General features: G+C 41.9%; 228 protein-coding genes, 4 tRNA genes, 6 rRNA genes, 11 pseudogenes, 2 riboswitches and 1 other annotated feature (1 of these 252 only partly in view). Of the genes and pseudogenes, 148 read left to right on the top strand and 101 right to left on the bottom strand.

The features are described 5' to 3' along the window. Positions 1–8 precede the first annotated feature (8 nt). From RRU94_RS18200 to RRU94_RS18190, 3 genes are all read right to left on the bottom strand, one after another. On the bottom strand, positions 9–539 hold the full coding sequence (locus RRU94_RS18200) for a GNAT family N-acetyltransferase (protein ID WP_315696039.1): 531 nt from the start codon (positions 537–539) through the stop codon (positions 9–11). A 167-nt stretch (positions 540–706) separates the two neighbouring features. Beyond that, positions 707–1456 carry a TraR/DksA C4-type zinc finger protein gene (locus tag RRU94_RS18195; protein ID WP_315692249.1) on the bottom strand — a complete coding sequence of 250 codons (750 nt, stop codon included), beginning with the start codon at positions 1454–1456 and terminating at the stop codon, positions 707–709. A gap of 156 nt (positions 1457–1612) precedes the next feature. Beyond that, entirely contained in the window at positions 1613–1777 is a 165-nt protein-coding gene (locus RRU94_RS18190; RefSeq protein ID WP_251273568.1) for a hypothetical protein, read from the bottom strand. Between the two features lie 192 nt (positions 1778–1969). Between RRU94_RS18190 and RRU94_RS18185 the strand changes: the two genes are divergently transcribed. Together RRU94_RS18185 and RRU94_RS18180 are read left to right on the top strand one after the other, a co-directional pair. Then, positions 1970–2623 carry a glycoside hydrolase family 25 protein gene (locus tag RRU94_RS18185; protein ID WP_410492984.1) on the top strand — a complete coding sequence of 218 codons (654 nt, stop codon included), beginning with the start codon at positions 1970–1972 and terminating at the stop codon, positions 2621–2623. Positions 2624–3173: 550 nt separating this feature from the next. Continuing rightward, entirely contained in the window at positions 3174–4010 is an 837-nt protein-coding gene (locus RRU94_RS18180; RefSeq protein WP_315692248.1) for an STAS domain-containing protein, read from the top strand. Between the two features lie 71 nt (positions 4011–4081). Here RRU94_RS18180 and RRU94_RS18175 read toward each other — a convergent pair whose 3' ends face one another. Beyond that, positions 4082–4999, bottom strand: a complete 918-nt coding sequence (locus RRU94_RS18175) for a helix-turn-helix transcriptional regulator (protein ID WP_315692246.1) — start codon at positions 4997–4999, stop codon at positions 4082–4084. A 123-nt stretch (positions 5000–5122) separates the two neighbouring features. Here RRU94_RS18175 and modA point away from each other — a divergent pair, with 123 nt between their 5' ends. The 4 genes from modA to RRU94_RS18155 all read left to right on the top strand — a co-directional run bounded on the left by modA (position 5123) and on the right by RRU94_RS18155 (position 7615). Then, positions 5123–5926, top strand: coding sequence for a molybdate ABC transporter substrate-binding protein (gene modA / locus RRU94_RS18170; RefSeq protein WP_315692245.1), 804 nt, complete (start codon positions 5123–5125; stop codon positions 5924–5926). A 4-nt stretch (positions 5927–5930) separates the two neighbouring features. Beyond that, positions 5931–6587, top strand: coding sequence for a molybdate ABC transporter permease subunit (modB, locus tag RRU94_RS18165; protein ID WP_315692244.1), 657 nt, complete (start codon positions 5931–5933; stop codon positions 6585–6587). A gap of 406 nt (positions 6588–6993) precedes the next feature. After that, on the top strand, positions 6994–7290 hold the full coding sequence (locus RRU94_RS18160) for an IDEAL domain-containing protein (RefSeq protein WP_315692243.1): 297 nt from the start codon (positions 6994–6996) through the stop codon (positions 7288–7290). Between the two features lie 88 nt (positions 7291–7378). Further along, positions 7379–7615 (top strand): hypothetical protein, encoded by a 237-nt coding sequence (locus RRU94_RS18155; RefSeq protein WP_315692242.1) that lies wholly within the window; start codon positions 7379–7381, stop codon positions 7613–7615. A gap of 479 nt (positions 7616–8094) precedes the next feature. On the opposite strand, the gene RRU94_RS18150 is transcribed toward RRU94_RS18155, so the two are convergent. Then, on the bottom strand, positions 8095–8313 hold the full coding sequence (locus RRU94_RS18150; protein WP_309087424.1) for a hypothetical protein: 219 nt from the start codon (positions 8311–8313) through the stop codon (positions 8095–8097). Positions 8314–8452: 139 nt separating this feature from the next. Between RRU94_RS18150 and RRU94_RS18145 the strand changes: the two genes are divergently transcribed. From RRU94_RS18145 to RRU94_RS18135, 3 genes are read left to right on the top strand one after another with little or no spacing between them, the layout of a single operon-like run. Continuing rightward, a complete protein-coding gene (locus RRU94_RS18145) occupies positions 8453–8698 on the top strand; it encodes a spore coat associated protein CotJA (protein WP_242233051.1) in 246 nt (81 codons plus the stop codon). After that, positions 8691–8954, top strand: coding sequence for a spore coat protein CotJB (locus RRU94_RS18140; RefSeq protein WP_315692241.1), 264 nt, complete (start codon positions 8691–8693; stop codon positions 8952–8954). Before RRU94_RS18145 ends, RRU94_RS18140 begins: the two co-directional genes overlap by 8 nt. A 22-nt stretch (positions 8955–8976) precedes the next feature. Further along, positions 8977–9546 carry a manganese catalase family protein gene (locus RRU94_RS18135; RefSeq protein ID WP_315692240.1) on the top strand — a complete coding sequence of 190 codons (570 nt, stop codon included), beginning with the start codon at positions 8977–8979 and terminating at the stop codon, positions 9544–9546. Positions 9547–9596: 50 nt separating this feature from the next. Here RRU94_RS18135 and RRU94_RS18130 read toward each other — a convergent pair whose 3' ends face one another. After that, positions 9597–9701: a YjcZ family sporulation protein gene (locus RRU94_RS18130; RefSeq protein ID WP_315692238.1), complete on the bottom strand. Its 105-nt coding sequence runs from the start codon at positions 9699–9701 to the stop codon at positions 9597–9599. A 143-nt stretch (positions 9702–9844) separates the two neighbouring features. Between RRU94_RS18130 and RRU94_RS18125 the strand changes: the two genes are divergently transcribed. The 10 genes from RRU94_RS18125 to RRU94_RS18080 all read left to right on the top strand — a co-directional run bounded on the left by RRU94_RS18125 (position 9845) and on the right by RRU94_RS18080 (position 17784). Next, the gene (locus tag RRU94_RS18125; protein ID WP_315692237.1) at positions 9845–10495 is read left to right on the top strand and encodes a YiiX/YebB-like N1pC/P60 family cysteine hydrolase; all 651 of its coding nucleotides are present in this window, start codon (positions 9845–9847) and stop codon (positions 10493–10495) included. A 203-nt stretch (positions 10496–10698) separates the two neighbouring features. Continuing rightward, positions 10699–10950 carry a hypothetical protein gene (locus RRU94_RS18120; protein ID WP_315692236.1) on the top strand — a complete coding sequence of 84 codons (252 nt, stop codon included), beginning with the start codon at positions 10699–10701 and terminating at the stop codon, positions 10948–10950. A gap of 154 nt (positions 10951–11104) precedes the next feature. After that, a complete protein-coding gene (locus tag RRU94_RS18115) occupies positions 11105–11395 on the top strand; it encodes a hypothetical protein (RefSeq protein WP_242233045.1) in 291 nt (96 codons plus the stop codon). A 71-nt stretch (positions 11396–11466) separates the two neighbouring features. After that, positions 11467–11760, top strand: a complete 294-nt coding sequence (locus tag RRU94_RS18110) for a Dabb family protein (RefSeq protein ID WP_050182798.1) — start codon at positions 11467–11469, stop codon at positions 11758–11760. Between the two features lie 146 nt (positions 11761–11906). Continuing rightward, a complete protein-coding gene (locus RRU94_RS18105; protein WP_315692234.1) occupies positions 11907–12386 on the top strand; it encodes a site-2 protease family protein in 480 nt (159 codons plus the stop codon). Positions 12387–12546: 160 nt separating this feature from the next. Then, positions 12547–13737, top strand: a complete 1191-nt coding sequence (locus tag RRU94_RS18100) for a DNA polymerase IV (RefSeq protein WP_315692232.1) — start codon at positions 12547–12549, stop codon at positions 13735–13737. Then, positions 13734–15056, top strand: a complete 1323-nt coding sequence (locus RRU94_RS18095; RefSeq protein WP_315692230.1) for a D-serine ammonia-lyase — start codon at positions 13734–13736, stop codon at positions 15054–15056. Before RRU94_RS18100 ends, RRU94_RS18095 begins: the two co-directional genes overlap by 4 nt. A 138-nt stretch (positions 15057–15194) precedes the next feature. Further along, the gene (locus RRU94_RS18090; RefSeq protein ID WP_315692229.1) at positions 15195–16211 is read left to right on the top strand and encodes an ABC transporter ATP-binding protein; all 1017 of its coding nucleotides are present in this window, start codon (positions 15195–15197) and stop codon (positions 16209–16211) included. Then, positions 16204–16995 (top strand): ABC transporter permease, encoded by a 792-nt coding sequence (locus RRU94_RS18085; RefSeq protein ID WP_315692228.1) that lies wholly within the window; start codon positions 16204–16206, stop codon positions 16993–16995. The genes RRU94_RS18090 and RRU94_RS18085 overlap by 8 nt, the downstream gene beginning before the upstream one ends. Positions 16996–16998: 3 nt before the next feature. After that, complete coding sequence (locus RRU94_RS18080; protein WP_242233039.1) at positions 16999–17784, top strand: ABC transporter permease; 786 nt, start codon at positions 16999–17001, stop codon at positions 17782–17784. A 33-nt stretch (positions 17785–17817) separates the two neighbouring features. Here the strand turns inward: RRU94_RS18080 and RRU94_RS18075 are convergent, their stop codons facing one another. After that, positions 17818–18579: an SDR family NAD(P)-dependent oxidoreductase gene (locus RRU94_RS18075; RefSeq protein ID WP_315692227.1), complete on the bottom strand. Its 762-nt coding sequence runs from the start codon at positions 18577–18579 to the stop codon at positions 17818–17820. A 165-nt stretch (positions 18580–18744) separates the two neighbouring features. Between RRU94_RS18075 and RRU94_RS18070 the strand changes: the two genes are divergently transcribed. Continuing rightward, entirely contained in the window at positions 18745–19992 is a 1248-nt protein-coding gene (locus RRU94_RS18070) for a GGDEF domain-containing protein (protein WP_315692226.1), read from the top strand. Between the two features lie 204 nt (positions 19993–20196). Here the strand turns inward: RRU94_RS18070 and lexA are convergent, their stop codons facing one another. Continuing rightward, on the bottom strand, positions 20197–20814 hold the full coding sequence (gene lexA, locus RRU94_RS18065; RefSeq protein WP_242233037.1) for a transcriptional repressor LexA: 618 nt from the start codon (positions 20812–20814) through the stop codon (positions 20197–20199). A 153-nt stretch (positions 20815–20967) separates the two neighbouring features. Between lexA and RRU94_RS18060 the strand changes: the two genes are divergently transcribed. The 8 genes from RRU94_RS18060 (at position 20968) to RRU94_RS18025 (ending at position 30107) form a co-directional block, all read left to right on the top strand. Beyond that, positions 20968–21279, top strand: coding sequence for a cell division suppressor protein YneA (locus RRU94_RS18060; RefSeq protein WP_251273549.1), 312 nt, complete (start codon positions 20968–20970; stop codon positions 21277–21279). Between the two features lie 5 nt (positions 21280–21284). Next, entirely contained in the window at positions 21285–21938 is a 654-nt protein-coding gene (locus RRU94_RS18055; protein WP_315696037.1) for a YneB family resolvase-like protein, read from the top strand. Between the two features lie 77 nt (positions 21939–22015). Further along, positions 22016–22249 carry a DUF896 domain-containing protein gene (locus RRU94_RS18050; RefSeq protein ID WP_315692223.1) on the top strand — a complete coding sequence of 78 codons (234 nt, stop codon included), beginning with the start codon at positions 22016–22018 and terminating at the stop codon, positions 22247–22249. 119 nt (positions 22250–22368) lie between these two features. Further along, the gene (tkt, locus tag RRU94_RS18045; protein WP_315692222.1) at positions 22369–24372 is read left to right on the top strand and encodes a transketolase; all 2004 of its coding nucleotides are present in this window, start codon (positions 22369–22371) and stop codon (positions 24370–24372) included. A gap of 133 nt (positions 24373–24505) precedes the next feature. Beyond that, on the top strand, positions 24506–24721 hold the full coding sequence (locus RRU94_RS18040; protein WP_315692220.1) for a YneF family protein: 216 nt from the start codon (positions 24506–24508) through the stop codon (positions 24719–24721). A 172-nt stretch (positions 24722–24893) separates the two neighbouring features. After that, positions 24894–25805 carry a tyrosine-type recombinase/integrase gene (locus tag RRU94_RS18035; protein WP_315692219.1) on the top strand — a complete coding sequence of 304 codons (912 nt, stop codon included), beginning with the start codon at positions 24894–24896 and terminating at the stop codon, positions 25803–25805. Between the two features lie 806 nt (positions 25806–26611). After that, positions 26612–28012 carry a GDSL-type esterase/lipase family protein gene (locus tag RRU94_RS18030; RefSeq protein ID WP_315692218.1) on the top strand — a complete coding sequence of 467 codons (1401 nt, stop codon included), beginning with the start codon at positions 26612–26614 and terminating at the stop codon, positions 28010–28012. A gap of 529 nt (positions 28013–28541) precedes the next feature. After that, on the top strand, positions 28542–30107 hold the full coding sequence (locus tag RRU94_RS18025) for an ABC-F family ATP-binding cassette domain-containing protein (protein ID WP_315692217.1): 1566 nt from the start codon (positions 28542–28544) through the stop codon (positions 30105–30107). Between the two features lie 254 nt (positions 30108–30361). On the opposite strand, the gene RRU94_RS18020 is transcribed toward RRU94_RS18025, so the two are convergent. From RRU94_RS18020 to RRU94_RS18010, 3 genes and pseudogenes are all read right to left on the bottom strand, one after another. Further along, complete coding sequence (locus RRU94_RS18020) at positions 30362–30895, bottom strand: hypothetical protein (RefSeq protein WP_315692216.1); 534 nt, start codon at positions 30893–30895, stop codon at positions 30362–30364. Between the two features lie 505 nt (positions 30896–31400). Continuing rightward, entirely contained in the window at positions 31401–32618 is a 1218-nt protein-coding gene (locus RRU94_RS18015; protein WP_315692215.1) for an IS110 family RNA-guided transposase, read from the bottom strand. Positions 32619–32862: 244 nt separating this feature from the next. Next, positions 32863–33148: pseudogene (locus RRU94_RS18010) on the bottom strand (transposase); the annotation flags it as partial. A gap of 1679 nt (positions 33149–34827) precedes the next feature. Between RRU94_RS18010 and RRU94_RS18005 the strand changes: the two are divergent. Beyond that, positions 34828–35157 (top strand): IDEAL domain-containing protein, encoded by a 330-nt coding sequence (locus RRU94_RS18005; protein WP_315692214.1) that lies wholly within the window; start codon positions 34828–34830, stop codon positions 35155–35157. A 515-nt stretch (positions 35158–35672) separates the two neighbouring features. Here the strand turns inward: RRU94_RS18005 and RRU94_RS18000 are convergent. Then, entirely contained in the window at positions 35673–35846 is a 174-nt protein-coding gene (locus RRU94_RS18000; protein WP_315692212.1) for a Spo0E family sporulation regulatory protein-aspartic acid phosphatase, read from the bottom strand. Positions 35847–36092: 246 nt separating this feature from the next. On the opposite strand from RRU94_RS18000, the pseudogene RRU94_RS17995 reads away from it, so the two are divergent. The 3 genes and pseudogenes from RRU94_RS17995 to RRU94_RS17985 all read left to right on the top strand — a co-directional run. Next, positions 36093–36395 (top strand): annotated as a pseudogene (locus RRU94_RS17995) (IS3 family transposase); the annotation flags it as partial. A 136-nt stretch (positions 36396–36531) separates the two neighbouring features. Beyond that, positions 36532–36915 carry a hypothetical protein gene (locus RRU94_RS17990; protein WP_315692211.1) on the top strand — a complete coding sequence of 128 codons (384 nt, stop codon included), beginning with the start codon at positions 36532–36534 and terminating at the stop codon, positions 36913–36915. A gap of 309 nt (positions 36916–37224) precedes the next feature. After that, complete coding sequence (locus tag RRU94_RS17985; protein ID WP_050183970.1) at positions 37225–37413, top strand: holin; 189 nt, start codon at positions 37225–37227, stop codon at positions 37411–37413. Positions 37414–37658: 245 nt separating this feature from the next. Here RRU94_RS17985 and RRU94_RS17980 read toward each other — a convergent pair. Then, positions 37659–37915, bottom strand: a pseudogene (locus RRU94_RS17980) (RNA-guided endonuclease InsQ/TnpB family protein); the annotation flags it as partial. Positions 37916–38187: 272 nt separating this feature from the next. Here RRU94_RS17980 and RRU94_RS17975 point away from each other — a divergent pair. Then, on the top strand, positions 38188–38505 hold the full coding sequence (locus tag RRU94_RS17975) for a hypothetical protein (RefSeq protein ID WP_315692210.1): 318 nt from the start codon (positions 38188–38190) through the stop codon (positions 38503–38505). A 162-nt stretch (positions 38506–38667) separates the two neighbouring features. Next, a complete protein-coding gene (locus RRU94_RS17970; RefSeq protein WP_315692209.1) occupies positions 38668–38934 on the top strand; it encodes a hypothetical protein in 267 nt (88 codons plus the stop codon). Between the two features lie 307 nt (positions 38935–39241). On the opposite strand, the gene RRU94_RS17965 is transcribed toward RRU94_RS17970, so the two are convergent. Next, positions 39242–39793, bottom strand: a complete 552-nt coding sequence (locus RRU94_RS17965; RefSeq protein ID WP_315692208.1) for a restriction endonuclease — start codon at positions 39791–39793, stop codon at positions 39242–39244. Positions 39794–40718: 925 nt separating this feature from the next. Between RRU94_RS17965 and RRU94_RS17960 the strand changes: the two genes are divergently transcribed. The 4 genes from RRU94_RS17960 to rrf (RRU94_RS17945) all read left to right on the top strand — a co-directional run bounded on the left by RRU94_RS17960 (position 40719) and on the right by rrf (RRU94_RS17945) (position 46988). Further along, a complete protein-coding gene (locus RRU94_RS17960; protein WP_315692207.1) occupies positions 40719–41123 on the top strand; it encodes a hypothetical protein in 405 nt (134 codons plus the stop codon). A 984-nt stretch (positions 41124–42107) separates the two neighbouring features. Further along, positions 42108–43659, top strand: a 16S ribosomal RNA gene (locus RRU94_RS17955). Positions 43660–43823: 164 nt separating this feature from the next. Further along, positions 43824–46756, top strand: a 23S ribosomal RNA gene (locus RRU94_RS17950). A gap of 116 nt (positions 46757–46872) precedes the next feature. Then, positions 46873–46988 (top strand): 5S ribosomal RNA (gene rrf, locus RRU94_RS17945). The 16S, 23S and 5S rRNA genes sit together here, the layout of an rRNA operon. Before the next feature lie 664 nt (positions 46989–47652). Here rrf (RRU94_RS17945) and RRU94_RS17940 read toward each other — a convergent pair. Beyond that, the gene (locus RRU94_RS17940; protein WP_315692206.1) at positions 47653–48267 is read right to left on the bottom strand and encodes a TetR/AcrR family transcriptional regulator; all 615 of its coding nucleotides are present in this window, start codon (positions 48265–48267) and stop codon (positions 47653–47655) included. Between the two features lie 200 nt (positions 48268–48467). Here RRU94_RS17940 and kynU point away from each other — a divergent pair, with 200 nt between their 5' ends. The 6 genes from kynU to RRU94_RS17910 all read left to right on the top strand — a co-directional run bounded on the left by kynU (position 48468) and on the right by RRU94_RS17910 (position 54980). After that, positions 48468–49754: a kynureninase gene (gene kynU, locus RRU94_RS17935; protein ID WP_315692205.1), complete on the top strand. Its 1287-nt coding sequence runs from the start codon at positions 48468–48470 to the stop codon at positions 49752–49754. Between the two features lie 35 nt (positions 49755–49789). Further along, on the top strand, positions 49790–51202 hold the full coding sequence (locus RRU94_RS17930; RefSeq protein ID WP_315692204.1) for an amino acid permease: 1413 nt from the start codon (positions 49790–49792) through the stop codon (positions 51200–51202). Between the two features lie 45 nt (positions 51203–51247). Beyond that, positions 51248–52105: a tryptophan 2,3-dioxygenase gene (kynA, locus tag RRU94_RS17925; RefSeq protein ID WP_315692203.1), complete on the top strand. Its 858-nt coding sequence runs from the start codon at positions 51248–51250 to the stop codon at positions 52103–52105. Positions 52106–52244: 139 nt separating this feature from the next. Beyond that, positions 52245–52871 carry an arylformamidase gene (gene kynB / locus RRU94_RS17920; RefSeq protein ID WP_315692202.1) on the top strand — a complete coding sequence of 209 codons (627 nt, stop codon included), beginning with the start codon at positions 52245–52247 and terminating at the stop codon, positions 52869–52871. 767 nt (positions 52872–53638) lie between these two features. Continuing rightward, positions 53639–53884, top strand: a complete 246-nt coding sequence (locus RRU94_RS17915; protein ID WP_315692201.1) for an ABC transporter — start codon at positions 53639–53641, stop codon at positions 53882–53884. A gap of 559 nt (positions 53885–54443) precedes the next feature. Further along, positions 54444–54980: a PIG-L deacetylase family protein gene (locus RRU94_RS17910; RefSeq protein ID WP_315692200.1), complete on the top strand. Its 537-nt coding sequence runs from the start codon at positions 54444–54446 to the stop codon at positions 54978–54980. 182 nt (positions 54981–55162) lie between these two features. On the opposite strand, the gene RRU94_RS17905 is transcribed toward RRU94_RS17910, so the two are convergent. Further along, positions 55163–55546 carry an IS3 family transposase gene (locus RRU94_RS17905; RefSeq protein ID WP_315692199.1) on the bottom strand — a complete coding sequence of 128 codons (384 nt, stop codon included), beginning with the start codon at positions 55544–55546 and terminating at the stop codon, positions 55163–55165. Positions 55547–56396: 850 nt separating this feature from the next. Here RRU94_RS17905 and RRU94_RS17900 point away from each other — a divergent pair. From RRU94_RS17900 to RRU94_RS17875, 6 genes are all read left to right on the top strand, one after another. Further along, positions 56397–57326, top strand: coding sequence for a sugar phosphate isomerase/epimerase family protein (locus tag RRU94_RS17900; protein WP_315692198.1), 930 nt, complete (start codon positions 56397–56399; stop codon positions 57324–57326). 190 nt (positions 57327–57516) lie between these two features. Next, entirely contained in the window at positions 57517–58611 is a 1095-nt protein-coding gene (locus RRU94_RS17895; RefSeq protein ID WP_315692197.1) for a sugar ABC transporter substrate-binding protein, read from the top strand. A gap of 69 nt (positions 58612–58680) precedes the next feature. Then, positions 58681–60207: a sugar ABC transporter ATP-binding protein gene (locus RRU94_RS17890; protein WP_315692196.1), complete on the top strand. Its 1527-nt coding sequence runs from the start codon at positions 58681–58683 to the stop codon at positions 60205–60207. Continuing rightward, positions 60185–61186, top strand: coding sequence for an ABC transporter permease (locus tag RRU94_RS17885; RefSeq protein WP_315692195.1), 1002 nt, complete (start codon positions 60185–60187; stop codon positions 61184–61186). The genes RRU94_RS17890 and RRU94_RS17885 overlap by 23 nt, the downstream gene beginning before the upstream one ends. A 26-nt stretch (positions 61187–61212) precedes the next feature. Further along, positions 61213–62127 carry a ribokinase gene (locus tag RRU94_RS17880; protein WP_315692194.1) on the top strand — a complete coding sequence of 305 codons (915 nt, stop codon included), beginning with the start codon at positions 61213–61215 and terminating at the stop codon, positions 62125–62127. A 302-nt stretch (positions 62128–62429) separates the two neighbouring features. Beyond that, the gene (locus RRU94_RS17875; RefSeq protein WP_315692193.1) at positions 62430–63188 is read left to right on the top strand and encodes a DeoR/GlpR family DNA-binding transcription regulator; all 759 of its coding nucleotides are present in this window, start codon (positions 62430–62432) and stop codon (positions 63186–63188) included. A gap of 533 nt (positions 63189–63721) precedes the next feature. Here the strand turns inward: RRU94_RS17875 and RRU94_RS17870 are convergent. Next, a complete protein-coding gene (locus RRU94_RS17870; RefSeq protein WP_315692192.1) occupies positions 63722–63925 on the bottom strand; it encodes a hypothetical protein in 204 nt (67 codons plus the stop codon). 1068 nt (positions 63926–64993) lie between these two features. Between RRU94_RS17870 and RRU94_RS17865 the strand changes: the two genes are divergently transcribed. The 6 genes from RRU94_RS17865 (at position 64994) to RRU94_RS17840 (ending at position 71154) form a co-directional block, all read left to right on the top strand. Then, positions 64994–65506, top strand: coding sequence for a MarR family winged helix-turn-helix transcriptional regulator (locus RRU94_RS17865; RefSeq protein ID WP_315692191.1), 513 nt, complete (start codon positions 64994–64996; stop codon positions 65504–65506). 36 nt (positions 65507–65542) lie between these two features. After that, complete coding sequence (locus tag RRU94_RS17860) at positions 65543–66988, top strand: aryl-sulfate sulfotransferase (protein ID WP_315692190.1); 1446 nt, start codon at positions 65543–65545, stop codon at positions 66986–66988. A gap of 16 nt (positions 66989–67004) precedes the next feature. After that, the gene (locus RRU94_RS17855; RefSeq protein ID WP_315692189.1) at positions 67005–68012 is read left to right on the top strand and encodes an ABC transporter substrate-binding protein; all 1008 of its coding nucleotides are present in this window, start codon (positions 67005–67007) and stop codon (positions 68010–68012) included. 19 nt (positions 68013–68031) lie between these two features. Next, positions 68032–68802, top strand: coding sequence for an ABC transporter ATP-binding protein (locus RRU94_RS17850; protein ID WP_315692188.1), 771 nt, complete (start codon positions 68032–68034; stop codon positions 68800–68802). A gap of 13 nt (positions 68803–68815) precedes the next feature. Further along, positions 68816–69634: an ABC transporter permease gene (locus tag RRU94_RS17845; protein ID WP_315692187.1), complete on the top strand. Its 819-nt coding sequence runs from the start codon at positions 68816–68818 to the stop codon at positions 69632–69634. Positions 69635–69939: 305 nt separating this feature from the next. After that, the gene (locus tag RRU94_RS17840) at positions 69940–71154 is read left to right on the top strand and encodes a threonine synthase (RefSeq protein WP_315692186.1); all 1215 of its coding nucleotides are present in this window, start codon (positions 69940–69942) and stop codon (positions 71152–71154) included. Positions 71155–71289: 135 nt separating this feature from the next. On the opposite strand, the gene RRU94_RS17835 is transcribed toward RRU94_RS17840, so the two are convergent. From RRU94_RS17835 to RRU94_RS17810, 6 genes and pseudogenes are all read right to left on the bottom strand, one after another. Then, positions 71290–71511 (bottom strand): hypothetical protein, encoded by a 222-nt coding sequence (locus RRU94_RS17835; RefSeq protein WP_315692185.1) that lies wholly within the window; start codon positions 71509–71511, stop codon positions 71290–71292. A 167-nt stretch (positions 71512–71678) separates the two neighbouring features. Beyond that, entirely contained in the window at positions 71679–72860 is a 1182-nt protein-coding gene (locus RRU94_RS17830; protein ID WP_315692184.1) for a M20 metallopeptidase family protein, read from the bottom strand. Positions 72861–73765: 905 nt separating this feature from the next. Then, positions 73766–74185: a hypothetical protein gene (locus RRU94_RS17825; protein WP_315692183.1), complete on the bottom strand. Its 420-nt coding sequence runs from the start codon at positions 74183–74185 to the stop codon at positions 73766–73768. 748 nt (positions 74186–74933) lie between these two features. Then, positions 74934–75287, bottom strand: coding sequence for a four-helix bundle copper-binding protein (locus RRU94_RS17820; protein WP_315692182.1), 354 nt, complete (start codon positions 75285–75287; stop codon positions 74934–74936). A gap of 183 nt (positions 75288–75470) precedes the next feature. Next, positions 75471–75650 (bottom strand): annotated as a pseudogene (locus RRU94_RS17815) (hypothetical protein). A gap of 356 nt (positions 75651–76006) precedes the next feature. Then, positions 76007–76168 (bottom strand): four-helix bundle copper-binding protein, encoded by a 162-nt coding sequence (locus tag RRU94_RS17810; protein ID WP_315696035.1) that lies wholly within the window; start codon positions 76166–76168, stop codon positions 76007–76009. A 738-nt stretch (positions 76169–76906) separates the two neighbouring features. Here RRU94_RS17810 and RRU94_RS17805 point away from each other — a divergent pair. Continuing rightward, entirely contained in the window at positions 76907–77143 is a 237-nt protein-coding gene (locus RRU94_RS17805; protein WP_315692181.1) for a hypothetical protein, read from the top strand. Between the two features lie 99 nt (positions 77144–77242). On the opposite strand, the gene RRU94_RS17800 is transcribed toward RRU94_RS17805, so the two are convergent. From RRU94_RS17800 to RRU94_RS17790, 3 genes are all read right to left on the bottom strand, one after another. Next, positions 77243–77626 (bottom strand): VOC family protein, encoded by a 384-nt coding sequence (locus tag RRU94_RS17800; protein WP_315692180.1) that lies wholly within the window; start codon positions 77624–77626, stop codon positions 77243–77245. Positions 77627–77822: 196 nt separating this feature from the next. After that, positions 77823–78479: a DUF1801 domain-containing protein gene (locus RRU94_RS17795; RefSeq protein WP_315692179.1), complete on the bottom strand. Its 657-nt coding sequence runs from the start codon at positions 78477–78479 to the stop codon at positions 77823–77825. Positions 78480–78605: 126 nt separating this feature from the next. Then, positions 78606–79010, bottom strand: coding sequence for a hypothetical protein (locus RRU94_RS17790; RefSeq protein ID WP_315692178.1), 405 nt, complete (start codon positions 79008–79010; stop codon positions 78606–78608). A 91-nt stretch (positions 79011–79101) separates the two neighbouring features. On the opposite strand from RRU94_RS17790, the gene RRU94_RS17785 reads away from it, so the two are divergent. The 4 genes from RRU94_RS17785 to RRU94_RS17775 all read left to right on the top strand — a co-directional run bounded on the left by RRU94_RS17785 (position 79102) and on the right by RRU94_RS17775 (position 81560). Further along, positions 79102–79323 (top strand): hypothetical protein, encoded by a 222-nt coding sequence (locus RRU94_RS17785; protein WP_315692177.1) that lies wholly within the window; start codon positions 79102–79104, stop codon positions 79321–79323. A gap of 65 nt (positions 79324–79388) precedes the next feature. Then, positions 79389–80951, top strand: coding sequence for an L-serine ammonia-lyase, iron-sulfur-dependent, subunit alpha (gene sdaAA, locus RRU94_RS17780; protein WP_315692176.1), 1563 nt, complete (start codon positions 79389–79391; stop codon positions 80949–80951). Between the two features lie 11 nt (positions 80952–80962). After that, positions 80963–81175: a GGDEF domain-containing protein gene (locus RRU94_RS25740; RefSeq protein ID WP_410492983.1), complete on the top strand. Its 213-nt coding sequence runs from the start codon at positions 80963–80965 to the stop codon at positions 81173–81175. A 193-nt stretch (positions 81176–81368) separates the two neighbouring features. Further along, complete coding sequence (locus RRU94_RS17775) at positions 81369–81560, top strand: hypothetical protein (RefSeq protein WP_315692175.1); 192 nt, start codon at positions 81369–81371, stop codon at positions 81558–81560. Positions 81561–81981: 421 nt separating this feature from the next. On the opposite strand, the gene RRU94_RS17770 is transcribed toward RRU94_RS17775, so the two are convergent. Next, positions 81982–82203 (bottom strand): hypothetical protein, encoded by a 222-nt coding sequence (locus tag RRU94_RS17770; RefSeq protein WP_315692174.1) that lies wholly within the window; start codon positions 82201–82203, stop codon positions 81982–81984. 266 nt (positions 82204–82469) lie between these two features. Then, positions 82470–82688, bottom strand: coding sequence for a hypothetical protein (locus RRU94_RS17765; RefSeq protein WP_315692173.1), 219 nt, complete (start codon positions 82686–82688; stop codon positions 82470–82472). A gap of 147 nt (positions 82689–82835) precedes the next feature. Here RRU94_RS17765 and RRU94_RS17760 point away from each other — a divergent pair. The 3 genes and pseudogenes from RRU94_RS17760 to RRU94_RS17750 form a co-directional block, all read left to right on the top strand. After that, a pseudogene (locus RRU94_RS17760) lies at positions 82836–83000 on the top strand (STAS domain-containing protein); the annotation flags it as partial. Between the two features lie 72 nt (positions 83001–83072). After that, positions 83073–83189, top strand: a pseudogene (locus tag RRU94_RS17755) (phage portal protein); the annotation flags it as partial. An 85-nt stretch (positions 83190–83274) separates the two neighbouring features. Beyond that, positions 83275–84096, top strand: coding sequence for an STAS domain-containing protein (locus tag RRU94_RS17750; protein ID WP_315692172.1), 822 nt, complete (start codon positions 83275–83277; stop codon positions 84094–84096). Positions 84097–84438: 342 nt separating this feature from the next. Here the strand turns inward: RRU94_RS17750 and RRU94_RS17745 are convergent, their stop codons facing one another. Genes RRU94_RS17745 through RRU94_RS17735 form a run of 3 tightly spaced genes read right to left on the bottom strand, consistent with a single transcriptional unit; the run spans position 84439 to position 86716 of the window. Then, positions 84439–85185 (bottom strand): amino acid ABC transporter ATP-binding protein, encoded by a 747-nt coding sequence (locus RRU94_RS17745; protein WP_315692171.1) that lies wholly within the window; start codon positions 85183–85185, stop codon positions 84439–84441. A gap of 13 nt (positions 85186–85198) precedes the next feature. Further along, entirely contained in the window at positions 85199–85882 is a 684-nt protein-coding gene (locus tag RRU94_RS17740) for an amino acid ABC transporter permease (RefSeq protein ID WP_315692170.1), read from the bottom strand. A 15-nt stretch (positions 85883–85897) separates the two neighbouring features. Then, positions 85898–86716 carry an amino acid ABC transporter substrate-binding protein gene (locus tag RRU94_RS17735; RefSeq protein ID WP_315692169.1) on the bottom strand — a complete coding sequence of 273 codons (819 nt, stop codon included), beginning with the start codon at positions 86714–86716 and terminating at the stop codon, positions 85898–85900. A gap of 589 nt (positions 86717–87305) precedes the next feature. Between RRU94_RS17735 and RRU94_RS17730 the strand changes: the two genes are divergently transcribed. From RRU94_RS17730 to RRU94_RS17685, 10 genes are all read left to right on the top strand, one after another. Then, complete coding sequence (locus RRU94_RS17730; protein ID WP_315692168.1) at positions 87306–87635, top strand: hypothetical protein; 330 nt, start codon at positions 87306–87308, stop codon at positions 87633–87635. Between the two features lie 185 nt (positions 87636–87820). After that, positions 87821–87913 (top strand) — tRNA-Ser (locus tag RRU94_RS17725). A gap of 12 nt (positions 87914–87925) precedes the next feature. Continuing rightward, a tRNA-Met gene (locus tag RRU94_RS17720) sits at positions 87926–87999 on the top strand. A 5-nt stretch (positions 88000–88004) separates the two neighbouring features. Continuing rightward, positions 88005–88081, top strand: a tRNA-Asp gene (locus tag RRU94_RS17715). 12 nt (positions 88082–88093) lie between these two features. Next, a tRNA-Gly gene (locus tag RRU94_RS17710) sits at positions 88094–88167 on the top strand. Positions 88168–88559: 392 nt separating this feature from the next. Continuing rightward, positions 88560–90111, top strand: a 16S ribosomal RNA gene (locus RRU94_RS17705). Between the two features lie 222 nt (positions 90112–90333). Then, a 23S ribosomal RNA gene (locus RRU94_RS17700) occupies positions 90334–93266 on the top strand. 192 nt (positions 93267–93458) lie between these two features. Beyond that, a 5S ribosomal RNA gene (rrf, locus tag RRU94_RS17695) occupies positions 93459–93574 on the top strand. A gap of 972 nt (positions 93575–94546) precedes the next feature. Beyond that, on the top strand, positions 94547–95761 hold the full coding sequence (gene tnpB, locus RRU94_RS17690) for an IS200/IS605 family element RNA-guided endonuclease TnpB (protein ID WP_315692167.1): 1215 nt from the start codon (positions 94547–94549) through the stop codon (positions 95759–95761). Between the two features lie 532 nt (positions 95762–96293). Continuing rightward, complete coding sequence (locus RRU94_RS17685; protein WP_315692166.1) at positions 96294–96728, top strand: hypothetical protein; 435 nt, start codon at positions 96294–96296, stop codon at positions 96726–96728. Between the two features lie 484 nt (positions 96729–97212). On the opposite strand, the gene RRU94_RS17680 is transcribed toward RRU94_RS17685, so the two are convergent. Continuing rightward, a complete protein-coding gene (locus RRU94_RS17680) occupies positions 97213–98490 on the bottom strand; it encodes a M48 family metallopeptidase (RefSeq protein ID WP_315692165.1) in 1278 nt (425 codons plus the stop codon). A 784-nt stretch (positions 98491–99274) separates the two neighbouring features. On the opposite strand from RRU94_RS17680, the gene RRU94_RS17675 reads away from it, so the two are divergent. The 3 genes from RRU94_RS17675 (at position 99275) to RRU94_RS17665 (ending at position 103147) form a co-directional block, all read left to right on the top strand. Beyond that, on the top strand, positions 99275–100747 hold the full coding sequence (locus tag RRU94_RS17675) for an alanine/glycine:cation symporter family protein (RefSeq protein ID WP_315692164.1): 1473 nt from the start codon (positions 99275–99277) through the stop codon (positions 100745–100747). A 101-nt stretch (positions 100748–100848) separates the two neighbouring features. Continuing rightward, positions 100849–101109, top strand: coding sequence for a DUF418 domain-containing protein (locus RRU94_RS17670; RefSeq protein WP_315692163.1), 261 nt, complete (start codon positions 100849–100851; stop codon positions 101107–101109). A gap of 1519 nt (positions 101110–102628) precedes the next feature. Continuing rightward, entirely contained in the window at positions 102629–103147 is a 519-nt protein-coding gene (locus RRU94_RS17665; RefSeq protein WP_315692162.1) for a hypothetical protein, read from the top strand. 26 nt (positions 103148–103173) lie between these two features. On the opposite strand, the gene RRU94_RS17660 is transcribed toward RRU94_RS17665, so the two are convergent. Continuing rightward, complete coding sequence (locus RRU94_RS17660; protein WP_242233008.1) at positions 103174–103353, bottom strand: aspartyl-phosphate phosphatase Spo0E family protein; 180 nt, start codon at positions 103351–103353, stop codon at positions 103174–103176. Between the two features lie 172 nt (positions 103354–103525). On the opposite strand from RRU94_RS17660, the gene RRU94_RS17655 reads away from it, so the two are divergent. Continuing rightward, entirely contained in the window at positions 103526–104233 is a 708-nt protein-coding gene (locus RRU94_RS17655; RefSeq protein WP_251272393.1) for a cytochrome c biogenesis CcdA family protein, read from the top strand. A 23-nt stretch (positions 104234–104256) separates the two neighbouring features. Further along, the gene (locus tag RRU94_RS17650) at positions 104257–104745 is read left to right on the top strand and encodes a CcdC family protein (RefSeq protein ID WP_251272392.1); all 489 of its coding nucleotides are present in this window, start codon (positions 104257–104259) and stop codon (positions 104743–104745) included. A gap of 29 nt (positions 104746–104774) precedes the next feature. On the opposite strand, the gene RRU94_RS17645 is transcribed toward RRU94_RS17650, so the two are convergent. After that, entirely contained in the window at positions 104775–105203 is a 429-nt protein-coding gene (locus tag RRU94_RS17645; RefSeq protein ID WP_251272391.1) for a DUF2621 domain-containing protein, read from the bottom strand. Between the two features lie 129 nt (positions 105204–105332). Here RRU94_RS17645 and RRU94_RS17640 point away from each other — a divergent pair, with 129 nt between their 5' ends. The 10 genes from RRU94_RS17640 (at position 105333) to RRU94_RS17595 (ending at position 117106) form a co-directional block, all read left to right on the top strand. Beyond that, the gene (locus RRU94_RS17640; protein WP_315692161.1) at positions 105333–106454 is read left to right on the top strand and encodes an exonuclease SbcCD subunit D; all 1122 of its coding nucleotides are present in this window, start codon (positions 105333–105335) and stop codon (positions 106452–106454) included. After that, positions 106451–109558, top strand: a complete 3108-nt coding sequence (locus RRU94_RS17635; RefSeq protein WP_315692160.1) for an AAA family ATPase — start codon at positions 106451–106453, stop codon at positions 109556–109558. The genes RRU94_RS17640 and RRU94_RS17635 overlap by 4 nt, the downstream gene beginning before the upstream one ends. A gap of 101 nt (positions 109559–109659) precedes the next feature. Continuing rightward, a complete protein-coding gene (locus RRU94_RS17630; RefSeq protein ID WP_315692159.1) occupies positions 109660–110253 on the top strand; it encodes an SCO family protein in 594 nt (197 codons plus the stop codon). Between the two features lie 168 nt (positions 110254–110421). Next, on the top strand, positions 110422–110601 hold the full coding sequence (locus tag RRU94_RS17625) for a hypothetical protein (protein ID WP_251272387.1): 180 nt from the start codon (positions 110422–110424) through the stop codon (positions 110599–110601). A 949-nt stretch (positions 110602–111550) separates the two neighbouring features. After that, complete coding sequence (locus tag RRU94_RS17620) at positions 111551–112084, top strand: mismatch-specific DNA-glycosylase (RefSeq protein WP_315692158.1); 534 nt, start codon at positions 111551–111553, stop codon at positions 112082–112084. Positions 112085–112351: 267 nt separating this feature from the next. Continuing rightward, a complete protein-coding gene (locus RRU94_RS17615) occupies positions 112352–112999 on the top strand; it encodes a serine/threonine protein kinase (RefSeq protein ID WP_315692157.1) in 648 nt (215 codons plus the stop codon). Positions 113000–113721: 722 nt separating this feature from the next. After that, positions 113722–114480 carry an exodeoxyribonuclease III gene (locus tag RRU94_RS17610; RefSeq protein ID WP_315692156.1) on the top strand — a complete coding sequence of 253 codons (759 nt, stop codon included), beginning with the start codon at positions 113722–113724 and terminating at the stop codon, positions 114478–114480. Between the two features lie 163 nt (positions 114481–114643). After that, positions 114644–114796 carry a hypothetical protein gene (locus RRU94_RS17605; protein ID WP_315692155.1) on the top strand — a complete coding sequence of 51 codons (153 nt, stop codon included), beginning with the start codon at positions 114644–114646 and terminating at the stop codon, positions 114794–114796. 427 nt (positions 114797–115223) lie between these two features. After that, positions 115224–115673: a hypothetical protein gene (locus RRU94_RS17600; protein WP_315692154.1), complete on the top strand. Its 450-nt coding sequence runs from the start codon at positions 115224–115226 to the stop codon at positions 115671–115673. 206 nt (positions 115674–115879) lie between these two features. Beyond that, a complete protein-coding gene (locus tag RRU94_RS17595) occupies positions 115880–117106 on the top strand; it encodes a PucR family transcriptional regulator (protein WP_315692153.1) in 1227 nt (408 codons plus the stop codon). On the opposite strand, the gene RRU94_RS17590 is transcribed toward RRU94_RS17595, so the two are convergent. From RRU94_RS17590 to RRU94_RS17580, 3 genes are all read right to left on the bottom strand, one after another. Beyond that, positions 117103–117813, bottom strand: coding sequence for a L,D-transpeptidase family protein (locus RRU94_RS17590; RefSeq protein ID WP_315692152.1), 711 nt, complete (start codon positions 117811–117813; stop codon positions 117103–117105). The two genes, RRU94_RS17595 and RRU94_RS17590, sit on opposite strands and share 4 nt — an antisense overlap. Before the next feature lie 73 nt (positions 117814–117886). Beyond that, on the bottom strand, positions 117887–119404 hold the full coding sequence (locus RRU94_RS17585) for a solute symporter family protein (protein WP_410493052.1): 1518 nt from the start codon (positions 119402–119404) through the stop codon (positions 117887–117889). A gap of 2 nt (positions 119405–119406) precedes the next feature. Beyond that, a complete protein-coding gene (locus RRU94_RS17580) occupies positions 119407–119760 on the bottom strand; it encodes a DUF485 domain-containing protein (RefSeq protein WP_315692150.1) in 354 nt (117 codons plus the stop codon). Between the two features lie 214 nt (positions 119761–119974). Between RRU94_RS17580 and RRU94_RS17575 the strand changes: the two genes are divergently transcribed. The 3 genes from RRU94_RS17575 (at position 119975) to RRU94_RS17565 (ending at position 122768) form a co-directional block, all read left to right on the top strand. Continuing rightward, entirely contained in the window at positions 119975–121477 is a 1503-nt protein-coding gene (locus RRU94_RS17575) for a hypothetical protein (RefSeq protein ID WP_315692149.1), read from the top strand. A gap of 233 nt (positions 121478–121710) precedes the next feature. Next, positions 121711–122310 (top strand): lytic transglycosylase domain-containing protein, encoded by a 600-nt coding sequence (locus RRU94_RS17570; RefSeq protein ID WP_315692148.1) that lies wholly within the window; start codon positions 121711–121713, stop codon positions 122308–122310. Between the two features lie 275 nt (positions 122311–122585). Continuing rightward, a complete protein-coding gene (locus RRU94_RS17565; RefSeq protein WP_315692147.1) occupies positions 122586–122768 on the top strand; it encodes a hypothetical protein in 183 nt (60 codons plus the stop codon). Positions 122769–123682: 914 nt separating this feature from the next. Here RRU94_RS17565 and RRU94_RS17560 read toward each other — a convergent pair. Both RRU94_RS17560 and RRU94_RS17555 read right to left on the bottom strand, forming a co-directional pair. Beyond that, complete coding sequence (locus tag RRU94_RS17560) at positions 123683–123856, bottom strand: hypothetical protein (RefSeq protein ID WP_315692146.1); 174 nt, start codon at positions 123854–123856, stop codon at positions 123683–123685. Positions 123857–123904: 48 nt separating this feature from the next. Beyond that, entirely contained in the window at positions 123905–124123 is a 219-nt protein-coding gene (locus RRU94_RS17555) for a hypothetical protein (protein ID WP_315692145.1), read from the bottom strand. 675 nt (positions 124124–124798) lie between these two features. Between RRU94_RS17555 and RRU94_RS17550 the strand changes: the two genes are divergently transcribed. Both RRU94_RS17550 and RRU94_RS17545 read left to right on the top strand, forming a co-directional pair. After that, on the top strand, positions 124799–124957 hold the full coding sequence (locus RRU94_RS17550; protein WP_242232988.1) for a hypothetical protein: 159 nt from the start codon (positions 124799–124801) through the stop codon (positions 124955–124957). A gap of 340 nt (positions 124958–125297) precedes the next feature. Next, entirely contained in the window at positions 125298–125708 is a 411-nt protein-coding gene (locus RRU94_RS17545; RefSeq protein WP_315692144.1) for a hypothetical protein, read from the top strand. A gap of 382 nt (positions 125709–126090) precedes the next feature. Here the strand turns inward: RRU94_RS17545 and RRU94_RS17540 are convergent, their stop codons facing one another. Next, the gene (locus RRU94_RS17540) at positions 126091–126375 is read right to left on the bottom strand and encodes a hypothetical protein (protein WP_315692143.1); all 285 of its coding nucleotides are present in this window, start codon (positions 126373–126375) and stop codon (positions 126091–126093) included. A 671-nt stretch (positions 126376–127046) separates the two neighbouring features. Here RRU94_RS17540 and acnA point away from each other — a divergent pair. Continuing rightward, positions 127047–129773 (top strand): aconitate hydratase AcnA, encoded by a 2727-nt coding sequence (acnA, locus tag RRU94_RS17535; protein ID WP_315692142.1) that lies wholly within the window; start codon positions 127047–127049, stop codon positions 129771–129773. A gap of 169 nt (positions 129774–129942) precedes the next feature. Beyond that, positions 129943–130977, top strand: a complete 1035-nt coding sequence (gene cobT / locus RRU94_RS17530) for a nicotinate-nucleotide--dimethylbenzimidazole phosphoribosyltransferase (protein ID WP_315696033.1) — start codon at positions 129943–129945, stop codon at positions 130975–130977. Between the two features lie 94 nt (positions 130978–131071). On the opposite strand, the gene ggt is transcribed toward cobT, so the two are convergent. The 3 genes from ggt to RRU94_RS17515 all read right to left on the bottom strand — a co-directional run bounded on the left by ggt (position 131072) and on the right by RRU94_RS17515 (position 133333). Then, positions 131072–132751 carry a gamma-glutamyltransferase gene (gene ggt, locus RRU94_RS17525; protein WP_315692141.1) on the bottom strand — a complete coding sequence of 560 codons (1680 nt, stop codon included), beginning with the start codon at positions 132749–132751 and terminating at the stop codon, positions 131072–131074. A gap of 200 nt (positions 132752–132951) precedes the next feature. Further along, positions 132952–133140 carry a hypothetical protein gene (locus RRU94_RS17520; RefSeq protein WP_315692140.1) on the bottom strand — a complete coding sequence of 63 codons (189 nt, stop codon included), beginning with the start codon at positions 133138–133140 and terminating at the stop codon, positions 132952–132954. Then, positions 133127–133333, bottom strand: a complete 207-nt coding sequence (locus tag RRU94_RS17515; protein WP_315692139.1) for a hypothetical protein — start codon at positions 133331–133333, stop codon at positions 133127–133129. Before RRU94_RS17515 ends, RRU94_RS17520 begins: the two co-directional genes overlap by 14 nt. Before the next feature lie 339 nt (positions 133334–133672). On the opposite strand from RRU94_RS17515, the gene RRU94_RS17510 reads away from it, so the two are divergent. Both RRU94_RS17510 and RRU94_RS17505 read left to right on the top strand, forming a co-directional pair. Beyond that, positions 133673–134095: an acyl-CoA thioesterase gene (locus RRU94_RS17510; protein WP_315692138.1), complete on the top strand. Its 423-nt coding sequence runs from the start codon at positions 133673–133675 to the stop codon at positions 134093–134095. Next, entirely contained in the window at positions 134095–134397 is a 303-nt protein-coding gene (locus tag RRU94_RS17505) for a hypothetical protein (protein WP_315692137.1), read from the top strand. Before RRU94_RS17510 ends, RRU94_RS17505 begins: the two co-directional genes overlap by 1 nt. Here RRU94_RS17505 and RRU94_RS17500 read toward each other — a convergent pair. Both RRU94_RS17500 and plsY read right to left on the bottom strand, forming a co-directional pair. Then, complete coding sequence (locus RRU94_RS17500; protein WP_315692136.1) at positions 134387–134692, bottom strand: HesB/YadR/YfhF family protein; 306 nt, start codon at positions 134690–134692, stop codon at positions 134387–134389. The two genes, RRU94_RS17505 and RRU94_RS17500, sit on opposite strands and share 11 nt — an antisense overlap. A gap of 118 nt (positions 134693–134810) precedes the next feature. Beyond that, positions 134811–135413, bottom strand: coding sequence for a glycerol-3-phosphate 1-O-acyltransferase PlsY (gene plsY, locus RRU94_RS17495; protein ID WP_315696030.1), 603 nt, complete (start codon positions 135411–135413; stop codon positions 134811–134813). A gap of 233 nt (positions 135414–135646) precedes the next feature. On the opposite strand from plsY, the gene parE reads away from it, so the two are divergent. The 6 genes from parE (at position 135647) to RRU94_RS17465 (ending at position 143028) form a co-directional block, all read left to right on the top strand. Continuing rightward, a complete protein-coding gene (parE, locus tag RRU94_RS17490; RefSeq protein ID WP_315692135.1) occupies positions 135647–137623 on the top strand; it encodes a DNA topoisomerase IV subunit B in 1977 nt (658 codons plus the stop codon). Positions 137624–137627: 4 nt separating this feature from the next. Beyond that, positions 137628–140051: a DNA topoisomerase IV subunit A gene (gene parC / locus RRU94_RS17485; protein ID WP_315692134.1), complete on the top strand. Its 2424-nt coding sequence runs from the start codon at positions 137628–137630 to the stop codon at positions 140049–140051. Between the two features lie 152 nt (positions 140052–140203). Beyond that, positions 140204–140347 carry a hypothetical protein gene (locus RRU94_RS17480; protein ID WP_315692133.1) on the top strand — a complete coding sequence of 48 codons (144 nt, stop codon included), beginning with the start codon at positions 140204–140206 and terminating at the stop codon, positions 140345–140347. Positions 140348–140422: 75 nt separating this feature from the next. Next, entirely contained in the window at positions 140423–140803 is a 381-nt protein-coding gene (gene mscL / locus RRU94_RS17475) for a large conductance mechanosensitive channel protein MscL (RefSeq protein WP_242232974.1), read from the top strand. A gap of 138 nt (positions 140804–140941) precedes the next feature. Beyond that, on the top strand, positions 140942–141811 hold the full coding sequence (locus tag RRU94_RS17470; RefSeq protein ID WP_315692132.1) for a TetR/AcrR family transcriptional regulator: 870 nt from the start codon (positions 140942–140944) through the stop codon (positions 141809–141811). 20 nt (positions 141812–141831) lie between these two features. Beyond that, entirely contained in the window at positions 141832–143028 is a 1197-nt protein-coding gene (locus tag RRU94_RS17465) for an MFS transporter (RefSeq protein ID WP_315692131.1), read from the top strand. Positions 143029–143058: 30 nt separating this feature from the next. On the opposite strand, the gene RRU94_RS17460 is transcribed toward RRU94_RS17465, so the two are convergent. After that, positions 143059–143682, bottom strand: a complete 624-nt coding sequence (locus RRU94_RS17460; protein WP_251272357.1) for an HAD hydrolase-like protein — start codon at positions 143680–143682, stop codon at positions 143059–143061. A gap of 153 nt (positions 143683–143835) precedes the next feature. On the opposite strand from RRU94_RS17460, the gene map reads away from it, so the two are divergent. Further along, a complete protein-coding gene (gene map / locus RRU94_RS17455) occupies positions 143836–144579 on the top strand; it encodes a type I methionyl aminopeptidase (protein ID WP_251272356.1) in 744 nt (247 codons plus the stop codon). Between the two features lie 114 nt (positions 144580–144693). Continuing rightward, positions 144694–145719 (top strand): metal ABC transporter solute-binding protein, Zn/Mn family, encoded by a 1026-nt coding sequence (locus tag RRU94_RS17450; RefSeq protein ID WP_315692130.1) that lies wholly within the window; start codon positions 144694–144696, stop codon positions 145717–145719. Between the two features lie 19 nt (positions 145720–145738). Here RRU94_RS17450 and RRU94_RS17445 read toward each other — a convergent pair whose 3' ends face one another. Beyond that, positions 145739–146335, bottom strand: coding sequence for a YitT family protein (locus RRU94_RS17445; RefSeq protein WP_315692129.1), 597 nt, complete (start codon positions 146333–146335; stop codon positions 145739–145741). 118 nt (positions 146336–146453) lie between these two features. Here RRU94_RS17445 and RRU94_RS17440 point away from each other — a divergent pair, with 118 nt between their 5' ends. From RRU94_RS17440 to RRU94_RS17405, 8 genes are all read left to right on the top strand, one after another. Continuing rightward, positions 146454–147824, top strand: coding sequence for an aldehyde dehydrogenase (locus RRU94_RS17440; RefSeq protein ID WP_315692128.1), 1371 nt, complete (start codon positions 146454–146456; stop codon positions 147822–147824). 58 nt (positions 147825–147882) lie between these two features. Next, positions 147883–148398 (top strand): hypothetical protein, encoded by a 516-nt coding sequence (locus tag RRU94_RS17435; protein ID WP_315692127.1) that lies wholly within the window; start codon positions 147883–147885, stop codon positions 148396–148398. A gap of 115 nt (positions 148399–148513) precedes the next feature. Further along, a complete protein-coding gene (gene cspD / locus RRU94_RS17430; protein ID WP_242232965.1) occupies positions 148514–148714 on the top strand; it encodes a cold-shock protein CspD in 201 nt (66 codons plus the stop codon). Between the two features lie 218 nt (positions 148715–148932). Then, complete coding sequence (locus tag RRU94_RS17425) at positions 148933–149283, top strand: hypothetical protein (protein WP_242232964.1); 351 nt, start codon at positions 148933–148935, stop codon at positions 149281–149283. 149 nt (positions 149284–149432) lie between these two features. Beyond that, on the top strand, positions 149433–149732 hold the full coding sequence (locus RRU94_RS17420; RefSeq protein ID WP_315692126.1) for a hypothetical protein: 300 nt from the start codon (positions 149433–149435) through the stop codon (positions 149730–149732). Positions 149733–149790: 58 nt separating this feature from the next. Next, on the top strand, positions 149791–150420 hold the full coding sequence (locus RRU94_RS17415) for a metal-dependent hydrolase (protein ID WP_315692125.1): 630 nt from the start codon (positions 149791–149793) through the stop codon (positions 150418–150420). Between the two features lie 120 nt (positions 150421–150540). Next, positions 150541–150945, top strand: coding sequence for a sporulation protein (locus tag RRU94_RS17410; protein WP_315692124.1), 405 nt, complete (start codon positions 150541–150543; stop codon positions 150943–150945). A gap of 113 nt (positions 150946–151058) precedes the next feature. Further along, the gene (locus tag RRU94_RS17405; RefSeq protein WP_242232960.1) at positions 151059–151196 is read left to right on the top strand and encodes a hypothetical protein; all 138 of its coding nucleotides are present in this window, start codon (positions 151059–151061) and stop codon (positions 151194–151196) included. A 90-nt stretch (positions 151197–151286) separates the two neighbouring features. On the opposite strand, the gene RRU94_RS17400 is transcribed toward RRU94_RS17405, so the two are convergent. Genes RRU94_RS17400 through yfkAB form a run of 4 tightly spaced genes read right to left on the bottom strand, consistent with a single transcriptional unit; the run spans position 151287 to position 154600 of the window. Further along, positions 151287–151568: a DUF6509 family protein gene (locus RRU94_RS17400; RefSeq protein WP_315692123.1), complete on the bottom strand. Its 282-nt coding sequence runs from the start codon at positions 151566–151568 to the stop codon at positions 151287–151289. 17 nt (positions 151569–151585) lie between these two features. Then, positions 151586–152971: an aminotransferase-like domain-containing protein gene (locus RRU94_RS17395; RefSeq protein WP_315692122.1), complete on the bottom strand. Its 1386-nt coding sequence runs from the start codon at positions 152969–152971 to the stop codon at positions 151586–151588. After that, entirely contained in the window at positions 152937–153476 is a 540-nt protein-coding gene (gene msrA / locus RRU94_RS17390) for a peptide-methionine (S)-S-oxide reductase MsrA (protein WP_315692121.1), read from the bottom strand. Before msrA ends, RRU94_RS17395 begins: the two co-directional genes overlap by 35 nt. Continuing rightward, entirely contained in the window at positions 153473–154600 is a 1128-nt protein-coding gene (gene yfkAB, locus RRU94_RS17385; RefSeq protein ID WP_315692120.1) for a radical SAM/CxCxxxxC motif protein YfkAB, read from the bottom strand. The genes msrA and yfkAB overlap by 4 nt, the downstream gene beginning before the upstream one ends. 217 nt (positions 154601–154817) lie before the next feature. Here yfkAB and RRU94_RS17380 point away from each other — a divergent pair, with 217 nt between their 5' ends. From RRU94_RS17380 to RRU94_RS17370, 3 genes are all read left to right on the top strand, one after another. Then, positions 154818–154979: a hypothetical protein gene (locus tag RRU94_RS17380; RefSeq protein WP_242232955.1), complete on the top strand. Its 162-nt coding sequence runs from the start codon at positions 154818–154820 to the stop codon at positions 154977–154979. A gap of 122 nt (positions 154980–155101) precedes the next feature. Further along, positions 155102–155779: a hypothetical protein gene (locus RRU94_RS17375; protein WP_315692119.1), complete on the top strand. Its 678-nt coding sequence runs from the start codon at positions 155102–155104 to the stop codon at positions 155777–155779. Between the two features lie 104 nt (positions 155780–155883). Further along, complete coding sequence (locus RRU94_RS17370; protein WP_315692118.1) at positions 155884–156213, top strand: hypothetical protein; 330 nt, start codon at positions 155884–155886, stop codon at positions 156211–156213. A gap of 100 nt (positions 156214–156313) precedes the next feature. On the opposite strand, the gene RRU94_RS17365 is transcribed toward RRU94_RS17370, so the two are convergent. The 3 genes from RRU94_RS17365 to RRU94_RS17355 form a co-directional block, all read right to left on the bottom strand. Beyond that, the gene (locus RRU94_RS17365) at positions 156314–157555 is read right to left on the bottom strand and encodes a glutamate-5-semialdehyde dehydrogenase (RefSeq protein ID WP_315692117.1); all 1242 of its coding nucleotides are present in this window, start codon (positions 157553–157555) and stop codon (positions 156314–156316) included. 11 nt (positions 157556–157566) lie between these two features. After that, positions 157567–158682 (bottom strand): glutamate 5-kinase, encoded by a 1116-nt coding sequence (gene proB, locus RRU94_RS17360; protein ID WP_251272343.1) that lies wholly within the window; start codon positions 158680–158682, stop codon positions 157567–157569. Positions 158683–158728: 46 nt separating this feature from the next. Continuing rightward, positions 158729–158936, bottom strand: a binding site (T-box leader). 30 nt (positions 158937–158966) lie between these two features. After that, positions 158967–159602: an NUDIX hydrolase gene (locus tag RRU94_RS17355; protein ID WP_315692116.1), complete on the bottom strand. Its 636-nt coding sequence runs from the start codon at positions 159600–159602 to the stop codon at positions 158967–158969. A gap of 222 nt (positions 159603–159824) precedes the next feature. On the opposite strand from RRU94_RS17355, the gene RRU94_RS17350 reads away from it, so the two are divergent. Further along, entirely contained in the window at positions 159825–160904 is a 1080-nt protein-coding gene (locus RRU94_RS17350) for a branched-chain amino acid aminotransferase (protein ID WP_315692115.1), read from the top strand. Positions 160905–160977: 73 nt separating this feature from the next. Beyond that, the gene (locus RRU94_RS17345; protein WP_315692114.1) at positions 160978–161904 is read left to right on the top strand and encodes an MBL fold metallo-hydrolase; all 927 of its coding nucleotides are present in this window, start codon (positions 160978–160980) and stop codon (positions 161902–161904) included. 82 nt (positions 161905–161986) lie between these two features. On the opposite strand, the gene RRU94_RS17340 is transcribed toward RRU94_RS17345, so the two are convergent. After that, positions 161987–163066, bottom strand: a complete 1080-nt coding sequence (locus RRU94_RS17340; protein ID WP_315692113.1) for a tyrosine-type recombinase/integrase — start codon at positions 163064–163066, stop codon at positions 161987–161989. Positions 163067–163247: 181 nt separating this feature from the next. Between RRU94_RS17340 and uvsE the strand changes: the two genes are divergently transcribed. Continuing rightward, positions 163248–164126, top strand: coding sequence for a UV DNA damage repair endonuclease UvsE (uvsE, locus tag RRU94_RS17335; protein WP_315692112.1), 879 nt, complete (start codon positions 163248–163250; stop codon positions 164124–164126). Positions 164127–164155: 29 nt separating this feature from the next. On the opposite strand, the gene RRU94_RS17330 is transcribed toward uvsE, so the two are convergent. From RRU94_RS17330 to nagA, 4 genes are read right to left on the bottom strand one after another with little or no spacing between them, the layout of a single operon-like run. Next, positions 164156–164890, bottom strand: coding sequence for an SIS domain-containing protein (locus RRU94_RS17330; RefSeq protein WP_410493051.1), 735 nt, complete (start codon positions 164888–164890; stop codon positions 164156–164158). A gap of 17 nt (positions 164891–164907) precedes the next feature. Then, positions 164908–165630, bottom strand: a complete 723-nt coding sequence (locus tag RRU94_RS17325) for a GntR family transcriptional regulator (RefSeq protein WP_315692110.1) — start codon at positions 165628–165630, stop codon at positions 164908–164910. Further along, complete coding sequence (nagB, locus tag RRU94_RS17320; protein WP_315692109.1) at positions 165627–166370, bottom strand: glucosamine-6-phosphate deaminase; 744 nt, start codon at positions 166368–166370, stop codon at positions 165627–165629. The genes RRU94_RS17325 and nagB overlap by 4 nt, the downstream gene beginning before the upstream one ends. Then, positions 166367–167536: an N-acetylglucosamine-6-phosphate deacetylase gene (gene nagA, locus RRU94_RS17315; RefSeq protein WP_315692108.1), complete on the bottom strand. Its 1170-nt coding sequence runs from the start codon at positions 167534–167536 to the stop codon at positions 166367–166369. The genes nagB and nagA overlap by 4 nt, the downstream gene beginning before the upstream one ends. Before the next feature lie 209 nt (positions 167537–167745). Between nagA and nagE the strand changes: the two genes are divergently transcribed. From nagE to opuFB, 3 genes are all read left to right on the top strand, one after another. Then, the gene (nagE, locus tag RRU94_RS17310; RefSeq protein WP_315692107.1) at positions 167746–169188 is read left to right on the top strand and encodes an N-acetylglucosamine-specific PTS transporter subunit IIBC; all 1443 of its coding nucleotides are present in this window, start codon (positions 167746–167748) and stop codon (positions 169186–169188) included. 98 nt (positions 169189–169286) lie between these two features. Further along, entirely contained in the window at positions 169287–170222 is a 936-nt protein-coding gene (locus tag RRU94_RS17305) for an ABC transporter ATP-binding protein (protein WP_315692106.1), read from the top strand. Then, a complete protein-coding gene (gene opuFB, locus RRU94_RS17300; RefSeq protein ID WP_315692105.1) occupies positions 170219–171736 on the top strand; it encodes an osmoprotectant update ABC transporter permease/substrate-binding subunit OpuFB in 1518 nt (505 codons plus the stop codon). The genes RRU94_RS17305 and opuFB overlap by 4 nt, the downstream gene beginning before the upstream one ends. A 16-nt stretch (positions 171737–171752) precedes the next feature. Here opuFB and RRU94_RS17295 read toward each other — a convergent pair whose 3' ends face one another. Further along, positions 171753–172673: a CHAD domain-containing protein gene (locus RRU94_RS17295; RefSeq protein ID WP_315692104.1), complete on the bottom strand. Its 921-nt coding sequence runs from the start codon at positions 172671–172673 to the stop codon at positions 171753–171755. 187 nt (positions 172674–172860) lie between these two features. Here RRU94_RS17295 and purT point away from each other — a divergent pair, with 187 nt between their 5' ends. After that, positions 172861–174027, top strand: a complete 1167-nt coding sequence (gene purT, locus RRU94_RS17290) for a formate-dependent phosphoribosylglycinamide formyltransferase (protein WP_315692103.1) — start codon at positions 172861–172863, stop codon at positions 174025–174027. Positions 174028–174088: 61 nt separating this feature from the next. Here purT and RRU94_RS17285 read toward each other — a convergent pair whose 3' ends face one another. Next, entirely contained in the window at positions 174089–174655 is a 567-nt protein-coding gene (locus tag RRU94_RS17285) for an SLOG family protein (protein WP_315692102.1), read from the bottom strand. A 74-nt stretch (positions 174656–174729) separates the two neighbouring features. On the opposite strand from RRU94_RS17285, the gene RRU94_RS17280 reads away from it, so the two are divergent. Continuing rightward, positions 174730–176607, top strand: a complete 1878-nt coding sequence (locus RRU94_RS17280) for an ABC-F family ATP-binding cassette domain-containing protein (RefSeq protein ID WP_315696028.1) — start codon at positions 174730–174732, stop codon at positions 176605–176607. 36 nt (positions 176608–176643) lie between these two features. On the opposite strand, the gene RRU94_RS17275 is transcribed toward RRU94_RS17280, so the two are convergent. Continuing rightward, positions 176644–177327: a hypothetical protein gene (locus tag RRU94_RS17275; protein WP_315692101.1), complete on the bottom strand. Its 684-nt coding sequence runs from the start codon at positions 177325–177327 to the stop codon at positions 176644–176646. Positions 177328–177520: 193 nt separating this feature from the next. On the opposite strand from RRU94_RS17275, the gene RRU94_RS17270 reads away from it, so the two are divergent. The 6 genes from RRU94_RS17270 (at position 177521) to RRU94_RS17245 (ending at position 182168) form a co-directional block, all read left to right on the top strand. Further along, entirely contained in the window at positions 177521–177715 is a 195-nt protein-coding gene (locus tag RRU94_RS17270; RefSeq protein WP_251272251.1) for a hypothetical protein, read from the top strand. Between the two features lie 207 nt (positions 177716–177922). Then, a complete protein-coding gene (locus tag RRU94_RS17265; RefSeq protein WP_315696026.1) occupies positions 177923–178780 on the top strand; it encodes a GRP family sugar transporter in 858 nt (285 codons plus the stop codon). A gap of 22 nt (positions 178781–178802) precedes the next feature. After that, complete coding sequence (locus RRU94_RS17260) at positions 178803–179588, top strand: glucose-1-dehydrogenase (RefSeq protein WP_315692100.1); 786 nt, start codon at positions 178803–178805, stop codon at positions 179586–179588. An 87-nt stretch (positions 179589–179675) separates the two neighbouring features. Then, entirely contained in the window at positions 179676–179855 is a 180-nt protein-coding gene (locus tag RRU94_RS17255; protein ID WP_315692099.1) for a hypothetical protein, read from the top strand. Between the two features lie 529 nt (positions 179856–180384). Further along, entirely contained in the window at positions 180385–181032 is a 648-nt protein-coding gene (locus RRU94_RS17250) for a tyrosine-type recombinase/integrase (protein WP_315692098.1), read from the top strand. A gap of 452 nt (positions 181033–181484) precedes the next feature. Further along, entirely contained in the window at positions 181485–182168 is a 684-nt protein-coding gene (locus tag RRU94_RS17245) for a hypothetical protein (RefSeq protein ID WP_315692097.1), read from the top strand. 105 nt (positions 182169–182273) lie between these two features. Here RRU94_RS17245 and RRU94_RS17240 read toward each other — a convergent pair whose 3' ends face one another. The 3 genes from RRU94_RS17240 to RRU94_RS17230 form a co-directional block, all read right to left on the bottom strand. Next, positions 182274–182636, bottom strand: a complete 363-nt coding sequence (locus tag RRU94_RS17240; RefSeq protein WP_315692096.1) for a hypothetical protein — start codon at positions 182634–182636, stop codon at positions 182274–182276. An 88-nt stretch (positions 182637–182724) separates the two neighbouring features. Next, entirely contained in the window at positions 182725–183156 is a 432-nt protein-coding gene (locus RRU94_RS17235; protein ID WP_315692095.1) for a hypothetical protein, read from the bottom strand. Positions 183157–183181: 25 nt separating this feature from the next. Further along, a complete protein-coding gene (locus RRU94_RS17230) occupies positions 183182–183676 on the bottom strand; it encodes a DUF3221 domain-containing protein (RefSeq protein WP_315696024.1) in 495 nt (164 codons plus the stop codon). Between the two features lie 343 nt (positions 183677–184019). Here RRU94_RS17230 and RRU94_RS25735 point away from each other — a divergent pair, with 343 nt between their 5' ends. The 3 genes from RRU94_RS25735 to RRU94_RS17220 all read left to right on the top strand — a co-directional run bounded on the left by RRU94_RS25735 (position 184020) and on the right by RRU94_RS17220 (position 185345). Next, on the top strand, positions 184020–184100 hold the full coding sequence (locus RRU94_RS25735) for a putative holin-like toxin (protein ID WP_369335182.1): 81 nt from the start codon (positions 184020–184022) through the stop codon (positions 184098–184100). A gap of 421 nt (positions 184101–184521) precedes the next feature. Then, positions 184522–184806, top strand: a complete 285-nt coding sequence (locus RRU94_RS17225) for a hypothetical protein (RefSeq protein WP_315692094.1) — start codon at positions 184522–184524, stop codon at positions 184804–184806. Positions 184807–185144: 338 nt separating this feature from the next. Further along, the gene (locus RRU94_RS17220; RefSeq protein ID WP_315692093.1) at positions 185145–185345 is read left to right on the top strand and encodes a cold-shock protein; all 201 of its coding nucleotides are present in this window, start codon (positions 185145–185147) and stop codon (positions 185343–185345) included. Positions 185346–185567: 222 nt separating this feature from the next. On the opposite strand, the gene RRU94_RS17215 is transcribed toward RRU94_RS17220, so the two are convergent. The 10 genes and pseudogenes from RRU94_RS17215 to RRU94_RS17165 form a co-directional block, all read right to left on the bottom strand. Then, on the bottom strand, positions 185568–186776 hold the full coding sequence (locus tag RRU94_RS17215; RefSeq protein WP_315692092.1) for a cytochrome P450: 1209 nt from the start codon (positions 186774–186776) through the stop codon (positions 185568–185570). Between the two features lie 115 nt (positions 186777–186891). Then, positions 186892–187488: pseudogene (locus RRU94_RS17210) on the bottom strand (radical SAM protein); the annotation flags it as partial. Then, entirely contained in the window at positions 187484–188188 is a 705-nt protein-coding gene (gene bioD, locus RRU94_RS17205; protein WP_315692091.1) for a dethiobiotin synthase, read from the bottom strand. The gene bioD and the pseudogene RRU94_RS17210, both read right to left, overlap by 5 nt. After that, complete coding sequence (bioF, locus tag RRU94_RS17200) at positions 188185–189354, bottom strand: 8-amino-7-oxononanoate synthase (RefSeq protein ID WP_315692090.1); 1170 nt, start codon at positions 189352–189354, stop codon at positions 188185–188187. The genes bioD and bioF overlap by 4 nt, the downstream gene beginning before the upstream one ends. Further along, the gene (gene bioA / locus RRU94_RS17195; RefSeq protein WP_315692089.1) at positions 189341–190690 is read right to left on the bottom strand and encodes an adenosylmethionine--8-amino-7-oxononanoate transaminase; all 1350 of its coding nucleotides are present in this window, start codon (positions 190688–190690) and stop codon (positions 189341–189343) included. The genes bioF and bioA overlap by 14 nt, the downstream gene beginning before the upstream one ends. Then, positions 190680–191456 (bottom strand): 6-carboxyhexanoate--CoA ligase, encoded by a 777-nt coding sequence (bioW, locus tag RRU94_RS17190; RefSeq protein WP_315692088.1) that lies wholly within the window; start codon positions 191454–191456, stop codon positions 190680–190682. The genes bioA and bioW overlap by 11 nt, the downstream gene beginning before the upstream one ends. 511 nt (positions 191457–191967) lie before the next feature. Further along, positions 191968–192558: pseudogene (locus tag RRU94_RS17180) on the bottom strand (RsfA family transcriptional regulator). A 145-nt stretch (positions 192559–192703) separates the two neighbouring features. Beyond that, the gene (locus RRU94_RS17175) at positions 192704–193507 is read right to left on the bottom strand and encodes a phosphotransferase (protein ID WP_315692085.1); all 804 of its coding nucleotides are present in this window, start codon (positions 193505–193507) and stop codon (positions 192704–192706) included. Positions 193508–193958: 451 nt separating this feature from the next. After that, positions 193959–194360: a GNAT family N-acetyltransferase gene (locus RRU94_RS17170; RefSeq protein WP_315696022.1), complete on the bottom strand. Its 402-nt coding sequence runs from the start codon at positions 194358–194360 to the stop codon at positions 193959–193961. 203 nt (positions 194361–194563) lie between these two features. Further along, positions 194564–195307: an amidohydrolase family protein gene (locus tag RRU94_RS17165; RefSeq protein WP_315692084.1), complete on the bottom strand. Its 744-nt coding sequence runs from the start codon at positions 195305–195307 to the stop codon at positions 194564–194566. Positions 195308–195544: 237 nt separating this feature from the next. Here RRU94_RS17165 and RRU94_RS17160 point away from each other — a divergent pair, with 237 nt between their 5' ends. Both RRU94_RS17160 and RRU94_RS17155 read left to right on the top strand, forming a co-directional pair. Next, entirely contained in the window at positions 195545–196165 is a 621-nt protein-coding gene (locus RRU94_RS17160; protein ID WP_315692083.1) for an NAD(P)-dependent oxidoreductase, read from the top strand. A gap of 513 nt (positions 196166–196678) precedes the next feature. Further along, the gene (locus RRU94_RS17155; RefSeq protein ID WP_315691542.1) at positions 196679–197914 is read left to right on the top strand and encodes an IS110 family RNA-guided transposase; all 1236 of its coding nucleotides are present in this window, start codon (positions 196679–196681) and stop codon (positions 197912–197914) included. 198 nt (positions 197915–198112) lie between these two features. On the opposite strand, the gene RRU94_RS17150 is transcribed toward RRU94_RS17155, so the two are convergent. Both RRU94_RS17150 and RRU94_RS17145 read right to left on the bottom strand, forming a co-directional pair. After that, positions 198113–198874: an SDR family oxidoreductase gene (locus RRU94_RS17150; protein ID WP_315692082.1), complete on the bottom strand. Its 762-nt coding sequence runs from the start codon at positions 198872–198874 to the stop codon at positions 198113–198115. Positions 198875–199145: 271 nt separating this feature from the next. After that, positions 199146–199997 carry a helix-turn-helix transcriptional regulator gene (locus tag RRU94_RS17145; protein ID WP_315692081.1) on the bottom strand — a complete coding sequence of 284 codons (852 nt, stop codon included), beginning with the start codon at positions 199995–199997 and terminating at the stop codon, positions 199146–199148. Between the two features lie 122 nt (positions 199998–200119). Here RRU94_RS17145 and fabF point away from each other — a divergent pair, with 122 nt between their 5' ends. Continuing rightward, positions 200120–201355, top strand: coding sequence for a beta-ketoacyl-ACP synthase II (fabF, locus tag RRU94_RS17140; protein ID WP_315692080.1), 1236 nt, complete (start codon positions 200120–200122; stop codon positions 201353–201355). A 64-nt stretch (positions 201356–201419) separates the two neighbouring features. On the opposite strand, the gene RRU94_RS17135 is transcribed toward fabF, so the two are convergent. Continuing rightward, on the bottom strand, positions 201420–202301 hold the full coding sequence (locus tag RRU94_RS17135) for a hypothetical protein (protein ID WP_315692079.1): 882 nt from the start codon (positions 202299–202301) through the stop codon (positions 201420–201422). 179 nt (positions 202302–202480) lie between these two features. Here RRU94_RS17135 and RRU94_RS17130 point away from each other — a divergent pair. After that, positions 202481–203631, top strand: a protein-coding gene (locus tag RRU94_RS17130; protein ID WP_315692078.1) for an IS3 family transposase whose coding sequence is annotated in 2 segments (ribosomal slippage) — positions 202481–202751 and positions 202751–203631 — 1152 coding nt in all. Because the reading frame shifts where the segments join, the coding sequence is not laid out codon by codon here. Between the two features lie 448 nt (positions 203632–204079). Here the strand turns inward: RRU94_RS17130 and RRU94_RS17125 are convergent. Beyond that, positions 204080–204433 carry a hypothetical protein gene (locus tag RRU94_RS17125; protein ID WP_315692077.1) on the bottom strand — a complete coding sequence of 118 codons (354 nt, stop codon included), beginning with the start codon at positions 204431–204433 and terminating at the stop codon, positions 204080–204082. A gap of 493 nt (positions 204434–204926) precedes the next feature. On the opposite strand from RRU94_RS17125, the gene RRU94_RS17120 reads away from it, so the two are divergent. Continuing rightward, positions 204927–205208, top strand: coding sequence for a hypothetical protein (locus RRU94_RS17120; RefSeq protein ID WP_315692076.1), 282 nt, complete (start codon positions 204927–204929; stop codon positions 205206–205208). A gap of 150 nt (positions 205209–205358) precedes the next feature. Here RRU94_RS17120 and RRU94_RS17115 read toward each other — a convergent pair whose 3' ends face one another. From RRU94_RS17115 to RRU94_RS17105, 3 genes are all read right to left on the bottom strand, one after another. After that, a complete protein-coding gene (locus tag RRU94_RS17115) occupies positions 205359–206015 on the bottom strand; it encodes a potassium channel family protein (protein WP_315696020.1) in 657 nt (218 codons plus the stop codon). Positions 206016–206041: 26 nt separating this feature from the next. After that, complete coding sequence (locus tag RRU94_RS17110; protein WP_315692075.1) at positions 206042–207373, bottom strand: TrkH family potassium uptake protein; 1332 nt, start codon at positions 207371–207373, stop codon at positions 206042–206044. Positions 207374–208001: 628 nt separating this feature from the next. Beyond that, positions 208002–208142: riboswitch (cyclic di-AMP (ydaO/yuaA leader) on the bottom strand. 314 nt (positions 208143–208456) lie between these two features. Next, on the bottom strand, positions 208457–208873 hold the full coding sequence (locus RRU94_RS17105) for a sporulation protein (RefSeq protein WP_315692074.1): 417 nt from the start codon (positions 208871–208873) through the stop codon (positions 208457–208459). A 335-nt stretch (positions 208874–209208) separates the two neighbouring features. Then, positions 209209–209351, bottom strand: a riboswitch (cyclic di-AMP (ydaO/yuaA leader). Positions 209352–209821: 470 nt separating this feature from the next. On the opposite strand from RRU94_RS17105, the gene RRU94_RS17100 reads away from it, so the two are divergent. From RRU94_RS17100 to RRU94_RS17070, 7 genes and pseudogenes are all read left to right on the top strand, one after another. After that, the gene (locus RRU94_RS17100; protein WP_410493050.1) at positions 209822–210040 is read left to right on the top strand and encodes a FeoA family protein; all 219 of its coding nucleotides are present in this window, start codon (positions 209822–209824) and stop codon (positions 210038–210040) included. Next, positions 210037–210783 (top strand): FeoB small GTPase domain-containing protein, encoded by a 747-nt coding sequence (locus RRU94_RS17095; RefSeq protein WP_315692073.1) that lies wholly within the window; start codon positions 210037–210039, stop codon positions 210781–210783. Before RRU94_RS17100 ends, RRU94_RS17095 begins: the two co-directional genes overlap by 4 nt. After that, positions 210734–212119 carry a nucleoside recognition domain-containing protein gene (locus tag RRU94_RS17090; RefSeq protein ID WP_315692072.1) on the top strand — a complete coding sequence of 462 codons (1386 nt, stop codon included), beginning with the start codon at positions 210734–210736 and terminating at the stop codon, positions 212117–212119. The genes RRU94_RS17095 and RRU94_RS17090 overlap by 50 nt, the downstream gene beginning before the upstream one ends. Before the next feature lie 140 nt (positions 212120–212259). Then, positions 212260–212394, top strand: a pseudogene (locus RRU94_RS17085) (IS3 family transposase); the annotation flags it as partial. 166 nt (positions 212395–212560) lie between these two features. Continuing rightward, positions 212561–212674, top strand: a pseudogene (locus RRU94_RS17080) (2-pyrone-4,6-dicarboxylate hydrolase); the annotation flags it as partial. Between the two features lie 128 nt (positions 212675–212802). Continuing rightward, entirely contained in the window at positions 212803–214089 is a 1287-nt protein-coding gene (gene icd, locus RRU94_RS17075; protein WP_315692071.1) for an NADP-dependent isocitrate dehydrogenase, read from the top strand. A 236-nt stretch (positions 214090–214325) separates the two neighbouring features. After that, entirely contained in the window at positions 214326–214493 is a 168-nt protein-coding gene (locus RRU94_RS17070; protein WP_315692070.1) for a hypothetical protein, read from the top strand. Positions 214494–214524: 31 nt separating this feature from the next. On the opposite strand, the gene RRU94_RS17065 is transcribed toward RRU94_RS17070, so the two are convergent. Beyond that, complete coding sequence (locus RRU94_RS17065; RefSeq protein WP_315692069.1) at positions 214525–214845, bottom strand: GNAT family N-acetyltransferase; 321 nt, start codon at positions 214843–214845, stop codon at positions 214525–214527. Positions 214846–215196: 351 nt separating this feature from the next. Continuing rightward, complete coding sequence (locus tag RRU94_RS17060; protein ID WP_315692068.1) at positions 215197–216273, bottom strand: GGDEF domain-containing protein; 1077 nt, start codon at positions 216271–216273, stop codon at positions 215197–215199. Positions 216274–216602: 329 nt separating this feature from the next. On the opposite strand from RRU94_RS17060, the gene sda reads away from it, so the two are divergent. Next, a complete protein-coding gene (gene sda, locus RRU94_RS17055; RefSeq protein WP_315692067.1) occupies positions 216603–216746 on the top strand; it encodes a sporulation histidine kinase inhibitor Sda in 144 nt (47 codons plus the stop codon). Positions 216747–218012: 1266 nt separating this feature from the next. Here the strand turns inward: sda and RRU94_RS17050 are convergent. From RRU94_RS17050 to RRU94_RS16980, 15 genes and pseudogenes are all read right to left on the bottom strand, one after another. Further along, positions 218013–218789: a sulfite exporter TauE/SafE family protein gene (locus tag RRU94_RS17050; protein WP_315692066.1), complete on the bottom strand. Its 777-nt coding sequence runs from the start codon at positions 218787–218789 to the stop codon at positions 218013–218015. 60 nt (positions 218790–218849) lie between these two features. Continuing rightward, complete coding sequence (locus RRU94_RS17045; RefSeq protein WP_315692065.1) at positions 218850–219077, bottom strand: sulfurtransferase TusA family protein; 228 nt, start codon at positions 219075–219077, stop codon at positions 218850–218852. Positions 219078–219119: 42 nt separating this feature from the next. Beyond that, a complete protein-coding gene (locus RRU94_RS17040) occupies positions 219120–220247 on the bottom strand; it encodes an MBL fold metallo-hydrolase (RefSeq protein ID WP_315692064.1) in 1128 nt (375 codons plus the stop codon). Positions 220248–220303: 56 nt separating this feature from the next. Continuing rightward, positions 220304–220702, bottom strand: a complete 399-nt coding sequence (locus tag RRU94_RS17035; RefSeq protein ID WP_315692063.1) for a DsrE/DsrF/DrsH-like family protein — start codon at positions 220700–220702, stop codon at positions 220304–220306. A 13-nt stretch (positions 220703–220715) separates the two neighbouring features. Continuing rightward, complete coding sequence (locus RRU94_RS17030) at positions 220716–221276, bottom strand: sulfurtransferase TusA family protein (protein ID WP_315692062.1); 561 nt, start codon at positions 221274–221276, stop codon at positions 220716–220718. 52 nt (positions 221277–221328) lie between these two features. Beyond that, the gene (locus tag RRU94_RS17025) at positions 221329–221625 is read right to left on the bottom strand and encodes a rhodanese-like domain-containing protein (protein ID WP_315692061.1); all 297 of its coding nucleotides are present in this window, start codon (positions 221623–221625) and stop codon (positions 221329–221331) included. 23 nt (positions 221626–221648) lie between these two features. Continuing rightward, a complete protein-coding gene (locus RRU94_RS17020; protein ID WP_315692060.1) occupies positions 221649–222017 on the bottom strand; it encodes a rhodanese-like domain-containing protein in 369 nt (122 codons plus the stop codon). A gap of 49 nt (positions 222018–222066) precedes the next feature. Further along, a complete protein-coding gene (locus RRU94_RS17015; protein WP_315692059.1) occupies positions 222067–222549 on the bottom strand; it encodes a DsrE/DsrF/DrsH-like family protein in 483 nt (160 codons plus the stop codon). Between the two features lie 187 nt (positions 222550–222736). Then, entirely contained in the window at positions 222737–222997 is a 261-nt protein-coding gene (locus tag RRU94_RS17010) for a metal-sensitive transcriptional regulator (protein WP_315692058.1), read from the bottom strand. A 552-nt stretch (positions 222998–223549) separates the two neighbouring features. Continuing rightward, a pseudogene (locus tag RRU94_RS17005) lies at positions 223550–223882 on the bottom strand (cupin domain-containing protein); the annotation flags it as partial. Next, positions 223864–224094, bottom strand: a complete 231-nt coding sequence (locus tag RRU94_RS17000) for a hypothetical protein (RefSeq protein WP_315692057.1) — start codon at positions 224092–224094, stop codon at positions 223864–223866. The gene RRU94_RS17000 and the pseudogene RRU94_RS17005, both read right to left, overlap by 19 nt. A gap of 36 nt (positions 224095–224130) precedes the next feature. Continuing rightward, positions 224131–224769: a hypothetical protein gene (locus RRU94_RS16995; RefSeq protein ID WP_315692056.1), complete on the bottom strand. Its 639-nt coding sequence runs from the start codon at positions 224767–224769 to the stop codon at positions 224131–224133. 141 nt (positions 224770–224910) lie between these two features. Beyond that, positions 224911–225138, bottom strand: a complete 228-nt coding sequence (locus RRU94_RS16990; RefSeq protein WP_315692055.1) for a tyrosine-type recombinase/integrase — start codon at positions 225136–225138, stop codon at positions 224911–224913. A 586-nt stretch (positions 225139–225724) separates the two neighbouring features. Continuing rightward, positions 225725–226078 carry a hypothetical protein gene (locus RRU94_RS16985; protein ID WP_315692054.1) on the bottom strand — a complete coding sequence of 118 codons (354 nt, stop codon included), beginning with the start codon at positions 226076–226078 and terminating at the stop codon, positions 225725–225727. A 188-nt stretch (positions 226079–226266) separates the two neighbouring features. Further along, positions 226267–226653: a hypothetical protein gene (locus RRU94_RS16980; RefSeq protein ID WP_315692053.1), complete on the bottom strand. Its 387-nt coding sequence runs from the start codon at positions 226651–226653 to the stop codon at positions 226267–226269. 206 nt (positions 226654–226859) lie between these two features. Here RRU94_RS16980 and RRU94_RS16975 point away from each other — a divergent pair, with 206 nt between their 5' ends. Beyond that, a complete protein-coding gene (locus RRU94_RS16975; protein ID WP_315692052.1) occupies positions 226860–227897 on the top strand; it encodes a helix-turn-helix domain-containing protein in 1038 nt (345 codons plus the stop codon). 494 nt (positions 227898–228391) lie between these two features. On the opposite strand, the gene RRU94_RS16970 is transcribed toward RRU94_RS16975, so the two are convergent. Together RRU94_RS16970 and RRU94_RS16965 are read right to left on the bottom strand one after the other, a co-directional pair. Then, on the bottom strand, positions 228392–229378 hold the full coding sequence (locus RRU94_RS16970) for an ABC transporter permease subunit (RefSeq protein ID WP_315692051.1): 987 nt from the start codon (positions 229376–229378) through the stop codon (positions 228392–228394). Beyond that, positions 229375–230686, bottom strand: the 3' portion of a protein-coding gene (locus tag RRU94_RS16965) for a sugar ABC transporter ATP-binding protein (protein ID WP_315692050.1). It continues 245 nt past the right edge of the window; only the last 1312 of its 1557 coding nucleotides appear in the window; its start codon lies beyond the right edge, outside the window — the gene reads right to left on this strand; its stop codon occupies positions 229375–229377. The genes RRU94_RS16970 and RRU94_RS16965 overlap by 4 nt, the downstream gene beginning before the upstream one ends.

Genomic DNA, 230686 nt, shown 5'->3' with positions numbered 1-230686 from the left:
AGCAGTAATCAATCTGTTTTTAAACGTGAATAAAGAGCAAGGTCAATAAATGTTCCTTTTGATTTTTCGCTTTTTCGAAGGATGCCTTCAAATGAAAAACCTGTTTTTTGCAGCACTCTAATAGAAGAAAGGTTTTCAGGCTCTGCTTTTGCTTCCATTCTCATCAATTGTAAATGATGAAATGCGTAATCAATCAAACATAATACCGCTTCTCCCGCATATCCGTTTCCCCAATGAAGCCGGCCAAGATCATATCCAATTTCAGCTTTTGCATTTTCGAAATCAAGGCTGTTAAATCCGCATGAGCCGATGACTTGGTCCGTTTTTTTCTCGGTTAAAGTATACCGGACAGCTCTGTTTTCGTCTGCCAGTTGGTTTAAAAAACGAATCATTTGCTCCGCCTGTTCCACATGGGTAAAAGTATCAATGTTCATAAACCTTGTAACGGCTGGATCAGACCAAACTGAAAATAGGGAAGCAGCATCCGCTTCTGTTACTTTGCGGAGTATGAGCCGCTTCGTTTCAAAGAAATCGATCAGCAATCTTTTTCCCCCTCGACATGCAAGATGAGTTATTGAATAAAAGCGTTGGTTTCTCTGTGCATTGTCCAGCTCCTTTGCAATATAATCTTCTTTTATTATAACGTGTAAAAATAATTGTGGAAATAAAAACCAGCTGTCTCATGAACAGCTGGCAAACAAGAAGTTTATTTTCGTTCTGTGTACGGGTCTTTTTCGGCCGGAGGAAGATCGCCTAAAGAAGACATTAAGTCTTCATCATCAAGCACTTCTTCATACAATTTATGCTCTCTGCTTGGATAAACGTCCACTCTGTTTCCATGAATATCAACGGCCGCAAAGTTTTCATAATCCTCTACATAACCTTTATTTTCCTGTGATTCCACGTACATGTCTCCGTATTCCTCTGGCGAATTCATAAAGTCCGCCGGTGTTTCAGAAGTACCGTACTGGGCAACATCCTGCCAGGCGTCTTCTGCATCGTAGGCAACATTTTCTGATTTATCATCAAAATCAAACTGTCCAAATGGCGGCGCAAGAACAGCTTCTTCAACGGGCCGGTCGTTTGAAATGTTTTGGTCCTGTGAATGCTTCAGACAAAATAAAGTAGTTGGCACGGCTTCTAAACGCTCTACAGGAATTTCTTCTTTACAGGTTTTACAAATACCATACGTTTCATTTTGAATCGCTTCTAGTGCTGTATTGATTCCTTCCAATTCAAACCGGCTATGTTCATTCAACGCTATATCTTTTTCCCGCTCATATAACTCTGTCCCCACATCACCCGGATGATTATCGTAAACGGACAATTCCCTCGTCGAGTCAGACAAGCTTCTTTGCAATTGGAAATGATCAGTACCCTCAAAACGGGCTTCCAATTCCTTTTTTCTGTTCGTTAACTCTGTTTGAAAATCGGCTAATTGGGTTTTGTTCAGCATAAGGTTCAGTCCTTTACATTCCATTTTTAACGTCTTTCAGCATATTCATTTTGAAAAGGGCAAGCTCTTTTAAAGTATGATTCCCAAAGCAGCCGTTTTGACTCCTGCAGCGTGCAGTTGTATATTTTGGCACATAAAAAAAAGCGCCTTAAGCGCTTAATGTTCCTTTTTTATTTCTTTTTTGATGGGAATACTCTTTGAAAAGACCTCATCCGATTCCTCTTCGGAGTCTATGTTTTTTGGAAGGAAAATAATTGAAGCAATAAAGCTAATGGTTAACAATACACATAACAGCCATCCGAACATATCAATGGGAGCCATTTGCAAAACCTCCTTTGTTGAAAACAACACGATATTATAAATAAGATATGCGCTAGTTTGGACACTTAGCACTATAAATATGCAAAAGAGATGTAAGCTGTCCCATATTTTTGATAAAAAATAAATAGAGGTTTTAAAAAAAGAAAAACAGGGAATAAAACATTATTTGATATGGAAGTGAAAGGCAGACGGATGAAACAGATTATAGATATTTCCCATCACCAGGGCGTCATTGACTGGAAAACAGCTCATCGCCATATAGAGCTGGCTATTCTGCGGGTGCAGGATGGCAGCACAACAAGGGACCGCTGTTATGCAGCTAATGCTGCAGCATGTAACGAGTATGGTATTCCATTTGGCAATTATGCGTTCTGCCGGTTTGTTTCAGTTAATGATGCGGTCATCGAAGCGCGCGACTTTTGGAAACGGGGTGATCAAAGAGCCGCTTTTTGGGCGGCAGATGTGGAAGTGAAAACGATGAATGATATGCGTGCCGGTACGCAAGCGTTTATTGATGAGCTTCGGCGTTTAGGGGCCAAAAAAGTTGGCTTGTATGTCGGCCACCATACATACAAGGCATTTGAAGCAGAAAAAGTAAGGGCTGATTTTGTCTGGATTCCGCGGTACAGCCAGAAACAGCCGGACTTTCCGTGTGACATATGGCAGTATACAGACAGGGGGAAAATTGAAGGAATCCAGGGGCCAGTTGATTTAAATCGATTAACTGGAACAAATTCATTGGAATGGTTTCTTAACAGCCCGTCTGAAGCCGTAACGAAAACAAAAGCGGAGAGTATAATCGATCTCGCTGTTTCATTTGTGAATAAAATAACCGGGGATAAATGACAAAAAAGCCCCAGCCGCTAAGGGGCGGCTTTGGAGCTTTTTCAGGTTTCAAGTGTATGGCATCCATGGTCATAAAGCAAAAAGGAGCTTGCTTAAACTCCCCAGTTGTCGATTTTCCGGTTTGCTCAACAAAAACATTCAACAGTTATCGGCTGTGGTTTTGTCTGTTTTCACGATCATGCTTTCGTGAGGAGCTATACTCGGATTCGGAAAACAATTTTGGTTTTCTCGACATGAAAAAAAGTGAACCAGCGAAGCCGGCTGTCAGCAAAGTAGATAAAGACCATCCGAAAAGTTCAATTGGTGTCATCTTGTAGAAAACCTCCTTGTTTTATCGTAATGAATTACTTCTTTACCCATCTTAAGAAAAATAAAACATATTCAGTCCAAAAATAAAAAATATTGCAGCTGCTGCCTGTTTTTGATTGTCTATAATGTTTTTTAAAAGAAAAAGGCTGCTTATGCAGAGAGGTCATGCAAGGATAGCTTATTTTATAAAAATCGTTTAAAATAACGAATGTTCATTTATTTAGCCGCAGGAGGAAAAAATATGAAGCCAGCTCAAGAAATCCGTGAGTTTTTATTAGATAAAGCAAAGCAGATCACTGAAGAGTGGTACGCTTCTTTGGATAAAAATGATCCAAGCGGCGTTTATTCCACAACAGATCCCCATGCTATTGAACTGCTTAAAAAGCAAAATTACGAATTCCATCTGCAATTCTGCGAGTTGTTCGTAAAAGAAGAAAGTGTTTTTTTAAAGGACCTGGAACAATGGATTATTCAAGTCGCAAAAGATGAGCAGCACTTAAATACACCGATGCATTTTATTGTGAGGGAATTTTTTAGAACACGCGACCAGTACCTCCAGTTTTTGGGAGAGTTTTTCCCTGCACATCGGTCCGCTTTTCCACAGGAGACCGTTGACCTATGGAATCAGCGTGTCAGCCGGGGCATTGACAGCGTCGTGATCTGGTTTATGGAAGAGCACCATAAATTCTCTGTGAAACGGCTTCAATGCCAGCAGGAAATGATTAACGAGCTGAGTTCTCCTGTTATTACATTAACTCGCGGAACGGGACTTCTGCCGCTGGTAGGGGATATTGATACTGCACGCGCCAAGCTGATTCTCGAAAAAACGCTCGAGCAGTGCGCGGAAAAACGAGTGGATTGTCTGTTCATTGATTTGTCAGGTGTGATTATGATTGATACAATGGTGGCCCAGCAGCTGTTCCATCTTGTAGAAGCGCTAGGCTTAATCGGCGTCAAAACCACGCTGTCAGGCATCCGTCCGGAGCTTGCGCAAACAGCCGTGCAGCTGGGTCTTAACTTTGACAAGCTGTCCATTGCTTCCACGCTGTCACATGCGATGGCCGCCGGTGAAATGTAATAGAATATTAGCACAGAAAACCAGTTAAAGAGATGCCCATCAAAGGGGCCATTCTTTAACTGGTTTTCTTTTTAGTCGGTTTCAAATAAAATACGGCCTGTTTGTGAACAGTCGTAATTCCCGAGAGATCCGATTTCAGCCTGGAACAACGGAGAAGATACGATTTTTTGAACCGTTTGAACGAGCTGTTCTGTTTCGGGCATTTTTAATAGAACAAGGTCATAGCGTTCTGTAATAAGCGGAATAAAATCAACACCCACCATTTGTGCGGCTTTTTCAATGCCGACGCCTGCATCGGCTGTTCCGTTTAAAACCGCCGCTGCAACGCGCAGGTGGCTGTTTTCTTCCCGCTCATAGCCGTTTATAAATCGGGGAGAGAGGTTATGAATTCGTAGCTGCTCATCAAGCAGAATTCTGGCTCCAGATCCTTTTTCACGATTGATAATGGTTACATGCTCCTGCCCTAAATCTGTCCATGAGCGGATGTGCAGCGGATTCCCTTTTTGAACGTACAGCCCGGCTTGCCTTGCTAAAAGGTGAATAACAGTATACGAGTACCCGCTCAAAATTCTTTTCACATAAGGCAGATTATAGTCACCGGTATCTCCATCATACATATGAAGGCTGACAATATCACACTTACCCTGATACATCGAAATGAGGCTGTTCAAACTTCCAGCATGTGAACGCAGTGCTTTGTAAGAGAACTCTTTTTCAATATGCTGGGCAAGGATATCAAGGGCAATATCCTGTCCACTAATCACAATACTGGCTTTGTGTTCTGAATCACTGTGGGAAAGGACCGCCGTCGGGGCAGTAGTGGTCTGCTTTTTTACATAACGGTCTAAATCTGCTGCAGACATGCGCATCTGCCGGCCGACTCGAAAAACCGGAAGCTCTCCTTTTTTCACAAGATCATATATGGTTAATTTCGATACTTTTAATAAATTAGCGACTTCTTCGATCGTATATGAGTGTTCTATCGTCATTTTCATCCCTCCACCTTTTATTTTACTCGAGCCTTTCTTCAAAGGAAATATTCCTTCCTGGTCAAGGATAAATTATAATTAGTTATAATGAGTTATAACTAATTATAACTAGGAGGGGGAAGTATGAAGAAAAAAAGAATGTTTGCTTGCCTGCTGCTTGTATTGATTATTGGCTGTGCGGCCTGCTCATCAGCAGAGCAAAGCAAACAGGCGAAGAACAACGGGCAGGAAAAGGAAAACGTAACCATTACGGTGTCAGCCGCGGCCAGTCTTCAGGATGCACTCGGTGAAATTAAGAAATCATTCGAAAAAAAGTATTCCGATGTAGACGTTACATACAATTTTGGTTCTTCCGGAACACTGGCACAGCAAATTTCGCAGGGAGCGCCGGTTGATGTGTTTTTTTCAGCAGCAGAGGACAAATTTGATACTTTAATAAAAGACGGATCCATTAAGCAGGAAAACAGTGCTGACCTTGTAGGCAATGATCTTGTTCTCGTTGTACCGAAAGAAGGGGATGCCGCTGTCCAATCGTTTGAAGAGCTGCCAGCAGCACAGAAGGTCGCTATCGGGACGCCGGAATCGGTTCCAGCGGGTCAATATGCAAAAGAAACACTGCAGCATCTCCATATTTGGGATAAAGTGAGCGAAAAATTAATTTACGCAAAAGACGTACGGCAGGTGCTTACATACGTAGAAACAGGAAATGTCGATGCGGGAATGGTCTACAAAACCGATGCACTCATTTCTTCGAAAGTAAAGATAGCGGCGACAGCCGAGGAAAAAAGCCATGCACCGATCATTTATCCGGCAGGCATTATTGAAAGCAGCAAGCAGCAAAAGGAAGCAGCGCTTTTTTATCAATATCTGCAGAGTGAAGAAGCGATGAACATTTTTGAGAAGTACGGATTCAAAGGATTGCGCTGACACGATGGAGTATTTATTTTGGCCGCCGCTCCGTCTTTCGGTTGAGATTGCTTTTGTGTCCAGCTTCATCGTCTTAATCACCGGTCTTTTTTTCGGCAGAGTGATGGCAAATGTGTCGTTTAGGGGAAAAGCGGCTATAGAAACTCTTTTTTTACTGCCGCTCGTCCTGCCGCCGACGGTCGTCGGGTTTCTATTAATTGTGCTGTTTGGCCAAAACAGCCCGGTCGGCAGATTCATTCAATTAGTATTGGGCCAGAGCATTATGTTTACGTGGTGGGCTGCCGTCATTGCGTCAACGGTGGTGGCTTTCCCCCTTATGTATCAATCATGCAAAACCGGCTTCCAATCTGTTGATCGGGACATTGAACATGCGGCACGTGTGGATGGAGCGGGTGAATTCGCCCTGTTTTTATTTGTAACCGCACCGCTCGCAATCAAATCCATTGTTTCGGGATTTTTATTAAGCTTTGCACGGGCATTGGGCGAATTTGGCGCAACGCTTATGTTTGCCGGGAACATTCCCGGAAAAACACAAACGGCTTCGACAGCTATTTACATGGCGATTGATTCGGGAAATATGGGAATGGCCTGGATGTGGGTGGGCAGTATGATTGGTATTTCGTTTCTGATGTTGGCTTGTATTCAGCTGATTAAATCCTAAAGAAAAGAGCTCACAAAAAAAGCCGAGGGGTTTCCTCGGCAAACGAATAACCAGCTGAAATAGGAGTTGGAGGGATGAAGTTCCCAACACCTACAGCTTATCCAACTTTTCTCAACAATATGCAATAGAAAGTAAAAAAGAATCCGATTAAAAGGAGAGCGCTTGAAAAAGTGCTTTTTTTGTATGGTGAATTTTTTAGCATGGTTCTCCTCTTTTATCATATAAATAAAACAAAAAAAGAAGTCTATTAACATAGTATAGCGCATACATTCAAATCAAACGAAACCATAAAAGGCGGACAAACAAATCGGCAGGCAGTGAAACTGAACATGATATATGGATGGTTTATTTCCCTCAAGTGCGTGAAAAAGGATTTCTAAACAAAAAACAAAGGGAGGCGTTTAAAATGAATATAGGGGAGTGGAAAATGATCGAAATTGGAGGTTCAACAGCCATCGGCTATGTGAGCAGTATTAAAAATCACAGCTGGCATAGAGAATGCGTTGAATTTACAAAAGTAGGATGGATCACAAACAATACGATCCAGTGGCGCAAACCGACTCAGGGAATTTATGAATCGAGCCGTTTCCACTCTGCTGCACAGCTACTTGACTTTTATCAGGATAAAACAGCGCTGATTGATTTGGCATTGCTGACCAGGGACAAAGAATGGTTTGAGGAATTAACAGTGGAGATTTTTTAACTCCCGCTATTTGCGGACAAACGTTCGGATTTTAGTTGCTTTTTGAACGTTTGTTCGGTATAATAGAAGAAGAAAGGGAGGTTAAAAAATGAATGGATTGTTTCAAATGTCCCTTGAAGAAAAAAAGCCAATTGTGATTATGTACATGACGGACGATCGGGTTATTACCGACCGCAGCATTATTGTAAGGAAAATTCATCCTGACTATATTCGGGCTTACTGCTTTAAACGTGGAACATTACGTACGTTTAAGCGTGACAATATTTTGGCGGCCTCTAAGCCGTTTCGAAAAAAGAAATACAACCAGTTTAAAACTGCTCTATAAGTACCTTTTAAAGGGCAGGATACCAAGCGCAGAAATATCGCCGCCGGGCGGCATTTCTGTGCTTTTTTGTTTGTGAAAAATCCAAAAGCGGAGAGCTCAGAACGGTCATAGGCTGCGCGGCATGAATTAAAACATATGGATATGTTCAAACGATAAAGGAGGAAATCGTGTAAACGATGAATGGCGTCTATTAGGCGGAGCTATTATAAACAAAAGAAAGAGCAGAGCGGAAGCCGTTCATCGGGTTAAATATGGATGGGCTTTAAGTAAAAGCCCGTCTTTATCAGGCATTTGAAGATATCCGTCTGCTGAAAATAGAACAGGCGAGTACTGGTCAAAAAAGGTGGTACTCGGAATCGAACTGGGAATAAAAGTTTTGCAGACCTTTGTCTTACCGCTCGGTGATACTACTATTCTGTTAAACTGGTTTATGCAGCAGAAATAAAACACATTTCTTTTTTAACCATTACTCGTTTGACTCATTCTTTTTTTCTTTTATGTTCTTGTTCGATTTGGCTGCGGATGGGTGAATGATCGATAACTGCCTGCGCCTGCTCGGCCGTCATGCCGCGCACTTTTTGCAGCCAATTGGACATATGTTCTTGTTCGCTTTGGAATTCATCAAGCTCAAGCTGTCTTGTTCTTTCTTCTTTTGCAATCAAATAATCTTCATAAAGACGCTGATAATCAATGTGCATGCTGCATCGCTCCTTTTTACATGCTCTACCCAAAAAAGGGAAAAGGAAAAACCTTTTCTTTTTCGGTTTCTCTACTTGCGCATAATCTTGATGCCTGTACATACACATAGGAAAAGAACAAGAGATAGGGGGACAAAGTATGAGCAGCCAGCCGCAATCTTTTTCATCTTTGAAGTCGTATGTACCACGACATGGGCCGTTTGATCCTTGTCCGCCGATCGGATGCAAGTATTACAGTACGCCTCCGAATCTGTACGTGGGCTTTCAGCCGCCGGGCCTTCCACAGTTTTCTCCTAGAGAGGCGCTGAAAAAAGGGACTCTTTGGAAAGTATTTTACGATTACTATGATAATCCGTACCGAAAAGGAGGACGAAGCCGTGGCTAATCCTCTGCCAAAGGAATATTACCAGCAGCTCGAAGAAATTCAAGCGGCTGACTTTGTTGTGCTTGAATTAATTCTTTATTTAGACACGCACCCCCATGATCCGCAGGCTCTTGTGCAGTATAAACAGTTTGCTCAGTACAGTAAACAGCTGAAGCAGGCTTTTGAAGCGCAGTTTGGTCCGCTCCAGCAGAACAGTCCGAATACATCTGCGGCTGAATGGACGTGGAGCACTTCTCCCTGGCCGTGGCAGGTCTAAAAAATGAAAAGGTGGCTATCGAATGTGGATTTATGAAAAAAAGCTGCAATATCCTGTAAAAGTCAGTACATGCAACCCAACGCTTGCCAAATATTTAATGGAACAGTACGGAGGAGCAGATGGAGAGCTTGCCGCTGCACTCCGCTATATGAACCAGCGCTATACAATTCCGGATAAGGTAGTTGGGCTTTTAAATGATATTGCCACAGAGGAATTTTCTCATCTTGAAATGATTGCCACCATGATTTACAAGCTGACAAAAGATGCCACGCCCGAGCAGCTCCGTGAAGCCGGGCTCGCTGAGCATTATGTCAGCCATGACAGTGCTCTTTTCTATAATAATGCGGCTGGTGTGCCATTTACCGCTGCGTACATTCAAGCAAAAGGGGATCCGATTGCGGATTTGTACGAAGATATCGCCGCTGAAGAAAAAGCCCGGGCCACCTATCAGTGGCTTATTGATATATCTGATGACCCGGACTTAAATGATTCCCTCCGTTTCCTGCGGGAAAGGGAAGTTGTACATTCTCAGCGTTTCCGAGAAGCTGTTGAAATCGTGAAGGAAGACCGCGGCCAGAAAAAAATATTTTAAATGAGAAAAAGCCAGAGCCGCCGGCTCAGGCTTTTTTGTTTGTCCATACATTAAACAAACGCTATACCGATAATAATGAGGAGAATAAACAAAACGACAACAAGCGCGAAACCTGATCCATACCCCCAGCTGTTTCCTTCCTGTTTAGCACCCATTTTTTCCACCTCCACATAGTAGTGTATGCGGCAGAAAAAAACATTCCTGGACAAAACGGCAGACAAGGGTATTTCTTAGGGACAGCTTCAAATTGGAAGCATACCGTATAAAGAATGAAACTGATTTTTGAAGGAGGGGGAAAATGAGCTCTCAAAAGTTTAATGGTATCATTCAAATTCCCTATTCGCAGGCCGTTTCGAAAATTCAAACCGGCGATCTTTTATTTTGCAGTGGAACTTCTTTGATCTCTGAATTTATTAAAAAAGCATCCAACTCTCTTATGAGCCATGTCGCTTTTTTAGTGCGCTGGCACGGCCGGATTCTCGTATTTGAAAGTATAGAAAGCGCCGGGGTGCGTGTGATTCCGCTGGCTCAATACGTAAAGGGAAATCGGCAGACAGGTGAAAAGTATAAAGGGGCGCTGTACATAGCGCGCCACAAAACCCTCATTGATTCTTCATTTGATAGAAGAAAGCTGCACTATATGATTGGAAAAGCGCTTGATTTGCTTCATCAAAATTATGACCAGGCAGAGCTGGTCCGGATTTTAACGAGAATTAAACTGGGCATTGGACGGCATAAAGAAAATGAAGAATATATTTGTTCGGAGTTTGTAGATTTATGTTTTAAACAAATAGGCGTTGAGTTTCCGCGGACAAAAGAAGGTTTTATTTACCCCGAACATATTGCGGCAGATCCTAATGTGTACCCGATGTTTCAAATGGTTCCGGACTTATCAGGCGAAAGGGTGAACGCAACCGCCAAAACAATCAATCCATACACACACAGATAAATAAAATCATGCTGGTCTGTTTGCTTCATAACAAAACGCTCCTTTTTCATAAGTTGCTCACTCTTAGTATGGATGGTCCTTTTAAAAATATTCTTACTTATTACATTATGTGCTAAATTCAAATAAATTATAAAAAAAGGCTTATAATAAAGCAGGAAAGGGAAAAGAATGTTATCGACAAAGAAAAAAGGAAGTGACCAGCCATGCAAATTGAAAAACGCGCATTAGATTTGCTAAATATCATGAAAAACGGTGAAAAGCCAGGACAGGGAGAAACAAGCCTTCAGTCATTCGGAGAAGCGCTGCATTTTCTTGATTCCAATAACCTTGCAACAGGCATTACAGTGAACCGGTCCGATGAAGGAGACATTGTCGGCTGCACGATTGAAGATGAATGCTCCGTTACAGAATCGGGATATGAATTTCTTGAAAAAAATGCGGGACGAACAGAATAAACACATGGAGAAGCTGCTGAAGGCCGGTAACAGCCGGTAAAAGCAGCTTCTTTTTTATGCCAAATAAACAAAGAATTTAAATCGTAAAAAGGAGCGCATTCATGTGCGTGTATGCATCTAATATAAATAGCAGTGGCGGCAAGGAGGGGGACATATGCTTAAACCGGGTGATTGGGTTATTATTGCGAATGGGCAGGAACGAATTATTGGCTTCATACGTGATTTTTCCAGGCTGCGGAATGAAGTATATATTGTGCAGGTATCAACGTATATGGATAAACGAATTACACCTATGAAACCAGTCCTTGAAGTAGTGGAAAGCAAAAAAATTATGGCTGTCGGCTTAACCCTTGCAAAAGAAGATTGGGACGCAATGATTGATCTGGCCATCATGACCGATGATGAGCAATGGTTTCGACAATTATCCAAAAGAAAACCGGGATAAAAACACATATTTACCGCCAGGCTTAAAAATGATATATTCACAGTAAATGGATGATGAAAAGAGGATAAAACATGATTGACCATATTGTACTTGTTAAATTTGCGGAAACGACGACTGTCGAACAGCTTGAGGAAGTAGTCAAACGCTTTAAAGCCCTTGAACAGCACCTTGAGGGTGTCATTGATATTCAAGCTGGAATTAACTTTTCAGAAAAAAATCAAGGCTACCAGGTTGTCCTTACCACGCGTTTTGAAAACAAAGCAGCTCTTGAAGCATACGGTCCTCACCCGGAGCATCAAGCTGTCGCTGCTTTTATTCGTGAAGTTGGCCGTCTCGACAGTATTGTCGTTGATATTGAAATTTAACAGCTTTGACTCCTTGAGCGATCAAGGAGTTTTTTTATATCAATGCCATAACAATTATTAAAAATCGGATATATCAGGATGAGGCGTTTTAATAGGGTTAAAAGAGGTAAACTCCTTACGAATGTTTATTTAAAAGGGGTTTTTGCATGTTTAGTTTAGACGATATGGGTGCGTTTATATGGGCATTTTTCATTACGCTTCCGCTGACGCTGCTCATTCATACAGCAGGCCATGCATTTTTTGCCCGCTTGTTTGGCAGCAAAACCTCCCTTGTGATTGGCCGGGGAGCCAAACTGTGCCGGGTAAAAAACCTGGAAATCCGAAGATTTTATTTTATCGATTCTGCATGCCATTACGATGACCTGAAACGTGACCGCCGCTGGAAGCATGCACTTATTTATGCAGGAGGCCCGATTTTTAATCTTTTATCAATTTTTGTTGTGAACGGCTTGATTTATCATGGCATTTTGCCGCCGCATCTCTTTTTTTATCAGTTTGTTTATTTTTCGATTTATCTTGTGTTTTTTTCTATTCTTCCGATCGATTATGGACGGGAAAGACCGAGTGATGGAAAAGCGATTTACGATGTGCTTAAATTTGGAAAAGTATATAAGGAATTTGATTAACACCCTCATGAAGCCCATCATGGGGGTAAACTCCTTTCCTTTAGGCCAGCAGCAAAGCGGCAGAGCGAAAAAAATGCTAAAATAAGAATAGAAAAAATTGAACGTTATGTAATCCATGTGTAATCAAAAAACAACAGCGGTTGGAGAGGGAGGTGAGCACATGGCGGGCTTTTATCCGGAAAATGGCCGTGTGATTTTTCATATCGATGCGAATGCGTTTTTTGCCAGCGTAGAGATGGCTGAAAATCCGGCATTAAAAGATAAGCCGGTCATCATCGCCGGAAACCCGCAGGAGCGGAAAGGCATTGTTGTGGCAGCCAACTATTTATGTAAACATAAAGGGGTTTATACAACGATGGCGCTGCGGGAAGCGCTGAAGCTTGTACCGGAAGCGGTTGTGATCAAACCGAATCATGCGTTATATAAATTGTACTCAAAGCGTATTTTTGCGCAAATAGCCGAGATCTCTCCTTTGATTGAGTATGCCTCTATTGATGAAGCGTATCTTGATATTACAGCTTGTGAACACCTGGGCTCACCAATTGATATAGCGACAGGCATTCAAAAGAAAATAGTGGATGATTTTTCCATTCCGCTTTCTATTGGTATTGCCCCGAATAAATTTTTAGCTAAAATGGCAAGCGACATGAAAAAGCCGCTTGGCATTACCGTATTAAGAAAACGGGATGTTGAGCGTGTGCTTTGGAGCAGGCCGGTAGTAGAAGCACACGGGATCGGAGCCAAAACAGCCGCAAAGCTGATGGAACATGGAATAGCCACGATGGGCGATCTGGCAAAAGCAGACGTGAAACAACTTCAGTCTATCATGGGTGTACGAGGGATACGGATGCGGGAGCGGGTCAACGGAATAGATGACCGGCCGGTGGACCCGGAAGCAAATACGTCGTATAAGAGCATTGGAAACTCCACGACTTTCCCCGAGAATCTTACCGAGCCGGCCATTATTTATGCTAAGCTTCGTCTGCTCGCCCGCTCGGTCAGTGAAAGAATGAAAGCGAAGGGGGCCGTTTCGCGCACCATTCAAGTGATGATCCGTTACAGTGACTTTAAAACCGTCACCAGAAGCCAGACGCTGCCGGCTGATATTCAGGAAGAAGAAGAGCTCCTCTCAGCAGCGGAAGCGATCTTTTTCAAGCACTGGACAGGAGAGCCGGTCCGGCTGCTGGGCATTACCGCACAAAATGCTGTACATAAGCGGACGCTGGAAACCCAAATGGATTTGTTTTCTTTTCAGGAAGAAGCGGACAAGCTTGAACCGCTTGTAACGACAGTAGAAGCATTAAAACGGAAATTTGGAGAGGGCATTATTAAAAAGGGGTGGGTACAATGAAAAGAGACAAACAAATGTCATTTAGCGAACCTGCGGCGGCTGTGATTGAAAGCCTGCAACAGCGTCAAAATGTCCTATGGGTAAACCGAAATCGGCATAACCGGGTTCCGCCCTTGTTTTCGCTCCAGGACGTAGAGGAAGCAGAAAAAAGGCTCCAGCGGTTTGCCCCTTATCTGGAAGTCCTTTTTCCTGAGCTGGAGAAAGAAAAAGGATTTATTGAATCGCCCGTCGTGCCAATTCCGGAGATGAAAGCATGGCTGGAGACGGCAGCAGACCGGCAGATCGAAGGCGGTTTATGGCTAAAAGAAGATCACAAGCTTCCGATTTCCGGTTCGATCAAGGCGCGCGGCGGGATTTATGAAGTATTAGCATATGCCGAAGAGCTGGCACTGAAAAAAGGCCTGGTCACAGAAGAAGATGATTACCGTGCTTTTAATGGTCCGGCTTTTAAAACCCTTTTCTCATCGCATCGAATCATCGTCGGCTCCACGGGGAATCTTGGACTCAGCATTGGCATAATGGGCGCCAAGATGGGATTTCAAGTAACCGTGCATATGTCGGCAGACGCAAAGAAATGGAAAAAAGAGCTGCTTCGTCAAAAAGGCGCCCTTGTGGTGGAACATAAAGCGGATTATGAAAAAGCCGTTGCCGAAGGAAGAGAAGAAGCTGCACAGGATTCGCGTGCATACTTTATAGACGATGAACATTCGCATCGGCTGTTTTTAGGCTACGCAGTGGCAGGACTTCGGCTGAAGCGCCAGTTTGATGAAAAAGGAATCCTTGTGAACGAACAGCAGCCTCTTTATGTTTATTTGCCATGCGGCATTGGGGGAGGGCCGGGCGGTGTGGCATTCGGCCTCCATCTTGCTTTTGGCCCGAACGTTCACTGTTTTTTTGCCGAGCCGGCAGAAAGTGCCTGTATGCTGCTCGGGCTTGCCACTGGACTGCATGATCATATTTCGGTACAGGATATTGGCTTAACGAATCAAACGGAAGCAGATGGCCTTGCCGTCGGCCGTCCGTCTGGATTTGTCGGAAAGCTTGTTGAACCCTTTATAGCAGGCAGCTGCACGGTGCATGATGACCAATTGTTTGCCATGCTGAACGGGCTTGCCGAAAGGGAAGAAATCAAGCTTGAACCGTCCGCTTTAGCCGGCATGATCGGACCTGTGCTCTTGGCTGGAGAAAAAAAGATAAGCGGCCAGCCGATTCATCTTGTATGGGCGACCGGCGGCAGCATGGTCCCAGATGAAAATATGGACGCATACATTCAAAAAGGACGCACGGTTCTTGCCGATTGCCTGAACATCAAAAAATAAATACAATCTGCCATTTTCTATGGAGAAAATGGCTTTTTTATTTGGAGGCAGAGTTTTGGTGTTCAAGAAAAATTATTTGTGTCTCTCTGTGCTCTCCGGTAAACTATTGAAGGTGTAAAAGAAGAGGAGACGTGTATCGTGGAAAATATGATTGAAGTAAAAGATTTGCGTAAAGAGTTTAAATCGCATTCGAGCCGCTCCGGATTAAAAGGAGCTTTTCGTGATTTATTCACACGCCAGTACAAAGTGATTCCGGCTGTAAACGATATTTCCTTTACCGTAAAACGGGGGGAAATGGTCGGCTATATCGGTGAAAATGGGGCGGGAAAATCAACAAGCATCAAAATGCTGACTGGCATTTTAACACCGACATCCGGCATTGTCCGCGTGAACGGAATGGACCCGCATAAAGAGCGGGAACAATTTGTTCGTTCGATTGGTGTTGTTTTCGGCCAGCGGTCACAGCTTTGGTGGGATATTGCCGTGCAGGAATCATTCCGCCTGCTGAAAAAAGTATACAATGTGCCGGATGATATATATAAGAAGCATATGGGTCATGTGATCGAATCTCTTGATATTGGCCCGCTTTTAGACAAGCCGGTCCGCAAGCTGTCACTTGGCCAGCGAATGCGGTGTGAGCTGGCGGCAGCACTGCTGCATAACCCGCCGCTGTTGTTTTTGGACGAGCCGACAATTGGGCTTGATGTATTGGTGAAACTGAAGATTCGCGAATTTTTAAAAGAGATGAATGCCACATACAACACAACCGTGCTGCTGACTACACATGATTTAAGTGATATTGAAGCACTGTGTGAGCGGGTTGTCATGCTTGATGAAGGCAAAATTATTTATGATGGCCAGCTCGAAAGCCTGCGTTCTAACTGGGGAGAAGGCAAGCAAATTGAATTTCAGTTTGCCAATGCCGGTGTTACAAGGGAAGAACTTCAGCCGCTTTTGGCCGAACTGGACGGAGCATGGACACCGGGAGACCGTCAAAACGTCTGGATTGCCAATGTACTCAATGAAGAGCATGTGATTTCTGAAGTGATCGGACGCGTGGCGGCTGCCCATAAAATTACTGATTTAAAAGTGCACGAGATTTCGATTGAAGATATTATTCGTAATATTTACGAAGAAGGCGTGACAAATGGGTAAATACATCGAAATGATCCGGATTCGCTTTTTAATGATGCTGGCATACCGGACCAATTATTACAGCGGCATTTTGATTTACAGCATTAATATTGGCGCCTATTACTTTCTTTGGAATGCCATTTACGGTGAAAAAGGGTCGATTGAAGGCATGAGTGCGCTGCAGATGACGTCGTATGTGGCCATTGCCTGGATGGCGCGGGCGTTTTATTTTAACAATATCGACCGGGAAATTGCACAGGAAATTAAAGAAGGAAAAGTCGCGGTCGAGCTTATACGTCCCTATAACTACCTGCTGATGAAAACGATGCAGGGACTTGGAGAAGGGATTTTTCGCCTGTCATTTTTTTCATTGCCGGGCATGATCATTGTCGCGCTTATTTTTCCGATTGCTTTTTCCTCCAACCCGGCAACATGGCTGCTTTTTGCCGTTTCGCTCGTCTTCAGCTTTTTGATTAACATGCAAATCAATCTGCTCACCGGCATTTTAACATTTTTCTTTTATAACAATACCGGGCTTATTCGGGCAAAACGCGTGGTAATTGACTTGTTTTCCGGCCTGCTGCTGCCCATCAGCTTTTTTCCTGCCTGGGCTCAGCAGGTGATGAATTATTTGCCGTTTCAAGGGATCAGTTATGTGCCGAGCATGATTTTTACAGAAAGCTTTACGCAGCCCCAAATTATTCATGCTGTTCTGTTTCAGATTATCTGGGTGCTTATTTTAATTCTCCCTATCCAAATGATTTGGCTGATCGCCAGAAAACAGCTTGTTGTACAGGGGGGATAAAGAATGAAATATATAGGGCTCTTTTTTCAATATGCCGCCCAATACATGAAAACGCGGCTTACCTACCGGACAGATATGATTGTTGAAATTGGATCAGATTTAATGTCCCAGGCAGTTAATTTTATTTTTATTTTGCTTGTTTTCGGCCATACAACAATGATTAGCGGCTGGAGCCGGGATGAAATTATTTTTATTTACGGCTTTTTCCTTGTGCCTTTTGCGATATTCGGTGCTTTCTTTAATATTTGGGATTTTAATGATCGATATATCGTAAAAGGAGAAATGGATCGTATTTTAACCCGCCCGATTCACAGTCTTTTTCAAATTGTGCTCGAGCGGATGGAGCTTGAATCGCTGTTTGGCGTCATCACCGGAACCGCTGTTATGATTTATGCGGGAAGCCGGCTTGACTTGTCATTTGCCTGGTACGATCCTTTTGTGATGGTCCTGCTTGTACTTGGCGGAACGCTCGTGTACGCATCTATTTTTGTTTTGATCGCCAGTATCAGTTTTTGGTCGGACAGCCCGACGAGTATTATGCCGATGATGTACAATATTGGGAATTATGGCCGTTATCCGGTCAATATTTATAACAATATTATCCGGTTCGTTCTCACCTGGATTTTGCCGTTTGCATTTGTAGGTGTATACCCGGCCGCTTATTTTTTAGGGCGGGAAGAATGGTACACGTATGCATTTTTAACACCGGTTATCGGCCTAGTGTTCTTTCTGTTTTCTATTTTTATGTGGAATGTAGGAGTGACAAAATACCGGGGAGCCGGAAACTAAAAAACGCCAGCCGTTATCGGGCTGGCGTTTTCTTTATCCTTGTGTAATAGACTTGGCCACTTTGGCAGTGGTACTCCGCGGCAGAAACTTGGCTGCAAAAGCGCCGGCTTTGTTTTTGCTGCCTGTAATGACTACTCGTTTATTTTTCAAAAGACCTTCCACACCTTCTCTGGCCACCTGTGCAGCGGACATAGGCTGGCTGAACATCTTCGTTTCTTCCACGCTTGCCACTGTCCCGAAGTTTGTTTTTGTCGGGCCTGGACAAAGCGCAGTTACCGTAATGTTGGTGGTGCTTAATTCCTCGGCGAGTGCTTCTGAAAAAGACAAAACAAATGCTTTTGTTGCAAAATAAACAGCCATCAGCGGTCCAGGCTGAAATGCCGCTGTGCTGGCTACGTTTAGTATGCGGCCGGAATTTCGTTCGCGCATGCCCGGCAAAAAACAGTGGGTAAGTTCGGTAAGTGTAATCACGTTCAGCTGCATCATTTCTGTCTGCTTTTCTAAACTGAGCTCGTCAAAAGGACCAAACAGGCCAAATCCAGCGTTATTAATGAGTACATCAGTATGAATGCCGGATCGATGCACTTCATCCGCTACTTCCTTAGCGGCTCCCGGCCGGCCGAGATCTTTTACGATCAATTTCATTTCTGTATCTGGGTATGCATCGGCGAAAGCCTCCAGCTTTTCCCGGCTGCGGGCTACAAGAACAAGATTATATTCACCCTCCGCAAATATTTTGGCAAATTCCAGCCCCAGGCCGCCTGAGGCGCCTGTGATCAAAGCTGTTTTATTCATTCTCTTCAGCTCCTTTTCTCTGCTACTTTAACAATAAGAGAAGAAAAGGCATTTTGCAAAAACAAGCCTGTCTCTTTTTTCATTTTGATAAATGAAAGAGAATTTTGTACAATGAATATCATTGGGAATAGGAAAAAAGAACGATATAAAGAAAAGAGAATGCTTATGACATTGTTGCGTCTTCCTGCAGGAATGCCCGCGGAAGAGAAAAAAAAGCTGGAACATAAACTGTTTAAAGAAAACATGCAGCGGACAAAGCTGTTCGCCAAACTGGTCATTTTTTTCGAAATGCTTTTGATTGTGTTTAATCTTTCAACTGCTGTGTCAGAGGGAAGAGACATTTTTTCATTTGACTTTTATTTAACCATGTATCTTGTGCTGACTGGTTTAAGTATCGCGCACTTAACTATGGTCCGGTTCTTTGAAAAAGGTGACAGTGCCGATTCAACCCACACTCGCTGGTACCGAAAAGGGATGCTGGCTGTCGTTATTCTTTTTCTTACATGGGGAGGCGTTGTGACACTTGAAGACCAGCGGCATTACGGCCATGTGATGGCATTTGCCGTGAATGTTATGTGTGTGTCGATTTTATTTCATGCCACAAATCGGGCGATGCTCTGGATCTACAGCCTGCCTGTTTTGGTTGTATATGGCGGCCTGCCTTTTTTTCAGTCATCTGCCGATGTTTTAGCCGGCCATTATATTAATTTAACGGTCTTTTTATTTTTTTGCTGGCTTACTTCACGAATGCTTTATGCCCATTACTATAAAGATTTTTATCAAAACTGGCTGCTGCATAACGCAAATAAAGATTTAGAAGAGCAAATCCAAAAAAATATCGAGATGAATGTTCAGCTCGAAGAAGCCAATAAACAGCTGCAGGCGCTTATGCTGACAGATGAACTGACAGGCATTCCAAATCGGAGAGGCTTCAGGGATCGTTTAATAGAAGAACAAAAACGTTCAGCCGGAACGCGCCCTGTTGCTTTTATGATGATTGATATTGACTGCTTTAAGCAATACAACGATTTTTATGGCCATATGAAAGGAGATGTCGTAATCCGGTCCGCTGCCCAAACCATTCATCAGCATGTTCCTCCTCACGCTGGCTTTGCAGCGCGCTATGGAGGTGAAGAATTTGTCGTTGTGTTGTTTGATCAAACAGAAGAATGGGTGAGAGGGCTGGGCAATACGATTTGCCGCAAGGTTCGAGAACTGCGAATCGAGCATGTTCGTTCAACGGCTGCCGATTGGGTAACGATCAGCATGGGCATTCAAACAGGGCATGTTGAGGAAGGGATAGACAGCCTGCTGGCTCTGGCAGATGATGCGCTGTATCAGGCAAAAGAAAATGGGCGGAATCAGGTGGCCATAAATAAAAATAAAGTTGACATATTACCCAATAGCGTGTAATATAGTTTATGCGATGAGCTCGTTTGCGTAAGACGATCAAGCATTCCTTTATAGGAGCATGTTGTGGAGCATGGCTTGAACGCCGCAAATTTTCGAGAAACACCCTGTTTTCGAACAGGGTGTTTTTATATACCAAAAAATCCCCTAAAATTTTTTAGGGGATTTTTTCATGCCGCGCATTTTTGTTACATAGGATGAACAAGCTTAATGAACTTGGCGATATACACCAATGACTTTTCCTAGAACGGTCACATTCGGCAGTAAAATAGGCTCCATTGAAGAGTTTTCCGGCTGCAGGCGAATATGGTCAGCTTCTTTGTAAAAACGCTTCACGGTTGCTTCGTCGTCTTCAGTCATAGCCACAACAATATCACCGTTTTTCGCCGTTTGCTGCTGTCTGACCACTACATAGTCGCCGTCTAAAATACCAGCTTCACGCATACTTTCACCCACGATTTCCAGCATAAATACCTGCTCATCCGGTGGAGCAAGACGTTCCGGGAGAGGAAAGTACTCTTCTACATTTTCGATCGCTGTGATAGGAAGACCAGCCGTTACTTTTCCGACAACTGGTACATTAACAGGGTGCTGTTTAGGCACTGAGCTGTCTGTATCTAAAATCTCGATTGCACGAGGCTTTGTCGGGTCCCGCCGAATATAATTTTTTGCTTCAAGGCGGGCAAGGTGTCCGTGAACCGTTGAACTTGATGCGAGTCCAACAGCTTCTCCAATTTCACGAACAGATGGCGGATAGCCCTTTTGACGAACCTCATCTTTAATGAAATCAAGAATATCCTGCTGGCGTTTTGATAACTTAGTCAATGTTTGCACCTCACTTAGGAAATATTTACGTATAGTATAACATGTGTTCTGAATTTTCACAAACGTAAGTTCGAATTACCGCTTGACTGAAACAATCGTTCGCCTTAGAATGGATTATATCACGAACGAGTATTCGAGGAAAGGGTGTTCTTAGTGGGAAAAGCAAAAAACTATTCATTTATGTTATTATTAGCGGTGATGATGGCCTCAGCGGCGTTATACTTTAGCTTTTCAGGATCCGGTGAACCCAATTATCAAGCGATAAAAGTAGCAAAGGGAGACTCACTTTGGAGCTTAGCAGAAGATTATAAAAACCTACATAACATGGACCAAATCGAGTTTATAAAATGGGTTCAGGATAAAAACGATTTAATTACAACAAAAATAGTGCCAGGAGAAGAGTTAACGATTCCAGTCCCAGCGGATGAAAAGAACAGCGGGCTTCAACTGGCAGACGGGAAATGATCATGATGAAGAAAGCGGCTATTTACTGCCGGGTGAGCACAGAAAAAGAAGCACAGGAAACATCCCTGGAACGTCAGGAGGAAGAACTTCTGACGCTTGCGCATGAAAAGGGATTCGAAGCGGTTAGCGTGATCCGGGACCGGGCAAGCGGATACGAGCTGAACCGGCCGGGTATGCTTGATCTGCTTGACCTTGTAAAACAGGAAGAAATTGATGCGGTACTCATTCAGGATGAAACAAGAATTGGACGGGGCAATGCGAAAATCGCACTGATTCACTGTTTGTGGAAAGAAGGTGTCTCGGTTTTAAGCATCGCTGATGATGGCGAGCTGCAATTGTCCGAGTCGGATTCAATGGTTCTTCAAATTGTCAGTATGGTGGAAGAGTACCAGCGTAAAATCCATAATTTAAAAATTAAACGCGGCATGAAGCGGGCAGTTCAAAAAGGATACCGTCCCGAGAAAAATTTGAAAAACAGGGGCAACGAAATGGGACGTGTCCGGAAGGAAGTGCCGCTTTCTGAAATTGTCCGCCTTCGTGAAAACGGACTTACATATGAAGAAATTGCGGCAACACTCCGAGGATTCGGCTATGAAATTTCCCGTGCGACTGTCCATCGCCGTTATATGGAGCATGCAGAGAGCCAGGCTGTTGACTAATAAGCTTTTTTCTTGTCAACCCTTCTGCATTTCTGTACGATAACGGTATTGGAAGTATCGGAAAGGAGCGGGAAACGATGTTATCATCTGACAAGATTGCACGTATAAATGAACTGGCCCAAAAAGCAAAAAGAACGGCGTTGACAGACGAAGAGCTGCAGGAACAAACTGCGCTTCGGCAGGAATATTTACGTGTTTTCCGTACGTCAATGCGGGACACAGTCGAACACGTCCGGGTGTTTGATCCAAACGGCGATGAAGTAACACCGAAAAAAGTGCGAGATATTCAAAAACGCAGAAAAATGAATTAATGGAAAAAAGAGACAGTGAGAGCTGTCTCTTTTTTCACATTGTTCTGTGTTTTTGTTGTATATTGTGGCAAAGACATTTAATATATAAGGGTAAATCCCCTTTTGAAAGGATGAATCTGATGTTTGATAAAACAGATCAGCTTGCGGTCACAACGATCCGTACGCTGTCAATCGACGCAATTGAAAAAGCAAATTCCGGCCACCCGGGTTTGCCAATGGGTGCAGCGCCAATGGCGTACGCGCTTTGGACAAAAGTAATGAATCACAATCCGAAAAATCCAGAATGGTTCAACCGGGATCGGTTCGTACTTTCAGCAGGTCACGGTTCCATGTTGTTATACAGCTTGCTTCATCTTGCGGGCTACGGTCTTTCGCTTGATGAAATCAAAAATTTCCGTCAATGGGGAAGTAAAACTCCAGGACACCCTGAATACAAACATACACCTGGTGTAGAAGCGACAACTGGGCCGCTTGGACAGGGTATTGCGATGGCAGTAGGTATGGCAATGGCTGAACGCCACCTGGCATCTGTGTACAACAAAGAGGGACATGAAGTGATTGGCCACCATACATATGCGCTATGTGGTGATGGTGACTTAATGGAAGGTGTAGCATCAGAAGCAGCATCACTTGCGGCGCACTTGAAGTTAAGCCGTCTTGTTGTTCTTTATGATTCGAATGATATTTCACTGGATGGAGACCTTAATAAGTCATTCTCTGAAAGTGTGGAAGGCCGCTTTAAAGCATACGGCTGGAACTACATTCGCGTTGAGGACGGCAATGATCTTGAAGCTGTTACAAAAGCGCTTGAATCAGCGAAACAAAACGAGAACGCGCCAACCATGATTGAAGTAAAAACAGTGATCGGCTATGGTTCTCCAAACAAATCCGGTAAATCAGCTTCTCACGGTGCACCGCTTGGTGAAGATGAAATGAAGCTGACGAAAGAATACTACAAGTGGACATTTGAAGAAGATTTCTATGTTCCTGATGAAGTAAAAGAGCGTTTTGAGCAGGAAGCTGTTCAGCGTGGTGCCCATGCGCAAGCTGAGTGGGACAAATTATTTGCTTCATATAAAGAAAGTTATCCCGAATTGGCAGCACAGCTTGAAAAAGCGATCAACGGCGAGCTGCCAGAAGGCTGGGAAGATGCTCTTCCTGTTTATGAAGAAGGAACATCAAACGCAACGCGTAACACATCTGGTGAAGCGTTAAATGCGATTGCTCAAGCTGTGCCGACATTTATCGGCGGTTCTGCCGACCTGGCTGGATCAAACAAAACAACGATCAAAAACACAGCCGACTTTTTGCCAGGCAGCTATGAAGGCCGCAACATCTGGTTTGGTGTCCGCGAATTTGCGATGGGTGCTGCGATGAACGGAATGGCCCTTCACGGCGGTCTGCAAGTGTTTGGCGGAACATTCTTCGTATTCTCTGACTACCTGCGTCCAGCAATTCGTCTTGCAGCGCTGATGGGTCTTCCTGTCACATACGTGTTTACACATGACAGTATCGCAGTCGGTGAAGACGGTCCTACACATGAGCCGGTCGAACATCTTTCTTCATTCCGCAGCATGCCAAACCTGTCTGTGATTCGTCCAGCAGACGGCAATGAAACAGCAGCAGCTTGGAAGCTGGCGCTTCAAAGCAAATCAACACCAACAGCTCTTGTGTTGACCCGTCAAAATCTTTCAGTTCTTCCGGGTTCAAAAGAGCAGGCGCATGAAGGTGTCCAAAAAGGTGCTTACACGGTCGTAAAAGCTGAAAAAACACCAGATGTTCTTCTTTTGGCAACTGGCTCAGAAGTCGGTCTTGCTGTAGAAGCACAAAAAGTCCTTCAAGGCGAAGGTATTCACGCGAATGTTATCAGCATGCCGTCGTTTGACCGTTTTGAACAGCAGGATGCTGCGTACAAAGAATCTGTTATTCCGAAATCAGTGAAAAAACGTCTTGCCATTGAAGTTGGTTCTTCATTTGGCTGGCACAAATACACAGGCGATGAAGGAGACATTTTGGCAATCGATCAATTTGGCGCTTCTGGACCTGGTGATCTTGTGATGAAAGAATTCGGCTTTACAGTGGAAAACGTTGTGGCCCGCGTAAAAGCTCTTTTAGAAAAATAAATAAAAAAGCTGTCCGGAACCTCGGTTCCGGACTTTTTTTGTCACGGTTCTGCAAAAATTTACAGCCTCTAGTTGTATAATGGGCGCTGGTTTAGTACACTTTGAATAGATAACTTGAAGGAGGAACACGTTTATGTTTGGGTATGTGCTTACGGCTGTCCTGGCGCTTGCTGCTGGTGTAGCCCTCGGATTTTTCATCGCACGCCGTTACATGATGGATTACTTAAAGAAAAATCCACCGATTAACGAACAAATGCTGCGTATGATGATGATGCAAATGGGTATGAAACCATCACAAAAGAAAATCAACCAAATGATGGCACAAATGAACAAGCAGCAGGATAAATAAATCCTTGCTGGATAAGGGTTCAAGTCACTTTCAACATCCTTATTTTGAAATTGAAGATACAGGAAATATGAATTTTCTCTTTCAAAACTGAGTGTTGTTTGGTTAATTTTTCATAAAAACAAGAAAACCGCCTTTTTCTATTGAAAAATTCAGTAGAGGAAGGTGGTTTTTTGTGTTTATAGAGGATGCGTTAAAAGAGTATGACTTCCATTGCGTTGCTAAAGGATACACAAATAAAACGATGATAAACAAACGGCAAGAGTATAAACAGGTGCTTTTGTTTCTGAAAACAAAGCGTGGTATTGACCAACTAGAAAGTGTTCATACAGATGATTTGAGGGCGTATATACGCTACAAACAACAGAGGGGACTAACACCCCAATCAATTCAGTCAATGGCTAAAATGATAATTGCTTTCTTTAACTGGTGTGTGAATGAAGAATATTTAAAAGAAAGTCCAATGAAGAAAGTGGAACTGCCGAAAGTGTCTAAAAAGGTTTTAGAGGGGTTTAATGAGCATGAGGTTTACAAGATGATAAATGCGTTTGATTATTCTTCTTACCATGAAGTAAGGAACAAAGCCATTATTGCCATGCTTGCAGATTGCGGACTTAGAGCAATGGAAATCAGGACATTACCCTTCAAGAACGTAATGGAAACAACGATTTTGGTTCATGGAAAAGGAAATAAAGAACGTACCGCCTTTATTAGTCCGGCATTGAAGAAAATCCTCATCAAATACGAACGAATGAGAAAGGAATATGTAGAAAACAAACTGTTGAAAGAAGACATGTATTTCCTTTCGTATCATTTACAAGGGTTATCTCATCTCTCACTAGACAACATTGTGAAGGAAGCAGGCAAGAGGGCGGGCGTGAATAAAAAGAGGATAAGCCCGCACATGTTCCGTCATTATTTTGCTCTGACTACGTTACTGAATGGGTGCGATATTTACTCTTTATCACGGCTTTTAGGCCATGCCAATATCCAGACAACCCAAACGTATTTGCAGTCGCTTACAGACGAAAAACTAGGCGAACAAGCAAAGATAAACAGTCCCTTGATGAACATGAACAAAAAATGACCATAAAAAAGAAGGGCAGGTGTTGGTAGCACCTTACCCTTCCGAATGTCATTTAGTCACAAACCAATACAACTAAATAGTGAAATACCGTGTCCTTATATTATCAAAAAAATTCTGGTGATACAAGGTTTCTTAAGTAATGTCTTTTTTAGGTACCGGAATTTCCGTGTGGGATGCCGATAAACACACGTTAATAAACATCGTCAGGTAATGACCCTGCCAACGCAATTAAGAGGGGATAGGATACAGACGGACTTTCCTTGTTTAGTCCAGTATCCCAATGGAGAGGGCTGCCACTAAGTGCTGATCGAAGGAAGGATAGGAGTAAATGTACTCGCAAGCCAATTCACATACCACTGTTCAGGGCTATCTGAAAACAGTAGAATTGGTGGGAAGAATATTCCCCGACAAACAAGGGCTATACAATACGGATTCCATAGACCGATATACAATAGTGTCGTTGCCCATTGTCATTTGATTATTTTTTATTCATTTGACAGTAGGCAACAACTCTGCTGCCAAGCCGTTGTCCATGACGCTCAACCAATAGTGAAGGGCGCAAGGCACAAAGTCAAATGCAATGTTAAAATAGAAGAAGATTTCTTTTTGTGTTATGTGGAAAATTCAAAGGTTAAAAAAGAATTATAAATAGTTTAAGAGGTGTCTTAATTAGGCATCTCTTTTTTGTTTTATCAATTTGAATGCAACAGTAAGGGATTTCTAAAATTTTCAAGAAATCAAAGTTCTTCTTGGTTTATTTGATATAATTGAAACCTAGGAAATTACATAAGAGGAGATTGAAACCAATGAAAAAGCCTTACAAAGTATTAGCAACTGCATTACTTGCAGGAACGACGTTTGCCTCAACGATTACACCGGTATTTGCGGAAGATCCTTCAGATTTAGTAGACCCAGCCACTGACTCAGTAAAAGAGCCAGTATCAGATGAATTGCCACCAATAGATACAGGGAGAGGGGTTACAAGATTTACAGATGTACCCCCTAAAACAGAACTGGCTTATGCTGTACAGTTTCTTGACGAGAACGGGATTGCAAAAGGCTACACAAAAGGCTACCAGACAGTGTTTGGAGTAAACGATCCAATTAAACGTGTGGATTTTGCTGTGATTCTTGGTACATATATGGCGATTGACACGAATGTTCCAAAGGCAGGATTCAGAGACCTTCCAACTCGTGCAGTGGGCATTGTATCAGCACTTAAAGCGAGGGGAATCACCAGTGGTAAGACTGCTACATCATTCGGAGCGGCAGATAACATCACTCGTGGTGAAGTGGTAGTCATGTTATACAATGCCTTCAAGGATTACTTCGATGATTCTACGACATTCAAGAATCCATTTACAGATGCTACGGATCGTTATGCAGAACCTGTTCGTGTATTGCATGGAGCTGGAATCATCAAAGGTATCAATAGCACTAAGTTTGGAACGAACGACAAAATTACTCGTGGTCAATTTGCCATGTTAATGTATCGAATTTTTGAGCAGGAGCGAAAGCTGAGAAATGAAGAGAAGTCTGGCTTCGTTGCATTTGGCGACAGCAATACATCTGGTTCATACTTTGAAAGCCAGTATAAAACATACATTAACAAGAAGTGGACAGATCAAGTAGCAACTGTCTATGGAAATGGAATGGATTACACTTTTTATAACAAAGGGAATAGCGGAGATGAAACAGAAGAAGGGCTTCTTCGCTTCAAAGAGGATGTTCTTGATGCAAAGCCAGAATACGTAACAATCATGTTTGGTATTAACGATGCTTTGCTGAAGCCTAATGGTGAGCCACAGGTGAGCAAAGAGGAGTTTAAACAGAACCTTACCTATATGCTTGAACAACTCAGCGTAAGAGGTATTAAAGTTGTCTTAATGACTAATACACCAGTCGTTGACAAGACTTACTATGACCTAGAGTTGAAAAATGGTAGAACTGTTGCGCCTTTATATGCAAACAAAGGTGGCTTACGCAGCTGGATTAACAGCTACAATGATGTTATTCGTAAAGTTGCCGAAGATCGCTATGTTCCGCTTGTAGATGTAAACAATATCTTAGTCGCTAAAGCAGGCGGTGCGACTGACACAGCCCTAATCAAGAGTGGATTACTGGATGATGTAACAGGTATTCACATGACACCAAAAGCAAATGACATTGTTGCTGAAGCTGTTAAACAAGCACTTTCAAAGCAATAATTAGAGGCAAGAGTAACAGGGATATCAGCTGCTGATTGAAGTGGCAAAGAATCACCCATCCTGCTTAAGAGTGAATGCTTTTGGATGGGGATTTTTTAATACCCAATCTCTTGGAGGCAAAAAGCGCTTTGCCGCCGCCCATGTTAATTTCTATCTACTCTGCTCTCTCTATCCCCGCTCTTCTATAACAGTAAAAAATAGGACACTATGTGGAATCAATGGCTAAGATGATTACGGCTTTTTTTAATTGGTACATTAATAAGGGTATTAAAATGAAGATCCAATACGGAAAATGGAGCTGCCAAAAGTAACGAAGAAAATAATGGAAGAGTTCAGCGCTGATGAAGTTTTCGGTATGATTTAGGTGTTTGGTTACTTTTTTTACCAAAACAAAAGGCGAGAAATAAAACTATTATTGCTATGCTGGCTTAGGGCAATGAAGATCAGAACACTCCCTTGTTTAAATGTACGATGATATGGTATTATTAAAGTTTAATAGAAATTTTGAAGCGAAATGAGGAAACGATAATTGAGCATCCTAACCGTAACAGATTTAAGTCATGATTTTGGCGATCGCGTTATTTTTCAAAACGTATCTTTTCGTTTGTTAAAAGGGGAACATATTGGGTTAGTTGGCGCTAATGGCGAAGGCAAATCGACGTTTATGAATATTATTACCGGACAAATTCAGGCGGATGATGGAAAAATTGAATGGTCCAAAAATCAGCGGGTCGGTTATCTTGACCAGCATGCCGTTTTAGAAAAAGGAAAAACGATTCGTAATGTCCTGAAAACAGCTTTTCAATATTTATTTGACATGGAAGCAACTATTAATCATATTTACGGCCAAATGGCCGATGTAAGTCCAGAAGAAATGGAAAAAATGCTTGATGAAGTTGGAACGCTTCAAGATACACTGACAACCAATGATTTTTACACCATTGATGCAAAAGTGGAAGAAGTCGCGAGAGGACTCGGCTTAGATGGGATAGGGCTTGAAAAAGATGTATATGATTTAAGCGGAGGGCAGCGGACAAAAGTTCTTCTGGCTAAGCTTCTTCTTGAAAAACCTGATATTTTACTCCTCGATGAGCCAACCAACTATTTGGACGAAGTGCATATTGAATGGTTAAAACGCTATTTGTTAGACTATGAAAATGCGTTCCTTCTAATCTCCCATGATATTCCTTTTTTAAACAGCGTTGTGAATATTATTTATCATTTGGAAAACAAAGAATTAACCCGCTATGTCGGAGATTACCATAACTTTTTAAAAGTTTATGAAGCAAAAAAACTTCAAGTAGAGGCAGCCGCTAAAAAGCAGCAACAGGAAATCGCCAACTTAAAAGATTTTGTAGCGAGAAACAAAGCACGTGCTTCAACAAGCAGCCTGGCGATGTCCCGGCAAAAAAAGCTGGATAAAATGGATATTATTGAAGTGGCAGGAGACCGGCCGAAGCCTGATTTCCGTTTTAAAGAAGCAAGAACATCTGGAAAGCTAATTTTCCAAACGGAAAAGTTAGTGATCGGCTACGATAACCCACTTTCCAAGCCGCTTGACCTTTCGATGGACCGTGGCCAAAAAATTGCTTTGGTCGGGGCAAACGGAATCGGAAAAACCACTTTGTTAAAAAGCATACTCGGTGAAATCAACCCTCTTTCCGGAAGCGTAGAGCGGGGAGACTATCAGTATATCGGTTATTTTGAGCAAGAAGTAAAAAAAGAAAACAATAACACATGCATTGAAGAAGTGCTGAATGAATTTCCGAGTTTAACGCAAGGCGAAGTCCGGGCGGCATTAGCAAGATGCGGATTAACAAGAAAACACATTGAAAGTAAAATATCCGTACTGAGCGGCGGCGAAAAAGCAAAAGTGCGGCTTTGTAAACTGATGAACCGGGAAAGCAATGTTCTCGTTTTTGACGAACCGACCAACCATTTGGATGTTGATGCCAAAAATGAATTAAAGCGGGCGCTTAAAGAGTACAAAGGAAGCATCCTCTTGATTTCCCATGAGCCTGAGTTTTATCAGGACATCGCTACAGACATTTGGAATGTGGAATCCTGGACAACAAAACAAATGCAAAATACGTAACAGCAGTACAGCTTTCTTTATTACAAAAGGCCAGATCAGCTTCTATACTGATCCGGTCTTTTTTAAAGTAAACTCCTTGCTCTGCTCGCCTCAAATGAAATTGCTATACCCAGTTTCATAGAATTTACTTAAAAGATACAAACTTAAACCTGGCCATTTTACCGACGTCAAAAAAAGTTGTTACAAGGTCCGACAATCAAATAGGAGAAGTCGCGTCAATAGCTGCTCAATTTATTGTGTGAACCGCTGATCCATCAGTGGATAGCATCAGTGCGATAAACAGGATAGCTTTTACCCGTATAGTAGATTGTACCGGTCTGTAACATTCCAAAACGTTGGGCCACGCGAACGCCATTGTCAGAAATAAAGATGCCGCCAATTTCCATTATGTTCATTCCCCTTTTTTGTAAACTCTTTAAATAGAGGGGGATGTCATTCAATAAGCATTTGGAGAATTGCGAACGATTTGTGTCTTCAGTATCGACCATTACAGTTGTCCAATACAAGTATATGTCTTTTGGTTCTTTGTAATCTACTATATAATCAGCAAGTTCTTTTTCATCCAATGTACCGTGCAGAACTTTTTCATAGACGTCCTTTTCTAAAGGTAAAAATGCATAGTGTCCTTTTAAAACACCGTTCGTTTCAAGGACTCGAATCACTTCCCCATTACGAGCCAAAACCTTCCTTATAATTTCTTCAGGGATATGCCACTGCTCTGGATAGAGACGATACTCCAGTTGGAGCACCTCCCGAATGTCTGAATTCAATCCTTTTCTAACTTTCATATATCCTCCAAATTTATAATAATATGGCATGTTATCGCTACCATGGATTTTAAAGACTTGTTAATAAAAAGTACAGTATAAATAAAAGGTTAAGAATAGCGGAATAAAGGTCGAAGATGTGTTGTCTCCAATGTATTATAAGTTTCTAACATCTATAACATATAAAGAGAATAGGGATTTGAGTCAATCAGTTGGAGACAAAAAGAATAGGGATTATGCTGCCTTTTGAGTTTGACTAGCGAAAGCTTTGGGAGTCAGCTTTTAGTAAGATGGGTGGGAATTTTAACTGAGGTAGGGATGGAATGGATTTTCAACACTAAATCAGACAGCTTTCTTACGCTTAGTCAACAGCTTTTTTTATTTTGATGGGTGTTTTTGTCTCAAAAGCGGGCGTGTATGAATTGGCAAATACGGGTTGATGGTCACTCTGGTCATGCCAAATAAACCGAGTAAGGCTGTAATTTTTTTACTAGGTTCGTCTAGGTATGCTACTATATAGGTAAAGTTATGACGTGGTGGCTGACCGGTAGTCATAGCTTCTATTGTGGGCGATAAGGAAGAAGAGATTCTTCAACAGCTTATTCACACAAGCGATAGACGCGACTTTATGACACTTGTTATAAGGTTGCGTTTTTAATTTGTCATAGTAGTCGACTATATGATTCTTTCCGAAACGCCGTTGTTTGATCATGTTCTGGATAATGAGGAATAGCAGCTTTCGCAAGTGCTTGTTTCCGCGTTTATTGATTTTGTCCCTGTAAAGTGTCTTCCCTGATTGAAAGCGCCGGATATCAATGCCCGCAAAAGCATTAAGCTGTTTATGATTATCGAACCGATGAATATCTCCGATTTCTGCCATAAGACGCACCGCTGTATTAGGACCAATCCCAGGAAAGCTAAGAATGATTCGGTACTCTTCGCGACTTTCAGCCAACGGAATCATTCTTTTTATACACTGTTCCTTCTCGTAAAGTAGTTCCTGGTACCGCTTCGCGTAGGACCTGAGCTGTTCACATAAGACATCCGTCGAAGAGACCGATGGATAAGATTGTTTAGCTGCTTCAAGCAGTTCAAGGGCTTTTCTTTCCGCAATTACTGGCGATATATTTTTATTTGTGTTGTTGCGAACCTTATTCTTAATCACCGTTTTTGAAAGGCCTTGGATAAGTTCCGGATGGGGAAACAGCTGGACCATATTTAAAAACAGTTCCGATTTACTAGTGAAAATTTTCTCTAGTTCTGGGAATGTTAATTGAATAACTTTATGCATACGGCTGCGAATAACGGATAACTCATCGTCCAGTTCACTATAATATCTGGAGAGCGATTTTAACTGGTGGAGAAGCTCATCTGAACCTTCCTTTTTCCTTCTATCTGTCGTAAAGTGGGTAAGCGCTAACCGATGTGCATCACTCTTATCCGTTTTATGAATCCGCAAGGAATCACATTGTAATTTCGCTTCCAAGGGGTTCAAAAGACAGTAAGTATAATAATTCTCATTCATAAAACGCTCTAGTGGCCTGGAATAAACACCGGTTGCTTCAAATACGATCTCGGGCTGTTCTCCATAACCTTCGGTTAATTCGTCAATCTTTTTCTTTAACTCCTCAAACTCTGTCCGAAAATGGTTGATTTCTCCTTCGAACATACAATGTTTTAATTCATTATAAATAACCATGTAACTTTTCCCCATACTGACATCAAATGCGATTACGTGCTTCATACTTATCCTCCTAACTTTGCATGGAAGTCTTCACCTTACACTTATTGATTCCCATTTCTTATACACGATCTCGAAGGATCCAACATACTCAAACCTGATTCAAATAAGGTAAGTGAAGTAGGTCAGTTTTTTAATCGGATTCATGATCCCAAGCTGTCTCCGGCCTACTCTTCACTTCCACTATATAAAAAATAGTAGTGTAAACCAATGCCTTGGCTACACTACTAATCTTAGTATGTTTTTTAAGGGACGATCGTTTGTATTCAATCGGGCTTACATAGCCTAGTGTTCCATGAATTCGCACTTTGTTAAACCAGTTAATATAATCACTAAATTCAAGTGTAAGATGCTCCAGGCTATCCAACTTCATTTGGCTGATAAATTCTGTTTTGATGATTTTAAATGTGGCTTCCGCCACGGCATTATCATATGGACAGCCCTTCATGCTAAAGAGCGGCTAATCTGGAAGGCGGCTAATGGCTCATCGATTAGCGATTTTTAAACTCGCTGCCACGGTCGGTATGAAACATCGCGCTTTAATAAAATTGTCTCCTTCTTTCACTGGAACTTTGATGATTATCTTTTAAATAATTATGGTCGGATCTTGATAATAACAAGGGCTTTCTTGATATGAATAATAGTGAACCAATAAAGCCGACCAACAAAAGCAGGGACAAAATCCGTCCGAAAAGTTTAATTGGTACCATACGTGCACACCTCCTTTTTTATTCGAATTGTTGAATTGTAGTATAACGGATGCGAAAAAAATTAAATATTAGTTTGTTAGTTTATTTTACATAAAAAAGTGTAGCTAAAGGCTTGGTAACCTTGATAAAAAGCAAAGAATAGTACAAAGAGGTTATCTTTCAGAAAGAGGAAAACGAGCCGGAGGGAGTTGCTTGATTAATACGGGAGGGGCTTTTCCTCTTTCAGGTTACTGCAAACAGCTTAGTCTCTTTTCTCCCAATAGTAGCTGAAAGTGATAACAGTTGAAAAAAGGAGGAACATAAAAATCCATAAAAACAAGGGATAGCTCATAGTATCAGCTCCTTGCAAGTATTTGGGTATTCTTATGTCTGGCTAAGCGAAAACTTCAAACTAGCAGATTGATTGATAGATAAAATAGTTCGTCTAAATTAAATAGAAGGCGTGGCAGCTTTATTAAAGATTGAAGAGTGGATAAGAAGTGACAGTAGCGAAAATAAAAAATACGTGAAGTGCTTTAAGAAAGTTGTTGATTGAATTATTCATTTACCCAGTAAAAAGAAAATGAATCACTATTTTCTATCTTTAGGTAAAAGAAAAAGTTTGAGTGAAGGGGTGGGAGCCTTGATAAGAATAAGAGTGTTCGAAGGGATTATTACACAAAATGAGTAAGATGAGCAGAACGGCGCTGTTTAATCACTATGGTCAGCTTCCCCTCCTTAATAGTAGAACAGTAAGGTGAAACAAAGGAATTTCATTTTTTCCCTTTGCTTTTGTTATTAGTGGCGAATATTGGATAAAGGTACCTGAAAAAATAGTAATCCATAAAATGATACCCATTTTATTAGCTCCTAACTTTAGTTAAATAAATATATATGTCGGAGAATGATAAAAAATTCTTTAAAGGTAAACACTGAAAAAATCGAAGTCAAAAGCGAAGAAGTTTGATGTGCAGTACGGCCAAAAAATTGAATAAAAGGGGTGGCAGTCTTGAGATTTTTCAGAGAGATTAGGTTATTTTTGATGTTGAAGGTAAGCCAACTTCCCAGGATTTCTGACTTCGAAGAAAGCTTCTATAACAGGGGATCGGGCAGGAAGCAGTGGTAATAAAATATAAAAAGGGGAGTGGAGGCGGAAGCGTTGACCTTAAGTTTAAAGAAATAGGAGTGAAAATTTGAAAGGTGAAACAGTAGAAACTTGAGGGGCATTGCTAGATGAAAGAAGTAACTATTCCAACCAAGAATAATTACTTCAAAAATTCCTAAATATGGGCAAAAAGGTATCTGGGTAAATTTAGTATGTGTAGCAGTAATAAAGAAAGTGAAATACAACTTGCTGAATAGTGAACTTTCATATATTATTCACGTCCCACTTTTTTCAGGTAAGACAGATATAATAGAGTCCAAAAATTTTGCGTGTATTGTAGGAGAATCCATGAGTTTATCGCCTTTTTCCTCCCTAATATAGCTCGTATTTTTGCTTATTAAAAAAGGGGGAAACAGCCTTGGAGATCGGAGAGTGGAAAAAAGCCAAAATTGGGGAGGTTACAGTCATCGGATACGTCAGTCGAATTGATTATTACGAAAGTCAAATTGAGATAGCGATAGTGGGCAGAATCAAAAACGGCATAATGAAATGGGGAACGCCAACAAGGTTGCTATTTAGGGAGCATCGTCTAGAACCCCTTGGCACACTGCTGGATGATATTCAGGATAAAACAGCACTCATTGATCTAGCACTTATGACAAAGGACAGGAAATGGTTTGAAGAATTGACGGGAGGATTAAAAAACGGCATACCAAGGAGTAGTAAGAGTGCAACAATGGACACCTGAGAAAGTAAAACTTATTGTGATAAAAAGTTCGGATCAAAGCGTCCGACACATGTAAAGAAGGCAGAGGAGGAAGATGCTCTTCGTTTTTCTAAAAATGATGAACGCAAAAGAAATGATTTGTGTCTGACAAGGCCAAATAAGCAGCAATACGAGAGGTATCTGAAACAAGGTCTTACGGAAGAGAACATTATTAATCAGTATCCTCAGCTGACAATTGTATGGTTACAGGAGGGAAGAAGCGGTGGGGATTTGCATAAAAAAGACAGCCAGGTTGAGGTCTGGCTGTAGACAAGGTTACGAGTTATAGGAGTTGGGGCTGGGTTATAACAATATCATTATGTTCCGTAAGATGAAATTTTATCCGAAAAATAAAAAGCCAAGGAGCTTACCAGGCTCCAAGGCCAAAATAGGAGCAGCAAGAACGCTAATTAGAGGGGATCTCCTTAATACATTGATATTAGTTATTTTCCACGTTTGAAGAAAAATATGAAAAAAAGCCGAAGAGCCCCCTCGGTTTAAGAAGAACATCTATTTTGAAATTGATATTGAAGAATCAGCTCATCTAATTGTTCACTGTAATATAATGTTTCTTGGCTGCCAAGGCCATATATCTTAGCATTTAAAATCATTAGTCGATGAAGTTTGTTAATTTGAACAGCTAACATCAAGCTAGATTGATTGTTTATCATACTGTATCCCCTGACTCATTTTTTATTAAAAACAGAACGGAAAGAGCATAAAATAATTCAGCAATGATAACAATACATTCGACAAACGTTCTAAAAATATGCTTTTTTAAGCCAAATAAAAAGCCGAGAAAAGTCCCTGGCTCTTTAAAGGGACTGACCCCATAGAGTGAGACAAATAAAAACACCTTTAAGTTGAAAAATGGGTATGTAAGTATCTAAAAAGCCAACTTGGAGGTGTTTTTCTTTATGGGGACGAGAGTAAGTTATCCGGCAGAAATAAAAATGAAAGCTGTACAGATGAGACTAGCTGGAGTGGCTGTTAAAGAAGTGATGAAAGAATTAAATATTCGAAAATATACACAGCTTAAAACATGGATGAAATGGTACAAAGCAAGTGAACTTCATCGGTTTGAACAGCCGGTGGGTAAGCAGTATTTCTTTGGAAAAGGGCCTGAATATAAAAGTGAAACAGAGAAATTACAGAGAGAAAGTTGGTATCTAAAACAGCAGATTGAAGTCTTAAAAAAGTACGGAGAATTGGAGAGGGAGTGGTGTAAACATAGAAAAGTCCGTTCGGAGCGATTTTGGCAGGTTTCTATCAATTATTTAAAAAATCCTTGAAAATAGTTGATCCAATTAAGCTGCTTGCCTTCTTTGCCATAGTATAAGGAGAGGAGGTAGATAAATGGTTAATTTTTTTGAAGAAATTAATATCTCGTTGGAGATTTCTAACCCTTATAATGACGAATCCATTACTTTTAGCGGAAGAGTATTGAATTGGTTTATGGAAAGATCGAATCCCGAAGGACTAAAACAACTCTGTTTCTACCAAGCGGTACACGGTGAAGGTACTGGAGATCTGGGAAATAACTATGATTTTGCGGGGGTTATCAGTGAGATTATAAATCTAAACCATCGAGAAAAAGAGGTAGCCGAGGTTGTAGCAATGAACAAGGTGATTTCTAAAGACCCTGCACCAGGTTTCACATTAGTAATTAACAATAAAATAACTATTAATCCAGATGAAGATATAACTATGGATACTAACTTTTATTCTGAGTATTGGTGATACACAAAAAAAGCCCGGCGACTTGTTTCTGCAAAATTCGGTCGCTCTGCAGTCGTTAGAGCGATCAATCGGCTCAGAGTTTATAGAGCACGCAAACAAGTCGCATTATTACGTGGAATTAACAGCAAAAGCAGAGTAATTCACCTGCGCGGTTGAAAGGCGGTTGTATGAAAAATAACAAACGTAAACAGTCCTAGCCTCAGCACCAGGTGAATATCTTGTAATAGACCGGCATGTCCAGCTCAAACACAGCATCGGAAGTGGGATATGTTCAGCCGGAATCCGAAAGTACGGAAGGAGGGCTGGGGCATGAAACAACGTTGGAAGAGCTATGGATTGTGGATCGCAGTTGCGGCGCTTGTCGGTATGGTGCTGCAGGATTTTGGTGTAGTGATCCCATCGGAAAGGTACGATGCTTACGTAGATATCTTACTTACGATCGCAGTACTGGCGGGCATCATCAACAACCCATCAGGAATCAATGAAGAAAAGAAATAGCGAGCGGCCTCCGGGCGGCTCATTTTTATTTTATACGGAAAGGGTGGCGATAAAATGAACGATGAAATCGGGAAATTAAAGGCGCTGTCCGGTGCTGTTGATAATGTCGTAAAAACCATAGGCAGCAAGGGACTTACATCATCTCTACATGCGTTTTTTATACGGTTCGGGCGGGAACTCGACCTACAGGTTACAGGTATAAAAGAATTATTTTGCCATAATGAACCCTGTCTGAGCCAGTCCGGCTTTTCAATGTTTAAGGCGGCATTATGGTCGCGGTCCAGCACAAGACCGCAATTCGGGCAGGTATGCATTCGGACGGAAGAGATTTTTTTACCCTTTTTCCACATTCCGAACAGTCCTGGCTTGTGAAATGCGGCTTCCATTTGACCAGCTGGCCGCCATTGAGCTCGCACTTATACGCCAGAAACTGGCGGAACATTTCCCATCCTGTATCATGAATCGATTTGGACACTTTCCGGTTTCTCACCAAGGTCTGCAAAGGCTGGAAAAGGTAATGTGAAGGCTTTTAAGCTTAAGTGTAGGAATAGCAAGGGTAATACAACACAATCAGCTTGCGGCTTTAATGACGATAAGTTATTTGAATCAGATCTTAGCAGACCGGAGACTCTATCATCATTACACTAACTTTTAACGCATTAACTCATACAGTTCGTGCTGTATTATTGGCGGGTCAAGCCAGTTAAGGGAGGATAAAACAATGCTTACATTTGAAATTGAGCAGTTTGAACAAGTAAAGGCGGAAGTTGCTGCATGATTCGAGTTGCCTTTTTGCTGAATGTTGTCCGGCCAGTATATATCGCGGATTTTAAAGAAGATGGCACTTTGGTCCGGAATCTTGATGGAGAAATTCTAGATCCTGGGCTTTCTGAAGAAGAGCTGGAGGTAACATTTGAAGATAAAACCGTCATTTTAGCCATTAAGCATTTTGAGAAGGAAAAAGAATTGTGGACTGAAAGGGCTCGACTGGCAAAAGAGCACCGGGTTTATAAAAGCCGCATTCAACTTCTTTTCCTCGATCCGAATAAAAAGCCTGTTTTACCGCCAGAGGAGGAAGTGGACCAAGAATAGTAACAAACTGCTACAAACAAAGTAAATTAAAGTTTTGCGTAAATTGCGCCAATCGACTTCAAAACAAGGGAAAAGACCTATGGGCCGACAATCACCTTAGTATGAATACAGCCAAACCCTTGTAAGCTCAATTAAATGATCGGTGCGCTTATTGTATTCAGTTTGATAACAGCATTAATTGTGTTTGTATCTGTGAAAGAGCCGGCGCAAGAATATCCTGGTACGGTAGACGAAGCTTTGTGGGAGAAATTTACTCAAACATTCCGGTCAAACTTTGCAAGCAACGATGGCATTGCGTTGTTTGACCGGGTTGAAATCGTGCCGAACCAGCATGTCGAAAAGATATATTCGACTATAGCATCAACAGATGATAGTGCAGTGTGCCAATTGGACGTTGATAAACTTGGCTCGATGGCAGTCAATCATTAAAACTATTATGCGGAATATCGTGCTTTTACCGACTTGAATGACGTTCGTGTCTACGGGAATGACGGTAAAGATCCTGGTTATATATTCAGCGATTCGCTTTTGTCGGCGGATCAATAATGACAGAGTAGCCATCGGCTTAACAGTCGGTGGCTTTTTGGTGCATAATATTTTATAATCCGGTGTTACTATCGTACTGCCGTCCCATCTGACTTGGTTATTGCCGGGCTAACGCTGCCTTGTTCAATCGTCAATGAGCTGCGGTGCAGCGCTGTTTTCGAAAAGTGTTAAATAGAATAACCCCGCCGGACTAAACCGGACGGGGCTTTTCTTGCGCTTGATCGATTACCTTGCTTTCCACAATTAAATTTATTAGGTCACTTCGGTCGATTAGTCTCACGGTAAGCCGTTCTGCGCAGTTGCAGGCGTTTTTGGTGAACGTATTATTCGTTATAACCCATGCCTCGTTTGTTCGATAATACCCTTTAGCACCGCTCACTTCCTGGACAGCTTTAACTCCGACAGCACTATTATATCGCTTTGCTTGGACTGCAATGGTCCGGTTTTCCTTACACAGCAACAAATCGGCACCATAGTCGCCGGTTGCGGGAGTATATTGCACTGTATAACCCTTACCCGTAAACAAAGCGCCTAAGTATTTCTCGAACTGGATACCATCCATGCGGTCGATTTCATCTAATCCTGCCTGCAGTAGTTTTCGTTTCTCCTCATTCTTTACATACCAGCGCAGAAAAAAATACGGTATCGCTAAAAGAACGGCAAGCAGGGCATAGCCGATAAATACTTTAATGTTTCGCAGGATGAAGAAAAGAATTATGGCGTAAAGCATGTAAATCGACATTTTGTCATATCTAAGTCTGTTGCTGTGCCTTAATACCACTATCTCAGCTCCCTAAATGATGTTTAACCCATATTATTTGCGCTTTTATACAGCTTTATTCCAAAAATAAAAACGCCTGCTCATCGAGGGGCGTCTTTTTGTGTTTGTATAAAAGTTATGCGGCCTGCTTACGCCAGGGATCGCCGATAAATAATCGCATAAGTTCCCGTATCCATGAACGGTTCAGATGGAAAAGCAGCCGATCCACAGGCGAAATGATGGATGTTGAATAAGTTATCGATCACTACATAGTCCGTATATCTAATATAACGCTGGCACTTCAGGCAAAACATTTTCTAGGTTCGTTTTACGTCATCAGCTCCCGGCCTTTTTCTTCATTACAAAAGATAATGGAAAAACGCGTGACATACCGATGAGTTGATGCTGGAGGAAACGAAAGAAATAACGGACTGGGAGAGCGTTTCCTTGACAGGGTAGAAGTCGCTGGTTCGAACCCAGTAGTCATCCTGCTGTTGTTCTCGAATTAATATGAGGCATGCTTCGTTTCCAGGAGGCAAGAAACCGTTAAAGGAAAAATTAACAATAACAGAGGATCAATTACCTGCTGCTAGTTTCCCGTAGATTATCCGGGAAAAGAAGTAGCGGTTTCTGTTGATATATACATGATATATATAGAACGGTTTGGTTGTAGCTGCCGCTGCCGCTTTTTTTCTATGGAGATCTGGGGATGTGTTTTAGGAAATTGAACATCCTTTGATTTAGGAATAAATATGAAGTACATACAGCTACATGTCGTTAGTGTATGGAACATGATGAAATCTGGAGGTCAATGAGAAGGACTTAAACACTTTTTAACCAAACTTTTACAATCTTAACATTCGTTCCTTGTTACAATAAAACCGATAATAGAAAGGGGAGAGCATTCATGTCAGCAGAAGACAAAGCCTTAAACAGAAGCACACGCCTTTTTGTTGATCCATTCATCAATATTCATTTATCAATGACGGGCGATAAGGATGTAATTGATGGAACCGACGCTCAACTTAGTGCGATCAAGATGTTACTGGGGAATATAGATTTCGAAGCTGAATACAACAGTGACCCAGAAGCTAGCCAAAAAGGATGTCTTTCTGTTTTAGACGAGATCGGCAGGCTGCTGAGGGTCCGCATGGATGTTTTCCCGAAAGAGCAGCGTAATATTGAGGTAGTTCGTAACTTTTTGAATGCAATGTTGTTGAGTAGGATTTATGAGCAGGAATCATATCAAGGAATTTTTGATCAAGATAGAGTGGATGATGGAGAACAGCCGAATTTGGCTTTTAGACCGTAACAACAATGAGGTTCAAATAAATAATATACATGGAGCGGCTGATTCATTATCAGTCGTTCTTTTTTTATTGCATTACCGGCCAGAAGACTCCTTCAAATTGCGCAGCAATTAGTTGGAGAAGTTCACATAAGCTCTCTATCTGCAGAAAAAGAGCGGCCTATTGGCCGCCTATTCAACAATTTTAAAATCAGTTGAATTCCCTAGAAGACGCGCAACTCGATAAACTCCTGCTGTAAGAGGCTTTTTAAATGAACGTGCATCAAGAGAGCTACCTGCTGTAGCACGTTGTATTAGGCATTAAAGTCTCAACGATAGCCGGAAAGCTATTTCATCACTGTACTCCACTGTAACCCATTGATTATCTAGCTTTTTTTGAAGAAAGCTCGATGGCGAATAAGAGTATGATTTATTATTTATTTTCGATATAGTGATTTTAATATCCTTATCGGTGGATAGATAGAAGAAAGCTTTAAACCACCACTCCTCGATCTATAGTGTTCCAGGAGAAGTACAGTTCATTCATCGATTCATTATCTTTAATGATGGATCGCATTGAGAACAAAAAGGTAATTTAGGTAATAAAAACATCAATAAAGTTATTGAAATAGAAATTCATACATGGTATATTATTATCCGTCGCTAATACAGCGATGAAAAACAGCAACATTTCTTCTTTAATAATTATTAATCAAAAAATGTTGTTGACTAATAAAGTGATTATATGATATGATATTTATCCTGTCGTAATGAAATGCGGCATGATGATATAAGCTTTTGTTTTTATGACAATTTATCGAAAAAACACTTTCGAAAAAAGTTGTTGACCTAAGCTTCTGTGTATGGTATGATTGATTAGTTGCCTCTTGAGGCATTAGATGAAATTGATCTTTGAAAACTGAACAAAATAAACGTCAACGTTTTAAATTTTTATCTTCCATTAAAAACACCCCGTGTTTTAATGGAAACAAATGAGCAAGTCAAACTTTTTTGGAGAGTTTGATCCTGGCTCAGGACGAACGCTGGCGGCGTGCCTAATACATGCAAGTCGAGCGGACAGAAGGGAGCTTGCTCCCGGAAGTCAGCGGCGGACGGGTGAGTAACACGTGGGCAACCTGCCCTGCAGATTGGGATAACTCCGGGAAACCGGGGCTAATACCGAATAACATTGGAAACCTCATGGTTTCCTTTTAAAAGGCGGCTTCGGCTGTCACTGCAGGATGGGCCCGCGGCGCATTAGCTAGTTGGTGAGGTAACGGCTCACCAAGGCGACGATGCGTAGCCGACCTGAGAGGGTGATCGGCCACACTGGGACTGAGACACGGCCCAGACTCCTACGGGAGGCAGCAGTAGGGAATCTTCCGCAATGGACGAAAGTCTGACGGAGCAACGCCGCGTGAGTGAAGAAGGTTTTCGGATCGTAAAACTCTGTTGTCAGGGAAGAACAAGTACGGGAGTAACTGCCCGTACCTTGACGGTACCTGGCCAGAAAGCCACGGCTAACTACGTGCCAGCAGCCGCGGTAATACGTAGGTGGCAAGCGTTGTCCGGAATTATTGGGCGTAAAGCGCGCGCAGGCGGCCTTTTAAGTCTGATGTGAAAGCCCACGGCTCAACCGTGGAGGGTCATTGGAAACTGGAAGGCTTGAGTGCAGAAGAGAAGAGCGGAATTCCACGTGTAGCGGTGAAATGCGTAGAGATGTGGAGGAACACCAGTGGCGAAGGCGGCTCTTTGGTCTGTAACTGACGCTGAGGCGCGAAAGCGTGGGGAGCGAACAGGATTAGATACCCTGGTAGTCCACGCCGTAAACGATGAGTGCTAAGTGTTGGGGGGTTTCCGCCCCTCAGTGCTGCAGCTAACGCATTAAGCACTCCGCCTGGGGAGTACGGCCGCAAGGCTGAAACTCAAAGGAATTGACGGGGGCCCGCACAAGCGGTGGAGCATGTGGTTTAATTCGAAGCAACGCGAAGAACCTTACCAGGTCTTGACATCCCGCTGACCTCCCTGGAGACAGGGCTTTCCCTTCGGGGACAGCGGTGACAGGTGGTGCATGGTTGTCGTCAGCTCGTGTCGTGAGATGTTGGGTTAAGTCCCGCAACGAGCGCAACCCTTGATCTTAGTTGCCAGCATTTAGTTGGGCACTCTAAGGTGACTGCCGGTGACAAACCGGAGGAAGGTGGGGATGACGTCAAATCATCATGCCCCTTATGACCTGGGCTACACACGTGCTACAATGGATGGTACAAAGGGCTGCAAGACCGCGAGGTTTAGCCAATCCCATAAAACCATTCTCAGTTCGGATTGCAGGCTGCAACTCGCCTGCATGAAGCTGGAATCGCTAGTAATCGCGGATCAGCATGCCGCGGTGAATACGTTCCCGGGCCTTGTACACACCGCCCGTCACACCACGAGAGTTTGCAACACCCGAAGTCGGTGGGGTAACCCTTACGGGAGCCAGCCGCCGAAGGTGGGGCAGATGATTGGGGTGAAGTCGTAACAAGGTAGCCGTATCGGAAGGTGCGGCTGGATCACCTCCTTTCTAAGGATATTTACGGAAGTGAGAACTTGGTTCTCACACACGTTGACGCGTTATTTTGTTCAGTTTTGAAGGATGAATTCCTTCTATAACAAACATGATTGTTCTTTGAAAACTGGATAATATCGTAAAGTAACACCAAGCAATACCGAGTAATCGCCATTTTAGGTTAAGTTAGAAAGGGCGCACGGTGGATGCCTTGGCACTAGGAGCCGACGAAGGACGGGACTAACACCGATATGCTCCGGGGAGCTGTAAGTAAGCTTTGATCCGGAGATTTCCGAATGGGGAAACCCACCATCCGTAATGGGATGGTACCCCTGCCTGAATACATAGGGCAGGAGGAGGCATACCCGGGGAACTGAAACATCTAAGTACCCGGAGGAAGAGAAAGCAAACGCGATTCCCTGAGTAGCGGCGAGCGAAACGGGATATAGCCCAAACCAGAAGGCTTGCCTTCTGGGGTTGTAGGACACTCTATACGGAGTTACAAAGGAAGAGGATAGGTGAAGCGACCTGGAAAGGTCCGCGGAACAAGGTAACAGCCCTGTAGCTGAAATCTTCTTCTCTCTTGAGTGTATCCTGAGTACGGCGGAACACGAGGAATTCCGTCGGAATCCGGGAGGACCATCTCCCAAGGCTAAATACTCCCTAGTGACCGATAGTGAACCAGTACCGTGAGGGAAAGGTGAAAAGCACCCCGGAAGGGGAGTGAAAGAGATCCTGAAACCGTGTGCCTACAAGTAGTTAGAGCCCTTTAACGGGTGATAGCGTGCCTTTTGTAGAATGAACCGGCGAGTTACGATTTCATGCAAGGTTAAGCTGATAAAGCGGAGCCGCAGCGAAAGCGAGTCTGAATAGGGCGCATGAGTATGAGGTCGTAGACCCGAAACCAGGTGATCTACCCATGTCCAGGATGAAGGTGAGGTAACACTCACTGGAGGTCCGAACCCACGCACGTTGAAAAGTGCGGGGATGAGGTGTGGGTAGCGGTGAAATTCCAATCGAACCTGGAGATAGCTGGTTCTCTCCGAAATAGCTTTAGGGCTAGCCTCAAACGAAGAGTACTGGAGGTAGAGCACTGTTTGGACTAGGGGCCCATCCCGGGTTACCGAATTCAGACAAACTCCGAATGCCAGATACTTATGTTTGGGAGTCAGACTGCGAGTGATAAGATCCGTAGTCAAGAGGGAAACAGCCCAGACCACCAGCTAAGGTCCCAAAGTATACGTTAAGTGGAAAAGGATGTGGAGTTGCCCAGACAACCAGGATGTTGGCTTAGAAGCAGCCACCATTTAAAGAGTGCGTAATAGCTCACTGGTCGAGTGACTCTGCGCCGAAAATGTACCGGGGCTAAACGTATCACCGAAGCTGTGGATTGACACCTTATGGTGTCAGTGGTAGGAGAGCGTTCCAGAGGCTGTGAAGTCAGACCGGAAGGACTGGTGGAGCGTCTGGAAGTGAGAATGCCGGTATGAGTAGCGAAAGAAGGGTGAGAATCCCTTCCACCGAATGCCTAAGGTTTCCTGAGGAAGGCTCGTCCTCTCAGGGTTAGTCGGGACCTAAGCCGAGGCCGAAAGGCGTAGGCGATGGATAACAGGTTGATATTCCTGTACCACCAAGCATCGTTTGAGTGATGGGGGGACGCAGGAGGATAGGAGATCACGCAGCTGGATACGCGTGTTTAAGCAGTCAGGCTGGAAATGAGGCAAATCCCGTTTCCGTTAAGGCTGAGCTGTGATGACGAGGGAATTTTAGTACCGAAGTCTTCGATTCCACACTGCCAAGAAAAGCCTCTAGCGAGATGTAAGGTGCCCGTACCGCAAACCGACACAGGTAGGCGAGGAGAGAATCCTAAGGTGAGCGAGTGAACTCTCGTTAAGGAACTCGGCAAAATGACCCCGTAACTTCGGGAGAAGGGGTGCTCTGGTAGGGTGCAAGCCCGAGAGAGCCGCAGTGAATAGGCCCAGGCGACTGTTTAGCAAAAACACAGGTCTCTGCAAAGCCGCAAGGCGACGTATAGGGGCTGACGCCTGCCCGGTGCTGGAAGGTTAAGAGGAGGGCTTAGCGCAAGCGAAGGTCTGAATTGAAGCCCCAGTAAACGGCGGCCGTAACTATAACGGTCCTAAGGTAGCGAAATTCCTTGTCGGGTAAGTTCCGACCCGCACGAAAGGCGCAACGATCTGGGCACTGTCTCAACGAGAGACTCGGTGAAATTATAGTACCTGTGAAGATGCAGGTTACCCGCGACAGGACGGAAAGACCCCGTGGAGCTTTACTGCAGCCTGATATTGAATTTTGGCACAGTCTGCACAGGATAGGCAGGAGCCTTGGAAGCCGGAGCGCCAGCTTCGGTGGAGGCGCTGGTGGGATACTGCCCTGACTGTGTTGAAATTCTAACCCGCACCCGTGATCCGGGTGGGAGACAGTGTCAGGCGGGCAGTTTGACTGGGGCGGTCGCCTCCTAAAATGTAACGGAGGCGCCCAAAGGTTCCCTCAGAATGGTTGGAAATCATTCGCAGAGTGTAAAGGCACAAGGGAGCTTGACTGCGAGACCTACAAGTCGAGCAGGGACGAAAGTCGGGCTTAGTGATCCGGTGGTTCCGCATGGAAGGGCCATCGCTCAACGGATAAAAGCTACCCCGGGGATAACAGGCTTATCTCCCCCAAGAGTCCACATCGACGGGGAGGTTTGGCACCTCGATGTCGGCTCATCGCATCCTGGGGCTGTAGTCGGTCCCAAGGGTTGGGCTGTTCGCCCATTAAAGCGGTACGCGAGCTGGGTTCAGAACGTCGTGAGACAGTTCGGTCCCTATCCGTCGCGGGCGCAGGAAATTTGAGAGGAGCTGTCCTTAGTACGAGAGGACCGGGATGGACACACCGCTGGTGTACCAGTTGTCTCGCCAGAGGCATCGCTGGGTAGCTATGTGTGGACGGGATAAGTGCTGAAAGCATCTAAGCATGAAGCCCCCCTCAAGATGAGATTTCCCATTACGCAAGTAAGTAAGATCCCTTGAAGATGACGAGGTAGATAGGTTCGAGGTGGAAGTGCGGTGACGCATGGAGCTGACGAATACTAATCGATCGAGGACTTAATCAAGAAATGCCGAGGGTGTGTCCATAAAAAAAAAAAAAAAAAGATTAACAATGGCACGGTATGCCGTTACTTTACAGAGATTATCCAGTTTTGAAGGAACAATTTTGTTCCATACATAGTCTGGTGGCAATAGCGAAGAGGTCACACCCGTTCCCATCCCGAACACGGCCGTTAAGCTCTTCAGCGCCGATGGTAGTTGGGGGTTTCCCCCTGTGAGAGCAGGACGCCGCCAGGCACGTACAGGAGAACAGCGGAAGCTGTTCTTTTACTTTGGAATTATATTCCACGAAACAGAATATGATTTAAGGAAAAGCTATAAAGAAAAGGTAGGTGTTGCAACAGTCACCTCCTTTTATATAGATAAACACCACCTGAATAAATTTCAGGTGGTGTTTTTGTATTCGAATTGCTGGTTTTTTATATTGGCGAATTAAGCTTTTCTAGAGTTAGGTGATTCTTCTCTCCGAAGCTTTTGCTTTTATCCGCAGCTATAGAAGAGGAAGATCAAACTGTACGTTATCAGGCAGTGATGGCTTACTACGCCTTACAGATTTTATACGGCACAGAGTAAAAATAAAGAGCGATTCATTATGAAATAACCAACAGCCTTTAAGGGCTACTCTGTTTTATTAAAATTGTTTAATATAAAGACAAGAGTTCTGCGTAAGAATTCACAGACTGTAGACAACGTGGTTTTCAAACCTCCCATTCGGGGCCGTTTTATCTTTTTTGTACGTTTGCATGACTGCACAGGTGTCTGCGACCAGCTGATCGGCTTTTTTAAGCTAGTAACTAACTTTAACTTGGTTTCTCGCAAATTTGACATGATGAAAGGATAGCCATGTTAAATTTTTAAAACCAAAGCGTCACCCCTTAGAACTGAATGAATACCTTGGATTTTATAAATAAAGCCCTGCTGCATAAACGGCTGTAATTGTTTTGGCAATTTCCTCAACAGGTGCTTTATGTTCTTCGCGAACGATTTCCCATAAATACATTTCGTTTGCAAAAAACCAGCCTCGTGCCACAAGTTCATGGTTCAATCCAGGCCTTGCCAAATTATTATTCTGAGAATAGAAAACGTCTTGAGAAATTCTTTGGATAAACTTCTCCCTAATTTCTTTCCATTTATGAGACGCAATAGGGGAAGAGCCGATTGCTTGTTCAAAAACCTGCATCATTGCCCGCTCTTTTTCTGCTAATTTTAAAAAAGAAGTAGCCTGTTCTTGAATAATTTGTTCAGCCTCTGTTTTAGATTTTGGAGAAAAAGGAATCTCGGCAATCTGATAAAATTGTGCCATAACACCTTCCATTAAGACGATTAAAAGATCATCTTTTCCTTCAAAATGAACATATGCAGTTCCATATCCGACATTTGCTTTCTTAATGATTTGAGAAATAGTCGCTTTTTGAAACCCCTCTTCAAGAAATACTTGTTTTGCAGCTTCTAATAGTTTTTCTCTTGTCAGGATCGAACGCAAATGGCGCTTATCAACGACTTCGTCTTTTTTCACTGCTCGTTAATCCTCTCTTAAATGTATTTTGTTAATTCTAGCATATATGGATTATCTTCAAAACTAAAGGGTGATTTATGAAGAACACTTAAAGCCTTTAGATGTTATTAGAATATTCAGATTTGTTATTGACATCATGTCATATTCTTTGGTACGATTGCGCTAGTACAATAATAAAAATAGAAACAGGGAGGATTAGGATGCTTTCATATTCTTTTCAACCAACAGTAGAGTTCGCTCAAAGTCTTGATCAAGATGATAAGCTTTCGCACTTCCGCCAGGAATTTTATTTAAAACCGAATTCCATCTATATGGATGGAAACTCATTGGGACTTCTCTCTAAAAGAGCAGAAAAGACAATTTTAGAGTCTTTGGCCGATTGGAAAGAACTTGGAATTGACGGCTGGACACAGGGGAATCATCCATGGTTTTTAATGTCCGAAAGAGTGGGAGAAATGTGTGCGCCACTCGTAGGAGCTTCACCTGAAGAAGTGATTGCGACTGGTTCCACGACGGTGAATTTGCATCAGCTTGTCGCATCATTCTATAAACCAGAAGGGAGACGTACGAAAATTTTAGCTGATGAGTTAACGTTCCCCTCTGACATTTATGCGCTTCAAAGCCAACTTCGTCTTCACGGGTACGATCCGGAGACCCATCTTATTTGTGTGAAAAGCAAGGATGGCCGCTTTTTGGAAGAAGACGATATCATTGCGGCGATGACTGATGATATTGCCTTAATCATCTTACCGACTGTTTTATATCGAAGCGGACAAATTTTGAACATGAAGCGGTTAACAGAAGAAGCTCATAAAAGAGGGATCTTGATCGGTTTTGATGGCTGCCATTCTGTAGGCGCCATTCCTCATTCATTTAGCGAGTGGGGGGTTGACTTTGCATACTGGTGCAATTATAAACATTTGAACGGGGGGCCAGGGTCTGTCGGAGGAATATATGTTAATCGAAAGCATTTTGGTACACATCCAGGGTTGGCCGGCTGGTTTGGATCAAGAAAAGACAAACAATTCGATATGGAGCATACATTGACTCCGGCAGAAACAGCAGGAGCTTTCCAGATTGGAACGCCTCATGTATTAAGCCTCGCGCCTTTGATTGGTTCTCTTGAAATCTTTAAAGAAGCGGGGATTGAAAATATTCGGGAAAAGTCTCTCTTGATCAATCGTTATTTAATGGATTTAATCGAATATGAGTTAAAGGATATGGGCTTTACAATCGGAAACCCCAGAGACGATGTACGCCGCGGAGGACATATTAGTCTTGAGCATAAGGAAGCGGCACGGATTTGCAAATCATTGAAGGAAAATGGAATTGTTCCAGATTTCCGTGCACCTAATATTATTCGTTTAGCACCGGTGGCCTTATATTCTTCCTATGAAGAAGTATGGAAAGCTGTTCAAACCCTCAAAAATATCATGGCTGAAAAGCAATATGAAAAGTTTGCAAATGAGCGCGAAGTGGTAGCATAACGCCGAAAGTTTCGGGAGAACAAGGGGGATGAAAGATGGGGAATCATAATGGGGAGCCAGGATTAAAGCGTGATCTAAAAACAGGTCAGATTACGATGATTGCGATGGGCTGCGCAATTGGAACAGGATTATTCCTTGGCAGCGGCATGGCTATCGGAACTGCAGGACCAAGCGTATTGCTTAGTTACGCAATAGGGGCGTTTATCGTTTTGCTTTTAATGGGATGTCTGGCGGAAATGACAGTGGCTCATCCTACTTCCGGTTCGTTCGGGACGATTGCTGAAAAATATATTAACCCTTGGGCTGGCTTTATTGTACGGTACTCGTATTGGGTGGGAAATGTTTTGGCTGTTGGAGTAGAAGTAAGTGCCATTGCCGTTTATATGAAATATTGGTTCCCCGACGTTCCAGGCTTCATATGGATTTTGTTTTTTGCTCTCGTCCTCATCTATGTAAATGCAACAAGCGTCAATACATTCGCTACATTTGAATACTGGTTCTCTATGATTAAAGTAAGCGCAATCGTGCTTTTCATTCTTCTTGGTTCTTACATTTTATTCGGAGGTTCAAATCAATCGAGCCTCGGCCCTCAAAACCTTGTAAATGATGGAGGCTTCATGCCGTTCGGCTGGTGGGGAATGTGGGTTGCGATTTTTATTTCCTTATTTAGCTTCTTAGGTACTGAAATGATAGCCGTGACAGCTGGTGAAGCAAAAGAACCGGATATTGCAGTACCTAAAGCGTTGAAAGCGACCGTGTTCCGTTTATCCACATTTTATGTACTCACCATTGCCATTATGTTAATGATTGTTCCGTGGCAGTCCGCCGGGGTAGACAAGAGTCCGTTCGTAAAAGTTATGGAAATTTTAAATATTCCAGGAGCTTCCGGGATTATGAACTTTATCATTTTAACAGCGGCTTTATCCGCGATGAACAGTCAGCTCTATGCTTCTACCCGCATGATGTATTCTCTGTCACAAGGAGGCTATGCGCCTGCCTTCTTTGGAAAGATAAGCAAAAAAGGGATTCCTTCAAAAGCCCTTGCTGTTTCGACAGGCGGTATCTTTCTGGCAGCAGCAGTAAATGCGCTCGTGCCCAACTCCTCTTATGGATTCATGATGGGGATTTCGATGTTCGGTGCTCTTTTCACTTGGTTTATGGTATTTATCTCTCACTTGTTTTTCCGCAAGCAGTGGGAGAGAAACGGCGGGCGCAAGTTACCGGTTAAAATGATAGGTTTTCCGTATTTAACGATTGTAGGAGCCTTGCTTTTATTAAGCCTTATGTTGACGACTTGGGTTACACCGTTTAAAATCATGCTTTTGTTTGGAGTACCATGGTTAATATTCTTGACCGTTGCTTACATGGTGTGGAAAAAGAAAAACACGAATCACACAGCGTTACAAAAAGCTCCAAGTATACCTGACAATGATGTGAAAGTTAATTAGATCAAAGAACATGGATGTGTAAAAGAAGAAAAGGGGGAGTATACAATGATAAATCCAAACGATAAAGAGCCTGCTGTAAAACCCGTCCTAGAAAAAGAGATCCGGACAGACTTTCAAAAAGATATGTCTTATGGGGATTATCTTCAGCTTGATAAGGTTTTATCAAGTCAGCACCGATTATCAGGCCATCATGATGAAATGTTGTTTATAATCATTCATCAAGCAAGTGAGCTGTGGATGAAACTTATTTTACACGAGCTTTCAGCAGCAACTGCATGCATTCGCCGTAATGATTTAGAGCCGTCTTTTAAAATGCTGTCACGAGTATCAAGAATTCAGCAGCAATTAATCCAGTCATGGAGTGTACTATCCACATTGACCCCGGCGGAGTACATGGAGTTTCGAGATAAACTTGGACATTCATCTGGCTTCCAATCTTATCAAAACCGTTTGATTGAATTTGGTCTTGGAAACAAAAATGCTCATACCTTATTAGTTTACCAGCATCAAACAGAGCTTTATGAAAAATTGACTGAAGCGTTAGATCAACCGAGTATTTATGATGCTGCTATCCAGGCCTTAGCACAAAGGGGATTGCCGGTTGATCAAGGAGCGCTTGAGAGAGATTGGTCACAGAATTATGAGGCCAATGCCAGTGTAGAAGAGGCTTGGCTGACAGTTTACCGAAATGTCGACCAGTATTGGGACTTATATGAATTGGCAGAAAAACTTGTAGATATCGGAAATCAGCAACAACTATGGCGTTTTAACCATATGAGTACAGTTGAGCGAATCATTGGAAACAAACAAGGAACTGGTGGTTCATCGGGCGTTACGTATTTAAAGAGAGCACTTGATCACCACTTTTTTCCGGAGCTATGGAGTTTAAGAACGAAACTTTAATCTACATCGGGGGTAATCTAGCGGACACGCGAGATATGCGGCTGCCTGATTGCCCCTGAGCATTTTTACATATACGCTCTAGCAGAGTAGTGTTAGGAATTCACGAGAAGATTATAAATATAAATTGAAGGGGTGCTATATGAATAAGTGGATTGATATTTCGCAAAGATTAGACGGAAACGTAGCTGTCTGGCCGGGGGATACACCTTTTACATATAAAGTGAATTGGAGTAAAGAAGAAAGCGGATCGGTCAATGTTGGGCAAATAACCATGAGCACTCATACGGGAACACATATTGATGCACCTTTCCATTTTGATAATGAAGGCAAACGAGTGTTGGAATTGGATTTCAATTTATATATCGGCCTGACCCGTGTCATCCACCTATTAGACAAGGCGAGCATTGGTGTAAATGACTTGCGTGATTTTGATTTGGATGGGGTGACTCGTCTGCTGATTTACACAGGGGCATGGAAAAACCGAACTGTCTTTCCGAAATCCATCCCATATCTTGAACCGGAAGTAGCCGCTTACTTGTCACAATGCGGTGTACGGCTGATTGGTTTAGACTTACCATCGGTCGATCCGCTGGACAGTAAGGAGTTATCAGCCCATCACGAACTCACTCATTACGGATTACATATTTTAGAGGGAATTGTACTCGATCATATCGCTGAGGGAGATTATGAACTGGCCGCTCTTCCGCTGCCGCTTGTGGAAGCAGATGGAAGTCCGGTGCGTGCCGTGCTGAAAGCAATCGAATAGCCTATTTTTGGGGAAGTTGCTTTAAGAGAACTTTTTGGCGGTTTTTTACTTAATATTGCATGAAAAGGCCAGCGATATTGATAATCTATCCCATCTTTTCATCCAATTCTTCGTATTTTTAGGACTGCAATCTGCTGTTTCAAATACCGGTTTACTGCTCCGTTTCACTTTCATTCTTAGGCCCTTTTCTAAAGGAATATGACGTGCCTACTGGCTGTTCAAGCCGGTGAAGTTTACCTGCTCTGTACTATTTTATCGATGTTTTGGCCTCTCGAATATTTAATTCGTTCATTACTTCTTTGGCTGGTATCCCTGCCAGCCTCATTTCTACGGCTTTCATCTTTACCTCAGCTGGATAACAGACTCTTGTCTCCACCTTCAAATTGTTATTAGGTATTCTATACCCATTTTCAAAATTAAGTAACTATCCTGTTAAGCCGTTCTGCGCAGTTACAGTCGTTTTTGGTGAACGTATTATTCGTTATTACCCATGCCTCGTTTGTTTGATAATAATCCTTTAGCGCCGGCTTGCTTCCTGGACAGCTTTCACTACGATAGCGCTTTTATATCGCTTTGCTTGGAAAGCGATGGTCCCCTTTTCCTTGCGCAGCAGTAGAATGAAAAAATTTTACGGATATCAGGGATCTTTCATTGATACTTTCATTGATACTTTTTTAGCTTCTCTGTGCGTTTCTCTTTAACGGGCTCTCAAGCAGCCACGTATTATATGGTAGGACAGTTATTCCTATGAAAGGAGGTGGATTTCTGTGCTTACGAAACATCCTATGTGTAGTATTTTTGAGATGTTCCTAGGGTTTTTAGTGGGTGTAGTGCTGCTGCTGCTAACGGTGTGGGGGACAACACCTGCAATCCCTGGTTTCTTCTCGCTCCTTGGACTAGAAACCATTGGTGCTACTTTCACTATCATTATTGCAATACTCGGCTTCCTTGTTTCTCTTCTCTTTGGTCTATGCATATTTAAGAGAGTTTGGCGCTGTTGCTTTGGAAAATAAAGCGGATGATAATGGATAATTCAAGTCCCGGCAGCATCTGTAATCACCTTTATATGATGAATCATCACTTATATTGAGAGACAGTGGATAACCGGTAAGGAGCAGGAAGTTCGCTGGTAATGTGACCATTTGTGGCTACGAAAACAGCTTTTTTGTAAAGACTATAACCAAATGTGTGACCATAAAAACAAAAAATATTGCAGGTTGTGGCCATGATAGTCTGTTTAAAAAGAGGTGTTCTAATTGGGCAGCTCTTTTTGTATATAAATTATTTGGACTTATTCTAACGTTGCAAGCGTGAAAAAGCCTTCCTGGATGAATCATAGGAAGGGGGTCAATTTTTTGCTGTTTTTAGATTATAAATGATTTTCCTTAAAGACATTTGAACAAAAAATTAGAGCCTAACCCCCACTAAATCGAGGATTTTGAAGGGGAATGCGGCACTAATTTTTTGTTCAATTTGTCCTATCCATGCACTGGGTCATCCTTCATGATCTCTACATACACTATTTGAGACTGCAATTTCTAATAGGAAAATTTAAAAATGAGGTGTCACATTTTGATTGATAAACTCATGTTTGTCGCCCATCCCGATGATGAATCGATTTTCGGGGGAGCGGCTTTATTAAGAGAACAAGGTTGGAAGGTCATATGCCTAACCAATGGCAAAGACAGTATCCGTTCAAAAGAATTTCATCAGACAATGAAACAGGTTGGAGCTTCATATGAAATATGGGACTATCCTGATATATATGGCGGTAGCTTTGATGTGCAGCTAGTCGGAAAGGATTTAAGGAAGGTCATTAGCAAGTATAGATCTAGTCGCATCGTTACACATAATCTTTGTGGGGAGTATGGACATACCCAACACAAATCACTCTCAAAAATTTTACATGATCAAGGACATGATAATCTCTATGTCTTTGATACCTCAAACGAAGTCATTCCCTTCCGCCTGCTTCAGAAAAAATTAAATCTTCTCTCTATCTATAGAAGTCAGATGCACGTGATTAAAAAGTTAATGCCATATATTTTATATGAGAAAATCGTGCGGTATGATAAGTCAACTTGTTTTACGGAAGATAAACATGTATGAGAATTGTTCAGGTTGCCAGAATAAATTTAAATTAGAGAAATCTTTACAAAGATTTAATGTAATTCTCAATTTTTATTTATTAGTAAATCGTTACTATAGCATAGAAATGTTTTGCGGAATATCTATTCCTGACCTAAAGCCCTTTATCTCAATTGTGACCTAATTGGATTGTCAACACTAAATCAGACAACTTCTTTAAGGGAAGATCGTTTATATTCAATTGAGCTTACGTAGCCTAGTGTTCTATGAATTCGCAGCTTATTAAACCAGTTAACATAATCACTGAATTCAAGCGTAAGATGCTCGAGGCTATCAAATTTCATTTGGCTGATAAACTCTATTTTGATGATTTTAAACGTGGCTTCCGCCATGGCATTATCATATGGACAGCCTTTCATGCTTAAAGAGCGGCCAACCTGGAAGGCTGCTAACATCTTATCAATGAGCTGGTTTTTAAACTCGCTCCCACGGTCGGTATAAAACAGCTGGATGTCCCGCAGATCACCTTGAATGGAAGAAAAAGCCCGTGCGACAAGGGACGGAACTGACCTCATAAGGTGAGACAAATAAAAACACCTTTAAGTTGAAAACGGGTATGTAAATTACCTAAAAATTCAACTTGGAGGTGTTTTTTCTATAGGTACAAGAGTCAATTATCCAGCGGCAGTAAAAATAAAGGCTGTAAAGGGGAGGTTAGCTGGAGTGCCGGTCTTCCCAAATTTTCTTTTCATAAAGCTTGCTGAATTTTTTAGATTATTTTTATTAATAAGGGGGAATGACTCTTCCTTCTAGCTGGCCTTCTAATGTTGCTGCTTCATCTTTTCCGATGAGTGGAATTTTTAAGCAACACTGAGATCGAACTTGTAACTAACCATTTGCTGTCTATATTCATATAAGGTATTCTGCAACACTAAGATGCATTCTATCTCTTATTGAGAGAGAAATATATACTGCACAAATGACCATTTTTTTTAAAAGTTGCCTAATAGAAAGATAATTAAAAAGTTATTAATCAAAGGTACACTTTTACTGTTGATAAGGTATCCACATCCAAAAGATTTCTTATGGTAAAGCCCTGACAGTTTGCTACAGACGCTATAAGAAATAAAAGCACGTCTTTCTTTAAATTTAAGTGATATAGTAACTCTTCATGTTGTACAGTTTTGAATCGATAGTATTTTTCCTGAAAATATAGCTTTGTGAATATCGGTGAAAGCCATCTTGGATATACCGTATATCTAGTATATAGATAAAAACTTGAGTATTAATGAATATTGAAAAAAATGAAAATGGTTTAAAAAAAATGATATTTTATGAAATTTGGTGAAAAAATATATTGAAAACCTTTTCAATCGGTGATATATTCTGATTAGTTAAACAAATGAATGAAAAAAATGAAACATTTCAGGAGGAAATATGAAACTTGCTACGAGACTTAACTCATTATTACCAGCAGTAGACAACAATGTAATTAATGCATTAGAAGAATTATCTAAAATTGAAGGAATTACGAGTGTAGATTTAAATTATCCTGAACATTTTGAAAACCACTCGGTTGAGGAAATAGCAGAAACTTTGAAAAGGGTCGGCCTAGAAGTAAATGGGTTAGCGCTCCGTTTTCGAAGCGATTTTAAGAACGGTGAACTAGGAAACATTGATGGAAATATTTCAGAGGAAGCGTTTGAATTATGCTGCCAGGCAACAAAGATTTGCCGAGAACTAGGCGGAAAAACTATCACGGTCTGGCTAGGGTATGATGGATTTGATTATGCATTCCAGACGGATTATTTAAAAGCATGGCACCAAGTGAAAAACTATTTTATCAAAATTGCAGACTTTGCTCCGGATTTAAAAATCAGTATTGAATATAAGCCATTTCAGCCAAGATCATACTCTTTAATTGATAGTGTTGGTTTGTCATTACTAATGGTGAATGAAATCGATCGAGACAATGTAGGGGTGACCCTTGATTATTGCCACATGTTAATGAAACATGAAAATCCCGCATTTGGTTTAAACTTGGTTGCCGATAAAGGAAAGCTTTACGGGATACACATTAATGACGGATATGGACTTAACGATGATGGTTTAATGGTTGGCTCCGCTTCATTCTTGCAGACGTTAGAATTTATTTATTACGCTAAAAAGTTTAACTATAATGAAGCAATTTACTTTGATACTTTCCCTGTCCGGGAAAATCCAATTGAAGAATGTAAACAAAATGTACGGATGATTAAAAAACTGGATGAATTGGTAGATGCGATTGGCTTAGAAAGAATAGAAGAAATTGTTCAAAAGAATGATGCCGTGAGTGCCACTGATATTCTATTCGAATGTTTAAAATAAGCTTTCTTAAAACTATAAAAGATTGAAAATTCAGACAAAAATTATTTCCTAATTGAAAAAGCTAGTTGACCTCTACCTATCAAAAGAGTATTCACTTTTTCAATTAGGATTTATAAGAAGATTAAAGTAACTCACTCGTTTATACAAAGAACAAAATAAAAATGAAAACGCTTGCGGGAGGGTAACCAAAATGAAAAACACTTCAAAAAAATATGCTACTGCATTTGCTGCATGTCTTATGAGTTTTAGTCTTGTCGGGTGTTCGGCACAGTCTACAGGCCAAGGGGGAAGCACAAGTTCAAAAGAAGAAGACGGATTTAACCCGGATTCTGCTGATGGAAAAACAATCGAAGAAGTAAGAAATGATCTGGGTCCAGTACCAAAACTAGACGAAGAAGTTAAGTTAGGTGCGGTATCCAAAGCTTTTGAAAATGAGTATTGGCGGACATTAAAAGAAGGTATGGAACTCGGTGCCAAGAAATTCACAGAGAACGGTTATGACGTCTCAATTGATGTAAAAGCTGCTCAAGGTGAGGGTGATGAGCAAGGTCAGCTGGCAATTGTACAGGATATGGTCAATAAAAAATATACAGGATTACTTTTATCTCCAATCTCTGACAGCAATCTTGTTCCAGGTGTGGAAGATGCACTGAATGAAGATATTCCAGTTATTAACGTTAATGATGGGATCATAAAAGAAGCTCCAAACTTTGTAGGGCCTAGAGCGGTTGAAAATGGTGAATTGTTAGCCGAGTGGGTTTCAGGCAAATTAAATGGGGAAGGTAAAGTAGCCATTGTAGTAGGGATGCCTAAAGCATTTGCAGCTAAACAACGTACATTAGGATTTGAAAATTGGATGAAAGAAAATGCTCCCGGTGTAGAGGTGGTTGAAAAACAAAATGCGGATTGGGATCGGCTGAAAGCCAAAGACTTAACTGAAACATGGATTAAGAAACATCCGGATTTAAAAGCGATTTTCGCAAATAACGATACAATGGCACTTGGTGTACAGGAGGCAGTAAATGCATCCGGTAAAGATATATTGGTTGTTGGTGTTGACGGAATCCAAGAAGCATATGATTCTATCCGCAAGGGTGAATTAGACGCAACAGTTGATTCCTTCCCACTCTATAAGGGTCAAATTGCAGTGGAGGCAACTCTGCGGAAATTAGCCGGACAGGAAGTACCTCGTGTCATTTGGACTCCTCAGGCGTTAATCGATTCAACAAATGTTGATACTCCAGCGGAAGAAATTATCAAATGGAGCGAGCCAGAGATTAAGTAAAAAGAGCGAGAATGATAGTGAAAGCGGTTATTGCTTTCACTATCATTCTTTCAAAAAGGAGAGATAGAAGTGTTACAACGACCTGATGAAATTATTCGTTTTGAAGGAGTATCAAAAATCTTTCCAGGCGTTAAAGCGTTAGACAATGTAAACTTCTCTGTTAAAAGGGGAGAAATCCATGCGCTCTTGGGGGAAAATGGGGCGGGGAAATCCACTTTATTAAATATTCTTCATGGAGTGTATTCAGAATATGATGGGACCGTAAAAATTAAAGATAAGAAGGTCTCTTTTAAAAATCCTAATGATGCTATCCAATTTGGTATTTCTAAAGTCCATCAGGAAGTAAGTTTAATTCCAAATTTGACAGTGGGTCAAAATATTGTATTAGGCTATGAACCAACAAAATCGATGTTTGTAAATTTTAAAGAAGTTCATAAGAAAGCAAATGAATTATTAAAGAAATTAAACTGCCGGTTTAAAAGTGAAGATCTTGCTTCTCAATTAAGTACGGGCGAAATGCAAATGGTGGCCATCGCAAAAGCGTTATATCATAAAGCGGAAATCATATCATTTGATGAGCCTACTGCTTCTTTGACAAAAAATGAGGTTGCTGCTTTATTTGAAATTTTAAACGAATTAAAAAAAGAAGGAATCACCATTCTTTATGTAAGCCATCACTTAGATGAAGTTTTTGAGGTTTGTGATAGAGCAACAATCCTAAGGGATGGAGGATTTATTAAAACCGTTGAAATGTCTAAGGTGTCGCAAAATGAATTAATACGAAACATGGTAGGAAGAGATGTATCTGCATTTGCTGTCCGTTCTAAGAAACATAAATTCACCGAAGACATTGTTTTAGAAGTCAGCAATTTATCCCGCAGCGGAATCTTTGAGAATATCTCTTTTAACTTAAGAAAAGGAGAAATTTTAGGGTTTGCTGGATTAGTTGGGGCAAAAAGAACAGACGTGGTTAGAGCATTGTTTGGTGCGGATAAAAAGACTAGCGGAACTGTCAAAGTAAAAGGAAAAATAGCAGAAATCAAAACACCGCAGCAAGGCTTACAGGCAGGGATTGGCTTAATACCAGAGAACAGAAAAACGCAGGGATTCACCAAGTATTTCAGCAATGCTGACAATATTGGTTTAGCCAGCTTAGGTAAATTCAGCAAGTTGGGTTTTATTAACCACAAAAATAAGAGAAAGAATTGTCATCATTATATAAATGAAATTAATTTAAATCCAAAAGATCCATCATACATGACAGCAAATTTAAGCGGCGGCAATCAACAGAAAGTAGTCATTTCAAAATGGCTCTCAGCAGATATTGATATTTTAATTTTGGACGAGCCAACTAAGGGAGTAGATGTGGGCGCGAAAGCGGAGATTTACCGCATCCTAGAGGACCTGATCGATAAAGGGAAGTCTATCATTATCGTTTCATCGGAGTTACCAGAAGTCATTGGGATGTGTGACCGGGTGATTGTAATGAAAGAAGGTAAGCAAGTGGTTGAACTTAACAAAGAAGAACTAAATGAGGAAAACATTCTTCAATATGCAATGGGGGTAAATACAGATGTTTATATCGAAAGGGTTTAGTCGTGAGTTAAGTATCGTCGGGGCTTTAATTGCAATGATCGCTGTTTTTACCATTATCGACCCTATATACGCAAGCTATGACAATATGGTTGATATTGTTGACCAAAGTATCATCAATGGACTGTTAGCATTAGGAATTACATTCGCAATCATAACAGCCGGTATTGATTTATCAATCGGTTCTATTTTTGCCATTGTTATTGTAGTAGTTGGCGATTTACTCGTTCGGGGCATGAATCCTTTTTTAGCAATCGTCGTTGGGATTATTCTGGGCTTTGTACTTGGAGTATTCAATGGAATCTTAATCACAAAATTAAAGCTTCAGCCATTTATCGCAACTCTTGCTACCATGAGTGCTTATAGAGGTCTTGCGTATATTTACACTGGCGGATGGCCGATTGTAGACATACCAACAGGATTTAGACAGCTTCTTGACAGAGATGTGTTCAGTGGTATTTCAGTATCAGTTTTTATCTTGCTAGGGTTCACAGTATTAAGTTTTGTGATTTTAAAGTATACAAAATTCGGGGTATACGTATATTCTCTAGGAGGCAATGAAGAAGCTACTCGCTTATCAGGCGTTAATGTAGATAGAAGTAAAATTCTTGCTTACGCTCTTTGTGGTGTAGGAGCTGCTCTTGCTGGGTTGATTTTATTGGCGAGATTAGGAACTGGAGAGCCTACTGCCGGCCAGTCTTATGAATTAAATGCGATTGCTGCTGCAGCTATTGGAGGCGCTAGTTTAGCCGGCGGAAGAGGAACAGTTATCGGAACGCTTCTTGGCGCCATCCTTTTATCTGCACTAAAAGTTGGTCTCGTTGTAGTAGGAGTCGATACATTTTGGCAGTATATAGCTACAGGAGCAATCATCGCAGTTGCTGCTTATTTCGAGGTTATCCAAGATAAGCTGCAAAATTTAAATCTAAAGCGGAACAAAAATAATATTGCAAAAAATAGTGAAGTTAGAAAGATAAATTAAGATTTCCAGAGAGGAATAAATAAAGTATGGAAAATAAATCTGTAGCAGTTATTGGAAGTCTGAATTACGATATTATTTTCAAACAAAAAAAGTTCCCGGAAATAGGCGAAACCTATATGGCTGACAGTGTTACATTCTGCAGCGGCGGAAAAGGAGCAAACCAGGCAGTTCAATGCTCGAAACTATGTTTGAAAACGTATATGGTCGGAAAAATTGGTGATGATAACCACGGAGAAATGTTATTAAAATCTCTCCAAAAATATCATGTAGATACGACTTTTATTACTACATCTAACACAAACACTGGCTTAGGTGTAGTAAATTCTCTGGAAGACGGAAGTGTGGTTGCAACCATTTCAACGGGTGCTAACTACGCTCTCACAGTGGAGGATATTAAAAATGCTGAAAATGTAATCGCAAAAAGCAGCATTGTTATATTGCAACTAGAAATTCCTCTGGAGGTTGTTGAATACTCAATAAAAATGGCAAAAAAGCACAATTGTTTCATCATTTTAAATGCAGCACCTTCTAATAACATTTCAGAAGAATGTTTAAAATTAGTCAACTGCTTAGTCGTAAATGAATCTGAGGCAAGTTTTTTTGCAGGAGAGAAGATCGACAATCTTAGTGATGCAATGAAATATTGTGAAAAAATATATAATAAAATTTCAGACGTTCTGGTGATTACACTTGGGAAACAGGGAAGCCTTATTTATGATGGAGAACAGAAATATTTTATAGAACCCCATAAGGTTGAGGCAATAGAAACAACTGGAGCAGGGGATTCATACATTGGAGCACTTGCTTACGGGATTTTAAATAAAATGACTTATCAGCAATCGGGTTCTTTTGCTTCACAAGTTAGTTCCATGACAGTTATGAAAATCGGGTCGCAGGAAGCAATGCCTACACTTAGTATGGTGAAACAATTACAGAATTAGCCTTGATATAGTCTATAACTGGGTTCTTCACATAGTGCCTTGAAGGTTAAGGAAGTCTTATAAAACGATAGAGCATAAGAAAAAAATGGTATTAAAATTGAGTGTTCTACCCCTTTTATTGACTTCCTCTTTTTTGTATGATCCAGTTTTCAGTGTTAAAATTAAGATAAAATATTGGAATACTAATAATTGTATTGTTTTTAAACGAGGAACAAGGGTGATTAGCTAAGATAACGAGTTACCCGGCAATATTTGTTTTTTCGTGTGATTGCTACTATTAAAGAAGGATTGGGGGGAGATCAATGATACCTTATATTCGAAGAAATAAAATAATTGAAGAGCTGGAAAACAAAGATATTATTTACATCGATGATTTTCTCTCCATTTTTGAAAACGTTTCATCGTCTACAATCAGGAGAGATCTAAAAATCCTTGAAGAAGAAGGAAGAATAGTCATGCTCAGAGGTGGAGCTGTTAAGTTAAGAGACAATTCTTTTGATATTCCTGTAGAGACCAAAAAATTTCTTAACATTAATGAAAAAGATCAAATTGGACAACTTGCAGCTTCATTGGTGGAAGATGGTGACGTTATTTATCTGGATTCAGGTACAACATGCTTGCAGATGGTTAAATATTTAAACAACAAACAAATTACAGTTATAACATCAGGAACTCAAGTATTGAATGAATTAGATGGGGATAACGTGCACTGTATTATAGTTGGGGGAGAAGTGAATAAAGCAACTGATTCAATTGCAGGACCTCTCACTGACTCAAATTTAAAAAATCTGTTTTTTGATAAAGCTTTTCTTGGTGCTAGTGGTATTAGTCTTGAGGGAGGTATTAATACTCCTGATTTCAGAGAAGCAAGTAAAAAAGCAATAGTTAAAACAAACTCAAAAGAATGTTATGTCCTGGCCGACAGTTCTAAATTTAACAAGAACACATTATGTAAGGCCATGGATTTGAATGAATGTACCATTATTACAGATAAAATAAATGAGCTGTTTGAAAAAGAAACAACATTCATTGACACAAACCATTGGGAAAAAGTGAAATGAACGCGATGACCTATTACAACTGAATCCATTCATCTACTCAGATTACCTTTAAAAGATGAATGGATTGTGTTTATAATTCTGCATGAAGCAGCCTGCTTCTATCTTTGTCTGAGGGCTTAAGTGATCCTTTTATCGAAAACGCTGCTAAAAGCTGGGCTGTTTAAAGCGCTTTGACGGTTTGGGTTTTAATCATCATAACCGATTATTCGTACCTAGCAGTATACTGCCTCTGAATACATAAAGTTAATTTCAATTAGCTAAAATACTCTTATAACCCATTCTCTAAAAAATCGGACAGTCTTTTTAGAAAAATATTTAAAATAAGGTTTCGTATGCCCACCACCAGGTAGGAATCAACTCTTTTCCAAATACAGATCGACAGTTTTCACCAACTTGGGCCCAACACACGGGTGAGGACCAGATTCACAAATAGAATGTTATGTGTCTAACGATAATAAAAAAGCACTGCCCTCAAACCGGGCAGCGCTTTTTTATTAGGATATAGTTGAATAGCATATTGGACTAAAAGGTGATCAGTCCTCAAAGACTTCTAATAAAGCACGGGCTTCATATAAATGATCGGTGAATTTATTTAAGAATTTTCGCTGTTTTTGTTTGCTTATCCTGCTTGCTGCTGTCCCATTCAATAATTCAATATAATAAGAAAGCTCGACTGCAATAATATCTGGTTCATTAAACTTATATTCTTCTGCCGCCTGCTCATAATCTTGATCCAAATCATCATTTTTATCAGTAGCAATTAATGCTTTGTGTATGTTCTTTATAACTGCATGTCCTTAGCCTCATCAAATACTGCTGAAACACACTCCATAATCGCTAAGCTGAGCGGCTGCTTCTGCTATATACTTGGTAAAGGGCTTGTACAATATGTCCAGTCTGCTCTTAAAGTCTTGAGGTTCTCCAGTAAATGGCAGCACAAACATTTCCTGAACAAATTTTTTTCCATGTGACACGGTTGAACTCTCTTAAAGCATCATTGAAAAAACGCTTCTGAAAGTATTCGGACACTTCATGCGTTTTTGCCATTTCTTTTGAAAATTCCTCAATCGCACCTGCCGTATTTTCAGACAGGTTATGCTGTTGGTATTCAGACACAAATACAACAACAGATTGTCTGTATCCATGATCAAAATATTCTTTATCCAGGTACTTCTTCTATATACTGCCGGAATTCCAATCTGCATGTTTATTAAACATGAAAACCCTCCCTTGATCTCTTTAAAGAAACAGGCTTTTCCAATGCGTATCAACATCCGAATCGTACCATTCACACTTCTCATTTTTCATATTTTTCTCAACTCTTAATATTTCTTTAATACAAAGGGTGGTAGCTAAGGTTCTAACACCAGGGAAAATAGCTGTCTAACTAGCTCAAAATAAACGATCTTTGAAGCAGCAAATTATTTAGCCGCAGGAATAAGAAGCACCGTTTAAGCTTATAGTCAGTCATGCTCATTAGTACATTGAAGAAGCCCTTGAGGCTATATGGATTCTTCTGTGAACAGATCTTATTTGTTAAAAGGGTATGTTGTTTGAATCAAAAAGCGGCTATGTTCTTAAATAAAAAAATATTTCTTATAATTCTTACTTGACTTATGGGAATTAAGGGATTAAGATATGAACATCAAATTGTTTAGCATTCATTCTTTTAGCGTTAAAATAAATTCAAGTGCTGATTGGGCATCCAAAGGCACCTTATACAGTTCAAAACATTCTTCAATCTTGAATGTTGAACTGTATAAGGTGCCTTTTTTCATACCCATTCAGCCTGGAGAGGGGGGAGCATGGAAAACATTGATATGGAATTACTCGAAGAAGCGGATTGGCTATTTCGCAAAATGGTTCGCAAGTTTATCAAAGAACGCGACAAAATCACGATCGAAGGTGTGATGCTTCCCGGGTTTTTGATTTTAAAAAAGATTATCCAAGATGGTGAGCAGCGGTTAACGGATTTAGCTGTAGAGCTAGACCTTACCTCGGGAGCCATTACCGCTATTTGCGACAAATTGGAAAGCAGGGGGTTTGCCGCCCGCAAACGCCATAAAGAAGACAGGCGAATTGTCCTGCTGGATGTGACGGATGAGGGGAAAGCATTTTTAAACCGAAATAGTGATATTGGGGCAAACCTCATTTCCATTTTATTCGATGGATTTTCACCCGAAGAAATCCGCCTGCAAATCAAATTGTATTCGCGCTTAATCAATAATTTAGAAGGACTGTCAGGTGAAATCATGTCGTTAGAAAAAGAAAGCAAAAAAGCTTCACCTATTCAAAACAGCCGTTTTTTAACTTATTAAATCATCTATTATTGATATGAAAAGGAGAGGGAACGTATGGGACTTCCAACAATTCACCCGACAGGAGCAACTATTTATTCACCAGAAAAAGCATGGAGCGGTTATACCATTTTTCAAGCTCCTGGCCTCGGTGCTTTATTAATTGATATGAATGGAAAAGAAGTTCACTTATGGAAAGGGCTTCGTGGTTTTCCGAATAAAATTTTTCCAGGCGGATATGTACTGGGTCATACATTTAACCGGGATCCGGAGCATGGTTTTCAGGATGAAGGGGATCTCGTACAAGTAGATTTTGAAGGGAATATCGTCTGGAAATTTGATAAGCATGAATTCATTACAGACCCGGGGCATGAAGGAAGATGGCTTGCACGTGCACACCATGACTATCAGCGTGAAGGAAATCCAGTCGGTTACTATGCACCAGGACAAAGTCCAAAAACTGATGCAGGAAATACGCTTATCTTGGCTCACCGTAATGTCCATAAGCCTCAGATTTCGAAGTATGAGCTGCTGGACGATGTTATTTTGGAAGTGGACTGGGAAGGAAACATCGTATGGGAATGGTCATTCAGCGATCACTTTGATGAACTCCAGTTTGATGATGAAGCAAAAAAAGTGATTTATGAAGAGCCAAATCGCCGCTTTTTCGGGAATGAGTCGGGCGACTGGCTGCATATCAATTCGATCTCAGCAGTAGGGCCAAACCGTCATTATGATGCAGGAGATGAAAGGTTCCATCCTGACAATATTATCTGGGATGCACGGGAAGCTAATATTATCGGCATCACGGATAAGCGTACCGGCAAAATTGTATGGCAGATTGGACCTGACTATTCAACAACTGAACTTGAGCATTTGGGATGGATTATCGGACAGCATCACGCCCATATCATTCCGCAAGGCCTGCCAGGCGAAGGCAATGTATTAGTGTTTGACAATGGCGGATGGGGCGGTTACGGCGCACCAAATCCGGCATCACCAAATGGCAACAAAAATGCAGTGCGTGATCATTCCCGCGTTTTGGAAATCGACCCAGTTACTCTTGAGATTGTATGGCAGTATACGGGGCTTGAAGCAAACTTCCAGGTACCGACGGACTCTTTCCGTTTCTACAGTCCATATATCAGCTCTGCCCAGCGTTTAGAAAATGGAAACACCCTCATTACAGAAGGAGCAAATGGCCGTATTTTTGAAGTAAATGCCGAGCATGAAATTGTATGGGAGTATGTCTCGCCTTACAAAAATCCTCGTAATTCAAACATGGTTTATCGTGCTTACCGAGTTCCTTATAATTGGGTGCCGCAGCTTGAAAAACCGGAAGAAGTAGCGATTGAGCCTTTAAATATTGAAACATTCCGTGTACCGAATGCTGCACCGGGAGGGACGGATTCAGTCGTTGAAATAAAAGGGGCGCAATCGGTTGGTGAGGGAGCACTATGCGTGGCACGGTACGATGAAACGCTGGAAAAGCAGAATAACTGATACTGGAGGAACAGTAATGAAGCGATTAAACGGACTGCTGGTTTTTAGTTTAGTGTTATCCCTGTTTTTAGCGGGCTGCTCAAACAACAGTGCAACGGGCGCAGAAGATGAAGAGACGGCAAAAATACGTATCGGGATTGATACAGCAGCAGGCGGATCCTTGCAGATCCGCGCTGCAAATGCAGAAGGATATTTTAAAGATCATCAAATTAATCCGTCCATTTCCAACTTTGCATACGGAATAGATACAATCAATGCATTATTAACAGAACAAACAGATACGGGCCTGGCAGCTGATTATGCCTTGCTGAATTCATTAAACCGCGGCGACTTAGTCGTGCTTTCATCATTAACGCACAGCACACCGGAAACGATCAAACAATCGGAAATTTTAGCTGTAAAAGGCATTGATGAGCCGTCACAGTTAAAAGGGAAGAAAATTGGCGTCGCCAAAGGAACTGTTTTTGAATACCACTGGGCCAAATATTTGGAACATTTAGAAATTAAAGAAGAGGATATCGAGTATGTACCGTACAGTACACCGGACGAAGCACTGGTCGGTGTGAAAAAAGGCGACATTGACGCTGTATTGGCAAGCGGTGCACTGCTTGAAAAATTCAAAGCCATTGATGGAGTTCATAAAATTGATGATCTTTCTTCCATTGATATTGCAGTGAGCAGCTACTTAGTGGCGAACAAAAAGTTTGCGGAAGAAAATCAGCAGGCGATCGTGAATCTGTTAAAAGCGATCAAGGAAGGCATCGCGTATGTCAAAGAAAATCCAGACGGAACAGCGGAAATCGCCTATAAAGAATTAAAAGTGAAAAAGGAAGACACTTTACGGGATTTGGAGCGGTCCAATTATACGCTTGAATTCAAGCAGGAAGATTTTGACCATCTATCTGACATGAAGCAATGGCTTCTTGATCGAAAGCTGCTAAAGCAAGATTACAGCCTGCAAGAGAAGTTGTACCTGGAACCTTTGCGCGAAGCATTCCCAGAGTCTGTAACGTACGAAAAGTAAAGATTGGAGGAATCGCCCTATGACAGTGATACAAGAAGAAAGTCCCTCTATTGTGATTAGAGGGCTGTCTAAAACATTTGCAGAGGACACATCGGAATCTGTTTACGTATTAAAAGATGTTGACCTGACAATAAAGCAAGGGGAGTTTTATATTCTGCTGGGCCCAAGCGGGTGCGGAAAATCCACACTTCTCAATTTGATTGCCGGTTTTTTGGATCAAACTGATGGCCAGCTTGATGTACATGGGGCGGACTCCAGCTACGCTGCAAACCGGGGATTTGTCTTTCAATCGGCGGATTCTGCATTGTTTCCATGGCTGACTGTAGAAGAAAATGTGGAATTTGGACTGAAAATAAAAAAGGTTCCTTTAAAAGAACGAAAGCAGATGGCTCAATCCTATATTGAGCTTGCCGGCCTTTCGGGACACCATTGTAAGTTCCCAAGTGAAATTTCGGGAGGAATGAAACAGCGTGTACAGCTGGCACGCGTCCTGGCAAATAACCCGGATATCTTATTGATGGATGAACCATTCGGTGCATTGGATGCGATGACAAGACGGACCATGCAGAAGGAACTGATCAGGATTTGGCAGGAAACGAATAAGACGGTCATTTTCGTAACGCATGATATTCAGGAAGCATTAATGCTCGGCCAGCGCATTGGCATTATGTCAGTCGGCCCTTCATCGAAAATCATTGATACGTATGATATTAACCTGCCGTATCCACGTGAAATTACAAGCCCGGATTTCAATCATTACTATCAAATCGTCCAGTCGCATTTTGACTGAGGAGGTCATGAAAATGGAAACCATTGCCCGTCATCAAATTAGAGATAAAACGGTTAAAAAAAGAAAAAGTTCTAAAAATCATTGGGGTACTATTGCAAAAACAGGTATCTTGGGATGGGCTGGATTATTAGTTATCTGGAGCATTGCCGCTTTTTTTTCAGATCCGCAGTTTCTACCCAGTCCTCTTGCCACTTTAGAAGGGGCGATAGAACTTAGTAAAGACGGGTCGCTGTTCATCTATATGGGATACAGTTTTGCCCGTGTATTGGCCGGCTGGTTTTTAGGAAATTTGGTTGCGATCCCGTTAGGCCTGCTGATTGGCAGTAACCAGTTCATCCGTTCACTTGTAGAACCGTTAATTAACTTTGTACGCTTTATTCCTCCTTTGGCATTTATCACGCTGTTTATGCTGTGGTTCGGAATTGGCGAACAATCAAAAATATTTTTGATTATGTATGCGACTTTCTTTGTTGTTACTATCAATACCTTAACAGGGGTACTTTCGATTTCAGAAGATAAAATCCGTTCAGCGAAAAGCATGGGCGCATCCAGTTTTCAAGTGCTGCGCTATGTGATCATCCCGGCGTCCATTCCATATATTTTTACGGGCGCCAAGCTTGCGATGGGATCCTCTTTTATGGCGATTGTTGGTGCGGAGATGGTTGCCGCAAATGAAGGAGTCGGCTTCATGATCTGGAATGCCAGACTGTACTTCCAAACAGACTGGATTTTTGTAGGATTAGTGGTCTTGGGGCTGATGGGATTTTTCATGGATAGACTGTTTGTCTGGGCCGGAAAAAAATTCTTGAAGCGTTATAATGTCGTATCCTAATGTCTAATCGTTACCTAATAGAGATTTAAAAGGCAGGAAACAGCCTGTTGCTAACGGTACGTCCGTATCAAATAACATTATTACTCCGGCTAACACAATACGCGGTCTTTTCTCAGAAAGGAAGGCCGCTTTTGTTATAGGCTGATTCATAAAGCAACGCTAATCATTCATATATTGCTTTTACTTAATTAAGCAGAGGCATATAGTGAAAAATTATCGGAAAGCGTGAAAAAATTGCTTCCACAGTTGCAGGGGAGACCTGAAGAAGACACAGATTGTAGTCTTTTATTTTTAGGAGGGGAAAAATGAAAAACTATAGCTACATTTCACATTTAGAGTGCCCAAAATGCGGTGAAGTATATGAGGAAAAAAAGGTACAACAATTATGTAAGTGCGGTTCACCATTATTGGTGCGCTATGATTTAGAGAAAGTGAAAGCAAACGTATCACGTGAAGAGATTGCAAATCGTCCAAATAGCTTATGGAGATATCATGAGTTACTGCCTGTTCATGAAAAGGAAAATGTTGTAACACTTGGTGAAGGAATGACGCCGTTTGAAAAGCTCCCAACATTAGGAGCAGAATACGGATTAAATCATTTATACATAAAAGATGAAGGCGTAATTCCAACGGGTTCTTTTAAAACACGGGGTGCAAGTGTTGGTATTTCAAAGGCAAAAGAACTGGGTGTAAACCATTTAGCTATGCCAACAAACGGTAATGCAGGTGCGGCTTGGGCGCTGTATGCGGCAAAAGCAAATATCAAAGCCACAATTGTCATGCCTTTAGATGCGCCGGCAATTACACGTAAAGAGGTTTATATTGCGGGTGGAGACTTACATCTTATCAACGGTTTGATCAGTGATGCAGGAAAGGTTGTTGGCCATTTAGTACAGAACCATGGCGTATACGATGCTTCTACACTGAAAGAGCCATATCGTATTGAAGGTAAAAAGACAATGGGCTATGAGATCGTCGAACAATTTGGATGGAAGGTTCCAGATGTTATTTTGTACCCAACAGGCGGGGGAGTAGGCATCATTGGAATTTATAAAGCCATATTTGAACTGCAGCAATTGGGCTGGATCAAAGACGGGAAACTTCCGCGTTTAGTAGCTGTTCAAGCAAAAGGCTGTGCGCCAATTGTAGAAGCATGGAAAAAAGGCGAAAAAGAATCCACATTCTTTAAAGACTCAGCAACTTGTGCATTTGGCATTAATGTCCCTAAAGCATTGGGGGATTTCTTAGTTCTTGAAGGGCTTTATGAAACAGAAGGTTGTGCGATTGCCATTTCAGATGAGGAATTATTGAAAGCGCAAAAACAAGTAGCTTCATTAGAAGGAAACTTTGTTTGCCCAGAGGGAGCAGCAACCTTTGCGGCAGCTAGAATCCTGCGTGAACAAGGATGGATCCAGGCAGACGAGCATGTTGTATGCCTTAACACGGGCTCAGGCCTCAAATATCCGGAAACAGTTGAAATTAAAGGTGTAGAAACACTTCAGCCGGGACAGGAAATATAATCCCTGAAAGATGATTATGAGAAAAAGAATTTACCTTGTCGTCATCAAATGTAAAAGGGATCGTGCCTAATTACATGAATCCTGTTCCTTATAGAGTCATCGACTGCGAATGAAAACAGAGTGATAGAGGAGTGTTTAAAATGTGCTTAAGCGTGCGAAGAATACACAATGACTTGCCTGCAGAGATAGATGTTCAAGTGAAAAAACGGCATCCAAACACTGCAGGGATGCGCTCAAGTTTGCTGGCGGGCCGTCCTTTTTTTGGTCCACAGCAGCCAGTTCGTTCAACAAAACTACAAGCTTTGCGTCGCCATTTGCGAAGCTTGCGTGAAAGAGTTCAACGATACTTGCTGCCATGAATGTGCATAGCCCCGCAGGAACTAGCTTCTCAAAAACTGAAACTGTATGTGTCCTTTGGCTGCTGATGTCGAATAACATAAAGCGATCTTTCACCAAGTGAAAGATCGCTTTTGCTATATACCAGCACACAAAGCAGCGCTAACTAATGTGTTCCAAGGTTCCTATTAAATAACGTATTGTTTTAAAATCGCTAAAAAGGCTTTTCCAGTATGAATAAGCGCTTCTTCATCAAAATCAAACAATGGATGGTGGTGTGGGAAATGAGTATTCGGGTGTTCATTTCGTGCACCAACTTTAAAAAAGCTGCCTGGCTTATGTTCTAGATAGAATGCAAAATCTTCAGCACCCATTCCTGGCTGTGCAGCTAGTACATGATCCTCTCCAAAGGATTCAATAAAAGCATTTTTGGCAATGTCCGTTTCAGTAACGTGATTGTATAAAGAAGGGTATCCGCGTTCGTATATCACATTTGCGGATGCACCAAAGCTTGCGGCGATGCCTTTTGAAATGGCTTGAATTTCATATTCCGCTGTATTTCGCACATCTTCTTTAAAAGTGCGGACCGTTCCTTCGATTAGAGCAGAATCAGGAATGATATTAAACGCTTGTCCTGCATGGAACTGTCCAACGGTTACGACAGCTGATTGTTGTGGATTGACTTTTCGGCTGACAATTTGCTGTAAGCTGTTCACGACCGTTGTACCGATGACAAGGCTGTCGATTGTTTGATGTGGATAAGCGCCATGCCCGCCATGTCCGTTAATTTCAATTTTAAAATAGTCTACAGCAGCTGATTGATAGCCACTGCCAATAGAAACCGTACCTACTGGTCTTGATGTGTCTAAATGAGCACCAAAGATGACATCGACCTCTTTCAATACGCCATCTTCAATCATAAATTGTGCACCGCCCGGAGGCTTTTCTTCTGCAGGCTGGAATAATAAAATGACTTCCCCTTTTAGTTGGTCTTCATATTGTTTTAATACACGCCCAATACCCAATAACGCTGATGTATGTCCATCATGCCCGCATGCATGCATTTTGCCAGCTGCCGTTGATTTATACGGCACATCTTTTTGATCTTGAATGGGGAGTGCATCGAAATCTGCCCGTAAAGCTACAGTCGGGCCAGGCAGGGCACCTTTAACGCGGCCAATTAAGCCGTATTTTCCATAATGTTCAATTTGGTCAATGCCGTATTCTTTTAATTTGTTTTCAATAAAGCGAGATGTTTCTTGTTCTTCAAACGAGAGTTCAGGATGTTGGTGTAAATAACGCCGGTTAGAAACAATGTCTTCTTTTAGCTGCACCAATGTTTCTTCCATTTCACCTAAAGTACGTACCATCAATCATCGACTCCTTTTCAATCGTTTTTAATTGTAAAGATGACAGGAAATAAAATCGTTGTCTCTTACTTCTTTTCAAGTCAAGATGGTGTCCTTGCAGAGTCCCATTACCAATGAATAGAGTTTATGAAACTTACTGCCCGTTGGCGGATGGTGGAGGGACTCACCTTTTAAAATAACGCTTCCTTTTCTATGCCCGGATGTTATGCGAGGAACTGCGCTCATAGTACTTTTGTATACGATGCAGCCGATTGCTAAAAATTCATCTGTTTTGGCTTCTTTAATTAACTCGCCTAAACTTAGGGGGATTAAGAAATAAAAAAACTGTATTCTCTCAATTTTAATCATACTCATCGAAATATGCTGTTTTACGTTATATTACTATGAATTTTATAGATAATTTAATTCAAAAATTTGATACGCTTGATTGTATTTTTTAATAAACGGGCGGTAGTTCAAAATGTCTGTATTGAATCCATTTTTCGCATCTTTCTAATCATGTATTTGTATTTTTCGTTTATCGTTTCTGGCCTGGCAGCATAAAGAAGCTTCAACAGCAAGAAGAGGAGAATTAGGCTTTTGGGATGCCCGAGAAAATAGGAGAGGCAAAACAGCTGGAGGAAGAAGGGGAATTCCTTTTCATTTAGGGACTTCTATTGCATCTGACAAAAAGAGCGGAAAGAAATTTTCCGCCTGTAATGAGGGCTTTATGCGTTAACTTGTTTGTGATGGTTACATTTCTGATAGGTGCGCTTTAATAAATAAGGGAGCGGCAGTCTTAAATTGAGGCCCTCATTTTGTTGTCGTTGTAAAACTAAGCAGAAGAGCTCAATCTATTGTTGGATAGGGTAAGACTTCTTTATAACAGCGGCCCTCATCATCCCACTTATATGGGCCTTCTTGTATCAGTATCTGCTTAGGGTAGGGGGGGGGATGAACCACTCGGATAAATCATCTATATAGGCAAATAATCTAGAGACACCGTTCAAAAATCCCAGCAGCTCGTCAAGACAAACCAAGCGAAAAATCACATTCATTCTTATCGCATCTTCGCTGTCTATTTCATCAGACACCTCAATTACAGCCTGACGAAAGGCACGATCATGCTTTACCAATTTAGCAACATCTTTGATAGTTGGAACACCGAAAATAAAATTCAGCTCATCAGATGGTTCTCGAAGGTCTTTTTCTCCAATTAAGTATACATGGCGATTGATAGGATTCATTACATAATAAAGCCGATCAAATTCCATAAAAACATTTTCGTCTGGATTCGTTTGTTTAACCGCTGGATCCATTACCAGATACAAAGCTGAATGATTCACTTATAAAACCCCTTAGTTTTGCTTTTATTTTAATAATTGAAAAGTAACAAAGGGAAAAGTAAGAATATTGAGCTTAAGGATAAAACAGGTGCTAATACTGGTTTTGTATATTCATTCACTTACTGTTCACTTATAGTGGAATTTAGAATGAAGACTGACATAAGGAGAGAGGTATAAAAAAAGCCGTTAGATGTTCTAGCTGCATCATTTGTAGCAAGCACCATTTTTACGTCGTTCACCAGCGATTGCAGAAGAAGACTACAAGTCCAGTACAGGATATAATTATTGATCCGCCAACAGTGCGGGAAGGATCAACACCATTCCTTGATGTAAATAGGACAGTCTACGAAGAGGCCTCGTGTAGCTGAATCAGTGGCAGCTCTTAAATATAATGGAATTATATTGGGTAAGTCGGATGTGTACTTTGGAGCTGCGGATAATACTACGTGAGGCGAAGCGGCTATCAGCTTTATTAAGTCATTTGGATATGAGCTTGATAATATTTCTGTAAATAACACAGCCCAGTCAAAGGATAATTTAACAAGAGGTCAATTGGCTTTAATGCTTTATAGAATGAGCAAGTACGAGCATACGCCGCTCCAAGATTAAGAACTTTCCAACCAAGGTTATTCTTGAGGTAATATAATAGTTGCTCGACTAACAACAATTAATCGCCTCAGTATTAAAAAGTATTGTTCAGAAAGGAAGGTATGGAGACCTTCCTTTCTGAGCATCTTAATATCAGTTTTTAAGAAGAAGTCATGTTTCTGCAGGCTTGTGCGCATTCACGGCAGATTTGAGCACATTCCTGGCAGCAAGCATCGTTGAACTTTGCACATTCTTCTGCACAAGCTTCACAAATAGCGGCGCAAAGCTCGCAGTATTGTTGAGCGAACTGGCTGCTGCGCGCCATAAAAGAAGCTGCCTGCCAGCAAACTTGAGCGCAGTCCTGCAATGTTTGGATATAGTTGATTTTTGCTTGAACATCTGTTGCCTGCATGCAAATGCTTGTACATTCTTCGCACGCTCTAGCACACTTTAAGCATGCCTCCATACATTGCTCCATCATTACTTTCATTGAAGAAGTTGACCATACGCTCATGTTATCCGCTCCTTAGAAAAATATTTTTGTCACGATAGTTGTTCTATGAAATTCTTTCTTTTATGACACATTTATAGAAATTGTCCAAAAAAAATGGCTTTTGCTGTATATGAACATGTCAGCTAAAGTGTAAACGGCAGATTTATATACTAACATTTATGTTGCATAAATCTGATTATTTTATTAGCGTGTTGCTGCTTTCATGCCATCCATCATATTCATCATTGATGTCATCATTTCGTTGCATTCTTGCATTTTAGCCATCATTTAATCCATCATCATTTTTAGGCAGTTCATTTCACACATCATTTTTTCCAGGCAGTTCATCATCATCATGTTCATACACATTTTTCCATTTTTCATCCCTCCAGTTATGAAAATTTATGTGATAAAAAAGAAAAAGCGCATAAAAAGGTCCTTTAATATTTAAAGGAACTTTTTAGCGCTTCTTGTTATCAAGTCAGCTTTTTTCTTTTTTTTCACAAGACTGATTATATAAGGGGTATTTTTGAATTTAAACATGTTTTTTACTCATTTACAAATAATTAACTAAACTAACATTTTAATCGATAGATTCTTTTGACTGTTTTTGACCCAATTTATGATCAAAACCCAATTGAAAGTGAACGGATGATTAAACTGTTACGTACAGTTGGACGATAGCTTGTTTCCATTTTAAGAATGATTAAATTGAACAAAGTGAAGAAAGTCTTTGGCAGTTAGGAAGCTGCATTTCTACAAGCTCGTGCGCATTCACGGCAGATTTGAGCACATTCCTGGCAATAAGTGTCATTGAATGCTTCGCAATGTTCCGCACATGCTTCACAAATAGCTGCACAAAGCTCACAGTATTGTTGAGCGAATGTACTGCTGCGAGCCATAAGGGAGGATGCCTGCAAACAGACTTGAGCACAATCCTGCAAAGTCTGGATACATTCGATTCTTGTTTGAATATCCAATTCCTTTAAGCAGTTAGTTGTACACTCTTCACAAGCTCTGGCACATTTCAAGCATGCTTCAATACATTGATTCACTACTGCTCTAATTGAAGAAGTTGATAATACGCTCATCTTACCCGCTCCTTAGAAAATAAATTTTACAACGATATTTATTCTATGATGATCACGTTCTCTTATGACATGTTTATAAGATTTTCTGTTGAACATATCTGTGGTTACCAGTCAACTAATATCCAAGAAACGTTTGTAGTAAATCTATACGAAAAGATAGTCGAAATAGTTAGTAAGCATAGGTATACCTATACAAAAGTGCACTTAAGCAAATGTATACATTCGCTTAAGTGCACTTTTGTTGTTGCTGAGGTATCCGCACCCAAGAGATTTTTCATGGTAAAGTTCTGACAAATTACTATAGGAATCCAAAAAAACCTACTTATTTGTGTAAATCTATCTATTTTTGTCGATAAATGTTTTAATATACGACGGACTGGAAATAATGAAAAGACAGAAAATATTTACTATTTAAAAATTAGATTTTTAGGTAAAGAATTTTTAGATTTAAAAGAATGGAAGCACCTCAATTGAAACGAGAAAAAAGATTGTATCACTGCTGTAAAAAAGGAGGGAAAATAATGAAACAATATATCTGCACGCCTTGCAATGGCAACGGATGCCATCATTGTAACGGAACTGGATATTATAAAAATGATAGAAAATAATGGTGAAAGAGAAGGAGCTTTGGTTTGTGCCAGAGCTTTTTTATTTAATTTCATTTATGGACAAAATCTTAACCGCAATTTCATGCCAGCAGCAAAATCTATTTTTCTCATTTGCCCATTTAGAATTATCTGGATCAAGGGGAGAATGACAACAATGTCATTTATTTTTAAACCTTAAAAATGTGTAACCCCGTTCTAAAGTTAGAACAGGGTTACATAAAGTTGTTGTTTAATTGTTGATAAAAACACTTCACTGAACAACTATTTCGACATAAAGTTAATTCTGCACTATCTGAATAAGGTTGCCGCATGTATCGTCGAAGACAGCTATTGTGACTTCGCCTATTTTTGTTGGCTCTATAGTAAACTTCACGCCGTTTTCCAATAATCGTTCGTACTCTTTACGAATATCTGCAACGCCAAACATTGTTGCTGGGATACCTTCGGCAAATATCTTCTTTTGATACTCCTGCGCAGCTGGATGGACATTCGGTTCAAGTAAAAGCTCGGTACTGTCTTGATCACCGGGAGAAACAAGCGTTATCCACCTAAATTCGCCGGTGGGAACGTCGTGCTTTTTTACAAAGCCCAGTGTTTCTGTATAAAACTCAAGCGCCTTGTCTTGATCTTGTACGAATATACTGGTAACAATGATTTTCATACTGTTTTTGCCTCCTTTGATAGTTGCTAAGTATGATGATGCCTTCTTAACAATCTGGCTGCAAGCAAAACATCCCAACATTCGTCAGAAGTTCCGTTTTAAATTATTTGATGGAGTGTTACCTGCGATCTAAAAAGGAGTTCGAATGAACGCAAAGTGAGGTAATATCTTAAAGTTTGTTTTATATATTTTCTTATCAAATGTACTTGTGCGAGCCGTCACAGTTGGGCTGCTTTTGAGATAATCCACAAGTGCAATCATTTAGTCCCTTTCCATTGAGAATTTGCGGCGTATACTTTTCAACCCTTGACTCTCGAGTTTTGGATTGTTTGGCTTTAGAAAAATAAAGAATGTATGCTCTTTGCCGTCCCGGCGTCAATGCTTCAAAAGCAGTTTTCAAGGCAGGGATTTCATCGAATTTATTTTGTAATTCTTCAGGAATTATAAATTCTGAAGTCTTTTTTAAATTCACTTCCAAACCGGCTTTTTCAATTTCAACGGCTTCATAGATATAGGTTTTCAAAATGGGTTCCATCTCAACTATTTCTCGAACATTGGTGAACCGAATCTGGCGCCCCGACTGTACATTCTCCGTTTGTTGAACTAAAATCCCCTGGGCATCCTGTAACAAGGCACCTTTGTGAAACAGAAGCGCACAATATTCTTTAAATCCATGTATTAAAACTATGTTTTTATTCTCAAACGTGTAGCAAGGATGCATCCACTTAAATTCTTCAGTCAACTCACAGTCAAGAACGATATTTCTCAACTTCTCATATTCTTCCTTCCAATCTTTAGCTTTACTTAAATATTCATCAACCTTAGAATTCATTCTCTTATTCTTCTTTGTCATGTTAGTTCCCCTCTATAAATTTTAGTTTACTTCTTGTTAAACTAAACTACTCCGTTAGTATAAATAGAAACTTTCACAATCTTAACAGGGGAAAACCTATTGGCACATAATCAAGTCAACTTTAAATTAAGTTTTGTGATATCTCATAAGACTTGTATCAAAATTCTGATCGTTGTAAATCCGCACTTTCCTAACGTTACCCCTATAAAGAAATTCAAAGTACCACTTTTCAGCTTTTAACTTTTTCAGCTCTTTAGTTGGCTCAAAGACAAATTCACAATATAGCTGCTCCGCCTCACCATCTTCATTTGTAAACTGTCTAACAAAGTCATAATAAAACCGTTTTTCTCCTGTGAAATTGGAAACACCACATTGAACCAGCGGTGCTATTTCCTCTTCTCCATTTACTTTTTCTTTTCCAACAGCTTTAAATCCTTCCCACACCTGTACAATACCTGTAGAGCTTTCATCAATTTTGTTTTTTTTAGATATTGCTCTGCTTCTTCTACTTTCATTATTAATTGAATCCATGTTTTATTGAAATTTATCGTATTAGCGGCCAGAAGATTCCTTCAAATTGCTCCAAAATTATATGAGTAAAAGCTGAAATATGTATGGATAAATGAATGAAGTCAAAGCGGTAGTAGAGACACTGCCAATATCTGGATCTGAAGATTTTGCTTACTATTTGGGGAAGATCCCTGGTAGTATGTTTTATTGGAGCAAAGCCGGTGGAGGTCCAGTTTATCCTTATCATCCTACATTCACCATTAATGAAGATAGCTTGATTATGGCAGCAAAAGCAAGGGCAGCTGTTGTTACGGAATATTTCCGGCAAGAATAAAGTAAACAAATGGACGTTCTTCATGCTTCGAGCGTGGGAGCCGTTTTATTTAAAGGAGTGATCACATGTCTTTTACAAGCCTAAAAGAATTAATTGAACAAGCAGAGCAGGAAAAAACAACAATTTCGGAATTGATGATCAAAACTGAGATGGAACAGAAAGGTTATTCTAGAGAAACGATCATCGCAAAAATGTCGGAACAATTTACGGTAATGGAAGAGGCTGTCCGGAGAGGGACAATGAGTGCTGTTATGTCTCGAACTGGTTTGACGGGTGGAGATGGAAACCGTCTTTATCAGTATGCAAAAAACGGGAACTCATTTGTCAATCCTACAACATTAAATGCTGCCGCAAATGCGCTGGCGGTATCAGAAGTAAATGCGGCAATGGGGAGGATTGTAGCGACACCAACAGCCGGTTCAGCGGGAATCTTGCCAGCCGTACTTGTTCACGCCCTTGACAGCGGAAACTTCACCCGTGAGCAGATTGTACAATCGATATTTACTGCTTCTGCTCTCGGTTTAGTCATTGCCAATAAAGCTTCGATATCAGGGGCTGCCGGCGGCTGCCAGGCTGAAGTCGGATCAGCAACCGGAATGGCAGCTGGGACATTAGTTGAGCTTGCTGGCGGAACACCGGCACAGGTAGGAAATGCCGTCGGAATTGCTTTGAAAAATTCACTCGGATTGGTTTGTGATCCAGTTGCTGGTCTTGTGGAAATACCTTGCATCATTCGCAACGGTTTACATGCTATTACCGCGCAAGCTGCAGCAGATATGGCTCTAGCTGGGGTAACAAGCATCATTCTTCCAGATGAAGTGATCCATGTTATGCATGAAGTTGGGCAGCAAATGCCTGAATCATTGAGAGAAACTGGGATAGGGGGTCTGGCTGGAACTCCGACAGGGCAAAAATTAAAAGAACAGATTCTCGGTGAAAAAACGAGTAGTGGCGGGCCAGCGAAATACGAAAGTGCATATGAAATCATCGGTCCTGTAATGGTTGGCCCTTCAAGTTCGCATACAGCCGGAGCTGTCCGAATCGGGAACATTGCCCGCCAGCTATTAAATGAGAATCCTTTATATGTGAATTTCTCGCTAATGGGCTCCTTTGCCAAAACCTATCAGGGCCATGGGACAGATCTAGCTCTATTAGCAGGTGTTCTTGGGTTAACGACAATGGATGAGGGCATTCCAAACGCCAAAGAACTCGCTAATGAAAAAGGATTACAATACGAATTCACAAAACGGGTGCTTGGAAGTTATCATCCAAATACCGTTCTCGTTGAACTGACAGGCCCTTCTCGTACTGTAAAGGTATTGGCCAGTTCTTTAGGTGGTGGTAAAGTGGAGGTTCAGGAATTCAATGATTATCCATTAAAGTTTTCAGGAGAACGGCCAACACTTGTCATCCGCCATACCGATAAAAAAGGAGTCATTGCCGATTTATCCGGAATTCTTTATCAAAATGGATATAACATCGCCCGTATGGCTAATGAACGTTCGAAAATTAATGGTGAGGCCATAACGATTTGTGAAATCGACAACAAAATCGAAGAAACTTTTCTATCTTTACTAAAAAAAGAAATTCCGATAATTAACGAAATTGGCTTGGTTCAAACTAAGTAGTTGACTAGCAAGTGTTCAATACGAACGAAAATGAGTCAAAGAAAACAGCTGAGAGAATACAGCATACTATTGAACAGGCAGGCTGGAACAGCTATGGTGTGACGATTAGCATTGGTGTTACGCTCTTTATGCATAATGACACAGACATGTCCGTCATAGACAGGGCTGCCCGTGCGCTGTACCTCTCTAAAAACCAAGGAAGAAACCGTGTGACACTTTTGTGAAGCAGATGAAAATGCAAAAAAGCAGCCCTTATAAAGGCTGCTTTTTTTATGCTGGTATTGAATTGATTAAACACCAACAGAACCTCTTTGCTTTGAAGCTAATCACAAAGTTTTTTATCAAGGATAGAGAAAAGATGTCACAAAATGAATTCTCCCCTCGTTTTATTACCAAACGAGAGAGGGAGTGAAGGTGATGAATGTATTATTATGTTTGGTCATTGGCGGAGGCTATGCGGGAATCAATGCGGTTAAAGCGATTCGGAGAGAGTGGAAAGATAAGTCACAAACGCTCCGGCTTATTCTCATTGATAAGAAGGCCTATCATGTTCGCAAGATGTTGCTATTTAAACCGACAGCTGAACGGAAAAGCATAATAAAAAAATGAGTCTTCAGAAAGGAAACGCATTTTAGGGATGTTGATTTTTCTTTTTCATAGATAAGGCTATCCGAGTAGGTGTAGCTCCTATATTTGGTACTAAAATTGCGACAAGAGTGCTGTTTTCCAAGACCAAGCTCTCCAATACTAGTTGTGAAGCATCTATTGAAGTTCACACTAATATAGCAAATATTTGTAGAAATACATCCGAAATATACAAAAAGCTTTTACGCATGGTGTCCGAAAACTGAATAAAAGGGCAGAAGCCTAGATAATAGTTGGGAATTGGTAAAAAGAATTGTTCGTTAAAAAGGCAGAAAAGCGAAAAGATGTTGCTTAATTGATTGGGAAGAGGCGGTTTTACTTTAGCAGTAGATAGAAATAGCGCAAAAAAAAAGCCCTAAAATTTCTAGAGGTTTAATAAAAACAGTTATTGATCTATTATTTCCCCAATGATAAATGCAGCTTCTTCTACATCTTCATAATATTCAATGGTTTGATTTTGGATAAATGCTAGTTGTAGTGTTTTGGTATTTTTCACACAGCTAACTTTTAGTAAAGGCTCCTCATCCTTGTTAAATGTATGAATGATATCAACGTCTTTATAGTAACACAACGTTTCTAACATCTCTTTTATATGATCAAAAGACATTTAATAGCCCCTTTCCTCTAAAGGAAGTGACTAAGAAAAGTCAGAAGTTTCCTCTTAATGTAATTGATGTGAGTATAGCACGGATTAGATTGTTTTGCTCAAAAAGTTTGTTTCAAAAAAATGAATAAAATGGGGGGAGTATCCTGATAAGATTTGCAGAGAGGAGCTGCTTAAACAATGGGAGAAGGGGGCTCCCCCTTAGTAGTAAGCAGAGACTAAATGATAAAAACCCTCCAAATTTTAGAGGGTTCAATTATAAAAAGCTTTCAATTTATTAGTTTATCAATGACAAAAGCGGCTTCATCAATACCTTCGTAATAACTAATTTCGTGTGGCATTTGAGAAAATACAATTTGTATTACCTCAGCATTTTTCAAACAAACTAAAGCTACAGGCTGCTTGTTCTTCCTAAAAGTATAAGTGATTTCAGTATGCTTATAATGTCGCATGAATTCTAGCATCATCTTTATACTATTAAGAGACATTTCAAGGCCTCCTTTCCCACCAGAGGAAAGTGACTAAGAAAAGTCTGGAAGAATCCATTTGATGTATTTCATTTAACATAACACAAGTTAGTCTTTTTGCTCAATAATGCGTTTTGATTGAATCAAAGGGAACCAGCAGTTGACCAGGGTGTAGTTATGATTGATAAGATGGCGGCCCATCAGATCTTTCAATTAATCGATGCGCTTGGTTTAATTGGAGTAAAAACGATTTTATCAGGGCTTCGTCCAGAAATAGCACAAACTGCCGTTCAGCTGGGGCTGAGCTTTGATAATGAATTTAAGCTTAGATAGGAGAAAGTAAATGCGCTGTATATATGAGGAATATAAGAGGCTTCGAAGTGCACTGAAAGGAGATGGGGAATAATGGCTAGAGAACGAATAAACGCAACGATTACATACGTATCCTATATAGATAAAGCCGCTAATCAAAAGCTGTTTTTCTTCATAAAGCCAGCTGATCAGTCAGCACCAGCGTTTCAAATGGTACTTGGTACTATATTGTTATTCTTCATTTAAGTTATATAATGAAGTCATTAAGATAGAATAGACGAAGGTGGGAGACTTTTTGACATTACTTTTTGGCTTTTCTGAATACCTTAGAAAAAATACAAATTCCCTAGCTCGTGAAATTGTTGAAGCTGTTCTTCATAAAATGAATTTAGAAATTCCTGAATGGGAGAAAGAACAAGCTGTCATTATGTATGTTGAACTTTTGGGATTTTTAAGCGAATTAGTGCTGGACGAAAGGAAAGATACAGCTCCAGAAGCTCTTATAAAATGGAGTAAGCAAAATGCAGCTATGCAAGTATCATCAGGAGGAACTATTTCGGAAATTGCCGTTCGGTACCCTCCAACCCGGCAGGTTTTCCTTGAACTGTTTACAAAAATCAGCTCACAGCTTGGTTTATCTCTAAACGAAAATGTTTTTATCATAAAACAGATCAATACCTTATTAGATATCAGCTTAAACGAAACCATTTTCGCATTTGAACGCCTTTCCGATCAGCTGCAAGAGGAAAACCAAAAAGAACTGGCAAGACTATCAGCACCTATTGTACCTGTTAAAGATGATGTAGTCGTTATTCCTCTGATTGGAGAATTCAGCGAATACCGATTGAAATATATAGCAGACCATGTTATCCCAAAAATCTCGGAAATGGATGTTGACTATGTTATCGCTGACCTTTCAGGAATTTTTAACCTCAACAAAGAAATTGCAAAATACTTTGATCAGATAGGGGCAACGCTTCAGCTAATGGGAATCCGTGTCCTTACAACAGGCTTACGTCCCGAAGTCGTACAAGCAGTGGTTAGCAGTCAGAGTGTTGATCCGTCTAAAATTGAAGCTTTTGCTACAGTGAAGCAGGCATTAGAAAGCCTCCAGTAGATTTTGGTCAGGAATAAGCAGTTTATATGCATGCTTTGGTTGTCATCAGGGCAAGGGATAAGTGTACATAAATTAATACAAACTTATGTATGTAAATAAAACAGGAGACTTGCAGATGCAAGTCTATTTTTTTATTACTCATAAGGAATGATTTTACATGAATAAACTTTATTTAGTGCGCGTCTACACTTGTCTAAACAGAATAGGGAGACGTTAAACGTGATTAAATCAGTAAAAGTTAAAATGATTGGTACGATTATTGTATTCAGTTTGGTAATGGCGTTAATGTTGTTTGTATCTGCGAAAGCAGGGGAATCCCTGCATATGGTACAGGACAAGGAGTTATCGTTCAGATACTTTGTTCAAGAATTGAAGAGTTCTCGGGTTTCTAGTCGCATTAAACACTTCATTAGGCGTACCTTGTTCAACTACAACACCGCCGTCCATAAAAATGATTTGGTCGGCAGCTTCGTTCGCAAACTTCATTTCGTGGGTTACGACTAGCATTGTCCTCCCTTCGTTTGCCAGGTCTTTCATTACCTTTAGTACTTCACCGACCAGCTCAGGATCAAGAGCGGATGTTGGCTCATCAAAAAGAAGAACCTCCGGATCAATAGCCATCGCGCGTGCGATCCCAACACGCTGCTGCTGGCCTCCGGATAATTGGAACGGATACATATCCGCGCGGTCACGCAGCCCGACTTTTTCTAATAAAGATAAAGCTTTTTTTCTGGCATCGTCTTTAGAACGTTTTAAAACGATCACTTGTCCCTCCATGACATTTTCAACAGCCGTCAGATGAGGGAATAAGTTATAGGTTTGAAAAACCATTCCAGTCTGCTTTCTAAAAGAAACCATTTCCGCTTGTTTAAGCCTGGTGCCTGCCGTGATATTTAACGTTTTGTTTCCCAGCGTGATAGTTCCTTTGTCAGGCATCTCCAGCAGGTTCAAACAGCGGAGGAGCGTTGTCTTTCCAGATCCTGAAGGTCCGATAATGACTGCTGTTTTTCCTTTTTCAATAGAAAGACTTACTCCTTTTAATACTTCGAGTTTATCAAACCGTTTGTATAAATTATCAATTATGATCATCGCTTACCCTCCACTATTTCGCTACGCCGCGGCCATACCGTATTTCAAGCCTGCCCTGAAAATAAGAAAGCACAGTACTGAATATTAAGTAGAAGAAGGCTACTTCGATATAAAGCCAGAGGGGCTCATACGTAACAGCTGCAATCTGCTGTCCCTTTTGAAATAATTCAGTAACCGTAATAGTGGCGGCAAGAGAAGTATCTTTAACAAGACTGATAAAAGAATTTCCAAGCGGTGGAAGGGAAACACGAACCGCCTGCGGAAGCACAATTCTTTTAAGAGCCTGAGATTTTGTCATGCCAATACTATAGGCGGCTTCCCACTGGCCTTTGTTAATCGATAATATGGCGGCACGTATGATCTCCGAACTGTATGCCCCTTTATTCAGGGTGAAAACAATAACAGCAGCCGCAAATGGAGAAAAGGTAACTCCTACGCTTGGAAGCCCGTAGAAAATGATAAACAGCTGAACCAGTAATGGCGTTCCCCTAAAAATCCATACATAAAAACGTGTTAAAAGAACAAGCGGCATAAATCCGGAAATCCTTGCTACAGCTGTAAAGAAAGCTAAAATTAGGCCAAGGGTAAAAGTGATTAGTGTTAAAGGAATGGTGTACTGCAAACCAGCCATTAAGATAGGAAAAAAGGATTCACTAAGGATTCCTATAATTCGTTCTGTACGTTCCTCCCCAAACATATGCGATCTCTTCCTTTATTTCGATACGTCTGCACCGAACCATTTATTAGATATTTTTTCGAACGTACCATCTTTTTTCATGTCGTTAAGAGCACCATTAACAGCATCAATTAATTCCTTATTGTCTTTACGGAAAAGAAAAGCACTCTCAGCAGCATTGTTTTCCGTATAGGCGATCTTGATTGGAAGCTCGGGACGCTGCTTTTTTAAATCTAAATAAGAAAGGCTATCGTTTAAAGTAGCATCAGCGCGCTTAGAGGTGACTAAATCTATTGCCTGATTAAAGCTCTCTACTCCGGTAATTTTTGCTCCATGCTCTTCTGTTGTTTGGCGGTAATTGCTTGTTAAAGACTGGGCAACTGTTTTGCCTTGCAAATCATCAAGCGATTTAATCTCATTGTTGTCTTCTCTTACAATTAGAACAGCTTTTGAAATTGTATAAGGATCAGAAAAGTCATATTTTTCTTTGCGCTCATCGTTGATTCCAACCTGATTTGCAATCATGTCATAGCGTTTCGCATCAAGCCCGGCAATCATGCCATCCCATTTTGTTTCAACAAACTGCGGCTTAATATCTAAACGTTTAAACACTTCTGTAGCGACTTCGATATCAAACCCAGTTAGCTTTCCGGACTTATCATGGAAGGTAAATGGAGAATATGTACCTTCAGTGCCAATTGTGATAACGCCTTTTTCTTTTATTTGCTCATAAGAGCTTTGTGCTCCCTGTTTATTTTCTTCCTCCTTCTTACCCTCGTTTGTATTATTTCCGCCGCATGCAGCAAGTGCAAGAACCAAAACAAAAGTAATGATAGATAATGCTAATTTTTTCATGCTATAGCCTCCAGTATCGTTATAGGTTTTGTACACTTATTGCTAGATGGTTCAGTAAGCTCTAAAGATCAATGAATTTACGGTGTATTTTTCCCGCAGAGCAAAGTAATATTCCATTATTCATAATTGGATCAAACCATATGAAAAATACGGTGAGAAAGCTCTCGAAAACCGCTATAGATCTTATTCTCTGCAGGATAAAAAAGTTTCCAAGGAAAAACTCACGTTACTTTTATTGAAATATTCTTATTATTAAAAGAGCAGGAGCTGTTAAACATGGCAAAACGTAAAACCATAAAAGAACATAATAAAGAGCTGGCTTTACAAGGGCTAAAGCTGCATATTTATGGCTTAAAATAACGTGCCATGCCTGCTTCTGTTCAAAAAAGATTAAAAAAACTCTAGGATACACACGTTTCACAAAAAACTTTTATTTTGCTGAACGGATGGAAGGTTACAGGGAAACAGGGGAAACCCCGTCGGTTGCTGAATTCAAAAAGCATTTAACGCTCTCAAAGAGCATTCCGCTTTTAACCGGCTCAAAGAAGTTGATAAATTTGCGTGGAATGTGCCTGTGAGGAAGTGCAGGATGGGTATGACTGTTTTTTCAAAGGTCAGAATAAATTTCCTGAGTTCAAAAAAACACGCTTCTAAACAGAGTTATTCAACAAAAGAAACCAACAACAATATTAAATTCAATATAGAAAAAGAAACTGTTCAGCTGTCGAAAATCGGCAAGGTTAAAGTCCGTTTATCGAAGAAACATCGTCAAGTGTTTCAAAAGAATGGCTTTAATGGAAAAATCAAAAGAGCCACTGTGTCTTGTCACAGCAGCGGCTGTTATTATATTTCTTTAAAAGTAAAAGAAGTTATACCATTAAAACCTGAGCTTGACTTAGCTTCTATATGGAAATGCTGAAAAAAGTTAGCAATAAATATTTTTAAAAAAGTATTGATTTTAAACTTTAAGGGTGATAAGATTTGATATCTGTCGTTAGTGCAGATTATTCTGCAGTAGCTCGGTGGTAGAGCGCCTGCTTTGCACGCAGGAGGTCAGCGGTTCGATCCCGCTAGGCTCCACCAATTATTTTTATATGCTATGTTGGAGGAATACCCAAGTCCGGCTGAAGGGATCGGTCTTGAAAACCGACAGGCGGGTCAAACCGCGCAGGGGTTCGAATCCCCTTTCCTCCTCCATTATTTTATCGTCGCGGGGTGGAGCAGCCCGGTAGCTCGTCGGGCTCATAACCCGAAGGTCGCAGGTTCAAATCCTGCCCCCGCAATCGTTGGTCCGGTAGTTCAGTTGGTTAGAATGCCTGCCTGTCACGCAGGAGGTCGCGGGTTCGAGTCCCGTCCGGACCGCCATTTTTATAAAATGCGGGTGTAGTTTAATGGTAAAACCTCAGCCTTCCAAGCTGATGTCGTGGGTTCGATTCCCATCACCCGCTCCAAAAGTATGTGCTTTGACGTCATTCATCATTTTGCTTAATGAATGAAGAATTCGAGAAATTTAGAAATGTGCAAATTATTATTTCGAAAAAATATTTTTTGTAAATTCCTATTGATTTTGCAAGAGAGCTTATATTATATTATGAATCCGCCAGTAAATAAGGCGGCTCGAACAAACTGATTTACATCTTCATCATTTTGAAGGAATAATATTTTTTCTTTTAAATTTGTTGACGTGTGAATGAGGATATGATATGATTATCTAGCTGTCTGAGATGACAGTAAAGAGAATTGATCTTTGAAAACTGAACAAAATAAACGTCAACGTTTTAAGAATTAAACTTCTATAGAAGATGCCCGTCATCTATATAGAAACAAATGAGCAATTCAAACTTTTTTGGAGAGTTTGATCCTGGCTCAGGACGAACGCTGGCGGCGTGCCTAATACATGCAAGTCGAGCGGACAGAAGGGAGCTTGCTCCCGGAAGTCAGCGGCGGACGGGTGAGTAACACGTGGGTAACCTGCCTGTAAGACTGGGATAACTCCGGGAAACCGGGGCTAATACCAGATAATATCAAGAGCTGCATGGATCTTGATTGAAAGGCGGCTTCGGCTGTCACTTACAGATGGACCCGCGGCGCATTAGCTAGTTGGTGAGGTAACGGCTCACCAAGGCGACGATGCGTAGCCGACCTGAGAGGGTGATCGGCCACACTGGGACTGAGACACGGCCCAGACTCCTACGGGAGGCAGCAGTAGGGAATCTTCCGCAATGGACGAAAGTCTGACGGAGCAACGCCGCGTGAGTGAAGAAGGTTTTCGGATCGTAAAACTCTGTTGTCAGGGAAGAACAAGTACGGGAGTAACTGCCCGTACCTTGACGGTACCTGGCCAGAAAGCCACGGCTAACTACGTGCCAGCAGCCGCGGTAATACGTAGGTGGCAAGCGTTGTCCGGAATTATTGGGCGTAAAGCGCGCGCAGGCGGCCTTTTAAGTCTGATGTGAAAGCCCACGGCTCAACCGTGGAGGGTCATTGGAAACTGGAAGGCTTGAGTGCAGAAGAGAAGAGCGGAATTCCACGTGTAGCGGTGAAATGCGTAGAGATGTGGAGGAACACCAGTGGCGAAGGCGGCTCTTTGGTCTGTAACTGACGCTGAGGCGCGAAAGCGTGGGGAGCGAACAGGATTAGATACCCTGGTAGTCCACGCCGTAAACGATGAGTGCTAAGTGTTGGGGGGTTTCCGCCCCTCAGTGCTGCAGCTAACGCATTAAGCACTCCGCCTGGGGAGTACGGCCGCAAGGCTGAAACTCAAAGGAATTGACGGGGGCCCGCACAAGCGGTGGAGCATGTGGTTTAATTCGAAGCAACGCGAAGAACCTTACCAGGTCTTGACATCCCGCTGACCTCCCTGGAGACAGGGCTTTCCCTTCGGGGACAGCGGTGACAGGTGGTGCATGGTTGTCGTCAGCTCGTGTCGTGAGATGTTGGGTTAAGTCCCGCAACGAGCGCAACCCTTGATCTTAGTTGCCAGCATTTAGTTGGGCACTCTAAGGTGACTGCCGGTGACAAACCGGAGGAAGGTGGGGATGACGTCAAATCATCATGCCCCTTATGACCTGGGCTACACACGTGCTACAATGGATGGTACAAAGGGCTGCAAGACCGCGAGGTTTAGCCAATCCCATAAAACCATTCTCAGTTCGGATTGCAGGCTGCAACTCGCCTGCATGAAGCTGGAATCGCTAGTAATCGCGGATCAGCATGCCGCGGTGAATACGTTCCCGGGCCTTGTACACACCGCCCGTCACACCACGAGAGTTTGCAACACCCGAAGTCGGTGGGGTAACCCTTACGGGAGCCAGCCGCCGAAGGTGGGGCAGATGATTGGGGTGAAGTCGTAACAAGGTAGCCGTATCGGAAGGTGCGGCTGGATCACCTCCTTTCTAAGGATATTTACGGAAACAGGAACTTCGTTCCTGGCACGTTGACGCGTTATTTTGTTCAGTTTTGAAGGATGAATTCCTTCGGGCCTGCTGAGCAGGTCACAAAAGCGTTGCGGCAGGATGCCGCGCACTTAGCTTTTGATCTTTTAAACATGATTGTTCTTTGAAAACTGGATAATATCGTAAAGTAACACCAAGCAATACCGAGTAATCGCCATTTTAGGTTAAGTTAGAAAGGGCGCACGGTGGATGCCTTGGCACTAGGAGCCGACGAAGGACGGGACTAACACCGATATGCTCCGGGGAGCTGTAAGTAAGCTTTGATCCGGAGATTTCCGAATGGGGAAACCCACCATCCGTAATGGGATGGTACCCCTGCCTGAATACATAGGGCAGGAGGAGGCATACCCGGGGAACTGAAACATCTAAGTACCCGGAGGAAGAGAAAGCAAACGCGATTCCCTGAGTAGCGGCGAGCGAAACGGGATATAGCCCAAACCAAGAAGCTTGCTTCTTGGGGTTGTAGGACACTCTATACGGAGTTACAAAGGAAGAGGATAGGTGAAGAGATCTGGAAAGATCCGCGGTACAAGGTAACAGCCCTGTAGCTGAAATTCTCTTCTCTCTTGAGTGTATCCTGAGTACGGCGGAACACGAGGAATTCCGTCGGAATCCGGGAGGACCATCTCCCAAGGCTAAATACTCCCTAGTGACCGATAGTGAACCAGTACCGTGAGGGAAAGGTGAAAAGCACCCCGGAAGGGGAGTGAAAGAGATCCTGAAACCGTGTGCCTACAAGTAGTTAGAGCCCTTTAACGGGTGATAGCGTGCCTTTTGTAGAATGAACCGGCGAGTTACGATTTCATGCAAGGTTAAGCTGATAAGGCGGAGCCGCAGCGAAAGCGAGTCTGAATAGGGCGCATGAGTATGAGGTCGTAGACCCGAAACCAGGTGATCTACCCATGTCCAGGATGAAGGTGAGGTAACACTCACTGGAGGTCCGAACCCACGCACGTTGAAAAGTGCGGGGATGAGGTGTGGGTAGCGGTGAAATTCCAATCGAACCTGGAGATAGCTGGTTCTCTCCGAAATAGCTTTAGGGCTAGCCTCAAACGAAGAGTACTGGAGGTAGAGCACTGTTTGGACTAGGGGCCCATCCCGGGTTACCGAATTCAGACAAACTCCGAATGCCAGATACTTATGTTTGGGAGTCAGACTGCGAGTGATAAGATCCGTAGTCAAGAGGGAAACAGCCCAGACCACCAGCTAAGGTCCCCAAGTATACGTTAAGTGGAAAAGGATGTGGAGTTGCCCAGACAACCAGGATGTTGGCTTAGAAGCAGCCACCATTTAAAGAGTGCGTAATAGCTCACTGGTCGAGTGACTCTGCGCCGAAAATGTACCGGGGCTAAACGTATCACCGAAGCTGTGGATTGACACCTTTCGGTGTCAGTGGTAGGAGAGCGTTCCAGGGGCTGTGAAGCCAGACCGAAAGGACTGGTGGAGCGCCTGGAAGTGAGAATGCCGGTATGAGTAGCGAAAGAAGGGTGAGAATCCCTTCCACCGAATGCCTAAGGTTTCCTGAGGAAGGCTCGTCCTCTCAGGGTTAGTCGGGACCTAAGCCGAGGCCGAAAGGCGTAGGCGATGGATAACAGGTTGATATTCCTGTACCACCAAGCATCGTTTGAGTGATGGGGGGACGCAGGAGGATAGGAGATCACGCAGCTGGATACGCGTGTTTAAGCAGTCAGGCTGGAAATGAGGCAAATCCCGTTTCCATTAAAGCTGAGCTGTGATGACGAGGGAATTTTAGTACCGAAGTCTTCGATTCCACACTGCCAAGAAAAGCCTCTAGCGAGATGTAAGGTGCCCGTACCGCAAACCGACACAGGTAGGCGAGGAGAGAATCCTAAGGTGAGCGAGTGAACTCTCGTTAAGGAACTCGGCAAAATGACCCCGTAACTTCGGGAGAAGGGGTGCTCTGGTAGGGTGCAAGCCCGAGAGAGCCGCAGTGAATAGGCCCAGGCGACTGTTTAGCAAAAACACAGGTCTCTGCAAAGCCGCAAGGCGACGTATAGGGGCTGACGCCTGCCCGGTGCTGGAAGGTTAAGAGGAGGGCTTAGCGCAAGCGAAGGTCTGAATTGAAGCCCCAGTAAACGGCGGCCGTAACTATAACGGTCCTAAGGTAGCGAAATTCCTTGTCGGGTAAGTTCCGACCCGCACGAAAGGCGCAACGATCTGGGCACTGTCTCAACGAGAGACTCGGTGAAATTATAGTACCTGTGAAGATGCAGGTTACCCGCGACAGGACGGAAAGACCCCGTGGAGCTTTACTGCAGCCTGATATTGAATTTTGGCACAGTCTGCACAGGATAGGCAGGAGCCTTGGAAGCCGGAGCGCCAGCTTCGGTGGAGGCGCTGGTGGGATACTGCCCTGACTGTGTTGAAATTCTAACCCGCACCCGTGATCCGGGTGGGAGACAGTGTCAGGCGGGCAGTTTGACTGGGGCGGTCGCCTCCTAAAATGTAACGGAGGCGCCCAAAGGTTCCCTCAGAATGGTTGGAAATCATTCGCAGAGTGTAAAGGCACAAGGGAGCTTGACTGCGAGACCTACAAGTCGAGCAGGGACGAAAGTCGGGCTTAGTGATCCGGTGGTTCCGCATGGAAGGGCCATCGCTCAACGGATAAAAGCTACCCCGGGGATAACAGGCTTATCTCCCCCAAGAGTCCACATCGACGGGGAGGTTTGGCACCTCGATGTCGGCTCATCGCATCCTGGGGCTGTAGTCGGTCCCAAGGGTTGGGCTGTTCGCCCATTAAAGCGGTACGCGAGCTGGGTTCAGAACGTCGTGAGACAGTTCGGTCCCTATCCGTCGCGGGCGCAGGAAATTTGAGAGGAGCTGTCCTTAGTACGAGAGGACCGGGATGGACACACCGCTGGTGTACCAGTTGTCTCGCCAGAGGCATCGCTGGGTAGCTATGTGTGGACGGGATAAGTGCTGAAAGCATCTAAGCATGAAGCCCCCCTCAAGATGAGATTTCCCATTACGCAAGTAAGTAAGATCCCTTGAAGATGACGAGGTAGATAGGTTCGAGGTGGAAGTGCGGTGACGCATGGAGCTGACGAATACTAATCGATCGAGGACTTAATCAACTGAAATGCCGAGGGTGCGTGTCCATCAGCGAGACGCGCTGGAGGAATGGCTGCATGAGGCGCTTTTGGCCTAATCAGACAAGCCGAAGCGACGCGAGCTGATCGCACCCGAGGCTGGACAACACATGGCACGGTATGCCGTTACTTTACAGAGATTATCCAGTTTTGAAGGAACAATTTTGTTCCATATAGTCTGGTGGCAATAGCGAAGAGGTCACACCCGTTCCCATCCCGAACACGGCCGTTAAGCTCTTCAGCGCCGATGGTAGTTGGGGGTTTCCCCCTGTGAGAGCAGGACGCCGCCAGGCAGTACAGGAGAACAGCGGAAGCTGTTCTTTTTATTTCGGAATCATCTTCCATGAGAAGGAACTTGATTTTTGGAAAGCCTATAAAGAAAAGGCAGGGTGCTGCACAGACACCTCCTCTTATATAGATAAACACCGCTTGAATAAAATTCAGGCGGTGTTTTTGTATTTGGATTACTATTTCCTGTTTTAGGATCCTAAAATTAAGTCTTCTTATTTAGTTAAGCGCAGAGCTTTCAATAAGTAAGACGTTGAGAATGTCGCTATAACTTCATTACACACAGCAGTTATGCGTACGAAAACGAAGAAAATCAGCAATCTGGTCGGATTCTATAATGGCACGTTTTAATAAGATTCTTGACTTTTTCATATTTGAAAATTGGGTACGTGTGCTTACAGAAGAAGCATAGCTAAACGCACAAAAAAGGCCGCGGAAAGATCCGCAGCAATAAAGTATGTAATAATGGGCTGAAACGCTTTGGAGATGGCAGGGAACTACCACGGCTATTAGTTTACCCGCTCCAAAGCGAAAATAAACCAAATAAATAAAAAAAGCTGCGGGAACAGCGCCGCAGCAAAAGACAAGACATAGGGCAGGGGGTTTAAAGTGAAACCTTGTCTCGGATTACTTACCCGCTATGAAGAAATTTAAACAACAAAGCGAAAATTCGCGAAATCACGCCGCGACGGGCGCTGCGTATAAAAAAGGCTGCGGAGGGAGTTCCGCAGCAAACAGTGTCGCGTACGTAGAGAAATTAGAAGATGTTATTGGTTACCACGATTAATCCTTTACCAGCTGTGCCGAGAAGACAAACTACAAAGAAAAAATTTATCATTTTCGGCGAGAACACTCCCACTTCAAGCTTGCTAAGTGGGGGATGAATCGCTGCTCTTTCAGTCATTCTTTTTCCTTGAACGCTCTATTGCTAAAATGGTATAATTAGGTACAGAACAAACGTTCAGGGGGTGGGGAAAATGATGAGAACCAAAACAGATGAAACAAAGAACCTTCATTTTAAAGCCTTTCGGTTTAAAATCCATCCAAGTGACGAGCAAAAACAACTGATTAACCAAACGATCGGCTGCTGCCGGTTTGTTTACAATTATATATTAAATGAAAACATCAAGAGTTTCGAAAAAACAAAAAAACGGTATACAGAAACAGCTGCCAAAAAGCTTCTCCCTGGGCTAAAAGAAACATTCAAATGGCTGTCTGGTCCTGATAGTATTGCTCTTCAGGCAAGCATCGAATATCAGTACGAAGGATTCAAAAAATATAAGGATCAGCCAAAAAAAGAATTAAAAAAACGAGCCGGAAAAAAATGTGCAGAAGGCTATACGCCAACGGCGTATGATTTCAAGGGCCACCCAACATTCAAAAGTAAGAAAAACCCGATTCAGAGCTATACGACCAAAATGACAAACAACAATATTAAAATGATAGACAACCACATTCAGCTGCCGAAACTCGGCTGGATTCGTTTTTCCAAGTCCCGAAACATCGAAGGCGACATTAAGCGTGTCACCGTGCGCCGCAGCAGTACCGGCCGGTATTCTATTTCGGTCATTTGCGAAATGCCTTATTCTCCGTACAAACCAAGCACCAACGACGCCGTTGGCATTGATTTGGGATTAAAAGAGTTTGCCGTGCTCTCCAACGGTGAATCCATTGCCAACCCGAAATACTATCAAAAATACGAAAAGCGATTAGCCTTTCTTCAGCGTGCGTTTGCACGTAAAAAAGAAGGGTCGAAATCGTGGGAAAAAAATAAAGCCCAGATTGCTAAACTGCACGAAAAAATCAAACACACAAGAGAAGATTTTCTTCACAAGCTGACGACCAGGCTCGTTCATGAAAACCAAGTGATCGCAGTGGAGAATTTGTCAGTGAAGAATCTCGTCCAAAACAAAAAACTAAGCAAGGGGATTCATGATGCGTCATGGTCGAGGTTCAACGAAATGCTCGCTTACAAAGCGAAGTGGTACGGACGGACGATCATAAAAGTCGATCCGTTCTTCCCATCAAGCCAGCTCTGCTCAAGGTGCGGGCATCAGCATAAGGATGTAAAAAATCTCGCTGTACGGGTGTGGGAGTGTCCTTCCTGCGGCGTACGTCACGACCGGGACCTGAATGCGAGCCTGAATATTGAAAAAGAAGCCCTTCGGCTTCTTTCACTTCAGTCTAGTTAAGCTTGGTCATAAAACCGTTGGAATACGGGGTTAGCCTGATTACTGGGGGTCGAAGATCCCCTTGCCCAGGAATCCCCCACTTCAACCGTCAGGTAAGTGGGTGGTAGTTCAAACTGCCATATAAGTATTAAAACAAGAGTCAGATGAGAGCATTAAACGAATGACAAAACGTAAAAAAAAGCGCAGCAAACCGCCTTCGCGGGTGCCGCCACTAGATGACCGACATTACCTTGCGATAGAACTTATGAGAAAGCCATATTATGACCAAAAACGCGATCGCTTGTAAGACGATACGAATAAAGATAAGCAGCGGCAGAGTGACCGTTGCTTTTTTATTAGTGCTGACCCCCAGAGTACCCTTCTAAATATGCCGCATCTTTTGCCCGGAATTTACGCTCTACAAAAAACTTTTTAACCATTTTTTACAATGAGTGTGATATAACATGGAATAACGAAGTAAAGCGCCCTTCTTATGTATGAATTTAATATTGCTTGTCTACACTTATCTAAACAGAATAGGGAGACGATAAATGTGATTAAAGCAGTAAAAGTTAAAATGATCGGTGCGCTTATTGTATTCAGTTTGATAACAGCATTAATCGTGTTTGTATCCGCGAAAGAGCCAGCGCAAGAATATCCTGGTACGGTAGACGAAGCTTTGTCGGAGAAATTTACTGAAACATTCCGGGCAAATTTTGCAAGCAGCGATGGCATTGCGTTGTTTGACCGAGTTGAAATCGTGCCGGACCAGCATGTCGCAAAGATATATTCGACTATAGCGTCAACAGACAATGATGCAGTGCGCCAATTGGCCGTTAATAAACTTGGCTCGATGGTAGTCAATCATTATTACTATTATGCGGAATATCGTGCTTTTACCGACTTGAATGACGTTCATGTCTACGGGAGTGACGGTAAAAATCTTGGTTATACATTTAGCGATTCGCTTTTGTCAACGGATCAGTAATGACAGGGCAGCGATCGTTTTACCAGTCGGTGGCTTTTTTGTGTGCACTATTTTTTTATCCGGTCTTATTACCGTACTTACTGCCGCCCCAACTGACTCGGTTGTTTCCAGGATAACGTTGCCTTGCCTGAGCGCCAATGAGCCGCGGTGTGACGCTGTTTTTGAAAAGTGTTAAATAAAATAACCCCGCCGGACTAAGCCGGACGGGGCTTTTCTTGCGCCTGGGTGATCGCCTTGCTTTCCGCACTTAAATTTATCAAGTCGCTGCGGTCGATTAATCTTACGTTGAGCCATTCTGCGCAGTTGCTTGCTTCACTCATTAAGTGGTAAGGGTAAGCATCCTAGGGTCTAGCAAACAGCCTCTTCACAATGGAGGCTGCAGCAGGTAGGTTGTATATATGGCGCTAAATGTTTACCATGAACGGCAGAAAACACTGTACAAATATGTTTTTAAGTTTTGCTGCCCAGAAGGTTTTTCTTCCATTCAAGAAGGAGAATTGCTTTGGTCAGAATCTTTATTGTCATATTTGTCGAAAAAATTAATCCGTTCTGTAATGCGTGGATGCGATCCGGTAATAAAGTGGATGATGGCCGGTTCATAGCCGGTTGATTTCGCATTTTTCGTCAGTTTTTGAAAAGCACTAATGGCTGCTTCTTTGTCTTCCGTTGTCTCCATCGCATAGCGGTCCGATTCGATTTCATAAAGGCGGCTTTGAAAGTTGCCGATCGGAGAAGCAAGAAAGGATATGAGGCTGAATGAGACCATAAGAAGCGGCAGAACGGCGATATCATGCGGATCTTTAATTCCCCATCGATGCCCCCACTTTTTGCGCAGCCAGTTAAATAAAAAGAAGGTGGCCAGGGCGGTAAAGAAACCGACGATGATTTGCAGCACGAGTCCTTTATAAATATGGTTCATTTTATAATGAGCGATCTCATGTGCCATCACAAATTTGATTTCCTCGATAGTCAGCTCGTTAATCGCCGTATCGCCGAGTACAATCTGCATATTGCTGCCGAAGCCATTGACAAAGGCGTTAATCGTATTGGTTTGCTTGGACATATTCATTTCTAAAATTTTCGCGTCCGCAATACCGGCTTCATCGGCCAATTGCTGGATTTCCGCTTTGAGTTTTTGGTTTTCCAGCGGTTTATAGTCATTGAACAGAGGCGTAATAAATACGGGCGCAATAAACATCAAGAGGATTGTCAGCGGCAGGGACGCCGCCCAGGCAGCAATCCACCATTTTTTCGGGAATTTTCTGATTGCGAAAAAAAGCAGCCAGACGAGCGGAATGCCCATGACAAGGTCCAAGCCGAAGCTGATTCCGAGATCACCAAGCCAGGAAGCAGCAGACTGGCTCGACAAACCATAATTTCGCGACAGCTGATAAAAAAAGAAATCAAGCGGCAAATATAAGAGCGTCAAGAGGGCACTGAAAAAGAAATAATAATAGCCGGTCTGCCAAAAGGATTTGCGAAAGCATGCAGCTGCCCGGTCACGCAGTTTCACTGAAATCACCATGAAAAACAGCACAACCACTACATCAAGCGGCGTTTGTAAAAAGAACGTAAAATAATCGATTAAATCTAAATGATGTGCTTCCGCTATCTCTTTTTCCGTCATAAACTGTTTCGGGTCTGCGCTTGTTCCGGCATACTCAGCCGGAACGTAACCCGGCTCAAGATTGAGCAAATACACGCTGATACCTGCCGCATACAAAAGATAAAAAATAAGAAACCCGAGTAAAAATTTTTTCACTAAGCTCTTCCTTTCAACGTCAAAATAAATGCCAGCCAGTTACGGAGGTGCAGCATGCATTTCGTTCATTATATTCGTTTCTTTTCATTTTATATGTTATTTGAAGGCGACGTCACTAAAAAGAGAGCCGTGCAGAAGACCCTTTCAGCGGGAAGCAAGATGAAAGAATGGCAATGATTCATGTGTTCACCTGCAGGATACAAGAAAGCATCAGCTATACAGAAAGGATAAGCACGGTATTTTTATCCATGCCCCAAAATAAATAGAAGCGGCATAATTGAAAAAAGATGTCAGGGCATCTTACAAACAAGTTGTTTAGAAATGTACTTACTAATAGGATAGGCGTAAGAGAAATACAGGGAAACTGGCTTGAAAATTCATATTTGTTCCACGGGAGGAAGGAAAAAAATGAGCAATCAAAACTTTTTTAACTTGCCTGAAGTAAACTCAATGCCTAGGTTTAGTAGTATTCGAACTTTTATGAGACTGCCGTATGAACCAGAAGTTCAAAAACGAGATTTTGTTATACGGGGCACTCCGTTTGATACCTCTACCAGCAAAACATTACAAATTATGTAATAGCATGGACACAAAAAGGGGCAGTGCCAATTGTGCTAGGCGGGGACCACTCTGTCAGTTGTTGAGCTGCATAGGCTTTTGTTTATATAAATATTACAAAAATTCATTTTATTACAAAAAAACATTGTTATATCTTTCTGTCATAATTTATAATCAAACATACGTTGTATATAACAAAAATAAAAAATTAATAGGGGGGATTTTCATGTTTGATCAAATTGTAAATACCATTAACGGATGGTTGTGGAGTCCAGTATTAATTGCTTTCATTGTTTTATGCGGTTTGTATTTTAGTTTTCGCACCAGATTCCTGCAAATTCGTCACATAAAAGAAATGGTTAAACTGCTTGCTTCAGGGAAGAGTTCTGATGAGGGTGTTTCTTCGTTTCAAGCATTAGCGATGTCTTTATCAGGTCGTATCGGTGTTGGAAATATCGCTGGAACCGCAACTGGTATTGCTTTTGGAGGGCCTGGTTCCGTATTTTGGATGTGGGTCATCACATTTGTCGGTGCAGCTTCAGCTTTTGTGGAGTCAACTCTTGCTCAAATCTATAAAGAAAAGCAGGATGGAGAGTATCGAGGAGGTCCGGCATACTACATAGAAAAGGGACTTGGCTGGAAGTGGTTTGCCGTCATTTTTGCAGTAGCAACACTACTCGCTATGGCTGTTTTAATGCCAGGAATACAAGCAAATGCAATTGCAGAAGGCGTTCATAACGCTTTTGGTATTGACAAAACAATTACTGGTCTAGTCGTTGTCGCGCTTATTGGTTTTACTATTTTTGGCGGTGTTAAGCGTATTGCTAGAGTGGCAGAATTTATCGTTCCTTTTATGGCAATCGGTTATCTGTTAATTGCAATTGCAATCGTAGTGGTTAATTTCGAAAAAATTCCAGAAGTATTTGGACTTATTTTTAACAGCGCTTTTGGAGCTGAACAAGTATATGGCGGTATTATTGGATCAGCAGTTATGTGGGGAGTAAAACGGGGTCTTTATGCCAATGAAGCCGGCCAGGGTACTGGTGCTCACCCGGCGGCAGCAGCTGAGGTATCCCACCCAGCGAAACAAGGACTTGTACAGGCATTTTCCATTTATTTAGATGTATTTTTAGTTGTTACATCGACCGCAATGATGATTTTATTTACAAATCAATACAATGTAATAAATGAAAAAACCGGGGAATTTATAACGGAAAACCTTAAAGGAGTTGAACCAGGACCTGGTTTCACTCAAGCTGCCGTTGATACAGTACTTCCAGGATTCGGACCAGGATTTATTGCTATTGCACTTTTCTTCTTTGCCTTCACTACGATTTATGCTTATTACTATATTGCAGAGACAAATCTAGCTTATCTAGTACGTGGCAAACACAGAGCAAAGGCTTTTGTTGCGTTAAAACTCATCCTTATAGGTGCTACTTTCTATGGAGCAGTAAAAACGGCAACAACAGCATGGGCAATGGGTGATATCGGACTTGGAATTATGGTTTGGCTAAACTTAATTGCGATTTTATTATTATTTAAACCAGCAAGTATTGCTTTAAAAGATTATGAAGAACAGTTAAAGCAAGGGAAAGACCCAGAATTCAATTCATCTAAGTATGAAATTAAGAATGCTGATTTCTGGAAAAATGGATATAAAAAACCCAAAAAAAATAAAGATCAGAACGTTTCGTAAAGTGAAACTTTCAGCCGTTTAGAACTTCCGCTAAACTAGGAAAGCACCAGCATTTATCACAGCTGGTGCTTTTTTTACGTCTGCATGGGTGTAATTTCTAAATGACTGTACTAGCGATGTTCCTGCTTGGGCTGTATGCAGGGAAAATCGGCGTTTTTGAGCGGAACACTCCTCATTTGAAGCTGATCAAAAAAGTCTGGCTCGGTGCTCTGCTGCTGGGTATTCCGCTTGTTGCTTTGTTAGCGGCCTTTTTGCTTTCCTGGATTGGCGTTGGCATACAGCAGGAAATGGCTATCCAGCTAGTGACAAGCCTGAGCGGTGTAACATTGTGCTTTTTTTGCATGAGTTCACTACGGCTGTGATTTCAGGAAAAAACTTTTACGAATAAGTGACTTGATTATATAAAAAGGAACTGCGCGAGCCGGTTGGTGTCTACCATAGTGTGTACAAGACGCATTCTACGCCGCTGACTAAGAAGAGGCCTTTGAACAGGCAGGTGAGTATGCCGGATATGAAGCGAATTCGGAATTTAGCTGGACGTTATAAGGATACGCTCGTGGAACACTTTATTTACATTTACGAAACAGTCCACGTATATTTGCGGAAGAAGCGTAAATTATCTAATGTCAGATGGAAATAAAAAGACAGCTTTCGAAAATTCGCTGCTTCAAGCTACAAGTATATGCGCGTATACGTCAGCGGAAAAGTTTCTTACGCGGAGAAAAGGCGCATAAAAGCTGCAGGAGTATGCCGCAGCAATAATGGCTGCAAGTATGAAAATTTACTGCCTGCTGCGGAGTGAAAATAAACCGCTTACAAAAAGCCGCAGAGGGAGCCGCGGCAAAACAAAAATGTACAGATATGAAGCTTTTGAGCCATACATTCGTTTTTTTACCCGCCGCCGCCGCAAAAATATAAACCGAGATTCTATTATTTTCAACATACTGTCAGAAGAATCTTGCGAACTATGCGGAGTTAAAAGATGCTAAGACAATTATCAATAGTAACAAAGTAATCAACAAAACTAAAAACACTGCAAAATGAATGCGTAACCGCCGTCGCAAAAGCCTCAACTGCCATTGCCATCGTCGTAACCGTAACTGTAACCATTTAATATCATTACACCTCTTTTACAGAAAAATAGCAAAGAAATTATTATAAGATATGAACAGAGAAACGCACTGGACCAAGCATTTGTCCCGATTGATAATCTTTTTACGGAAAAGAGAATAATAAGTTGCTTTGTTTCATCTGTACGGTAGGATTCTGGTCTCTGACGGACAGTCTTTTAAATATTTTTACGATGCAGTTTAGTTCGATTTTTACCGGCATGCATATAAGGTCACCGGAAACTTTTTAAGCATGGAAATAACAGGCTTCTTGGCTTCCAATTACGTAATAAATCGTGTGCGTCATTGTGTATTTCGCCGGATCTTATTTTCGTCTATTGTTCATACCGGGGAAAACGCCCTTTTTGCTTTGTTTCGGTTCATTTCTTTTGAACTAGTGCTTGTTAAGCCATTAACGGGAGAAGGTGTTTTTTGCGTGGGTAAATGTGTATGTGTGCTGTGAAATGAGCCTTGTTGCTGGAGCGGTTTGTAATCGGCGCTTTTCACTGTATGGGGCAGCAGACTTGGAAACATATAATAAAAGCAAAAAATGGGCTGTTTGCTCGTATCAATAACCAGTTTCTGTTTGTATTTTTTATTTTCAAAAGAAAAAAGGGATGTTTGTTGTGGGACATATTCACCTAAATACGTGAATATACTATAAATAGTGGGATAAACAAACTATAAAACCCACAAATTTTTTCTGTGAAAAGGCTTAACTTCAAAGGGGATGGGGTATAGAAAGGTATGAGAGAAAAGGAGGAGATGCGAAATGAAAAAACGGTTTTTATCTTTAATTATTCTTCCGTTCCTGCTGTTTGGTGTTAGCATCCCGGCTCTTGCCTCTGAGGACGAATTAACAGGTACTCCTTATGAAATGCTCGAAAAAGAAGGCATTTCGTTAAAACATTATATTGTTACATTCAAATCCCCCAACATTGAAAAAGGCTATTATCGCGCCACTTCCAGCAACGGTGAAACCATTCGTTTTAAACAGTCAGATGTAGAAATTGAATTAAAAGTGGGTGACCGTATCCGTACATACTGGGAAGACGGCGGCTTTAACATCGCAGAGTATGTAAAACCCGAAAAAGTAGTGTATACCGTTAAACGGGTATGGTACAAAAACGGAGAAATGAATTATGAAGGTACAAGCGCTCAGTCAGGGGATATTCTTTTCACAGATGAAAATGTATATGGCAGCGAAATCGTGCCTGGAGACAAAGTGGTGGCTGAATTTGACCAAATGTTTATCGATAACGGCTTAATCGGTGTTTATAAGAAAAAATAAAAAAACGGTCCGTATGGACGGTTTTTTTATTTTGCGCGCGTTTTTTTAGTGTGCTGAATATGCAGTTCATCGTATAAATTTAAAAGACGGTCTAATTCCTGGCTGTATTCAATCGCTAAAGGAGAGGTTAGTCCGTTTTCAAAAGCCACATTTAGTAGTTCAGTCCGCTTCGCTTCTATGGCGTCGAGCAGTATTTCTTTGTTCACGGCGGACAACCCTTTCCATTATTATCTAAGGTTTTACACTTTCTAGTATACCCAATCATTTACTTATTTTCAAAAAAATTTGTCGTTTTTGAACTTTTTTCTCCTCCTGCCCATGTTGCCGCTCCGTCCCATACCGTTTCTGTTACAATGAAAAGGAAAGGGTGATCGATTCATGAGTGAGCTGAACGTGTTTTTAGCCTTCGGCGCCGGGTTTCTAAGCTTTATCTCGCCGTGCTGCCTGCCGCTGTATCCTGCCTTTTTATCGTATATTACCGGTATGAGTGTAAATGAATTAAAAAACGATAATGCCATGCTGCAAAGGAGAAGTATGCTGCATACCCTCTTTTTTTTGCTCGGCTTTTCTCTTGTGTTTGTTTTAATCGGCTTTGGCTCTTCTTTTATTGGTCAATTCTTAAAAGAATGGGATGACCTCATTCGTCAGCTTGGCGCCATTTTTATTATCTTTTTTGGCTTGGTGGTTACTGGGTTTTTGCAGCCAGGGTTTATGATGTCTGAGAAGAAAGTGACTTTTAAAAACCGGCCTGTTGGATATGCTGGCTCTTCTCTTATTGGCCTTGCGTTTGGAGCGGGCTGGACGCCGTGCACGGGCCCCATTCTGCTTGCGGTTATTTATATGGCAGGAACAAACCCGGACTCTGCTATGTTGTATATGGTATCTTATGCGCTTGGTTTTGCCATTCCTTTTTTTGTTCTTTCTTTTTTTATCGGACGAATGAAATGGATCCGTTTACACAGTGCTAAGATTGTAAAAATCGGCGGTTATGTTATGATAGGAATGGGGATTATTCTCTTTTTTGACTGGATGACACAGATCATTATGATCCTCACGCCGCTGTTTGGCGGATTTACCGGTTTTTAATTTGTATTAAAGGGATGATCAAGATGGATTGGATGGTTGCCATATCGTCTTTAGCAGCTGTCATGATGGGGCTGGGTGCTTTATTTGTTCGTATGAAAGCAGCGAAGAAACCGACTTCAGCCCGAAAAATTATTATGCCTCCGCTTTTTATGAGTACCGGCGCTTTGATGTTCGTATTTCCAATGTTTCGGGTTACACCTCTTGAATTGCTGGAAGCAGCCGCGGTAGGGTGTTTGTTTTCTTTATTGCTCATTAAAACATCCAATTTTGAAATACGCGGTCATGACATTTACTTAAAACGTTCTAAAGCTTTTCCGATTATTTTAATGTCACTGCTTGTGATCCGGATTATTGGAAAGCTTGTACTGTCGACAACGATTGATATAGGCCAGCTGGGCGGCATGTTTTTTATTTTGGCGTTTGCGATGATTTTACCGTGGCGCATGGCGATGTACAAAAAATATATCACGCTGAAGCGGCAGCTGCCCGATCAGCCTATACCCATAACCTAAAAAAACAGCCTTGACAAGGCTGTTTTTTTTTATTCAAACAAATGCTGATAGGGAGCAATATCGATATTCATTTCATGAAGTTTCTTGCGTAAAAACTTATGGTCTCTTTTCGGTGTAGCCATAATGTAGCCGCGGATAATTAAGTCGGCCGAAACATGGCGGGCCCGTTCTTTTAAAGCGAGTTCTCCGATTTTACCGGCAATTTTGTGGCGGGCAACATCCCGAAACAGCTCAGGTACAGGAGAAACCAATTCTTCGAGCATGTTTTTTTCCGCTGTTCCCCATAGTTTCCGTGTTTTATCAACGTAATACTCTTCCCAGTCCATGTCAGAACGGCCATCCTGCTTCGGCATTCGTTTTAAAAACTTGCGAAACATAAAAAAGCCGCCGATGGCAAACAAGCCGACAAGGATCACTGTCCAGGCAACGATAAAGTAAGAAAACCAGCCTTCCAGCATGCCGCAACCCCCATTATATGATTTTCTTTTACTCTATTATAGCAAACAAGAAACCGCTTGTTCATTCTTTTCAAGAACTTGTTCATCTGCTATGATCGGAACATACATACGTAGTAGGAGGAAACCGAAATGAAATTTATTCATACCGCTGACTGGCATCTCGGAAAAATGGTGCACGGCGTATCGATGATCGAGGATCAGCGTTTTATGCTGCAGGAGCTGATTCGGCTGCTGGAGCAGGAGCAGCCGGATGCCCTGGTAATCGCGGGAGATTTATATGACCGGTCGGTTCCGCCGGCTTCGGCGGTTAATTTGCTGAATGAAACGCTTTTTACGATTAACGTAGAAATGAATATACCGATCGTCGCCATTTCGGGCAATCATGATAGTGCAGACCGGCTGGCATTCGGTTCAACATGGTTTCGGCAAAACCGTTTTTATCTGGCTGGAAAAATGGAGAAAAACATGTTCTGCCCGGTTATTGAAGGCGTTCATTTCCATTGCCTTCCCTATGCGGAGCCGGGTGTAGTTCGGTATTTATACGAAGACGATACGATTCGCACTCACCATGATGCGATGAAAGTCTTAACCGGGCGTTTAAGCGAAACAATGGATCGGGACGGCATTCATGTGGCGGTGGGCCATGCGTTTGTCACAGGAGGAGAAACAAGTGATTCCGAGCGGATTTTATCAGTCGGCGGAACAGGAAATGTCGGTGCTGAGCTGTTTGCTCCTTTTCACTATACGGCGCTTGGACATCTGCACAATCCGGCGGCCATTCACCACCAGACAGTTCAATATGCAGGGTCACTGCTGAAATATTCGTTTTCAGAAGCATCTCATACGAAAAGTGTCTCCATCGTGGAAATAAACGAAGAAAAGAAGCTTTCGATTACCAAAAAAGCATTGGCACCTATGCGCGATATGAAAATCGTCACTGGTTTTTTTGATGAATTGATGGAAGGAGAGGCTTCAGAGGACTATATCAAGGTACGGTTAAGGGATGAAGGAGCGCTTATTGATCCGATGGCCAAGCTAAAGCATAAATTCCCCCATATTCTCCACCTTGAAAAAGCAGCTGTTTCCCCTCTGTCATTTGAATCTTCTGTTTCTATGAGGGAAAAGCAAAGCGAGCTCGATTTGTTTGCGGAATTTTACGAAGCGATGACGGGGCTAGGTTTTTCAGAAGAGAAAAAAACGTATATGACTTCTATATTAGAAGAAGCGAAACAGGAGGAAAACGGATTATGAAGCCTGTGACACTGACAATGACTGCTTTTGGTCCGTATGCAGGCCGGCAGGTGATTGATTTTTCGGCGCTCGAAAACCGAAAAATGTTTGTGATTTCCGGCAAAACGGGATCAGGAAAAACAACGATATTTGACGCCATCAGCTTTGCGATGTACGGCAAGCCAAGCGGAGATCACCGAAGCGCTTCAGAAATGCGAAGCCAATTTGCAGATCCAAAACAGCTGACAGAAGTATCGCTTTTATTTGAGTTAAAAGGACGGACGTTTTTGATCCGCCGGACCCCTCAGCAGGAAAAGCCAAAAGCGCGTGGAGGCGGTATGACAACAGCGGGAGCTACCGCTGAGCTGTATGAAAAAAAAGCGAACGGTACAGAAGTGCTCCTTGCTTCGAATGTACGGGATACGGATGAAAAAATAAATGAGCTAGTCGGCCTTGAAGCCAATCAGTTCAGGCAGATTTTAATGATTCCCCAGGGAGAATTTCAAAAGCTGTTAATGGCTGGCAGCCAGGAAAAAGAGAAAATTTTGCAGAAGTTGTTTCAAACTTCTTTTTATAAACGGGTAGAGGATATTTTAAAAGAAAAGTCCGATGCATTAAAAAAAGAAGCAGGCCGGGCTGCTGACCAGCAAATGGCCCTTTTAAAAAGTCTGCCTGCATACTCAAGCACGATGCGCGCGCTGCTCGAAGCTGAGCTGATTCAAAGAAAAGCAGTGTTTGATCAGCTTGAGCTCGATCTTCTAGAAATGGACAAGCAGTTTAAAAGCTTTCAGGAAAAAGTGCAGCATTTAAGCGAACGCCGTGATTTTTTGCTGGGAGAACGAGAGCGGGGGCTGTCTCGAAATGCCCAATTTGATCGTTTGGAGCAGGCCCGGCTGGAACAAAAAGAGCTTGATGAACAAAAAGAAGGTATGGAGAGATGCTGCCGGAAAATAGACGGAGCCGAGCGGGCAGACAAGCTGCAATCCTATGAAATGATGGAAAAGCGGGCCCGCCAGGCTGTGCACACTGCCGAAGGAAGAAAAAGTGAAGCGGAAGCGGAGATGCAAAACACACGGCAGCTGCTGGAAGAAGCGGAAGAACGGCTGAAAGCAGAAGAAAGCCGCCGTCCTGAACGGGATGAATGTACAAAAGAGCTTCAGCATCTTCAGTCGATAAAAGAAGCGGTTTATGCTTATCAAGATGCCATAGAAAAAGCTGAAGAGACAGAGGGGCGCCTGAAGGAAACAAAACAAGCCGCCGCCGAATTCATCCGGAAAAACGAAGAGCTGGATGCAGCTAGGAAAAAGACGGAGGCGTCTCTGCAAGCTTTCGATTCTTCAAAAGAAATATACTTGGAATCGGGCTATCAGATTGAGAGATTAACCGCGTTGATTGAACAATTTCAAGAGTTAGCCGATGCCGAAAAAGAAATGGGCGACCTTCAAAAAAGGGAAGAAGCAGCCCAAATCGAAGCGCAGAAAGCAGCCTCAGCCGCGGCTAAAGCCATTAAAGAACTGGAGCATAAAAGAGAAGAGTGGCACAGAAGCCAGGCAGCGATGCTGGCCCGTGAACTAAAGGAGGGCGAACCATGCTCCGTGTGCGGCTCCATTCATCATCCTAACCCGGCTGCAGGAGGAGAAGCGCCGCTTGGAGAGCAGGCATTGAAGAAAGCGGAGCAGCAAGTAGACCGTCTCAGCCAGGAAAACCGGCAGGCGGAGCAGAAGTGGATGGAATCCCGTTTTGCATTAGGGCATGCAGCAGAAAACGTGGACAAGCTAAAAGCAAAGCTTCCATCTGACTTTGGAGTAGAAGAAGCGATAGAGCGATTGAAAGAAGCCGAACAAACACGCAGACAAGCTGCCCAGGATCTTCAGCAAAAGCAGAAACTGGAAGGGCAGCTGGATGAGCTGAAAAAACAAAAACAACAGCTTGAAGCCGAATTAGACCAAACGAGACAGCAGGAAATGATGGATCATACGGCTTTTATTCAAGCACAGAGTACGCGACAGCAGCTTGAGCAATCGGTTCCTGAGGCGATGCGCAACAGCGGTTACTTTGCCAGAGAGCTTGAACGTATAGAGCAAAGGGCAGCCGTTTTAGAGCGCCGCTATGAACAGGCAGTAGAAGATGTTCAGCGCGCCCGTACAGCAATGCAGGCAGCCCTGTCTGTTTTAGAGGAACGCCAGCAAACGCTTCAGGAAGCAGAAAGGGACTATCGTGAAGTAAGAGCGGCTTTTGAGCAAAAGCGACAGCAGGCTGGTTTTGGGTCCGCCGAACAATATGAGGAAGCGAAGAAATGGCTCGAATCCCTTGCAGAAATGAAAGAAACGGTCCGGCAGTTCGAACAAAAAGAACGCGAGCTTACTTTACTGATTGAGGAGCTGCAAACCACTCTTCAAGGACATGAACGGGCAGACATCAGCAAGCTTGAAGAAGAGATTGGAGCGTTAAATGAAGAAGCTGTTCAATGGGCAAATGAGGCTTCTTCCGTTGCTGCTTGTGCAAAAGAATCGCGGCGCATCCGCCAGTCGGTTGAAGAGATAGCGGCACGGATGGCGAAGGCTGAAGAAGCGTACCGACTTTCTGGCCATTTGTTTGAAGTAACGCACGGGAAAAATGACCTGAAGGTAACGTTTGAACGATATGTACTGGCATCGTTTTTGGAAGATATCTTAACCGCAGCCAACACGAGGCTTTCGGCGATGACAAATGGCCGTTTTTTACTGGAGCGTTTAACCGAGCGGTCAAAAGGAAATGCGCAAAGCGGCTTGGATCTTCTCGTTTTTGACCAATATACAGGTGCCAGCCGGCATGTGAAAACACTGTCCGGGGGAGAAAGCTTTAAAGCGGCGCTTGCCCTTGCGCTCGGACTGGCAGAAGTGGTCCAAAATCATGCAGGCGGCGTATCGCTTGAAACGATGTTTGTGGACGAAGGATTCGGCACGCTTGATCCGGAATCGCTGGACCAGGCCATTGAAACGTTAATGGATATACAAGCGGACGGCCGCCTGGTCGGTATTATCTCCCACGTGCCAGAGCTGAAAGAGCGGATTGATGCTCGTCTGGAGGTAGGCCAGTCCGATACCGGAAGCAAAGCTGCATTTGTTTTTACAGGAGAAAGCTGAAAACGTTCATAAAGTATTCAAGATCAGGCCGCAGCAGCGCATTGAGAAATAAGAAGGTTTCCTCTACGATAAAAGGATAAAAGATGCTTGGAGGGAGTTATGTGAAAATAGTTCAGTCCATTTTTATTATGGCCGCTGCTGTTTTATTGCTTGGTGCATGCGGCCGTCAGTTTGAAGGCAACATGGATGTGGAAGTCCAAGACTTTACCTATACCAATCAAAATGGTGAACAAGTTGGTTTGGCTGATTTAAAAGGGAAAGTGTGGCTCGCCAATTTTATTTTCACAAACTGTACGACGGTTTGCCCGCCCATGACAAGAAATATGAGCGAGCTGCAGGACCGCTTGAACGAGGAAGATGTTCAAAACTATGAAATTGTGTCGTTCAGCATTGACCCGGCTCGGGATACACCGCAGGCGTTGAAGAGCTATATTTCACATTACGAAGCGGATGAATCGAACTGGAACCTTTTAACAGGGTATGAAGAGGAAGAAATAAGCGCATTTGCAGAGAAAAGCTTTCAAGCTATTGCGCTGCCAGATCCGAAATCAGACCAGTTCATTCATGGAACAAGCTTTTACTTGGTCGATGAAAAAGGAACCGTTGTAAAAAGCTATCCAGGAAATAAACAGGACGGGGAAGAAGTGCCGTTTGACGAAATGGTCCAGGATGTAAAATCGCTCTCCAAACAGTAAACAAACATCAAAAACTCCGGACTTGAGCCTGGAGTTTTTGATGTTTAAAAAAAGTATTTTCTAAGATTTACAAAAATTTAATTTTTGTGATATTGAAATGTAATGTCTATCTCGGTAAAATGAACATACAGATAATATCTGAATACGCTAATTAAGGGGTGAATCAGTATGAATTATGGATTGTACAAATTTGGCTCAACAAACAACGTCAAGTGTGAATGTGGTTGGGAAGGACAACGGGCGGAGCTTCGCAGCGCTATGGTTGTACTTGAAAAAACAAAGTGCGGGTCCATTTTTGATGCCGAAGATGTATATATTTGCCCGAAATGCGGCGCAAGAAAGTATTAAGTTCCTCTTATTGTCCAGATCCTCTTCGATTTCCAGCCTGTTTTTATTGCTCTCCTTTATCAACAATAGTCACATACTTCAGCAGGTTCCAGGCACTGGGGCACGCTCCCCGCTGGGCACACCTTAGACAACACTTGTAAAAACCCTTGATCATCAAGGGTTTTTTTCATTTTTCATCATACGATAATATACGGAAAAATTGGGAAGAATTTAATCGAAAAGGAATATAACTACTTTATTTGAGGTGCAGCTTGATAAAACAGCCGGCCGGAAAGCAAAAGCCTGAGCCCGCCATTTTTAAAGCCGAACAAACGACCCTGCTTAAGCAGAGCTTGCTTTAATCCAATTTAGGATTTAGATTCCAGTTTATCTTTCATGAATGTCAGGGCAGCGTTTGAGCCAGGTGATTCGCCGTAGTAAGTGATGATAAACGTATGAACTGTTCACCAGCTGTACCCGTTTCAGAAGTTCATTCACCTTCACTGCCAGTGATCTTTTGTGCTTCTTAGCACCTGCTAGTTTGAATCGTGTTGCATTTTTCTGCAGTGATCTGTACATCAGAATGAGCACCTTCTCCGAGGCCGGGTTGTGCTTTGGTCACACCACCTTGAAATATGAAGTTTGCATTGCCAAACGATGTATCTGCTGAGGTCCATTCATATATAACTGTGTGGAGGTCTGTGTCTGTTTTGACCACCCGTTATAGGACATGCTTTCCTTAATTTGGCCGGTGTACCTTTTCAATTTCACCTAAATGAATACGATATCGGTCTTATAAACTAGCTTTTGTAAATTTTACCGCTGCTTAAGTTATCTGAAACAATAAAGCAAAACTGAAAAACTGTTCCGGTAAGTGAGAATTAGTGTTCTGTTTTTTTTACCACATCAAAAAATAGGGAATAGTAAAGAGAAGTAAACGAGTCGATTAAAAGTGAGGGAGGTCTGAAGGGTGAAGCCAATTAAGGACCATTTAAAAGAAAATCTTGATATTCTTTTTGTCGGTTTCAATCCCAGTGTCCGTTCCGGAGAAACGGGACATCATTTTGCGAATCCGAATAACCGCTTTTGGAAAATTCTTTTTGAAGCGGGATTAACCTCTAGAAAATTTACAGCAATCGAGGACCGTCTATTAGTAGAGTTAGGGTACGGATTGACAAATATTGTGGCGAGACCAACGAAAACGGCTGATAAAATTACAAAAGAAGAGTATCAGGAGGGCAGGGTTTTGTTAAAGAAAAAGATAGAACATTATCGGCCTACAATTGTTTGTTTTGTCGGCAAAGGGGTTTATCAGGAATATAGCGGCAGGAAGCAGGTTGCATGGGGTCCCCAGCATGTTTCTGTCGTTCCTGGCACGCTGGACTTCGTGGCGCCTTCTTCCAGTGGCCTGGTAAGGATGAAAATAGAGGAAATCGTTAGTATTTACAAGCAGCTCCTGCCGCTTGTTTCCTCCCTGGAAAAAGGAGAGGGCCGGCGGGAATAGCCGGTTCCTTTGGCGGCTATTTCAGGAACACGTGGTTTAATGATTGTACATGTACTATTCCCCTCTTATATCCTCGTTTTCATTTTGAGGCGTTTTTTTTTGCTCTTGGTATTATCGGTGTTATGTTCCTGGATAAATAAGGGGATGTATTTCATTATAGGTAAAAAAAGCCTGTTTAATTAAAGCGGTGAGGATTAATATAATATAAAGGTTTTGTGGTTATTTAAAGAAAGTATTGTGATGTTATGGACGGAGTTGTATGGGAGAATGAAAAGTTACGTTGCACTAATTGAAAAAACGCTTATACATAACGTGAAAATGAAAAGTAAAAATCCTTTTGAACCCATTAAGGTTCTTCACACACCAAGAGAGTGGGAGTGCCTTGGTGTCGGTAACTATGCTGCTGTTTTTCTGCATCATTCAAATAAAGATTGGGTCGTAAAAATCTACGCCAGAAACTTGGAAGGATTAGAAAAAGAAGCGGAAGTTTATCAAAGAATGGGGCACCATCCTGCTTATTCTCAATTAGTCTATAAGGGAGAGAACTTCCTTGTGTTAAAGCGGCTAAAAGGAATTACCTTATACAATGCAGTTGCAAAAGGAGTCAGGATACCGGAACAAGTGATCATAGACATCAATCAAGCATTGGATTATGCTCGAAGTCAAGGGCTGACACCTGTAGATGTACATGGGAAAAATGTGATGATGAATGACGGAAAGGGATATATTGTAGATATATCTGATTTCTACAAAGAGAAGGAAGATGAAAAATGGAACGATATCGTCAAAGCTTATTATAAGTTTTACCGGAAGACTTTATATAAATTCCCGGTTAAGATTCCATTATTTGTTTTAGATTTAGTAAGGCATTCTTATAGGATCTATACGTATATTAAAAAGAAGTCGTTTCATTGAATAATGCTTTTAGTTTTGTTACAACTTTTCCCACAAAAAAGCTGTTCTACATTTCTACATTTATTCAGATATTAAATCTAAAATGGCATTTGATACTATTTTACGCAATGCAAATGAGAGTCTAAAGAATGTATGAAAAACAAAAGTATAAACTGAATCAACCAAATTGTGGGATGTAGGAAGTGGTTTGGTTAGTGCAAATGAACAAATTTTTGTTGGATCTGTTCGGTCATATGCTTTAGAAATTAGTGAAGAGAAACTAGACTGCCTTGTCGATGAAAAATGTCGTCAATGGGCTGAATGAGAAAAAAGTGAAAAAACTCTTGCACGGTAGCAACAACCAGCTGCTTTTTTTAAAGTGGCTTTTTTTATGTTTGAGACAGTCACTTTACAACAAAGCGGATAGGGCAAGTAGTTTGCTTACAGATTTTATTCGTTTGCCGTTAACGTATAAGATGTTTTAACTAAAAAAGAAAACATCAATGATAAGCCATAAAATGTAACGATAGTAAGGTGTATATACGTGTTAAAAAAAATTAGTGTTATAAGAGTTTCTGTGACGTTCCTCTTTTATTCATACATGGCCAATTGCATTTCTTCTTTATTTAACGCTATTAACAAACTGTTTTACCAAAAAACTTGTCACTGGATGCTTTTCTTTCTATTAACTAGTATAGTAACCATGGAGTTTACTAAAAGGAACAGCGAGGAGACAAACATACATGGTAAAACTGGTTTCATGGAACGTGAATGGCATAAGAGCTTGTGTGAGAAAGGGATTTTTGGACTATTTCAATGAAGTAAGCGCTGATATATTTTGCCTTCAAGAAACGAAGCTGCAGGAAGGTCAAATCAGTCTTGACCTGGAAGGCTATCATCAATATTGGAATTACGCAGAGAAAAAAGGGTATTCCGGCACAGCCGTTTTTACTAAAGTTCCGCCTCTTTCGGTGAAGTATGGGATTGGTCCGAATAAACAAGAATCGGAAGGAAGGGCCATTACCCTCGAGTTTGATAAATTTTTTCTAGTCAATGTTTACACACCTAATTCCAAAAGGGATCTTTCCCGTCTCGATTATCGCTTAATCTGGGAAGAGGAAGTGCTCGATTACTTAATCCAACTGGATCGTGTAAAACCGGTCATTTATTGTGGAGACTTGAATGTCGCGCACCGGGAGATTGACTTGAAAAATGCTAAGTCTAACAGGGGAAACTCAGGCTTTACGGAAGAGGAGCGGGGGAAGATGACCACATTGCTGGAAGCGGGCTTTATCGACAGTTTCAGGTATTTTTACCCTGACAGAGAAGGCGCCTATACATGGTGGTCTTATATGAGTAAGGTAAGAGAGAGAAACATCGGCTGGAGAATCGATTATTTTATTGTCTCCGAACGAATGGCCGAATCTCTGTTAAAAGCAGAAATCCATGCTGGTGTTATGGGGAGCGATCATTGTCCAGTTGCATTGGAAATGAAACCTTGATACGGCAGTATGTATTATGAGTAGACCTGGAATGACAGATAGGTAAGCTGTGTCAAATAGAGTCTGCTGTCTAGAGTTGAAAAGTGGACAAAAGAAAAGGACAAGCTTGCGATCTCGCACAAGAACAAGCTTCCTATTATAGTATTTTAGTGGAGGGAACCTTTTGAAGCCGATATCTAAAAAGAATAAGAAACCTATTTTAATTTTAATGATTATATTACTGTTTATTGCTGGCTTACTCGATATTAAATATGAGGGATTATTCTTTCAGCTATTACCCGATTTTATTCAATCATATTTAGCTGGTGTTTTCTGAATAAGTGCTTTTTTATATCACTTATTAACCATACATTTGAGCTGGTAAATTGGACAGGAAGAAAATGAAGAAAAGTGTTCATCGAGGGTTGATACAAAGACATTTCGAGGTTAAGAAGAAGATAGCCTATGCTCATCACACTAGTACATCACCAGGAGTGTGAATCGTGCAGATCCATATACTCATATATTGACAACCCCTTAAGCTGTATAGCTTCAAGGGGGCTTTTCCATAAGCTGCGTTGTCGTGTCGGCCAAAACTGCCAGCCCAGTCGTATGCAAAGTGTATTTGGGGCTGGGCATTGGTACAAAGGATTATTTTTAACTGAGTATCGCATTACCGTAAAATGGTTAAGCTATCTATATGTAAAATTCGCTCAAAGCAGCTCATTGATGAAGAAAGGTAACGCAATGGAGGTTCAAACAAGATGTACTTTTCTTTAATGGTATTTATAGTTCCTTGGATTATTGGAATCATACACCTTCATTCAAAAAACAAAAAAATAATTCCATTGATCGGATCTTTTACGTCAGTTATTTCCTATCTTATCAATGAGTTTTGGATTTATTTTAGTTTTGGTGAGATATATCCTTTTGCCGTACAGAAAACCTTGCCTGGACTTCCGTTTAATATAGGTATATACCCTGTAATAGGGTGCTATTTGATTTTTTTTATAATGAAAAAGGAACATCCGTATTTACTTATTTTTTTCACTGCATTATGTATGACCCTGCTTGAATATATATTAGTTTTTACAGGGCTCATTATCTATAGGAACGGCTGGAATATTTTTTGGACTTATGTGGCTTACTTATCTGCTTTTGCTCTTATCTATTGGTTTTATCTTTATCTTAAAAAGTTAAAAGTAATGGAATGAATGACAGTTGCGAACAGAACTCGCCCATTTTCTATGTCAGTAGAAGAAGCCCGATTCATCATTAAGACTGGATATCATTCAATTCAAATCATTCACGTTGAAGTATATACATCCATCAGGCATCATAGCCTGCTTTTTCCGGTTTTTTTTACAATTAATCAGGCGGCGATTATAATAAGTATAGCCTATTGCACCGGAGGATGGATATGTCAAACGATAAACCACATTATTTTGCCCACGAATATGAATCAATTGAAATGCTGGCAGACCGAATCAGTGAAGCGCTTCTTTGCCCGATTACGATTGAAGATGCCAACCACCAGATTATTGCTTACAGCCGCCACGAAGGAGAAATTGATCCCGTTCGGATTGCTACCATTATGAGACGAAGAGTACCCGAGCACGTGATAAACAGCTTATGGAAAAGTGGAGCGATCCCAACTCTTTTTGAAACAGAGGAACCTGTTGTGATTCCTGCAATTGGACAAGTTTCTCTCGGCGAGCGGGTGGCCATTTCGGTACGAAAACAGGATAAAGTGATCGGCTTTATCTGGGCCCAGTCAGGTGCACATTTTTCAGATGAACAGATGGCGATTTTAAAGGAAGCGGCGAAAGCGGTAAGAAATCAGCTTTTGCAGCATGAAAAAAGAAAGCGTGCAGCGGAAGAAAGCCATCAGGAGTTTTTTTGGAAGCTTTTGACCGGGCATTTCGCCACACGCAATGAAATGGAACAGGCCAACAAAGCATATGGACTTTCCCTGACCGGCAGTTTACTGGTGATTCTTTTTGATTTCGGACGTACCATTGACCGTACCCTGGAGCGGCAAATCGATTACCTGACCGAAACCCTGCAACAGCTGGCCAGTATTGCCAGAACCTATGACGGGGAGCAGCTGGTTCTGCTGATCCGGTTTAAAGAACCCGCTGACTTAGAAACGGTCAGCTCCTATATTACTGATTTTACGTCTAAATCAGTGGAACGGCTTGGCCTTTCGCCGGTCGGGGCAGCAGGAACAGCTGTACAAAACCCGCTGCATGTACAGGAAAGCTATCAGGAAGCGCTTCGTGTATTAAAAATGAAACAGATTTTTTCAACTATTACACTGCCCCATTGTTTTGACCAGCTCGGTATTTTTCAATCAATTGAACAGTTTCGTTCCATCCGCCTTGGCAAAAAAAATGCGGTCATTGAAGCGCTTGAAGAATACGACAAAACACATAATGCGAATATGATTGAATCGCTTTATATGTTTTTAGCTCATGACGGCAACATAAACGAAGCGGCGAGTGTGATGCATGTGCATCCCAATACGCTTGCTTACCGGATGAAGCGCATCAGTGAAATTACCGGGTTTAACAGCAAAGATATGAGCGGAAAAACGCTGCTTTATATTGATTTGCTTATCCGACAGATGAATCATTCTCTCAATTAATTGGCAGAGGCCTGAACGAGGTCAGAACGGATCGAATCAGGTGTGCCGATGACAATTTTCGGTGATTTGGCAGGATCCAGCCATTTCATTAAAACCAGTAAATGCGATTCGCTCAGCGCCAGGCATCCGGCTGTTGGCGTCGATCCTGTCCGCCAGCGGTGAATAAAAATGGCGCTGCCTGCGTTTTTGACGATCGGGTTTTCATTGTAGCGAATGACGATAGCGTGTTTGTATAATTCATGGTTTAAGCGCTCAAATGATTTCCAGCGGGCAGCAGGATCACCACGGTAATAAATCCATTTGTTATAGTCTGGTGAATGGGGGTCATCAATCCAATAATGAAACCGGTTTGTGACGGTGTAGCTGCTCCGGACACCTGCTGGTTTTTGGGCATAGCCGAACATTCGGCCAATGTCATAAAAGCCGGTAGGGGTGGCGCCGTTTCCTTCTTGTTTCGAGAAGGATAAGCCATTTTTCCCGGTAACTGCCGGAGAAATCCGTTTTAACTGCCAGTGGCGCCCTGTTTTCTCGTAAAGGCGGATCGTTGCTGTGATCGATTTTGTACTTCCTTCTGCAATGATGACCTGTTTGCTGTTTTTCACATGAGCCAGTGCAGATAAATAAGGATCTGAAGCCGCCTTTGAAGGCAGGGGAACGATCACAGCAGCCAGAAGCATACATAAACCGGCTGTGAGAATCTTACGCAACTCGATAACCTCCTTGTTTTTTTTATTGTATGAAAAAACGGAGCAGACGGACCGTTCCGTCTGCTCCGTGCTTTTATTTTAATCCAGTATTGGCTTTAACGGCTACTTCCGCATATTTGCGTGCATCTGCTTTAGCTGAAACGATTGATCCAATATAGCCTGCGATAAAGCCAGCCGGCACAGAAATGATCGCTGGATTCGTTAACGGGAATAGAGCAGTTCCTGTTAAAATGGCTGTGCCTTCAGGACTCCAAATATTCGGGCTTAACGCAACCAGTACAAGGGCGGTCACAAGACCCGTAATCATAGCGCTCAGCGCACCGGTTGTATTAAATCTCTTCCAGTAAATGGTGTAAATAATAACAGGAAGGTTTGCGCTTGCGGCAATACAAAAGGCGAGCGAGACAAGAAACGCTACGTTCATCGTCTGGGCACCAAGAGCTAAAATAATTGAAAAAACGGAAACGCCGATTGAAGCAAAACGGGCTGCATTCATTTGCTCTTTTTCGGTAACATTTCCTTTTTTAATAATCTGTCCGTAAATATCGTGGGCAAAAGCAGATGCACCGGATAGTACAAGGCCGGCTACAACAGCTAAAATCGTTGCAAAAGCAACCGCAGATACAAAGGACATTAACAGATCGCCGCCCAGCGCCTGGGCGAGAAGAGGCGCGGCCATATTACCGGCTGCATTCGCTGCCACAATTTTTTCAGAGCCTACAAAAGCAGCGGCGCCAAAGCCAAGGAAAATCGTTAAAATATAAAAGATTCCAACAATCCAGGTAGCATAAACAACGGAACTGCGCGCTGTTTGGGCATCTTTCACGGTGAAAAAGCGCATTAAGATGTGCGGCAGGCCAGCCGTTCCAAACACAAGGGCAATCATCATAGACATCGTATCCAGCCCGTTTGTGTATTTTACGCCTGGATTCAAGTACGCTTCACCCGCGGGCGTAAGGGATTTCATATCGGTAAACATTTTCATAATATTAAAATCAAACTTTAGTAAAACAAGAAACGAAATCAAAACCGTACCGATCATGAGAAGAACCGCTTTGATGATTTGCACCCAGCTGGTAGCCGCCATACCGCCCCAAAGCACGTATGTGGTCATCATAATGCCGACAAGCAAAACAGCCACCCAGTAATCAATGCCAAGCAAAAGCTGAATTAATGCACCTGCTCCAACAAGCTGGGCAATCATATAAAAGAGAACAATGGTTAAAGTAGAAATGGCCGCAGTTCCGCGAATTTTCTGCTGATTAAAACGGGCTGTAATCATATCGGCAAGGGTGTATTTGCCTAAGTTGCGAAGCGGTTCAGCTACAATATACAGGACAACGAGATACGCGACCAGATAGCCGATACTGTAAAAAAAGCCATCAAATCCATTTAAGGCAATGGCACCGGCAATGCCAAGAAATGAAGCGGCCGATAAGTAATCACCTGCAATGGCAATGCCATTCTGCCAGCCGGTCAGCCCGCCCCCAGCCGTGTAAAACTCACTGGCGGAGTTTGTCCGCTTGGAAGCCAGATACGTCACATACAGAGTCAGCCCCACAATGGCAACGAAGAAAAAAAGCCCTACCATACTCACGGGCGGTCACTTCCTTTCGTATCGTTGTGGCGGTTTACAATGCTCTCTGCATCGGCATCAAATCCATTCGCTTTTTTAACATACACCATACAAAGCGTCCAGGTCATAATAAACTGTGCCAGAGCCAGCACCCATACCCATGAGATGTCGCCAACCGCCGGTTTGTTCAGTACGGTTGAAAAAGAAGTTAAAAGGGGCAATGAAAAATAAAATAGTAAGAAAAAGATGGTAATGGGCAGTAAAAACTTGTTTTTCTTGCGGATCAGTGACTTGAACTCCGGACTGGCCGCAATTTTTTCATAATCGTACTCTTTCTGCCGCTGTAAAGCGCGATCCACTTTCTGTTCCATAAAAACCCTCCCCTAGGCCGTTTCAATTCTGAAATCGCTTACAAATCAGAATTGTATCTTTATTTTAAAAAAATGGAAGACAATTAGCAACTATAAAAAGGAAAAAAGATGTACTTTTAAAACAAAGAGCCAGATAAGAAAGAAAGGTTTCATTTTCTTTCCATACTTTTTTCGTGTAAAATCAGAAAAAAAGGAGTAAATGGAGCGGATCAACATGACAGAATTAAAGCCGATCGGCAAAGCGGTAGCAAATGTGACAGGTCCGAAGCTTCGGATGATTCACGCGATTTTGCATTCCATGCAGGCAAAAGAACTGCTGGCATTAAAAGCAAAAAGCCGTTTTTCTAAAGAAGAAACTGCTCCTTATTTTGGAGCCATTGCAGCTGAAATAAAAAAAAGAAATGAGATTCCGGATCAAGTACTTCAGCTTGATGTGTTTCTAGCATTAGCCAAGCTGCTGAAACTGCCGGCTGCACGCTTAAATGAAAGAGAAAAAGTAACCGCGCGCAGTGCGGAAATTGAGAATAAATGGTTTGAAAGAAGAGCGAAAAAAAATAAAGCGGTGGAAGCACAATTTGAAGCTTCTTTTATTTCCAGCAAGCTTGAATTTATGCTTCATTATGAATATGTCCAGTTGTTTGAGCGCTTTTTAAAAAATGAAAAAGCGGAAGAAGGGAAAGAGTCTCTTCAAGCAAATATCCGCCGTTACTGGGAAGAGCTGCCGGATTTTAAAAAAGTGCAGATTTTCGAGCATTTACATATACACCGAAGTGCTTCTTTTGAAGAGATCAAGCAGGGGATCGGTCTAGGAACGCTTGTATTCGAAATGGGCATTCGCTCTGGTTTATTCATGTATGGTGAGATCCTTTCTCCGATTCAAAAGGAAGTGCCGCCGGGCTTTCCAAAAGAAATGTGGATTCTTCACCCGGATGCCATATTTACGACGGAAGCAGCGCTGAAAACATTATTTTCGGGAAGCTGGCTGCTGCCTGCGGCGATGCTGATTTTGTATACATCAGATGAAAGCGCTCAAGCAAATGATGAATCGGTTCTGTCATCAGAATGGGTTACAAGAGAGTCTGCTTATTTGCTGCTGTTCAGGCAGATTAATGAGTTGAAGCTTGAGCAGCAAAAAGAAGAAAAGCATATTTTGCACATTCAGCAGGAGCTGGCTTTGGCTGAAAGCTCAGAAAAAAGAGCTGAAGCCGTTTACCAAAACTTAAGAGAGCGGCTTATTGTACTGTTGAAAACCGATGCCGCCCGCCCTTTTCTTGGAGATGTGAGCGTATCGAATACACGGCTTAGAGAAAAGTTGATTCGGATAACAGAAAAAATAGATACAAATAGGGAGAAAAAAGGCGTTTTATCTGCTGCCGGCGCCTGGCTGTCAAACACGTACTGGCAGACCGAAAAAAACACGCTTGAGAAAAAGCTGCAAGCATCCTATGAGAAAATGGCAGACGAAGTGATGGAAAAGTATCCATACTATGAAGCAGATTTGATTGCGGAGCTGACAACAGCACGCGCAACGGCAAACGGTTGGCAGTTTGAAAGCAGCCGTCTTCGAAAAGCGGAAGCAGAAGCTTCAAAATCGCTGGCGGACTTGAAAAACGAAGAATTGAAGCTTCGGGAAAAAGCAGCAGAAGCCGCAGCTAAAACGCCGGGGCTTAAACAGCTTGATGCAGGCGACATGCTTTCAGGAAGTTCCATTACTTGATAGAACGTTCTCCTGGCCGCTCGCTCATGGCAATGCAGCGAAGAAACGAAATGATCATTTCCGTTTGGTGGAAGAAAGGCTGCAGGAGTAAGGAAAATAGATGGGTGTCTTCTGAACTTATAAAGAAAAACAAATCTCTTTTCTAAGAAGAAAAGAGATTTGTTTTTGCTTGAAGTTTTGTTCGGTCTTTTCTATGATGAGTTAAGCAAGAGCATTTAAGGAGTTTAACGATCATGGCAAAAAAAAGAAGAAGATTGAAAAAACGGGCGTATGGCTGTTTGGCGATTCCATTCTTGCTGGCCGCTTTTCTCTTAATGGCCATTTTTTCAATAACAGACAAAGCGCCGAAATTTCTGCAGTCTAAGTCGATTCCAGAAGAGTACATGCCGATCTATAAAGCGGCAGCTGAAGAGTATGGAATTCCGTGGGAGCTTCTTGCTGCTCACCACCGTGTAGAAACAAAATTTTCAACGATGGATCCAATGGTTTCTCCAGCAGGCGCGGAAGGCCCGATGCAGTTTATGCCGTGCACGTTTGTAGGATGGGAGCACCCGACTTGCAGCGGCCTCGGTAAAGGTAATATCCCGGAAGAGGAAAAAACAGACCCGGCTGTCATTGCAAAATATGGCGGATACGGGGTGGATGCCAATGGAGATGGAAAAGCAGATCCTTTCAATGTGGAAGATGCGATCTACAGTGCTGCCCATTATTTAAGTGAAAACGGTGCTGCCGATGGTGATATGAAACGGGCGATCTTCGCTTATAATCAAAGTGACCAGTATGTATCTGACATCTTATATTATGTTGGCGAATACACAAAAAGAGAACAGTAAAAGCCGCCGGATTTCCGGCGGCTTTTTTGCTGTTCTTATTTGCTTGTTTTGGCGATCAATACTTTGTTTGATAGGGCTGAACAAGCAGTAAATCTCAAAATCATCGCCCATGATCGTTGCAAAAGCTGTTATGAGGATTGCAGTTGGTACGATCATCATTGGTCCGTTAGCATTAAAAACAGAATAGCAGGCGCTTTATGGCGGCACGTTATTTATTATAGGGATGGTTTTGCTTATAAAAATTCAAAGGTGGTTTCCTAAATTCAGGGAACTGCTTGTTTTCAATTATTTTAAAACCAGGCAAGGCTCCTGCCACGAAAGAAGATATTCAAAAAATATTAGACACCTTATTTGAAAATGGGATAAAATCCTCAAAATCTTCTTCAAGCACACCGCGGTTATTTAAGGAAGGGCACAATGAAGCAAAGGATGAACGGTTTAAGCTTGAAGAACATTAAACACGTTTTTAGTTGCCGCCTTGTAAAAACAGAGGGCACTAAACAGATGCGAAATGGTGTCCTGTTTATGACCTTTTTTGATTTACCCATAAGGAGCATCCATCATGAAAACAGAGCTGCAGGTATGATGAACAGTGTAAGTAGAGAGGACCATCTCGGGGGTATCCCCTAAACGAGCAGCTATGACGTTTACCGGCACTTTCTGGCTAATTAAGGATGCAGCTGTTCAAAAGAGTATAGAACGGTCACAGGTCCGGTTGGGGTACCACCTTAGTAGAGATAAAAATATATCATCGTCCGTTAATCGTGCTCCATTTTTTAGCTTTGTTTCTTTACACCATCTTTTATACTTTTCCAGCTGCTGAAAAACAATATCATCTACCAAAACGTTACGACAATTATTTTTGGTTTTAGGTGGGCGAGACCCGTACGTCTCTCTTGTCCTTTTATACGGACTGTTTTGTTCTTTACATCAACGTTATTCCATGTAAGACCTAGATCCTGGCCTTTACGGATCCTCGTATAACCTAGAAGAAGGATTAGAATGTTCTCTCATGGTCTCTAAGCTCCGGCCAGAAATAGACGCAATTCTGAGGGGTAAGGAGGTTCTCTGTCACGTCCTCAAATTGTCTGAAGTTGATTAGGTTTGCAGACAAATAAAGTTTTTTAAGAATATACGTTCCTTTGTATTGTAAAATAAAAAACCTGTCTCAGAAAGGGACAGGCTGGTTGAGAAAGAAATTTTTAACTTCTATCACAAAAGCAGCCACCTTTATTACGTTTATATTTATCATCATAAGCTAGGTGGCTTTTTTATACCGTCTGGGTGCTTTTTTTGAGGCTCAATGCATGTTCATGAATATTTTTCTTCTAGAGTCGACTTAGCTGCGGTTTGGTCAACCGCACTGATTAATTTAGTTATGGCTATAAAATTCATTTTCGAAATAAAAAGTTAATGGATACTCTTTTACGGTATAAGAGTATTGCTTCATATTTTGTACATAATGCCATTTATTTATGGTTACTAATTCATCCGTTGTTTTTATTTTTACGATTTCTCCAGTATTATACTTGTTTTTGCCTGCCATACTTTTACACCTCTTTTTTTCAAAATAAATAAACATGTTTAATACTGCTTATTTATCGCCATTTGCTTTTTCAACTATTCGTATTCCAATTAATAATTGTGTGGTGTGGTCCTTTAGAAAACGGATATCCTCTAATTCCGGGTCTAAGTAAGAAATCTCAACTTTGCATTCAGGATTTCGTTGTTCATGGTTTTGTGTAATTTGTTCAATTTTATGATCCAGCTCTTTTTGGTTATTGGCGAAAGTGAGTCTAGTCATTGTTTTCATTTACAAACGCTCCTTTTAAATCTATTTTTAGACAAAAGGTGACACCTTTCCTCCAAGCCACTTTTAGAAATTTTGTCCATAGGATAAATCCTCAATCTTAATCTTACCACTGTTTGCAAGTTTAATCTTTGTTAGGTATCTTTCCGGTTTAAAAACAACACTTTATTATTCGGAGGTATACTTAATTATTTTGTATAAATTATGATGAATTATTTGTCTGAAGCAACATACCTCTATCTTCAAAGTTTTCATTTTTGAAGGGGGATAGGGTGCCAAGCACCATTATGTTTAAATGTCACTATTGATTATAAAGATATAGATCAGGCAAAGTTACTGTAGTCTGAAGACGAATTGATTGAGGAATCTCCCGTAGTGCAAGACGCCCTTCCGCAAAAGCATAATCAACATTAAATAGCGCTACAGTTTTACTGGCGGCCAACCGTTTTCAAGCATAAAAGCCGGCATGCAGAAGTGAAGGGCAACCCAGTTTGCTTTTCGGGATTTGATTTTAGGACTAAATCTTTTTTGTGCTTAAATGCGATTTTTGCAAGTTTTTAGTCAGTCCTCTTTTTTCTTTTACTTATAACTTAAATTGTGGATAATCTCCCAAGCATGTCTAGCATTTTTTCATATTCTAATGGTGTAAGACAATAAAAAATGAAAGGAGAGTATGATATGTGCTCTAATTGCAGTAACCGCGACCGGAGAAGCCGGCGTGAACGGATGGAAGACGAGCTTAAACGGATGGAAGATGATCTTCGAGAGATGAAAGAAGATATTCGAGAGATGAAAAGAAAGCTGAAAATGATGGAAAGAGAATTTTGTGAGAGATAAGTGTAAAATGCCTTTTTAAAAAGCTATAAAATGCCTCAATTAAATTGCAGCTATTATTAAACCCTGCCAGTTGGCCGGGTTTAATTAGTTTCTTCATGCTACAGTTAGGGGATTCAAAGAAAGGCCATATTTTGATGGAACTCTTAAAGTAAGCGTTGTCGCAACGGCCGCGTTTAATACCAGGATACGCTAATGTTGTAAACCACGCTTAAATCGATCTCCTGTTTTGTTTCCAAGAGATCACCTCGCCTGAGCAACTATTTCACCGAATTAGATATGTTTGATGCAGGAAAATATCTCCTTTTGTCGAAATAGATAATAAACTAAGGGAGGTGTCTGTATGAGTTTTGAAAGTCGATTCGTAGCGAGTTTAAGAGAGCAGTATGCAAATGATGTAAAAAGAAAAGAGTTAACAGATCGTGCTGTAGCTTTTATCAATGATCGCGTCGAGAAGTTTGGTGAAAGTGTAGAGGACTTTATACCAGCAACTTATGGAGATATCCAAGTATATAGTGATTATCCAGAAGATGAACTTTTCTCGGAAATAAGAATCCAGGGGCATGTTCTTGGGTTCAAAAGAGATAAAAACTCTATTGAGGTTTTTAAGATTATTGGGGAAGACCGACAGCGAATTGATATTATATCTCCCTTAGTATCCGAAGGTAATTGGGTATGTCACGAAGGTGGATTCTTTAATGACCATAAGTTTGATGACTATCTAAAAGTAGTGTTCGAGGATGTAATTAGCTGATACAGAGTGGAAGGAAGCAGCCTGCGGGATGCTTTTTTCTTTGCCTAAAAACAAGTGGTGATGTGCAGTGACGAACTGGGATAATATCAGATCAGAATGGAAAACAATCAAATCACGTTTGCGGCATTAGCGGAAAAGCATGATCTGAAACTGGGTACATTAAAAAGCCGCGAAGATTGGTCAAGAAATCCATAGAAGAAAAATAAAAAGGTGTTAGATAAGAACCTTTTTAGAACGTCTGTCCTAAATTTAAAGTCTCCCCCACTGTTCCCCCGAAGTACTGGGGGAACAGTGGGGGAGACTAGAAAGCAAAAAATAATCTACCCTCGCAGGAACGTCGGCAAATCAGCTCTTTTCATTGAAATGAAACAAATTAAACTGCTCATTTTTGTTTTTTGTTGTAGTAATCAACAGCAAATTGGGATCCTTCTCCAACCATTTTATGATCAGGGACGTCAATTGAGTGTGAATCGCCTGCTTTTTGAATCGGAGATGATTCGTTAGAAGACGGAGAGCTGCTTAACTTTCGCTTCGCCTGGGAAATCAAGCTGTCCACTTTGGAACGATTTTCTTCTTTGGACAGCCACCATGCTGCGGCTCCTGCCCCCATTAAAAGATAGCCAAGTCCGCCGCTTTTTTGTTTTTTATTTACATTGCTAGTATACATACGAAAATCCTCCTTCTTACAGAAGCTGCCGCTTGGGCGCCTGCGTATAACTAATTTTACCCGCAGGCCCTTTTTTCAAAACGCGGTATTCAGAAACAGCTGCCAGTTTAACCAAACAAAAATGGGGTAATAGTGATATGTTAAGTGAACCGGGAGAAACAGGGATGATGACACATGTTTTTTCGTTCTTCCCAGTGAGTATGAAGAAGGATTAAAGTAGAAGGTGAAAAGCTGGCAGAAGAGCTTGCCCGGCCTCATTATACATGCAAACTGTATGAGATTGATAAGTTCGAAATAAAACTCCGGGAATTATTCTGGAAAATAAAAAAGCAAAACAATGTGAAAACACTCGACCGGACAGCGAATGCAGACCATCAGCGTTGGGTAATGAGCACCATTTAGGGAATGAATATGTATATGCCTGAGCTCGACTGGAAATATGACTATTTGTTTCTTGAAAAAACGCGGCTGGATAGGGGATACTTTAAAAGGACTAGACAAAAGTTATTTTTTAAGTGATTTGTTTTTCTTATCGGAAGCGATAAATTTCTTTTTATTTACTTATGTTAATGAATGTACTAAGATAAAAGGGGTGGAAAATTAGAAAAAATAAAAAAATTATTTTCCAATCGTTTTAGTACATATTCAACTAGTTAAGAGGGGGAACCAAAATGGCGACTACTGATGTTTTTAACGCCCGTGCGAGCTTTGACTTGAACGGTAAGCGCTATAACTACTACCGTCTGGCAGCACTTCAGGAAGCAGGTATCGGAAACGTATCCCGTCTTCCTTACTCAATTAAAGTATTACTTGAATCTGTTCTTCGTCAATTTGATGGTTATGTCATTACAAAAGAACACGTTGAAAACCTGGCTAAATGGGGCGCAGATGCGGATGCAGAAGCGGAAGTTCCATTTAAGCCATCCCGCGTTATCCTGCAGGACTTTACAGGTGTACCGGTTGTTGTTGACCTGGCATCCCTTCGTAAAGCAATGGCAGATATCGGCGGCGATCCACAAGTGATCAATCCAGAAATTCCAGTTGACCTTGTTATCGACCACTCTGTTCAAGTAGATGCTTACGGTACACAAGAAGCACTTGAGCGCAATATGGAGCTTGAGTTTGATCGTAACGCAGAACGTTATGAGTTTTTAAGCTGGGCTCAAAAAGCATTTGATAACTACCGTGCGGTTCCGCCGGCAACTGGTATCGTCCACCAGGTAAACCTTGAGTATCTCGCAAGCGTTGTTCATGCGGTAGAAGGAGCAAACGGTGAATTTGAAACATACCCTGATTCATTGGTTGGAACTGACTCGCATACAACGATGATCAACGGTATCGGTGTACTTGGCTGGGGTGTTGGGGGAATTGAAGCCGAAGCAGGCATGCTTGGACAGCCATCTTACTTCCCAATTCCTGAAGTTGTGGGTGTGAAACTAACAGGTGAGCTTCCAGACGGCGCTACAGCGACAGACCTTGCACTAAAAGTAACACAAGTGCTTCGTCAAACAGGCGTAGTTGGTAAGTTCGTTGAATTCTTCGGTGCAGGTGTTGCTACGCTTCCGCTTGCGGATCGTGCAACGATTGCAAACATGGCGCCAGAATACGGTGCAACATGCGGATTCTTCCCAGTGGATTCAGAAGCGCTTGATTACATGCGTTTAACTGGACGTGATGAAGCACACATTCAAGTCGTTGAGCAGTACTTGAAAGAAAACGACATGTTCTTTACGCCAGCGAGCGAAGATCCTGTTTACACACAAGTAGTAGAGCTGGACTTGGCCCAAATTGAGCCAAACTTGTCTGGACCAAAACGTCCGCAGGACTTAATTCCGCTTTCTCAAATGCAAAAATCATTCCAGGAAGCTGTAAGTGCGCCGCAAGGCAACCATGGTTTTGGCTTAACAAAAGAAGAGCTTGACCGTACAGCAGCCGTTACATTTGCAGATGGCACAACAGCAGAAATGAAAACAGGGGCGATCGGTATTGCAGCGATCACATCTTGTACAAATACATCAAACCCATATGTTCTTCTGGCAGCAGGTCTAGTTGCGAAAAAAGCGGTTGAACTTGGTCTTGAAGTGCCGAAGTATGTAAAAACTTCATTGGCGCCAGGTTCAAAAGTTGTAACAGGCTACCTGCGTGATTCCGGCCTTCTTCCATACATGGAGAAAATAGGCTTCAACGTTGTCGGCTATGGCTGCACAACATGTATCGGAAACTCAGGTCCAATGAAAGAAGAAATTGAAAAAGCGATTATTGATTCCGACCTTCTTGTCACGTCTGTTCTTTCAGGAAACCGTAACTTTGAAGGACGTATTCACCCGCTTGTAAAAGGAAACTACCTTGCGTCTCCGCCGCTTGTTGTGGCTTATGCGCTTGCAGGCAACGTAAACATCGATCTTCAAAAAGATCCGATTGGCCAAGGAAAAGACGGACAAGATGTATTCTTTAAAGACATTTGGCCGGGTACAGCAGAAGTAAAAGAAGCGGTACAACGCACTGTAACACCTGAATTGTTCCGCAAAGAATACGATCAAGTATTTAACAGCAATGCAAAATGGAATCAAATCCAAACGAACGATGATGCTCTTTACAGCTGGGATTCTGAATCCACATACATTGCGAACCCAACATTCTTTGAAAATCTTTCACCAAATCCAGAGCCGATCCAGGCACTTGCCGGCCTTCGCGTGATGGGTAAATTCGGTGACTCCGTTACAACGGATCACATTTCACCAGCGGGTGCAATCGGTAAAGATACACCAGCAGGCAAATACTTGCGTGAAAAAGGCGTAGAGCCTCGCAACTTCAACTCTTACGGTTCACGCCGTGGAAACCATGAAGTCATGATGCGCGGTACATTTGCGAACATCCGTATTCGCAACCAGATTGCTCCAGGCACAGAAGGCGGATACACAACATTCTGGCCGACAGGCGAAGTAATGCCGATTTATGATGCTTGCATGAAGTATCAGGAGCAGGGAACAGGGCTTGTTGTATTGGCAGGCAAAGACTACGGCATGGGCTCTTCACGTGACTGGGCAGCAAAAGGTACAAACCTTCTTGGCGTAAAAACAGTTATCGCAGAAAGCTATGAGCGTATTCACCGTTCCAACCTTGTCATGATGGGTGTGCTTCCGCTTCAATTCAAAAAAGGCGAGAATGCCGATACTCTTGGCTTAACAGGAGAAGAAACATTCGAAGTGGCGATTACAGACAGTGTAAAACCACGCGAAATCGTTAAAGTAACAGCTACAAATAAAGAAGGCAAGAAAACAGAATTTGAAGCGCTTGTTCGTTTTGATTCTGAAGTAGATGTTGACTACTACCGTCATGGCGGTATTTTGCAGATGGTCCTTCGCGGCAAATTGCAAAGTGTTAAAGCAGGCAACTAATATTTGAATGCGGCCGGTTCCAATCAGGAACCGGCTTTTTTATTGATCTCCACCATAAACTGTAAAATAAATATTGCAATGCTGTTTCCGGCTCTTAGAGGATTTTTGTTGGAGCAGCATACAGATAAAAAGGAGAAAGGATGTTTTTGAATCGATGGAAAGCAAGGCAATGACTGTACATATACCAAGCTTGGACGAAAGAGCGGGAGAATTGGCTCAGCAGCATGTAGATACGCTGACCAAACCGAAAAACAGCCTCGGCAGGCTGGAAGAACTGGCTGTTGAGCTGGCTAAAATGATGGGAGAAACGTTTCCTGTTGTTTCACCGCCGGGTGTGATTGTATTTGCGGCCGATCATGGAGTCGTATCTGAAGGGGTTTCTGCTTTTCCACAGGAAGTGACGATGCAAATGGTACGCAATTTTTTAAATGGAGGAGCGGCTATCAATGTTTTCAGTAAATCCATTGGAGCCAAAATGTGTGTAGTAGATATCGGGATGGCAGGAGATATAGAAGAGGAGAAGCTGATAAACAAGAAGATCAAATGCGGCACGGCTAACTTTTTAAATGAAAGCGCGATGAGCCGGGATGAAGCGGTCAAAGCAATCGAAACAGGCTATCAGCAGGCAGAAGCAATGATCCACAGCGGCGTTAAATGTCTGATCCTTGGAGAAATGGGGATCGGTAATACAACAGCAAGCAGTGCGGTTACCGCCGCTCTCAGCGGGATCAGCATCGAAAAGCTGACAGGTGCAGGTACCGGAATTGAAGAAAACAAAAGAGAGCATAAGAAACAGGTGATCCGCCTGGCACTTGAAAGAAGGAAGCCGAATGCAGAAGATCCAATTGACGTATTAGCGAAAGTAGGGGGATTGGAGATCTGCGGTATGACAGGGGCAATGCTTGCTTCCGCAGCGAATAGAACGCCGATTCTTGTAGATGGTTTTATTGCATCGACGGCAGCACTTGCTGCATCGAAAATATCAAACAGTGTAAAGGATTATATGATCATGGCTCACCGCTCGGTTGAACCCGGCCATTCCGCTATTCTTGAATTGTTAGGAAAAGAACCGCTTCTTGACTTTCAAATGAGACTGGGAGAAGGGTCAGGTGCCGCTGTAGCTTTTCCGATTCTTCAATCAGCGGTTTTAATGCTTAAGGAAATGGCTACATTTGAATCTGCCCAGGTAGCCGGACAAGTATAGATAAGAAAAAGTATGGTGCAAACCGGCTGCGCTAGGCATTTGGGCTGTTTTCTTGCCACAAAAAAAATTTCCGGCTGATACGCCGGAAATTCTTTTATTCAGGGTCCTGGGAAGCGGGAATTCCTGGACGAGAGGAATCACTGCTGCCAATGCGTTCACCGGTCTTGGGGTTTAGTAAAATTGCTTGAACGTTTCCTATGGACAGTGCAATGGAATCAAACTGATAGTTCATGCTCTCAAGCGTCTGTTTTGCTTCTTCCGGGATGCCTTCTTCCTGCCAAATAAGCGGTCCTGTACCGTTATAAATGCGGGGTTCTTCAATCGCTTCTTTTAAATCAAGGCCAAAATCAAGCACATGGATCATCGTCTGTAAAACGGATGCTGGAATGGTTGGCCCGCCGGGTGAGCCAAGTGTTAAAATCGGTTCGCCGTCCTTAAAAACAATCGTCGGCGTCTTCATGCTGACCGGATATTTGCCAGGTTCAACGGAATTTAAACCGGCTGGATCCGGATCAAAATCAGTCATATCATTATTTAATAAAAATCCGCAGCCGGGCACCATAATACCAGAGCCGAAGAAGTGCTCTAACGAAGAAGTACAGGCAGCGATGTTGCCTTTTTCATCTACAGCAATAAAATGAGTGGTATCCGGTCCGGGATCTGTCGTGCTGGCGTTTTTATGATGGGGTTCTTTGTCATCATACGGCCACGGATTGCCCTCCGTTACATCTTCATTCCGGAATTTAAAGTTTACCAGCTTCAACCGCTCCTCTAAATATTCCTCTGTTAACAGGCCGTTTAATGGGATATCGTAAAAAGCAGGATCACCCATGAACGCAAGCTTATCAGCCGTCATAATGCGCATCACTTCAGCAAGAAGATAATATTTTTCCCACGAACGAAGGCCATATTGGCCGATATCCAGCTTTTCAAGCAGTTTAAGCATATAAAGAAGAGCAAAGCCGCCGCCATTTGGCGGAGCAGGAACCGTAACCGTATAACCCTTATAAGTACCGGTGATCGCTTCAGACACAGTTGCTTCATAAGCGGCCAAGTCGTCTTTTTCCATAAAACCGTCAAACTCTTGAACGGTTTGGACAATTTTATCGGCAATTTCCCCTTGGTAAAAAGCATCTGCTCCGTGCTCTTGCAGAATTTTAAGTGTTTTCGTTAAGTCTTCGTTCACGACAATTTCCCCTTCAGTAAGCGGCACGCCGTTTGGATAAAAAAAGTCTTTCGCTTTCTCTCCAAGCCGGTCGCTGAAGCGCTGCAGCCCTGTATTCCAGGTTGAATTCACACGGACTCCTTTTTCGGACAAATCAACGGCTGGGGCAATTACATCCTGCCAGGACATGGTTCCAAATTCATTTAACGCTTTTTCTATTCCTCTTAAAATGCCGGGAACCGCTACAGCCGTACCAGGGGTGGAGCGCTTTAAAAATGGAATCACATCCTGATGCTCATCTACGAAAACATTTTTATGCGCTTCTTTCGGCGAAATCGAGTGTCCGTTTACAACGGACGTTTTTTTCGTTTCGGCATCGTAATAAAGAATAAAGCCGCTGGCTGCAAGCCCTGTGTTAAACGGTTCAGATACGGCCAAAGCGAACTGCATAGCCACCAGGGCATCCATGGCGTTCCCGCCTTTCGCTAACACATCTACGCCAATAAGGGACGATTCTTCGGTAGCGCTCGCTGTCATTCCTTTTGATCCGTGAGCGCGCTGCTTGTGCAGATGGTTTTTTTGATTTTTCCAAATGTGATCTATTGTCATATGGGTATCCTCCGTCAGTTTAAAATAATCGTTCAATCGTTTATACAAGTAAAGCAGTCTGCTCTACCAGTGAATCGGTCAAGGTATATTCAACAGTTTCACCGTGTGAAAATTCACCGACAGGCGCCATTTTATTGGCTGCTGGAATGTCCTTATCGGCAGCGAAAGAAGCGTCTGAGGCGCCGCCTGTATACTCATCGTCAATATCCAGTACAAATGTGCTTGCCGGTTTCTTTTACTTCTTTTAAAAGCCGGGCGGAAACCACCGTTTTTTCATTGGCGGACGTTCTGCCTTCAATTAATCCGCTATCGACAGACAGCCCGTTTGAATGATCGCTTAACTGCTGGGGCTTAATCACTTTACGAGCGATTTCTTCAACTCCGGGCAAGCTCAGGCCCGACGCCGGCATAGGCACTTTTACTGGAAACATACAGCCGATGCTTCGCAAGGGTACTCGCATTCTGCTGCCAGGATGTATTTTTCCCTTCCGCCGTGTCTTTAATCAAAGCTTTAGAGGAAGGAGAGGCGATCACTTTAAAGAGCCGCCTGTCTGCTTCATCTTTTTGGAAAATAGTGTTCATATGGGCAATCATTAAAATGCTTCGATGCTTCTCGGCTGGAGAAGTATTGCTCAAATGGATACAGTGACCGACGAAGGTCAGGCTGATCTACTCAAATTCATGTTAAAGCAGGGCACCCACTTGATCTATGCTTCTTTATCGTAAGGATTGCTACCTGTACTTGTGGGTTTTTTTTAAAGGGATATCATGTTTTTCTCTTTCTGCTTTAAAAATGCAATTAACCAATCATCCTCTTTCATCCGTTCTTTGTCTGTACCCGTAAAAGCAAAATGAATAAACGTCCGTTCAAAACATGGTAAAATAGGTAAAGAATTTGATTTTATTAAAGGAGTTTTGATTTTGTTTATTTCAGAAGCGCAAGTAGAAGTTCGATATGCGGAAACCGATGCCATGCAGGTTGTGTATCATGGCCAGTATGTTGTTTGGTTTGAAATTGGACGAACCCAGCTCATTAAAGATTTAGGCTTTCATTACGCCGATATGGAAAGAGCCGGATTTGTTTCCCCGGTAACCGATATCCAGCTTTCCTATAAGCGGCCGTTTCGTTACGGAGAGAGGGCGCTTGTTCGAACATGGATCCAATCACATACAGGCATTCGCACTACATACGGCTACGAAATTGTGAACGAAGCAGGCGATGTTTGTGTAATCGGCTCAAGCGTACATACCGTCGTAGACAAGGAAACATTCCGCCCGGTCAAATTTAAAAAAGCTTTTCCCGAGTGGCATGAAGTGTATGAAAAAGAAAAGAAGGAAAAATAATGGCATTTGGAGTAAAACGGGAAGAAGTGAAAAAGTGGAAAGAGGAAATTGAACGGGGCAAAGTGGCCTTTTTAACCCATTATTGGAAGGATGAGCGGTTCCCGGATTGCCGGACCGTAACAAAAGCAGGCTGTGCAGATGCTGAGAAATTGGCGGAATGGGGGAGGCAGTACGGATTAAAACCGGAATGGATCGATATGCGAAATCCATCCCGGCCTCATTTCGATCTGCTTGGCGAAAAGCAGCTGGTTATCTTAAGAAATGAAAAACTGTTTGATCATATTAAACGGTTTAATCTTTAGCTGAATCATTTATGTACTCAAAAGCAGGCTCCTGCAGCTTCTCATCATAAGTGACTTTTAAATGATGGCCGTCAAAGTACCAGACATCTTTTTCTTCAACAAAATAGGTCACACCTTCATGGGAAACGGTTACGGCTGGTTCAAGTGGCTCGTCTTTTGTCATGCCAAGTGAGAAACCTTCATGAAGAGGGCTTGAGCCGCCGTACCTTACATAAAAGCGGACGGTATCTCCCTCTGCCGCCTGCATTTCTTCTTTAAACCATTTTAAGGCTTTATTTGTTATATCGATGTTCACTGTTACCACTCCATTCTTTTTTCATAGTGTAGCATGGAAAGAGAAGGACTCAAAATAGTTCGCTGTTTTTGAATTATTTCTGCAAAAAACGGCTTGACCTCAACAGTCAAGCCGTTTTTTATTTGCGCCCGCCTAATGGAATTTTAGGCTCTGTCCCGTTGCGAAGGCGTGTCATGTTTGCCCGGTGCCGGTAAACAACAAAAAAAGCCAGAGCGGTCACAACCGCTAAAAACGGAATGTCCTGCGTATAAAAAGTATGGATGACCGCATAAATAAAGGCAGCTACAGCAGCGGTTACGGATGCGACAGACACGTACTTTGTGGTCAGCAGAACAACTAAAAAGATCGCAATTAAAAGCAGAAAAAAAAGCGGTTCGTATGCAAGGAGCACACCAGCTGATGTGGCGACTGCTTTGCCGCCGCGAAATCCGGCAAATACGGGAAGGATGTGTCCGATCACTGCGGCAAGGCCGGCCAAAAGGGCATGAACCCCTGTATCATCAAAAATAATCGGAATAGAGGCAGCGGCTGTTCCTTTTAAAATATCTGCTGCTGTCACAAAAGCGCCGGCTTTTTTTCCGAGAACGCGAAACGAATTGGTTGCGCCCAAATTCCCGCTTCCATGCTCCCGTATATCTATGCCGAAAAACGCTTTTCCTGCAATTAAACCGGAAGGAATCGAGCCCAGTAAGTAGGCGATAATAAGTACAAGTGCTGGAATCAATTTCTCATTCTCCCTTTTTGTGTTGTATAATCATGTGCATGACATTCTCATTCATTTTACCACGAGGGTTAGGGCGGCGGTAAAATTATTTCGGTTGATTCTCAAGGAAAAGTAACGTACTCTTTAAAACGGAATCAGCAAAGAGATTGGTGAACCGCCGCTTTTTATGATATGATAGTTAAGAACATACGTTTTATGTACGGGTGTTGGAAAGAGAGGAGATTTAGTTCATGGCGGATGCAACAAAACAATCAACTTACAATGAAGACTCCATCCAGGTTCTTGAGGGACTTGAAGCGGTTCGAAAGCGCCCTGGAATGTATATAGGGTCGACAGACAGCCGTGGGCTTCACCATTTGGTGTATGAAATCGTTGACAACTCGGTTGATGAAGCGCTTGGCGGACATGGAACCGAGATTAACGTTACGATCCATAAAGACAATTCAATCAGTGTGCGTGACTACGGGCGTGGAATGCCAACAGGCATGCACCGCACGGGCAAGCCGACAACGGAAGTGATTTTAACCGTGCTTCACGCAGGCGGAAAATTTGGACAAGGCGGCTATAAAACAAGCGGCGGCCTGCATGGGGTAGGGGCTTCGGTTGTCAACGCCCTGTCTGAGTCGCTCACGGTTACAATTTGGCGGGATGGCTTTCAATTCGAGCAGCGTTTTGAAAAAGGCGGCCGTCCAGTCACAACACTTGAGAAAAAAGGGAAAACAAAATCAACCGGTACACAAATTCATTTCAAGCCGGATGAAACGATTTTTTCAACGACCGTTTTTCAATTTGACACGCTGAGCGAACGGTTAAGAGAGTCAGCATTTTTGTTGAAAGGCTTGAAAATTACGTTAGAAGACAAGCGAAAAGACCGTGAACAAAAAGAAGAATACTTTTTTGAGAACGGCATTGAAGAGTTTGTCAAATACTTAAATGAAGAAAAAGACGCGCTTCATCCAGTTGTGTCGTTTGAAGGAACACAGAACGAGATCGAAGCAGAATTCGCTTTTCAGTTTAACGATGGTTTTTCTGAGAATGTGCTGTCGTTTGTCAACAACGTGCGCACGAAAGACGGCGGTACGCATGAAGCGGGTGCGCGGGCAGCTATGACGCGTACATTTAATGAATATGCGCGTAAGAACGGGCTGCTGAAGGAAAAAGATAAAAACCTTGAAGGAACGGATATTCGAGAAGGGCTGACGGCCATCGTATCAGTGCGTGTCCCTGAGCATCTTCTCCAGTTTGAAGGGCAGACAAAAGGAAAGCTTGGAACCGGAGAAGCCCGCTCAGCAGTCGATCAAGTCGTATCTGAGAAAATGCTGTATTTTCTTGAAGAAAACCAGGATGTAAGTGCACTTCTGATCAAAAAAGCGATCAAAGCGGCTCAAGCGAGAGAAGCTGCCCGTAAAGCCCGGGAAGATGCCCGGAACGGCAAAAAGCGCAAAAAAGGGGAATCGGTGCTGTCCGGAAAGCTGACGCCGGCCCAGTCGCGCAATCCAGAGCGTAATGAGCTGTACCTGGTTGAAGGAGACTCGGCCGGCGGCTCTGCAAAGCAAGGACGCGACCGCAAGTTTCAAGCAGTGCTGCCGCTTCGCGGAAAAGTCATTAACACAGAAAAAGCAAAGCTCGCAGATATTTTTAAAAACGAGGAAATCAATACTATTATCCATGCAATCGGCGCCGGTGTTGGCCCGGACTTTGCCGTAGATGATGCCAATTATGATAAAGTTGTGATAATGACAGACGCCGATACAGACGGCGCTCATATCCAAGTGCTGCTGCTTACGTTTTTCTACCGGTATATGAAGCCGCTCATTGACAGCGGTAAGGTGTATATTGCTATGCCCCCGCTTTTTAAAGTATCAAAAGGAACCGGAAAAAAAGAAGTAACAGAATATGTGTGGACTGAGCGTGAACTTGATGCGCTGCTCAAAAAAATGGGCAAAGGAACCACCATTCAGCGTTACAAGGGTCTTGGTGAGATGAATGCCGACCAGCTATGGGAAACAACGATGAACCCTGAAACAAGAACGCTGATCCGGGTAACCATTGATGATGCCGCACGGGCGGAGCGTCGTGTAACCGTCCTGATGGGGGATAAAGTAGAGCCGCGCAGAAAATGGATCGAATCCAACGTGGCGTTCGGATTGGAAGAGGAAGCCGCGCTTTTAGAAAATGAGCAGCTGGCTGGCAACAGGGAGGAATAACGAATTGGAAAGTGAACACATTCAAGATTTGCCGCTTGAGGACGTCATTGGCGACCGATTCGGGCGGTATAGTAAATACATTATTCAAGAACGGGCGCTTCCGGATGCACGGGATGGACTCAAACCGGTACAGCGCCGTATTTTGTTTTCTATGCATACAGAGGGGAATACACACCAAAAGCCGTTCCGGAAAGCCGCCAAAACGGTCGGGAACGTAATCGGTAATTATCACCCTCATGGTGATACATCGGTGTATGATGCAATGGTCCGCTTGAGCCAAAGCTGGAAAATGCGGACACCGCTCATTGAAATGCATGGCAACAACGGATCAGTCGATGGAGATCCGCCTGCGGCGATGCGATATACGGAAACAAGACTGTCAGCGATTGCCGGTGAATTGCTGACAGACATTGAGAAAAGAACCGTTGATTTTATTCCAAACTTCGATGAAACAACCAGTGAGCCGGTTGTGCTGCCGGCAAGATTTCCAAATCTGCTTGTGAATGGATCAACAGGGATCTCAGCAGGATATGCCACGGAAATTCCTCCTCACCGCCTTGATGAAGTGATTGACGCTGTGATTATGCGAATGGAAAAACCGGATTGCACAGTGGAGGAGTTAATGACTGTTCTTCCGGGTCCGGATTTTCCAACCGGCGGTATCATTCAAGGGGTAGACGGCATTGAAAAAGCGTATAAAACCGGAAAAGGAAAAATGATTGTCCGCGCCAAAACGGAAATTGAAGATATGCGTGGAGGACGTCAGCGGATTGTCATTACAGAAATACCATATGAAGTAAACAAAGCATCACTTGTAAAGAAAATGGATGATTTACGTATCGATCGAAAGCTCGACAGTATCGCCGAGGTTCGGGATGAGACTGACCGGACCGGACTGCGGGTCGTGATTGATTTGAAAAAAGAAGCCGATGCAGAGCTGATTCTAAATTATTTATTTAAAGCGACGGACCTGCAGATTTCGTATAACTTTAACATGGTTGCAATCGCGAATAAGCGTCCTGTTTTGATGGGGCTGCACCGCCTGCTGGATGCTTATATTGAACATAGAAAAGAAGTGGTAACCAACCGGTCAGCTTATGATTTAGAGAGAGCAAAAGCCCGCCACCATATCGTAGCGGGGCTGATCAAAGCACTGTCTATTTTGGACGAAGTAATTGCCTGCATTCGTTCTTCAAAAGATAAACAGGATGCTAAACACCGCTTGATGGATCAATTTGAATTTACGGAGCCGCAGGCTGAAGCAATTGTGACATTACAGCTTTACCGCTTAACCAACACAGACATTACGGCGCTTCAAAAAGAGTCGGTTGAGCTTGAAAAAACGATCAAGCAGCTGGAAGCCATTTTAGGAAGTGCGAAAAAGCTTGAATCGGTTATTAAGCGTGAATTGAAAGACATGAAGAAAATCTATGCGACCGAGCGCCGCACGGTGATCGAAGCAGAGATCCAGGAAATTAAAATCGATCAAAAAGCGATGATCCCAAGTGAGGATGTAATCGTTTCTGTTACGCGGGAAGGATACATTAAACGGACCGGTACGCGCTCATATTCCGCTTCTGGCGGGCTTCCGGCCATGAAAGAATCGGACGGGCTGTTATTTAAGCGCGAAATGAATACAACAGATGTGCTGCTCGTTTTCACAAATAAAGGCAGCTACTTGTATTTACCGGTACACGAGCTGCCGGATATTCGCTGGAAAGACGCCGGCCAGCATGCATCGGGTATGGTCAGCGGCTTTAAGGATGAATCGATTGTGGCGGCTTTTCCTGTACGCGATTTTGCTGCCGAGCGATATGTGCTGCTGGCCACAAAAGATGGCATGATTAAGCGTACAGAGCTTTCGCAGCTGAGCGTACAGCGCTATTCACGGGCGTTGACGGCTATGAATGTCAAGGGTGACGATGAAGTGTGTGCAGCGGCACTTACAGACGGCAGCGGTGACATTTTAATGATTACGCATTACGGCTATGGCCTGCGGTTTCCAGAAGAAGAAGTACCTGTGGTTGGACCGCGTGCAGCCGGCGTAAAAGGAATCAGCTTAAAAGACGAAGATTATACCGTTGCGGTTATTGTATCGGACAGCGGAGACGAAACTTCGTTTATCGCCGTTACAAACCGCGGATCGGCAAAACGGGGCGGGCTCGATCAATTCGAGCAGACAACGCGTGCCAAGCGCGGCGTCGTGCTGCTTCGTGAGTTGAAAACAAATCCACACCGTATTGTCGGTGCAGCAAAGCTTGATGAAGACCGGGACTATTATGTACGGACGAAAAAAGGACCGGATGTAAAAGTGGCTGTCCATGGCTTGAAAAAAGTGGACCGTTATTCAAATGGTTCCTTTGTTGTAGACGAAAAGGAACAAGGCGCTGTAGAACAGCTTCTTGTAACGGAAAAAGAAGAAGCCTAACTAAAAAGCTTCACGCCTTCACAGCGTGAAGCTTTTTAAGTTTCGTAATATGTTTATTTAACTATGTGCAAAATTCAAATCAGATTGCAATAAAACAGAAAAACCTTATATAATATAAAAACTGAAAGTCAATCAACAGAGGGGGCGGGAATATGCAATGGCTGGCCGGTTTTCTGTATGTATTGGTTTATGCAGTCCCAGTTTTTTTTATTACATTATTTATTAAGCTTTTCAAGTCCGAGCAAAGATGGAATAGAAGGGAAAAAATGAAAAAAGACGATCTTGCTGAAAAATAAGCTTCTTTTCTGCTAAAATGTTTTTTATGCCTGTTTGCAGGATATAAAACAGTGAAGCAGAAAGGAGGGAGGACCATGCTGAAGGAATTTAAATCATTTGCGATGCGGGGCAACGTGATGGATTTAGCCGTCGGGGTGATCCTCGGAGCCGCTTTTGGTAAAATTGTTTCTTCGCTTGTGGCTGATGTGATCATGCCGCTTGTTGGACTTTTAGTTGGCGGAATCGACTTTTCAGGCTTGTCTTTTACATTTGGCAAGGCTGAGGTGAAATACGGTATTTTCATTCAAACTGTTGTGGATTTTGTTATTATTTCATTTTCCATTTTTTTGTTTGTTAAATTATTTAATAAGCTTTACACAAAAGAAAAAAAAGAAGAAGAAGCACTGCCTTCTTTAACAAAAGAAGAAGAGCTTTTAACGGAAATACGTGACTTGCTGAAGTCAGGCAGGCAGTGACCCGATACCCGGACAAACCGTCCGGGTATCTTTTTGATATTTATTTCGTTTTACGAAACATTTTTCGTGTGTTTTGGGACATCCTATGTTAAGATTGACTTCGCGGTCAATTAAAAAACTGTTCGGTTGGTGTAGAAAATGAATGGAAAAAAAAGAAAAATCCTGCTGACGGCGATGAGGCTCTTTTCAACAACGAGCTTTCATCAAACGTCCATGCAGCAGATTGCGGATGTATGCGGGCTGTCAAAGGGAAGTTTATACACGTACTTTAAATCAAAAGAAGAGCTGTTATCCGATATATTCGAGTATTACTATCAGGTGCTGCACGATCAAATTGCAGCGGCGAAAAACGAGTCAGACAGCCATGAAGAACATTTTATCCGGGAGATGGCCATTCGAGCGCGGCATTATTATGCCTTTCAGGAATTTTTTATGATGCAGCTAAAAGAAATACGCGGCCTTGAAGATTCATCTTTACACGATTTTGTCCGCCAGGAAAGTATTCAGCTGAGAAAGCGGACAGAGGGACAGATAGCTGCTATCTACGGAGAAGAAATCATTCCATATGCACCAGATTTGAACACTTCCATAAAGGGAATGATGATATCGTACTTAGGAGAAATTATTGAACAAGACGTCCAGCACGATTTTGACCGCCTTGCCCGGCATTTATTTCAGCAGTTGAACGCCTCAGCCTTGTGGATGCTTCAGAACAAACAGGAGCCGTTTTTTAAAGCCTCCGGGTCTGATAAGGAAGACGGTTTGTATTCAGAAAGTGTTCATCCCCTTTATTTTATAAAAAAACTGAAAGCCCTGGCTGAAGGGGAACAGGATGCTTCTTTTGCACTCGACTCGATCGCGCTTTTAGAAAAAGAATTACTTGAAGTAAACCCGCGTGCCGCCGTTCTAACAGGGATGCTTTTTAATTTAAAAAGCCTGCCGCATATGAAAGCGATGGCTGAAGAGCTTGAACAGGCAGTCAGCAGAATGCCTAAAACGATTTATTAAGACAAGAAAGAAGGATGTACATGTCAAGACAAGATATTCAGCAGTTTCCACTGCTGATTTTAATGATGAATATGTTTATCGTCATGACAGGAATTGGCCTGGTGATTCCGATCATGCCAACTATTATTCATGAATTTGGGGCCGGCGGAAAAACGTTTGGATTTTTAATTGCAACGTTTGCGTTTGCCCAGTTTTTATTTTCACCGCTGGCTGGAGACTTATCAGACCGATACGGACGGAAGAAATCTATTATTTTTGGTCTTCTGCTGTTTTCTGCCGCCCAATTCTTATTCGCGTTTTCTAATCACCTTGCTCTTTTATATGCATCCCGTGTGATTGGCGGTATCGGAGGCGCTTTTATGATTCCGTCGATGATGGCATTTGTGGCGGATATTACAACAGTTGAAACGCGGGCAAAAGGGATGGGGCGCCTTGGAGCGGCCATGTCATTTGGATTTGTAGTGGGACCGGGTGTCGGCGGCTTCCTGGCAGCATTCGGGCTCCGGGCGCCTTTTATGATTGCCGGTACGGTAGCGGCACTGGCAGCGCTGATCTCCACTTTTTTCTTGAGTGAACCAGCGAAAGAACATGTACAAGCTATTGTAAAAAAACGGGATCCGCTTGTGAAACAGCTTGCGCTTTCTTTGAAAAAGCCTTATTTTATTTTGCTTGTTATGATGTTTACACTCTCCTTTGGACTGGCTAATTATCAATCTACCATCAGCTTATTTACCGACGAAAAGTTCGGCTTTAGCCCGTCAGACATTTCAATTTTAATGGTAATCGGCGGCTTGATTGGTGTGGTTGTCCAGGCGTTTGTGCTTGACCGTGTGCTGGAACGATTTGGGGAAGTTCGCGTTATGAATACGATGCTTGTAGTTGCAGCGGTTTCAATGCTTGGTATTTTATTTGCAACCGGCTTCTCGTCCATTTTACTTATTTCAGCGGTGTTTTTTACCGCTGCTTCCCTGCTGCGTCCATCCATTAACACAACCATTTCAAAAATGGCAGGAAGCGAGCAGGGGTTTGCAGCCGGTATGAACAACGCCTACATGAGCATTGGCAATATGATTGGGCCGGCTCTTGCAGGTACCCTTTTTGACGTAAATATGGGGCTTCCTTATATTTTTGGAGCTGTCATTATCGGTGTTACGCTTCTGATCTGCATCCACTGGGCAAGAGGGAGAAAGCAGAGCACCGCAAGTTCAGTTCATTAAAAAAGTGCGGACTAAAGATCCGCACTTTTTTTATGTCCGCAGCGCAAAATCAACAATGTCGTCTGGAACAGCCGCTTTGGACGCTTCGCCGGAAATGAGAGATTCATGGTCGTATCCCCACGACGCCCAGACGGCCCGCAGTCCGCTTTTCATGCAGGCATCAATATCACGCTGCTCATCGCCTACATAAAAAACCTCTTCCCGTGAATAATTGTACTGCTTCAATAATTTTTTGATCATTTTATCTTTACTGAAGATGTACTTAGAAGAAAAGATATCATGAATGTAATGAATTCCATTTGATTTTAAGCAGTGGTTAATAATATCTGATGCATTTGATGAAATGATCGCAATGTGAATGCCGCGGCTGCTTAATTCATCAAGCATTTGTTTAATGCCTGGGAACAGCGGAAGAGAGGCCTTTGATTCACGTATAAAGCGGTATAGCTTCGGAGCCGCAAATGGGATGCTGCGCATTGGGAAATTTAAATGGCGGCAGCGCTCAGGAATGCTCATTTTTTTTAAATCATCAAGTTCTTCAATTGAAACTTGATTATAGCCCTCTTTTTCGGCAAAATCATTGTATGCCTTTATAAATATTTGAATAGAATCAGAAAGGGTACCGTCAAAATCAAAAATGATGCATTTCGTCATCGAAATCACTCCTTCGGTCGGGATGGTATCGGCTTATAGTATTAGTTTAACATTGCATGGGTGCATCAAACATGATCCATACATATTTTCAACAGATTCTTAACATTCTGCTATAATAAGTAATGGAAAATTAAAAGTGAAGGAATGGACTTAATGATTGTAAAAACAGATGAAGATATTCAAGCACTCCAAAAAATCGGAAAAATCGTCGCGTCGATTCGCGATGAAATGCGCGCTTTTACAAAGCCAGGCGTGACTACAAAAGAAATAGATGAACTGGGCGGCCGCCTGTTTGCGCAGCATGGTGCGATTTCGGGGCCAAAAGGGGAATACGATTTTCCGGGCTTTACGTGTATTAGTGTAAATGACGAAGTGGCCCACGGTATCCCCGGAAGCCGTGTGATTCAAGAAGGCGACCTTGTAAATATTGACGTTTCCGGGTCACTCGACGGCTACTTTGCAGACACAGGTATTTCCTTTGTGGTAGGCGAGGGCGATCCTGTTTTAACGAAATTATGCCAAACGGCAGAGCAGGCTTTTGAGCGCGGCTTAATGAAAATCAAAGCAGGCGCAAAGCAAAACCAAATTGGAAAAGCAGTCGCAAATGAAGCGCGCCGCAATGGATTTGAGGTCATTAAAAATTTAACCGGGCATGGAATCGGCAAATCACTCCATGAAGCACCGGATCATATTTTAAACTATTTTGATCCGTGGGATAATGCGCTTTTAAAAGAAGGAATGGTGATTGCGTTTGAACCGTTCGTTTCAGAAAAAGCCGATATGATTAAAGAGTCAGGAGATGGATGGACGTTTGTAACACCAGACGGAAGCCGGGTAGCGCAAATTGAACATACGGTTATTGTCACGAGAGGCGAGCCGATTATTTTAACGAAATAACGAGCAGGCACCCACCAAAAGGTGGGTGCTTTTTTAAATCGTAACAATTACTGTTTACAAATCGGAATGATTACTATATTATTAAAGAAACATTCGATTCTGGAGGATATACACGTGAAAAAATGGACAGCAGCGGCAGCTGGCTTGCTTTTAATGCTGGCAGCTTGCGGAAATGAAAAAAACGAAGCAGCGGATACAAAAAAAGCAGCGGATGACACATTGACAGTTTATACAACGATTTATCCGCTTCAATATTTTACCCAGCGTATCGGCGGTGATACGGTAAAAGTAGAAAGCATGCTGCCTGCAGGAGCAGATGAGCATACGTATGAGCCAACATCTAAAACGATATTAGATATCGCTGGAGCTGATTTATTCTTATATAATGGCCTTCAGTTGGAGCCGTTTGCAGATAAAGTAACCGAGACCCTTTCTTCTGAAGATGTGCATGTGGTAAATGTAGGTGAGCAGGTGGAGCTTGATTCGGCACATGACCACGGGACAGAAGAACATAGCGCTGAATCAGAAGAAGCAGTGGAAGAGCATAATCACGAATCAGAAGAAGCCGCAGAAGAGCACAGCTCTGAATCAGAAGATGGGCATGACCATGGTGGAGTGGATCCGCACATCTGGCTGGATCCGCTGTTGGCAGAACAAATAGCTGAAATTGTAAAAGAAGAACTGGTTGAACTAAACCCGAATGAAGAAGCGCTTTATACAAAAAACTATGAGGCGCTGGCAGCCGAGCTTGAGCAGCTGGATGAAGACTTCCATACAATGGCCGATACAGCAGCACATAAGGAAATTCTCGTGTCTCATGCAGCGTACGGCTACTGGGAAAAATCATACGGCATTGAACAGCTGAGTGTGGCCGGTTTATCGTCTACGGATGAGCCGTCACAAAAAGAGCTGAAAGATTTGGCCGATACAGCGAAAGAGCATAATATTCACTACATGATTTTCGAGCAAAACGTAACGCCTAAAATTGCTAAGGTGATTCAAGACGAAATTGGAGCAGATTCTCTCCGCCTTCACAACCTCGCTACACTGACAGAAGAAGATATTGAACAGAAACAGGATTATATGTCGATTATGAAACAAAATATTGAAACGTTAAAAACAGCGATGAACGACAAATAAAAAAAGGCGCTTCCTGAAGCTACTGCTTCGGAAGCGCCTTTTTTTGCACAGGATAAACCGCAGCTGATTGAATAAAATCAATCATCCGTGATGCGATCCATTGACAGGCAATCGCATAGAGGATGGTTTTAACATCCACCACGATTCCCGTTGCAATTAAAATCAGCGTGTTTATGTAAAATAACGTTCGTCCCGGTGCCCAGTTCCGCCATTTTGACAGAATAAGCGCCGCGATATCCATACCGCCGGAAGAAGCACCGGCTTTAAACAGGATGCCAAGCCCAATTCCAAACAAAAGGGCGCCGGCCGGAAGATCAAGCCAAATTGTTGCGGGTGGAACAATAAAAACCGGTGTTAAAAAATGAATAACGGTCGCTGTAACCGACACACAATACATGGTGCCGGCTGCTGTTTTCAGGCCAAGCCATTTAAAGGCCAGGACGATCATGATGGCGTTCACTCCCCAGATTGTTGCCGCATAAGGAGTATGTAGCACATGATTCATCATAATGCTGATACCTGCTGCACCGCCGGAAGAAATGGCGTGCGGAAATAAAAAAATCGACATTGCTGCTGCTTGAATGGCGGCACCAGCTGTCCAAAGCAATATGTTCACAACCTTCACCTCTCTGTGTCATCATAACGCACTTTACCCCAAATTTGAAGGTGTTTTTTGACGCTCCTATAGGAGACTGTTAAACTAAAAGAAATAATACATACAGGGGTTGATAAGCATGAATGTGGCCGATATGATGCGGGCTCAGAAGGATTTTTTTGATTCAGGCGTCACCCGAAGTATCGATTGGCGAATCGAGCGCCTGACAGAGTTAAAGCAAGCAATAAAAAAGTATGAAAACGAGATTTCAGCAGCACTGCACCGAGATCTACGCAAAAGTGCCTTTGAAGCGTATACAACAGAAATCGGCTTCTTATATGAAAGCATTCGATACATGCAGAATCATCTAAAGGAATGGGCAGCGGCGGAAAAAGTCGATACTCCTTTGTACCAGCAGCCGGCGGAAAGCTATATTATTCCGGAGCCGTACGGGAGTGTTCTCATTATCGGCCCGTTTAATTATCCATTTCAATTGGTTCTTGAACCGCTAATCGGCGCCGTTGCAGCCGGAAATACCGTTGTGGTCAAGCCTTCCGAAAGCACCCCTCACACCTCTGCTGTGATTAAAAGCCTTTTAGAAGAACTTTTTGAGCCCGGGTTTATCGGTGTCCAGGAAGGCGGAAAAGAAACGGTTACCGCTTTGCTAGAAGCTCCTTTTAATTATATATTTTTCACCGGAAGTGCCTCAACGGCAAAAGTAGTAATGGGTGCAGAAGCTAAGCAGCTGATTCCCGTTACCCTGGAGCTCGGCGGCAAAAGCCCGGCTTTCGTAGACTATTCAGCTGATTTAAAACAAGCCGCCCGCCGGATTGCATGGGGGAAATTTACAAACGCCGGCCAGACATGTGTAGCACCGGATTATGTGCTCGTACATCAAAATGCAAAGGGTGCTTTTTTGGAAGAACTGCAGCTTGCTGTGCATGATTTTTACGGAGCAGCGCCGCAGGAAAGTCCTGATTTTGCGCGTATTGTCAACGAACGGCAGTTTAACCGGCTGCACGCTATGCTCGAGCGGACGAACGGGCGCCTTCTTATGGGCGGCGCGGCAGACAGGGAAGACTTGTTTATTGCGCCTGCTGTGGTTGAAGCAGAGTGGGGCGATGCATTAATGGAAGAAGAGATATTTGGTCCAATTTTGCCTGTTCTTACTTATACGGAGCTCGATGAGGCCATTAAGAAAGTCAAACAGCTTCCTAAACCGCTGGCGCTTTACGCGTTTACAAAAGAGGCAGCAATTGAAGAAAAGCTTGTTTCTTCCATTCCGTTTGGCGGTGCTACGATCAATGATACGCTTCTTCACGTATCAAGTCCGCATCTTCCGTTTGGCGGCGTCGGGCCTTCCGGCATGAATGCCTATCATGGAAAAGCAAGCTTCGATCTTTTTTCCCATAAAAAAAGCATTCTGCGCAAAAAAACGTCGCTTTCCATGCCGTTTTTGTATCCTCCTTATGAAAATCGCGTGCAGATTATGCGGAAAATTCTGCGCTGAGAAGGGAAACCAGGCATGCGGGTGGAATGTAATATGAAAAGAAAAGGAGGGAAGACGTGTGCCGATTAGTCTTGAACGATTAAAAGTGCCGGATGAATTTGTTCTAACACAGGAAGAAGTACTTGAAGCTGTAACGGAGCATTTAATGGCTCAAGGATGGACGCTCCAGCTTGAAGCTGCAGCCGGGAGCCATGATCTAATCGCCGCTAAACAGGACTGGTACGCTTACATAAAGTGTAAAGGTTCACGCGGAAAACGCCAGCAGGAAGGCATGGTTTATGACAACAACCAGCTGCGGGGCAATACAGGAGACCAGATTGAAAAGCTCATTCGTGCCCAGGGGGAAGCTGAAAATCCAAGCTTGTTTATTATGGCAAACCCAGGGCTTGACCGAATGAAATGGGTTGTGTCAAAGCTTGAGACCGGTCTTGATAAGCTTGATATCATCCGCATGTGGGTCTACCCGGACCGTACGATAAAATGGGATATTCCAGCTCATCTTTTACAGATAGCAAGGATGCTTGAAATTGAGAAAAATGGAAAGATTGCGGTTGCACCGCCTAAAAAAAGATGATATAGTAAAGACAGTTGTTCGTTCGTTTCAAATGATATCACATTACGTGCTTCATCTTGAAATAGCAGCAAACAGCAAGAAAAGATTTGCGTATTAAGCGCGAGGAGGACATAACATGCTAGAAGGTAAAGTAAAATGGTTTAACGCAGAAAAAGGCTTCGGTTTTATCGAAGTTGAAGGACAGGACGATGTATTCGTTCATTTCTCAGCTATTCAAGGTGAAGGCTACAAATCACTTGAAGAAGGTCAAAACGTGACATTTGAAGTGGTTGAAGGACCACGTGGCCCACAAGCTGCTAACGTTGAAAAACAATAATTCTGAATGAAACCATAACAGGTGAAGCAAATGCTTCACCTGTTTTACATTTTTAAAGTCTTTTTTAAAAAGCATAAATTGCAAGCGCTGTCAATATCATTCTGGCTATTTGTCACAAAAATGCTACATTTTTCTGAAGGAAATAGGTGTTTTTTTAGAAAAAACGAGTAAAATAAGGATGGCAAATAAATGAATGATGAACGATCAGGAGGATGAGTATGATCTATATGGCAGCAGCTGTCGTTGCAATGATTGCCGGAATAGTATGGGCAAGCCGTGTATTCTCTGGACATAAAGTAGAAGAGGGAGTGCTTGTTGTTAAAAATGGCACCCAGGAAACATCTATTCCAACGAATGAGATTGTGGAAGTGTTTGAAATGGGTGAAATATCAAAGGATGCATCCTTTTTTGAGAAATATATTATCCGTCCTTACGTCAAAAAGGAACGGATCGCTGTTTATACCCGTTCAAATGTTTCTTACTTTTTTATTCTGCGCAACCCAAACCGCTTTGTGAAAGCGATAAAAGCGCAAAATCCACAAGTGTTTATTAAAGCAAAAGTGATGTAAAACGGAATAAGTTCCGTTTTATTTTTTTGTGTCGAAAAGAACCATAATAATATTATGTAAACTTAAGGGTTTAGAATAGTATTTACAAATGGAATGGAAGCTGTTATTTTTAAGTAGTCGCGGTGAACAAAAAGGAGTTATCAATAAAGATGGTAATTTTTACAGACGAGCAAGCGCAGGCAGTTGTAACCGAATCATCCTACAGCTGGAAGAAAAACTGCGTAAAAGTAGAAAATGGATACTTAAAAAGCATAGGGATGTTAACGAATACGCGGATACCGATCAAACATATTGATACAGTTGTTTATTCTTACAATCCTAAAAAGCCGGCTATTGTTCCAGTGCTGAAAATTATCGGCAAGGGCACTGTACTATGTGAAATGGAAATTTCTACAGAGCATATTGAAGCAGTACAAGACTGGATGCTTCAAATTATGGACAATTTATAAAAGTAAAAAGCCGTCCGGTAAAAGGGCGGCTTTTTATATGATGAAAGGATGAGGAATCGTGAAAGGATCTTCCCATATGGCGATTGGGGCTGTTACAGGGGTGGGCATAGCTGTCTGGTCGCAGTCTTCAATCGTTGAAACGGCTCTTTTCGGTTTTGCCGGAGCCGTTACCGCATTAGTTCCCGATCTGGATGTGAACGGAAAACTGGCAAATAAAATTACGGTAGAAAAGAAATGGCTTGTGTTGTTTTTTGCGGCAGCCGGTGTGCTGCTGGCTTTATACAGTTATTTTATGCTGTTCGGTGTAAAACAAGTAACCGGCTTTCTTGTCAGCCTTGGGATGCTGCTTCTGCCAAGACTGTTTATTAAGCAAAGAACATCACTGTTTTTAACCGGAGCGATCGCCGCATATGCAGGGTGGTACATACAGGAAATATGGATTGTTTACTTAGGACTGTTTATTATATTTGCTTCTGTCGTTTCCCATCGGACATGGACACACTCTTTTATTGGGATGGTTCTTTTTTATTTTGTTGCCGCTGAAATTGCCCAAAAGTTCCCGATTCAAGGGCTTCAAACCGTTTTAATGCTTGCATACTTATCTCATTTGATCGCCGACATGAAGCTGCTTCCATACAATAAAAAAGGCACCAAGTTTTTTTATCCAGTATGGAAAAAAGAATTTTAACCAATTACTGTTATTTTGTTAATAATGCATTATGTGCAAAATTCAAATAAAATAACCAAAAAAACGTTATAAAAACAACCTGTTCAGGGAAAAGAAAACTAAAAACAGGAGGAACAGTACATGTGGAAAGATTTTTTTTCGAGCATTGGCATAGGAAGCGTTAAAGTAGATACGATGATAGATCAAAAAACGGTATCGCCGGGAGAAACGATAAACGGTTATGTCCACATAAAGGGAGGAAAAGTAGAAGAGCCGATTGATAAAATTCAAATATTGCTTTATCTTCAGTATGAAGAAGTAAAGGAAGACAGTGATTTTTCATGGCACGAAAAACATTTCCAAGAAGTTATCCTGCCATTTAAACGGAATATAAAAGCAAGTGAGGCACATAAGGTTCCATTTTCTATCAAGATTCCTTTGCAGAGTCATAAAACCGATGAAACACATAAATGGTTCATCCGCACAAAAGTATTTATTGATCAGGCCGTAGATCCAGAAGATGAAGATGAAGTGATTATTCATTAAAAAGCAGAAATCTTTCTGCTTTTTTTTATCGAAAGAAATTGACAACCTTTTCACTCTGTTATATATTAATTAAAACAAAAATAAATTGTTATATAACAGAAAGGGTGGCAAATATGGAGATGTACCGGGAAGCATATGAATATTATTTGGAAATGTGCAAGGCGTTTGGAATTAAAAAAATTCCGTTTTATCGCTTTATGCACAACTTAACAGAAGAGCAGATGAAGTTATATATTCAAAAAGCCCAATAAGGAAGAAGGGATTGGTCGTTACGGAAACAGCCGTCAGTGAAGCCATGTAAAAACCCCGTCAGCATTGATAGCAGACGGGGTTTTTACTGTTTAGGAAAGTTGAGAAGCGCAGTATTCGCGAACCATTTCCACTTCATCTTCTTCTAGTTCAAAATCCAATACGCTGTCATCTATGCGGTTATGCAAAAATAAACCGGCTATGTGCTGTCCAGATTCCGTTACTGCGTACAAAACGCGGATATAAAAGCCTTCTGGTGAATACAACTCATCCTCTTCATCTACGGAAGCAAAAAGGCGATATTCATATCGATCTCCCTCTAAAATGCCAAATGGATCTTCTATTTTTTCAACTGTATGTTCTGTAATGACCATGTGTGATACTCCTTTAGTTATTTTGATAAAGCAACAATCCATTTTTTCATCCGTTTGATGCCTTCTTCAAACTGATCGGGACGGGCATAGCCGTATGAGAGCCGAATCGCCCGTGACGTACCCTCTGTGTAAATACTTCCCGGATGAAATAAAATCCCTTCATTTAATGCTTCTGTATATAACTCTCTTAAAGAAATAGGCTGATTCAAACGAAGCCAGACAAAAAATCCGCCGTTTGGCATTGTCCATTGCGCGACATCTGATAGGTGCCTTTGAAGCGACTCAGAAGCCGCCTGCCGCCGCTTTTTCAGCTCTTTACGGACATATTCAAGATGATGTTCATAGAGCCCTTCACCAAGCCACTCAGCTGCTACACGCTGCGAGAGGGAACTCGTTCCGTAATCAGCCTGCATTTTCAAGTCTGCCAGCCGTTCAATAACGGAATCAGAGCCGGCGATCCAGCCGATCCGCAGGCCGGGACTCAACGTTTTTGACAAGCTGCCAATATAAAGCACGTTACCGGTCTCATCCATTGATTTTAAAGAAGGCGGCGGCGGTTCATCGAGCCATAAATCCCGGTAAATATCATCTTCAATTACAGGCAGGCGGTTTGTGCTGCAAAAAGACAGCACTTCTTTTCTTCTTGTTTCGCTCATTAAAATACCGGTCGGGTTATGAAAGCAGGGAATGGTATAAAGCGCTCCTTTTTGGCCGGACGTCCAAGTCTTCTGCAGTGAATCCAGTTTTACTCCATCACCATCCATCTCAATGCCTTTGAGTGACATGCCAAGCGACTGAAAAGTACGGATGGAGTACAGATAAGAAGGCTCTTCGAGTAAAACAGAAGATCCCCGCTCAAGCAGGCCGGATGCAATCAAGCCAAATCCCTGCATAGCACCAGACACAATTAAAACAGAAGACGGCGCTACCTTGGTTCCCTGCCGGGTCATATACCCGGCAATGGCCTCGCGAAGCGGCTCATAACCGCCCCGGTCTTCATATCCTAGTGAATGGATTTTTCCAGACAGCCGGCTGAGCACATCGTTTAAATAATTTTCCGGAAAAACATCTTCGGCAAGCTCACCTTTGCTTAAGTCAATAATCCCGGTATCTGCTGGTAAAGATTGTACTTTGTCTTCTGCAGGCAGGGCAGCGAGAAGCGACCACGTATTGCTCGCTACAATCGTTCCTTTTCCCATTACGCCCTCGATAATTCCGGCCGCTTTCAGCTGTTCAAGCGCAGCTACAACCGTGCTGCGGTTTACAGACAGTTCTTCTGCCAAAACACGCTGGCTTGGAATCTTCGTGCCAATCGCCCATTTGCCGCGTACGATCTGATCTTTAATCCAGCCGGCAACAGCATCTGACTTAATGCTTCGTTTCATGATCTGTCCAATGCTCATTTAAAAATTCATCGCGGCCGGACTGTGCCCGGTCCGCTTTATATTCTTCCTCGTGTGTTTGATAAAAATTCTGATGGTAGTCTTCTGCCGGATAAAACGGACCAGCCGGTAAAATAGGCGTCACAACCGGCTTTTTAAACATACCGCTCTCTGCCAGTTTTCGTTTAGAATCCTCGGCCGCTTTTTGCTGCTCAGGAGACAAATAAAAGATAACGGCCCGGTAAGATTCACCCCGGTCCTGGAACTGTCCTTCGTCATCGGTTGGATCGATTTGCTGCCAGTATACCTCAAGGATTTGCTCATATGAAATAATATCGGCATCGTAGATGATTTCAACTGCTTCTTTATGGCCGGTGCCGCCGGCTTTTACTTCCTCATACGTTGGGTTTTCCGTGTGCCCGCCTGTGTAACCGGAAATAACGGATTCAACACCGTCCCATTGGTCAAATGGCTTGACCATGCACCAAAAACACCCACCAGCAAAAATCGCTTTTTCTTTTTTCATTGCTGTACTTCCTTTCTTTCTGTCCAAGCTGTTTGTGTTGTAAAATCTGTATCCGGATAATAAGCTTTTTTAACAAGTAAATTCGGGCCTAAACACCGGACGGACGAGCAATGGCAGGCAATTTCATTTGCCAATGCAGAACGATTCCACGTTTCAAAAGAAGATTGAAGAGAGTTGTCTGCAATATTGCCAAGCGACGGTGCATCTGCAAAATCGGTTACGATCACATCGCCGGAAAAAATATTCACATTTAATCGTGAGCGTCCATCTGGATCATTGCGCACGGTCACCAGCGGTTCCTGGTGCAGGCGGGTCAGAAGTTCACGATCGCGCTCATCCGAACTGCACGCAAAAAACGGAAGTGTTCCAAACAGCATCCATACATCCGGGTCACGAACATCAAGCAAGTGATGGATCGCACTGCGGGTTTCGTCAAGCGTCAAAGATTCAAGCGCGCTGGCAAAATCACTTGGATACATCGGATGAACCTCATGTCGGGCACATTTCATTTCCCCGACAATTTGTTTATGAATGTGTTCAAGATGGGGAAGAGTCCGTTTATTCAGCATAGTCTCGGCCGATACCATCACATTTGCCTCGGATAAAATCCGGCTGTTTTCGATCATTCGGTCAAATAGCTTTTCCCGCTGGCTATAGGAAGGTTTGCGCTCCATATTGGCAAACCCGGCTTCCACAAAATCGTCTACAGTGCCCCAGTTATGGGAAATATGCAGAACATCAAGAAAAGGCGCAATCGCTTCGTAACGCTCGGCATCAATCGTCAAATTAGAATTCATTTGGGTATAAATACCGCGCTCGTGGGCATATTTGAGCAATGGTTTTACATACTGTTCAACTGATTTTTTGGAAAGCATCGGTTCGCCTCCTGTGATGCTGATCGCGCGCAAATGTGGAATTTCCTCCAGGCGTGACAGCAGCAGCGAAAGAGGCAGAGCCTCAGGATCCTTTGTTTGAAGCGTATAGCCGACTGCACAATGCTCGCAGCGCATATTGCAGAGTGTCGTCGTTGTAAACTCAATATTAGACAGCCGGGCAGAGCCGGACTGGTCAATATCCATATAGCTTTCCCACGGATCAAACGCGGGTGAAATGGTTTTTTTCATTTTAAAAACACCTCTTTAATCTTTCAACACATAATTATACCGCTTTTTCATAGAAATGAAAAAGAAAGTTGAGAGGTACATCACTGCTCGGCTAAGCAGGATAGGTGATTGATAAATTTACAATCTTTAATAACATATTTACATATTCTTCATACTTGTACCGTATGATAGTAAGAGAAGCGGCATGACTATTTCCTAAATTGAAAGAGGTGCTTGAATGGGCAAAAGAAGAGGCATTGTCTTGATTGAACAAACTGAACGCAACAGCATGAACCGAAACAGGAAAAACCAAAGAAAGCTGCATCCGTTCAACCTTCAAAGACAGATGAACTCCATTTTTGTACCATTAAAAAAAGGTTACCGGCCGAATCCGCCTTGACTGGCAGGACCATCGGAATAGTAAAAATCATCCATTTCCCCTCTATTATTATCGTATTACTTTTCTTCAAAACAAAAAACAAGTATAGTGTGAGGTAACAACATATGAGGAGGAGCTACATAATGAAGAAAGCAACAGGTTTCATGGGAGCCGCTTTACTGGCTGGAGGACTTCTTGCCGGCTGTTCAGCTGATTCGGAGAATGCATCACCAGAGGAAAACGAAAACACAGCCGAAGAAACAACAACGGCGCCTCAGGAAGAAGCAGAGCAAACTGAGCAGCAGACCGAGCAGCAAGAAACGGAAACAACAACAGAAACAGAAACAGAAACAACAACAGACTCAGAGCAAGCAGCAGATGAAGCGGCCAGCGATGCCAAAACGGCAGCTGATAATGCAGCCCAGTCAACTGAAAAAGCCGTTGAGGAAGCGGATCAAGCTACACAGGGTGTACAGGATGAAGCAAGCAAAGCTGCCGATACGGTAAAAGAAAAAGCAGCTGATGCCGGCGCAGCCGTTGAACAGGGCGCAAGCGACGCGAAAGAACAAGCCGAAACAGCTACAGAAAATGCGACGGAAGAAGTGACCGAAACGGTGCAGGGAAAAGAAGCAACGGGGACATTTAACGGCGTAGCCGATCCGCATACAGTAGAAATTGAAGTAGACGGCGTACCAAACGCTTATCAAGTAGAAGCTGAAAGTGAAACGATGAAAAAATTTGAATCAATGGAACCTGGCCAAAGTGTGACATTTGTTTATGAAAAAAACGGTGAACAGCTTGTTATTAATGAGGTAAAATAAAGTGGAAAGCGCATCAAAACATGATGCGCTTTTCTCGTTTAAAAGGGGCAGGCAAAGGGAAGAAAAAACTATAAGAAAGCAAGGACTATAGGGGGATGGGAGATATGAATACATCTGGAATGCTTCGCGGGTATTTGGCTAAAGTAATGGATCAGGAAAGCTTCTTTTTTCACGTGATCAACTGCATGGAAAAGCAGCTGGCAGACTGGGATTATGATACGCTTCTTTTATTCAATTGGGACAAACGGGAGGATTATGTTTCTGGTTTGTTTATTATAGACGGCTTCTCCCACTCTTTTACGGTAACAAAGCAAATGCTGAAGGAGCTTCAGGCAGAAGCACCTTATGCACTTGATTGCGTAATATGGGAAGCGCTTGTAGAAGATGGATTGATTTTAAAACAAAGCAACTATATTGACAAAGCATTTATGTGAAAAGCGGCGGATTTTTCCGCCGCTCAAGAGCGTAGACAAAGTAAGAAAGCGGGCGTTTGCGGGCAGCCTAAAGCGGCGAGAGAAATCTCTCGCCGCTTTTTTATTGACGTATTTGCCCGGATCCGCGAACAAGGGATTTTACGGTTGTAATGGCCGTCAGCCCCATCGGACCACGCGCGTGCAGTTTTTGGGTGCTGATGCCAATCTCCGCTCCATAACCGAATTGTTCTCCGTCCGTAAAACGGGTAGACGCATTTCGGTATAAAACCGCTGCATCGATTCCACGGAAAAATAAATCCGCACTTTCTTCATTGTCCGTCACAATCGCTTCTGAATGCTTTGTGCCGTAACGGTTAATATGGGACACCGCTTCTTTTGTACTGTCAACGAGCTTTGCGGACAGTGTCATAGCCAAGTATTCCTGGCCCCAATCTTCTTCGGATGCTTCTTTTATATACTCATAGGAATGGGTCAGGTTATCATCGCCCCGCACTTCTACGCCGGCTCCCTGAAGAGCCGCAAACAATTCGCGCTGATAAGGCCAGTTTCGATGAACAAGCAGACTTTCCGCTGCGTTACAAACAGAAGGACGGTGTGTTTTCGCATTTAACGCGATATCGATAGCCATGTTCTTCTGAGCCGACTCATCAATGAAAATGTGGCAGTTGCCAACCCCTGTCTCAAGAACAGGAACGGTTGCCTGTTCAATCACCGATTGAATGAGGCCGGCGCCGCCCCGCGGGATTAATACATCTAGATATTCATTCAGCTTAAACATTTGAGCTGCAGTGGAGCGGCTTGTATCTTCTAAAAGCTGAATCGCATCTGCGGAAAGAGCAGACTGCTCGAGCGCTTTTTTCATCACTGAAACGAGCGCTTTATTGGATTCGAGTGCAGAAGTGCTGCCGCGGAGCAGAACGGCATTGCCTGCTTTTAAGCAAAGAGTAGCTGCGTCAACCGTTACATTTGGACGTGCTTCATATACCATGCCGACCACGCCGAGCGGCACTCGGACTGTTTGGATCTCAAGGCCATGCTCAGTCGTCCACGATTCGACTGTTTCACCAATTGGGTCATTTAGCTTCGTCAGCTGGCGCACCGCTTCAGCAATAGCAGTTAAACGCTCTTCCGTCAGCTGAAGCCGATCCAGCAGAGAATCGGTAAAGCCGGCTTCGCGTCCAGCAGCCATATCCTGCTCATTTGCCGCTAAAATGTAAGGGGTCTGTTCAATTAAAGCATCCGCAATCAGCAGAAGTGCCTCGTCTTTTTCGGCTGTTGATTTCATTGCCATATCAAAAGATGCTTCTTTCAACAGTGCTGCTTTTTGTAATAGTTCACTCATGTTTTCCACTCCTAGCTCTCATTTTTTAATGTTACCCAGTTATCGCGGTGGATCACCTCAGCCCGTTCGTTAATGGAATAGGCTTTTGCTTCAGGACCGGGCAGGCCTTTTACTTTTTCTAAATCAACCGATGAGTAAAAGACCTGGCCGCGGCCGAGTAATTCACCGCTTTGGCTGCGTATATCTACTACATCCAATGCGTCAAACAAGCCTTCTACAGCCAGAATGCCGACAGGAAGAAGACTTTTGCCGCCTTTTAACACTGCTTTTTCGGCTCCTGCATCTACCGTAACCGTTCCGGCCGGCTTGGCATGAAGAGCGAGCCACTGTTTTTTTCGCTGCATATGCGGCTGCATTGGTGAGCCGATATAGGTGCCGGCCCCTTTTCCTTCAATAATATCAAGCAGCTTTCGTTCGCCGGTTCCGTTGCCAATAAAAACAGAAACGCCAAGAGACTGGGCTTTGTCTGCAGCGAGCAATTTTGATTTCATGCCGCCGGTACCGACAGACGAGCCGCTTCCGCCCGCTGCCTGAAGCATTTCTTCCGTAATAGACGGAACAAAGTTAAACCGTTTTGCATTTGGATTTGTTTTCGGATTGCTGTCATATAAGCCATCAATATCCGTTAAAATCACCAGGCCGTCCGCCTGCAGGAAGCCGCTGACAAGTGCCGAAAGCATATCATTGTCTCCGTACGTTAACTCCTCAATCGAAATAGAGTCGTTTTCGTTGATGATCGGCACAGCCCCGCGGCTTAACAGTTCACTCATCGACGTGTAGAAATTTTGAAACCGTCCTTTTGAATAAAAATCGCCTTTTGTAAGCAGCATCTGGGCGGTTGTAATGCCTTTTGGCGACAAGTGGGCAATATACCGCTGAATCAATAAGCTTTGTCCGACAGCCGCCGAGGCCTGGCGTGCGGCCATTACTTTCGGCCGCGCGGGGTAGCCAAGCGCCCGAAAGCCAGCTGCTACAGCACCAGAGGACACAACAATGACTTCGTGTCCTGCTTGCTTCATCGCCGCAATCGCAGATGTGTGATCTGCGATTTTTTCTTCCATAATGTTCCCGCTGTCATCTGTTAAAGAACTGCTGCCAATTTTTACGACAATACGTTGCTTTTTCATCGATTATCTCATCCTTTTCCATAAAAAAAAGCATACCGAATCGTCCATAAAGGACGGGTATGCTTTCCGTGGTACCACCTTTTTTGACGCAAAACTGCGCCCACTCTGCATCCATAACGGGGAAGACCGGCTTATGTTTTCATAAGCAATGTTGGCTAGGGCAGGTTCTACAGTGCTTTTCCGCAGGAGCTTTTCAGCCGATGAACTCCCTCTCTAATCCGGCAACTGTCTGTATACTAATCCCATCATTTTGATATATTTGTTTTTATTATCGTATATTCTAACTATTTGTCAAGCATATGTGGGTGAGAACGCAAGATATCAAGGAAATGCTTTAAAATTCGTGCGGTCAGCCCCCATATAATCCGGTCCTCGTAAAGATAAAAATATTCTTCCATTCTTTTCGTCTGCCAGTCATAGTTCTCTCCCTGTGCAATTAAATGATAGGGAAAATTTTCCTCAGGCTCCGGCTTAAGTGCCACATAATGAAGCTCCGGCTCCGTTTGCAGCAAAAAGGAAAGCGGTACAGTAAATATTTCACCGACCTCCGCTTCGTTCAGCTGCATACGAGATACGTCAATGAGGCCGGCATAACTGTAAATGACTGTCCCAAATGGCGAAATCATGTAATCAAGAGGAAACAGGATTTCTATATGTTCTGCCGGAATTCCCAGCTCTTCCTGGGTTTCACGAATGGCTGCATGAGCGGGGCTTTCATCACTTTGATCGATTTTGCCGCCTGGAAAGCAAATTTCACCTGGCTGCCGCCGCATAAAAAGGGAACGGACTTCAAAAAGCACATGCAGTTCGCCGTTTTTTTGAATAAGCGGCAGCAAGACCGAAAACTTGACTAGATTTTCTCCGCCCAATATATCCGGAATTCTTTCTCCGAACAAGGCTCTTAGTTTCTTTATATTCATTTAACCAGCTCCATTTTTCTTTCAAGACCCTGATGAGCCGGCCATGATGCCCACAGGCACATCAGTTCACCTTTTCTTTCTTATCTATTATAGTAGAAAGCAGCGCATATTGAAAAAATTTGATTTTATAGTGTGAAAATATTCTAAAAAATTGTATGATAGAAGAAGTACATACATCAGCCCCTGTGCTGACGAATTTTTACACATGAGGAGTCCTTGAAGATGACACAAGAATTAACCGTACAATTAGCTGACACAAAAAGAGAAAAACCGGATCAATCCAACCTTGGATTCGGCCGTTTTTTTACCGACCATATGTTTATGATGGATTATACGGAAGGCAGAGGATGGCATGATGCGCGCATCGTTCCATATCAGCCGATTACCCTTGACCCGTCGGCTATGGTGTTCCATTATGGACAAACGGTATTCGAAGGAATGAAGGCGTATTTGACGGATGAAGGAAAAGTCTTTTTATTCCGCCCGGAGAAAAACATGGAACGCTTAAACCGCTCCAATGAACGCCTTTGCATTCCGCAAATCGATGGTGACTTTGTGATTGACGGGTTAAAAAAGCTGATTGAGGTAGACCAGGAATGGATTCCGACAACGGAAGGTACATCTTTATATGTTCGTCCATTTATTGTGGCCACAGAACCGTTTTTAGGTGTTGCTCCATCGAAAAACTATATTTTCATGATTATCATGTCGCCGGTTGGCTCGTATTACAAAGAAGGAATTGCGCCGGTTAAAATTCTCGTGGAAAATGAATTTGTCCGCGCGGTAAAGGGCGGAACAGGTGAAGCGAAAACAGGCGGAAACTATGCATCCAGCTTAAAAGCGCAGGAAGCAGCAACCGGAAAAGAATACTCACAAGTGCTCTGGCTTGATGGTGTAGAGAAAAAATACATCGAAGAAGTGGGCAGCATGAACGTATTCTTGAAAATTGACGGGGAAGTGGTGACACCTGCGCTAAACGGCAGCATTTTGCACGGGGTAACTCGCGACTCAGTCATTCAGCTTTTAAAACACTGGAATGTCCCGGTTTCAGAACGACGTATCTCAATCGATGAAGTCGCACAGGCTTACCGTGATGGGAAATTGGAAGAAGCCTTTGGAACAGGCACCGCTGCTGTTATTTCTCCAATTGGTGAATTTTTATGGGGAGAAGAAAAAATGGTGCTGAACGGCGGCCAGACAGGTGAATTGTCAAAACGTATTTACGATACAATTACAGGCATTCAAAAAGGCAAGATCAAAGACGAGTTTGGATGGGTAACGGAAGTTCCCGTTTCAAAATAATTCCTATACTTGTACGGATGGAACGAACTGCTCCCTGGGGCAGTTCGTTTCGTTTCAAAAGGAGGCAAAAAAAATGATGGCGGTTTCATTGGGATTTGACTTATCGTTAATTGATTTACACGATTCCGGGTTTGAAGAGCGGACGAGCTGCTATGTCTTTCATGAGCCGAAAAAAGCAATTATTGAAACAAGTGCCAGCCCTTCTATTCCGTTTTTACTCGAGGGATTAAAGGAACTACACATTCAGCCTGAAGAAATCGACTATGTGATCGTCACGCATATTCATCTTGATCATACAGGCGGCGCCGGCTTGTTTTTGCAATCCTGCCCGAATGCAAAATTGGTTGTGCATCCGAAAGGCGCCCGCCACCTGGCAGACCCGAGCCGGCTGATTGCCAGTGCAAAAATGGTATATGGAGAAGCGTTCGATGAATTATTCGATCCGATCGTGCCGGTACCAAAAGAACGAATCATCCAAATGGAAGACGGAGGCGAGCTGGATCTTGGCGGCCGCATTCTTCGATTTCTTCATACACCAGGGCATGCGAACCATCACTTTTCCATCTGGGATGAAAAATCGGCTGGAATGTTTACTGGCGACACAGCAGGTATTCAATATGCCCAGCTTAAAAACAAAGAAACCGAGCTTTTTATGCCGACTACCTCACCGAATCAATTTGACCCGCATTTGATGAAGCAGTCTATCGATAAAATGATGGCCTTTCATCCGCAACGATTTTTCTTCAGTCATTATGGAATGAACGATCAGCCGAAGCAAGCTGCAAACATGGTCTTGGACTGGCTTGATGTGTATATGCAGATTTTGAAAAAAAGCAGCACAGTCGAAGAGATCGAAACAGTACTCATGCAAAAAGTTCGCGAACAGCTCGAACGGGACGGAGTTGAAAATGATCATCCAGTTTATGAACTGCTTGCTATTGATCTCAATGTCAGCGCTCAAGGAATGATCCATTATAAGGAAAAACAGCACTCGAAATGAGTGCTGTTTTTATTTGCATCGAGACGGGTAGTTATTCATCTAACTGTTTCTCGATGCACGAGAAATCGAATCTCAAGCATGCTTAAAAACGGATATTTTGGAGGTGATGATGCATGCGATCTTCTTGAATTCGTTCTAAATAAAGATTGGTAATGGAAATATCTGAATGGCCTGCCAGATCTTTTACAACGGCGAGTGGAACATCCTGTTCAAGCAAATTTGTGACAAATGTGTGCCGGAACCAGTGAGGGCTGACATCAGGCCGGCTTCCGGCAGCTTCGACGGCTTTTTTTACAAGCTTGTACAAAGCGGCGTAGGAAAGTCTTTTTTTATCCGCATGTATATTGGTTTTATTGTACAGAGCATAAAAAAGCGGCTCGGCTGAATGGGACTGAAGTTCGGTTGTTTCGCCGCATACACTTCGATAATGAAAAAGAAGAGACTCGGTTTCTCTCATAATCGGAAGAGTCCGTTCTTTTCCGCCTTTTCCTATCACATCCACCAACAAATCACCCTGCCGGCTGCGCCGGAAACTCCCCCAATTTAACCCGATCAATTCGGAAGCGCGGATGCCGAGTGTCAACAGCATCATTCCGATCAGCCGGTTGCGGGCTTCCATCGCTTCTGCATTTTTTGTTGTTTTAATCGTTTTGGCAAAACAATCGATAATATAGCGTGCTTCCTGTGAAGACAGCTCGCGCATGACGGTCCGGTTTTCGCCTGTTTCCGCTGTATGTCCTTTTTGAATGCGCGGTTTTTGAATCCAAACCGACAGCTGGGCAGTATAAAAATGCGTATGAAAGCCGAATTCAAGAAAACGGCGGAAAAATTCTAGTTTTCTCAGGGCGCTTTTTGGCTTATATGTACTAATAATAAACCGATTAAAGGCTTTTACTTCCGGGAAGCCAATCGCACGGAACTCAAGATTATGGTGAGAAAGATAAGAAAGAAGTGTTTTCGCATCACTTCGATACGCCTTGATCGTGTGCGGAGAAAACGTCCGATTTTCTTTTAAAAGGCCGATCGCAAAAAAATACTCTAAAAATTCTTCGTCTGTACAGTGGGCAAGAGACAAGTTGCGCTCTTCATCAAGCATATGCTCTTTGGATTGAAGCAGCTGCAAAAACGCTTCGTGTGACGTCAAAATCGCCGGCAGATTCATGTTTTTCAGTCCTTTACCGTAAAATAATTATGTATACTCCATATAATCTATAGTTATCTTTACTTCTAGTATAGCCGATTCTTTCTTGCAGGAAAAGCCTGAATTCATGTATAGTGAAGCGGTTCATCCCCGGGCGGTTAGGGAAAAGATAAAGAAACGAAACCAAAAAAGGAGTTCATCTATGCGAATCGGATATGCTTGTATCAATATGTCGATGCCATCCAAATTTAAAACGTGCCGGCTGAAAACAGCCGAAACAGAAGGAATGGCCAAAATAAAAGAACTGGCGCTTCATAACTTAAATGAAACATTGGAAATCATTAAATGGAATGTGGCTAACCGGATTTATTTTTACCGGATGAGCAGCAACCTCATACCGCTTGCCACCCATCCAGTAATGACATGGGAGTGGGGGAAAGATGAAGATGTTTTAAAAATTACTGATGAAATCAAGGAACTGGCAGCTGAATACGATGTTCGTTTGTCGGTTCATCCAGGCCAGTATACGTTGATCAATTCTCCTAACGAGGAAGTGGTGCAAAAGTCGATTTTAGACTTGATTCACCATCAGGAACTCTTAGATCTTACCGGCGGACGCGATATGATTTTGCATGTCGGCGGTGCATATGGAGATAAGGAATCAGCAAAGGAACGTTTTGCCGAAACGTTTAAGCAGCTTCCAGAAGCGATCAAACAAACGATGCGGATTGAAAATGATGATAAAATTTTTACGATCCATGATGTGCTGGATGTGTGCGGCGAAACCGGTGCAGCGGCTTGTTTTGATATTCATCATCATGCATGTAACCATGAAGAAGACGCGAAAATTGACGAAGTAATCCAGCGTGCCATCGACACGTGGCAGCATAAAGAAATCCCGCCGAAAATGCATATCAGCTCCGGACGGGACGGAAAAACAGATCGTGCCCATCATAATTATATTTTAGAAGATGACTGGCGCTATTTTATCGAGCATTTGCCGGATTCATCCATTGATGTGATGGTGGAAGCAAAAATGAAGGAGCTCGCCGTGCTCCAAATACGGGAACAGTACCGTTAAAAAAACGCTCTTCCGCAGGGAAGGGCGTTTTAACGAAGCAGAGGAATCCGTTCTTTATATTGTTCAACAAGCATGCGGTTATGTTCATCGGCATCCGGCAGATTGCCGCTTAAAAAAATCGGCGGCTCCAATCCGCGTTCAATCATTTTGGCAATCACGGAAGCCATAATGCCATTTAACAGAGCGGCACTGAGCAGGGTGGACGCCGGCCCGAACGGTGCTGGCGCTTTTTTGTCTGATAACAGCGCATCTCCATAAGGAGCGCTGTTATCAATGACAAGATCCGCGGCATCACGCAGGGTCGTTCCTTCCTCGTGCCGGGTCTGGGCTCTTCGGGAATATTCTAAGGAAGTAATGGCAATTGTTTTCACGCCTGCTTTTTGACCGCGAAGCAGAATGTCGATCGGAACTGGATTAATGCCCGATGTAGATACGACAATCAGCACATCTTCCGGCCGAATATCGAGTTTATCCTCCAAAGAAGCGATATAGCCATTTTGGCGTTCAAATGTCGAAGAGCGTACGGCTCCTTTATGGAGCATGACGTCTTCTAAAAAAATCGGCTGAATGCAGGCGAGTCCTCCAGCCCGGTAAAACAGCTCTTCTGCCAGCATATGCGAATGCCCGCAGCCGAATACGTGAACAATTCCGCCGCGCCGGACACTTTTTACAATCCATTCAGCGGCAATATCCGCCTGGCTTGTTTGTTTGTGCGCTGCATCAACAAGCATATCCGCGACTCTGTGAACATATTTTAAGTACATCATCGTATCCCGCTCCTTTACCGGTTTATGTCGATCGTGAACTTGTAGCGGTCCGCGCGGTAGGATGACTTCACATATTCAAGGGGTGTACCGTCTTTTAAGAAGGTATGCCGTTCAATCAGCAAAACAGGCGCTCCTTTTGGCACAAGCAGATGCGGCCGCTCTGCTTCGCTGACGATCGCAGACTCCATTGATTGAACGGCGCGCCCAATTTCAAGTCCGAGTTCTTCTTCTATATGGTGGTAAAGAGAAGCCGTAATAATGGCTTCGCTTAAGCCTTTGATTAAGTTGGCGGACATGTATACGGTCTCCAAAGCCATTGGCACTTCATCGGCCAGCCGGATTCGTTTGATTTCATACACAGGCGCATGTTCAGCGAGCGACAGCCGGTCTGCCACTTTTTTGTCCGCCGGCACAATTTCAAATGTAAGCAGTGTACTGCCAGGGACCATTCCCCGTGCTTTCATATCTTCGGTAAAACTCGTGAGTCCAGAAAGGTTTTGTTCTAATTTTTGTTCTGCCACAAACGTGCCGCGGCCTTTTTGCCGGTACAGCAGCCCCTCGTTCACGAGATTTGTAATGGCCTGCCGTACGGTCATCCGGCTGACATCAAGCTGTTCGGCATACTCCCGTTCAGAAGGAATAAGGTCACCAGGCTGTAATTCACCCGTATCGATTTGCTGACGAATCACATGTTCAAGCTGATAGTAGATCGGTACAGGCGAGCGTTTGTCAATCATATCGTTCTTCCTTCCATATTCGACAATGAAAGCGCTTCACTGTCTGCTATTATTGTAACACATGGGTGCTGGTGCAGTACAGACGCAGGGAAATCCTCTGAGATATTTCCTGAAAACAAGTGTGCGACTGCTTCTGCTTTTCGCAAGCCGGAGGCAAGCAAAAGAATCTCACGGCTTTTCATAATAGACGCAATCCCCATTGTAATCGCCTGCTTCGGCACTGCTTCTGCCGACTGGAAAAACCGGGCGTTTGCCTGCCGGGTGGACTCGGCTAATGTCGTCACATGGGTGATTTGATCGAAGGATGTGCCTGGCTCGTTAAAACCGATATGCCCATTTTCGCCGATGCCGAGCACCTGCACACCGATTTCTTTTTTGTTAATGAGCGCTTCATACCGGGTACACTCATTTTCTAAAAGAGCCGCTTCTCCATTAGGTATATGGATATTTTCCAACGGGATATCAACGTGCCGAAAAAAGGTTTCCTGCATAAAAGAATGATAGCTGTTCGGATCGGACGGCGGCAGCCCGATATATTCATCTAAATTAAAGGTCGTCACGTGCTGAAAGGAAATGCCTTCATTTTGATGCGCGGAAATTAACTGCTCATACATCCCTTTTGGGGTAGATCCTGTTGCCAAGCCGATAACAGGAGCGGGAAGCTCTTTGATCTTTTTTATTAAAATATCTGCGGCTTGTTTGCTCATCGCTTCATAATCGGGAACACGGATGATCTTCATTTTTCCCTCTCCTTTTCAAATGCCACAACGCCGCGGCAAATCGTTTTTTGTACACAAAACTGTCCATCGTACACGACAAGGTCAGCGTCTTTTCCTGGTGCAATACTTCCTTTTCGCTCAAACAGCCGTACCTGCTTTGCTGGATTTTCAGCGGTCATTTTAACAATGTCCCGTATCGTGCAGTCCGTAAACTTCCGCATGTTTTGAATGGCTGCCTGCATAGATAACGTGCTGCCGGCGAGGGTACCGTCCCCAAGAACAGCTCTTCCGTTTTGAACGGTGACCGCCTGTCCGCCAAGATCATACTCTCCGTCCGGTACGCCTTTAGCACGCATAGAATCCGTAATCAATATGGTCCGGTCGGCTGTTTTTTGTTCAAAAGCAAGACGCACCATCTGCGGATGGATATGAATGCCGTCTACGATCATTTCCACATAAAGGCCGCTGTGAAGCAAGGCGCCGCCGGCAGTACCGGGTTCACGGTGGTGCATGCCCCGCATTCCGTTATAAAGATGGGTAATATGGGTCAGTCCGGCTTCGGCCGCTCTGCAAAGCTCATCAAATGCAGCATCGGTATGGCCGGCGGATGCGGTAACGCCTGATTTTGTTAAATAAGCGACAAGGTCCATTCCGTATTTTTCTTCCGGTGCCAGTGTAACGAGGCGGATCTTTTCACCGGAGAGGGTATTCCATTTTTGAAATTGCTCTACATCCGGCTGTTGAATCGCTTCACGCGGCTGGGCGCCAGGGTGTTTTGGAGAAATAAAAGGACCTTCTAAATGAATACCGGCTATTTCCGCTTCACCCGGCTTCTGTTCGTAATGTGAAAAGCAGTCCAGCGCTTGTTCAATCGCTTCTTTTGCTTGTGTCATAGTCGTCGCCAAAAAAGTGGTTGTGCCTTCAGACGGAAGATACGCCGCCATTTTATGCAGCGAAGCCTGTGTGGCATCCATTGTATCGGCACCGGCTGCACCGTGAATATGAATATCAACTGCTCCAGGCAGAATCATGGACTCAGCAGAAGTGGAAACAGACGGCATGTCAGATGGACACGCTGACAAGGGGCCTGCAGCAGCAATTTTCCCATCTGTTATATGAACAAACCCGGGAGAAAATACTTCGTTTTCTGCATAAACGGAGCCGCCTTTTATCACATATTCCTTCATTTTACAGCACCTCATTTTGTATATGTTTAGTTTTAGTGTAACCGAGTGAAAACTAGTTGTCTATACCAATTGGCAGATGTAGTCTCAAAATTTACGGGGTTATACTTTTGAAATTTCATTTATTGGTATAGACAACTATACTTTAAGCATGATAAAGTGCTGTTAACGAAACCGTTTTCTAATTTACTTTTTAAGGGGGATGGATATTCATGATGAAATATCTGCAAAATATCGGCCGTTCGTTAATGCTGCCGGTAGCTGTACTTCCGGCTGCCGCGATTTTGATGGGAATCGGCTACTGGATTGATCCGGCCGGGTGGGGAGCAGATAATGCGGCCGCCGCTTTCTTAATTAAAGCGGGATCGTCCATTATTGATAATATGGCGATTTTGTTTGCGGTCGGGGTTGCCCTTGGCATGTCAAAAGACAAAGACGGGTCGGCAGCGCTAAGCGGGCTGGTTGCTTATCTCGTAGTCACCACACTCCTGTCAACCGATTCGGTGGCCATGCTGCAAGGGACGGACCCTGAAAACGTCAATGCGGCATTTGGCAAAATCGGCAATCAGTTTATCGGTATTTTGTCTGGTATTGTGGCTTCTATGATGTATAACCGGTTTAGTCATGTGCAGCTTCATGATGCGCTTGCTTTTTTCAGCGGCAAACGTCTCGTCCCGATTATGACGGCGGTAGCGATGCTTGTTATCTCCGGTATATTGTTTTTTGTCTGGCCTGTTATCTTTACAGCGCTCGTCTCATTCGGAACAGCGATCAGCAAGCTTGATTTTGTCGGTGCCGGCTTGTATGGCTTTTTCAACCGCCTCCTAATTCCAACCGGCCTTCATCATGCGCTAAACTCTGTTTTCTGGTTTGATGTGGCCGGCATTAATGACATCGGCAATTTTTGGTCAGGAACGGGTGAGAAAGGCGTGACCGGCATGTACCAGGCGGGCTTTTTCCCGGTAATGATGTTCGGCCTTCCGGCTGCCGCGCTGGCGATGTACCATACAGCCAAAACAAAACGGAAAAAGCAGGCTGCGTCTCTATTGCTTGCGGCTGGCTTCGCATCCTTTTTCACCGGTGTGACAGAACCGCTGGAATTTTCATTTATGTTTTTAGCACCGGCACTATATGTCGTGCATGCGGCATTGACCGGGCTGTCTCTTGCTGCAGCCGCGTTTTTCCACTGGACCGCAGGCTTCGGATTTAGTGCCGGGCTTGTTGATTTTGTGCTCAGTTCAAGGCTTCCGCTCGCCAATATGCCATATATGCTGCTTTTGCAGGGTCTTGTCTTTGGCCTGATTTATTACGTGATGTTCCGATTTTTAATTCAAAAGTTCAATTTGAAAACACCGGGGCGAGAAGAAGAAACAGCACAAACTGAAGATAATAATCCGGGCAGCCGCTTTGAGAAAATGGCTGCTGTCATTTACGAAGGGCTTGGCGGTGACGCCAATGTTGTTTCTGTTGATAACTGTGTGACCCGTCTGCGCGTTGAAGTCAGAGATATGAAGGCGGTAGATGAAGCAAAAATCAAATCAACCGGTGTGCCGGGCACCCATATTGTAGGCCCAAACAGCATTCAAGTCATTGTCGGCACGAATGTACAGTTTGTAGCGGATGAAGTTGCCCGTATACGAAATAAGCGATCATAAAGAAGCCGCCCTCGGGCGGCTTTTTCTTTTTATTTTAATAAGCAGGGAATAGCTCAAAACAGGAATGGGTAAAAGGAAGGGGAATGGAGAGTGAGAATATGATTCAATTTGAGCAAGTGGAAAAGAAATATCCGGACGGCACCTACGCTGTCCGAAAGCTAGACTTAACGATCGAAAAAGGAGAATTTTTTGTTTTAATCGGCCCAAGTGGATGCGGAAAAACGACCACGCTTAAAATGATCAACCGGCTGATTCCGATTTCAGGCGGAACACTGCGGATAGACGGGCGGAAAATCAGTGAGTTTAATATTCATGAACTGCGCTGGAATATCGGTTATGTCCTTCAGCAGATTGCCCTGTTTCCCCATATGACGATTGCAGAAAACATTGCAGTCGTGCCGGAAATGCGTAAATGGGACCGGGGCAAAATCAGCCGCCGTGTGGACGAGCTTCTCCAGATGGTCGGGCTTGAACCCGCTGTATACCGGAACCGGAAACCAGCTGAGCTTTCAGGCGGGCAGCAGCAGCGTATCGGTGTCGTTCGGGCTCTCGCAGCTGATCCTGAAATCGTATTAATGGATGAACCGTTCAGTGCACTGGACCCGATCAGCCGTGAAAAATTACAGGATGACCTTCTCACTCTTCAGCGCGGCATTCAAAAAACGATTGTATTTGTCACGCATGATATGAAAGAAGCCGTAAAGCTTGGCGACCGGATTTGTTTGATGAAAGACGGGCGTATTGTCCAAACAGGGACGCCGGAACACATTATGAGCCGGCCGGCCAATGAATTTGTGGAAAGCTTTGTTGGATTACACCGCGGTGGCGAAAGCCGGCCGGTTCGAGACATCATAGCCGCTTTTCCAGCCGGACCAGCAGCCGGCGCAAGAATTGAAAGCAGCGAAACGGTTTCAAAAGCCCTTCGTCTGCTGGCCGAATCTGATGCCCTGACGGTATACGAAGCCGGCCGGCCAATCGGCACGATTACCCATCGGACTATCGTTCAATTTCTTGGCAGTGAGGTGCAGTCATGAATCGGCTGAGAGATGTTTTTGGAGAGCGGCGCGATGAATTGCTCGCAGCCCTGTTTGAACATATCCATATTTCTTTTATAGCTCTTTTTATCGCCGTACTGATTGCCATTCCGCTCGGCATTTATTTAACAAGAAAACAGCGGGTGGCTGAGAGTATTATTGGGGTTACCGCTGTACTGCAGACCGTCCCCTCTCTTGCCCTGCTTGGTTTGCTTATTCCTCTTTTTGGAATTGGTAAAGTGCCGGCCATTATAGCTCTCGTTGTTTATGCACTGCTGCCCATTTTAAGAAATACATACACGGGAATCAAAGAAGTAGACCCATCTTTGATTGAAGCAGCACGGGGTATGGGCATGAATCAAAAACGCCGGCTTTTAAAAGTTGAACTGCCCCTGGCCATGCCGGTTATCATGGCGGGGATTCGAACGGCAATGGTGCTGATTATCGGAACGGCGACGCTTGCCGCATTGATTGGTGCCGGCGGCCTGGGAGATATCATCCTGCTCGGCATTGACCGAAACAATCCTTCTCTTATTGTACTCGGTGCAGTACCGGCTGCGCTGCTTGCTATTTTATTCGATGTTCTCCTGCGCCGGTTAGAAAGGCTGTCTTTTCGAAAAGCGGGGATTTTACTCGGTTTATTCCTGGCGACAGCACTGGTCATCATGCTCATCCCGCTTTTTGGACGCCAGGACAAAGAAATTGTAATTGGGGCAAAGCTCGGGGCGGAACCTGAAATCTTAATCAATATGTATAAGCTATTAATTGAGCAGGAAACTGATCTAACAGTCGAATTAAAACCGGGACTGGGCAAAACATCTTTTGTCTTTAATGCGCTCAAATCCGGAAGCATTGACTTGTATCCAGAGTTCACGGGCACCGCTATTTCCGAGTTTTTAAAGGAAACAGCCGAAAGTACAGATTCACGCGAAGTGTATGAGCAGGCGAAAGAAGGCATGAATAAACAGTTTGATATGGAGATGCTGGAGCCGATGCAGTATAACAATACGTATGCACTGGCGATCCCTTCTTCATTGGCAGAACAACATAACATTAAAATTATTTCCGATTTAAAACAAATCGAAAACCAGATCAAGGCCGGCTTTACACTCGAGTTTTCAGACAGGGAAGATGGTTATCTGGGTATTCAAAAATTATACGACATCGATTTTCCGTCCGTTGTGACCATGGAGCCGAAGCTTCGTTACCAGGCGCTCCAAAACGGAGAAATCAATTTAATTGATGCGTATTCAACAGATAGCGAGCTGCAAGTGTATAACCTAACCGTTTTGGAAGATGATCAAAACCTTTTCCCCCCTTATCAGGGAGCCCCACTGTTAAGAAAAGAAACAGCAAAGAAATATCCAGAGCTTGTTGAGTCGCTGAACAAGCTGGCCGGCCGGATCAGTGATCAAGAAATGCGGACAATGAATGTGGAAGTCAATGTGAAAAACCAATCTGCAGAACAAACGGCACGTGCGTTTTTGCAGCAGGAAGGCTTATTGAAAGAATAATCCAAAACCCGGACAGTCAGCCTGTCCGGTTTTTGTGAGGTGCCAGCTCTACTTCCTCTAGAAGCACTTTTAGTCGGTTTTGCCATCTTTTTTCAACAGAAGCCATTTCTTCTTCGGATGCATCCAGCTTGTTTTTATAACGGTCCAGCTTATTCAGCCAGTCCTGCACATCGTTAATCTCGCCAAACTGGCTTTGAATGTCTTTATAATGTTTTTCTTTTTTTGAAAAGTCCTGTCCCATCAGGCCGCCGAGCTCTGCGTACATATAGCGGAGCGCTTTAGATTGAATCCGCACTTTATGAAGCGCTTTAATGGATTCAGGTGCTCGTTTCCCATAAGCATCCACAGACTGCTCGTATTGCTCCACTTTTTCGTTAAATTGGTTTTCAAACAAAAGAATCTGCGCCTCCGGGTCAATCGATAATGCGTAAAAAGGCAGTTCCTCTGCAGCAAAAGCTGACAGCCGGCGGCTCGCTTTTTCGATTAATGGGGGCAGGCTTTGCTGCAGCTTTTTTTGCAGCTTTTTTCGTTTTTTACGCACCTTTTTAAAAAGCTGCTGGTGAACCTTATCGTTTCGGCTCTTAAATGCCTCTAAAAACACATCGGCTTCACGCACCGGGTTAAGCAAAGAATGGATGTTTTTTAACACTTTTATAACAGAATGATTTTTAGGTACGTTTAAAAATTGAAGCAAAGCCATGATTTTTCTTCCCATTACCCGAGCTTGATGAGCCGCTTCGATATCACCCGTTTTTAAGCATTTATGGCATAAATGCAAATACCGGCTGACCCGCTTTTGAAACCATGATTCCCATTGCGCCAGCCGCCAGTCGTTTCCTTCATCCAGGCATTCGCTGCACATAAAGTGCTGTTTGATCGGTATTAAAGACTGCTCGTTTTCACATAACAGGCATGTATTTGTATCACTCTGTATCATTCCGTCACCCGCTTTCTTATTCTGTTTTCTGTTTTCCCTCTTTTTCAAAAAGTTAACGCGTTCCATCAGGCGAATAATTTATTGTCATTCAGATTAATATGTTCGTTATTTGCATGTTATAATGGATTTGAAAACAGAAAAAGAAGAGAAAAAGCCACAAATGGCGGATGTTAAGGAGAAAATGAAAATGACTGTATTAAAAACAAAAACGATTATGATGCTCGGATCGGGAGAATTGGGTAAAGAAGTGGTAATTGAAGCACAGCGGCTTGGCGTAAAAACGATTGCGGTAGACCGTTATGCGCAGGCGCCCGCCATGCAGGTCGCTCATTCCTCCCATGTAATCAATATGCTGGACGGGGCAGCGCTGCGTGCGTTGATTGAACAGGAAAAACCCGACTTTATTATTCCAGAAATCGAAGCCATTGCAACTGAGACACTGATCGAGCTGGAGGAAGAAGGATATCATGTGGTGCCAACAGCCAAAGCGGCCAATTTAACGATGGACCGCGAAGGAATTCGCCGTCTTGCCAGCGAAACACTGGAACTGCCTACCGCAAAATATGCGTTTGCCAATACGCTTGAAGAGTTGCAAGAAGCGGCAGAGGAGATCGGTACACCATGTGTGATCAAGCCAATTATGAGTTCATCCGGCAAGGGCCAGAGCGTCTGCCGCTCAAAAGAAGAGATAGAGTCTTCCTGGAATATCGCGCTTGAAGGAGGGCGGGCAAAAAAAACACGGGTCATTGTAGAAGAGTTTATTACGTTTGAATCTGAAATTACACTGTTAACCGTCCGTTCCGTTTCCGGTACAACCTTCTGTGCGCCAATCGGCCATATTCAAGAAGACGGCGATTATATCGAATCATGGCAGCCGCATAACATGACGGAGAGCCAGATTGCAGAAGCAGAAGCGATTGCTCAAAAAATAACAGATGCGCTTGGCGGTTACGGCTTATTTGGTGTGGAGCTGTTTATTACCGAAAACGGCATTTACTTTAGCGAGGTATCACCGCGTCCGCACGATACAGGAATGGTGACCATGGTAACCCAGGATTTATCTGAATTCGCCATCCACATCCGGGCTGTCCTTGGTTTTCCAATTCCGGGTATCCGTCTTCTTTCACCTGGTGCCAGTCGTACGATTAAAGCTTGGGAAGAGCAGTCTTCTTATGAAATTAAAGGGGTTGAAAAAGCACTGGCAGCGCCCGACACGCAGGTGCGTGTGTTTGGAAAGCCAGAAACAAAAAAAGGCCGCCGCATGGCTGTTGTGCTAAACAGTGCTGAAACGGTCGAGCAAGCGCGTGAACAGGCAGAGGCCGCTGCCGCTCATATTACAGTGGAATACGAATAAAACGATGCATTCAAAAAAGGAACCTAAACCAGGTTCCTTTTTTATGAAGCATGCTGCCGATTTAATAAAAGTCAGTACGATCCCGCTCCTGCAGCTCTTCCGCTGCTGTCTGCAGGTCATACATCGTGATCATGAAAACAGCATAATCGCCTCGTTCCGTTCGTTTATCCGCTGCTGCTTTTAAAAACTTGGGCGACCCTTCTTTTTCTTCATCGTAAACGAGCAGAAGCGCGTCCGTATTGTCGAGTGAAAACTCATCTCTCGCTTTGAATTGCCAGGGCCCTATGTACGGCTTTTTAGATACGGCATCTACAAAATCGGCCTGTTCGATAATGCTGTTATAGTAATCCTGCCGTTCTTCCTTCCAATTTTTCTCCTGCTCTAAAAAAGGGGTTAGAACACCGAGCTTTAAGTCCGGAAACTCTTCTTTCAAGGAAAAAACCACTTCCGCTCCCCACAGCTCCACGCCGGGCTGTCCGCCGATAATCACCCACTGGAGCCCCTCGTCAAGAAGCGTACGCAGCCGCCCCTCAAGCGCAAGTTTGATCACGGAAATGCCGGGGTGTTTTTGATCCCATATGCCAAGCTCATGGCTTTTGTAGCCGGAGAGCAAAATCGTTTTAACCAATTCAACCACCTCGGGTCCATTATACAGGGAAGAATGGTAAAATGAAAAAAGACCAGCATGAAAAGGGGAAAACCATGAACGTTTTTACAATGGAAGGCGTAACAAAAACAGTAGGGGAAAAAGAGCTGTTTCAGCATATTTCTTTTTCGATCACAGAAGGAGATAAAATTGGTATTCTCGGTATCAATGGAACTGGTAAAACAACACTTTTAAACGTGATTGCCGGCCTGGATGACTGGGACGAAGGGAAAAAGGATCATCCGAATGACTATTCAATTTCATATTTGTCTCAAAATCCGGATTTTGATGAGAATATGACCATTATGGATTATTTATATGCCAGCCAATCACCGGTTTTTTCGGCGATTAAAGAGTATGAGCGGGCGCTTCTTCGGCTGCAGGAAAATGCCGAAGACGAATCGGTGCAGCAGGAGCTTATGAAGCAGCAGCAGCGAATGGATGATCTGGGCGCATGGGATACAAGCGCGGAAGCCAAAACAATCTTAACAAAGCTGGGCCTGCCGAATTTTGGGCAAAAGCTGTCTGAACTGTCTGGCGGCCAGAAAAAGCGGGCTGCTCTTGCTAAAACGCTCATTGAAACACCGGATTTGCTTATTTTGGATGAGCCGACGAACCACTTGGACTATGACAGTATTAAATGGCTTCAGGAATACTTGAAGAAATCGCAGAAAGCGGTGCTGTTTGTCACGCATGACCGGTATTTTCTCGATGCGGTCGCGGATAAAATTTGGGAGCTTGAGCGCGGAAAGTTGTATGAGTACAAAGGCAATTATGCAGACTTCCTCGAAGCAAAAGCCATTCGGGAAGAAAACGAGACGCTTGAGCAGGGGAAAAAAGAAAGCTTGTTTAAAAAAGAGCTTGCCTGGATGCGCAAAGGGGCCAAAGCACGCACAACCAAACAAAAAGCCCGTATTCAGCGCTTTGAAGTCCTGGATGCGGAAGTGAAACAGAAGCACAGCAGCGAAGCCCTTCAAATGGACCTTGGCGGCGCCCGTCTTGGCAAAAAAGTGCTCGAGCTTCAAAACATTCAAAAATCTTTTGGCAGCCAGGCGATTTTAACCGATTTTTCCTTTTTGTTTAAGCGGGGGGACCGGATTGGAATTGTCGGACGCAACGGCAGCGGGAAATCCACACTGCTTAATATTATCGCAGGGCGGGAGACGGTAGATGCCGGCAGTCTGGACCAGGGGCAGACCGTGAAAATCGGCTACTATACGCAGGAAAATGAAGACATGGACGAAAGCATGCGGATGATTGAGTACATCCGGGAAACAGCCGAATCAATTCAGCTTAAAGACGGCAGCTTCGTTTCGGCCGCACAGATGCTGGAAAAGTTTTTGTTCCCTATGCATACGCATGGCACATTGATCCGAAAGCTTTCAGGCGGGGAAAAGCGGCGCCTTTATTTATTAAATATTTTAATGTCCGCACCAAACGTTCTTTTATTAGACGAACCGACGAATGATCTCGACACGCAGACCCTGACAATTTTAGAAGACTATCTGGAACACTTTTCGGGTGTTGTTGTAACGGTATCCCATGACCGCTATTTCCTTGATAAAGTGTGTCACCAGCTGCTTGTTTTCAAAGGACAGGGTACGGTTGATTTTTACTATGGAAGCTATTCTGAGTTTCTTGAGGAAAAGCAGGAGACACCTGCTGAAGAAGCGAAGCCAAAAGTGGCAGCTGCACCGCCGCGCCCGGAACGAAAAAAGAAAATGTCGTATTCGGAAACACGCGAGTGGGAAACGATTGAGGATGACATGGAAGCTGCGGAGCAGCGGCTGGCGGCCATCTCGGAGGAAATGGCGACTGCGGGCAGTGATTTTGAAAAATTAAATCTGTTAATGGCCGAAGAAACAGAACTCAAAGAAAAGCTTGACCACATGCTGGAAAGATGGGAATACTTAGCAGAAAAAGCAGGCGAATAATCAAAAGGCTTCCGGTTGTCCGGAAGCCTTTTTGTATTAACGGGTAATTGTAGCACTCCAGCTGCCGCCGCCGCGGTCACAGGTGAATTGTCCGGAAGCCGTTCTGCCGTCTGCAGACATTGTACCTCTGTAATCACAGTTGTTTCCGTCGCTGCTGTTTCGTCTTTGAATGCGGACGTTGTTTCCTTGCAGCGTAATCGTTAAAACAGCGGTAACAGGCGTTTGACCGGGCTGTGTCCATCTTGCATCAAAGATGTTGCTGTTTCCGCGCCGTGTCCATACCCCGCGCCAGGCGCCTTCCTGCTCATCCCATCTCCGGCCGAGACGGTCCCGATCGGGCTGCCGTTCAATCACTGCACTCCACGTGCCGCCGCCGCGGTTACAAATAAATTGTCCGCTGGCTGTCCGCCCGCCAGCACCGAAAGTTCCCGTGTAGTTACAGTTGTTTCCATCACTGCTGTTGCGCCGCAAAATAAAAACAAAGGAACCCTGTGTATAAATCGTCAGTACTGCTGTAATATCAGCCTGGCCCGCCTGAGACCAGCGCCCATCAAATACATTACTGTTTCCACGCCGCGTCCAGACGGCCCGCCAGGCACCTTCTTGAACAATCCAGCGCCGCCCTAATCTGTCTGGCTGCCCCTGCGCGCTGATCACGTCAGCTGGAACATCTTCATAAGGCATCATGCCATAAAAACCGTAATAAGGATGCCAATACATATCGTTTCTCCTCCGCTCATTAAAATTGAATCCTGCTCTTCATCATATGTACCAGCAGGGTAATGTGTCCGTGCGACCGTGTAGAACAAAGAAAAGCAATCGACAAAACATGCCAAAAAAATCGGTTGTCGTTTGACACGCTTTTCTTTCGCAGAACGGTATGATAAAAAGAAAAAAAGGGTGCGTGGAAAAAATGAATCGAAACATAAACTGGTGCTGCAGCAAATGCCAAAAGCCTATTCTGGCGAATGACTTAATTGCCTGGACGAAAAAAGAAACGCTTGTTCATTTAATTTGTGATGCTTCACAGCTGATGGAAGGCGTGCACTATATTGGCCGGGCTGAGCAGGTTATGAATGATGAAACATCAGATCAACGGCACGCCTAAACCGCTGGTGCATAGCAAGGATCTCCTTCTTTACAGGGTTTTGTATACGCTTTCATAATGATATGGGTCTGCCGATTACGCTTAGTTTAAGACTAAGCGTTTTTTTGCGTATAATCGTTTTCCATTGGACAAAAGCTATCTTCTGTATAGATAGAACGCTCATAACCGTAGATGTCCAACAACAGAAGAACTGAGGGACTTAGAATGATAACGATTTTAATTGCACTTCTTCCTGCTTTGACATGGGGAAGTATCGTACTGGTGAGCGTAAAATTAGGCGGCGATTCTCATAGCCAGACTCTCGGCATTACCATTGGAGCGCTTGTTTTTGCTTTCGGTATGTATTTGTGGGCCCAGCCTTCCGTGAATACAACCGCTTGGATGGCGGGTGTTGTCTCCGGCCTTTTCTGGGCGGTTGGCCAGAAAAACCAGCTCGGCAGTGTACCGCATCTTGGCGTTTCAAAAGCAGTGCCGATTTCTACTGGTATGCAGCTGGCCGCCACGACTCTTTTTGGCGTTATTGTCTTTAAAGAGTGGACGACCGCTACAGCGGTTTTACTGGGGATTATATCGATCGTATTGATTATCACAGGGGTCGTGCTGACATCGATTACAGGAGGCGGAGAAGACCCGAGTAAAGAATCGGGCAGCCGGCGAAAAGGGCTGCTTCTGCTGCTCATCTCAACAGCGGGCTACCTGCTCTACGTTGTGATCATCCGCTGGTTTAACATCGACAGCTGGGCCGCTATTCTGCCTCAAGCAATCGGGATGTTTATCGGTGCCGTGCTGCTGACGCTTAAACATAAGCCTTTTAACAAATATGCTCTACGCAATACTTTGTCTGGCATCCTTTGGGGCATTGGCAATCTCGGACTGCTTTTGTCTGTACCTAGGATCGGCGTGGCCACCAGCTTCTCCTTGTCTCAAACAGGTGTCATTATTTCAACACTGGGCGGCATTTTTTTATTAGGAGAAAAGAAAACGAAAAAACAGCTTGTCCTTGTGCTGGCAGGCTGCCTGCTTATTGCAGCCGGCGGCGTGCTCGTCGGTTTTACAAAAATATAATATGACTAAAGGAGGAAGAAGCATGTATCCTGACTTAAAAGGAAAATCAGTGGTGATTACCGGCGCTTCTTCAGGACTGGGCCGGGCGATGGCTGTCCGCTTTGGACGTGAAGGCGCGAAGGTGGCAGTAAATTATTATCAAAATGAAGAGGACGGAAAAAAAGTAGCCCAGGAAGTGCAGCAAGCGGGCGGGGAAGCGATTTGGCTGCAGGGAGATGTATCAAAGGAGCAGGATGTAAAAGCTTTGATCGCAAAAACAGCAGAAGCGTTCGGCTCTATTGATATCATGATTAACAACGCCGGCATTGAAAATGAGGTTCCATCCGAAAAGCTGAGCCTCGATGATTGGAACAAAGTAATTGATACGAACTTAACAGGCATGTTTCTCGGCTGCCGCGAAGCGATCTCTTACATGCTTGATCACGGGATTAAAGGAAATGTCATTAATATGTCCAGTGTTCATGAAGTGATTCCATGGCCACATTTTGTGCATTATGCGGCTAGTAAAGGCGGCGTGAACATGCTGACGCAGACATTGGCGCTTGAATATGCCCCGAAAGGCATCCGTGTAAACAGTATCGGGCCTGGAGCGATTGATACGCCGATTAATGCCGAAAAATTTTCGGACCCGAAGGCAAAAGCAGACGTCGAATCTCTCATTCCAATGGGTTATATCGGAAAGCCGGAAGAAATCGCGGCTGCTGCCGCCTGGCTTGCTTCTTCAGAATCAAGCTACGTAACAGGTATCACGCTTTTTGCCGACGGAGGCATGACGAAGTATCCCGGTTTTCAAGCGGGCAGAGGCTGAACCCAATAAAGCTGCTTTCCTAGAAAGGAAAGCAGCTTTATGACGTAAAGATAATGGGAGCAATTCAACAAGCTGCTGACAGATGAATTGGCGTTTAAGCGGACAGCGCGCGAATGGTACCATGGAGAGCTTGAAATTGCCATTGAAATCCCTTCCAGTGATTTGGAAGGCAGCGCTGAGAAAGTGGTTGAAATGGAATTAAAAAGCGGCCGCAGCATTTTTGTGATTGCTGTAGAAGATATTATTATACAATGTCCAGTTTCCTGAAGACCATGAAGATTATCAATGACCATACCAAATGTTTTTGCTGCACAGGGATGATTTAATCGATCACGAGTACGTAAAACAAGAATCGCTTAAAACAAAAACAAATAAATGGATCCAGGACTGGATAAAAACTGAAACGTAAAATTTGTCTTTTTTCTCATTATTAAAAGTTTACTTCTTAAATGAGAAAAAAAGATATTCAACTTTCTATAATAAATATTATGTTAACTTTGAAAAAATTCAAATAGAACAATAAGTCATTCCCTCAAGTTTTTATAATATTCGTTATTAGAAACTTCCCCTCTTCAAGTTAACTATAATTATTAGGTCTATCCCAATAAGCTTTGCGGTCGTCCCCATAACATTCAGGTACATCCCATAATTTCCGGGTACGTACTGATAACTAACTTTTTTGGAGGTCGTTAAGTATGAACTTCACACAAGCTACCGATACTGGATATGCAAATGACTTAAAGTGTTATGAAGACTTTTTACGTGCCCATACCGGAGATTTATTCAGGACCAGGTATTGAATCATAACGCCAAACCCCGAACCTTGCAGCGCCGCATTTCCTGTTTAAAGTCATTGAGTTCATTTTGTTTAAAAGAACGTTATATGGAATCAGACTTTATGGCGGGCATTCAAGCTCTGAAATCCGATAAAAATCTTCCTGTTTATATGTCTTTGGAAGAACTACAAAAGCTTTTCCGCTTTTTAGAAAAGGATGAGCGACCGCTTGCCTATCGAAATAATGTATTATTTAAGCTGCTGGCTACGTCAGGAATGCGCAGACAGGAGCTTGTGGATTTAACCTGGGAACAAGTGAATTTGGACAATCAGACCATTAGAGTGTTTGGAAAAGGAAAAAAAGAACGCCTCCTCCCTATGCATATGATTGTAGTGCCTTTATTTCATCACTACAAAGAACATTTGGCAGAACATCAATTACATGATACAGAACCCGTGTTTTTAAATAAAAATGAAGAAAAAATGACTCCTCACGGCTTGCACGTCATATTCAAGGATATCTTACTAAAAGCTGGACTGCCGCCGAAACGGTTTTCCCTTCATTATTTTTGCTCAACATTGTTTCTATATAAGTGTTTCTATCGTCCAACTGAAATAGAATGTGTCTTTTCCCTACCTCTTCTTTTGAGGGTATTATACCTGTATTAATTAAATCAGCAAAATAAGTATTCGATTTCATTTTCTAGAATATTGTGGTCGCTTTTAAAATAAGCTATAATAGGGTATAAATAAATCCAACAAGGACTTTCTAGGATTCCTACAATAAGGAGAGAGAATCATGAATATAACGATTTATTATGGGAACCACGAAGATAAAGATATTCACACAATGGATTGTGTTATTGAAATGGATAATGATGAAGAATTAATGATGCTAACAGAAGCACGATAATGACATAAGAGATTTAAAAGGGATGCCTTTCTTAAAGGCGTTCCTTTTTTGTGTTTTCAATAATTTTAGCCGAGGCAGCCTTCCTTCTAAAAAGTGAAGAATTCTTTTCCGTTTATCTATTTACATGGAAAGTGAGTCACGATATAATAGAATAAGAACAAGTGTTTGCTATCACTGGATATGATTATTGATGGAAGGGAATGAGTGGATGTCCATTAGAAAAAGTGCAGGACAACCAAGAAAGAGAAGTCCTATTATCTCCAATACTGGTTTCTTGGGAGCCACTTTTGTCGATACAATTGAAATAGAAGAGAATGCCTATCATTTCCCAAGAGCGTCGTTACAAATCGTTCATCATGTCTTAAATGGATTGTTGCAGGCATCGACAAGCATCTTTAATGAACATGGGATATCGGCACATCTAGCTTGCGTATATTTAAAAAGACAAAAGAAGCTGGGTCTTGTTCTTTCCAAACAGAAATTCACAGAAAAAGAAGGAGAAGCTTACTTTCATAACTACCTACTTGAAAGAAACCTATATGATGGGATTGGCGGTTTTCGAGACGTATATAACACGGGGTTTTTAGGTGCTGTGTTCATTGATTTGTCTAATATTGAACGATTTACATATGAGTTTGAAATGAAGCTGCTTCTCAATTTGATAAAATCCTTTCTTATTCCAGCGAAGGAACTTTTTATTTCCCATAACATCAAAGCGTATATATCCGGTGTAGAAATATCTTCTCAAGATAAAATAGGGTTTGTGCTATCTAAGAAACCATACGATGAAAAGAAAGAAGCAGACCTTTATTTTGCGGAATATTTAAAAGAACGAGGACTTTTTAAGCTAAAGGGTCTTAAAGACATTACCCTCCATTCGTTTGAAGGATGATAACATACAAAAACAAAAGAACTTCATGCACAACAAAGGCATGAGGTTTTATCTAATACCTTACCGGTTTACTCCTTAATAGTACATGTGAAGGTCACATCTTCACTATTCACTTGGCATATAGCCAATTACTTTGTTTGTATTAGCATCGACTAAAATTTTTGGTATACCAACAACTACATTTTCGTTATCTTCAAAGGAAACAGACAATGCTTCTTTTCCTTTATAAGCTTTATCTAACAACTCATAGCCATTGTCGATAACGACCTTTTCTACTTTAGCACTCTGCCAGTTCTCTTTTGTGGTATTATTCCATCCTTTATCTTTAAGGAACCTCCAAGCACTTTCCCTAACTTTAGTATAACTGTCTGCTTCAACATCCTTTTCCATAGCGTGATTATCAGAACAACTGGCTAAAGGTAATAGAAAAAATACTATTGCTGCTAAGTACAGCCTCAATCTTTTCATGGTATTGTATTTCTCCCTTTCTCATCTGAGGCTTAACAACCATATCAATTAAATGAATTTAGATAACTAAAGACAAAAAAGAATTCAGTTATGAGAGAGATTTCTTTTTTAAATAGCTATCAAAAAAGCCATATATTAATCCTGCCAACGCAAACAAAATGATTGAGGTGCTTATGTTCAAATCATATCCTTTTATAAAATAATCATTTTGGTAATCGTACAATTTGTTAAATGCCCAGATTCCACTTAATCCCCCTGCAGCAGCATAAATAATGATTCTCGTTATGAAGGAGCTTAGAAAACTGTTAAGAAAAATAGTTAAAAGCAAAAATGAGACAGGATAAAGAATAAAGACAAATAATACGGTAGAAATGACAAAAGCAAATCCTAAATTACGCAGCCCATAGTATTCTGTGGTGGTTATTTTATTTCCCTCGAATAACTCCAGAAAAAAAGCTGCAAGCGTGAATAAAAACGTAAAATATAACCACGTCATTAAGTATCGTCTAAAGATATTCAAAATGACATCCTCTTTTTATATTCAGTTACTCTTCTTCAATTTTTATCTCTAAGGCAGTTCCACTTAACGGCGACGTAAGAAATATCCAGTCCGTTGTTACCGTCACTTTTTGTCCAATGTGGAGTAATGATTTTGTTTTTTCATCGATTTTAACCAGGCTAATACTATACCCTTCGCTGTCATAATGTTTTCTTAAATATGCTTCTAGCCCTTCATGGTTTTTCCCTACGACTTCTTCTTTTGTAATTTTGTCCATAACCCTTATTGTATCTTCATCTTCCCTAACGATATAACCTTGCACCACAGCATTTCCTTCTTCCAAAAGTTCAATTTCAACTGCTGTTCCCTGCGCAGGATTAGAATACATTAAATCAGAATGATGGGTAACTTGTATTTTTTGACCCGTTTTTAATGCGGAGGTTTTGTTTTTATCAATTGCCGTTATATCAAATATTGTGCCATTCTTCTTATCATCTAGCTCTGAAGAAATCCAGATAGACGTGGGTTTTTTACTTTGAATATATCCGCTGGTTGTAGATAAATCTTCATAAGGAAAACCCTAAGTTAATGTAGATTCGTACACTTTTTTGAGTTCTTTTATTGCCGCTCTTTTCATTTTTACACTCCAGTATATGTTCGGACTAGTGTTAAACTTATACAATAGTTGACCGAATTACTGTTTTTAATGGTCGAAAATAGTCAAACTATGTGTAAAACACGATTGATACGCAAAATTGAGATCATTCGGTAAAAATCCTGCTAATCTCATACTCTCTTGTTGGGTAGGTTATATGATATAATACTAGTAACAGCTACATACAGGATGGGTGGCGGCAATCCCCGGTAGAAGGGGGGTGCAGCCAATGACGACGTTTCAAACACTCTCACTTATGATTATGTTTGCATCTCTTGTTGTTTCGATTATTGTTGCAACAAAAAAATAACCCGTCCTGTGTACAGAGTTCGCGGCTCTATACTGGGTTATTTTTTTGACCTATTCAATTAGCCGCCGACATTCTGTCATGAGCTGTAAAGACGGGGATGTGTCCAGCATCCCTGTTTGTTATTATATCTTCATTATAGAGAAAATATTCAGTATTTGCAAAGTGTAGTCTCGTTAATTATAAAAAAGCTTCATTTATTCTATTGTATCTTAATATGATAAGAGTCGCTCCATCTTGAGGCGAAACACTTTTACTGCCGGTAATACAGCTTATCCAAACTAAAATTAAAAACTAATTTACATTAACCCTTCGTGTTTTTCCCTGTTATTCTTTGAAAGCTAACGAAGCAATAAATAATATGTATATTAACATAAGAGTCTGAGTAAACTAATCTTATTTAAAACTTTAGGAGGCTTCACATATGGAACCTTATAACGAGTTATATAAGATTATTGTCATTGAACATGGAATCGAAGCCGATAAAAAATTTGAATTCAATGGATACTATCTTACGGTAGTCGATTATATTCAAGCTGTTTCAGATCGTGGCGGTCATAAGAAAGTACTGGCTGTTCTAAAGATGATTGATCACTCAAATATTGAAACTTTCGTCAAAGGCGCTATCCATCGAATCATTCAAGAAACGCTTATCGGAAACAAAGATTTCGCAAATTACTATAAGCCGATTATAAAAAAAGTAAGTTAAGCGGTCTGCCATTTAAGCGCCTGCTTTTTTGTTATTAAATTTTCCTAAAACTGAAATTTTAGGAAAAGTATAAAATAAGTACTCCCAAAGCTAAAGCTGCAAATAAATCCATTATAAGTTCTCCCTTTTAACTGTCCAAAATTTTTTATAATATATAGTGTTTATCGGCTTCCTTATGTGGGGATTTTGGATTGTCAACACTAAAATCAGTCACTTACTGTACGGGAGATTTTAGAGGATCGGTTCCTTTATGGGAGTCTTTTTTAATTTGTAAAAGTTTAAAACAATTCAATTTGGGTATAATAAAACGGATTTCAATGTAAGGAGGCACACAAATAATGGAACGTGGAAAAGTTAAGTGGTTTAATGGCGAAAAGGGATTTGGATTTATTGAACGTAACGGCGGAGAAGATGTATTTGTACATTTCTCAGCAATACAAGGTGAAGGTTTCAAGAATCTTGATGAAGGACAAGAAGTGGAATTTGAGGTTGAACAAGGTCAAAGAGGGCCTCAAGCCGTTAATGTTCATAAATTATAATTAGCCGCCAATCAAAACAGACTCTAAATGGGTCTGTTTTTTAACTTCTTATAAAAAAAGTGTGTTGATACCAATTATATATTAATGTAAAGGAAGAAGACCCTATTTTAATCAGCATTTATTAAAACAGGGTCTTCTTCTATTTAATAACGAAGGACTTTAAAGAGTTTGACCGTTTTCTATTCTTTACTATTGTTTATGTCTTTGCCGAAAAGTCGATTTTTAATCAAAAGTCACCGGCAATTCTGCTAGAGACCTAAAGCCAATTAACTGTCGATAGTGTAGGTTAGATGATGACAATTGCAAGTTTGTAGTGTTTTGCACAAGGGCCTGAATCGCAATTTGTGCTTCTGTCCGTGCTAGTGAAGAACCTAAACAAAAATGAACACCATAGCCAAATGCAAGGTGCGGGTTGGGGCTTCTTGTAATATCGAGCATGTGGGCATTCATAAATTTTTTAGAGTCTCGATTAGCCGCTCCTAAAAGAAGATAAACCTGTTCTCCTTTTTGAATGGTAGTTCCCCCTACCGCAATATTTTCTGAGGCAGTGCGAGCTATCAGCTGCGCGGGACTTTCAAAGCGCAGGAATTCCTCTACCGCTGTGTCGATTAAGTATGGATGGCTTCGTAATTTTTTCAGCTGTTCCGGATTCTGCAGCAAGGAAAGGATCGAATTGCTAATCAGGTTCACCGTTGTTTCGTGTCCGGCAATCATAAGTAGTATGCAGGCTGCCAGCAGTTCATCATAGCTTAGTTTATCTCCCTGCTGTTCTTCCTGGATAAGGCGGCTGATCAAATCATCCTGTGGCTCTTCTCTCCGCTTTTCGATTAACTCTTTAAAATATATGATTACTTTTCTGGTTATCTCGGTGCCATTTGCTAATGCTTTTCGAGACCGGGTAAAGTCGATCGTTTGGATAAAGGCAGCTGTCCATTCTTTGAATTTATTCCGATCTTCTGCTGGTACTCCCAGGATTTTAGCAATCACGAGGCTTGCTAATGGAAACGCAAAATCCGATACAACATCCATCTTTTTATTTTCATAAACCTGGGCAAGCAAATCGTTCACCGTTTCTTGTATAAACGGCCGGCTGCATTCCACCGTGTTTGGCGTAAATACTTGGCTGACAAGCAGGCGCAGACGCTTGTGATCCGGCTGGTTTTTAAACAGCATCATACCGCTTTGGATATTTTTAAGCTGTTCATATTTTTTAGATGCTTCTGGAAGCGGGATACGGCTTTGGAACCGGGTGTCTTTTAACACTGCCAATACTTCTTCATAACCGGTTACAAACCAGCCGTGATATTTTAATAAGCTTCCTTTATAAACAGGATGAATGGAACGAAGCGTTTCATAAAAAGGATATGGGTTTTGTAAGAATTCCTGGGAAGCAACGTACAATGGCGGTATATCGTGCAAGTTGGTTGTCATGTTATTCCTCCAAATATAATTCTTTTATACAGGAAATTTTCATAGCTTTAATTGAATGAAAAAGTAATAGCGGGAGAAAAAGCAACCGTTGGTGTACCGATTGCTTTTTCTGCTTTTATTTTCCGGCTGCCAGGCTGTCTTTCATTTCTTGTACAGATTCTACTTCAAATTCCAGATCCGACCGCATTTATGATCTTCGGTTTCTTCCTGCCCAGCCGTTATTAAGTAATCATCGACAAAAATAGAATTAGCGGCATACAATCCCAACGGCTGTAAAGAACGAAGATTCACTTCACGTCTGCCGGAAATATGGATCTCTTTCGTCGGATTGATAAATCGGAACAATGCCAGTACTTTTAAACAAGCATCTAGTGCTTTTAATCTGTTAGCCATATCGACTACATCTTGTTTGCATATCGACTACATCTTGTTTGGTTTCTTTCATGCCGATAATAACGCCTGAGCAAGGGGACATTCCGGATTCTTTAGCCATTTCAACGGTATTTACCCGGTCATCATATGTATGGGATGTCGTGATATTGGCATGGTTGCTTTTCGATGTATTGATGTTATGATTATACCGGTCTACGCCGGCTTCCTTTAAACGCACAGCCTGCTCCGGCTTTAACAATCCAAGGCACGCGCAAACCTTTAGCCCGTATGTATTTTTGATTTCTTTCACTGCTTCAACTACTTGATCTACTTCTTTATTTTACGCCCTCCATTTGATGTAAAATCAGTTCTGTATTTAAATATTTTTGTGCCATATCTTCAATACTTTCTTTTGAGATTTCGTGAAGCTTAGGTGTCATGCCTAAAATCGGCACCCCGCAAAGCTGCTTCATGGATTCGGGATTGGTTTGTTCATCTAAGCCTGGATTTTCACTGATTCCGTTAATAATAATGCCGGCAATTTTCAGCCCTTTGCTTTTGGCATAATGAACGGTTAGAAATGTGTGATTCAGTGTACCGAGATTAGGCCGGGCTACGATGATGATGGGAAGGTCAAGTGCTTTAATCATATCGCTGACCAGAAAATCTTCGCCGAGCTGTACTGAAATACCGCCGGCTCCTTCAACAATAAAAGAGGTATGTTTTTGCTTGATTCGTGACCAGTGGCTGAGCATGTCGTCTAATTCCACTGTTTCGCCTTCCAGCTTGCTGGCTGTATATGGGGCAAGCGGCTCTTTAAATGCAAAAGGCGTAATCTCTTCATGGGATAAAGGCGTTTCAGACATTTTCTTCAGCCAGCTTGTATCGCTGTCCGGATGCTCACGCTCTATTCCGCTTAAAAACGGCTTAAATACTCCTACATCTCCGACTTCTTTTCTTAAAAGCGCTGCTAAGCTGCAGGAAACAACCGTCTTTCCTACCTCCGTATCCGTACCGGTTATAAAAAATCCATTTTTCAAATGATCTTCAGCTCTTTTCCAATTAAATTAAAGGACGCCAATATATATTGAATTTCTTTTTCCGTGTGATCCGCTGTAACCGTCAGCCGAATTCTGCTTTCGCCTTCTGGCACAGTCGGCGGCCGAATGGCAGGCGCATAAATGCCTTGTTCCTGTAGTTTTTGGGAAAACAGCACGGCTTTTTCTGCCTGGCCGATCATAACAGGAATAATGGGCGTGAAATCTCCTTTGACAAAGTAGCCCATTTTGGTTAATCCCGTTTTTATTTTGGTTATATATGCAGATAATCGTATTCGTTTCTTTTCACTTTGTTCAATGATTTCAAGAGCAGCAAACGAAGCGGCACAGCTGGCAGGTGCCATGGCCGTTTGGAAAATAAACGTCCGGGCATGATTGCGTAAAAAATCAATGAGCATTTGAGAACCGGCAGCAAATCCTCCTTCTGTCCCCGCTGCCTTGCTTAATGTGCCAATCACAACATCAGGGTGCACGCCGAAATGTTCACTCGTTCCCCGCCCGTATTTCCCTAACACACCTGTTGCATGGGCGTCATCTACAATGACGTAAGCATGATAGCGCTTAGCCAAGCGCATAAGCTCTGGCAATGGCGTGATGGTTCCGTCCATGCTAAACACCCCATCTGTTACAATAAACCGACGTGCATGCTGCTGTGTTTCTTGAAGCCTGCTTTCCAGGTCGTGCATATTAACGTGCTCGTAAATGACCGTTTTTGCTTTTGACAGCCGGCACCCATCAATAATGCTGGCATGGTTGAAGCGGTCACTTAAAATAACGTCTCCTTTCTCAGGAAGTGATGACAGCACACCAATGTTTGCTAAATAGCCGCTTGAAAACAGCAGAGCTGCTTCGGTGTACTTAAAATGGGCCAGCTTTTTTTCCAGTTTTTCATGCCATTCCGTATTGCCTGTGGTTAACCGTGATCCGCTGCTTCCTGAACCAAATGTCGTCAGGGCTGATTGAGCAGCAACGATAAGCCGTTCGTCAGCAGCCAGTCCCAAATAATTATTGGACGAACAAACAATCTGTTCTTCACCGTCAATGACCATCTCGGTGTGCGGAGCCCCCTGCATGGTCCGTAATGTCCGATACAGACCCGCTTTTCTTGTTTGCAAAAGACGCCCGCTGAGCCAGTCATCGAATTGCAACGTTAGTTACCTCCATAATGGCTTGTTTCATAATCGCAATCATCGCCTGCAGATCTTCTTTGGTGCTCACAAGCGGCGGCATAAATACAATGACATCACCAAGCGGCCGCGTCAGCATGCCAAGCTCCCTCATTTTCAAAGAAACATGATAACCGATTCGCCCATTTGCCGGGAATGGCTGTTTTGTTTGTTTGGATTGAACAAGCTCGATGCCACACATAAACCCGAGCTGCCGGATGTCTCCCACGCATGGCAGTTCATTTAGCTCGCTGAGAAGCTGGTTTAGTTCCGAACTTTTTTCTGAAACTGTATGTACAATGTTTTCCAGTTCAAACAAACGCAGGTTTTCAATCGCCACTGCGCAGCCAAGCTGGTTTCCAGTATAGGAATGACCATGAAAAAAAGTTTTCAATTTTGTGTAATCATCATAAAATGCTTCGTAAATTTGTTCTGTCGCAAATGTTACTGCGATGGGCAAATATCCTCCCGTAATACCTTTACCGGCCGCCATCAAGTCCGGCTGTACGCCTTCATGTTCACAGGCAAACATTTTCCCAGTGCGTCCAAAGCCGGTTGCTACTTCATCTACAATCATTAATACATCATACTGTGTGCAGAGACGGCGTACGCCTGACAAAAATCCTTCCGGCATTACAATCATGCCTGCCGCACCTTGAACCATTGATTCAATGGAAAGAGCAGCAATCTCATTGTGGTGTTCTGCCAGCAGCTGTTCGAGCTCCCTGAGGCATTCATCACGGCAGGTGGCTGGATCACTGCTTTTCGAACGGTACACGTACGGAATCGGTGCCTTAAAACTGTCAAACATTAGTGGTCCGTATACATGGTGAAACAGCTCTATCGAACCGACACTGACAGCGCCAATGGTATCGCCATGATAGCCATTTCTCATAGATACAAATTTTTGTTTTCCTGGCTTGCCGATGTTTTGCCAGTATTGAAACGCCATCTTCAGCGCAATTTCCATAGCTTCTGCCCCGCTGTCTGAATAAAAAACACGCGTTAGCTTTTCCGGACTGATGCCAACAAGCTTTTCAGCAAGCTCTGTTGCCGGAACATTGGTCATGCCAAGCAATGTAGAGTGGGCAATTTTATCAAGCTGTTGTTTAATAGCGTTATCCAATTCTTTTTTGCGGTGTCCGTGGACATTGAGCCAGACGGAAGAAAATCCATCGTAATATTCTTTTCCATGAATATCTTTTACTTTAATGCCTTCCCCTCTTTCAACAATAAAGGGCTGTTCATCATAATCTTTCATTTGTGTAAAAGGAAGCCAAAGATACTTTTTGCTTTTTTCAATTAGTTCATGCGTCATTGTGTTCCTCCCACTGCACCAAAACAGGCTGTGTTTTCAAGTAACCTATGTAATCTGTTATATCTTCCAAGCTATTTACAAAAAAAATGCGGCAGCCCCGTTCATCACCGTATTCTTTTAAATTTGTAATGCGCTGATAGCCGATTTGTTTGCCGGCTACATATCCGGTGACGTAATCAGGATCGTCGGACCAGCATAGTTCTGCTACTGCAGCCGGGTGCCCGCTTACTTTTACGGCAAGTGTCATGGCTTCTTTTACTCGAGCGCTTGGAGCCATTTGGCTAAATTGAGTCCATTTCTTGAAATTTTCCTCGGGCCAATCCATTCTAGACACCCGAATGCCTTTTTCGGTTGCTTCATCCAGTCGGTTTCCTGAATGAATATCCACCAGCATTGCGCCACTAAGTCCAGAATATTTCGTGAGAAGCTGGTAAGCTTTTTGAATAGTTTGCGGTGGAATACCTGCTTTTTCTAGCAGCTGCCGGGCCAACTGCTGCCCTTGTTCAGTAGAATGAACCGTGTTAGTGGTAACCGGCAGAGGGTTAAGATGTTGAACCAGATCGTCTACGCGCTCAAATTGAATCTGCATAAAATCCGGTTTTCCTCTGGAGTGGGATAAGCTTTTAGCCAGCAGAGCGTCAACTGCTTGTTTAATATCGCTGTATGTAACCAGCTGTTCACCACCCGATATGTGCTGGCCACCTTTTTCATGAGATTGATTCTTGGACGCTCTCATTCTGACGCTATAATACTTTTTTTCTTGCATGCTTTTTACCAAGCCTCCATATCAAGATTTAACGTAGCCAGTCGAATCATGACTATTACTTTGAAAGTAATGCTGGCTCATTGTTAACTAATTTATATAAATAGTTAACAATTAAAATGTTATCCCGTTTAGATAATTCTGTCAATAAGAAATCAAAATTCAACAACATCTTGCTGCTGCTAAATTGGTAAATACCTTTAGATTCATTCACTTAATTAACACTATTAATAAACAATAAAGGTCTTTATATAAAGACTTTAAAGTGAAATACTTTTGTATTTTTATATATAGAAATGTTATTTAGAAAAGATAATTCACTTAAGCGGGGACTTGTAAACATTACGCCTCTATCCTATTTTGTTTAGAAGAGAAGAAGGTAAATAACCTGCTTAAGGGGCGTCTTTATATTGGTAAAAGTTTTTGGTGACCATTAGCAATTCTCTGAGTTTGTCTGTTTTATATATCAGAGGTATAAGTAATACAAAAAAGCACAGCTGATACGCTGTGCTTTTTACTCTGCTATTTTTTCTAAATCCTTATCGCTCTCTAGCTGCATGGAAGGCTTTTGAGCCGCTCCATCTCCAAATACGACCATCTTTCTGGCCCTGTCCATAATATTTACTAAATCCTCATAGTCTTGCTGCATGGTGAGTGCCCTTTTCTCAAGCTTCTCATATCTTGTTTCTATAGCTGCTTTCTCTTATTTTGCCGTTTCAAGTTCTCTTCGAAGGCTTTCGTAATCTGCCTCAGAAGCATTTATATTTTGTAGAAAATTAATGATTTGTCCCATCGTAAGAGTATTAGAGTCTGGAATTTCTACTGTATCTTGGCCTGCAGGATTATTGTCTGAAACAACATGAAGCCCCGAAACCTTTTCTTTCTTTTGGACATTACGAAAATGTTGTTTTCTTTGTTTGCGTGCCAGACTTAATGCTTTTTCGTACTGCTGCCTAATCACAGCATTCCAGCCGAACCCGCATGCTGCTCCTGTTCTATTAAGAGTATTTCCCACTTCTTCAAATGCTTTAAGCTGGGTACTTCCCTCTCTCACATGACGCAATACGGTCTCATTTTCCCATTCATCTGTCCAAGAATCAATAATAGAAGCCCTCTCTTTTAACGTTTTATTATTAAAAATTCGCCTTTCTTCTTCAACTATCCTTCCCCGTTTGTTCAATAAGAAAAGGAGGTGCTGCAGCTACCTCCATTGTTAAGCTAAAGCCCCATTTGTTCAACAAAACCTATCCTTAAATCCACTCTTTTCCATGTTCACGAATGAATTTAATTTCGTTCTGGTAATGTTCAGGATGTCCTTCATCTATCATTTTCTGAAAAGCCGAATCCCCTTCATTCGCTTTCCTTATTATCGTCTTACACATCCCTTCTAATCGCAACAGTACTATTTCTAAAAAATTCTGTGGTATTTCCTCACCGTAGGATTCAAAAAACAATGTTAATCTCTTTTTTATGAGACTGGAATGTAGTGAAGGATCATAGGGGACATAGTGGACCTCCTGCTCTGTTTCAGCAGGATAAAACCTGCTTAATGGCAAGCATGTATACAGCGTATAGGCTATATCCCATATTTTCGGACCAGGTCCAGCAACATCAAAGTCAATGATGCCCACCGGTTTTTCATGGTTAAAAATAATGTTGTATATAGCAAAGTCATTATGGCATAATACCTCTGCTTTTTGCGGAGTATTATCGATTGGTTTAAACTCATCTAATAATGGAAAATCACTTACAGCCTCATGATAAAGACGGAGCATCTTCGCTATTTCTTTTAAAACATCATTTGACAACATATATCTTTTTAAAGGATAATTACCTGCTTCTCCTTCAATAAATGATAATATCTCTCTTCCTTTTGAATCAATACCTAAAAACTTAGGTGAACAATTGAAACCTTTGTTCTCCAAATGCTTTAATAATTTATGAATTTTGGGACTGTCTTCCTTTAAGTCTCGTCGAACAGTATCTCCCGATCGATATACGTTTGAGACATTCCCTCCTGTTAGCATTTCTTCGTTTTCGTTCTGACTTTTCATTAAATCCCCCCCAATTTAGGGACGCTATGATTGTGTCAATAGAGATGTGTTTTTACCCATAAATAAAAGCAGATATACAATAGTATCTGCTTGACAATGGGAAATTAATTATCCACACCACGCATCCCCTAAATGATTTTAATTCAAATAAATAGACATACTACTCCCATAAAAAATTATGGAAAAAGTAACTATTTATTTTTATTAATTATTCATCATAGGGTTTGCCACATGTAGAATCTTAATTCCCCTTCCATTATATCTCTATCTTAATCATACATGCGTTATTAGTAATAGACAATAACCTTTATTAGAGTATTAGGAATTTTCCGAATAATAATCTTCTATCTTCTTCAACTATCCTGCTTCGTTAGCTGAATAAGAACAGGCTGCCGAAATGACAGCCGAGATATTAAACAAAAGCACCCCGTTAGCTCAATAACCATTCCTTCTAAAGGTGTAATTTCAATCCCTCATGCGATACCTTAAAACCTAACTTTTCATAGAAATGAAGTGCTTCGGGTCTCTTTTTATCTGTTGTTAGTTGAACCATATGACACCCGCGCTCTTTGGCACGTTGAATTGCCCATCGAATTAACATAGACCCTATACCTTTCCCACGTTCTAAAGATGCAGTACGAACACCTTCAATTGTGGCTCTCCATCCTCCTTGATGAGTAATGTATGGAGTAAATGTAATCTGTTGAACACCTACTATCTCTTCACCACAACAAGCCACAATCAATTCATTGTTTGGGTCAGAGTTAATAGATTGAAATGCTTTTATATAACTTTCTGGCAAAGGTTGTTTATAAAGCTCTCTTTTGTTTCCTAAAACGTCATCTGAAAGCATATACACAATCCTGTCGAGGTCTTGTATTGTTGCTTCTCTAAATGTAACTTGATTTGTATTCAATAAAATTCCCCCTCCAATGTAACCATAATAAGTTTTTGTTCCATTAGATGACGGCCGAGATATTAAACAAAAGCCCCGTTAGTCTAAGTGTGCACACTCAAACACTGCAGTATTTCATTCTTAATCTAATGGGGACCGAATTACTTGAAATACCATTTTAAAGCGTTTGTATATAAGATTTTATCAGCAGCTTTTTCATCAAATAGATGCTGAATCAATTCAATATCTTCGTATTCAAAAGGTCTTTTCGCTCTTGTTGATGGCAAATCTGTGCCAAACATAAGTGCATCAGGATTTGTTTCATATATGGATTTTAAAGCGTTTTCAACATTTAGTTCCACACGCCCAAAACCTGTTGCTTTTACGTGTATACCTTTATCAACTAATTTTAACAAATGCATTAGGCCTTCTTCAGACAAACCTAAGTGGTCAATTGAAATAGCAGGTAATTTTTCAATAGTCGATGCAATTTCAGGTAACTCTTTTGCATCAATATAAAGTTCACTATGCCACCCAGCCAAATCATAAACTCTTCTTGCAAAGTAATCGAGCTTTGATAAATCTTCTGAACCGCCTCGTTTTATATTAAATCGTAATGCTCTTACCCCATTGTTATGTAAGCTTACAATTTCATCATCCGTCATAGTAAAGGGCAATTGTGTAACGCCGCAAAATGATGGACCCATTTGTTTAAGCGCCTTCAATAAGTATTCTTGGTCAAATCCTTGAAAAGACCCAGACACAATCGCTCCACCTAATACATTCAAATTAGCAGTTTCATTTTGATAATCTGTTACAACATAGCTCGGTGGTGTATACCCCTGGTTTTCGATAATTGGAAAATCAAAATCAATAATGTGGAAATGTGCATCAAAAATTCTCATTATCATTCCCCTTTCTTTTCTTTAACATATCAAACATGATACATAAGAGGAATTATGAATTATTGATAAAAAGTCATAACTGTATCTTATTGATTTAAATTGCCTTGTTAGCTGAATAAGAAAAGGGTGCCGAAATGACAACGGAGATATTAAACAAAAGCACCACGTTAGTTGAACAAGACAATAAAATAATTTTCATAGTAAAATATTAGTATTTACAAAAGGAGCCTCATTCTTATGAATATTTTAATTTTAGGTGCAACTGGACGAGTTGGAAGTCAAATAGTGACTTATGCTCTTCATGACAGACATCATGTTACTGTATTAGTTCGCACTCCAGAGAAGTTTCAAATAAATAATGAAGATTTAACCATTATTCAAGGGAATGTTTTAAATAAAGATGATATAGTACGTGCAATACATGGGATTGATGTAGTTATTAGTGCACTGAATACTGATGGCACAACCACTCTATCAGAAAGTATGCCACTTATTATCGAAGCAATGGAAAACGAAGGTATAAAACGAATAATAACAATAGGAACTGCGGGTATTCTGCAAAGTAGAACCACGCCAAATTCTCTGCGTTATCAATCAAGTGAATCAAAGCAGAAGTCAACCCGTGCAGCGAAAGAACATCATAAAGTTTACGATATGCTCAAACAATCAACCCTCGAATGGACGATTGTCTGCCCTACGTACTTGCCGGATGGAGAAAGGGTAGGCAAATATCGAATAGACCGAAATTTTTTGCCGGAGGGTGGAGCTGAAATATCCGTACCGGATACAGCAGAATTTACATTTAAACAGATAAAAGCAAGCGATTATATAAAATCACGGGTAGGTATCGCCTACTAATAATATTCTTATACTACTTTCATATTGGATTAACCCGTTTTGTTGAAAAAGAAAATGGATGCGGCAACAATCCCCACTCTTTAACTAAAGCTCCCTTTCTAGAATATCTATATATGAATTAGAGTCTAAAAATCACAAGGATTAATAAGTAAAGGAGATGTTGTAAAATTAACATCTCTTTTTTTACTAAACTGCTTCATTTGTTCAATTAGAAAAGGAGGTGCCGCAGCTACCTCCTTTGTTAAACTAAAGCCCCCGTTCGTATTATAAGGTCAGCCAGAAAAGAAAATATTTCTGGTTGACCATTTTTTATATGGTTTTATGATAACGGTAGCCGGGGTAGAACGTAAGCCCCCGTGGGACTTGAGATCCCGTCAAGTAAACAGTTCGCCCCCTACTTGCTTAAACATGTTTTGGCTGGTTGGGACCAAGATCTCGTATAACAAGCGAAGCTATGACACTGCAAGAAGGATTAGGGGTTACCGGCAATATTCGTATTGGAGGAGATAAAGAATGGATCCAGTGGTTGGTCTGGATATAGCCAAAGGTGAAAGTCAAGTTCAAGCGTTCTTGGAAAAAAAGAAGCCTTACAAAGGCAGTTTTAAAGTGGCACATACCCTTGAAGGACTAGAGAGCTTACACCAATACCTAAGAGAAATCGAAGACTTAACAGGAATTCGACCTCCGGTCGTTTTAGAGTCTACTGGGCATTATCATACACCCGTTGTTCAGTATTTCGAGGAAAAAGGTTATTTATTAATTATCATTAACCCACTCATCTCTTATCGAGCAAAGAGCTCTTCTTTACGCAAAGTAAAGACGGATGTACTTGATGCTTATCATCTTTGTGAGCTGTATTATAAAGAGGATTTGGAGCCTCATAAAAAACGAGGAATCCAACTCTTAAATCTTCGTAATCTTACAAGACAACACGCAAATATAACAGGCATTTATGTACAAACAAAACTTCAATTTCAAGCAGTGCTCGACCAGGTATTCCCCGAGTATCGAGGCGTTTTTGGGGATTTATATTCAGGTGTTTCTTTACTAACTCTATTGGAATATCCTACATCGGAAGATGTTTTGGCAGCTGATGAAGCAGTGTTAACCAATAAAATCGATGAATTATGTAAAAGCCGTTCTAAGAATTGGGCAAATACTCAGGCAAAGAAGCTGATAGAAGCAGCAACTAGAAATCCCTTTCAGAAAAACCTGTATCAAAGCCATATCCTCAGCATCGAAATGTACATCAAAATGCTTATAGAGTACCAAAAGCATCTATCTAAGCTTGAAGATGAGATAGATGCTTTGGCAAAAGAAATGGAAGAATATAAGATTATCCAATCAATCCCTGGTATCGGAGAAAAAATCGCGGCAACGATTATTTCTGAAATTGGTGAGATTGATCGGTTTAATCACCCTAAAAAGCTTGTAGCATTCGCTGGAATCGATCCCAGTATCTATGAGTCTGGTCGATTTAAAGGCACTGTAAACCGGATTACGAAAAGAGGTTCAAGTAGATTACGTCATGCCTTGTATATGGCCGTTCGATGTGCCATCCGTGATTGTCGTAAAAAGAAAACAACGAATGAAATCATCCCGAGAAATAAGAAACTGCGTGAGTTCTATGATAAAAAACGGGAAGAAGGAAAGCCTTATAAAGTAGCTGTAATCGCATGTGCCAATAAGCTCTTACAGTGGATATATGCCCTTTTAAAAAGCTATTCCACATTCCAAGATATAGCTTAAATAAGAAATAAAACAAAACCATACAAAACCTTCCAATTGTTTGAATTAGGAAGGTTATTTGGCATGGCTATTTTTAGTATAGCATGAACAATTTCAAGTTTTTATTGAAAAATGTTGACAAACTATTAGCTGGTTTATTTATGTACATTTCTTCACAATTTTTAAGAAAGCCTCAACAATCTCACACATAAAATATCCTCACTCTATCTTATTACTTAAATATTCTTCAAATGTAATTTTTCCTGCTTTTTGAATAGTATTGGTATTTTTTCCATCGAAGAAAGATCTATATAGTTTTCCTGGTAAGGAAATGCTTAAAATTTTATTTGTTTCATTATTTACTTTGATTTTGAGTTCAGCCATTTCTCTTAATGTCATTATATCCGGGCCGCCAAAATCATTCGCTCTTCCTTGTGGACCTTTATCGACTAAACTTATTAAATGACTGGCAAATTCACTTACATCGACACTTTGACATTTAATGTTTCCAGGGACAATATATCTTTTAAAGAAAGGTTTTGATAAAAATAAATTTTCAACAAAGTGATGGAACTGAGTCGCACGTACAATTGTATAAGGGATAGAACTATTCTTTAATAAACCTTCTGCTTCATATTTTAGCTTATAATAATTGAATGGTATTTCATCTATGCCAACAATTGATGGGTAAATAAAATGTTTTATGTGTGGACTCTTTCTTAAAAATTCCTCAAAACCTGAAACCTCAACGTTTTTTGAATTTTTAATCGGGCTTGTTGCTGCGTGAATAATGACATCTACATCATTTACTGCTTCTTCTATACCTTCACAAGACAATAAATCGCTATAAACCCACTCGAAATGTCCTGTTTCTTCAGGTTTTCTTCTCGAAGTTATTTTAACTTTATAATCAGAATCCTTAAGTTGATTTAGCAAAGCTGAACCCAGTTGTCCTGTTGCACCTGTAACTAATATCCTCAATTACAACACCCCTGTTTTCTGGATTATCATTGTATTGTAATATTCAGATGTCAGGATCTTTATTCAGTTAATCTGCTCCTTTAATTCAATAAAAAAAGAGATGCCGCAGCACCTTCCGTTCTTAAACATAAGCCTCCGTTAGTTTAAGTGATAATCTTTACAATCTTTTTTATCTTAAAAAAATCTAATCCCTTAATGTGAAGGGGAATATCAAAAAGACGCCTTCCTACTAAAGAGAAGCTCCATAAAATGGAATGACGAAATTACTTTATTAATTTTCAACCGAAACCCTCTTCATTAATCGCTTTAATTTATTTTCTGTATCTGTTTCCTCTACTGGTGTATAGATACTGCATCGTAAATCCATATCACCTTGAACTTGAAGAGAAGTTAAATTAAACAGCATTTTACCTGCTTTAGCATGTCTAAATTCAATTATCATTTCTGGAGCCTTACTTACTTGACTTTCTTGCCATAAATCTTGAAATTCTGGATGTGAATGACTCATTTCTTTTATAAATTGGTTGTACCACTCATCGCCTAAATAGTGACCATAATAGGTACGGAAAATGGCAAGAAAACCTTTCACAAAGTGTTCCCAATTGGCGGCTAAAGCTTTTAATTCTTTTCTGGTGAAAACTAAACGAATCAAATTTCTTTGATCATTCGGTATTTGGTCAAAATCTAAAAAAATATGAGCAGCTGCAGGATTCCAGCCTACAATATGGCAATGTCGGTCCGTAATGATGGTAGGACAATATGTTAATTCAGCTAGTATTCGTTTTAAAGAAGGGCTAAGCTCTGCTTGATCCTTTTTTGGATTATCAATTTCCGTTTTTGTTTCTAATGCCAGGTCATATAAATAGTCTCTTTCATCATTATTTAATTGCAACGCTGTAGAAATACAATCAAGTACGATAGAAGAAACTTTTATATCTCTTCCTTGCTCTAGCCATGTGTACCAAGTGGTACTTACACCTGCTAAATGTGCAACCTCTTCTCTTCGTAGCCCAGGTGTCCTTCTCCGGGTTCCGGCAGGCAAACCAATTGACTCTGGCTTGATTTGGGCACGCTTAGCTTTTAAGAATGTCGACAAAGCCTCAAGCCTAGTTTTATCATTCATTTTTAAAACTCCTCATCAAACTAATTTTCCCTAGTGGAATTTATACCAGGATAAATAACCACTTGTAATAGGATAAAAAGGCTATAAAATACAATTATATTATTGATTTGGAGTGATGAAAAGTGGAAAGAGTTGTGATTACCGGTATGGGGGTAGTGTCTCCTATAGGGAACAATCTCAAAACATTTTGGAACAATCTAGTTAACGGCAAGTCTGGTATATCTCTTATTGATACATTTGATATTACTAATCATAAGTCAAAAATTGCAGGTATCGTCCAAGATTTTAACGCAGATGAAATTTTAGGAAAAAACGAAGCAAGACGTTTAGATCGCTTTTCTCAATTTGCTTTGGCTGCAGCTGAACAAGCATGGGCAGATTCTGAGTTAGACCTTGATCATATTGATGTAGAAAGGTTAGGCGTATACGTAGGTTCAGGTATAGGGGGAATTGAAACCTTAATTGAAAATATTGATGCGCTTAGGCAGAAGGGGCCAAGAAGAGTCAGCCCAACTCTGGTACCAGCCATGATTTCTAATGCTGCTGCAGCACAAATTAGTATCAAGTGGAACGCGATGGGACCTTCTATGTCGCCTGTTTCTGCATGTGCAATCGGAAATACAGCTATCGGAGAGGCCTTTAGACTAATTCGTTCTGGAGAAGTTGATGTTGTGTTTGCGGGCGGAACAGAGGCAGCTATAACAGACTTATCAATAGCAAGCTTTGGTAATGCTACAGCATTATCAACCAGAAACGATAATCCCACTAAAGCTAGTCGTCCATTTGATGAAAATCGGGATGGATTTGTGATGTCAGAAGGAGCTGGAATTCTAATCTTAGAATCTTTATCTCATGCTTTACGTAGAGAGGCAAAGATTTATGCAGAAGTTATTGGATATGGTGCAAGTTCAGACGCACACCATATCGTAGCCACACATCCAGAAGGTAAAGGGGCATATCTTGCAATGAAATCAGCTTTAAAAAATGCCAATATATCGCCTGAAGAAATTGATGTTATTAGCGCCCATGCAACAAGTACAAAAGTGGGAGACATCTCCGAAACGATGGCTATTAAGCAGCTGTTTGGAAAACAGGCTTATCAAATTCCAGTAACAGCTAATAAATCTATGTTTGGTCACATGTTAGGGGCAGCTGGTGGTGTTGAAGCCATTGCTTTGGCGATGAGCATAAAGGAAGGAATAGTTCCTCCAACAATTAACTTAGAAAATCCTGATCCATTATGCGATCTTGATTATGTACCATATGTTGCTCGCCAAGTGAAAATAAATACAGGTCTGTCTAACTCATTCGGATTTGGAGGTCATAATGCGGCAATTGTTTTAAGGAAATACGAGTGAATAAACTTTCTCTCGTATTTCTAACCGTTTCTTAAGGAAACGGTTAGATTTATTCCATTTAACATTAATGTTGTATCATAAATAGCTCATCGTTCAGCTTTTTATCCACCTGGATTTCAAGCATATTAATTGTGTCTTTTACTGTTCCCTCTGAATTTTTAACTTGCAATTTTAACAAGATTCCTGTTTCACGGTCTACCTCTGCTTCAAAGTCCCTGTTCTCTGCTTGTCCTTTTACAATCACTGTATTTCTGCCAAGATGGCTTCCTTCTCCTGTAATCTCCCACTCGTTTATGTTCTTCATGTAAACCATAGCAGCGTCTTCTGGCAGTACGGCTGTTTTTGCTACACCCATGTAAGCTGGATCGGCCCTATGTATAGAAAATGGTTCTCCATCATCTTCAAAAATACCCGTCCGCTCTTTCATACCCGTATTTTTCCACTGGTTATACTCCTGTTCATTGACCGGAACAGCTTTCTCCGTGTGGATCTTTGGTTTACCGTTTCCTTGATCACTAATGGTTACATGGAATTCACCATCATATAGAGATGATTCATAATCTAGCACCAGCTTGTCTTTTATCATTAAAGAAGAAGCATAGGGAGCATCTCCCTTTATCGTTTGCACTTTCTCATATGATTTAGGCTGATCTGATAGATCTGCTTGGTACGTGACCAAATAATGAAAATTGGCGGGCGCCCCTGCAAAATATTCAAACGATCCTTTTACCGTTTTAAAATGGTCAATAGAATTGAGCATCAATCGCTGGAGCTTTTCTTTTTCTTCAGCTGTATTTTCAATAGGGGACTGATCTGCTGCCGTTTCGATTTTCACCTGTGTATCTGTTTGCTGATTTGCTTCTACATGATTGCCCGTGTTGCTATAATACAATGCCCCTGCTACCAAACCGACAGACAAAACAGAAACCATTCCTTTATTTTTCATTAGACAATACTCCTTTTTCCTTATAATCCATATTATACGATAAACAACCTTCTATAAATTAAAAAAGAACCAAGAGCTAAAAGGGACTGACCCCATAGAGTGAGACAAATAAAAACACCTTTAAGTTGAAAAACGGGTATGTAAATACCTAAAAAGCCAACTTGGAGGTGTTTTTTTCTATGGGTACAAGAATCAGTTATCCAGCGGAAGTAAAAATGAAGGCTGTAAAAATGAGATTAGCTGGGGTGCCGGTCAAAGAAGTCTTGAAGGAATTAAATATCCAAAACAGGACCCAGCTTAAAACATGGGTGAAATGGTATAAAGCAGGCGAACTTCACCGGTTTGAACAGCCAGTGGGCAAGCAATATTCCTTCGGAAAAGGGCCTGAATATGAAAGTGAAACGGAGAAGCTGAAGGCAGAAAACCGGTATCTGAAACAGCAGATTGAAGTCTTAAAAAAGTACGAAGAATTGGAGAGGAAGTGGTCCCGGAAACAGCCGTAGAATTAGTGAAAGAACTCAAAATCAGCATGCCCGTCAGGGAAATATGCCGGCATCTTGGCATTGCTAGATCCACTTATTATCGCTGGAAGAACAAGATCAGGGAAGAAACATCCAGGCAGGCCATTGAACGAAAAATCGGCACGTTGTGCCGGGATCATAAGTTTCGATATGGCTATCGTAAAATCACAGCCTTATTAAAGCGGGAGATGCTTATTAATCATAAAGCGGTACAGCGTGTGATGCAGAAGTATAGCTGGCAGTGCCGGGTGAAAGTGAAGAAGCGCAGACGGACAGGACAGCCCTGTCATATTTCCGATAACCTGTTGAAAGGCGATTTCCAGGCAGATCAGCCTCTTCAAAAGCTCGTCACAGATATTACGTACTTGCCTTTTGGCCAGAAACAGCTGTATCTTTCAAGTATCCAGGATTTATTTAACGGCGAAATCATTGCCTATTCTATAGGCAGCTGCCAAAATACAGATTTCGTGCTGCATACACTGGCCCAGCTACCATCCCTCCCAGAAGGGTGCATTCTGCACAGCGACCAGGGATCTGTTTACACATCGTATGCTTATCAGCAGGCAGTTAAAGAAAGAGGCATTACCATGAGTATGTCCCGGAAAGGGACACCCACTGATAATGCCTCCATCGAATCGTTTCATTCCTCGCTAAAGTCTGAAACGTTCTATCTCGACGAGCTTCGGAGCACTACGACCGCCATCGTAGAGCAAACTGTCGAAAACTATATTCACTATTATAACCATATCCGTATTCAAGCGAAACTAAACAACCAGACGCCGGTCAAGTACCGGCAGCTGGCTGCTTAAAGGTGTTTTGATCCCTGTCTCAAAAATGGGGGTCAGTCCCAAAAATCGCCAGGTTCTTTCTTAATGCAACAAAATTACATTTATGTTGCATTCTGATTATCAAACACTTGTGATTATTGAATAAAAAAGAAATAAAAATAAAACCACTACAGTAGTTATTTTCGAAATTTTCATCAGCTGTTTATTCTCAAATGTTTTGTTTAACAAATAAAAAAAGCCTACAGCCCAGACTCCATGCTCAAAGAAACTAATTAATATGTTTCTGACCATATTTGTATAAAAGTATAAATCCGATTCCATAATAGATTCTTCCTTTTCCGCTTTTTAACTATAATATTACCATTAAAATTCCAAAAAAAGATTTAATTGTATTCGTAATTATCTATTTTTTGTTAATACAACATAATTTCCTTTATGTTGTATTTGGAATCAATCTAATAATGATTTCTTATTCACTGGGCATATAGCCAATTACTTTATTGGTATCAGGAGCGATGAGTATGGGCGGCGTACCAAGTACAACGTATTCTTTATCTTTAAATGAAATTAATAGAAGTTCTTTTTCTTTATAAGCGTTATCAAGTAATTCATAGTGATTGTCAGCAATGGTTTTCGTAACGTTTGCACTTTTCCAGTTCTCTTCAGCCCTATCGTCCCAACCTTTTTCTTTTACGAAATCCCAAGCAGCTTCCCTTACATCATCATAACCGTCTTTGTTTATAGCATTCGTATCATCTTGATTATTCGAACAGCCAGCAATGAAAAATAAGACATATAAAACACTTATAATCATCTTGTTCATAACCATCCTCCTTCTTGGAAAAGGAACTTTACAATATTTTACCACGACGAGAGTAGCCAGAATTCTTTCTGGCTGCTTTTTATTGATGCAACAAAATATCATTATGTTGCATTTGGTAATTTTTATTTATTGTTATTAAACTAAACTGCTTCTTAGTTGAGAAAGAAAAAAGACCGGCTGGAACAGCAGCCGGTTCTTAAACTCTTGCCCCCATTAGTTTAAGTGCAACTCTTTACACTGAATGCAACAAACGTAACGATTCCATTAAGAAAAGTGACAGCCTAACTGGGTTTCAGGGTCTTTATAAAATAATAGTCTATAATGAAATAAGAACAAGTGAGAAAAGGTCGGGAGGATTGTGTATGTTTTCTAATCTACAATTACGAGACTTAATTGCAGGGAAGTTACAGTCGTTGAAGAAAAGTACGGTCGTCGAGAGGAAAAGACGGAAGGTATTATTATTAACATTTGTCGTTTAGCACCTGTAGCGATAATGGGCGAAGATGACAGATATAAAACGATTCGTATCGAAACAAATGAAGAAGTTGGTGGGGCTTATGGTTCCTTACTTCATGGTCCAAAACGATTGTATATAAGCGAGAAATTCCAAACAATTGCGGAAAAATTGAAACAAGCATTAAAAGAGTTTGATTATGAACTCTTAGAAGCAGAGAGAATTAATAAACTTTTGCCCTTTCAAGTGAAAATCCCAACGCTTTATCGTGAACCGGGAGATTATTTAATCATGGATGCTATTTTTTATTGGGAGGATTAATTTAATGATTTTAATACAGTTTCCGTATTGAGCTATTCTGCTCCTTTAGTTTAGCAAGGAACCTCTCCACAACTCATAAGTTATGAATACTAGTTTAACCTATAAAAAAAGAGCGGCTACAAATAGTAAGCCACTCTGTCTGGACAACTGTCATTTTATACTTGAAAATTTGGATAGACTTTCTCTGTCCCCAATCACCACTAATAAATCTTCTTTATGAATAATTTGATCTGGAGATGGAGATACGGTGATATCTGTGCCGCTTACGATGGCAATGACGCTAATGCCATATTTAGCACGGATATCAAGTTCCTGCAGACTCTTTTCAGCCATTCCCCGGGGGATTAATATTTCTTGTATATTGTACCCTTTTGATAACTCAATGTAATTCAATATATTTGGTGATAAAAGCTGGTTTGCAACGCGTTCTCCCATATCCCTTTCCGGATATATAACCCAGTCGACTCCTACTTTCTCTAGAACCTTTCCGTGCTGCTTACCCAGAGCTTTCGCAATGACTTTTTTCACCCCGAGCTCCTTTAGCAGCTGAGCGGTTAAAATGCTGGATTGTATGTCATTTCCAATGGCTACAATCGCACAATCAAAATTGCGGATTTCAATAGCGGTAAGTGTTTTCTCTTCTGTGCTGTCCCCTACGGCCGCGTGAGTCACGTATAATTCAGCATCTTCGACTCGTTCTTCATTTGCATCAATCCCTAAAACATCATGACCAGCCTCATGCAGCCTTCTGGCTACCGCAGTGCCAAACCTCCCCAGCCCAATCACTGCATATTGTTGTTTTTCCATCACTGTCACCTCTCCCTATATTCTGATTATCCGATCATTATTTTTCCTTTTGGACGACGGAAAGGATCCGGTTTACGTCTCATCGCAAGGGCAAAAGCAATGGTTAAAGGCCCTAACCTTCCGGCAAACATCGTGAAAATAATGAGTACCCGGCCAATAGGAGATAATTCTGGCGTCAATCCCATAGAAAGACCCACTGTTCCAAAAGCCGAAGCTGCTTCAAATAAATAAAAGATAAAATCAAAACCTTTTTCTGTAATGCTTAAAAGCATGGTGAGAGTAATCACAATAAACATGCCAACTAGTGTGAGGGTAAGTGCTTTGAATATAGTTTCAGCCACAATTCTGTGTTTGAATAACACAACATCTTCTTTTCCTTTTACCTGCGACCATACTGCTGCCATCAAAACAGCTAAGGTAGTCACTTTGATACCTCCTGCAGTTGAGCCTGAACTTCCCCCAATAAACATAAGAAGGATCGTCAGGAACAAGGTAGGCTGTGTCAACTCCGCAATAGGCAGTGTATTGGAACCTGCTGTCCTCGGGGTAACTGCTTGATATAATGACCCCAGCACTTTCCCCGTATTGGACAAAGAGCCTATCGTTTTATCATTTCCATATTCAAATGCGAAGATTAAAATGGCTGCGCCAATCGTTAAAATTAAGCTTGTTACCAGTACCACCTTTGTATGCATAGATAGACGGCGGGTAGTGGAGTATTCATACAGTTCACTCATAACAATAAAACCAATTCCGCCGAGTGTGATTAGGAGGCACACAGTTAGAACCACAACAGGATCGTCTACATAAGGAGTTAAACTGCGGAATTCTCCCATTAAATCAAACCCTGCATTATTGAAATTTGAGATGGCATGAAAAAAACCATAATAGATGGCTTTCCCAATTGGCATATCAAACGCAAAACGGATAGATAAGATAATTCCCCCGACAAGCTCAATCACCGCAGTAAAGAGCAATACTCTTTTTACTAACCTTACAACGCCTTCAATCGAAAGATTGTTTAAGGCTTCCTGAAGCAGCAGTCTTTCCCTCAAAGAAATTCTTTTGCCCAATAAGACAAATAAAAAAGTGGCAAAAGTCATAAACCCTAGTCCGCCGATTTGAATGAGCGATAATATGACCAGTTCACCAAACATAGTAAATGTATCTCCGGTATCCACAACGACAAGTCCTGTTACACATGTAGCGGATGTGGAGGTAAACAAAGCATTCAAAAACGAGAGGCCTTTGCCATCTTCTGTGGCAATGGGAAGGGTTAATAACAATGCCCCCATAAGAATGACCGTTGCAAAGCCCAACACCAGAATTTTTGGCGGATCAAGATATCTCTTTTTCATAATGACCTCCCCACTGAATTAGTTTTTCATATTCCTTTACTTTTTTAGCCGGCCATATAGCTATGTATACAAATGATCCCATTGCGGCTGTGATATTTACATTAATCATTTTAGTGTTTCCTTTATTTTCAACTCCATTCCTTTGTCCCGTTCGGTAACAGCCCGCCGCTTAACTAAAATTGCTAAACGTTAGACTGGCAGGTTGCCTATAGATTTCTACGACTCTTTACAAGAGCCAAACTTTAATTGTTTTCCTTTCTAAATAACCAGTACTTTCATACAATCACCCCCTAGTCTTTTGGTATCTGATCTATTAAAAACATAAAAATAGACCAATGATTACTCTTTCCCCGATATGCAGCCATGCAAAGTCTATCCAAGTTCCTGCAGTGAACATTACGATTCACACATCGAAACAAAGAATGATTTACAGAAGCAAACATGAAAAATGGAGAAAAAGTACTCATTGATCTACCTAGCGCCCAGCAAGCCGTACAGCTCCCTTTGCGGTCTGTCTCCCAAGAAACTTTTTCATTTATAGGCATAATAAAAAGACCTATCGAAATACCAGGCTGCTATTTTGCTTCGAACAAAACAAAATAAGCCCCCTGAATTAAGGCGGTCTTATGACCTCCTTCGCTTTAGCCGACGAAGTTAGCTGACGGGTAGGATGGCGAAAGAGTATCTCATCCCTTCTGCAAGTGCAGAATTAACCCCAAAATAGTGGGTCCTCCGTTCTCAATTGCTTGAGATTTGGCCGATATCAAATTGTGATTTACGAGCATTATTATATGCCTATCATTAAATGTTTATAAACCTAAAATAATCAGCACGCATTTAAAAACATCTTATGAATAATCAGCCTAAAAATGGTCACCCTTATAATAAAGAACGTTTTAGGAGGGATTATCATCTTTACTCAAAACACATTTTTTCTCTTATTTTTTATTGGAGCCTTTATTGCAATAGCTTGGCTTTTGTACCAAGGATTTAGCCCTAATAGCAAACTCAATGCGCCTGAATCAAAAGATAATAACAACCAATCTGAAAATCAATAATCTTCGGCCCCAACTACTGTTTTGATCAACTATTGACTAGATTTTTTTTTGTTAGGATTTTAATTTGATCATGATCAACACGCTTAGTTCCATCACTAAAAACTAGTTTGGTACGAAACCGATACGAAAACTTATTAGATGAAGTATCTAATGTGCTTGGCAATTGGAAAGTAAATGGAATTCGGCTCGATTCTTTTGAGCTAATTGGTTTTGACATCAATCTAGTTAAAGCACTTTCAGTGAATTTCTCTTCCTTTTTTTGTTCATCTGTTACCACCAAATCACATTCGAGCCTATTGATTTTTTGCTCAAACCGTCCACCTTTAAGAGAAAAGTATCCGGTCACTTTTTCTCCGGGCATAAATTCATCTTTGTCTAATATAAGATCAATACTTGCAGAACCAATACGCAAACGTAATTGACTTATAATTTTTCTAATCACTACGTACAAATCCCCCTAAATTAAATGCTGAGTACTTATTCAATCATTATTTTGCCTGCTGTATAATCAAAACCCTTTCTTTTTAAAATAAAAAAGACCAATGACGTTTTTCTCCGCACAAAAACAAAGGAAAAAATGCTTCCTGTTTTGTTAGAGTAAAAGACATCATTGGTCTACGTAACGCCCAGCAAGCATCACTGCTCTCTTTGCGTTCTGTCTCCCAAGCTGCTTTCCCTAAAAATAGGCATAATAAAAAGACCTATTGTTGCTCAAGCTGCTCTTTTCCGCGATGATTAATACCACAAAAAAAGCCCCCTGAATAAAGGTGGTCTTCAGACCTCCTTCGCTTTAGCCGACGAAGTTAGCTGACGGGCAGGATGGCGAAAGAGTTGCTCTCATCCCTTCTACTAAAGTGTAAAATTAGCCCCAATAGATTGGTTCCTCCGTTCCCGCTGACGGGATTAGGCCGAGATATGTAGTTGTTGATGGAATTTATTCTACTCTGCTTATTTTTTTAAGTCAATATCATTTTATTAAGCAACGAATAATATTTTTCAAATGCTTTCTTTACTGCTTTTTGCGTAAAAGCGTACTTAGATGCACGAGAGATGTTTGTTACAGAAAAAGCAATAAAAAAGCGCCCTTTTGAGAACCGAACGGCCGTGTTCAGAAAAGGACGAGTTTCTATACATAACAGATCGTTTTTGAGACAAATAAAAGCCGGAAAATAAATTATTATTCCCCATAACTTAACATTATGTTGGCAACGCCACATTAAGTAAATTTATGTTCCTTTAACGTTTGTCCCGTACTAAATAACGTTGACAAGATAACAACACGAGAATATTATAAGATTAAAGTTGCTCTAGTGCAAAAAAGTATGCTTTATACAAAATCGGGCTGGAGGGTCTCTTAATGACAGACAAAAATCAAATGACCAGCTTACACATGGTCCAGATGAATAAAAAGTTCTTGATACAGAAAGTGGAGATTAAAGGGAATTTAAAAAGGCGTTTACTCGATCTCGGCTTTGTACCCGGCTCTGTCGTAGAAGTGTTAAAAGCAAGTCCATTAGGTGACCCCATATCTTACAGAGTGGCCGGAACAGTCATTGCTTTACGAAAAGAAGAGAGTCAATTACTATTCGGCGAGGTGATCGAATCATGAAAGAATACACCATTGCACTGGCAGGCAATCCGAATACAGGTAAAAGCACACTATTCAATGCACTGACCGGTCTGAAGCAGCATACCGGAAATTGGGCCGGAAAAACGGTAACCCTTGCTTCTGGCTATTACCGCTATAAAAACATTCCGTTTAAAATTGTCGATCTTCCCGGTACGTATTCTTTATTCTCAAATTCAGAGGATGAAGAAGTCGCAAGAGATTACATTGTATTTGAGAAGCCTGATGTCACTTTACTTGTGTTGGATGCTACTTCTTTAGAAAGAAGTCTCAACCTGGCGCTGCAGGTGTTAGAAATGACAGATCAGGTGCTAATCTGCTTAAATTTGATGGATGAAGCGAAAAAGAAAGGCTTAAAAATCAATGCAAAACAGTTATCAAAAAATCTTGGTGTCCCCGTTATCCCGATTTCAGCAAGAAATCGGGAAGGTCTTGAACTCTTATCGGATACGTTGCTAAAAATGTGTTCAGGAACAATAAAAACGAAGCCTTACAAAATGAAGTATGGAGAAGAAATGGAAGTGAAAATAACAAAGCTCGAAAAGGAATTGATCGAGATTTTGGGCCCTGCTCATCCTGCCCGCTGGCTCGCAATACGATTTTTAGATGGAGATTCAAAATTGATTGCTGCACTGAAAAATAGGCTGACGTCCAAAGGAAATGGAGGAGGAACACATGAGTCAACAAGAACGCTTGGACGCTCTGGCGGCGGTCACTCCTGCTGAAGAATTAGAGCATATACGCGAAAGTATTGTCAGCAACTTGTTTCAAAAATCGCGGGAACTCTGCAATAAATCGGTCGTCATCCAGGATAAAAGCCAGCTGTACAAATCGGAAAAGCTGGATCGGATTTTCACGTCGAAAATTTGGGGCTTCCCGATTATGCTCGGCTTACTGGGAATGGTCTTTTACCTGACAATAGCCGGTGCCAATATCCCTTCATCCATGCTGGCTAATTTTTTCGGCTGGCTGGAAGGCTATATTACCCTTGCATTCACGGCTATAAATGCCCCTGAATGGCTGCATGGTCTCTTAGTATTAGGTTTATATCGGGGAACATCCTGGGTTGTCAGTGTGATGCTGCCACCAATGGCGATCTTTTTCCCGGTGTTCGCCCTCTTAGAGAATTACGGATATTTACCACGAGTTGCCTTTAATCTAGATAGGCTGTTTAAAAAATCTGGCGCCCATGGAAAACAGTCGTTAACAATGGCCATGGGATTTGGCTGTAACGCTGCTGCCATTATGTCAACACGTATCATCGAATCCCCACGGGAGCGTATGCTCGCCATTTTAACGAATAATTTTGTTCCGTGTAACGGGCGCTGGCCGACACTTATTTTACTTGCTTCTCTCTTTATGGCAGTTGGCTTTGCCGGTGGAATGCATACACTCGTGACTGCTTTTGTTGTCATGGGAATGGTATTATTCGGTGTAGTGATTACACTGCTTGTATCATGGGGATTGTCTAAAACCGCGCTCAAAGGCACTCCATCACATTATACATTGGAGCTGCCGCCTTACCGGAAGCCTAAAATGTTGAATACTATCCTTCGCGCTTCCTTAGACAAAACGATTTATGTACTAAGAAGGGCTGTAAAAGTAGCGGCACCAGCGGGGATTTTAACATGGGTGCTTGCCAATGTCTATATTGGGGATACCAGTGTACTGCTTCATTTTGTCCAATTTCTTGATCCGTTTGGGCAATTACTTGGATTAGACGGATTTATTTTAATGGCCTTTATAATCGGGATGCCTGCTAACGAAATTGTCCTGCCTATTCTCTTGATGGGCTACCTTTCAACAGGTGCCTTAACCGAAGTAGAGGACATGGCCGCCCTAAAGCAAATCTTTTTAGATAACGGATGGACCTGGCTGACGGCATTAAATATGATGCTGTTTTCTCTTCTCCACTTTCCGTGCGGAACGACATTAGTCAATATCTTTAAGGAAACAAAAAGCTGGAAATGGACCTTTGTAGCATTTGCAATTCCAACCTTGATTGCTATCGGCGTCACATTCACAATTGCACAAGCCGTTCGTGGGTTTGGTTGGATGTAACTATATGAACGACAATTTAATCAAAAAAGCCGGAAAGAAATTCGGAACTGACCCCATAGAGTGAGACAAATAAAAACACCTTTAAGTTGAAAAACGGGTATGTAAGTACCTAAAAAGCCAACTTGGAGGTGTTTTTATTTATGGGTACGAGAGTGAGTTATCCAGTAGAAGTAAAAATGAAGGCAGTGGAAATGCGATTAGCCGGGATTCCGGCCAAGGAAGTCATGCAAGAATTAAATATTAAGCACCGTTCACAACTCATAAGGTGGATGAAATAGCTTGTGCTTATCAAAATTTAATGCGTAATCCTTATTGAACTATCGGAGCAGTTTAAATTAATAAGATATACTTATGAATTTTCATTAATAATTCATATTTCCCCTTATGTACCGTATTTGATATGTTATAGAAAAGAAAGGGGGATTATAAGGAGAATTTTTGATGCACTTTCATATTATTGATTTTGATTTTCTGATTATCGAAAACCAAGGATATACACCCCCGAGCTATGTTGTAACAGATTATCAAAATGAAACTGCTTATTTGCATTTAGTTTTAGGTTAAAAGATTATCTATCCGAAAATTTCCAATACATACCTGTGAATGTGAACGAATGAAACCTTATTTTTTCCCATTATAATTAATTTACAAAAAAAATATATAGTATGAAGGAGAAATTAGTCATGACACAAGGTGAGAAAATTACTGTAACAAACGGTGTGTTGAACGTCCCAAACAACCCTATTATTCCCTATATTGAGGGTGATGGAATTGGTCCTGATATTTGGGCAGCTGCTTCACGCGTTTTAGACGCAGCAGTTGAAAGCGCCTACAGCGGCGAAAAGAAAATCGTTTGGAAAGAAGTTCTTGCGGGTGAAAAAGCCTTTAACCAAATAGGCGAATGGCTTCCAAAAGAAACGCTTGAGCAAATTGACGAGTATTTGATCGCAATTAAAGGTCCACTTACAACGCCGGTTGGCGGCGGAATCCGTTCATTGAACGTAGCGCTTCGCCAGGAATTGGATCTTTTCACATGCCTTCGTCCTGTTCGTTATTTTGATGGCGTACCTTCACCAGTAAAACGTCCTGAAGATACTGATATGGTCATCTTCCGTGAAAACACAGAAGATATTTATGCAGGTATTGAGTATGCTGAAGGCTCAGATGAAGTGAAAAAAGTGATCGAGTTCTTGAAAAACGAAATGGGCGTTAACAAAATCCGTTTCCCTGAAACATCTGGTATTGGTATTAAGCCCGTTTCAAAAGAAGGAACAGAGCGTCTAGTACGTGCGGCGATCAATTATGCAATCAAAGAAGGCCGTAAATCTCTAACGCTTGTTCATAAAGGCAACATCATGAAATTCACAGAAGGTGCATTTAAAAACTGGGGCTATGAGCTTGCTGAAAAAGAATTTGGCGATAAAGTGTTCACTTGGGCACAATACGACAAAATCAAAGAAGCTGAAGGCACAGAAGCCGCCAACAAAGCGCAATCTGAAGCGGAAGCTGCAGGCAAAATTATCGTAAAAGATTCTATTGCCGATATCTTCTTACAACAAATTTTAACTCGTCCGAAAGAGTTCGATGTTGTAGCGACAATGAACTTGAACGGAGACTATATTTCTGATGCGCTTGCAGCTCAAGTAGGCGGAATTGGAATCGCACCAGGTGCCAATATCAACTATGAAACGGGCCACGCGATTTTCGAAGCAACACACGGTACTGCGCCGAAATATGCAGGTCTTGATAAAGTAAATCCATCATCTGTTTTGTTGTCAGGCGTTTTGCTTCTTGAGCATCTTGGCTGGAATGAAGCAGCAAATGCGATTACAAAATCAGTTGAAAAAACAATTTCTTCGAAGGTTGTTACATATGACTTTGCCCGCTTAATGGACGGGGCAACAGAAGTAAAATGTTCTGAATTTGCAGATGCTTTAATTCAGAATATGAACATTAAACTTCTCAATTGAAACAATAAAAGAATCGCTTTTAAACGGAACTAAACTGTACCTCCAATGGTGAACTTTTAAAACACTCAATAAGCGAAAAACATACTTGAAAACCTTATGGAAAGTTACCACATACCTTTAAAATAGTTTTGCATTAAGCTTTTTATCAGGAACATATGTGGAAACTTATCTTGGAAGGATAATGAAGATTATGAACGCTGAATAATATATTGCTTGGGAATACCTTTAAGACCGAAGTGGTTGAAAATTATTACGAGAATTTTCAATCAGAGCCGATCGATGCGTTTGCTTTTGATTTTTGGCAAAACACTAAGTATGTTTATCGTGACGTAGATGCACCGGACAGCCAGCCTGTTCAAGCCAACGAAGAGCAAATGGATAAAGATTTGTCGAAAATACAATAATCGAAGTCCTGTACATAACGTGCAGGGCTTTTTATTCGCACTCTGGAGTAACAGACACAATATCGGTTCCCGACCGTTTTGCTATGCTCAATAAAAACTCATGCAGATCCTCATGAACAGTTTGATCCTGGTACCGAGGATGAACAAGCAACTTGCTTATATATCCATGTGTTAAACCTATTGGGACTAAACCTCCGAAAGCAATCAAATGTCCCTCACTGTCCCGCACACCTGCCCAGAAAAGACAATCAATCTTACACTTACTATTCTCTTTTTTCCATCCAGCAGCTTCCCATAAATTCAGAATTTCATGCTCCGATAAGACAGGATTTAAAATAATTTCACAGTCCACAGAGATCTCCCTTTCTAACTTGAAGAGTAGACCCACCTAGTTCATTCCGTTTATGAATATATTACCATCTAGTAATATTAATTAAACCGATAAATGTTTGTTAGAAAGCTATGACAGCTATACATTTAAATCAATTGCAATTTATATCCTTATCTCTCATAAGTATACTTTTGAAAAAGTTTTTACTTACAATTAATTACATCTTATTCAAAAAAGTTGGGAATTGATAACAAACTGTTATTAGAGCTAAGCAAAGAAATATAATTTATTCTTTTTCAATTCGACGTCCTGCAGCCAATAAGCAAATACAACAAAATATCATTTATGTTGCATTATTATTAACTGCTTCATTCAAGCTACACAAACTTTGTTACGGCCTGATTTTTTAGCCTGATACAATGCTTTATCAGCATCCTCAATCAATGTACTCATGTTTTCAAAATCATCCTGACAGCTGGCTACACCTACTGAAACGGTTACCTTAATTTTTTCACCGTTATTAAGCATAAATATATTTTCTTCTACCCTTTTCCTAATGTTCTCTGCAATTTCAGACGCTATTTTTAATGGGCAGTCTACTAATAGAACTGTAAATTCCTCTCCACCATTTCGGCTGACTAAATCCGTGCTTCTCACAGATTTCTGCAAGATCCAACTAAGCTGCTTTAATACAGCATCTCCTTCTTTATGTCCGTACGTATCATTTACTTCTTTAAAGAAATCAATATCCACATAAAGAAGGGACAATGGCTGTTTTTTGCTTTCAGCTTCATTCACCAGCTGGTTAAATAGTTCATTAAAACGTCTAACATTGTTCAATCCGGTTAGTCCATCTGTAGCAGATTCATCCTTGTATCTTTCAAACAACATTTGACTCTCTCTAATAAGATCTATCGTATGAAAGGATACATAGCCGCCTAGATAAGAAACAACCCAATACAAGGGAATTAGGTGAAAAAGAAAAGCCGTATCTTGTATTAGGTATACCACCATGCCCATAAAATAGATATTTGAGAAAGTTAACATGACCAAAGCTTTTGACCTTCTGGAAATCTGAATTTTTGATACAAAACTTGCAAAAACGGTTAAGGCAACAATAAATGTGATCGAAATAAAAGCGGAAAGGTTAACCCCAATAAATAAACGCCCTGCTATGATCAATATCGCAGCAACAGCAGTAGGTAATGCTCCACCGGCAGAAGCCAGCAGAACCAAGGGTATATGCCTTAAATCAATAATCGTATTGCCAATATGCATCGCATATTGCATGAGTAGATTACCCATCAGTCCCCCTGCCAATCCGACCACTATTTTTCTCTTAATGGAGGAACTTAAATGCAAAGGGGAGCCTTTTGTAACTTGTGAGTACAATAATAAAAGCGAAGCAAGAATAGCTAAGTTTGTAAAAAGATCTTTAATTATTATCATCTTCATCACCTAAACAGAAGCATCATATTTTTAAATTTATAAACAAAAAAAAGCCACGGTGGGTGCTCCGCAGCAAAACAATAATGTGTATATGTTAAATAATACCTTGTAGTTCAATATTTTTCAATTACTGATACACTGCCATTAACCGAACGTGAGGAATTACAATACATAAAATAACCGTATAAAAAAACTAAAAGATTCTGCGCGTTTCCAATGCAGCCTAATTGCATTTATGTTGCGTTTAGAGGCATGTCAGAAAAGTAATTTCAAGAGCTGTTTCCCAATTAACTTTAAGGGTAAACTATCTCAGAAATGGGAGGGAGAGCGTGAGAAAATTACACCTATCAGATGAGCAATTAGTGAAAGCATATAACCAGGCAAAAAAAATGAAATTAGATAAAGAATTCATTAATATGCTTGAAAAAGAAATAAAACTGAGAAAGCTTTCTGACAAAGAAAAAAAAACCTAGTTTTTTAAGCTTAGGAAGTTTTTCTGCTACATAATTGCCTTTATGTTTTATTTAGATATACCTACTTTGTTTTTTTACTGCTTATACTTGCCTCTCCGTGATTTCTATTGCTGCTGCTAAAGAGAGAATTTATTTTGTATAGGCTTTTTTCTGTTGGCTAACCTATCTACTGTTGTTACATCTTCATCACACTGTCTGAATAAAACAAGCCCCCAATCCTCTTTCCAAGTTGTGGGGCTCGCTTTGTGTTTTCTGCTATCACTAAACACTTATATTTACGCCACATTGAAGAATTACATCTTTAATACAAAGCCTCATCTTTAAATAGCCTGCTCACTTGCAGTACTTCTTCCAAAAACCTTCTCTCTTCTACTGCAGGCAACCGCCCAAAGCATCTTAGAAACTCTTCATTAAATGCCCTAACGATTTTTATTTCTTCTGATGTAAATAAATTTCTGCCTTCTCTTGTTTGAATTCTAGTCCGGCAACAACAATTTGAACACATTTCTCTACCTCCACTCAATTTATCTATCATGTTTTACGTAAGGGTAGGAAAATCTGAGACGGCTATGGACAATTATGACACCGAAACAAAAAGGCTCCATTCTTTAGAGCTTTATTAGTCTGGCAGTAAAGTTCTTGGCTTCTATTTAGAGTGATGCTTGCGTAAAAGTGTACCTATGTACAAAGTATGTAGAGAGCAAATATTGTAAGAAAAATAGAGGAAATTTACATTCACGCTTACTGCTTTAAAAGAAAACAAATTCGAAAATTTAAGCGGTCCAACATTTTAGCAGCAGGAAAAGCCCAGCAAAGTGGCATCTTGATCGTTTAAAGGCGTCCGGATACGTGACAAAGCCGCGGATATTGAATGTGGTGAAAAGAAGCCCCATACTCCCAATGAAATTAAATGCTTAACACAAAGAAGGAGCAATAACAGCATAAAGTCTATTATTGCTCCTTCTTTTTACTTTCTAGCTCCCAAAAAGTAGAATTGGCATTCACTTAATCATGAATCACTTCGATTAATTATAGAAAGGGAATCAAATAAGTGAGGAAGAGTATTGATGAGAGCGCCTTTTCACTATAAATTTTTACATAAATATATATTAATATAAAAATTTATTTATAGCAGTTTTAGGCTTAAAAATCCCGACCTAAGAAGGCTTTTGCGCTTTTTCTTTATATAATCCATTCACCTTTGATTTCTGCGGTCAAATAAACATCTGACTTTCATCAGAGGCCCACCTTCTTTTCTTGTTTAGGTTACAGAATGTCCATCCATATTTTAATCGATGTGCCCAAAATCAGTAACGCTAATACCACCTGGAGTGTTTTTGTGTTTACTTTTTGGCCAGCTTTGGCTCCTAGCGGTGAAGCCAGTAAACTAGCGATAATCATGATTGCTGCCGGCTCATATAAAATCTGCCCGGTTGTCATTTTACCCACTGTTGCACCAATCGATGAAATAAACGTAATCGCAAGGGAAGTAGCAATCGTCATCCGGGTTGGAATCTTTAAAACAACGAGCATAATCGGTACAAGAACGAAAGCTCCAGCTGCGCCAACGATACCTGCGCCAACTCCGACGATAAAAGCGAGCCCTGCAGCCAGCCACTTATTAAAAGACACCTGGCCAAGCGGAATATCATCGATCCCTTTCTTCGGAAGAAACATCAGAATGACCGCAATGGCTGCGAGTATGCCATATACAACATTGATGTCGCCTTCGGACATCAAGCCAGAGCCGTAGCCGCCGATAAAGCTTCCGATCAGAATGCTGATTCCCATATATAGAATCAGCGTTTTATTTAAGTATCCGCCTTTCCGGTATGCCCACACCCCGGCGATTGTGGCAAAAAAGACTTGAATGGCACTGATTCCAGATACTTCATGGGCACTAAACGCTGTAAGACCTACTAAAGGAGGGATATATAAAAGCATTGGGTATTTAATAATTGAGCCGCCGATTCCGACCATTCCAGATATAAAGGAACCGACAAAACCGATTAAAAAAATCGTTACAATAAACGTAAGATCCATTTGTTTCTTCTCCTTTCAAAAGAAGAAAAGGTATCAGAACGATACCTTTTCCCTTTCTTATCAGCCTTTTTTAATCCAGAACTTTAACACATTGCCCTCTTCTGCCTGGTCCAGCAATTCATGGCCGCCTGATTTCGCCCAGGCTGCAAGGTCCGCTTTTGCTCCTTTATCGGTCGCATGGATTTCGAGCACTTGTCCAGATTCCAGTTCATTCATCGCTTTTTTCGTTTTCACAATCGGCATTGGGCAGGCAAGTCCTTTGGCGTCTAATACTTTATTTGCATTCATGTCAATCTCTCCATTTCTGTTTTTATATAGTTGATTTGTGTTTTATCGAACCGCACAGCGGTTTGGCCCGATTTCCATTTCACGCTGCTGTTCCTCGTCCGGCGTGATTTTCCCCATGTTTGTCTGGCGGATCTCCTGGTAAGCGTTTGGCTGTGGCGGCAGGTTGCCTGTAACCAGCTCTCTAAATTCCGCTTCGTCCTCAATATTCAAACCGTGGTTTTTCTCAAATAGGGTGCCAAGTTTCTGAGATACACTGCCATCTTCATTTAATTCTTCGATTATCATAAAATGGGCAGGCAGTACGATTAGTTCATTAGATAGTTCTTTGTAGCGTTTATAAAGCGTCTCACGCAGATCCCCTACCCAGTCCTGTGCCAGTCCTGCTAAATCAGGACGTCCAATGGAGTCAATAAATAGGATGTCTCCGGACAATAAGTAAGCTTCATCCACAATAAAGGATGTAGATCCAATCGTATGGCCTGGAGAATATAACGGCTGAATCGCAATAGTCGTGCTTCCAATCGTTACATTTTTTCCTTCTTCTAATGGTTCATAACTAAATGTAACTTCTTCGGCATCTTTTGGCGGAAGCCAGTATACAGCTCCTGTGGCTCCGACGATTACCCGGCCGCCTGAAATATGGTCGGCGTGAAGGTGTGTATCAAACACGTGTGTAATCTTGAGACCCTTTTCTCTCGCAAAATCTAGGTACACATCTGTTATCCGAGTCGCATCAATTAATGCTGCTTCTCCGTTTGACACCACCATGTAAGAGAGGCAGCCTTTTCCGATACGGACAAACTGGTACAGTTCGCCGCCATCTTTTAAATCGCCTGCTTTCACTGGCTCTAAGTATTCACTCCAAGCTTTCATGCCGCCTTTAAGATAAGAAACCGTTAATCCTGCTTCGGAAAGCATATCGGCTACCATAATGGATGAACCTTCCTTGGCACAGATCACCACAATTTCTTTGTTCTGTGGAAGCTGCGGCAGAATCTCTTCTACTCCGTCCAAGAGGTCAAAGTAAGGGACATTTAAGTGCTGAATATTGTCCCCTTCCACTTTCCAATCTTGAAAGGCATCTTCGTTCCGGACATCTAAAATAAAGAAAGACTCTTTTTGAATTACTTTTCTCGCGACTTCTTTCGCAGACATTGGTTTTACTGTCATTTCCAATTACCTCCTAGGGTATAATTTACTTTAAAAATTTTTCATTTTTATTTTCACTATTTAGACGTTAACGCTACATCCGCATCTTTTGCAAATTCCAAAAAGGTCACCGCTCCGCCTACTTTAATTCCGTCAATAAAAGCGTCTTTCTCAAGTCCCATAACATCCATCGTCATCTGGCAGCCGATAAAGGTAACACCCATTTCCTTCGCCACCTCTACCAATTCCGGGATAGAAGGCACATTTGAATTTTTAAAGCTTTGGGCAAAATGTTCTTTTCCTTCCGGCATAGGAAGCTGCTGGTATGCTTCTTTGTGAATGAGGTTAAGCCCTTTGAATGTAAAGAAAATCGATACTTCCTGATCACTTGCAGCAGCTGCTGTTGCAATGTTATACACTTTATAGGCATCAAATAATCCACCGTTTGCGGCAATAATGGCTGTTTTTTTAGTCATGTTTTTTCCTCCCTTATTTAACGGTTTTTCCTGTCCAGTGACACATGCCAGGTACCACATTCATTAATTTTTTAAAGCCTTGTTTGCTCATTGTTTGAGCAGCCAGTTCGCTTCTTCGTCCTGAGTGGCAGATGACATAAATGAGTTCATCTTTTTCCAGCTCATTTGAACGCTGTTCCACTTCACCAAGTGGAATATGGATCGCATTGTCAATATGTCCTTCTTGGTATTCATCTGCTTCACGCACGTCTAAAATCGTAATATGTTCGCCATTTTCAACTTTTTCTTTAAAGTCCTCTAATGAAATTTCAGGAATGACAATAGTTTCTGATGCCGTATCTGCGCCGCCCTTGCGAAGGAAGTGCCGAAGAACATCTCCTTCTGTTTCGGTTCCCAAGTATTCGTGCCCTGTGCTTTTTGCCCACGCCTGCAGGTCAGCCGTTGAGCCTTTATCCGTTGCCTGGATTTCTAATACCTGGCCCGCTTCTACATCCTTCATTATTTTTTTCGTTTTTACAATCGGCATTGGACAAGCAAGTCCTTTTGCGTCTAATACATGGTTTGGTGTAATCATTCTTTTTCCTCCTATTTTTAAACCACCAGGGGTATATTTAAGAACAAAAAAATTATTCGGTAGGTCCTTGCCACTCATTCATACCGCCTGCCATATTAATAACCTTGTATCCACGTTCCTCCAACAGATTAGCAGCCATGGAACTGCGGCCACCTGAACGGCAGACAACAATATGTTCTTCCGATTTATCAAGGTCCTGTAACCGAAATTCCAGAAGTCCTAAAGGAATATTGACTGCTCCCGGAATCTTGCCTGCGGCGACTTCATCTGTTTCACGAACGTCAATGATAGAAAGCTCTTTTCCTTGATTTCTTAAAGTTTCCACTTCATTTGCCAGCATTTGTTTCATTACAATTCCTCCTCATATCCTGATCACCAGGCACTCATTCCGCCTTTAACATTAGTAATGTGCTTAAAGCCAAGCTTTTTCAAGATTTTGCTCGCCTTACTGCTTCTCATGCCACTTTGACAGATCACAAACACTTCTTTTTCTTTTGACAGTTCATTTGCCCGCTTTTGGAGCTCAAATAGGGGTATGTTTTTAAAACCTTTAATCTGGTTCGCTTGAACTTCATTTGGTGTCCGTACATCGATAAACTGTATACCGTCCTTCTTTAACTCTGATTTTAGTTCGCCTGTTGTAATCGCTTTAATACCTCTTACTGGAACAAAACTTCGGTAGGCAAATACTAAAACGACAGCAATCAATAAAATATTCATGATCGATCCTGTTTCAAGCATCTTATCCGTTTTCCCCCTTTCTTTTATTCGTTTGCTTTTGTCACCTCAGTTAGATAAACAAATTCACGTTTCCATTTTCGGCATCTGCTAAATAGGCTGCTACTCCTGCATATTCAATGTTCTTCAGCAGTTCTTCCTGCTGCAATCCAAGCAAATCCATCGTCATTGTGCAGGCAACCAGTTTTACATCCTGTTCTTGCGCCATTTCAATCAATTGTGGAAGGGTCATCGCATTATGTTTCTTCATTACGTGCTTAATCATTTTTGGACCCATTCCAGCAAAATTCATATTTGACAAGCCCATTTTGTCTGCACCGCGCGGCATCATTTTGGCAAACATTTTTTCAAGAAATCCTTTTTTCAAGGCCAATGGTTCATCTTTACGCAAGGCGTTTAATCCCCAGAAAGTGTGAAAAATCGTTACCTCATGATCGTAAGCGGCTGCTCCGTTTGCAATAATGTAAGCAGCCATTGCCTTGTCATAATCACCGCTAAATAAAATAATATTTGTTGTTTTCTTTTGCTCAGTCATTTTGTTCTCCTTTACCGTTACCCGTATGGGTATTATTAAATGTAAAAAATTTTTGTTTTGATTGCAGAAACAAATTATTAGTTCTTCTTCCATTTTAAAAATGATATTTCGTTTAACTGTTCATACCTATAGGGGTATATTAATATAAAAAACTGGCTTCGTCAACTCTTCAATTTTATTTTTTTACTTATCTGCTTTTTACAAGCAGCTCGACAGCTTCTTTTACAATGCTATCCGTTTCTTCGCCTGTTTCAATATTTTCTCTGATACACTGTTCCAGGTTTGTGCTGACAATGACCCCCATTGTACGGTCAACGGCGCTTCGTACTGCTGAGAGCTGCATCACGACATCACGGCAGTCTTTTCCTTCCTCCATCATGTGCATGATTCCTCGAATTTGGCCTTCGATTCGTTTTAAGCGGTTTTCGATTTTTTTATCGTATACCACAACAAATATCTCCTTTCTGTTTTTGGCTCCGTTGGCGTTTTGTAAGTGAGTAACTCGCCACCTCGAAGCCTTTTGCTTTCAAATACCGTAAACCTAAATTTAACTCGAGCCGATCTGTGGCTATCACGTGAATATTGACAGGCGGAATTTCCTGATAGTTCCGCTTGAGATAGGCATACGGAATATTTATATATTGCTTGTACCCTTCGTTTTTGGCGTCACGGTAATCCGTAATATCTATTACCATCAAGTCATCTTTAACAAAATGACTTTCTTGTATAAAAGAAATCCCTCTGACAGGCCAAAGACGTCTATATAGTATAAGGGCCATTGAAAAAAGAAACAAACTAATCAACAGAGAAATAATGACTCATCCTCCTTGTTATCAGTAGTGTATGGATACACATTATACCTCTGTAGGTATAATGTCAAGCGTAGAGTTTTTCTAAGAACTACTGTCATTTTTCCGGCTTAACGATTCAAACATGTGCAGCCCATTCTATTTTGAATGGGCTGCACATGTTTGAATCTGTTTACGATCTTATTTTTTAATCAGTCATTGATGTGCCTTTCTTCAGCTGCAATTGCGTCAGCTTTTGTGTTATGAACCGTACCAAATGGATGCTCTGGCGACGCATAAATCGTATAAAGTTTAAGCGGTTTTGTCCCTGTATTGGTCAGGTTATGCCATTTGCCAGCAGGCACCATAAGGGCGTAATCTTCATAAACGTTTTGTTTAAAATCCAACTGATCCTTTTGATCACCCATTTGAACTAACCCTTGCCCTTCTTCAATGCGTAAAAATTGGTCAACTGTAGGGTGGACTTCTAAACCAATATCTTCTTCCACGTCGATACTCATCAATGTCACCTGCAAATGTCTGCCCCGTATTCCTCGTATCCTTTTATCGTAACGAGCCGCTTATAGGTTTTTCCTTTGTACCAAAATTCTTTTTTGGCTTCTTTTGCAGAAGAAAGGCCCCATTGCCTCACTTTTTTTGCGTAGTCTTCTTCGCTTTCAAAGAGCTGGTATTCCCCTTGTAGCGGAATATAATTTGTCAAAGTTGAATCTTCGATATGAGGGTAGGTAATTGCCATAATCTAAATAGTCCTTTCTTTTCTTTCTCATTTATCTTAACTGCGAGGTTTTTTATATTTATATAATAGGAAACCAGCTACTAGAATTACTGCTGCGAACGGCAATACATTCATCAATACACTGAATAAAAGCGATAATGGATCGGATAGACCCTCTTCTTCGTATGTTGAAACCTCACTGTCTGAAGAAGCGGTTTCGACCATATCTGCTACTTCCTCTGTGTATTCCACGCTCTCACCTGTATCTGCATTCACATAAACTGGCTCTCCAGCTTCATTAATGCTATCCAAGATTAAATAAACACCGGCAGCCGTTAATAACTTTGAAGGGAATGATAAAGATGAGATCCCGTTTTTACTGCTTGTAGCCTTATTTTGGCTTGTAGATGTGCCCTTATTAACCGTATTTGAATTATTCGAAGGACTCGTTGGTTTTGTTGTATTAGACGTTGAACCACTACGGCTGGTACTACCGGCAGAAGATGAACTTCCGCTTGTACTTCCTGAATAACTGGATGATGAGTTGCTTGAACTGCTGGATTTAGGTGTTGTACTGATGCTTGGTGACGTTCTTGCACCACCGCTGGAACTGCCGCCAAACTTTGCTTCTCCTAACCCGGGAAGGCTTACTAAGGTAAAAGCCAAAATGACCGCATAAATGAATCCTTTTCTCATTTTTTTACTCCTTCATATAGAGGAGAACCATGCCGAAAGGCAAACATCCTCCTTTTATTTATAAGGATATATACTCCAAAACACTTCCAAAAGTTTCATTTTTAAGTTAGAGAACGCCGATTATTTTCCGAGTTTCTTCTATTATATATACCTTCCCAGTGCATTGTCTTTCCACTGATGAACGACATGCTGTTCCCGCTCCATGATTTTTTGAAGGTATATTATCGTCGTTTCTATTTTTTCATGGCCAAGAGCACGCATGATGGCATACACATCACTGTTGTTCATGTAGCTGATAATCGCAAAGCTATGTCTGAACTCATGTGGTGTAATTCGCTTTTTCCGCGCCTGGATGGATAGGATCGGCACCTTCTCAATCTCATCACCCAACATTGTCGCAAAGGTGGTTAAGAAAGGTAATGGGAGAAAAACCTTTGTTTGAGCTAGGTCCGGGAGACACCCTCACAGAGGTCATTTTACATGGAAATTCTTTTCTAATTGGCACACAGGATCACAGCCTATCTACCAAAAAACAGGTTGAGGAAATGATCCTTCGAGGAAAAGAAAAAAACAGCCAGGAGGAGACCTGACTGTAGAAATGGTTTCGTTGCAGGAGTTGGAATTTTAAGTAGTAAGTACGAAACAATAACAGTATGAACCCATGAAGAATGTATTATGCAATCTCCAAAAAATAAAAAAAGCCGAAGAAACAGCGCTCTTCGGACAAATGATGAGATGTGTTTTTACCCTACCCGAAAAAAAGAAAGCTAAAACCTAAGTGTAAACTTAAGCTGATGAAAAATAATGGATCGATTGTAAGAGTGAATATAGAGATTCAGTAAGAAACCTGTATGCGATGATGTATCATGCTACTAAAATGATTGGCTATAAACGAGCTAGTCTGTAGTTGACCGATACTGTTGATTACCCGGTCTTTACTAAAAACAACATTATATTATTTAATTTTCATAAACCCTTTTCCAACCACTGTTTTTTTGTCGACACCTACGAACACAATCAGATTCTCTTGTGTTTCAGTCGCTGTTTGATTAAATGTGATTTTATATACTTTATCTTTGTTGTAGTTTTTATCAATCAAGGACTTAATCTCATCATTAACAACTACCTTCTCTACTCGTGAATCTTTTGGGCTTACAGGAATTAAAGACTCTTCCGCTTTGGTTAAGCTATTGTAAGCTACCATTAAAATTGACTTCTCAGAACTATCCTGCTTTGCTTCAAACACTGACCAACCAGCTAGAGAGACTAATAAAAACACGAACAGTGAGATAACAAATATTTTTCTCAAAACTTTCTCCTCATTTCCAGTTTTCCACTATTGTAACTTTTTTCTAATTTTATCTCACTAATATATAAGTAACAAGAAAAAAAGTTAATCAACAGTACGTCCATACAGATAGGCAGCATTAACCCTAGCTTAGATGACAGGTAATCGAAACTATCCGAATGAGGCCCACTTTAAAAGGTAATGTTCGACTACTTAATTTTTAAAAATACTAAAAAACAAACAACAGAGATCAAGAATGCGAAAAAATCAGTACTAAAACTCTCCCAAGTAAAGTGGGTGATTGCTCCGTGAAGCAAAAAGTAAAATTGTTTAGAAATACCGAGGAGGATGAAGATGCTTACAACTATAAATAAATGTTTGCTCATCCCTAAAGTTAAAGGAGCATCCTTTTGTTCTGTTGTTTCTTGATCATTTAAATTCAGATAGAGAAGCATACCTGCAAAGAAGGCTGCTCCAATTAAACTGGTAAGGGATCTTATGGATTGGGTTTCATCAAAACCAAATAGAAAATGCCCTAAAGTATACAATGCTGACAGAACAATAACCCATCGAAGTAAAACTTTTTTCTTTTTCATTAGCTGATAATGCCTTCTTTCAAATACATATTAATGCTTTTGTAAGTTTACTTCTATCTTTGTCTATAAGCAAGGTGGATTAAATTAACACATAGTTAATTTATACCTCCATGTAGAAAAGTACTAGAATGAATGAATATAGAGATCATCAGACAAGCGTATTCCATATAAGGAAGCAGATATTTTTTAAAGGACGTGTCAAACCCATGCAAACAAACCAAGAGAAATACTATTCAACCAAGGAAGTCGCAGAGATGATTGGCCGCTCTGTTTCTACGGTCCATGCTTATGTACAAGAAGGGAAGCTAAAAGCTGTGGAGGATCCGTGGGGAGGTCATCAAGGAATTCTTTTTTCTAAAAACGAAATTGAACAGCTGATGGAAATCATGCCTAAAACGCCGGAAGGTTTAACCTTAAACCAAGCGGCAGAATACCTGCAGACGAACCGAAACTTTATTGCGACTTATATTAAAGAAGGTCTTCTTCCCGCTTCTGAAGGACAAATAAGAGGGCGAATAATCCCACTGATCCAAGAAAGCGATCTGAAAGAATTCAGCGAGCTGCATGAAAAGAAAATTTGGGAAGATCGGCTTTCCCAGCGGCAATACTACAATAAAAAAGCAAAAGAAGCCGTATATCAGCGCTTTTCTTCTCCCTCCATTCCGGAAGCAAGACTTATGCGCAAAGGTTTAGGCGACTGGTACTTTATTGTGCCGGGAACCGACGATACATTCAGCTACATAGAAGGGATCTACACACACAGGTTAACACCGGACTACTCAATTGAAATGGGCAAGCGCAGCACGAAGCCTGGATACGCGGTGCTCAATCTGCCGGCAGTCTATTCCCTCACCTATCAAGTAATGGATCTGCTTTATCAGCAGTTGCCGGTGGCCAATATGTATATGGAGCGGTTAAAGGATCGATGGGTCATTCATATGAAAGATGCCCGATTAAACAGTGTTTCGGTTGAGTTAGCCGACTTTATTAAACGTTCAGCCAAACAAGGGCGTGTACGGTATGTACCGGAATATGAGGCACTCAGCATTGAATCGGAGGAGGAATTGCTGTCGGTTTCATTGTCCGTTGATATCAAGGGTTGGCTGCGAAAAAAAGGTGAGCAGACAGGCAAGAGTATGCAGGATATTGCGGCAGAGATTCTTGAAGAAATGTATAAACGCGAGCAAGATCAAAGTGGGGATCATATCAATCATTTTCAGGAATTCAATCAAAACCGGAACTGACTTAACTAAGTTAGTTCTTTTATTTAATATCCAATGATTGTAATTGCCGAATTCCTGCTTTAGTTAAGTGGAGAACCTGTTTCATAAGCTACGTGGACCCTTTCACATAGCTTATGAACCGCTGCATATTTAATTTAAGTTTTCTCTAGAAAAGTTCTTTGTTGGTAACTTTTTTTGAATGAATTTATATTTGAATTTAGCACATAATGTAAAAAAAGTGTCTAAAATATGAGTGCATATAGATGAAACAAATCATGATGCAGTAAATAATAGATAGCCTAGGCTGTTATTGAGAGTTCGATCAATCTGTGTCACTAGAATTTGTTTTATCCAGTTTCTTTTTTTTGTTATTTAGACGGAAATTTTCTTGTCTTCCTTTTCGATCTGTAAAACAAACATTCAGGCTATCGATCAATAGACAACCTGAATGAAAGAAAACAGAGTTCTTATTAAGAACTGGACTTTTAATTTCTTTATCAAAATTGACTAGTCACTTAAGCCGCATTGCTCCCTCTTAGGCGATCTAATAAAACAGCCGCGACAATCACCCCGCCTTTAACAACAAGCTGCCAGTAATAGTCTACATTCATTAATGTTAATCCATTACTGATTACAGCCATAATTAAGACCCCAATGATAGTTCCTTGAATTCTTCCTCGACCGCCTGTTAAGCTTGTTCCACCTAAAATAACAGCTGCAATGGCATCAAGCTCGTACATTTGTCCAGCAGTCGGCTGTCCAGAGTATAGTCTTCCTGCTAGCACTACACCGCCCAAACCAGCTAATAACCCGCTGATTGAATAAACATTAATTAATGATTTTTCGACCTTAATTCCGGTTAAGCGTGCTGCTTCTTCATTGCCGCCAATCGCATAAATATGGCGGCCAAACATGGTATATTTAAGAACAAAAAACATAACCACGTAGACGAATGTCATAATATAAATCGGAGTTGGAATGCCTAAAATACTTCCTCCACCAATAAATTTAAAGGTTTCATTCTGCAAAACAATTGGATAGCCGCCACTAATAACGTAGGCTAAACCACGAACATAAGTAAAGCTCCCTAGCGTAACAATAAATGCTGGTAATTTTGCTTTAGCTGTGAGGAACCCATTAATAAATCCTACCCCATAGCCTACTGCTACTCCCGATAACATGGCGAGTAACGGGTTAATCCCTGCAGCGGAAGCCATTACCGAAACAACCCCCGATAGAGCAACCGTTGAACCAACGGATAAGTCAATGCCGCCTGTTAAAATGACAATGGTCATCCCTGCTGCTAATACCGCTATAATAGAAGTTTGTTTTAACACATTTAACATATTGTTTGCATCTAAAAAATTGGGCGCTGTAAATGTAAGCACCACACACAATAAGATCAAAATCATAACCATTCCTAGACGGTTCCATAGGCTATGCAGTACATGACCTATGTTTAAATTGGCAGATGGCACGGCAGTTTGAGTGTTTCCCTTCATTTCTTTTGCTCCCCTCTGGTGGCTAAATACATTATTTTTTCCTGTGTCGCTTCTTCTTTTGATAATTCGCCTCTAAGCCTGCCCTCACTCATGACAAGAATCCGATCACTTACTCCCAATACTTCAGGAAGTTCAGACGATATCATTAAAACAGCTAACCCTGCATCCGCAAGTTCTGAGACTATTTTGTGTATTTCAGTCTTGGCTCCAATATCAACACCCCGTGTTGGTTCATCTAAAAGTAATACCTTAGGCGCAATAGAGAGCCATTTGGCAATTACTACTTTTTGCTGATTTCCGCCACTTAAATTTGATACCTTCTGATTTGGCGAGGCAATTTTTATATTGAGGTCCTTGATGTATTTATCTGCACTGGCATCTATTTGCTTCCAGTTCACGACTCCTGCCTTCGAATGTTTTTTCATTTCTGCCATTAAAATGTTTTCTTTCACAGACATCGATAAAAATAAGCCCTGTTCTTTTCTACTTTCTGGTACATGGGCAATGCCATTTGCAATAGCATCTACCGGAGATTTAATGTTCACTGGCTGGCCATTGATTAACACTTCACCGCTTTTTATATCAGAAATACCGAAAAGGGCTCTCACTAATTCTGTTCTTCCTGCTCCCACAAGTCCCGCCAGACCGACAATTTCACCTGGATAAACTTTAAACGATACGTCTTTTACGAGTGCGTTGTCAGAAACGTTTTTTAATTCAAGAACAGGGGCAGTTGCATGGGAAAAAGTATGATTCGAAGCTTTTTTTCGATTAAACAAATCTTTTAAATCACGCCCAACCATAAGCTTTACTAGGTGTTCAGGATTTGTTTCTTCAATAGGTCCACTTGTAATCCATTCACCATCACGGAGAACGGTGAACCTGTTGGAAATCTGAAAAATCTCCTCCATTCTGTGTGAGATATAGACGATAGAAACGCCCTTGCTTTTCAAGTCTTCAATAATTTCGAATAGTTTCGTGATTTCCTTGTCTGTTAATGAGGCCGTTGGCTCATCCATAATGAGAACTTCTGCCTTGAAAGACAATGCACGGGCAATCTCCACCATTTGCTGCTGGGCAACACTTAATGTAGAGACTAACTGGCGGGGGTTAAGATGGGATCCCATTGAATCGAGCACTTCTTGTGCGCGTTCATGAACTTCGTCCCATTTGACCCCACCGAACCGATTCTTAGGAAAGGTTGATCCCATTAAAATATTTTCACTAATGGTTAAATTGGGTGAGAGGTTTAATTCTTGATGAATGACACTAATTCCTTTATTTCTAGCTTCAACCGGGTCTTTCCAC

This window comes from Domibacillus sp. DTU_2020_1001157_1_SI_ALB_TIR_016, from assembly GCF_032341995.1.
GTDB lineage: Bacteria > Bacillota > Bacilli > Bacillales > Domibacillaceae > Domibacillus > Domibacillus indicus_A.
This window is presented reverse-complemented; position numbering and strand designations above follow the sequence as displayed.

What these genes read in the sequence shown, in the direction of transcription:
- RRU94_RS18195 (WP_315692249.1), bottom strand. Translation starts at nt 1,456, where the DNA reads ATGCTGAACAAAACCCAATTAGCCGATTTTCAAACAGAGTTAACGAAC.
- RRU94_RS18190 (WP_251273568.1), bottom strand. Translation starts at nt 1,777, where the DNA reads ATGGCTCCCATTGATATGTTCGGATGGCTGTTATGTGTATTGTTAACC.
- RRU94_RS18185 (WP_410492984.1), top strand. Translation starts at nt 1,970, where the DNA reads ATGAAACAGATTATAGATATTTCCCATCACCAGGGCGTCATTGACTGG.
- RRU94_RS18180 (WP_315692248.1), top strand. Translation starts at nt 3,174, where the DNA reads ATGAAGCCAGCTCAAGAAATCCGTGAGTTTTTATTAGATAAAGCAAAG.
- RRU94_RS18175 (WP_315692246.1), bottom strand. Translation starts at nt 4,999, where the DNA reads ATGACGATAGAACACTCATATACGATCGAAGAAGTCGCTAATTTATTA.
- modA (WP_315692245.1), top strand. Translation starts at nt 5,123, where the DNA reads ATGAAGAAAAAAAGAATGTTTGCTTGCCTGCTGCTTGTATTGATTATT.
- modB (WP_315692244.1), top strand. Translation starts at nt 5,931, where the DNA reads ATGGAGTATTTATTTTGGCCGCCGCTCCGTCTTTCGGTTGAGATTGCT.
- RRU94_RS18160 (WP_315692243.1), top strand. Translation starts at nt 6,994, where the DNA reads ATGAATATAGGGGAGTGGAAAATGATCGAAATTGGAGGTTCAACAGCC.
- RRU94_RS18155 (WP_315692242.1), top strand. Translation starts at nt 7,379, where the DNA reads ATGAATGGATTGTTTCAAATGTCCCTTGAAGAAAAAAAGCCAATTGTG.
- RRU94_RS18150 (WP_309087424.1), bottom strand. Translation starts at nt 8,313, where the DNA reads ATGCACATTGATTATCAGCGTCTTTATGAAGATTATTTGATTGCAAAA.
- RRU94_RS18145 (WP_242233051.1), top strand. Translation starts at nt 8,453, where the DNA reads ATGAGCAGCCAGCCGCAATCTTTTTCATCTTTGAAGTCGTATGTACCA.
- RRU94_RS18135 (WP_315692240.1), top strand. Translation starts at nt 8,977, where the DNA reads ATGTGGATTTATGAAAAAAAGCTGCAATATCCTGTAAAAGTCAGTACA.
- RRU94_RS18130 (WP_315692238.1), bottom strand. Translation starts at nt 9,701, where the DNA reads ATGGGTGCTAAACAGGAAGGAAACAGCTGGGGGTATGGATCAGGTTTC.
- RRU94_RS18125 (WP_315692237.1), top strand. Translation starts at nt 9,845, where the DNA reads ATGAGCTCTCAAAAGTTTAATGGTATCATTCAAATTCCCTATTCGCAG.
- RRU94_RS18120 (WP_315692236.1), top strand. Translation starts at nt 10,699, where the DNA reads ATGCAAATTGAAAAACGCGCATTAGATTTGCTAAATATCATGAAAAAC.
- RRU94_RS18115 (WP_242233045.1), top strand. Translation starts at nt 11,105, where the DNA reads ATGCTTAAACCGGGTGATTGGGTTATTATTGCGAATGGGCAGGAACGA.
- RRU94_RS18110 (WP_050182798.1), top strand. Translation starts at nt 11,467, where the DNA reads ATGATTGACCATATTGTACTTGTTAAATTTGCGGAAACGACGACTGTC.
- RRU94_RS18105 (WP_315692234.1), top strand. Translation starts at nt 11,907, where the DNA reads ATGTTTAGTTTAGACGATATGGGTGCGTTTATATGGGCATTTTTCATT.
- RRU94_RS18100 (WP_315692232.1), top strand. Translation starts at nt 12,547, where the DNA reads ATGGCGGGCTTTTATCCGGAAAATGGCCGTGTGATTTTTCATATCGAT.
- RRU94_RS18095 (WP_315692230.1), top strand. Translation starts at nt 13,734, where the DNA reads ATGAAAAGAGACAAACAAATGTCATTTAGCGAACCTGCGGCGGCTGTG.
- RRU94_RS18085 (WP_315692228.1), top strand. Translation starts at nt 16,204, where the DNA reads ATGGGTAAATACATCGAAATGATCCGGATTCGCTTTTTAATGATGCTG.
- RRU94_RS18080 (WP_242233039.1), top strand. Translation starts at nt 16,999, where the DNA reads ATGAAATATATAGGGCTCTTTTTTCAATATGCCGCCCAATACATGAAA.
- RRU94_RS18075 (WP_315692227.1), bottom strand. Translation starts at nt 18,579, where the DNA reads ATGAATAAAACAGCTTTGATCACAGGCGCCTCAGGCGGCCTGGGGCTG.
- RRU94_RS18070 (WP_315692226.1), top strand. Translation starts at nt 18,745, where the DNA reads ATGACATTGTTGCGTCTTCCTGCAGGAATGCCCGCGGAAGAGAAAAAA.
- RRU94_RS18055 (WP_315696037.1), top strand. Translation starts at nt 21,285, where the DNA reads ATGAAGAAAGCGGCTATTTACTGCCGGGTGAGCACAGAAAAAGAAGCA.
- RRU94_RS18050 (WP_315692223.1), top strand. Translation starts at nt 22,016, where the DNA reads ATGTTATCATCTGACAAGATTGCACGTATAAATGAACTGGCCCAAAAA.
- tkt (WP_315692222.1), top strand. Translation starts at nt 22,369, where the DNA reads ATGTTTGATAAAACAGATCAGCTTGCGGTCACAACGATCCGTACGCTG.
- RRU94_RS18040 (WP_315692220.1), top strand. Translation starts at nt 24,506, where the DNA reads ATGTTTGGGTATGTGCTTACGGCTGTCCTGGCGCTTGCTGCTGGTGTA.
- RRU94_RS18030 (WP_315692218.1), top strand. Translation starts at nt 26,612, where the DNA reads ATGAAAAAGCCTTACAAAGTATTAGCAACTGCATTACTTGCAGGAACG.
- RRU94_RS18020 (WP_315692216.1), bottom strand. Translation starts at nt 30,895, where the DNA reads ATGAAAGTTAGAAAAGGATTGAATTCAGACATTCGGGAGGTGCTCCAA.
- RRU94_RS18015 (WP_315692215.1), bottom strand. Translation starts at nt 32,618, where the DNA reads ATGAAGCACGTAATCGCATTTGATGTCAGTATGGGGAAAAGTTACATG.
- RRU94_RS18000 (WP_315692212.1), bottom strand. Translation starts at nt 35,846, where the DNA reads ATGATAAACAATCAATCTAGCTTGATGTTAGCTGTTCAAATTAACAAA.
- RRU94_RS17990 (WP_315692211.1), top strand. Translation starts at nt 36,532, where the DNA reads ATGGTTAATTTTTTTGAAGAAATTAATATCTCGTTGGAGATTTCTAAC.
- RRU94_RS17985 (WP_050183970.1), top strand. Translation starts at nt 37,225, where the DNA reads ATGAAACAACGTTGGAAGAGCTATGGATTGTGGATCGCAGTTGCGGCG.
- RRU94_RS17975 (WP_315692210.1), top strand. Translation starts at nt 38,188, where the DNA reads ATGATTCGAGTTGCCTTTTTGCTGAATGTTGTCCGGCCAGTATATATC.
- RRU94_RS17965 (WP_315692208.1), bottom strand. Translation starts at nt 39,793, where the DNA reads ATGTCGATTTACATGCTTTACGCCATAATTCTTTTCTTCATCCTGCGA.
- RRU94_RS17960 (WP_315692207.1), top strand. Translation starts at nt 40,719, where the DNA reads ATGTCAGCAGAAGACAAAGCCTTAAACAGAAGCACACGCCTTTTTGTT.
- kynU (WP_315692205.1), top strand. Translation starts at nt 48,468, where the DNA reads ATGCTTTCATATTCTTTTCAACCAACAGTAGAGTTCGCTCAAAGTCTT.
- RRU94_RS17930 (WP_315692204.1), top strand. Translation starts at nt 49,790, where the DNA reads ATGGGGAATCATAATGGGGAGCCAGGATTAAAGCGTGATCTAAAAACA.
- kynA (WP_315692203.1), top strand. Translation starts at nt 51,248, where the DNA reads ATGATAAATCCAAACGATAAAGAGCCTGCTGTAAAACCCGTCCTAGAA.
- kynB (WP_315692202.1), top strand. Translation starts at nt 52,245, where the DNA reads ATGAATAAGTGGATTGATATTTCGCAAAGATTAGACGGAAACGTAGCT.
- RRU94_RS17900 (WP_315692198.1), top strand. Translation starts at nt 56,397, where the DNA reads ATGAAACTTGCTACGAGACTTAACTCATTATTACCAGCAGTAGACAAC.
- RRU94_RS17895 (WP_315692197.1), top strand. Translation starts at nt 57,517, where the DNA reads ATGAAAAACACTTCAAAAAAATATGCTACTGCATTTGCTGCATGTCTT.
- RRU94_RS17885 (WP_315692195.1), top strand. Translation starts at nt 60,185, where the DNA reads ATGTTTATATCGAAAGGGTTTAGTCGTGAGTTAAGTATCGTCGGGGCT.
- RRU94_RS17880 (WP_315692194.1), top strand. Translation starts at nt 61,213, where the DNA reads ATGGAAAATAAATCTGTAGCAGTTATTGGAAGTCTGAATTACGATATT.
- RRU94_RS17875 (WP_315692193.1), top strand. Translation starts at nt 62,430, where the DNA reads ATGATACCTTATATTCGAAGAAATAAAATAATTGAAGAGCTGGAAAAC.
- RRU94_RS17865 (WP_315692191.1), top strand. Translation starts at nt 64,994, where the DNA reads ATGGAAAACATTGATATGGAATTACTCGAAGAAGCGGATTGGCTATTT.
- RRU94_RS17860 (WP_315692190.1), top strand. Translation starts at nt 65,543, where the DNA reads ATGGGACTTCCAACAATTCACCCGACAGGAGCAACTATTTATTCACCA.
- RRU94_RS17855 (WP_315692189.1), top strand. Translation starts at nt 67,005, where the DNA reads ATGAAGCGATTAAACGGACTGCTGGTTTTTAGTTTAGTGTTATCCCTG.
- RRU94_RS17850 (WP_315692188.1), top strand. Translation starts at nt 68,032, where the DNA reads ATGACAGTGATACAAGAAGAAAGTCCCTCTATTGTGATTAGAGGGCTG.
- RRU94_RS17845 (WP_315692187.1), top strand. Translation starts at nt 68,816, where the DNA reads ATGGAAACCATTGCCCGTCATCAAATTAGAGATAAAACGGTTAAAAAA.
- RRU94_RS17840 (WP_315692186.1), top strand. Translation starts at nt 69,940, where the DNA reads ATGAAAAACTATAGCTACATTTCACATTTAGAGTGCCCAAAATGCGGT.
- RRU94_RS17835 (WP_315692185.1), bottom strand. Translation starts at nt 71,511, where the DNA reads ATGGCAGCAAGTATCGTTGAACTCTTTCACGCAAGCTTCGCAAATGGC.
- RRU94_RS17830 (WP_315692184.1), bottom strand. Translation starts at nt 72,860, where the DNA reads ATGGTACGTACTTTAGGTGAAATGGAAGAAACATTGGTGCAGCTAAAA.
- RRU94_RS17820 (WP_315692182.1), bottom strand. Translation starts at nt 75,287, where the DNA reads ATGAGCGTATGGTCAACTTCTTCAATGAAAGTAATGATGGAGCAATGT.
- RRU94_RS17810 (WP_315696035.1), bottom strand. Translation starts at nt 76,168, where the DNA reads ATGGCTCGCAGCAGTACATTCGCTCAACAATACTGTGAGCTTTGTGCA.
- RRU94_RS17805 (WP_315692181.1), top strand. Translation starts at nt 76,907, where the DNA reads ATGGCAACGGATGCCATCATTGTAACGGAACTGGATATTATAAAAATG.
- RRU94_RS17800 (WP_315692180.1), bottom strand. Translation starts at nt 77,626, where the DNA reads ATGAAAATCATTGTTACCAGTATATTCGTACAAGATCAAGACAAGGCG.
- RRU94_RS17795 (WP_315692179.1), bottom strand. Translation starts at nt 78,479, where the DNA reads ATGACAAAGAAGAATAAGAGAATGAATTCTAAGGTTGATGAATATTTA.
- RRU94_RS17790 (WP_315692178.1), bottom strand. Translation starts at nt 79,010, where the DNA reads ATGGATTCAATTAATAATGAAAGTAGAAGAAGCAGAGCAATATCTAAA.
- RRU94_RS17785 (WP_315692177.1), top strand. Translation starts at nt 79,102, where the DNA reads ATGAATGAAGTCAAAGCGGTAGTAGAGACACTGCCAATATCTGGATCT.
- sdaAA (WP_315692176.1), top strand. Translation starts at nt 79,389, where the DNA reads ATGTCTTTTACAAGCCTAAAAGAATTAATTGAACAAGCAGAGCAGGAA.
- RRU94_RS17775 (WP_315692175.1), top strand. Translation starts at nt 81,369, where the DNA reads ATGAATGTATTATTATGTTTGGTCATTGGCGGAGGCTATGCGGGAATC.
- RRU94_RS17770 (WP_315692174.1), bottom strand. Translation starts at nt 82,203, where the DNA reads ATGTCTTTTGATCATATAAAAGAGATGTTAGAAACGTTGTGTTACTAT.
- RRU94_RS17765 (WP_315692173.1), bottom strand. Translation starts at nt 82,688, where the DNA reads ATGTCTCTTAATAGTATAAAGATGATGCTAGAATTCATGCGACATTAT.
- RRU94_RS17745 (WP_315692171.1), bottom strand. Translation starts at nt 85,185, where the DNA reads ATGATCATAATTGATAATTTATACAAACGGTTTGATAAACTCGAAGTA.
- RRU94_RS17740 (WP_315692170.1), bottom strand. Translation starts at nt 85,882, where the DNA reads ATGTTTGGGGAGGAACGTACAGAACGAATTATAGGAATCCTTAGTGAA.
- RRU94_RS17735 (WP_315692169.1), bottom strand. Translation starts at nt 86,716, where the DNA reads ATGAAAAAATTAGCATTATCTATCATTACTTTTGTTTTGGTTCTTGCA.
- RRU94_RS17730 (WP_315692168.1), top strand. Translation starts at nt 87,306, where the DNA reads ATGGGTATGACTGTTTTTTCAAAGGTCAGAATAAATTTCCTGAGTTCA.
- tnpB (WP_315692167.1), top strand. Translation starts at nt 94,547, where the DNA reads ATGATGAGAACCAAAACAGATGAAACAAAGAACCTTCATTTTAAAGCC.
- RRU94_RS17675 (WP_315692164.1), top strand. Translation starts at nt 99,275, where the DNA reads ATGTTTGATCAAATTGTAAATACCATTAACGGATGGTTGTGGAGTCCA.
- RRU94_RS17670 (WP_315692163.1), top strand. Translation starts at nt 100,849, where the DNA reads ATGACTGTACTAGCGATGTTCCTGCTTGGGCTGTATGCAGGGAAAATC.
- RRU94_RS17665 (WP_315692162.1), top strand. Translation starts at nt 102,629, where the DNA reads ATGAAAAAACGGTTTTTATCTTTAATTATTCTTCCGTTCCTGCTGTTT.
- RRU94_RS17655 (WP_251272393.1), top strand. Translation starts at nt 103,526, where the DNA reads ATGAGTGAGCTGAACGTGTTTTTAGCCTTCGGCGCCGGGTTTCTAAGC.
- RRU94_RS17650 (WP_251272392.1), top strand. Translation starts at nt 104,257, where the DNA reads ATGGATTGGATGGTTGCCATATCGTCTTTAGCAGCTGTCATGATGGGG.
- RRU94_RS17645 (WP_251272391.1), bottom strand. Translation starts at nt 105,203, where the DNA reads ATGCTGGAAGGCTGGTTTTCTTACTTTATCGTTGCCTGGACAGTGATC.
- RRU94_RS17640 (WP_315692161.1), top strand. Translation starts at nt 105,333, where the DNA reads ATGAAATTTATTCATACCGCTGACTGGCATCTCGGAAAAATGGTGCAC.
- RRU94_RS17635 (WP_315692160.1), top strand. Translation starts at nt 106,451, where the DNA reads ATGAAGCCTGTGACACTGACAATGACTGCTTTTGGTCCGTATGCAGGC.
- RRU94_RS17625 (WP_251272387.1), top strand. Translation starts at nt 110,422, where the DNA reads ATGAATTATGGATTGTACAAATTTGGCTCAACAAACAACGTCAAGTGT.
- RRU94_RS17615 (WP_315692157.1), top strand. Translation starts at nt 112,352, where the DNA reads ATGAAAAGTTACGTTGCACTAATTGAAAAAACGCTTATACATAACGTG.
- RRU94_RS17610 (WP_315692156.1), top strand. Translation starts at nt 113,722, where the DNA reads ATGGTAAAACTGGTTTCATGGAACGTGAATGGCATAAGAGCTTGTGTG.
- RRU94_RS17600 (WP_315692154.1), top strand. Translation starts at nt 115,224, where the DNA reads ATGTACTTTTCTTTAATGGTATTTATAGTTCCTTGGATTATTGGAATC.
- RRU94_RS17595 (WP_315692153.1), top strand. Translation starts at nt 115,880, where the DNA reads ATGTCAAACGATAAACCACATTATTTTGCCCACGAATATGAATCAATT.
- RRU94_RS17585 (WP_410493052.1), bottom strand. Translation starts at nt 119,404, where the DNA reads ATGGTAGGGCTTTTTTTCTTCGTTGCCATTGTGGGGCTGACTCTGTAT.
- RRU94_RS17580 (WP_315692150.1), bottom strand. Translation starts at nt 119,760, where the DNA reads ATGGAACAGAAAGTGGATCGCGCTTTACAGCGGCAGAAAGAGTACGAT.
- RRU94_RS17575 (WP_315692149.1), top strand. Translation starts at nt 119,975, where the DNA reads ATGACAGAATTAAAGCCGATCGGCAAAGCGGTAGCAAATGTGACAGGT.
- RRU94_RS17570 (WP_315692148.1), top strand. Translation starts at nt 121,711, where the DNA reads ATGGCAAAAAAAAGAAGAAGATTGAAAAAACGGGCGTATGGCTGTTTG.
- RRU94_RS17560 (WP_315692146.1), bottom strand. Translation starts at nt 123,856, where the DNA reads ATGGCAGGCAAAAACAAGTATAATACTGGAGAAATCGTAAAAATAAAA.
- RRU94_RS17555 (WP_315692145.1), bottom strand. Translation starts at nt 124,123, where the DNA reads ATGAAAACAATGACTAGACTCACTTTCGCCAATAACCAAAAAGAGCTG.
- RRU94_RS17550 (WP_242232988.1), top strand. Translation starts at nt 124,799, where the DNA reads ATGTGCTCTAATTGCAGTAACCGCGACCGGAGAAGCCGGCGTGAACGG.
- RRU94_RS17545 (WP_315692144.1), top strand. Translation starts at nt 125,298, where the DNA reads ATGAGTTTTGAAAGTCGATTCGTAGCGAGTTTAAGAGAGCAGTATGCA.
- RRU94_RS17540 (WP_315692143.1), bottom strand. Translation starts at nt 126,375, where the DNA reads ATGTATACTAGCAATGTAAATAAAAAACAAAAAAGCGGCGGACTTGGC.
- acnA (WP_315692142.1), top strand. Translation starts at nt 127,047, where the DNA reads ATGGCGACTACTGATGTTTTTAACGCCCGTGCGAGCTTTGACTTGAAC.
- cobT (WP_315696033.1), top strand. Translation starts at nt 129,943, where the DNA reads ATGACTGTACATATACCAAGCTTGGACGAAAGAGCGGGAGAATTGGCT.
- ggt (WP_315692141.1), bottom strand. Translation starts at nt 132,751, where the DNA reads ATGACAATAGATCACATTTGGAAAAATCAAAAAAACCATCTGCACAAG.
- RRU94_RS17515 (WP_315692139.1), bottom strand. Translation starts at nt 133,333, where the DNA reads ATGAACACTATTTTCCAAAAAGATGAAGCAGACAGGCGGCTCTTTAAA.
- RRU94_RS17505 (WP_315692137.1), top strand. Translation starts at nt 134,095, where the DNA reads ATGGCATTTGGAGTAAAACGGGAAGAAGTGAAAAAGTGGAAAGAGGAA.
- parE (WP_315692135.1), top strand. Translation starts at nt 135,647, where the DNA reads ATGGCGGATGCAACAAAACAATCAACTTACAATGAAGACTCCATCCAG.
- RRU94_RS17480 (WP_315692133.1), top strand. Translation starts at nt 140,204, where the DNA reads ATGCAATGGCTGGCCGGTTTTCTGTATGTATTGGTTTATGCAGTCCCA.
- mscL (WP_242232974.1), top strand. Translation starts at nt 140,423, where the DNA reads ATGCTGAAGGAATTTAAATCATTTGCGATGCGGGGCAACGTGATGGAT.
- RRU94_RS17470 (WP_315692132.1), top strand. Translation starts at nt 140,942, where the DNA reads ATGAATGGAAAAAAAAGAAAAATCCTGCTGACGGCGATGAGGCTCTTT.
- RRU94_RS17465 (WP_315692131.1), top strand. Translation starts at nt 141,832, where the DNA reads ATGTCAAGACAAGATATTCAGCAGTTTCCACTGCTGATTTTAATGATG.
- RRU94_RS17460 (WP_251272357.1), bottom strand. Translation starts at nt 143,682, where the DNA reads ATGACGAAATGCATCATTTTTGATTTTGACGGTACCCTTTCTGATTCT.
- map (WP_251272356.1), top strand. Translation starts at nt 143,836, where the DNA reads ATGATTGTAAAAACAGATGAAGATATTCAAGCACTCCAAAAAATCGGA.
- RRU94_RS17440 (WP_315692128.1), top strand. Translation starts at nt 146,454, where the DNA reads ATGAATGTGGCCGATATGATGCGGGCTCAGAAGGATTTTTTTGATTCA.
- cspD (WP_242232965.1), top strand. Translation starts at nt 148,514, where the DNA reads ATGCTAGAAGGTAAAGTAAAATGGTTTAACGCAGAAAAAGGCTTCGGT.
- RRU94_RS17425 (WP_242232964.1), top strand. Translation starts at nt 148,933, where the DNA reads ATGATCTATATGGCAGCAGCTGTCGTTGCAATGATTGCCGGAATAGTA.
- RRU94_RS17420 (WP_315692126.1), top strand. Translation starts at nt 149,433, where the DNA reads ATGGTAATTTTTACAGACGAGCAAGCGCAGGCAGTTGTAACCGAATCA.
- RRU94_RS17410 (WP_315692124.1), top strand. Translation starts at nt 150,541, where the DNA reads ATGTGGAAAGATTTTTTTTCGAGCATTGGCATAGGAAGCGTTAAAGTA.
- RRU94_RS17405 (WP_242232960.1), top strand. Translation starts at nt 151,059, where the DNA reads ATGGAGATGTACCGGGAAGCATATGAATATTATTTGGAAATGTGCAAG.
- RRU94_RS17400 (WP_315692123.1), bottom strand. Translation starts at nt 151,568, where the DNA reads ATGGTCATTACAGAACATACAGTTGAAAAAATAGAAGATCCATTTGGC.
- RRU94_RS17395 (WP_315692122.1), bottom strand. Translation starts at nt 152,971, where the DNA reads ATGAGCATTGGACAGATCATGAAACGAAGCATTAAGTCAGATGCTGTT.
- msrA (WP_315692121.1), bottom strand. Translation starts at nt 153,476, where the DNA reads ATGAAAAAAGAAAAAGCGATTTTTGCTGGTGGGTGTTTTTGGTGCATG.
- yfkAB (WP_315692120.1), bottom strand. Translation starts at nt 154,600, where the DNA reads ATGAAAAAAACCATTTCACCCGCGTTTGATCCGTGGGAAAGCTATATG.
- RRU94_RS17380 (WP_242232955.1), top strand. Translation starts at nt 154,818, where the DNA reads ATGGGCAAAAGAAGAGGCATTGTCTTGATTGAACAAACTGAACGCAAC.
- RRU94_RS17375 (WP_315692119.1), top strand. Translation starts at nt 155,102, where the DNA reads ATGAAGAAAGCAACAGGTTTCATGGGAGCCGCTTTACTGGCTGGAGGA.
- RRU94_RS17370 (WP_315692118.1), top strand. Translation starts at nt 155,884, where the DNA reads ATGAATACATCTGGAATGCTTCGCGGGTATTTGGCTAAAGTAATGGAT.
- RRU94_RS17365 (WP_315692117.1), bottom strand. Translation starts at nt 157,555, where the DNA reads ATGAGTGAACTATTACAAAAAGCAGCACTGTTGAAAGAAGCATCTTTT.
- proB (WP_251272343.1), bottom strand. Translation starts at nt 158,682, where the DNA reads ATGAAAAAGCAACGTATTGTCGTAAAAATTGGCAGCAGTTCTTTAACA.
- RRU94_RS17355 (WP_315692116.1), bottom strand. Translation starts at nt 159,602, where the DNA reads ATGAATATAAAGAAACTAAGAGCCTTGTTCGGAGAAAGAATTCCGGAT.
- RRU94_RS17350 (WP_315692115.1), top strand. Translation starts at nt 159,825, where the DNA reads ATGACACAAGAATTAACCGTACAATTAGCTGACACAAAAAGAGAAAAA.
- RRU94_RS17345 (WP_315692114.1), top strand. Translation starts at nt 160,978, where the DNA reads ATGATGGCGGTTTCATTGGGATTTGACTTATCGTTAATTGATTTACAC.
- RRU94_RS17340 (WP_315692113.1), bottom strand. Translation starts at nt 163,066, where the DNA reads ATGAATCTGCCGGCGATTTTGACGTCACACGAAGCGTTTTTGCAGCTG.
- uvsE (WP_315692112.1), top strand. Translation starts at nt 163,248, where the DNA reads ATGCGAATCGGATATGCTTGTATCAATATGTCGATGCCATCCAAATTT.
- RRU94_RS17330 (WP_410493051.1), bottom strand. Translation starts at nt 164,890, where the DNA reads ATGTACTTAAAATATGTTCACAGAGTCGCGGATATGCTTGTTGATGCA.
- RRU94_RS17325 (WP_315692110.1), bottom strand. Translation starts at nt 165,630, where the DNA reads ATGATTGACAAACGCTCGCCTGTACCGATCTACTATCAGCTTGAACAT.
- nagB (WP_315692109.1), bottom strand. Translation starts at nt 166,370, where the DNA reads ATGAAGATCATCCGTGTTCCCGATTATGAAGCGATGAGCAAACAAGCC.
- nagA (WP_315692108.1), bottom strand. Translation starts at nt 167,536, where the DNA reads ATGAAGGAATATGTGATAAAAGGCGGCTCCGTTTATGCAGAAAACGAA.
- nagE (WP_315692107.1), top strand. Translation starts at nt 167,746, where the DNA reads ATGATGAAATATCTGCAAAATATCGGCCGTTCGTTAATGCTGCCGGTA.
- RRU94_RS17305 (WP_315692106.1), top strand. Translation starts at nt 169,287, where the DNA reads ATGATTCAATTTGAGCAAGTGGAAAAGAAATATCCGGACGGCACCTAC.
- opuFB (WP_315692105.1), top strand. Translation starts at nt 170,219, where the DNA reads ATGAATCGGCTGAGAGATGTTTTTGGAGAGCGGCGCGATGAATTGCTC.
- RRU94_RS17295 (WP_315692104.1), bottom strand. Translation starts at nt 172,673, where the DNA reads ATGATACAGAGTGATACAAATACATGCCTGTTATGTGAAAACGAGCAG.
- purT (WP_315692103.1), top strand. Translation starts at nt 172,861, where the DNA reads ATGACTGTATTAAAAACAAAAACGATTATGATGCTCGGATCGGGAGAA.
- RRU94_RS17280 (WP_315696028.1), top strand. Translation starts at nt 174,730, where the DNA reads ATGAACGTTTTTACAATGGAAGGCGTAACAAAAACAGTAGGGGAAAAA.
- RRU94_RS17275 (WP_315692101.1), bottom strand. Translation starts at nt 177,327, where the DNA reads ATGTATTGGCATCCTTATTACGGTTTTTATGGCATGATGCCTTATGAA.
- RRU94_RS17270 (WP_251272251.1), top strand. Translation starts at nt 177,521, where the DNA reads ATGAATCGAAACATAAACTGGTGCTGCAGCAAATGCCAAAAGCCTATT.
- RRU94_RS17260 (WP_315692100.1), top strand. Translation starts at nt 178,803, where the DNA reads ATGTATCCTGACTTAAAAGGAAAATCAGTGGTGATTACCGGCGCTTCT.
- RRU94_RS17245 (WP_315692097.1), top strand. Translation starts at nt 181,485, where the DNA reads ATGTCCATTAGAAAAAGTGCAGGACAACCAAGAAAGAGAAGTCCTATT.
- RRU94_RS17240 (WP_315692096.1), bottom strand. Translation starts at nt 182,636, where the DNA reads ATGAAAAGATTGAGGCTGTACTTAGCAGCAATAGTATTTTTTCTATTA.
- RRU94_RS25735 (WP_369335182.1), top strand. Translation starts at nt 184,020, where the DNA reads ATGACGACGTTTCAAACACTCTCACTTATGATTATGTTTGCATCTCTT.
- RRU94_RS17225 (WP_315692094.1), top strand. Translation starts at nt 184,522, where the DNA reads ATGGAACCTTATAACGAGTTATATAAGATTATTGTCATTGAACATGGA.
- RRU94_RS17220 (WP_315692093.1), top strand. Translation starts at nt 185,145, where the DNA reads ATGGAACGTGGAAAAGTTAAGTGGTTTAATGGCGAAAAGGGATTTGGA.
- RRU94_RS17215 (WP_315692092.1), bottom strand. Translation starts at nt 186,776, where the DNA reads ATGACAACCAACTTGCACGATATACCGCCATTGTACGTTGCTTCCCAG.
- bioA (WP_315692089.1), bottom strand. Translation starts at nt 190,690, where the DNA reads ATGACGCATGAACTAATTGAAAAAAGCAAAAAGTATCTTTGGCTTCCT.
- bioW (WP_315692088.1), bottom strand. Translation starts at nt 191,456, where the DNA reads ATGCAAGAAAAAAAGTATTATAGCGTCAGAATGAGAGCGTCCAAGAAT.
- RRU94_RS17175 (WP_315692085.1), bottom strand. Translation starts at nt 193,507, where the DNA reads ATGAAAAGTCAGAACGAAAACGAAGAAATGCTAACAGGAGGGAATGTC.
- RRU94_RS17170 (WP_315696022.1), bottom strand. Translation starts at nt 194,360, where the DNA reads ATGCTTTCAGATGACGTTTTAGGAAACAAAAGAGAGCTTTATAAACAA.
- RRU94_RS17165 (WP_315692084.1), bottom strand. Translation starts at nt 195,307, where the DNA reads ATGAGAATTTTTGATGCACATTTCCACATTATTGATTTTGATTTTCCA.
- RRU94_RS17160 (WP_315692083.1), top strand. Translation starts at nt 195,545, where the DNA reads ATGAATATTTTAATTTTAGGTGCAACTGGACGAGTTGGAAGTCAAATA.
- RRU94_RS17155 (WP_315691542.1), top strand. Translation starts at nt 196,679, where the DNA reads ATGGATCCAGTGGTTGGTCTGGATATAGCCAAAGGTGAAAGTCAAGTT.
- RRU94_RS17145 (WP_315692081.1), bottom strand. Translation starts at nt 199,997, where the DNA reads ATGAATGATAAAACTAGGCTTGAGGCTTTGTCGACATTCTTAAAAGCT.
- RRU94_RS17135 (WP_315692079.1), bottom strand. Translation starts at nt 202,301, where the DNA reads ATGAAAAATAAAGGAATGGTTTCTGTTTTGTCTGTCGGTTTGGTAGCA.
- RRU94_RS17125 (WP_315692077.1), bottom strand. Translation starts at nt 204,433, where the DNA reads ATGAACAAGATGATTATAAGTGTTTTATATGTCTTATTTTTCATTGCT.
- RRU94_RS17120 (WP_315692076.1), top strand. Translation starts at nt 204,927, where the DNA reads ATGGGCGAAGATGACAGATATAAAACGATTCGTATCGAAACAAATGAA.
- RRU94_RS17115 (WP_315696020.1), bottom strand. Translation starts at nt 206,015, where the DNA reads ATGGAAAAACAACAATATGCAGTGATTGGGCTGGGGAGGTTTGGCACT.
- RRU94_RS17110 (WP_315692075.1), bottom strand. Translation starts at nt 207,373, where the DNA reads ATGAAAAAGAGATATCTTGATCCGCCAAAAATTCTGGTGTTGGGCTTT.
- RRU94_RS17100 (WP_410493050.1), top strand. Translation starts at nt 209,822, where the DNA reads ATGGTCCAGATGAATAAAAAGTTCTTGATACAGAAAGTGGAGATTAAA.
- RRU94_RS17095 (WP_315692073.1), top strand. Translation starts at nt 210,037, where the DNA reads ATGAAAGAATACACCATTGCACTGGCAGGCAATCCGAATACAGGTAAA.
- RRU94_RS17090 (WP_315692072.1), top strand. Translation starts at nt 210,734, where the DNA reads ATGAGTCAACAAGAACGCTTGGACGCTCTGGCGGCGGTCACTCCTGCT.
- icd (WP_315692071.1), top strand. Translation starts at nt 212,803, where the DNA reads ATGACACAAGGTGAGAAAATTACTGTAACAAACGGTGTGTTGAACGTC.
- RRU94_RS17060 (WP_315692068.1), bottom strand. Translation starts at nt 216,273, where the DNA reads ATGATAATAATTAAAGATCTTTTTACAAACTTAGCTATTCTTGCTTCG.
- RRU94_RS17050 (WP_315692066.1), bottom strand. Translation starts at nt 218,789, where the DNA reads ATGGATCTTACGTTTATTGTAACGATTTTTTTAATCGGTTTTGTCGGT.
- RRU94_RS17045 (WP_315692065.1), bottom strand. Translation starts at nt 219,077, where the DNA reads ATGAATGCAAATAAAGTATTAGACGCCAAAGGACTTGCCTGCCCAATG.
- RRU94_RS17040 (WP_315692064.1), bottom strand. Translation starts at nt 220,247, where the DNA reads ATGACAGTAAAACCAATGTCTGCGAAAGAAGTCGCGAGAAAAGTAATT.
- RRU94_RS17035 (WP_315692063.1), bottom strand. Translation starts at nt 220,702, where the DNA reads ATGACTAAAAAAACAGCCATTATTGCCGCAAACGGTGGATTATTTGAT.
- RRU94_RS17030 (WP_315692062.1), bottom strand. Translation starts at nt 221,276, where the DNA reads ATGATTACACCAAACCATGTATTAGACGCAAAAGGACTTGCTTGTCCA.
- RRU94_RS17025 (WP_315692061.1), bottom strand. Translation starts at nt 221,625, where the DNA reads ATGAAACAAATGCTGGCAAATGAAGTGGAAACTTTAAGAAATCAAGGA.
- RRU94_RS17020 (WP_315692060.1), bottom strand. Translation starts at nt 222,017, where the DNA reads ATGCTTGAAACAGGATCGATCATGAATATTTTATTGATTGCTGTCGTT.
- RRU94_RS17015 (WP_315692059.1), bottom strand. Translation starts at nt 222,549, where the DNA reads ATGACTGAGCAAAAGAAAACAACAAATATTATTTTATTTAGCGGTGAT.
- RRU94_RS17000 (WP_315692057.1), bottom strand. Translation starts at nt 224,094, where the DNA reads ATGGCAATTACCTACCCTCATATCGAAGATTCAACTTTGACAAATTAT.
- RRU94_RS16995 (WP_315692056.1), bottom strand. Translation starts at nt 224,769, where the DNA reads ATGAGAAAAGGATTCATTTATGCGGTCATTTTGGCTTTTACCTTAGTA.
- RRU94_RS16980 (WP_315692053.1), bottom strand. Translation starts at nt 226,653, where the DNA reads ATGAAAAAGAAAAAAGTTTTACTTCGATGGGTTATTGTTCTGTCAGCA.
- RRU94_RS16975 (WP_315692052.1), top strand. Translation starts at nt 226,860, where the DNA reads ATGCAAACAAACCAAGAGAAATACTATTCAACCAAGGAAGTCGCAGAG.
- RRU94_RS16970 (WP_315692051.1), bottom strand. Translation starts at nt 229,378, where the DNA reads ATGAAGGGAAACACTCAAACTGCCGTGCCATCTGCCAATTTAAACATA.